The 230686-nt window shown below is 48.8% G+C and carries 191 protein-coding genes and 3 tRNA genes (2 of these 194 running past the window's edge); 52 read left to right on the top strand and 142 right to left on the bottom strand.

Annotated elements, in window-relative coordinates:
- From ACJJID_RS01745 to purU, 4 genes are all read right to left on the bottom strand, one after another.
- Window positions 1–1710, bottom strand: partial view of a TonB-dependent receptor gene (locus tag ACJJID_RS01745; RefSeq protein ID WP_444921222.1) — the 5' portion only. The gene continues 1089 nt to the left of window position 1, outside the view; only the first 1710 of its 2799 coding nucleotides appear in the window; the start codon lies at window positions 1708–1710; its stop codon lies beyond the left edge, outside the window.
- 402 nt (window positions 1711–2112) lie between these two features.
- Window positions 2113–2844, bottom strand: a complete 732-nt coding sequence (locus tag ACJJID_RS01740; protein ID WP_152451859.1) for an AraC family transcriptional regulator — start codon at window positions 2842–2844, stop codon at window positions 2113–2115.
- A gap of 108 nt (window positions 2845–2952) precedes the next feature.
- On the bottom strand, window positions 2953–3372 hold the full coding sequence (locus tag ACJJID_RS01735) for a hypothetical protein (protein ID WP_444921221.1): 420 nt from the start codon (window positions 3370–3372) through the stop codon (window positions 2953–2955).
- A gap of 65 nt (window positions 3373–3437) precedes the next feature.
- Window positions 3438–4274: a formyltetrahydrofolate deformylase gene (gene purU / locus ACJJID_RS01730; protein WP_444921220.1), complete on the bottom strand. Its 837-nt coding sequence runs from the start codon at window positions 4272–4274 to the stop codon at window positions 3438–3440.
- Window positions 4275–4357: 83 nt separating this feature from the next.
- Between purU and pepQ the strand changes: the two genes are divergently transcribed.
- A complete protein-coding gene (pepQ, locus tag ACJJID_RS01725; protein WP_444921219.1) occupies window positions 4358–5671 on the top strand; it encodes a Xaa-Pro dipeptidase in 1314 nt (437 codons plus the stop codon).
- Window positions 5672–5950: 279 nt separating this feature from the next.
- Window positions 5951–8002 (top strand): amidohydrolase family protein, encoded by a 2052-nt coding sequence (locus ACJJID_RS01720; protein ID WP_444921218.1) that lies wholly within the window; start codon window positions 5951–5953, stop codon window positions 8000–8002.
- A 79-nt stretch (window positions 8003–8081) separates the two neighbouring features.
- Here the strand turns inward: ACJJID_RS01720 and metE are convergent, their stop codons facing one another.
- A complete protein-coding gene (gene metE / locus ACJJID_RS01715) occupies window positions 8082–10313 on the bottom strand; it encodes a 5-methyltetrahydropteroyltriglutamate--homocysteine S-methyltransferase (protein ID WP_444921217.1) in 2232 nt (743 codons plus the stop codon).
- A 184-nt stretch (window positions 10314–10497) separates the two neighbouring features.
- Between metE and ACJJID_RS01710 the strand changes: the two genes are divergently transcribed.
- Both ACJJID_RS01710 and ACJJID_RS01705 read left to right on the top strand, forming a co-directional pair.
- A complete protein-coding gene (locus ACJJID_RS01710) occupies window positions 10498–11433 on the top strand; it encodes a LysR family transcriptional regulator (protein ID WP_444921216.1) in 936 nt (311 codons plus the stop codon).
- A 101-nt stretch (window positions 11434–11534) separates the two neighbouring features.
- The gene (locus ACJJID_RS01705) at window positions 11535–12074 is read left to right on the top strand and encodes a cytochrome b (RefSeq protein WP_444921215.1); all 540 of its coding nucleotides are present in this window, start codon (window positions 11535–11537) and stop codon (window positions 12072–12074) included.
- A gap of 81 nt (window positions 12075–12155) precedes the next feature.
- On the opposite strand, the gene ACJJID_RS01700 is transcribed toward ACJJID_RS01705, so the two are convergent.
- The 38 genes from ACJJID_RS01700 to ACJJID_RS01515 form a co-directional block, all read right to left on the bottom strand.
- Window positions 12156–13937, bottom strand: a complete 1782-nt coding sequence (locus ACJJID_RS01700) for a DEAD/DEAH box helicase (RefSeq protein ID WP_152451841.1) — start codon at window positions 13935–13937, stop codon at window positions 12156–12158.
- Between the two features lie 220 nt (window positions 13938–14157).
- Window positions 14158–15411, bottom strand: coding sequence for a capsule biosynthesis protein (locus ACJJID_RS01695; protein ID WP_444921214.1), 1254 nt, complete (start codon window positions 15409–15411; stop codon window positions 14158–14160).
- A 715-nt stretch (window positions 15412–16126) separates the two neighbouring features.
- Entirely contained in the window at window positions 16127–17197 is a 1071-nt protein-coding gene (locus ACJJID_RS01690; protein WP_444921213.1) for a phytanoyl-CoA dioxygenase family protein, read from the bottom strand.
- Window positions 17198–17362: 165 nt separating this feature from the next.
- Window positions 17363–19375, bottom strand: a complete 2013-nt coding sequence (locus ACJJID_RS01685) for a capsular polysaccharide biosynthesis protein (protein WP_444921212.1) — start codon at window positions 19373–19375, stop codon at window positions 17363–17365.
- A 29-nt stretch (window positions 19376–19404) separates the two neighbouring features.
- The gene (locus tag ACJJID_RS01680; RefSeq protein ID WP_444921211.1) at window positions 19405–20325 is read right to left on the bottom strand and encodes a glycosyltransferase family 1 protein; all 921 of its coding nucleotides are present in this window, start codon (window positions 20323–20325) and stop codon (window positions 19405–19407) included.
- Window positions 20326–20359: 34 nt separating this feature from the next.
- Complete coding sequence (locus ACJJID_RS01675) at window positions 20360–22090, bottom strand: SLC13 family permease (protein WP_444921210.1); 1731 nt, start codon at window positions 22088–22090, stop codon at window positions 20360–20362.
- A 587-nt stretch (window positions 22091–22677) separates the two neighbouring features.
- Window positions 22678–24882 carry a glycosyltransferase family 2 protein gene (locus tag ACJJID_RS01670; protein ID WP_444921209.1) on the bottom strand — a complete coding sequence of 735 codons (2205 nt, stop codon included), beginning with the start codon at window positions 24880–24882 and terminating at the stop codon, window positions 22678–22680.
- Between the two features lie 112 nt (window positions 24883–24994).
- Window positions 24995–25936 carry a sulfotransferase domain-containing protein gene (locus tag ACJJID_RS01665; RefSeq protein ID WP_444921208.1) on the bottom strand — a complete coding sequence of 314 codons (942 nt, stop codon included), beginning with the start codon at window positions 25934–25936 and terminating at the stop codon, window positions 24995–24997.
- A 125-nt stretch (window positions 25937–26061) separates the two neighbouring features.
- Window positions 26062–29007, bottom strand: coding sequence for a glycosyltransferase (locus ACJJID_RS01660; protein ID WP_444921207.1), 2946 nt, complete (start codon window positions 29005–29007; stop codon window positions 26062–26064).
- A gap of 48 nt (window positions 29008–29055) precedes the next feature.
- A complete protein-coding gene (locus tag ACJJID_RS01655; protein ID WP_444921206.1) occupies window positions 29056–33570 on the bottom strand; it encodes a hypothetical protein in 4515 nt (1504 codons plus the stop codon).
- 1182 nt (window positions 33571–34752) lie between these two features.
- Window positions 34753–35631: a class I SAM-dependent methyltransferase gene (locus tag ACJJID_RS01650; protein WP_444921205.1), complete on the bottom strand. Its 879-nt coding sequence runs from the start codon at window positions 35629–35631 to the stop codon at window positions 34753–34755.
- A 454-nt stretch (window positions 35632–36085) separates the two neighbouring features.
- On the bottom strand, window positions 36086–36781 hold the full coding sequence (locus ACJJID_RS01645; protein ID WP_444921204.1) for a CatB-related O-acetyltransferase: 696 nt from the start codon (window positions 36779–36781) through the stop codon (window positions 36086–36088).
- A gap of 176 nt (window positions 36782–36957) precedes the next feature.
- Window positions 36958–37728 (bottom strand): sulfotransferase, encoded by a 771-nt coding sequence (locus tag ACJJID_RS01640; RefSeq protein ID WP_444921203.1) that lies wholly within the window; start codon window positions 37726–37728, stop codon window positions 36958–36960.
- 27 nt (window positions 37729–37755) lie between these two features.
- Window positions 37756–39468: a heparinase II/III domain-containing protein gene (locus ACJJID_RS01635; protein ID WP_444921202.1), complete on the bottom strand. Its 1713-nt coding sequence runs from the start codon at window positions 39466–39468 to the stop codon at window positions 37756–37758.
- A 9-nt stretch (window positions 39469–39477) separates the two neighbouring features.
- Window positions 39478–41637: a hypothetical protein gene (locus ACJJID_RS01630; protein ID WP_444922659.1), complete on the bottom strand. Its 2160-nt coding sequence runs from the start codon at window positions 41635–41637 to the stop codon at window positions 39478–39480.
- Between the two features lie 3 nt (window positions 41638–41640).
- Window positions 41641–44931 carry a glycosyltransferase gene (locus ACJJID_RS01625; RefSeq protein ID WP_444921201.1) on the bottom strand — a complete coding sequence of 1097 codons (3291 nt, stop codon included), beginning with the start codon at window positions 44929–44931 and terminating at the stop codon, window positions 41641–41643.
- Between the two features lie 59 nt (window positions 44932–44990).
- Window positions 44991–46271 (bottom strand): UDP-N-acetyl-D-mannosamine dehydrogenase, encoded by a 1281-nt coding sequence (wecC, locus tag ACJJID_RS01620; RefSeq protein ID WP_444921200.1) that lies wholly within the window; start codon window positions 46269–46271, stop codon window positions 44991–44993.
- 69 nt (window positions 46272–46340) lie between these two features.
- Window positions 46341–47465: a non-hydrolyzing UDP-N-acetylglucosamine 2-epimerase gene (gene wecB / locus ACJJID_RS01615; RefSeq protein ID WP_444921199.1), complete on the bottom strand. Its 1125-nt coding sequence runs from the start codon at window positions 47463–47465 to the stop codon at window positions 46341–46343.
- 27 nt (window positions 47466–47492) lie between these two features.
- Entirely contained in the window at window positions 47493–47960 is a 468-nt protein-coding gene (locus ACJJID_RS01610; RefSeq protein ID WP_444921198.1) for a hypothetical protein, read from the bottom strand.
- Window positions 47961–48656: 696 nt separating this feature from the next.
- A complete protein-coding gene (gene rfbA, locus ACJJID_RS01605) occupies window positions 48657–49571 on the bottom strand; it encodes a glucose-1-phosphate thymidylyltransferase RfbA (RefSeq protein ID WP_444921197.1) in 915 nt (304 codons plus the stop codon).
- 147 nt (window positions 49572–49718) lie between these two features.
- Window positions 49719–51356, bottom strand: a complete 1638-nt coding sequence (locus ACJJID_RS01600) for an SLBB domain-containing protein (protein ID WP_444921196.1) — start codon at window positions 51354–51356, stop codon at window positions 49719–49721.
- Window positions 51357–51433: 77 nt separating this feature from the next.
- On the bottom strand, window positions 51434–52669 hold the full coding sequence (locus ACJJID_RS01595) for a hypothetical protein (RefSeq protein WP_444921195.1): 1236 nt from the start codon (window positions 52667–52669) through the stop codon (window positions 51434–51436).
- A gap of 42 nt (window positions 52670–52711) precedes the next feature.
- Window positions 52712–53380 carry an ABC transporter ATP-binding protein gene (locus ACJJID_RS01590; protein WP_444921194.1) on the bottom strand — a complete coding sequence of 223 codons (669 nt, stop codon included), beginning with the start codon at window positions 53378–53380 and terminating at the stop codon, window positions 52712–52714.
- Complete coding sequence (locus ACJJID_RS01585) at window positions 53377–54168, bottom strand: ABC transporter permease (RefSeq protein WP_444921193.1); 792 nt, start codon at window positions 54166–54168, stop codon at window positions 53377–53379. Before ACJJID_RS01585 ends, ACJJID_RS01590 begins: the two co-directional genes overlap by 4 nt.
- Before the next feature lie 1537 nt (window positions 54169–55705).
- Window positions 55706–57973 carry a glycosyltransferase family 2 protein gene (locus tag ACJJID_RS01580; RefSeq protein ID WP_444921192.1) on the bottom strand — a complete coding sequence of 756 codons (2268 nt, stop codon included), beginning with the start codon at window positions 57971–57973 and terminating at the stop codon, window positions 55706–55708.
- 988 nt (window positions 57974–58961) lie between these two features.
- Window positions 58962–59957, bottom strand: a complete 996-nt coding sequence (locus ACJJID_RS01575; protein WP_444921191.1) for a hypothetical protein — start codon at window positions 59955–59957, stop codon at window positions 58962–58964.
- A gap of 329 nt (window positions 59958–60286) precedes the next feature.
- Window positions 60287–60463 carry a hypothetical protein gene (locus ACJJID_RS01570; RefSeq protein WP_444921190.1) on the bottom strand — a complete coding sequence of 59 codons (177 nt, stop codon included), beginning with the start codon at window positions 60461–60463 and terminating at the stop codon, window positions 60287–60289.
- 461 nt (window positions 60464–60924) lie between these two features.
- On the bottom strand, window positions 60925–61878 hold the full coding sequence (locus ACJJID_RS01565) for a hypothetical protein (protein ID WP_444921189.1): 954 nt from the start codon (window positions 61876–61878) through the stop codon (window positions 60925–60927).
- Window positions 61879–61893: 15 nt separating this feature from the next.
- Window positions 61894–63573: a hypothetical protein gene (locus ACJJID_RS01560; protein WP_444921188.1), complete on the bottom strand. Its 1680-nt coding sequence runs from the start codon at window positions 63571–63573 to the stop codon at window positions 61894–61896.
- Window positions 63574–63592: 19 nt separating this feature from the next.
- Window positions 63593–64402, bottom strand: a complete 810-nt coding sequence (locus ACJJID_RS01555) for a hypothetical protein (protein WP_444921187.1) — start codon at window positions 64400–64402, stop codon at window positions 63593–63595.
- A 53-nt stretch (window positions 64403–64455) separates the two neighbouring features.
- Window positions 64456–65517 (bottom strand): dTDP-glucose 4,6-dehydratase, encoded by a 1062-nt coding sequence (gene rfbB, locus ACJJID_RS01550; RefSeq protein ID WP_444921186.1) that lies wholly within the window; start codon window positions 65515–65517, stop codon window positions 64456–64458.
- 176 nt (window positions 65518–65693) lie between these two features.
- Complete coding sequence (gene rfbD, locus ACJJID_RS01545; RefSeq protein ID WP_444921185.1) at window positions 65694–66578, bottom strand: dTDP-4-dehydrorhamnose reductase; 885 nt, start codon at window positions 66576–66578, stop codon at window positions 65694–65696.
- Between the two features lie 139 nt (window positions 66579–66717).
- A complete protein-coding gene (gene rfbC, locus ACJJID_RS01540) occupies window positions 66718–67266 on the bottom strand; it encodes a dTDP-4-dehydrorhamnose 3,5-epimerase (RefSeq protein ID WP_444921184.1) in 549 nt (182 codons plus the stop codon).
- A gap of 53 nt (window positions 67267–67319) precedes the next feature.
- Entirely contained in the window at window positions 67320–68258 is a 939-nt protein-coding gene (gene rfbA / locus ACJJID_RS01535; RefSeq protein WP_444921183.1) for a glucose-1-phosphate thymidylyltransferase RfbA, read from the bottom strand.
- Window positions 68259–68355: 97 nt separating this feature from the next.
- Window positions 68356–69990, bottom strand: coding sequence for a polysaccharide biosynthesis/export family protein (locus ACJJID_RS01530; RefSeq protein WP_444921182.1), 1635 nt, complete (start codon window positions 69988–69990; stop codon window positions 68356–68358).
- 133 nt (window positions 69991–70123) lie between these two features.
- Window positions 70124–71356 (bottom strand): hypothetical protein, encoded by a 1233-nt coding sequence (locus tag ACJJID_RS01525; protein WP_444921181.1) that lies wholly within the window; start codon window positions 71354–71356, stop codon window positions 70124–70126.
- Between the two features lie 6 nt (window positions 71357–71362).
- Window positions 71363–72073, bottom strand: a complete 711-nt coding sequence (locus ACJJID_RS01520) for an ABC transporter ATP-binding protein (protein WP_444921180.1) — start codon at window positions 72071–72073, stop codon at window positions 71363–71365.
- A complete protein-coding gene (locus ACJJID_RS01515; RefSeq protein ID WP_444921179.1) occupies window positions 72070–72861 on the bottom strand; it encodes an ABC transporter permease in 792 nt (263 codons plus the stop codon). The genes ACJJID_RS01520 and ACJJID_RS01515 overlap by 4 nt, the downstream gene beginning before the upstream one ends.
- A gap of 1193 nt (window positions 72862–74054) precedes the next feature.
- On the opposite strand from ACJJID_RS01515, the gene ACJJID_RS01510 reads away from it, so the two are divergent.
- Window positions 74055–74495 (top strand): hypothetical protein, encoded by a 441-nt coding sequence (locus ACJJID_RS01510; protein WP_444921178.1) that lies wholly within the window; start codon window positions 74055–74057, stop codon window positions 74493–74495.
- A 242-nt stretch (window positions 74496–74737) separates the two neighbouring features.
- Here ACJJID_RS01510 and ACJJID_RS01505 read toward each other — a convergent pair whose 3' ends face one another.
- Entirely contained in the window at window positions 74738–75049 is a 312-nt protein-coding gene (locus ACJJID_RS01505; protein WP_444921177.1) for a hypothetical protein, read from the bottom strand.
- A 130-nt stretch (window positions 75050–75179) separates the two neighbouring features.
- Window positions 75180–75629 (bottom strand): hypothetical protein, encoded by a 450-nt coding sequence (locus ACJJID_RS01500; protein WP_444921176.1) that lies wholly within the window; start codon window positions 75627–75629, stop codon window positions 75180–75182.
- A 502-nt stretch (window positions 75630–76131) separates the two neighbouring features.
- On the opposite strand from ACJJID_RS01500, the gene ACJJID_RS01495 reads away from it, so the two are divergent.
- The 3 genes from ACJJID_RS01495 (at window position 76132) to ACJJID_RS01485 (ending at window position 77231) form a co-directional block, all read left to right on the top strand.
- Window positions 76132–76329: a transposase gene (locus tag ACJJID_RS01495; RefSeq protein WP_444921175.1), complete on the top strand. Its 198-nt coding sequence runs from the start codon at window positions 76132–76134 to the stop codon at window positions 76327–76329.
- Between the two features lie 122 nt (window positions 76330–76451).
- Entirely contained in the window at window positions 76452–76910 is a 459-nt protein-coding gene (locus ACJJID_RS01490) for an IS5 family transposase (RefSeq protein WP_444922592.1), read from the top strand.
- 24 nt (window positions 76911–76934) lie between these two features.
- A complete protein-coding gene (locus tag ACJJID_RS01485) occupies window positions 76935–77231 on the top strand; it encodes a hypothetical protein (RefSeq protein WP_444921174.1) in 297 nt (98 codons plus the stop codon).
- 61 nt (window positions 77232–77292) lie between these two features.
- On the opposite strand, the gene ACJJID_RS01480 is transcribed toward ACJJID_RS01485, so the two are convergent.
- From ACJJID_RS01480 to ACJJID_RS01370, 23 genes are all read right to left on the bottom strand, one after another.
- Window positions 77293–77823 carry an HNH endonuclease family protein gene (locus ACJJID_RS01480; protein ID WP_444921173.1) on the bottom strand — a complete coding sequence of 177 codons (531 nt, stop codon included), beginning with the start codon at window positions 77821–77823 and terminating at the stop codon, window positions 77293–77295.
- Window positions 77824–77905: 82 nt separating this feature from the next.
- A complete protein-coding gene (locus ACJJID_RS01475; protein ID WP_444921172.1) occupies window positions 77906–78775 on the bottom strand; it encodes an RbmA family biofilm matrix protein in 870 nt (289 codons plus the stop codon).
- 96 nt (window positions 78776–78871) lie between these two features.
- The gene (locus ACJJID_RS01470) at window positions 78872–79744 is read right to left on the bottom strand and encodes an RbmA family biofilm matrix protein (RefSeq protein ID WP_444921171.1); all 873 of its coding nucleotides are present in this window, start codon (window positions 79742–79744) and stop codon (window positions 78872–78874) included.
- A 272-nt stretch (window positions 79745–80016) separates the two neighbouring features.
- The gene (locus ACJJID_RS01465) at window positions 80017–80346 is read right to left on the bottom strand and encodes a DUF2793 domain-containing protein (RefSeq protein ID WP_444921170.1); all 330 of its coding nucleotides are present in this window, start codon (window positions 80344–80346) and stop codon (window positions 80017–80019) included.
- Window positions 80339–81595: a phage tail protein gene (locus tag ACJJID_RS01460; protein ID WP_444921169.1), complete on the bottom strand. Its 1257-nt coding sequence runs from the start codon at window positions 81593–81595 to the stop codon at window positions 80339–80341. The genes ACJJID_RS01465 and ACJJID_RS01460 overlap by 8 nt, the downstream gene beginning before the upstream one ends.
- Window positions 81596–81635: 40 nt before the next feature.
- Window positions 81636–82223 carry a hypothetical protein gene (locus tag ACJJID_RS01455; RefSeq protein ID WP_444921168.1) on the bottom strand — a complete coding sequence of 196 codons (588 nt, stop codon included), beginning with the start codon at window positions 82221–82223 and terminating at the stop codon, window positions 81636–81638.
- Window position 82224: 1 nt separating this feature from the next.
- Window positions 82225–83148 (bottom strand): hypothetical protein, encoded by a 924-nt coding sequence (locus ACJJID_RS01450; protein WP_444921167.1) that lies wholly within the window; start codon window positions 83146–83148, stop codon window positions 82225–82227.
- A complete protein-coding gene (locus ACJJID_RS01445; protein ID WP_444921166.1) occupies window positions 83145–83678 on the bottom strand; it encodes a hypothetical protein in 534 nt (177 codons plus the stop codon). Before ACJJID_RS01445 ends, ACJJID_RS01450 begins: the two co-directional genes overlap by 4 nt.
- 379 nt (window positions 83679–84057) lie before the next feature.
- Complete coding sequence (locus ACJJID_RS01440) at window positions 84058–84501, bottom strand: NlpC/P60 family protein (protein WP_444921165.1); 444 nt, start codon at window positions 84499–84501, stop codon at window positions 84058–84060.
- Entirely contained in the window at window positions 84501–85445 is a 945-nt protein-coding gene (locus ACJJID_RS01435; protein ID WP_444921164.1) for a DUF2163 domain-containing protein, read from the bottom strand. The genes ACJJID_RS01440 and ACJJID_RS01435 overlap by 1 nt, the downstream gene beginning before the upstream one ends.
- Window positions 85442–86035 (bottom strand): DUF2460 domain-containing protein, encoded by a 594-nt coding sequence (locus ACJJID_RS01430; RefSeq protein ID WP_444921163.1) that lies wholly within the window; start codon window positions 86033–86035, stop codon window positions 85442–85444. Before ACJJID_RS01430 ends, ACJJID_RS01435 begins: the two co-directional genes overlap by 4 nt.
- Entirely contained in the window at window positions 86035–87636 is a 1602-nt protein-coding gene (locus ACJJID_RS01425; RefSeq protein ID WP_444921162.1) for a hypothetical protein, read from the bottom strand. Before ACJJID_RS01425 ends, ACJJID_RS01430 begins: the two co-directional genes overlap by 1 nt.
- Window positions 87637–87663: 27 nt before the next feature.
- A complete protein-coding gene (locus tag ACJJID_RS01420; protein ID WP_444921161.1) occupies window positions 87664–87786 on the bottom strand; it encodes a hypothetical protein in 123 nt (40 codons plus the stop codon).
- Window position 87787: 1 nt separating this feature from the next.
- Window positions 87788–88027, bottom strand: coding sequence for a hypothetical protein (locus ACJJID_RS01415; RefSeq protein ID WP_444921160.1), 240 nt, complete (start codon window positions 88025–88027; stop codon window positions 87788–87790).
- Window positions 88028–88036: 9 nt separating this feature from the next.
- The gene (locus tag ACJJID_RS01410) at window positions 88037–88297 is read right to left on the bottom strand and encodes a hypothetical protein (protein ID WP_444921159.1); all 261 of its coding nucleotides are present in this window, start codon (window positions 88295–88297) and stop codon (window positions 88037–88039) included.
- Between the two features lie 16 nt (window positions 88298–88313).
- Window positions 88314–88577 carry a phage tail assembly protein T gene (locus tag ACJJID_RS01405; RefSeq protein WP_444921158.1) on the bottom strand — a complete coding sequence of 88 codons (264 nt, stop codon included), beginning with the start codon at window positions 88575–88577 and terminating at the stop codon, window positions 88314–88316.
- A 20-nt stretch (window positions 88578–88597) separates the two neighbouring features.
- Window positions 88598–88891 (bottom strand): phage tail assembly chaperone family protein, TAC, encoded by a 294-nt coding sequence (locus ACJJID_RS01400; protein WP_444922591.1) that lies wholly within the window; start codon window positions 88889–88891, stop codon window positions 88598–88600.
- 74 nt (window positions 88892–88965) lie between these two features.
- On the bottom strand, window positions 88966–89442 hold the full coding sequence (locus tag ACJJID_RS01395) for a phage tail tube protein (RefSeq protein ID WP_444921157.1): 477 nt from the start codon (window positions 89440–89442) through the stop codon (window positions 88966–88968).
- A gap of 51 nt (window positions 89443–89493) precedes the next feature.
- Window positions 89494–89886, bottom strand: coding sequence for a hypothetical protein (locus tag ACJJID_RS01390; RefSeq protein WP_444921156.1), 393 nt, complete (start codon window positions 89884–89886; stop codon window positions 89494–89496).
- A 976-nt stretch (window positions 89887–90862) separates the two neighbouring features.
- The gene (locus tag ACJJID_RS01385; RefSeq protein WP_444921155.1) at window positions 90863–92008 is read right to left on the bottom strand and encodes a hypothetical protein; all 1146 of its coding nucleotides are present in this window, start codon (window positions 92006–92008) and stop codon (window positions 90863–90865) included.
- Window positions 92005–92571 carry a DUF4365 domain-containing protein gene (locus ACJJID_RS01380; RefSeq protein ID WP_444921154.1) on the bottom strand — a complete coding sequence of 189 codons (567 nt, stop codon included), beginning with the start codon at window positions 92569–92571 and terminating at the stop codon, window positions 92005–92007. The genes ACJJID_RS01385 and ACJJID_RS01380 overlap by 4 nt, the downstream gene beginning before the upstream one ends.
- A 626-nt stretch (window positions 92572–93197) precedes the next feature.
- On the bottom strand, window positions 93198–93833 hold the full coding sequence (locus ACJJID_RS01375) for a tetratricopeptide repeat protein (protein WP_444921153.1): 636 nt from the start codon (window positions 93831–93833) through the stop codon (window positions 93198–93200).
- A 172-nt stretch (window positions 93834–94005) separates the two neighbouring features.
- The gene (locus ACJJID_RS01370; protein ID WP_444921152.1) at window positions 94006–94302 is read right to left on the bottom strand and encodes a head-tail joining protein; all 297 of its coding nucleotides are present in this window, start codon (window positions 94300–94302) and stop codon (window positions 94006–94008) included.
- Between the two features lie 139 nt (window positions 94303–94441).
- On the opposite strand from ACJJID_RS01370, the gene ACJJID_RS01365 reads away from it, so the two are divergent.
- Window positions 94442–94612 carry a hypothetical protein gene (locus ACJJID_RS01365; protein ID WP_444921151.1) on the top strand — a complete coding sequence of 57 codons (171 nt, stop codon included), beginning with the start codon at window positions 94442–94444 and terminating at the stop codon, window positions 94610–94612.
- A gap of 95 nt (window positions 94613–94707) precedes the next feature.
- Here the strand turns inward: ACJJID_RS01365 and ACJJID_RS01360 are convergent, their stop codons facing one another.
- The 3 genes from ACJJID_RS01360 to gltX form a co-directional block, all read right to left on the bottom strand.
- Window positions 94708–95214 (bottom strand): hypothetical protein, encoded by a 507-nt coding sequence (locus ACJJID_RS01360; protein WP_444921150.1) that lies wholly within the window; start codon window positions 95212–95214, stop codon window positions 94708–94710.
- A 484-nt stretch (window positions 95215–95698) separates the two neighbouring features.
- A tRNA-Ala gene (locus ACJJID_RS01355) sits at window positions 95699–95774 on the bottom strand.
- A gap of 142 nt (window positions 95775–95916) precedes the next feature.
- Window positions 95917–97392, bottom strand: coding sequence for a glutamate--tRNA ligase (gene gltX / locus ACJJID_RS01350; RefSeq protein ID WP_152451741.1), 1476 nt, complete (start codon window positions 97390–97392; stop codon window positions 95917–95919).
- Window positions 97393–97667: 275 nt separating this feature from the next.
- On the opposite strand from gltX, the gene ACJJID_RS01345 reads away from it, so the two are divergent.
- From ACJJID_RS01345 to ACJJID_RS01320, 6 genes are all read left to right on the top strand, one after another.
- Window positions 97668–98195, top strand: coding sequence for a hypothetical protein (locus ACJJID_RS01345; RefSeq protein ID WP_444921149.1), 528 nt, complete (start codon window positions 97668–97670; stop codon window positions 98193–98195).
- Window positions 98196–98243: 48 nt separating this feature from the next.
- Complete coding sequence (locus tag ACJJID_RS01340; protein ID WP_444921148.1) at window positions 98244–100760, top strand: TcfC E-set like domain-containing protein; 2517 nt, start codon at window positions 98244–98246, stop codon at window positions 100758–100760.
- Window positions 100747–101697: a hypothetical protein gene (locus ACJJID_RS01335; RefSeq protein ID WP_444921147.1), complete on the top strand. Its 951-nt coding sequence runs from the start codon at window positions 100747–100749 to the stop codon at window positions 101695–101697. Before ACJJID_RS01340 ends, ACJJID_RS01335 begins: the two co-directional genes overlap by 14 nt.
- Window positions 101698–102117: 420 nt before the next feature.
- Complete coding sequence (locus ACJJID_RS01330; RefSeq protein WP_444921146.1) at window positions 102118–102651, top strand: hypothetical protein; 534 nt, start codon at window positions 102118–102120, stop codon at window positions 102649–102651.
- Window positions 102652–102709: 58 nt separating this feature from the next.
- Complete coding sequence (locus tag ACJJID_RS01325; RefSeq protein WP_444921145.1) at window positions 102710–105232, top strand: TcfC E-set like domain-containing protein; 2523 nt, start codon at window positions 102710–102712, stop codon at window positions 105230–105232.
- The gene (locus tag ACJJID_RS01320) at window positions 105219–106178 is read left to right on the top strand and encodes a hypothetical protein (RefSeq protein ID WP_444921144.1); all 960 of its coding nucleotides are present in this window, start codon (window positions 105219–105221) and stop codon (window positions 106176–106178) included. The genes ACJJID_RS01325 and ACJJID_RS01320 overlap by 14 nt, the downstream gene beginning before the upstream one ends.
- A gap of 136 nt (window positions 106179–106314) precedes the next feature.
- On the opposite strand, the gene ACJJID_RS01315 is transcribed toward ACJJID_RS01320, so the two are convergent.
- Window positions 106315–106998, bottom strand: a complete 684-nt coding sequence (locus tag ACJJID_RS01315) for a fimbrial biogenesis chaperone (protein WP_444921143.1) — start codon at window positions 106996–106998, stop codon at window positions 106315–106317.
- A 100-nt stretch (window positions 106999–107098) separates the two neighbouring features.
- Window positions 107099–107422 carry a hypothetical protein gene (locus tag ACJJID_RS01310; protein WP_444921142.1) on the bottom strand — a complete coding sequence of 108 codons (324 nt, stop codon included), beginning with the start codon at window positions 107420–107422 and terminating at the stop codon, window positions 107099–107101.
- Between the two features lie 298 nt (window positions 107423–107720).
- On the opposite strand from ACJJID_RS01310, the gene ACJJID_RS01305 reads away from it, so the two are divergent.
- From ACJJID_RS01305 to ACJJID_RS01285, 5 genes are all read left to right on the top strand, one after another.
- Window positions 107721–108413 (top strand): glycerophosphodiester phosphodiesterase family protein, encoded by a 693-nt coding sequence (locus tag ACJJID_RS01305; RefSeq protein WP_152451723.1) that lies wholly within the window; start codon window positions 107721–107723, stop codon window positions 108411–108413.
- On the top strand, window positions 108397–109605 hold the full coding sequence (locus ACJJID_RS01300) for an FAD-dependent oxidoreductase (RefSeq protein ID WP_444921141.1): 1209 nt from the start codon (window positions 108397–108399) through the stop codon (window positions 109603–109605). The genes ACJJID_RS01305 and ACJJID_RS01300 overlap by 17 nt, the downstream gene beginning before the upstream one ends.
- A gap of 130 nt (window positions 109606–109735) precedes the next feature.
- Window positions 109736–110713: a tRNA dihydrouridine(20/20a) synthase DusA gene (gene dusA / locus ACJJID_RS01295; RefSeq protein WP_444921140.1), complete on the top strand. Its 978-nt coding sequence runs from the start codon at window positions 109736–109738 to the stop codon at window positions 110711–110713.
- Window positions 110714–110769: 56 nt separating this feature from the next.
- Window positions 110770–111765 (top strand): transaldolase, encoded by a 996-nt coding sequence (tal, locus tag ACJJID_RS01290; protein WP_444921139.1) that lies wholly within the window; start codon window positions 110770–110772, stop codon window positions 111763–111765.
- Window positions 111746–112204 carry a tellurite resistance TerB family protein gene (locus ACJJID_RS01285; RefSeq protein WP_152451715.1) on the top strand — a complete coding sequence of 153 codons (459 nt, stop codon included), beginning with the start codon at window positions 111746–111748 and terminating at the stop codon, window positions 112202–112204. Before tal ends, ACJJID_RS01285 begins: the two co-directional genes overlap by 20 nt.
- A 53-nt stretch (window positions 112205–112257) precedes the next feature.
- Here the strand turns inward: ACJJID_RS01285 and ACJJID_RS01280 are convergent, their stop codons facing one another.
- The 7 genes from ACJJID_RS01280 to hrpA form a co-directional block, all read right to left on the bottom strand.
- Window positions 112258–112776, bottom strand: a complete 519-nt coding sequence (locus ACJJID_RS01280) for an STAS domain-containing protein (protein ID WP_152451713.1) — start codon at window positions 112774–112776, stop codon at window positions 112258–112260.
- 206 nt (window positions 112777–112982) lie between these two features.
- Entirely contained in the window at window positions 112983–114161 is a 1179-nt protein-coding gene (locus tag ACJJID_RS01275; protein ID WP_444921138.1) for a PP2C family protein-serine/threonine phosphatase, read from the bottom strand.
- A 38-nt stretch (window positions 114162–114199) separates the two neighbouring features.
- Window positions 114200–115102 carry an MlaA family lipoprotein gene (locus ACJJID_RS01270; protein WP_444921137.1) on the bottom strand — a complete coding sequence of 301 codons (903 nt, stop codon included), beginning with the start codon at window positions 115100–115102 and terminating at the stop codon, window positions 114200–114202.
- A gap of 175 nt (window positions 115103–115277) precedes the next feature.
- Entirely contained in the window at window positions 115278–116060 is a 783-nt protein-coding gene (locus tag ACJJID_RS01265; protein WP_444921136.1) for an HvfC family RiPP maturation protein, read from the bottom strand.
- Window positions 116041–116892: an HvfB family MNIO-type RiPP peptide maturase gene (locus ACJJID_RS01260; protein ID WP_444922590.1), complete on the bottom strand. Its 852-nt coding sequence runs from the start codon at window positions 116890–116892 to the stop codon at window positions 116041–116043. The genes ACJJID_RS01265 and ACJJID_RS01260 overlap by 20 nt, the downstream gene beginning before the upstream one ends.
- Window positions 116893–116967: 75 nt before the next feature.
- Window positions 116968–117297 carry an HvfA family oxazolone/thioamide-modified RiPP metallophore gene (locus tag ACJJID_RS01255; protein ID WP_152451705.1) on the bottom strand — a complete coding sequence of 110 codons (330 nt, stop codon included), beginning with the start codon at window positions 117295–117297 and terminating at the stop codon, window positions 116968–116970.
- A 246-nt stretch (window positions 117298–117543) separates the two neighbouring features.
- On the bottom strand, window positions 117544–121458 hold the full coding sequence (gene hrpA, locus ACJJID_RS01250; RefSeq protein ID WP_444922589.1) for an ATP-dependent RNA helicase HrpA: 3915 nt from the start codon (window positions 121456–121458) through the stop codon (window positions 117544–117546).
- A 167-nt stretch (window positions 121459–121625) separates the two neighbouring features.
- Here hrpA and ACJJID_RS01245 point away from each other — a divergent pair, with 167 nt between their 5' ends.
- Window positions 121626–123119 carry a peptide MFS transporter gene (locus tag ACJJID_RS01245; protein ID WP_444921135.1) on the top strand — a complete coding sequence of 498 codons (1494 nt, stop codon included), beginning with the start codon at window positions 121626–121628 and terminating at the stop codon, window positions 123117–123119.
- Window positions 123120–123236: 117 nt separating this feature from the next.
- On the opposite strand, the gene ACJJID_RS01240 is transcribed toward ACJJID_RS01245, so the two are convergent.
- The 10 genes from ACJJID_RS01240 to dnaX all read right to left on the bottom strand — a co-directional run bounded on the left by ACJJID_RS01240 (window position 123237) and on the right by dnaX (window position 131924).
- Entirely contained in the window at window positions 123237–124418 is a 1182-nt protein-coding gene (locus tag ACJJID_RS01240; RefSeq protein ID WP_444921134.1) for a vWA domain-containing protein, read from the bottom strand.
- A gap of 100 nt (window positions 124419–124518) precedes the next feature.
- Window positions 124519–125364, bottom strand: coding sequence for an AAA family ATPase (locus ACJJID_RS01235; protein ID WP_152451699.1), 846 nt, complete (start codon window positions 125362–125364; stop codon window positions 124519–124521).
- A 139-nt stretch (window positions 125365–125503) separates the two neighbouring features.
- Window positions 125504–126184 (bottom strand): YEATS-associated helix-containing protein, encoded by a 681-nt coding sequence (locus tag ACJJID_RS01230; RefSeq protein ID WP_152451697.1) that lies wholly within the window; start codon window positions 126182–126184, stop codon window positions 125504–125506.
- Window positions 126185–126561: 377 nt separating this feature from the next.
- Entirely contained in the window at window positions 126562–126942 is a 381-nt protein-coding gene (locus tag ACJJID_RS01225; RefSeq protein ID WP_444921133.1) for a hypothetical protein, read from the bottom strand.
- Window positions 126943–127001: 59 nt separating this feature from the next.
- Window positions 127002–127451, bottom strand: coding sequence for a YcgN family cysteine cluster protein (locus ACJJID_RS01220; RefSeq protein WP_152451693.1), 450 nt, complete (start codon window positions 127449–127451; stop codon window positions 127002–127004).
- A 9-nt stretch (window positions 127452–127460) separates the two neighbouring features.
- Window positions 127461–127748: a YcgL domain-containing protein gene (locus tag ACJJID_RS01215; protein WP_152451691.1), complete on the bottom strand. Its 288-nt coding sequence runs from the start codon at window positions 127746–127748 to the stop codon at window positions 127461–127463.
- Entirely contained in the window at window positions 127745–128875 is a 1131-nt protein-coding gene (gene rnd, locus ACJJID_RS01210; RefSeq protein ID WP_444921132.1) for a ribonuclease D, read from the bottom strand. Before rnd ends, ACJJID_RS01215 begins: the two co-directional genes overlap by 4 nt.
- A gap of 5 nt (window positions 128876–128880) precedes the next feature.
- A complete protein-coding gene (gene recR / locus ACJJID_RS01205) occupies window positions 128881–129489 on the bottom strand; it encodes a recombination mediator RecR (RefSeq protein WP_252084680.1) in 609 nt (202 codons plus the stop codon).
- Window positions 129490–129517: 28 nt separating this feature from the next.
- On the bottom strand, window positions 129518–129862 hold the full coding sequence (locus ACJJID_RS01200) for a YbaB/EbfC family nucleoid-associated protein (RefSeq protein WP_444921131.1): 345 nt from the start codon (window positions 129860–129862) through the stop codon (window positions 129518–129520).
- A gap of 61 nt (window positions 129863–129923) precedes the next feature.
- Window positions 129924–131924, bottom strand: a complete 2001-nt coding sequence (gene dnaX, locus ACJJID_RS01195) for a DNA polymerase III subunit gamma/tau (protein ID WP_444921130.1) — start codon at window positions 131922–131924, stop codon at window positions 129924–129926.
- 236 nt (window positions 131925–132160) lie between these two features.
- On the opposite strand from dnaX, the gene ACJJID_RS01190 reads away from it, so the two are divergent.
- From ACJJID_RS01190 to ACJJID_RS01180, 3 genes are all read left to right on the top strand, one after another.
- A complete protein-coding gene (locus ACJJID_RS01190) occupies window positions 132161–132688 on the top strand; it encodes an RNA polymerase sigma factor (RefSeq protein ID WP_444921129.1) in 528 nt (175 codons plus the stop codon).
- Window positions 132689–132977: 289 nt separating this feature from the next.
- A complete protein-coding gene (locus ACJJID_RS01185) occupies window positions 132978–134033 on the top strand; it encodes a FecR family protein (RefSeq protein WP_444921128.1) in 1056 nt (351 codons plus the stop codon).
- Window positions 134034–134145: 112 nt separating this feature from the next.
- Complete coding sequence (locus ACJJID_RS01180) at window positions 134146–137055, top strand: TonB-dependent receptor (protein ID WP_444921127.1); 2910 nt, start codon at window positions 134146–134148, stop codon at window positions 137053–137055.
- Between the two features lie 1342 nt (window positions 137056–138397).
- Here ACJJID_RS01180 and ACJJID_RS01175 read toward each other — a convergent pair.
- A complete protein-coding gene (locus ACJJID_RS01175; protein WP_444921126.1) occupies window positions 138398–141106 on the bottom strand; it encodes a TonB-dependent receptor plug domain-containing protein in 2709 nt (902 codons plus the stop codon).
- 869 nt (window positions 141107–141975) lie between these two features.
- On the opposite strand from ACJJID_RS01175, the gene ACJJID_RS01170 reads away from it, so the two are divergent.
- On the top strand, window positions 141976–142281 hold the full coding sequence (locus ACJJID_RS01170; protein WP_444921125.1) for a hypothetical protein: 306 nt from the start codon (window positions 141976–141978) through the stop codon (window positions 142279–142281).
- A 57-nt stretch (window positions 142282–142338) separates the two neighbouring features.
- A complete protein-coding gene (locus ACJJID_RS01165; protein ID WP_444921124.1) occupies window positions 142339–144036 on the top strand; it encodes a tetratricopeptide repeat-containing sulfotransferase family protein in 1698 nt (565 codons plus the stop codon).
- A 74-nt stretch (window positions 144037–144110) separates the two neighbouring features.
- Here ACJJID_RS01165 and ACJJID_RS01160 read toward each other — a convergent pair whose 3' ends face one another.
- The 3 genes from ACJJID_RS01160 to ACJJID_RS01150 form a co-directional block, all read right to left on the bottom strand.
- Window positions 144111–147122, bottom strand: coding sequence for a TonB-dependent receptor plug domain-containing protein (locus ACJJID_RS01160; protein WP_444921123.1), 3012 nt, complete (start codon window positions 147120–147122; stop codon window positions 144111–144113).
- A 402-nt stretch (window positions 147123–147524) separates the two neighbouring features.
- Window positions 147525–150368 (bottom strand): TonB-dependent receptor plug domain-containing protein, encoded by a 2844-nt coding sequence (locus ACJJID_RS01155; RefSeq protein ID WP_444921122.1) that lies wholly within the window; start codon window positions 150366–150368, stop codon window positions 147525–147527.
- A gap of 252 nt (window positions 150369–150620) precedes the next feature.
- The gene (locus ACJJID_RS01150; RefSeq protein WP_444921121.1) at window positions 150621–151754 is read right to left on the bottom strand and encodes a tetratricopeptide repeat protein; all 1134 of its coding nucleotides are present in this window, start codon (window positions 151752–151754) and stop codon (window positions 150621–150623) included.
- Between the two features lie 238 nt (window positions 151755–151992).
- Here ACJJID_RS01150 and ACJJID_RS01145 point away from each other — a divergent pair, with 238 nt between their 5' ends.
- Entirely contained in the window at window positions 151993–153774 is a 1782-nt protein-coding gene (locus ACJJID_RS01145) for a peptide MFS transporter (protein WP_444921120.1), read from the top strand.
- A 136-nt stretch (window positions 153775–153910) separates the two neighbouring features.
- Here the strand turns inward: ACJJID_RS01145 and ACJJID_RS01140 are convergent, their stop codons facing one another.
- From ACJJID_RS01140 to fabV, 9 genes are all read right to left on the bottom strand, one after another.
- On the bottom strand, window positions 153911–154741 hold the full coding sequence (locus ACJJID_RS01140) for a sulfite exporter TauE/SafE family protein (RefSeq protein WP_444921119.1): 831 nt from the start codon (window positions 154739–154741) through the stop codon (window positions 153911–153913).
- Between the two features lie 66 nt (window positions 154742–154807).
- Window positions 154808–155632 (bottom strand): sulfite exporter TauE/SafE family protein, encoded by an 825-nt coding sequence (locus ACJJID_RS01135; RefSeq protein WP_444921118.1) that lies wholly within the window; start codon window positions 155630–155632, stop codon window positions 154808–154810.
- Between the two features lie 104 nt (window positions 155633–155736).
- The gene (locus tag ACJJID_RS01130; RefSeq protein ID WP_444921117.1) at window positions 155737–156510 is read right to left on the bottom strand and encodes an MBL fold metallo-hydrolase; all 774 of its coding nucleotides are present in this window, start codon (window positions 156508–156510) and stop codon (window positions 155737–155739) included.
- A gap of 2 nt (window positions 156511–156512) precedes the next feature.
- Entirely contained in the window at window positions 156513–157709 is a 1197-nt protein-coding gene (gene bamC / locus ACJJID_RS01125; RefSeq protein WP_444921116.1) for an outer membrane protein assembly factor BamC, read from the bottom strand.
- Window positions 157710–157743: 34 nt separating this feature from the next.
- Window positions 157744–158619 (bottom strand): 4-hydroxy-tetrahydrodipicolinate synthase, encoded by an 876-nt coding sequence (gene dapA, locus ACJJID_RS01120; RefSeq protein ID WP_152451649.1) that lies wholly within the window; start codon window positions 158617–158619, stop codon window positions 157744–157746.
- 92 nt (window positions 158620–158711) lie between these two features.
- Entirely contained in the window at window positions 158712–159677 is a 966-nt protein-coding gene (lpxL, locus tag ACJJID_RS01115; protein ID WP_444921115.1) for an LpxL/LpxP family Kdo(2)-lipid IV(A) lauroyl/palmitoleoyl acyltransferase, read from the bottom strand.
- A 113-nt stretch (window positions 159678–159790) separates the two neighbouring features.
- Window positions 159791–160024 (bottom strand): DUF2789 family protein, encoded by a 234-nt coding sequence (locus ACJJID_RS01110; protein ID WP_152451645.1) that lies wholly within the window; start codon window positions 160022–160024, stop codon window positions 159791–159793.
- Window positions 160025–160115: 91 nt separating this feature from the next.
- Window positions 160116–161159: an NADP(H)-dependent aldo-keto reductase gene (locus tag ACJJID_RS01105; RefSeq protein WP_444921114.1), complete on the bottom strand. Its 1044-nt coding sequence runs from the start codon at window positions 161157–161159 to the stop codon at window positions 160116–160118.
- Between the two features lie 222 nt (window positions 161160–161381).
- Window positions 161382–162560, bottom strand: coding sequence for an enoyl-ACP reductase FabV (gene fabV, locus ACJJID_RS01100; protein ID WP_444921113.1), 1179 nt, complete (start codon window positions 162558–162560; stop codon window positions 161382–161384).
- 479 nt (window positions 162561–163039) lie between these two features.
- On the opposite strand from fabV, the gene ACJJID_RS01095 reads away from it, so the two are divergent.
- The 3 genes from ACJJID_RS01095 (at window position 163040) to ACJJID_RS01085 (ending at window position 164925) form a co-directional block, all read left to right on the top strand.
- On the top strand, window positions 163040–163468 hold the full coding sequence (locus ACJJID_RS01095; RefSeq protein ID WP_152451639.1) for an acyl-CoA thioesterase: 429 nt from the start codon (window positions 163040–163042) through the stop codon (window positions 163466–163468).
- Window positions 163469–163544: 76 nt separating this feature from the next.
- On the top strand, window positions 163545–164117 hold the full coding sequence (locus ACJJID_RS01090) for a tRNA-(ms[2]io[6]A)-hydroxylase (RefSeq protein ID WP_444922588.1): 573 nt from the start codon (window positions 163545–163547) through the stop codon (window positions 164115–164117).
- A 97-nt stretch (window positions 164118–164214) separates the two neighbouring features.
- On the top strand, window positions 164215–164925 hold the full coding sequence (locus ACJJID_RS01085; RefSeq protein ID WP_444921112.1) for a DUF2238 domain-containing protein: 711 nt from the start codon (window positions 164215–164217) through the stop codon (window positions 164923–164925).
- Between the two features lie 4 nt (window positions 164926–164929).
- On the opposite strand, the gene ACJJID_RS01080 is transcribed toward ACJJID_RS01085, so the two are convergent.
- Window positions 164930–165406: an Lrp/AsnC family transcriptional regulator gene (locus tag ACJJID_RS01080; protein WP_444921111.1), complete on the bottom strand. Its 477-nt coding sequence runs from the start codon at window positions 165404–165406 to the stop codon at window positions 164930–164932.
- 186 nt (window positions 165407–165592) lie between these two features.
- Between ACJJID_RS01080 and ACJJID_RS01075 the strand changes: the two genes are divergently transcribed.
- On the top strand, window positions 165593–167266 hold the full coding sequence (locus ACJJID_RS01075; protein ID WP_444921110.1) for an aminotransferase class V-fold PLP-dependent enzyme: 1674 nt from the start codon (window positions 165593–165595) through the stop codon (window positions 167264–167266).
- 25 nt (window positions 167267–167291) lie between these two features.
- On the opposite strand, the gene ACJJID_RS01070 is transcribed toward ACJJID_RS01075, so the two are convergent.
- A complete protein-coding gene (locus ACJJID_RS01070; protein ID WP_444921109.1) occupies window positions 167292–168194 on the bottom strand; it encodes a universal stress protein in 903 nt (300 codons plus the stop codon).
- Complete coding sequence (locus ACJJID_RS01065; RefSeq protein WP_152451629.1) at window positions 168194–169699, bottom strand: SulP family inorganic anion transporter; 1506 nt, start codon at window positions 169697–169699, stop codon at window positions 168194–168196. Before ACJJID_RS01065 ends, ACJJID_RS01070 begins: the two co-directional genes overlap by 1 nt.
- 409 nt (window positions 169700–170108) lie before the next feature.
- Here ACJJID_RS01065 and ACJJID_RS01060 point away from each other — a divergent pair, with 409 nt between their 5' ends.
- The 9 genes from ACJJID_RS01060 to ACJJID_RS01020 all read left to right on the top strand — a co-directional run bounded on the left by ACJJID_RS01060 (window position 170109) and on the right by ACJJID_RS01020 (window position 181239).
- A complete protein-coding gene (locus ACJJID_RS01060; RefSeq protein WP_444921108.1) occupies window positions 170109–171389 on the top strand; it encodes an efflux RND transporter periplasmic adaptor subunit in 1281 nt (426 codons plus the stop codon).
- Between the two features lie 96 nt (window positions 171390–171485).
- On the top strand, window positions 171486–172187 hold the full coding sequence (locus tag ACJJID_RS01055; RefSeq protein ID WP_444883837.1) for an ABC transporter ATP-binding protein: 702 nt from the start codon (window positions 171486–171488) through the stop codon (window positions 172185–172187).
- Window positions 172188–172200: 13 nt separating this feature from the next.
- Complete coding sequence (locus ACJJID_RS01050; RefSeq protein ID WP_444921107.1) at window positions 172201–173523, top strand: ABC transporter permease; 1323 nt, start codon at window positions 172201–172203, stop codon at window positions 173521–173523.
- Window positions 173524–173532: 9 nt separating this feature from the next.
- Window positions 173533–174741, top strand: coding sequence for an FtsX-like permease family protein (locus ACJJID_RS01045; protein WP_444921106.1), 1209 nt, complete (start codon window positions 173533–173535; stop codon window positions 174739–174741).
- Window positions 174742–174829: 88 nt separating this feature from the next.
- Window positions 174830–175363: a nuclear transport factor 2 family protein gene (locus ACJJID_RS01040; protein WP_444921105.1), complete on the top strand. Its 534-nt coding sequence runs from the start codon at window positions 174830–174832 to the stop codon at window positions 175361–175363.
- Window positions 175364–175476: 113 nt separating this feature from the next.
- The gene (locus ACJJID_RS01035; RefSeq protein ID WP_444921104.1) at window positions 175477–176829 is read left to right on the top strand and encodes a sigma-54-dependent transcriptional regulator; all 1353 of its coding nucleotides are present in this window, start codon (window positions 175477–175479) and stop codon (window positions 176827–176829) included.
- Window positions 176829–178151: a sensor histidine kinase gene (locus ACJJID_RS01030; protein WP_444921103.1), complete on the top strand. Its 1323-nt coding sequence runs from the start codon at window positions 176829–176831 to the stop codon at window positions 178149–178151. The genes ACJJID_RS01035 and ACJJID_RS01030 overlap by 1 nt, the downstream gene beginning before the upstream one ends.
- 309 nt (window positions 178152–178460) lie before the next feature.
- Window positions 178461–180779 (top strand): immune inhibitor A domain-containing protein, encoded by a 2319-nt coding sequence (locus tag ACJJID_RS01025; RefSeq protein WP_444921102.1) that lies wholly within the window; start codon window positions 178461–178463, stop codon window positions 180777–180779.
- A gap of 175 nt (window positions 180780–180954) precedes the next feature.
- Window positions 180955–181239, top strand: a complete 285-nt coding sequence (locus tag ACJJID_RS01020; RefSeq protein ID WP_444921101.1) for a high-potential iron-sulfur protein — start codon at window positions 180955–180957, stop codon at window positions 181237–181239.
- Here ACJJID_RS01020 and ACJJID_RS01015 read toward each other — a convergent pair.
- Entirely contained in the window at window positions 181236–182198 is a 963-nt protein-coding gene (locus ACJJID_RS01015; RefSeq protein ID WP_444921100.1) for an AraC family transcriptional regulator, read from the bottom strand. The genes ACJJID_RS01020 and ACJJID_RS01015 overlap by 4 nt on opposite strands.
- 377 nt (window positions 182199–182575) lie before the next feature.
- Here ACJJID_RS01015 and ACJJID_RS01010 point away from each other — a divergent pair, with 377 nt between their 5' ends.
- Both ACJJID_RS01010 and ACJJID_RS01005 read left to right on the top strand, forming a co-directional pair.
- Window positions 182576–183718 (top strand): efflux RND transporter periplasmic adaptor subunit, encoded by a 1143-nt coding sequence (locus ACJJID_RS01010; protein WP_444921099.1) that lies wholly within the window; start codon window positions 182576–182578, stop codon window positions 183716–183718.
- A gap of 110 nt (window positions 183719–183828) precedes the next feature.
- Window positions 183829–187023 (top strand): efflux RND transporter permease subunit, encoded by a 3195-nt coding sequence (locus ACJJID_RS01005; RefSeq protein WP_444921098.1) that lies wholly within the window; start codon window positions 183829–183831, stop codon window positions 187021–187023.
- Between the two features lie 63 nt (window positions 187024–187086).
- Here ACJJID_RS01005 and ACJJID_RS01000 read toward each other — a convergent pair whose 3' ends face one another.
- Complete coding sequence (locus ACJJID_RS01000) at window positions 187087–187467, bottom strand: hypothetical protein (RefSeq protein ID WP_444921097.1); 381 nt, start codon at window positions 187465–187467, stop codon at window positions 187087–187089.
- A 343-nt stretch (window positions 187468–187810) separates the two neighbouring features.
- Here ACJJID_RS01000 and ACJJID_RS00995 point away from each other — a divergent pair, with 343 nt between their 5' ends.
- A complete protein-coding gene (locus tag ACJJID_RS00995) occupies window positions 187811–188638 on the top strand; it encodes a glycosyltransferase domain-containing protein (protein ID WP_444921096.1) in 828 nt (275 codons plus the stop codon).
- A gap of 59 nt (window positions 188639–188697) precedes the next feature.
- Here ACJJID_RS00995 and ACJJID_RS00990 read toward each other — a convergent pair whose 3' ends face one another.
- From ACJJID_RS00990 to aceE, 5 genes are all read right to left on the bottom strand, one after another.
- Complete coding sequence (locus ACJJID_RS00990; RefSeq protein ID WP_444921095.1) at window positions 188698–188985, bottom strand: hypothetical protein; 288 nt, start codon at window positions 188983–188985, stop codon at window positions 188698–188700.
- A complete protein-coding gene (locus tag ACJJID_RS00985) occupies window positions 188975–189262 on the bottom strand; it encodes a hypothetical protein (RefSeq protein ID WP_152451599.1) in 288 nt (95 codons plus the stop codon). Before ACJJID_RS00985 ends, ACJJID_RS00990 begins: the two co-directional genes overlap by 11 nt.
- An 84-nt stretch (window positions 189263–189346) precedes the next feature.
- Entirely contained in the window at window positions 189347–189616 is a 270-nt protein-coding gene (locus tag ACJJID_RS00980) for a hypothetical protein (RefSeq protein WP_444921094.1), read from the bottom strand.
- Between the two features lie 353 nt (window positions 189617–189969).
- On the bottom strand, window positions 189970–191622 hold the full coding sequence (aceF, locus tag ACJJID_RS00975; RefSeq protein WP_444921093.1) for a dihydrolipoyllysine-residue acetyltransferase: 1653 nt from the start codon (window positions 191620–191622) through the stop codon (window positions 189970–189972).
- 17 nt (window positions 191623–191639) lie between these two features.
- A complete protein-coding gene (gene aceE, locus ACJJID_RS00970; protein WP_444921092.1) occupies window positions 191640–194309 on the bottom strand; it encodes a pyruvate dehydrogenase (acetyl-transferring), homodimeric type in 2670 nt (889 codons plus the stop codon).
- Here aceE and ACJJID_RS00965 point away from each other — a divergent pair.
- Window positions 194304–194525: a hypothetical protein gene (locus ACJJID_RS00965; protein ID WP_152451591.1), complete on the top strand. Its 222-nt coding sequence runs from the start codon at window positions 194304–194306 to the stop codon at window positions 194523–194525. The genes aceE and ACJJID_RS00965 overlap by 6 nt on opposite strands.
- 231 nt (window positions 194526–194756) lie before the next feature.
- Here ACJJID_RS00965 and ACJJID_RS00960 read toward each other — a convergent pair whose 3' ends face one another.
- The 6 genes from ACJJID_RS00960 to ACJJID_RS00935 all read right to left on the bottom strand — a co-directional run bounded on the left by ACJJID_RS00960 (window position 194757) and on the right by ACJJID_RS00935 (window position 203318).
- On the bottom strand, window positions 194757–195335 hold the full coding sequence (locus ACJJID_RS00960; RefSeq protein WP_444921091.1) for a class GN sortase: 579 nt from the start codon (window positions 195333–195335) through the stop codon (window positions 194757–194759).
- Window positions 195332–197716: a marine proteobacterial sortase target protein gene (locus ACJJID_RS00955; RefSeq protein ID WP_444921090.1), complete on the bottom strand. Its 2385-nt coding sequence runs from the start codon at window positions 197714–197716 to the stop codon at window positions 195332–195334. The genes ACJJID_RS00960 and ACJJID_RS00955 overlap by 4 nt, the downstream gene beginning before the upstream one ends.
- A gap of 607 nt (window positions 197717–198323) precedes the next feature.
- Window positions 198324–200366: a hypothetical protein gene (locus ACJJID_RS00950; RefSeq protein ID WP_444921089.1), complete on the bottom strand. Its 2043-nt coding sequence runs from the start codon at window positions 200364–200366 to the stop codon at window positions 198324–198326.
- A 355-nt stretch (window positions 200367–200721) separates the two neighbouring features.
- Complete coding sequence (locus ACJJID_RS00945) at window positions 200722–201825, bottom strand: phosphoribosylaminoimidazolesuccinocarboxamide synthase (protein WP_444921088.1); 1104 nt, start codon at window positions 201823–201825, stop codon at window positions 200722–200724.
- 108 nt (window positions 201826–201933) lie between these two features.
- Window positions 201934–203019, bottom strand: coding sequence for an AI-2E family transporter (locus ACJJID_RS00940; protein WP_152456093.1), 1086 nt, complete (start codon window positions 203017–203019; stop codon window positions 201934–201936).
- 20 nt (window positions 203020–203039) lie between these two features.
- Window positions 203040–203318, bottom strand: a complete 279-nt coding sequence (locus ACJJID_RS00935; protein WP_152451585.1) for a sulfurtransferase TusA family protein — start codon at window positions 203316–203318, stop codon at window positions 203040–203042.
- A gap of 208 nt (window positions 203319–203526) precedes the next feature.
- Here ACJJID_RS00935 and ACJJID_RS00930 point away from each other — a divergent pair, with 208 nt between their 5' ends.
- Entirely contained in the window at window positions 203527–205035 is a 1509-nt protein-coding gene (locus ACJJID_RS00930; protein WP_152451583.1) for a M48 family metalloprotease, read from the top strand.
- 82 nt (window positions 205036–205117) lie between these two features.
- Here the strand turns inward: ACJJID_RS00930 and nadA are convergent, their stop codons facing one another.
- On the bottom strand, window positions 205118–206170 hold the full coding sequence (gene nadA, locus ACJJID_RS00925) for a quinolinate synthase NadA (RefSeq protein WP_444921087.1): 1053 nt from the start codon (window positions 206168–206170) through the stop codon (window positions 205118–205120).
- Between the two features lie 208 nt (window positions 206171–206378).
- Between nadA and ACJJID_RS00920 the strand changes: the two genes are divergently transcribed.
- Window positions 206379–207479 (top strand): NAD(P)/FAD-dependent oxidoreductase, encoded by a 1101-nt coding sequence (locus ACJJID_RS00920; RefSeq protein WP_444921086.1) that lies wholly within the window; start codon window positions 206379–206381, stop codon window positions 207477–207479.
- Between the two features lie 121 nt (window positions 207480–207600).
- Here the strand turns inward: ACJJID_RS00920 and ACJJID_RS00915 are convergent.
- The 17 genes from ACJJID_RS00915 to ACJJID_RS00835 all read right to left on the bottom strand — a co-directional run bounded on the left by ACJJID_RS00915 (window position 207601) and on the right by ACJJID_RS00835 (window position 220025).
- Window positions 207601–207676: transfer RNA gene (locus ACJJID_RS00915), tRNA-Lys, on the bottom strand.
- Between the two features lie 103 nt (window positions 207677–207779).
- A tRNA-Lys gene (locus tag ACJJID_RS00910) sits at window positions 207780–207855 on the bottom strand.
- A gap of 131 nt (window positions 207856–207986) precedes the next feature.
- Entirely contained in the window at window positions 207987–208664 is a 678-nt protein-coding gene (queC, locus tag ACJJID_RS00905) for a 7-cyano-7-deazaguanine synthase QueC (protein ID WP_152456091.1), read from the bottom strand.
- Window positions 208665–208702: 38 nt separating this feature from the next.
- A complete protein-coding gene (gene queE, locus ACJJID_RS00900) occupies window positions 208703–209362 on the bottom strand; it encodes a 7-carboxy-7-deazaguanine synthase QueE (RefSeq protein ID WP_152451571.1) in 660 nt (219 codons plus the stop codon).
- 129 nt (window positions 209363–209491) lie between these two features.
- On the bottom strand, window positions 209492–210334 hold the full coding sequence (locus tag ACJJID_RS00895) for a YbgF trimerization domain-containing protein (RefSeq protein ID WP_444921085.1): 843 nt from the start codon (window positions 210332–210334) through the stop codon (window positions 209492–209494).
- Window positions 210335–210352: 18 nt separating this feature from the next.
- Window positions 210353–210838, bottom strand: a complete 486-nt coding sequence (locus ACJJID_RS00890; RefSeq protein ID WP_152451567.1) for an OmpA family protein — start codon at window positions 210836–210838, stop codon at window positions 210353–210355.
- Between the two features lie 95 nt (window positions 210839–210933).
- The gene (gene tolB, locus ACJJID_RS00885) at window positions 210934–212229 is read right to left on the bottom strand and encodes a Tol-Pal system beta propeller repeat protein TolB (RefSeq protein WP_152451565.1); all 1296 of its coding nucleotides are present in this window, start codon (window positions 212227–212229) and stop codon (window positions 210934–210936) included.
- Window positions 212226–213020, bottom strand: a complete 795-nt coding sequence (tolA, locus tag ACJJID_RS00880) for a cell envelope integrity protein TolA (RefSeq protein WP_152451563.1) — start codon at window positions 213018–213020, stop codon at window positions 212226–212228. The genes tolB and tolA overlap by 4 nt, the downstream gene beginning before the upstream one ends.
- 7 nt (window positions 213021–213027) lie before the next feature.
- The gene (gene tolR / locus ACJJID_RS00875; RefSeq protein WP_152451561.1) at window positions 213028–213459 is read right to left on the bottom strand and encodes a protein TolR; all 432 of its coding nucleotides are present in this window, start codon (window positions 213457–213459) and stop codon (window positions 213028–213030) included.
- Window positions 213460–213479: 20 nt separating this feature from the next.
- On the bottom strand, window positions 213480–214169 hold the full coding sequence (gene tolQ / locus ACJJID_RS00870; protein ID WP_152451559.1) for a protein TolQ: 690 nt from the start codon (window positions 214167–214169) through the stop codon (window positions 213480–213482).
- 4 nt (window positions 214170–214173) lie between these two features.
- Window positions 214174–214578, bottom strand: a complete 405-nt coding sequence (ybgC, locus tag ACJJID_RS00865; protein WP_152451557.1) for a tol-pal system-associated acyl-CoA thioesterase — start codon at window positions 214576–214578, stop codon at window positions 214174–214176.
- A gap of 55 nt (window positions 214579–214633) precedes the next feature.
- On the bottom strand, window positions 214634–215656 hold the full coding sequence (gene ruvB / locus ACJJID_RS00860) for a Holliday junction branch migration DNA helicase RuvB (protein ID WP_444921084.1): 1023 nt from the start codon (window positions 215654–215656) through the stop codon (window positions 214634–214636).
- Window positions 215657–215680: 24 nt separating this feature from the next.
- The gene (gene ruvA / locus ACJJID_RS00855; RefSeq protein ID WP_444921083.1) at window positions 215681–216292 is read right to left on the bottom strand and encodes a Holliday junction branch migration protein RuvA; all 612 of its coding nucleotides are present in this window, start codon (window positions 216290–216292) and stop codon (window positions 215681–215683) included.
- A 69-nt stretch (window positions 216293–216361) separates the two neighbouring features.
- Window positions 216362–216889: a crossover junction endodeoxyribonuclease RuvC gene (gene ruvC, locus ACJJID_RS00850; RefSeq protein ID WP_152451551.1), complete on the bottom strand. Its 528-nt coding sequence runs from the start codon at window positions 216887–216889 to the stop codon at window positions 216362–216364.
- 165 nt (window positions 216890–217054) lie between these two features.
- The gene (locus ACJJID_RS00845) at window positions 217055–217798 is read right to left on the bottom strand and encodes a YebC/PmpR family DNA-binding transcriptional regulator (RefSeq protein WP_152451549.1); all 744 of its coding nucleotides are present in this window, start codon (window positions 217796–217798) and stop codon (window positions 217055–217057) included.
- A 104-nt stretch (window positions 217799–217902) separates the two neighbouring features.
- Window positions 217903–219681 (bottom strand): aspartate--tRNA ligase, encoded by a 1779-nt coding sequence (aspS, locus tag ACJJID_RS00840; protein WP_444921082.1) that lies wholly within the window; start codon window positions 219679–219681, stop codon window positions 217903–217905.
- A gap of 77 nt (window positions 219682–219758) precedes the next feature.
- Entirely contained in the window at window positions 219759–220025 is a 267-nt protein-coding gene (locus ACJJID_RS00835) for an FmdB family zinc ribbon protein (protein WP_444921081.1), read from the bottom strand.
- A 288-nt stretch (window positions 220026–220313) separates the two neighbouring features.
- On the opposite strand from ACJJID_RS00835, the gene ACJJID_RS00830 reads away from it, so the two are divergent.
- The 5 genes from ACJJID_RS00830 (at window position 220314) to ACJJID_RS00810 (ending at window position 225561) form a co-directional block, all read left to right on the top strand.
- Window positions 220314–220721, top strand: a complete 408-nt coding sequence (locus tag ACJJID_RS00830; protein ID WP_152451543.1) for an HU family DNA-binding protein — start codon at window positions 220314–220316, stop codon at window positions 220719–220721.
- Window positions 220722–220979: 258 nt separating this feature from the next.
- Window positions 220980–222710, top strand: coding sequence for a proline--tRNA ligase (locus tag ACJJID_RS00825; protein WP_444921080.1), 1731 nt, complete (start codon window positions 220980–220982; stop codon window positions 222708–222710).
- Window positions 222711–222897: 187 nt separating this feature from the next.
- Window positions 222898–223464 (top strand): lytic transglycosylase domain-containing protein, encoded by a 567-nt coding sequence (locus ACJJID_RS00820; RefSeq protein ID WP_444921079.1) that lies wholly within the window; start codon window positions 222898–222900, stop codon window positions 223462–223464.
- A 3-nt stretch (window positions 223465–223467) separates the two neighbouring features.
- On the top strand, window positions 223468–224535 hold the full coding sequence (locus ACJJID_RS00815) for a helix-turn-helix transcriptional regulator (protein WP_444921078.1): 1068 nt from the start codon (window positions 223468–223470) through the stop codon (window positions 224533–224535).
- Window positions 224536–224718: 183 nt separating this feature from the next.
- Window positions 224719–225561 (top strand): sterol desaturase family protein, encoded by an 843-nt coding sequence (locus tag ACJJID_RS00810; RefSeq protein WP_444921077.1) that lies wholly within the window; start codon window positions 224719–224721, stop codon window positions 225559–225561.
- An 18-nt stretch (window positions 225562–225579) separates the two neighbouring features.
- Here the strand turns inward: ACJJID_RS00810 and ACJJID_RS00805 are convergent, their stop codons facing one another.
- The 5 genes from ACJJID_RS00805 to ACJJID_RS00785 form a co-directional block, all read right to left on the bottom strand.
- A complete protein-coding gene (locus ACJJID_RS00805; RefSeq protein ID WP_444921076.1) occupies window positions 225580–225897 on the bottom strand; it encodes an AEC family transporter in 318 nt (105 codons plus the stop codon).
- A 2-nt stretch (window positions 225898–225899) separates the two neighbouring features.
- Window positions 225900–226553, bottom strand: coding sequence for an AEC family transporter (locus tag ACJJID_RS00800; protein ID WP_444921075.1), 654 nt, complete (start codon window positions 226551–226553; stop codon window positions 225900–225902).
- 140 nt (window positions 226554–226693) lie between these two features.
- Complete coding sequence (locus ACJJID_RS00795) at window positions 226694–227158, bottom strand: DUF4345 family protein (RefSeq protein ID WP_152451531.1); 465 nt, start codon at window positions 227156–227158, stop codon at window positions 226694–226696.
- Between the two features lie 579 nt (window positions 227159–227737).
- A complete protein-coding gene (locus tag ACJJID_RS00790) occupies window positions 227738–228214 on the bottom strand; it encodes an Lrp/AsnC family transcriptional regulator (RefSeq protein WP_226644702.1) in 477 nt (158 codons plus the stop codon).
- 135 nt (window positions 228215–228349) lie between these two features.
- Window positions 228350–229558, bottom strand: coding sequence for a pyridoxal phosphate-dependent aminotransferase (locus ACJJID_RS00785; protein ID WP_444921074.1), 1209 nt, complete (start codon window positions 229556–229558; stop codon window positions 228350–228352).
- Between the two features lie 580 nt (window positions 229559–230138).
- Here ACJJID_RS00785 and ACJJID_RS00780 point away from each other — a divergent pair.
- Window positions 230139–230686: the 5' portion of a S41 family peptidase gene (locus tag ACJJID_RS00780; protein WP_444921073.1), read on the top strand. 460 nt of this gene lie beyond the right edge of the window; 548 of the gene's 1008 nt are visible here — the first part of the coding sequence; it begins with the start codon at window positions 230139–230141; its stop codon lies off the right edge, out of view.

Below are 230686 nucleotides of genomic sequence, written 5' to 3'. Positions count from 1 at the left end.
AAATGCCAGATAATCAATGGCACCTGTATTACCAGCACTATTATCAACTACCTTATCGCTAATTAAAGTTGAAGTATCTGGGTGGTAATCAGGATTGTGGAACCATTGATCGCCAGGTAACCAACCTCGGTAACCGCCATTGTCATCAGTCTCGTCATCCCAGCGATAGATATCTCTATAGGATCTAGCCTCATGATCCCTATACTTTGTGCCCACATAAAACTTATTAACAATTCCCCAGTTAGTATCAAATGCCAAATCTAGCTGATAGTAACTCTCTTCATCGCTATTTTCCGTAGCATCTGAGCCAAACCAGTCATAGTAGGGATAAGCTTCAGTATCTTTTGTGAGATCTGTGGAAACTTCATAGCTCGGCTTACCATCTGCAATTGACCAAAGCCAGCTATCCACGGAACCATAACGAGCATCCATATTAGCGTATGTGAGTTCAGAAGTTCCCCCCTCTGCTTCTGTATGCCCAACATTTATAGCCGCGGTATAAAAGCCCCCTTCATAGATAACTTCAATATCATAAGTATTAGATTCCGATTCACCCTTGCGGGTATAGCCGGTCAGCTGGGGAGACATCAAACCACGGTATACGTCTACACCGCCATTTACATCTCCATCGCCCCAGTTATTTTCATTAAGGTCACCATTGTCGTTAAAACCATAGGTGACGACTGTATCTCCATCCACTTCAATGCCATAGTATGCATCGTCATGATCATTCCATTCCGCAAATGTCAGGCTTTGAGTATTAGTGTCATAGCCAAGCTTGGAACCGAAATAAGCAAAACCAAACTCTAGGCGTTCAGTGGGTCGCCACTGTGCGGCAAGCTGGTATCCATCACGGGTTCGGTCTTCCTTGGAGTTGTGAATACTGACCTGCGTGGGCGCCCACACATTGTTGAAAACTTCTTCTGTGGTCTGATCAACAAGAGCTGACAAATCTGCATTTTCATCAGTATCTGAGTGCAAACGCCAGCCGCTAGCATAATTGGTAACTCCGGTTACGCCACGGTCCTGGCTGGTGTACCCCACTAAAATACCAAAAGTTTCGCTCTCATTTTTCCAGGAGTAGAAAGCATTATATTGTGGGTCCCACTCTTCGGTAGTATCTGAATAAGTCGCCTCTGTGGTGATTACACCTTGTCCAGCATCAAGATCAAGAGGTTTGTGGCTATGTAGGATAACGGTACCACCGACACCACCTTCATCAATTCTTGCCTCGGGGCTTTTATAAACCTCTGCCCTACTGATCATACTGGAGGGAAGTAATAAGTAGTTAAAATTTCTGGAAGGAGCTCCACTACCAGAAGTAGCAATGTAATTTCCATTTAATTGGGTGAGAGTCCACTCTGAGCTGGTTCCCCGAATACTAACCGTGCTACCTTCACCACCACTGCGATCGATAGTGACACCAGGCACACGCTGGAGAGAATCAGCTACATTTTTATCGGGGAACTTACCAATATCTTCTGCAGTAATAGCATCTACTACAGCTAGGGAATCTCGTTTGATTTCAAGGTTTTTGGTAGCACTCTCAAGAATTCCAATGACTTGAACTTCTTCAATTCTCTCATCAGAGTCCGAAGTATCTTCCGCGATCGCCATACTACTTACGACCAGCGAGATAGCAGTAACCATAGACTTCTGCGTGAAACCTCTGCTCCAGGTATTAACCCTTTTTCGGCTATTCTTCTTCATTATTTTCATAGCATCCCAACTTTCTGTTTTTTCTCTCACCGGTTCAAAAAATGCCAGCCCCTTTCAAAGGGCTGGCGTAAAACTGTCAGGGGACCCTAAACCCCAAAAAGACAGTTCATTTGTTGAGCACTAAAACCCTAAAAAAAAACCTTGATGGAGAGGTAATCAATACTGGGATACTAATGAAACAAAATCGGCGTTTTGGATTCTTAAGAAAAAACAAGCAGTCGCAGAAAGCCAAAAACGAATCGACTAACTACCTATTTTAAGGAATAAAATCCCAAGTCAAACTCGGGTCTAGAATTTCCGGAAATGAATGAAATGGGCGGCTGTCAACTCATCGGGGGAAGTTAACACACAACTCTCTCTAAGGTAGCTGAGGACACTCAGCTTGTTCGGTGTTTATATATTGGACTGAACTTCACTACGATAATTTGCTGGAAGCTGTCCAAACATGCCTTTGAAGTGTCTACTGAAGTAACTATGAGATGTAAAGCCAACCCGATAAGCAATTTCAGATATTGGGCTTTGTGTTTCCACCAGCATACGACGAGAGTTCTCTAATCTGACTTCCCGAACGAATTGCATGGGTGTTTTATCCAGATATTTTTTGAAACGCCGCTCTAATGCACTAACCGATAAACTCGCGACCTCTGCCAAATCTTCAACCGCAATTGGCTGACTATAGTTATTTTTTATGTATTCAACTGGCCTTTTAAGTTTATCCATTCTAGAGAGAGTCTTAACCGTTTCTTTAAGGTCTCGTGCTACACCATAGGTTCCTATAATCTCTCCATTGGCACTCTTTAATGGGCGCTTTGATGTCGTAAACCAAACTAACTCGCCTGTTTTACCAATATTTAATTCCAGACGATCTGTAATCGTCTCTCCTGACATCACCCTTTTGTCATCACGTATATAGTTTTTAGCGAGATATGAAGGGGAAAAATCCATATCTGAACGGCCAACTACCTGATGTAATGACCTGCAGCCGACATGCTCAATAAATTCCCGGTTACAATGCACCACATAGCCGGATTCATCTTTTACCCAGAAAATAATATCTGATATAAGGTCAAAGACCGCAATGATCTGCTGCGTAGAGACCTGTTCCAAGACTGATTGATACTTCATTATTCTTATTTACATTTTGTATAAAACTGGAATATAGCTGAGCTTACTGACTAACCTCTTAAAAATTAACAAACTCAATAAGTTTTTCTAATCAAGACACTAAAAGTATCAAAATGCCCCCTCTCGACACTCACCCCGCACTTCTCCCCCATATGGGGAGATAATTCGCTCAATTTCAAAATAACCACGCTCGCAGAAACCGGTTTCCATCAACTTCTGCTCCAAAGCCCAATCGAAGTAAGCCTCTACCCGACGACTCGACGGGCCGCCGCTCTCCATTGGCCCTCTCGGCATACGGGACTGCGCACTGGAACCTGCCACAACTGGCGCAGGGATATCACGCTGCTTTCCCTTTAACGTAAAAGTAAAACGCTTGGCGCCATTGGGAGCAATTTCTGTCTCGAAGGATTCCTTCATTCCTGGTATCGGGCTGTTACTGGTACAGCCTGTCAATATCAGGGCAATTGCCAAGCCCCCAAATAGTCGTATTGGGGAAAATGAGGAGTTAAATTTATTTTTATTCAGCACAGCAAGCCCTCTTGGCTCATCAATAGCTTCCATAAAAGGCTATTAGCCTCAGGAGACTTTATCAATTATTTGAATACCACGGTTTTATTGCCATGGATAAATACCCGCTCCTGCAACAGTAACTGCAGTGCGCGAGACAAAACCAACTTTTCCACATCGCGGCCCGCATCCGCCATGGACTCCGCCGAATAGGCATGATCCACATGTATTACATCCTGCTCAATAATCGGCCCCTCATCCAGATCATCGGTCACGAAGTGAGCGGTAGCGCCGATAATTTTCACACCGCGCTCATAGGCCTGCTGATAGGGTTTGGCCCCGATAAAGGCCGGCAGGAAGGAGTGGTGAATATTGATAATTCGACCAGCATAACGGGCGACAAACTCCGGGGTGAGTACCCGCATATACTTGGCCAGTACCAGGTAATCCGGGTTGTAGTCATCTACCAGGGAAGCCACTTTTTCCTCGTGTGCACTGCGCTTCAGGTCTTGTGCCGGTACACAGTGAAAGGGAATATCAAACTTCTCTACCAACCCGCCCAGATCTGGATGGTTGCCAATCACCGCGGCGATCTCTACATCCAGTGCGCCCGAATAGCACTTCATGAGGATGTCCCCCAGGCAATGGGATTCTCGTGTCACCATCAGCACCAGGCGCTTGCGTTCGGTGGATACCAGGCGCCGCTCGGCCCCCTGTGGCAGGGCCATATCCAAGTCTTCCAGGAAGGTCGTGTCATTGAAGATGCCTTCGAGGGCAGTGCGCATAAAAAAACGGCCTTCGGCGCGGTCTACAAACTCATCATTCTTGACGATATTGAGCTGGTGCTTGTAGCAAATATTGGTAATCTTCGCGATCAGACCCTTATCATCGGGGCAGTCGGTTAGCAGTATCTTCTTTTCCATGGTCGAATTTCAGGCCAAATATCCAGAGTTCAGACTATACACTATGCCGTCTAATCGATTCAGCGATCCATTCCGGGGAGAACATGGATAAAAACCTTTACGCAGATCATATGGCCACCCTGTGCCGCCGCTACGATGAAATATTGGAGTCCTGCGGCTTCGATACCCTGAATGTATTCAGCGGTGCACCCAGGATGCAGTTTCTGGATGACAACTCCTACCCTTTTAAAGTCAATCCCCAGTTCAAGGCCTTGGTACCGATCACCGACAACCCCAACAGCTGGGTGATCTACAGGCGTGGGCAGAAGCCCAAGCTATTGTTCTACCGCCCCGTGGACTTCTGGCACTATGTCCCGCCCGCGCCACAGACCTTCTGGAGTGAGCTCTACGATATCGAGCTGTTGAGTAAGCCAGCAGGTGCTCGGGAATTCCTAAACGCGGATAACGCCGCCTTCATTGGCGAGGACGACAGATTCCAGGACTGGCCACTCGGCGAGATCAACCCCGAAACCCTGATCAACCGTCTACATTGGGCGCGCGCCTACAAGACCCCTTATGAAGTCGCCTGCCTGCGCGAGGCCAATCGCATTGCGGTGGCAGGGCATCAGGCCGCCGAACTGGCTTTTCGCGGCGGTGCCAGCGAGTTCGAGATCAACCAGGCCTACTTGAGTGCTACCGGCCAGGGCGAGAACACCATGCCCTACGGCAATATCGTGGCCCTTAACGAACACGCGGCGATACTGCACTACACGCACCTCTCCACCCAACGCCTGCCCGGCACAGAGTTAAAAACCTTTCTGATAGACGCCGGGGCCGATTGCAATGGTTATTGTGCGGATATCACCCGCACCTATAGCTATGCCGACAGCGAGTTCGCTCAGCTGGTGGCAGCGATGGATGAAAAGCAGCTGCAACTGGTGGACGGCCTCAAGCCCGGTCTGCCCTACCCGGATCTACACCGCCAGTGCCATCTGAAAGTCGGCGAGCTGCTGGCCCAGTTCAAAATCATCAAGACTTCTGCAGAGAGTGCGGTGGAGTCCGGGTTAACCCGGCCATTTATGCCTCATGGTCTGGGCCATTTCCTCGGCCTGCAGGTCCATGATGTGGGTGGTCACCAGAGTGGCCCCGATGGCGGTACCACACCCCCACCTGCGGAGTACCCTTTCCTGCGCACCAGCCGCACTATTGAAGAAAACCAAGTATTTACGATTGAGCCGGGGCTCTACTTTATCGATAGTCTGCTGGCGGAATTGAAAGCCTCCTCCCTTGCCAGTGAACTTAACTGGAATAAGGTTGAAGAGTTCCGCCCCTACGGCGGCGTGCGTATTGAGGACAATATTGTGGTGGGTGCCAAAGCGAATGAGAACCTCACTCGCGCCTGCGAAGCGGAGCATTAATGCCATAGGTAAATGATACTCTAACTCGCTCTCGCCAAGAGCAAGGCAATCTGGCAGGCTTTGTTGTCTTCCAGGTTGCCGGACTTCTTCAAGCTCTCCCACATCCTTAACAAGTAAAATAAAAAACCACTGAGATTTATCCCAACGCCCTGTCGCCCTGATTCATCCTTCTGCCGAAATTACTCAAAAAGCGATCACCCACTGTACTGCTATCTCTTGCCTGAATAGAAAAAAACAGCCAACCTCCCCTGCGCAAAAACAACAAGAAAGGTTCGTCCTATGAAAAAGTCCAGGCTAGCAACACTGGTCGCCGTAGCGGTATTCGCCACTGCCAATTACGCCTATGCAAAATCGATCGAATATATCTTTTACGATAAAGAGGGTATCGCCGGCAGCGAGGTAATCGAACAAAAGGGCTCGAAAATTTCCGGGGAATTAAAGCTCGGTTGGAATAACCGCCGACTCAACCTAAAGGAGAGCTTCACGGTCGGCGCTGCCAAAATGCCCGAGCAGGTCCACATTGAAGGTATCAGCCCCTTTGGCGCGCCAGTCAATGAAGAATTTACACTGAAAGATGGTGTGGCCACTTGGCAGGGCACCGATGAACACGGCAGTGCAAAAACTTCCGAAGCGCAATTTTATATTCCCAAAAACTCGACCCTGGCCGTACAAACCCAGCTGGTAAAAGCGCTACTTGCAGATAAGGATCACAGCATTGGCTTGCTACCCCAAGGACAAGCCCAGCTACACAAACTGGATCAGCTCACTCTTGAGCAGGGCGATGAGAAAAAAACCGTGCATCTCTACGGTGTGAGTGGCCTGGGTTTTACTCCAAACCTGGCCTGGTACGATGAATCCGGTGATCTGTTTGCCGCCGATGAAGGAGGCTGGTTCGCCATACTGCGCAAAGGCTGGGATAAATCCCACCTGCTACAACTCAAAGAACGCCAGGTTGCCGCTTCCGACCAGTATTTACTGGATATCGCCGAAAAGCACACCCATACCTCTGCCCAGCCGATCCTGATTAGCAACGTCAACCTGGTGGATGTGGAAGCGGGCAAACTGCGCAAGCGTCGCCACCTACTGGTAGAAAACGGCAAAATCACCAAGATTAGCCGCCGCCCAATTAAGGCCCAAAACGCCACCCGTATCGATGCCAAGGGCCACACCCTGATTCCCGGGCTGTGGGATATGCACGCACACCTGTCACCCACCGATGGTGCCCTGAATATGGCCGCCGGTATTATTAATGTGCGCGATATCGGTAATACCCACGAAAATATTATGCGCATCTCCGGCCTGTATGAGTCCGAACAGATTATCGGCGGTGACCTGTTCCGTGCGGGCTTTATGGACCGGGAAAGTGAAAATGCCATGCGCATGGGCAAAACGGCAGATAGCCTAGAAGAAGCCAAGGAAATTGTCGAGTGGTACGCGGAGCATGGCTACCAGCAGATAAAAACCTACAGTTCCATGGAACCCGAATGGATCGCTCCTTTAGCCAAACATATCCACGAAAACGGCATGCGCTTATCCGGGCATATCCCCGCCTTTATGACCGCAGAGGAAGCGGTGGATGCCGGCTTTGATGAAATCCAGCATATCAACATGCTGTTCCTCAATTTTATGGGCAAGATCGACACCCGTAAAAAACTGCGTTTTACCGAAATTGGTGAGCATGCCCACGAGCTGGACTTGGAAAGTGCAGAAGTTGGCGAATTCCTGGATAAACTCGCTGAAAAAGGCACAGTGGTAGATGCCACCACCACAGTATTTAGTTCTATGCTGCTGCGCCAACCTGGTAAAGTAGATCCAGAGTTTGAAGATATTGCCGGCCATTTACCGGTGAATATTCAGCGATCATTTGTCGGTGCCGAGCTGGATGTAAAACCGGAACACCGGGATGACTACGACCTCTCCGCCGATGCCCTGCTGAAAATGATGCGTAAACTGCATGAGCACAAGGTGACCATGGTAGCGGGTTCCGATGGTATTCCTGGATTTACCCTGTTACGCGAATTGGAGCTTTATGCCAAATCCGGTATTCCCGCAATGGATGTACTGCGCACTGCCACATTGGTGCCTGCCCAGGTAATGGGAGCCGATCAATATACTGGCAGTATCACCGTGGGTAAAAATGCAGACCTGGTTTTACTGGAAGGTAATCCGCTGGAAGATATCAGTGCACTGCGTCGCACCGCATTGGTTATTGAGGGGCAAAATCTCTATCGCCCCGATGAACTGTATCAAGCCCTGGGCATCAAGCCATTTCACCCCTCGGTGCCATTTGAATTAAATAGTAAAACTACCATTGCAGCCAAGTCTGAATAAAAAAACAAAACGGCAAGCAAAAAAAGAAAAGTAAAAACCGGCAGTCCAAAAGACTGCCGGTTTTTTTATCAACCAAATATTAGGCCAACTCGCTGCGCACAGTGCGCGCCGCTTCCACCATGTTCAATAGGGAGGAGCCCACTTCGGCCCAGCTGCGGGTTTTTAGGCCACAATCTGGGTTCACCCAAAGCCGCTGTATCGGCACTACTTCGGCAATTTTCTTCAGACGCTCAACCAGCTCCTCCCGCTCAGGCACATTAGGGGAGTGGATATCGTAAATTCCCGGCCCTATTTCATTGGGGTAACCGCCGTTCCTATCGGCAAAAGCACTGAGCAGACGCAAATCTGAGCGAGCTGATTCGATAGTAATGACATCCGCATCCAGGGAGACAATCGCCTCCATGATTGCATTGAAATTGCTATAACACATGTGGGTGTGAATCTGGGTTTCCGCTTTTACCTCGCTACAGGTAAAACGAAAACATCCCACCGCCCAGGCAAAATAATCAGCATGCTCGGATTCACGCAGGGGAACCCCCTCGCGCAGAGCCGGCTCATCAATCTGAATGATTCCTATACCCGCATTCTCAAGATCCAATACTTCCTGGCGTAATGCCTCGGCAATCTGCAAGCAACTTTCACTTCGGTGGATGTCCTCACGAGGGAAGGACCAGTTGAGAATCGTCACTGGACCTGTGAGCATGCCTTTTACCGGCCTTTGGGTCAGGCTCTGGGCATAGCGGCTCCACTCCACGGTCATAGCCTGTGGACGGGAGATATCACCGAAAATAATGGGCGGTTTTACACAGCGGGAACCGTAACTCTGTACCCAACCATTGCCAGTATGCACAAACCCCTGCAGCTGCTCGCCAAAATACTCCACCATATCGTTGCGCTCGGCTTCACCGTGTACCAACACGTCCAAGCCAAGAATTTCCTGGCGACGGATCGCCTCGGCAATCTCCGCACGCAAATGCTGGGTGTAATCCGACTCACTGATCTCACCTCTGCGATGCTGGCGGCGTACCTTGCGCAATAGGTCCGTTTGCGGGAAAGAACCGATCGTGGTGGTCGGCAACAGTGGTAACTGCCAGCGTTTTTCCTGCAGTACCGCGCGCTCTTGATAGCGTTGTGCCCGCCAGCTGTCCAGTAAGCGCTCAGTGACGGAGTTGCCGGCGATAGGACTCTCTACAGGAGTTGCCGTTGAGGAAACTGGCGTGGCCAATAGTTTTTGCAACTGGGCCAACTCCCCTAACTTCTGGCGACTAAAGGCGAGCTTTTGTTTTTGCTCAGCCGGTAACGATGTTTCGGTATCCAAGTCCACCGGGCTGTGCAGTAGTGAACAGCTGGCCGAAAGCCATAGGCGCTCGCCCAAACGATCCGCCAGAGGCTTTAGCTGTGAGTGCCACTTCTGCAAATCCGCTCGCCAAACATTGCGGCCATTCAGTACCCCCGCGGAAAGTACCTGATCTTCCCCAAGCAACTGCGCGGCTTCCGCAAGCTCCTCTGGCGCCCGTACGCAGTCAATGTGTACTCCCTCAACCGGCAGGGAAAAAGCCAACTGCAGGTTTTCCCGCAACGGGGAAAAATAGGTCGTCAGCAACAATTGCAAATTTGCCGTCTGGTTGAGCCGGGCATAGACATCGTGAAACGCACTGCGCCATTGCTCTGGCAGATCCAGGCCGAGAATCGGCTCATCAATTTGCACCCACTCCACCCCCAGGCTTTCAAACTGGGAAAGCAGCTCGTTATAGCAGGGCAATAGATTGGCGATCAAATCCAGAGCATCATCAACACCTCGCCCCAACCAGAGGTAAGTGAGCGGACCGATAACGACAGGCTTGACTCTATGCCCCTGGGACTGTGCTTCGCGTACTTCTTCTAGCAACCAATTACTATCCAGTGTAAAGGCTTGCTTCTCGTGAAGCTCCGGCACCAGGTAGTGGTAATTGGTGTCGAACCACTTGGTCATGGCACTCGCCGCCACCGGTTGGCCGGAGGGCGCGCGGCCGCGGGCCAGGCGAAAGTACTGGTCCAATTTATTGCTCGCAGCCCCTTCGGCAAAGCGCTCAGCAACCACACCAAACATCAGCGAATGATTGAGCACCTGGTCATACCAGGCAAAATCGCCAACCGTCACTAAATTGAGCCCCTCACTTGCCTGGGCCTGCCAGTTCTCCCGGCGAATATTCTCACCAACCTCCAATAGCCGCTGCTGAGATATTTCACCGCGCCAATAGGCTTCCTGAGCTTTCTTTAGTTCGCGATCAGCGCCGATGCGCGGATAACCGAGGACATGCGTTTGCACCATTTTCTATTTTCCCAAGTCCGTTCCTGTGAGAGGGGCCAAGCCCTTTTTTCCTGCCCACACATGTCGGCGCTGTCTGTATCTACCGATAGTGGCTTCACCACTTGTGAGGCTTAGGACTTGATTGTGTGCCTGCAATGTTATTCAATCAATTTCATATTTTTTGCCATAAACATGAATAATTTTAATGATGATAGAAATGCGCCATCTGCGCGCCCTCTCTGTTCTGCGTGAGACTGGCAGCCTGGTGCGCGCCGCTGAGCATCTACACCTGACCCAATCGGCCCTCTCCCACCTGTTCCGGGAAATGGAGGAGCGCCACAACCTGCCACTATTTGTGCGCAAGTCTCGCCCGCTGCGCTTTACCAGCGCCGGATTGCGCCTGCTGCAGCTGGCCGATGACATATTGCCGCGCGCGGCTCTAGCCCAGCGAGACTTGGCACGGCTGGCCTCCGGCCAGTCGGGGCGCTTGAATATCGCCATCGAATGCCACAGCTGCTACCAGTGGTTGATGCCGGCGTTGAATACTTATCGCGACGACTGGCCCGAGGTGGAGCTGGATCTGTGCAGTGGCTTTCACTTCGCACCGCTGCCAGCCCTTACCCGCGGTGACTTGGATCTGGTGGTCACCTCTAATCCAGACCGAGATTTGAAAGGCATCCACTATCAGCCACTCTTCAGCTTTGAGATGTGCCTGGCACTCAGCCGCAAACACCCCCTATTGCAAGATGATGCCAAGCGCCGCTGGGTGACTCCCGAGGAGCTGGCCGGAGAGGTGCAGATCACTTACCCGGTGGAGCGGGAGCGTCTGGATATTTTCCAGAATTTCCTGGAACCCGCCGGCGTCGAGCCCGCAGGTGTGCGCACGGCGGAGTTGACGGTTATGATGGTGCAGCTGGTGGCCAGTGGACGCGGTGTCTGCGCTCTGCCCAACTGGGCCCTGTACGAATATCTGCAAAAAGGATTTGTTGCGCAGCTGCGCCTGGGAGAAAAGGGGCTTTGGAGCACTCTGTATGCCGCCGTGCGCGAGGAGACGCTGGAGCAAGCCTATGCCACTGACTTTCTGCAGACCGCCCGGGATACCTGTTTTACCCATCTTAACGGGATTCGTGCGGCGAGTTGAGCGGGCTAGCCACTACTATCAGCAACAGATAACTGGAGCGGGTGCACACGCCCGCCGCCATTAATCGCCCGCTCTGGGTGCTGCTTTACAGGAGATGTTCTATGTCCACAACGAGTGATCGCTGGAATTCAGTGAGTAAGGGCCTGCATTGGCTATTTGTGATTCTACTACTAGCCGTATGGGGCGCCGTGGAGTTGCATGAGTTTTTTGAACGCGGCGACCCCATGCGCGGCTGGTTTATGCGTCTGCACTTCTCCCTCGGCGTGGGCATCCTGATGCTACTGGCCATCCGCCTCTACTGGAGGGCACGCCACAAGCGCCCACAGATCCAGGGCAACACCTGGCAAAAAGCCTTGTCCAGTCTCACCCATGGCGCACTCTATCTGGTGCTGCTGGCGATGCCCGTTTCCGGTATCGCGATGCGCCAGCTATTCGGTAGAGACACAGAGTTTTTTGGCCTTTTTGCCCTACCGCGCTTACTGGCTGAAAACTCGGATCTGGGCAAGCAGCTCGCTTTCCTACACAAGGATGTTCTGTGGCCGGCACTGTTGATATTGGTGGGACTGCATATTGCCGCCGCACTCTGGCACCACTTTGTAATGCGCGACAGTACCCTGACACGCATGCTACCGCAGCGCTAAACACAGCTGTCCTGGCCTTGCGGAATAAAAAAACGGCGCTTAAAGCGCCGTTTTTTACTTTGGGTATTTGCTGGGAAAAGATTACTCCCCACCATTATCCCGTTTGAACTTGGGCTTGCCCTTAGGTTTGCCCTGTGGCTTACCCTTTGGCTTACCCTTGGGTTTCCCTCTCGGCTTAACCGCGTCCTCATCGAAACGGGAAATCTTCATCGGCTTACCGGCCACCCGCACCTTCTTCAGGTGTTGGAGTATTTCCTTGGGCATACCTTCCGGGAGATCAACCGTAGTGAAATCCCCGTAGATCTCGATACGGCCGATATAGGAGCTTTCCAGATCCACCTCGTTGGCAATGGCACCGACGATACTGCCTGGGCGCACACCGTGCTCGCGCCCAACCTCGATACGGAAACGTTCTAAGCCCTCATCCGGTGACGGCATCTTGCGGTCTTTTTCATAACTATCTTTCTTGCGGCGACGACCTTCAAATTCATCATCCCGGTCGCGGCGCTCCCTTTCCCTGCGCGGTTTCGGTTCCTGCTCCTTGACCAGCAGCGGCTGGTCACCCTGGGCCATAGAAGCCAAAGCGGCGGCGACATCCAACGGGTCCACTTCATTCTGCGCGAGGAATTCCTCCACCAGCAGGCGGTAAGGCGCCAAGTCTGTCTGGCCTTCCAGGGTCGCAGTAATACGCTCGCGGAAGCGTTGCATGCGGGCACTGTTGACCATTTCTGCGCTGGGTAAATCCAGCTTTTCAATGGGCTTTTTGGTAGCCTTCTCAATAACGCGCAACATGCGACGCTCGCGCGGTGCCACAAACAAGATGGCATCGCCCTCGCGACCGGCGCGACCGGTACGGCCGATACGGTGAATATAAGCCTCGGTATCGTAAGGAATGTCGTAGTTGATCACATGGCTGATACGCTTCACATCCAAGCCACGCGCTGCCACATCGGTGGCGACAACGATATCGAGCTTGCCCTTCTTCAGCTTGTCAATCACCTGCTCACGCAGGTTCTGCGCCATATCACCATTCAGAGCGGCACTGGCAAAACCGCGGGCCGCTAACTTATCGGCCAACTCAACGGTGCTGTTTTTGGTGCGCACGAAAATAATCGTGGCATCCACCGGCTCCGCTTCAAGGATACGGGTAAGAGCATCCAGTTTGTGCAAACCGCCCACAGGCCAGTAGCGTTGACGGATAGTCTCTGCCGTCTCCTGCTTGACGCGGATTTTAACTTCAACCGGCTCCTGCAGGTGTTCTCGAGCTATCCGAGCAATCTCTTTAGGCATGGTGGCGGAGAACAGCGCAATCTGGCGTTCTTCAGGAATCTGCTCCAATACCCACTGAACATCGTCGATAAAGCCCATTCGTAGCATTTCATCGGCTTCATCCAGCACCAGGGTGCGCAGGTTGGAGAGGTCCAGGGAGCCGCGACGCATATGGTCCATCACTCGGCCGGGGGTACCCACCACCAGCTGCACGCCACGTTTCAATTGTTGAATCTGTCCACGATAGTCGGCGCCACCGTAAATCGGGGCCACGTGGAAGCCTTTAAGATTGGCGGCATAGGCCTGGCAGGCCTCGGCCACCTGGATAGCCAATTCGCGAGTCGGCGCCAGTACCAAAGCTTGAGGGCGGCGGTCTTTCAGGTCCAATTTGGACAGTAATGGCAGTGCGAAGGCGGCAGTTTTGCCGGTGCCGGTCTGGGCCTGGCCCAGCACATCGCGGTTCTCCAACAGGGAGGGGATTGTCTGTGCCTGAATCGGAGAGGGGGTCTCATAGCCTAGTTTTTCAATGGCAGTAAGGATTTCAGGCGGCAGGCCCAGCTGGTCGAAGCCGGCCGGTTTTGGGGTATCGGTCATTTCGGAATTCACTTGAAGCCAAAGTCCCTGTCGTGGGACCGGAGCGGTGGGTCAAAAGGTCGCGCAGTCTAACAGGTTAGGCGTTCCAGATCAGCCTGTTTTTTAAGCAGGCCTTCGAGAGCGCCATACCGACTAGAAGCTCATAGCATACCTAGAGGGTGAATATAGAAGAGAAAAGACCTGGAGGGGCAGTGGCCAAGTGAAAAAGATCACTCGGCGTTTACTTGGCATCAGTCTTGGCATCGGTTCCAGCAGGCTTTGATACAGGCAAAATAGAATTCTTTACACCCATTTCCTGAAAACGGTCACAGACGCCATCCACGGTAGATGTGATACCCCGGGAGAAACTACCATCCACTTGTGTGCGTTCATACAGGTAAGTATGAAAGCGCCGGAAAAAGGCGGTATCCACCGGTTCTGGCTGCTGCCAAAAATTGGTGAGGCTGCCCTGATGTGTCAAGCCCGGCAAGTCATATAAAGAGCGCCCCAGCACCTTGGTAGGCACCTTGTGAAGCAATGCGGAAATTCCCACAGTGCTATTGATTGTTACGACTCCCTTTGCATGATCCAACAGGGTGGGGAGATGCAGGTCATGACAATAAATGACCCGCCCACTAATCTGATAGCGGGCCTCTAATACACTAATCAGCTTTTGATAATGGCAAAAGCCTCGATCCATGGGGTGATGCTTGATGACAATGACTGTATCTTCGGGAGCGTTTCGCGCGAAAGATTTGCACACAACATCTATTGCATTCTCAATCGAGAGCAAGTCGGAATGTTTGCGTAGCTGAAAATCATCACAAGTCTGCAAAGGAAACAGGTAAAAGCGACCACTGAACTCTTCAGTCAGCTGTCGGATAAGGCCTCGCTCTGTAATCTTATAAAGCCCTTTACGATAAAAGCTTCTAAGCCAGCAAACACCTTCCTTTAGCCAACTGCGATTCCGGTGATGGCGATAACTGGAAAACTCTACTTGAGCAAGTCGCATCGCCACATAATATGCAGACGCAAAGTACGCTCGTCGCCAAAAAGTATGACCAACAGGCGACGCAGGGGTACGACCTCTCGGTAGATATTGATGTATTGCCTGCCTGGACCAGTTGGTAGAGGAAAAAGCATTAACCCCGCCCCACTCCATAGTGACAAAGTCGGGGCGCAGATAGCCTTCCTCAAAAACGATAAAGGCGACGCCCATGGATTGGCATACTTTCTTTGCGCTCTCATGGAGTCTACGGCAATCACCATAGGCAAAAACTGTATCAACCTTATGCTCAGAAAGATAACGACGGAAAAAGGCCGGCCAGTCACTCTCTCGACCAGTGAAATCCACCTGGGCGTTTCCCCAGCCAAAGAAGCGATCCCCCCCATTAAAGTTGATCTTATGGGTGACAACACCAAGCTGAGAGAGGCGTTTTGCCAGCCTGGCAAAAAATGGGCCATGCGGTCCCTGTAGAAATACTGCCACAGACATGAATAGGCCTACTCCAGAATCACCCTAATGGGTGCATTGAAACTTGATGAAGAAACATTACAGGGACAACCAGAAACTCACTATCTACAAACCACAAATTAAACCGTATTGGCATACATCACACAAAAACCAATCTGACCGTTTCAGTACCCCATAAATTTCCAAATAGAAAACAAACATTGGAGGTGTAGGCGCTAATTTAGATGCTTAAAGTGGCCATCAAAATACCTTACTGCAAATTTATCCATCAGGCGATGCCCTGAAAAGCCAACTTTAGAGACAACTTTGTGCGCTTGGTTTTTGAATCAAGTCCTTAGCGAACCTCCAAGCAAACTGGTACAAACTCAAAATTTATTCCAGTAATGGGATAAGGGGCAGACTTTATAAGGAACCTACAGAACAACATCAGCCTTCGCTTTATATAGCAGAGCAGAGCAGAAGGCTCTATAGGATTGCTCTAGGAAGGGAGTATGGCACACTTCACAGTCCGCCATTCTAGATGGCATAGGAAATAATGCCACGACAAGCGATTACACCAGGAAAGCTGAAAGCTAGACCTTAGCTTAACTGGTTAAATTATCAACAAGTAACGCAACAGCGTACAGGCAGAATGTGCTGTGACTTTATTATCTTCTAGTTAATGTCCCCTATCTTTTACTGTGAGATACGGGTGAAAGCTCTTTATAAAACTAATTTTTCCCCATTTCATTCGAGATTAATCAGATCCAACTATTTCGGAGACTTTGGAACATTCTGCACGAGTAAGGGCTCCAAAGTAATTCCTCTGCTCTCCCCCCTCAGTCTTCTGGCGATCAATCTTCATTAAAGCTTTCTTCCATACCCGCTCAAACAGCCACGCGGTGGATTTTGGAAAAGGGGTAAACAAAGGATTAAAAGGGTTATCCCGAGCCTGCATCCAAACTGTCATTCGGTGTGACTTTCGTAGTGCACGACCACGGCAGTGAAAACCGTAAACATTGCCAATTAAAAGGGTATTTTTCGGAACAGATAACTTCTTTACTTCATACCCCATTTTAACCAGCTCCTCAGTACTAACACGAAATGAGCCATCCCAGTAACGCCCTGGGGCACGGTCAGAACCTCTCTTACAAGCCTCCAGACTCTGCCGGTATTCCCACTTGAGGCGCTTCCATGTCAATCGATGGGAGCCGGGGGCATAGACAAATGAACCATTATCATCTGACGACTCATCCATATATAACCATGCCTTAACACATGGATGGAAGGTATCTGCATGTAAATCCCGTTGCGGGTCTGGGCGTGGGGTAACATTTGCGTGATTGCACAGATTTTCGATGTAAAAGAGTGGTGGCCGATTCTTTGAGGAGCAGTAGCGCATCAATCGATCCAATCCTTTATGTGTGTATAATTTTTGGAAATTCGGTGCTGTATTTCTCACCTCTGAATCCATAAAAATTCGCTGGGTAATAGTGGTCCCTTCGATAACCTCCCTTACTGGGGCCTTCAGCTCAAGCAGTTCTTGGGATAGACGCTCAAAATCCTCGCGAGAAAGAAAGTTTTTTTTAAGCAAATAGCCATTACGGATGAATTCACTTCGATCCTCTGAGGAGACCAAAGGAGATAACAGCAATAGACGAAACCGAAAAAGCAAGTGTGCCAGAATAACTCGAGTTACATGTAGTCCACAGCGATTCAAAAAATAGTTACCTAATATAGGGTTATTCTTAAAACTCTTACCCCAGCTCAATAACTCAAATATCCACTTCGGGACCTTCCAGGTTATTCCAATTACAGAACGCCGCATGCTTGCCCCCCAGCAAAAGTCTGTTTCAAACAGGCTATTTTCGCCCCAACATTAATAAATAAATGGTTCAGAACTATCTATCTTGGTTTCAAGTATTCGAAGATTCATTAACACCCATTAAAACAACAATGACAAAAAAAACGACAACACAGGATGTGGCACTGTTTAATATTTTAAGAACTGACTTCGATACCAACTAAATACCTTTAAAAAAACGCTCTCTTTTCGACCAACCTTGCGGGATTGCTGTAAAATCTCGATGGTAGTTTCCGCATTGATAAATTCACCGCTTCTGGGGTCCACATATACGGGGTAAAGAAGCAGTACGCCAGCTACTAGCTGATCCAGCTTAAGCTCTCTCTGCCGCCGAAGCTTGAAAGATTGAAGATCGAATGCCTTGAGCTCTCTATCAATAAGGAGTGTATCTTCTGTAAGCCCCCATCCTGCATAAAATGGCAGCCCATAAGTTACTACCTTGATTTCTCTCAACAAAGCCTCAAAACCGCATAGTGAGCTCATGGTATGCACTTCATCAACCTTATCCAGCAACAGGGAGATTTCCCCCCTCTCAATCAAAGTGTCATACAGAGATCCAGCAACTGCTGGCACTTCCCCCTTTCGTGCACCACAAACAACATCTGGATGGGGTTTATAGATGATATGAGCATCAGGATGCTTCGCCCTAACCTGTTGCAGCAAGGATAAATTATTTTTGAATACCGGTGAGCCACAGGCAATAGATGCATCACTCTCCACTTGACCAGGGATTAATATTATCTTTTTATCCCTGGGGAGATCTAACTCACAGGACAATTTTGCTCGACCAAGATTATATTTGGTCACCCTATTCTTTACTAACTGTTGCCTTAATTTTCTGGCCTGGGCCAAAATAGCCGGTGAGAATTTAGTACTATTTAAGAGAGTTTCCAGATCACTCGGATTATGGGCATCAAAGTAGATTCCACTGGAATCCATCACCAGAGAACTTGGAGTCACTAAATCAGCGCCCAAGCCTACCGAGCGTAAAAAACCATCTTCAATACGCCACAAATTCAATTGAGCTTGTTGACATTCCTCAACCAGAGAGTCATTAACCCGGCTGGCCCATACTAAAATATTAGCGCCAGGACTGGCCTTAGGCCTCTTATTGAGAGACCTCGAAAAAGCAACTCTAGACTTATCCCCTAAAAAATTAGGAATAAACCTACGCTTCCAAGGCGAAAACCCGACACCTACCCAAGTACCTTGAAAACGCTCCCACTGTCTTTTTTGTTCGACTATGAGAGCCAGTGCATCCTCAAATTCGCACTTACGGTTCGTGTAAGGGTTGATATAGCGGCAATAGCGAAGATAGGCCGCACAGAAAATTTCTGTCAGTGTTCTTTTTACATTACGTCTGTCAACAAACTGGCGATCTTTTGTTAGCCCCCAGCCAGAATAGAAAGGAACGCCGAAACAATGTACCTCTTTACCAGCAATTAGTGCATCAAAACCCAATTGACTGGTCACCACATAGACTTTATCAACACGATCGAACATCGACCAGGGGGATATATCCTGTCCGATAACTTTACAGCCTTGTTGCTCTGCAAGCGCCTGTAAATAACCGCGTTTTTTACCAGAAATAACATCCGGATGAATCTTGACAATTATTTCAGCCCCAGGATTTTCTGAAATAGCGCTTCGCAGCATTTGATGAAAATGACTTTCAGAAGCTAATCCTGCCCTTATCGATGTATCGCCGAAAGTCTGATCTACCACCAGAACTGCCGAGCGATTGTCTGCTATTTCCAAGGGCGTATCAAATGACTTGTTATATTTACACAACCGATGGGTTCGCAGGAGCCCAAGCCCTTTTTCTGCTCGACTTAGTTCTTCGGCAGTAAAGCCACTGGTTTTAATCAAGTTTTCAAGGTCACTGGGACGGGAGGCGTCATAGTAAATGCCAGTATAATCCACTACCAAACTATGGGCTTGAGCCCCCTCCACCCCTAGACCCAGGGAACGTAAAAAACCATCCTCTATACAGAAATAAGAAAGCCCGGCCCGTGAGGCAATTCTCTGTGCCTTAATCGCCGTATTCTTAAGCCCCCAGCCCACCATTTGCTTAATAGCTTCATTGGGTCTTGAAAGTACATATTGGCACTTAGTACCAAGCAATGGCTCCAAAATACGCATTCTGCGGAGCCCCAGGGAACAGTGTCCAACTACAGACATTCTTGTGCTCCACGCAATAATTTTTCTCTAAGTACATCATCAGCTGCCAACTGTAAAATACTTTCTACCCAGGCCAATGGCTGCATTGGCAACAGAATTCCATTCTCCTGATGCCGGACTATTCTTCCGTAAATATCCCCTTCCGCATAAATCCCTACTGCACCAGCCTGGGTAATGTCAAAGAACTTGGTGTGAGATCTTGCCTTATTAAAGGGTCTATCCAACAGAGGCGCTAACCCTATAGAGCGGCCTGATCGTTGTATCATGGACAAGTAAGTTGGCCATTTCATAGGGTGTATTACTTGCACTCTCGGCACACCCCGAAATAGACGGTTTACTCGCTTATCCCCAATAATTTCAAAATCCAGGTTTTGATTCTCTTCTAGTACCTGTCTGATGATGGGATAAAGCCAGTTAATATCCTCACTGTGAGATGCCGATCCATGATAGAAAATAGAAAGTGGACGCTTTGCACCCAAATCCAGAGGCTCAGCTGACAATAGTTGAGGAGACAGGTGACGATATTTTCTCTGTAGAAATGGAGTTGAGACCAATAATTTTGCCCCAATGGCTTTTAACCAACGCTGCTTAGACCAGCTATAGCGTAGTATTTTAATCTGATAGCGGAGTGGCATCCCGGAGAACGCTGACCAATCAAATAAATCATCATCTAGAAATACTGAAACGCCAGATAGTTTATTTAGATTCTGTTGGATTAGAGATTGCCAGGCGTGAGAAATATAGCGTACAAAAATAACCTGAGCTCCATCGAGTTTATCAACCGAGGGTAGATCGGTAAAAGTCAGACGCTTGACACTCACACCCAAATTTTTCAGATAAGGAATTACGAAGTAATCTGTCGAGGGGTTTGGCCCCTCCTCTACAATGATCCAGCGGTTGATTACTTCCATTCATACTCCAACAAGTCAGGAAAATTTACAGTCATCACTCAAAAGGAAATACGACTGGTAATAATATTAGGACCGTTAATGAGTAGGCAATTGTCAAGGGTAAACCAGCACGTAGGAAATCGCGCAAATGATAACCACCTAGGTTTTGAACGATTAAATTGGTCTGATAACCAAAGGGGGTCAAAAAGCTTGCACTAGCTCCATAAGCTACAGCCATCACAAACGGCATCCAGCTAACACCGAAACTATCAGCCAAGCTCCAGGCTAATGGGAATGTGAGTGCCGCAGCGGCATTATTGGTCATCAATTCTGTTAGTAATAGCGTCAATAAAAAAATGCCAATAACTCCAGCCAATGGTCCAGCGCCTTGAAGGGAATCTCGCATTGAACGTGCCAGGCTATCAGCGAGTCCACTGCCAGAAAAAGCTTCGGCTAAAACTAATGCACTGGCAATAATGATCCAAATTTGGAAAGGAAAGCGCCGCTGAAGTTCAGAAGTGGTGACGATATTCAGTATCACCATGAAGCCTAGTAATACCACCAATCCCTTTAAAAGGGAGAAGAGCCCCAGTGCCGAACCCGTCACCACACTGGCAAAACCCAGCCCTAGCAGCCAGCTGTTCCTGCTGGATAGTTGGCGCTGTACATCAGTTCCGCTAATCACGTAGAAGTTCTTATCGATATTACGATGGTGCTTAAAGTCCTGGCCAACTGCTAAGAGGAGGGCATCGCCTGGTTGAAGCTGTATCTCCCCCAGCTTGCCGGACAGGCGCTCCCCGCCCCGACGCATTGCTACCACCGCTGCATCGAAGCGGGTCCGAAACTGGCAGCTTTTCAGAGTCTCGCCAGTGATACTAGAGTTCGGTGTCAGTACGACCTCGGTGAGATCCATATGTAGGGCATCATCATCCAATGCGAACAAATGCAATCCCTCAATAGACTGGAGCCTTTGCAGATCGCGCACATCGCCGCTGAAGATGAGCTTATCGCCACTGCGAATTAATTCTGTGGGAGCAACAGGACTGATACTCTGCCCTCCGCGAACAATCTCTATTAGGTAGAGTGTTTCGAGCTGACGCAAGTTATTTTGCTCAACGCTACGGCCATCCAAGGGCGAGTCTTCAATAACTTCGGCTTCCAGCAAATACTGTGCCGCTTCCTCCTCAACAGCGCCCCCCTCGGGAAGCAGGCGATTACAGAGCAGTAATACCACCAGCCCGACCAGGACTGCAGCGCTGCCAATAGGAAGAAAGGCAAAAAAATCTAAAGATCCCATGCCCCTATCCAACACAAAGCTATTCACTATCAAGTTTGTGGAAGTTCCAATCAAGGTTAAGGTTCCACCAAGAATGGCCGCATAGGACAGTGGTAATAGCAGCTTGCCTGAAGGGTGCCGCCGTTGGGCCTTAACGCTAGATGCCAGGGCCGCAACAATAGCCGTGTTATTCAAAAAAGCCGAACTTAGGGCAGTAGCACTTGTAAGCCTGAGCAGGCTAGTTTTCAAACTCCTTCCAATCAATCCATCAGATATCGCCCTAAGCCAGCGAGCCTTTTCCAACCCAATTGAGATCAGTAGTAGAACAACCAAAGTAACCAGCCCAGGATTGACGGCTTTTTGCAATACCGACTCAACTGGGACCAAACCGGTTAAAAAACAGACAGATGCAGCCGAGGCAAAGACCAAAGAGGGACGTACACGAGTAAAAATCAGGGTGAAGATAACCAGAACAAAAGTGCCAGCAACAAAGATTTGAGAAAAAGTCATAAAGTTCGGGGGGCCGCTTTGGTTACCGTGGTAGGTGCTACACCTAAAATATCTCTCTAAAGAAGGCAAACTATACTAAATCTGATGCCCATACCCCAAGCTATCAGCAAGAGTAAATAAAGGAAGGCTTACTTCATGCTCATGAGTGGTTGGTTAAAAAAGCTTGGCACGGAGATAAGTGGGATGAAACCAGGAGGTAACGAATCAACATCTTTATATAGATCTAAGCAAGGAGTGAGGATCGTCTAAACAGATATAAGCGGATTGGCTATATTTTGATCTCCTCCTATATGGATGGAGATAGGTCTTACACAAGCTAGGTAAATCAAATGGTTATCGGCCAGTTAGATTTCATGGAGAATTCTAAGCCCAAAAGGCTGGCTCTTAGCTTAAGTCCAAGCGACTCTCATAAAGTGCTAAATACGTGACGATTTAGCATAAAATAAAAGCAATAATGGAATCCAATACGGATAAAGCCGATACCCAAGGTATGGGACCTATGAGTTTAGTATTAGTTAGCTTTGAGCTTGCTAGACTGACCAGTCAGTAATCAAGCAGCCAAGTCATATGTCGACTAATAAAAACAATCAGCGCCATAGAGGGGCTTTTGCTCCCTCATTTAACCCCAAAGTGAAATCTTCCCTGGTATGAGTCAGAAATGGGCTGTAGTAAGGATCCCTTCTCTCATGGGTAGACCACCTGGTCTTTAAGTTAATCGCCTCCCTGTCAAACCTGGCCCGCTTTTCAGGTGTATTATCAATACCACGGCTAATTGATTCATGGTGGTACATTTCAGCCCAAGGTGTCCACAAGTTTCGATAGCCAGCTTCCTTTACCTTCAGGCAAAAATCAACATCATTAAAAGCTACTTCAAAATTTTTTTCGTCTAGTCCTCCAACTTTTTCATATATGCTCTTACGTACCAGCATGCAAGCAGCTGTGACTGCCGAAAAATTCTGTGTGCACTTCAGGCGATTCATATAACCTTCCTCATGGCGATGGTAGAATTTGTGGACATGCCCCGCTAAACTACCCAGGCCAACCACAACACCAGCATGCTGGATACGGCCATCACTATAATATAGCTTGGCACCCACACAACCGATATCTGGCCTTATTGCATGCGTGACCATTTCCTTAAGCCAGTTGGGTGAGATCACCTCAATATCATTATTAATTAGACCAATAATATCTCCACGAGTATGCTGGACGCCGAAATTATTAATCGCCGAGTAATTGAAAGGAGCATCATACTTAATCACTCTCACATTGGGTAACTTCTTCAGATGAGATAAATAATTAAGTGTTTCAGGCTTTACACTCTGATTATCTAGAACCAGAATCTCATAGTTTTGATAGGCAGTCTTCTCAAGAATACTATCAATACATTGTCGAAGTATGGGCAACATATCCCGCGTAGGAATTAAAAGAGAAACCAGGGGCTCTTCCATCTTTAAAGGCCAGCATACTTGTAATACTCTATAATTATTTTCAACATGTATTGAGACATCCGAACATCCAGTCTCATTAAAATATTTTTGTAGCACACGTTGACTGCTCTTAACATAAGTTACGGGATCTTGGAAGCTTTGCCTATGAAAAAGAATTCTCGGTATATGAATAATTTCTCGCGAAGGATGCTTTAACTTACGTAATACCTGAAGGAATAGCGAGTAATCCCAAGCCTGTTCAAGATTGAAATCAATGAAGTTGGACTGCTCTAACAAGCTCGGGGCAAAAAGAACAAACTCACCGATATAATTATCAGAAAAAAAAAGATCAGGATTCCATGCTGATTTAAAGTTAGGTAAGCACCGTCTCCCAGACTCATTCAGTTTATCCTCATCACTATAGATAACTTTCGCTTGAGGATTACTCTGTAAAACATACTGAAAACATGATAATGCTTTGGGGGCGAGTACAGCCCTTGGCGGACATAGCAGATGATAGCTATCAGTATCAATTAGATTTGAGAACTCATTGCTAAGTTCATAACAACCAATCAGCTCTATTCTGTTGTCAGAACAGACAAGTTCATTAAGCCAGAAATAGATATCTTTATTGCAAGTAGCAGATGAGAGGATAAAAAGTTTCCAATTTCGGTGTATTTGAGCACAAACTGAATCGACTGCATCTTTTATAGCGTCCAATGTATCTGTATTAATAATTGGCATTATAATAGAGAAACTTATACTACAATAATTTTCAACTAACTCGGGCCAGAAAGTAGGCTCTATTTTTTTAACCCAGTCCCGATAAGAGACCTTAACTCCAGCAGGTCGAAAAGTAGCATCATAATAGGCCCAACGATTCGTTATTCTAAACGGCACTCTTAATTTACGAGACTTTAATCGAGAACGCATTCTATCTCGAGCGAAAATTAAAGACACTCTGACTAGAGTTAAGTGACGAATGGTAAATTTACATACGGATTGTGAGGGTGAGAATTGAAGTACCTCACCTCCTCTAGCAAACCAAAGAAGTCTCTTAGACATTCGGCCATTACGAATTGGCAAACGAAGCTTCTGGGATTTTCGTCCACCCTTATGTTGAAGGATGAAAGCCGCATCCAAGTAACTTTGATCAGAATCCAGTAATACTTCTACCATATACCAGCCCCGAGAAAAGCTGTTATTTGCAATGCAAAATTTTGATTGGCTGGTAGTCGAAGTCCATGTAATATAGCCATCTTTGCCAGTCTCAGCTTTCAACCCTTCAAGTGGACGCAGCAATGGACGCAAATCGTATCTAGTTAAATGAGGAACAGTGATCCCTGAACGCTTACCACTCATATATAACTCCATAAGTCCTCATTTTTTATTTTGACTGCCAAGGTGCTGTTGCTCCAAAAACTACAACCTAAATGCAAGAAATAAATTTATGAAGTTGTAGCCATCAATATGTTTATTTTAGTTTAATCACTCTAAATATTTTTGAAAAACGATCTCGTAACCCTGTCCCAATATTGCGGTTCTCGGCACTAATTCTTAAAGTCTCGGAGGTAGTTTTTAACTCCACTTTTCCCTCTGGAAAAATTCGTAGCATGTACTCAGACCCATGAGCCTTCGGTAAATATTCAGGATACTCTAGTTTCCAGTCAGAGCTATCATATTTCAAATATTTTATGTATTTCTTAAATATTGGCTTGAAAAAAACTACATCTTCTTGAGAATACCATTTTCTCCAGTTACCATGGGCCTTGCTTCTGACTACCCCCCTATAATTTTTGTTAACTGACACATTCTTCCTAATAGGAAATGAGAGATATTCTTCTAACTTCTCAACATTCCCATCAACTAGATCTTCATATTTCAAAATTAACCAGTCCTGGCTTGCTCTTCCTAGAAATTTCATAACCTTATCATAGGTATTCAACATTTTTTTTGAAAAAGCAGGATAGAAATTAGGATTCTGATTAAATAAAAATATACAAGGAATGTCTTTCGGGTTATCTTCTTTGTACTTGACAAGCCTAAGTGTTCGAAGAAATTTTTCCTTATCTGGTCTGTGGACCCAATGCCACCTATAAAAAATTTGGCTAACAAACCTATCTCGGGGATCTCTGACAATAAATATCTTTTTATCAAAATATTTTTGAAACGATAAAACCTTTTGAGGGGTAATACCAGAATCTAACAAGGCCTTAACAATCTCATTTTCACTAGATTTTATAGTGGAGCTAATACCTTCTTTAGCATACCTAACCCCATCGGATTCCTCAAAAATTTCAAAGGGCTCAAAGACTTCTTGGATTCCTGTCCCCAGGTGATTTTCCAGAGAAGCTTTTACCATGGTATGCAATATCGTGGTGCCCGACTTACTCAACCCATAAATTAAAATTCTCATACTAAGTGTTCACTAATTTTAAAATAACAAAGTGGATAATCCCTGTCATAAACACTCCTAACGGATCGGAGAGAAATTACTTCTTATTGAAAACAAGATCGTTTTATAATCCAAGGTGCATTGCTTTATTTTACTTTTTCCGAAAACGATGAGAGGCGCTCAATTTTCAGTAAAATCTTTCTAAAGTGCCCAACCATTTTTTTGTAACTATAGTTTTCAGCAGCATGCCGCCGACCGGCCTGCCCCATTTGAACTCGCAACTCTTTATCATAAATAAGCTGTATCACTCGTCTTGCGACCATTTCAATTTCACCAAATGGAACAAGATAACCAGTCTCACCGTCTACAACTAGCTCAGAGAGTGCCCCCCAGTCGTAAACTACCACTGGCCGTGCTGCGGCCATAGCTTCCAGTATCGTGCGCCCGAATGATTCTTGAAAATGCGATAGGTTAACAACTATATCGACGCTGGCTAAAGCTTCATCTGGGTTAGCAATATATCCTATAAATTCAATACACTTTGCAATTTCGCCAGTTTGCTGTTGAGATCGTACATACCTTATATGCTCATTCTCTGGTCCAATCAGTTTACAAATAGCTGGTATAGCACGTTGTTCAAGTATTTTTGCTAACTTAACAAAATCTGCCAAACCTTTTTTTGGCAAGTTATTACTAATCAACGCTATACAAATAGGAGTATTTTTAGTCACCAATGTCTGAGAGTTCGATTTATATCGAGTTACATCCACTATATTTGGCACTACAACAGAATTTGGTGCGGCTATTTCCTTTTCCACGATACGAGAGTTAACTAACGTAATATCAGCCAAAATCCTAACACGCTCAGTAATTAATTGAGCACTAGCTCCCAATACCTTACAGAGAGCATCATCGTAAAAAGGAAGTTCACGAACATGAATTATAGTAGGTATCTTTAAAGCTCGAGCCGCAAGTAGTGGCTCATCAAGCACTAGCGTATTAGCATACACTGCTTGAATATCGTATTTTTTTACTAACTTCTTAAACTGTTCTAAGGTTCGCTGACAGGGTGGACGGCCAGCATTCCACCAACCGTAAGGTAAAATTTTTACAACACTTGCTAGAGACTTTATGTTTTCTACATAGTTAGAGTTCAAAGCATTTGGCAATGTTACTATCAAATTGACTTCTAACTCATTCAAAACGGCTAATACATCTAACAGGCTGCGTTCAGCACCAAATAAATTTCTGCCAACCTGGTGCGCACAAACTAGCAAATTTAATGAGCCCGACCGGGGTACCTGCATTCCAGTTATTTCTGGTGTAGGTTTTAATCCTTTCTCTTTGCCCACAGTAAGGTAATGATAAAGGGTAGGCTGATTATCTGATCTTGCCTCTGGATAATAGTATCCATATCCAGAGGTACTGAACTCTGGGCCTGGATCCCTCCCCTCTAAAAAACCAGTTAACCAGTAGTGCTCAAACAGATCTACTGACGTATCTTGTAAGTCTGGGTATTGCTCTAAATACCAAGCTACATCAAAATAGCGTGACTGCTGAACGAGGTCAGAAGGATTAGGATTCTCCACAGGCTTTTCATCGGGACAAATTGGTGCTGGTGCGATAAAGCGTCGAAATTTCGGATTTTCTGGTAAATAAAGATCTTCTACCGATTTTGCCGCTCTGTGCCATCGCTTAGCAGCATCTTCATAATATTTCCGAATACCATTAAATCGTGTAAAAAGACTTGTTTCACTACATCTACTTAATGAACCTTTATTAATACGACCAAAACTAAGCGGCACACCCGGTAAGACTTCAGTTAAAGCATTTTCCCCAAAAGCATGAAGAATACGATAGTAGTATTCAGTGTCCCCATTCACAGTAACCCTATCCCAATAACCTAATACTTCAAATACAGAGCGGCGAAACATTAATGAAGAGATATTACGATATACCCAACTATCCTCTAACCTCCAGTGTGAGAAATGTAGATCATTGGTGGTACGTACCCAGTGTGAAGTGCAACCTACTTTAAATGGATCAGATAATAAAGCTTTAACTTGGTATTCAATCTTTTGAGGATGAGACCAATCATCACTATCATGTGTGGTAATTAGATCACCACTGGCTGTCTTTAGGGCGGTATTCCGGGCGGCATAGGCACCTTGGTTTTCTTCATGGCGCAATATCCGTATTTCTAAACCTGGTCGCAAGTGAGTACTTTGCACAAAATTTTTAAGAAATTTCCAACTGGTGTCTTTACTAGCGTCATCCACAACCAAAATTTCTAGGTTCCGCCAAGACTGATCGCACAAAGAACGCAGTGCCGTTTTCAGAGTTTTCTCAGAATTGTAAGTGGGAAGAATTACTGAAACTCTTGGCGACCTTTCCTCTCCCACAACAGGCAAATGCTCTGCAGGATGGAGAGAATCTAAACTTAGTGTTTTATTATCCTCGCCAGCTAAATAACACAGCCCATTAGGTATAAAGACTCGATTGATAGCTTTTAAAAGCAAATTATTCATTTTCCTATCAGAGGTATGGTTAACTTTACTCTGTGAGAGTAGATTGACCTCTGCCAATAGAATATCAACCTGCCCTGAAAACCGCTGGGCTAATATCGAAAGTGATTTCTGAACTATCGTCTGTTGCTTACAGTGTAGTGCTGCTTCAAATAAAAGTAAGAAAGGACCTGCATGTGAGGGATCAGGACTATCTGCACATCGAAACGATGATAGAGAAACCAAAACTTTCGACCAATCATCAATTGCAGCATACCAACGCGCAATAGCCCATGCTGCGTAAAATCGCTCCTGGCAAATTTCATTTGAAGATTCCGCTAGTTGTTTGAGCCGAGGTAGGAGTAACTTATCTCCACCACGCCAAAGATGGTATTCCCAAACGACAGCGCGATTGAGAAATGGTCGCCTACCTTCAAAACGACCATGTTTGATATAGTGTGCCCACGGATTGACTCCAGCATCAGCAACGTCTGGATAAGTCTGTAAATACCAGTTGGAGTCGAAGTGGTCAGAGACCTGTGATGGATAGTCGCAGCTTAAAGGAGTAACTCTAAGGATTATCTCCACAAGCCTGCGACATATACGTTTTATATTCAGCACAATTTTTACATTATCTCAGCATGGAAGTGGTTGACGGCCTTCCTCCTTACCCATGGAGATATAATGCACCAGTGGATTGAAACCACTATCTTTTACATCCGGATTAGTATCTAGATACCATTGACTGTCGAAGTCTGGGCTCGGATTACGTCCTTCAAAAGCACCGAGTTTCAAGTAATGTAAAGCGGGATCATGAGATGAATCCTCATTCTTAGCCACATCGGGGTAAGAGTTCAGATACCATTCCGCATCAAATAAACCTGAACGATGGATCTGATCCAGTTCCTTTTTCTCTTTACGAATCTTTTTAGTATGCTTACCGAATGGTAAGCTGACCTGAAGTACCTTTTTTTTAACAGGCTGATTGTTTCCCTCTGCTGCTCCCACCGAATCACCTGCTACTTCCATGCGTAGAGATGTCAGTTGTTCTTCTTTCTCCTCTAATAAACGAGTCATTAAAGTCAATTCTTTAAAGCGCTCATCAACTGAATGTTTTGTATCAGTAAGTTCAGACTTCAAAGATTGAACTTGGATTTGTAACCTCTGCTTCGCTTGCAGAAGTTCATCGCGCTCCGTCTCGATAAGCTGTAAAGATTTTTTAAGTTTTTGACAGTGAGAATTCAGATCCTCTTGTTTTTTATCTAAACCCTGTTTTGTCTTCTCCACCTTCCGCAGTTCATCCACATAAGAATTTATTGATTTCTCAAGCTGCTGGGAGCGCTCCTGACTTGTTTTTAGCTGCGAGTCTTTTTTTGCGAGGTCTGCCTGCAAGATATTAACAGTTTTCTCTAGATTCTCTTTAGATTCTCTAAGTTGTTCAAGATTACTTTCTTGAGTTTGCAATTGATCCTCTAAAGCAGAAATAGCTGTCTCCGACAGTTGAGTTTTATCAGTTAAAATGCGTAGATTTTCTGCATTTTGTGACTTTAATTCAGCCGTTTGCACCTCTGCGTTATTTAGCAATTTTTTAAGAGAGGCCATCTCTTTATTATTTTTTTCAATCACTTTTTTATTAATTATTAACGCCTCTTCCTGAGTATGCAATCGATCTTCAAGTATAACTTTATTATTAACTGCCTGATCAAGTTTAAGCTTGAGGTTTTCTATTTCATGGCTAAGCCGGTTATTAGTTTCTTGTAATTGCTGCCAATCGACTTTTAGTTTTTCAATATAATTTTCTAGGTCATGGTTTTCTCTCTCTAAACGATCAGACTTACTCATGTTCTCTGCAAGGTTATGCTTCAGATCAATATTATGGCTTTGTACCTGCTTCAACTGTCTCTCTTTATCCTCAAGAATTTCTACCCTCTCATAAAGCTTCATTTTCTCAGAAGATGAACTTTCATATTTTTGCTCAAGATCAATAAGCTTTTGCTCTAATTGATTTGCATTTTTTTGTGAGCATTCCCACTTCTTCTCTTCGTCCTCGAATGCCTGCACCCACTCATCAAGCTCTCTTTCAATCGTTGCAGTTTTCTCCAACTTCTGCTTGAGCCTAATAAGATCAGATTCTAGTTTTTTTGCATGGATTTTATCCTGTTTCCAATTTGTTTTATCAGCCTCTAACGCCTGAAAACGCCGTTCGATTTCATTCTTTTCTTTGATTATTTTCTCATGCTTACGTTGTAACCCAACAAAATCTTGTTTCAATTTATTAGCATTAAGTTCAACTTGATGCCACTGCTCCTGCTTCACTAACAAAGTACGCAATTGCTCTTCAAGTGATTTTTTTTCTGAATTGATAATTTCATAATTTTTTTTAAGATTATTAAAATTTGATTCTAAATCATTTGTATATTTTTTTATTTTTACCCATTCACTTTGCTCTTTCTTAAAAACTTGAACCTGGCCTTCAAGTTGACTATTTTTTATATCGATACTTTCATATTTTCGCTCGAGCTTAGAAAAATCCTTTTCCAATTTATTATAATTCACTTCCACTTCACGCAATATCTGATATTTTTCTCTGAGGTTTTCTATTCTATCTTTAAGCTTTCTTTTATCATCTGCATCTTTTTCAGATTTGTCTTGTAACTCGACTAGAGATTGCTCTAGTTTTTTGATATGAACTTCTGCCTTCGTCCAGTTCTGCTGTTCCTCAAGAAGTGCTTGTAATTTCTCTTCTTTATTTTGTTTTTCTAGGTTGGCAAAGTGTAAATCATTTTCAAGTTTTTCAAGGCTTTGCTCCAGCTGCCCTACGCGTTCTTCCGTCAATTGAAGCTGATGTTGCCTCTTAAGAAGAACTTGTATTTCCTCTTTTAACTTATTTTTTTCTAATTCCGTACTCTTCGACTTACGAGCAAGCTTTAGAATATCTCCTTCCTGCTTACTAATTTTTTCATATGCATTCTGTAAATTTTTCTGATCCTCAAGCAAAACCTGTACTTTCTCTTCAAGTTGATTCTTAGCTAAATTAGAGCTCTCCAACTTACGTTCGGATTTTTCAACTTCAATTTCCAGCTTTTTCACATGTTCTTGCACATGTCTTGATGTCTTCTGCTCTTCCTGTAGAATCTTTATCTGCTGCTCAAGCTGATTTTTCTCCAGCGCAATCTTCTCATTGTTTTTTCTTAGTTGTGATAAATTTTTTTCCAGGTTATTAATATGATCTTTATCTAAGATCCATTTTTTTTCTTTCTCATCAAACTGTTTTACTTTCTGCTCTAACTTATTTTTCTCAAATGTAGCTTTCTCAAGTTCAACTTTTGAATTTGAAAGATATTCCTCAAGGACCTTTATGTTATCTTTTTCTAGTATCCATTTATTTTCCTTTTCTCGAAGTGCTTGAACTTGTTCTTGCATCTGTCCGTTTTTTAAAGTAAGACTTTCAGATCTGCACGTGACCTCTGATATATTATTTTCCAATTTTTTAATTCGTGCCTGTGCTTGCTCTAACTGCTGCTGCGTGTTTTTCAATAATTCTAATTGCTTTTCAAGACCAGATTTTTCTTCAATATAGCTTTTTGAGTTAATTTCAAGTTCATTTATTTTTTGTTCGAGTTGTTTAGTAAGAGCATCTTTTTGTTTCCTGTGCTGCTCCTTATCAGCCAACGCAGACTTTAATCCATCGTTAAGAGCTCTCTGAGTATCTATAGCCTCATCCCTTTTGAGAATCGTGTCTTGTGCCTCTTTCAACTTCTTCTTAAGCGTTAAAAGTTCTTGGCTATTTTTATCTTCTGATTCCCGCTTTTGTACATTTTCAGATTCTAATAATTTTATTTTTTTCCCAAGATTCTTTACATTCTCAGCATTTGCTCGATTCTCCTCGATAATTCTACATTTATCTTCTTCCAGTTTTTTTACGATTTCACTATGTGCAGTTAACTGCTTCTCCAGCTCTACGCATCGACTAGAAAGCTCAGTACTATCCTTCAATTTATTATTATAAAGTTCCTTTAGATTCTGGTGCTCTTTTTGTGTCCTGGCCAACTCATCTGCACTTGATTTTGAGCGCATCTGATAATTCATCAATTCCTGTCTTAACTCCAAACCTGCTTCTTGTAGCTGGAAAAGCTGTTGGTTTCGGCTATCCATTTGCCGGTATTGTTCATCAAGCCTTGAACGAAGCTGGGAAACTTCAGACTTGAGTTCATCACGAAACTCCTGCAAGATACTAACTCGTTCGGCTAGTTGACCACGCTCTTGTGCATGCCGCTCCAATGCTTGATCCATGCGATTATTAAAATTAACTAGTTCCCTTCGCTTAGATTCCAATTGTAAGCGAGTATTTTCATAGTCTGCTCCTAATCGCTCTAATTTACTTTTCTGATCAGCAAGATTTACCTTAAGTACCTCTGCTTTTTCTAGATATTCATTCGCCTTCAAAGCGTCTTTACAAGTGCGGCCTAAACGAGCGAAAACATCCTTGACAACCTGCAATGCTGAATTTGACTCTCCCTGCTCAAATAGATTTGAAAGTAATGGATTCAAATCTCTACCCAAAGAGATAGCCCCTAATCCATCTCCGTGATGAAAAGCAAAGGAGGGGTTATCTTTTGCCAGAAATTCAAAAGCTTTATAATTTACATTTTCCTGAGAACGCCGTGAAATACCAGGTATAAGTATTAAGCCATAGCTCGACATTTTTGGGGTCCAGCGAGCCATTAAGCCTTCAAAATCATCCTCATGAAAGGCGTTCAATAACAGCAAATCAACACTTGAATCCTCAAACTGCCCGCCAGTCTTCATAGACGAACTATCAAGTAGGTAGGAAAAACTATCAAAATTCTTCTCATGATACATTCTTATCTGGTCATCAGAAGTAGAAGAATCCTCATTTTTCCCTATACAAGTAGCATAGCAACGGGTGTCCAGCCGAAGACGCTGAATAGCTTGGCATAATGCAAAGTGCGCAACCCCAGACTCTATTCCCAAAGTTATTGCAGTCCTAGGTTGATGTGCCTCTATAAGCCAAAACAAAAAAGGAACATGCTCTAACCAAAGTGAAGAGCGAAGATAGTCAGGCTTCCAAAACATAGAGCTCTGAGCAAGTGAATTAATTGCAGGTTTTATTGCCAAGTCTGATTGCATTTTCGTCTATCCCTTTATCGAAAATTATTTCACTTGTAAATCCAATTTATTCGTAAATTTTAATAGAATTTAGGTCAGTTAGTGTTATTAAATGCCATACTCACATGCTTTTACTATTTGAATATTTTCAAATAATTTTAACTATATGCTTAAGTTATCAATAATGGAAGTTTATAATATTGCTCAAAACTTACATTTGGAAAGCGTGAATTGAGAATCTCAACTTCGTACAATCTAGCTGTACGACTATCCGTAACTACCTTGAATACGTTGGTACAAGGCTCTCCGAAAATACTTTTAAACCTCAGACAGACTACCAATTCTTGAAATTGCTACTTTTCTCACACTTAAACCTAATCTAAACTTGTCACCTATCCGACTTCGACAGCCCTTTAAGAAGTATCCAGTTCCCCTGAGATAGTAATTTTATAATCCTAACTTAACTCTTTAGGTATCATAAATATTTTAATCTTTATCGCTCTTTCTGGACCCCAATTCTGAAAATCTTATTGGATTCCGCTGAAGACATAAACAGCATATAAATTTAACCCTTAATTGTATTTCAACAATCCAATTTATACATCATAAATGCTATAGATCATAGATCCATCTTCTTGAGTGGCTTGCTGTATGATTTTCATCGTGAATATAGTATTTAATGGTACTGCTGACCTCCTTTGAAAGAGCTGCATATTAATTAAATTTTTATCCCTATTGACATACTGTAAAGATTACAGTTTTAAAGTATCACAGATAGTGATAGTTTCTAGTATATTTATTAATAACAAATTTCGAAGTTCACACCTTTGAATTTAGGGCTGAAGAAAACTTCATTCAGAAAAACATAAATTGTTTTTTTTAATTAAGGAATAAAAACAGGCTAGGAAAACAATAATTCATTCTTATATTAATTAGATTAAAATAGAATATAAAAATCAAACAAACAGACAAAATGATATAATATGGCAAAAATAAGCTATCGAAAGATCCTATTATCTAGACAGCGGTTCAATTTGTACTAATGTGCCTTATTTTGATAGAGATAGTTAATAGACACTAAGGATTAGTTTAAGCTATTCTAAGTAATAGCCCGCTAAAAAGTCTATTGTTAAATTAGGGTATATGAATGATTTGATGTCAATTCACAGTACTCCATGGGTATAAATAACATCAGATAATTTGCTAGCCTATATCATGATCGTTCTCTTGTAACGGAAAGCTCAAGCCTAAGACACGTGTAAACACGTCATCTTGATCAGTGAATTCCTCTTTTGACGATAAATCAATGGATGTATTTTTGTTATTAGGCCTTATCATCCTTCCAAGTCCTTTTTCCAACGGATGATACTCCAGCTCAAAATCATAGTCTTGCGCCCAACGCTCACAAATATTCTTTTCTTCCTTACGGATAGTATCATCCATCCAAACTTCAGCTTTCCGTGAAAGACGGTTAAATAATGCTGGTAAGGCAGGATAGCGACTATATAAACAAGTAGCTCCAGGGGGGCCATCTACCCAAAGCAGATCAACATTATCAATCCCTTCGAGAATCGATAGTGGATACCAGCGTGGTGGCTTATCAGAATTATCAGAATTCAGATGCTCACCTTCCCAGAGTTCTAAATCTCCAATTCTTAGATCTACCCAAGACTGTAAATACTCAACTTGAAGAGATGATAATGTCAGGGACCCATAATATTCACTATGTTCAATAGATATCAATTTACCTTTACCGTTTTGGCGTAATGCATCAGCAATCACTAATGTAGAAGCACCGCTACCGAGTTCAACTACAATAGTGGGACGAGAACTCATGATATGGGTATGCAACCTTAGTAGAACATCTGGTGATGCCGCCCAACCCCGCAGTGGGGGAAGTTGTCCTTTGATAGATAAGCGTTTCTGAAGCCAGCTAAGACTTTCAAGTTGGGCATATACACGATTCTGAACAGTAATTAAGTCCCGTGTGAGCTTATTAGAATTTTCTTTACAAGTCTGTAAAATCTTACATTCTAGCTGCTCAAGTTGATTGGTGGAATCATCAGATACATTATCAGTCATAGCCAGTAAGAATCTCATTTCAAATTTTATGTTCAGTTATGTCTACCTACGGTAGATCATCTTTATCTTGCTACAAAAAATATTTTTTCTAAGGGAAGCATTATACCAATGATCAACTAAATTCATCCAAGCAAAAATATCTACTTAAGAACTACGCAATATTATATCCAATTTTGTCAACATTTTTGACTTTTAGGTATTTCCTATCTTGATAGATAAATTAAAACAAGCTAATCTTAATAAAATTTTCACAAAATTTATCTATCATTTATACTGTTAGTCACTAATTAAGAAAATTTTTAATATTTTTACTTGCATATATTTATAATTGGTTTTTTTAATCGAATTATCCGCACTTCTTGAAAAGTGGCTGATAAAGGAACAATCTTTTCAAAAGCCAATAAGAAATATTTAAAATTCGACTCTCCTATACACATTAATGAGAGATCTGAACCTATATTAAACTATAAGTCCTATACTTTTTGTATTTTTCTTTTGGAAATGCTTTGAGGACATGCAATCGATCAATCAATTCTAAATTTTTAGTCTCTGATAAAATATCTTTTGGATACTCCCACCAATTGCTTGTCTTAATAAAATCAAATAAAGAAGGATCGATACGATATCTAATATGCCTTGCAGGTGCTCCAGCTATCACACTAAAAGCCTCAACGTCTTTAGTAACAACTGAGTTTGCACCAATGACAGCACCTGTCTGAACTCTAACACCTGGTAATATAACTACACCATCCCCCACCCAAACATCATTCTCTAAAATTACTGGATTAGTTGGATTTTTTTTTGAAAGTCCAGGATAAGTAGTCAAGTTGGTCATTTCATGTGAGCCAGCACCAATTGTTACTCGTCTCCCAATCGAACAATAACGTCCAATAAAACTTTGCTTTAAATATCCGCCTTCACCTACATAAGAATGGGCACCAATAAAAGTTTTATATTGACCTAGTAAAACAGAGGAGTTAAGTCTGACTGATTCCTCGAAATATGTATTACTTAATGATTTAGTTTTTTTTACATTTATGTTTTGACAATCATTAAGGGAGATTGAAGTTGAAAAGGAACTAGAAATAATAGGTAACTCAGCAAGAAAGTAATATAACTTATCAAAAATTAATGGGTTAGATAATAGCATGCCCTCTCCCCGCAAAAAATGTGAAAGAAATCAATAAAAAACAAACTGCTTAATGAGGAGTTAGTACTGAATAAGCTTAATAAAAAATAATAATAACAAGCTATTGATCTTATTTTATTCATTTCTGATTTAAAAATTTTCTATTCTAGATTAGCATCTAAATTAATAATTAATGTCTAGCTTGCAAACGACCAAGATTCCTTGATTTTTGCGTATTCTTTACAGCTCGATATAAGCTTCATTTCCTCAGCAGTTAGCTCTTTAATAGGTGATTCATCTTTGGTAATCTCTTTCACACGATGTAGAGTATTTTGTGGTGCCAAAGAATTTACTTTTTCGATGAATTCATCATCGTAATCCACGCCCAGCATGTCGAAAATTTGCTTATAATGAAAAAAAACATTTTTCTTATTATACATATTAACATTTATTTCAAATGTTCTTATAGGGTAAGATTTTTTAATTTTTGTGTAAATGCGATAACTTTTCTTATAATTCTCAAATATTTCCTCAAAAGGTAGATTGCCCCATAGAATATTTTTTAGATTTTTTATACTTCTTAATACATCGTATGCGTTGCGTGCACAATATATATATATTGGCTTGTTTACCGAGAATATTTCTTCATAAAGATCAAAGAAATTCTCACTTCGTGGCGTTTTGTTACCAACAATTTTTGAGTTAAACGATTTTTCGACTTGTTTTATATTTGAACGGAAGATCCAATAACTCTTAACTAATAGTTCTTTTCTCAGAGCAATAGTTGCCGGATCAACTCTATTTTCAATAAAACTTGCAATTTGCTTATTAGCGAAATTTGATAGCATCTGCACATTATAGAACTCATCCGTTATACATATATCAGGGTGAAGGTTTAATATATTTGCGCACATACGAGTACCACTTCTTGGATTACCAAAAATAATTACTGGAGGAGAATTAATCATCTTAAAATTCCTGAAATGTTTTTAACTTTATGATGAAATTATTTTTGACTTAATATTATTAAGGTCTAGCTTAATTTTTTTAATTGATGATTCTATATCAACTTTAAGAGTAACATCAGCATGTGCATCTATTTTCAATTTCTCATCACCCAGCTGTATAGACGTCAAGAAATAATTATCGTTTGTCTCATAAAAAATACGATTACTACTTTCTTTTTCGTTAAATTTTTTTGCAAAGAAACCTGATTTTATTCGAGCTTCTGATGGTGTGGTACAGACTTTCCCATCCTGGAATTTAAACTGCTCTATTTGGCAAATATTAACTCCATTTGAATTTAATAAATTCACTTTACTTCCACTTGGTATAGGAGTTATGCTCGAGCCTATATGAAAGAACTGTTCCAATCCATGAGTATTTCCTTCTGCTTTATCATAAATTAGAAAAAAATTTGGTCTCAGCCAGATTATCATTCTTATAATAAAACATGAATCATAATCAGCTATCTTGGCAATGGAAACTTCAATATCACCTAAGTTTCTATACCCTAAAATTTTTGAATCGCTTATATTTTTAGAGTAATCTATATTATCTAGAGAAAGATCTACTGTCCTGATTTTTTGATCTTCTCCCTTTGGTCTCACCGTGTTATGAAAAGCAGTGTTTCTAATTCTAAGAGAATTTTCTGATTTTTCATAATTCAAAAATCCAGGATCTATTAAAATATCTCTTCCCTTATAATAAAGATTGAAAACACCATTATCACCATGTTTATGTACATGAGTTTTATATCCAGAACTGAAGTAGGCCCATACCTCATCATTCATATCTCTGAATATCACCTTATTGGCATCTTTAAGAAATTGACTTCGAAGACCTTTTGAGGGCTTGTATTTTAATCCAGCATGGGTATCCCCAATAGCAGGAACTGTACCATTAGGTCTGGATATAAGCTTCGCGTATGTTGAGGCTTTTGTTAAAACTTTTGTGGCTTTTTGATGTAGGGACCCATCTAGATTTGATAGGGGATCAATAACTTTTTTCAAAAAACTTAGTAGCCAAAAATGATAACCAGGACTATTTTCTATATGTACACCATCTTTAGTCAGATCTCTCGAAATTGAATAGCTTAATCGTGAAATCAAATTTTTTTTAAAATGGGTTGGGTACTCAATATTAAGCCCATCAAAAGTATTAAGTAACCCAAGTAGTGCAAGATCCATCATTAATCCATGATTATAATGGCTGTAATTCTTTATATCTGCTAAATATTCACCATTATATAAAAGTAAATTTATTATATAATCAGGAATAGTTCTTTTGGAGTAAACTAAACATACTATCAAATAGCAAAGAGATTGTGTTCTATTTGAGAACGCATGATCTCCAAGTAATATACCTTTCATTTTTTTGTTGATTTTTTTATTCTTTTCTAGGGACCAACAAACAAAACTTTCAACTAAACTCATCGCTTTATCAAGATAAATCTCTTTTTCTGTAAGCTCATAGGCATTTAGTAAATATGATACTGGGTAGAAAGCGTAGATATATAGTGAATATGTTGATTGTGCTGACGAAAAACGAATCCACCATAAATTATTCATATCAGATACTTGTACGTTAGGCAACGTAGGAAAAATTTTTACATTATTTTCGAGAATTTGATCTGCTATAGAAATAGTATCTTTTGTGAAAGGTGTTAATCTTATTATTTTTTCTGCATTAAAAAAATTTAGCTTCATCTTAAAATCTCACAGCAGTGCTAATATTTTGTCTGTATTCGCATCTTTACAAAATCTTTTTGAAAATTGTTTGACTTCTGAAGTGGTTGAGCTATCTATATTGGTTACTTTTTCAAAAGCTGTAGAGATTGAAGTTGAAATATATTTCGAAGGATAAATATACTCACTGCCCGGCCAGTTTAAAATTGAAGGTAGTGCTCCAGACGCCATCCCTTCAGCTACTGACAAATGAAAACTCTCATTATCGCTAACAGATAGTATATGCCCAATTTTCTGAAGCCATTCTTCAATTGGACCAAACCCTTCAAAGATCACATTTTTTTCCCATCCGTTTTTAGTTATCCTTTCATATTGATTTTCAAAGTAAGTCAGTTCTCCCCTCTTTTCTTTTGAATGCATCCAGGCATAGTCTTCTGGTCGCTTACCTTTTACAAAAAGTTTGTAACGATTATTTTCTTTATATAATTTTTCAAAGATGTCTAATGCACGATCTAATCTTTTAGACTGAGGAACATCGCCGATCATTCCCAAATTATATTTCGAGCTTTCAACCTTTGGTTTATTAAGAATATCCGTATCAACCATATTAAATATCATTTTGCACTTTTCCCGCTTAAGAGAGAATTCTGCAATCATCATTTCAAAGTAATACGGTGAAACAAATATATAATTATCAATTTTCTCATGATTGCAACGATCTAAATGGCGGGTTTTTATCTCTTGAGCATGAATCCTAACAATAAGTTTTTGGCCTCTTTTAATATTTTTTGAATACCATACTAAATTTCCCAATCCCCACTCGCAAAAAACAACATCAGCGTTATTTAGAAGAGCCAAACTTTTCTCTTCGTCATGTTTATCATGTCCATTCCAGTCATCGATTAATAAATGTAAATCTTTTCGCTGGTTAATCTTCTCAATAATAAATTTAGCGAATTTCAAATCATGTCCGGCGATGAGAATTGTTCTTTTACCCTGATCAAATGTAAGTGCCTGTTTCGCTCTTCTGATAGTATTTTTATGTGAGTAGTATTCAGCTTCTTTATGATCGATAGTAATCTTTCCCTTTATTGCGCTATACATAGCGTCGGCAATACCGTCTACATCATCTTCTGTTAATGATATGCCCCCTAGCATGGAGAGCATATCAGGGACACAGCCCTTAGCCATAGTAACAGCCAAAATTGGCCTTTTGGCTCCAAGGTAATCAGCTAATTTCCCTGGATAAAATGGACTATTTAATAACCCTTGATCACTGAAATCTGCATCACGTAATAACAAACAGTCAGCATTAGTCATTACTTTCAAGCTTTCCAAATAGCTAAGTGTGCCTTTGAAGCTAACAATAGATTCTAATCCATAGGTTGATGCAGACTTAATAAATTGATCATTGGCACCATAAAATTCCAGAGTAAAGCAGCCCTTAAGCTCTGGATGGATTTGAAGCAAACGTTGTGCTCCCAAAATAAATGGTAATGAGGTTCGTTTATATTTATACAACATACCAACATGTCTAAATCGGAAAATTTTTGGTTCGCTGTACTCGCTTCTACAGCCTTGGGGTTCCCTATGATACATACGCTCATCAAAGCAATGTGGTAGTATATAGAACTTGCTTTTCTCTAATGGTATTCTTTGTGTAGTAGAAACAATTTCCTGCTGATATTCATTTGTAACAATTATACGATCAGCTATTTGAAGTACCTGCTCTTCTGCTCGGATATCTTCATCTAACATTGGAAACTTGTAGCAATCGTTATACGGATTTGCAGCAATTGGGTCTCCAAATGAAGCTACCCATGATAACTGAGGATCGCTCTTCTTAATCCGCATTGCAGCAATATGAGAAACAAACTCATGAGAGTGCGAGACCATTACTGAATAATGATTATGCTCTTTGAGACAGTTATAGAAATCTAAAACTTTTTCTACGAAGTGAGCTCGAGCTTCAGGATCTCGTGCATTTTCTGAAGGAACTTGAATTTCATACCGGGTGAAACGGCTAGAAGCGTACCGAAACATTATATCATTATCTGGCTTATCTTTTCTCTGAATTTGCAAAACATCGTATTCATAGCCAGTATCTTTTAGACGCTTGAATAGATTGAAAGCAGAAGAGCTTTTATATGGTGGAAAATGCCAGGATAATAATAAAACTTTTTTTCTCATAACTTATATCTCCCCCCAATATATAAAATCTTCTAAAGCTTCTGCCGGTAATTTTTCATTTAAATTATAACTAAGTACCTTTTCACCACCATAAAATTGCTTGTCATCCTTGTAGAATTTTTGTGCAAATCCCATTGCATAGGTAATAGATGAGGAAGATGAATTTAACCACCTATAAGAAGAATCAAAATTATCAAGTTCAATGAATAAATGTTTGTTTGGCGCAGTTTGACTGAAAAACACCTCTTTGGCTCTGCTAACATCACCTTCGTTATTGGCCTTAACAGTTAATATCGCTTTAGGAAGGGCTACTTCTACTTGAATGCCAATTAACTCACAGAGTTTCTGAATACGATGGCCATAGGTATGCTCTCGCATCACCATTCTAACTCCGCGGCGCGCTAAATCACGATAATCTGCAGGTGATTCTTCCAGATCTTTCAGCTGGTTTACTATGGATTGCCTACCATTTGATAAAATAACTACATCACCAAATAATTTTTCTACGCCAATAGAACAATTACTGATTACCGGTGTTCCAGATGCTAGTGATTCATATACACGACGAGCAAACATGGTTTCAGAGTCCTGGACTGAATTCATATTTACTTGATACTTATAGCCTTTATGTGCTTTCCATACCTCTGAAGGTATGAGGTTTCCTAGAATATTTTTTTTGTATTTTTTTGGGAAAGTAAATTTTTCTATATTTTTATTATAATTACGATCATAAATATCGTAATCTACGCTCGCTTTTTCAAGCTGTTCAATAATATGATTGAAGTCTTCACATCGTTTGGGTTTATCGCTGTAATAGGAACCAGCAAATACGGCTTTTTCTAGTCGATTAATATATGGAATTGGGTTATGGATTTTTGGCTGAGCAGCGAATGATAAAGGAAAAGCATCAATTCCATAATCTCTTTTGTAATATGGCACCATGTTTACATCTGTGGTGAGAACTAAATCAAAGAATTTCGCTATAGGCCCAAATTTATCATAGTGTGGAGGGTCTTCCTTATTCCAGAATACAGTGGGAATACCTTTTTTATTACAATGTCTTAGTAAACCACTTAATTTTTTTCCACCACCACTACCTTTTGTAATTGTTCCCCAATTTCCATCATTCCCCTTCCAGCAGCTTTCGATCAAAAGAAAATCAGGAGGGTTTGACTCCAATTGGGTCTGCCAATGCTCCTGTGTCAGGGCAATCAGCTTAACTTCATGGGAGAGACATTCAGCTGTAAATTCATCAAGTACACATGCAACTATTAAGTCAGAAATAGAGCGCTTCCGAAAAGGGTCGGACACAATAGCAGGAGGCAAACGCTGATGTCGGACTAAATCTAATTTTTCCTTTTCTTTACCCTTTTTAATGTAACAACGTCCATGAATTCTTATATCTATATACTCATCAGGCTTGAGACCCAGACTGGAAAGGTCGATAGAGATTTTTTCCACACTATCAGGAATTTTTAATTTTACTATATCTTTAAATTCATCAGGGGATGTTTTATCATTAGAGTTCAAATAACGAAAATGTTGATTGAATGCAGCAGAAACTCCTAGCCCTGGAATATTGCTTATCTTACTCCCTGATTTATCTATGAAGTCAAGTAATACTACTGCCTTCCTGGTCGTCTGATTGCTTTTTAGTCGATAAAAAACTGCAGCCGATAATTCTAAAACCGATCCAGAAACATTAATTTGTATTTCAGCTATATTCTTTTTACAATTTTTTTTCAGCTTAAATTTTTGTTCCTTTATAAGTAGTAGTTTATCAGAAGAATTCAATTCATATTTTTTTGGTTCAATATTTATTTCATGATTTGGTATTTTATACTTAACAATGTCAGATTGTGACACTTGCTTATCTGAATAATTAACTTTATTGTTGTCTATATAAGCTGTTTGGTTAATCCCTACATCAGAATCACATGATTCAGTAACCAATTCTTCAATGCAATTATTTTGTTTTATAAGACTTTGGGTATTTATCGGTTTTGTTTCTTTATCTAAGTAACCTTTGGACAAAGATGGATTTATATATTCATTTCGTAACTCATCAATTAGTACTCTTACATACTCCTTCATTGTTGGAAATTTATAAGTATTGATCGAAGAAGTGTTCAGAGATCGTAAGATACCGCTCATTAAGCTCTTTGAATTTCCTGCCTCAAACACAATAATTTCTTCATTCTTCTTTGAAATTTCTAGCAGAGGAGCAACATCTGAAACAACTATTCTCTTACCATAAGACATGGCTTCAGCTAATTTTATTGGCGTAACTAATTCGCATACCGGTAAATTTTTTCGGGGAATTACCACTGTATCAATCAATGAGTAATATTTAGCAATCTCTTCATGCGGTACTCGACCGGTTTGTATAAGCCAAGGCTCATTAGCTATTTTCTTCTGTGAGCATATAGCTTCATTTAATGGCTGGTAATCTCCTACTAGTAACAATTTAAACCTCTTGCCCAGCTCATTCAACTTAGTACAGGCATCAATAAGAGTATCTAGCCCTTCATGAGGGGCAAAGCTACCAATATAACCCACTACTTTATCATTCGAATTTATGCCCAATCTCTCCCTAAACTTTGAATCCATACCCATCGTCTTTGGTTGCTCACCAATTCCATTAGGTATGATTGATATTTTATGTGGATCTAATCCTCGGGAAACCAGCTCTACTTTCATTCTCTCACTGAGCGTAAATACCTTTAATGCCTGCTTTCCTACATAGGTATTGCGCTCAATTTCTGTTTTGAAATCTAGAGAATTATGATAGTCTGCTTTCCGTGTAGCTTTAGAAAGCTCCCAGAAGCCCCTAACCTCATTATAAAATGGTAACCCTAGACGTTTAGCTGCAATCCACGCTGGTAACCCAATGATATAATCAGAAGCAGCCAATACAGCCGAAGGTCTATATATTTTAAATAAATCCATAAAGCGAGCCACGCAAGCTTCTAGGTGACTTCTTTCTTCATTGGGAGATAGGTCATTTTGCCACCGGCTATGGATATACCTAACACCGCTAACTACTTTTTCTGGCGGTATTGACCCTTTTTTTACACCCAGCTCCCAAGGCCTACCTGGCCTAACAAAACATAATGTTTCCAAACCGTTATCATTTAATGCTTTGGCGATAACTTGTGTTCTAATTGAATATCCATTACTCGCATAGCTTTGACCATGACTAACCATGTAGGCTATCCTTTCATGTACTGGGATATACGTCTCATTTATTGAATAATCGATAAGATCTTCAACATGCTTTAACAATACATCCATATCAAATTCTGCCCACGGTTAAAAAAATGATAAATGTAGTAAAATCGTCTATCCTGGAGTCAACTAAGAAGTCCTACAGCATCAATTACATTTTGTTTGTTGGCTAGAATATGTGTTTGTTCAAAAAATTCGTCATGCTTGACCAGAATACAAACTATATCTGCTTTATCTAATGATAGATTTATAGGGACTAGATCTACATTAGAATGGTTCAGAGCTTTAGGTAGACATTTTATATTAGGTTCTACAATCTGTACCTGGCACCCAAAACCCACAATGGCGTTTGCTATATTCAGCGCAGGGCTTTCCCTAAGGTCATCAATATTAGGCTTAAAAGAAATCCCCAAGCAAGCAACAGTAATATCACGACTAGTGTATCCAGGGTTTTCCCCTAGTATCCGCTCTATAGAATTATTAACCTGATGCAACACCCACTTGGGCTTATGATCATTTACCTCACGCGCAGCCCTTATCAGTTGTGTCTCCTTAGGGCAGGAATCCACAATAAACCATGGGTCCACCGCAATACAATGACCACCAACCCCAGCTCCAGGCTGAAGAATACTTACCCTTGGATGACGATTTGAAAGGGAAATTAACTCCCAGACATTTATATCTAACTTCTGGCAGATTATTGATAATTCGTTTGCAAAAGCAATATTCACATCCCGAAAACTATTCTCGGTAAGCTTAGTCATTTCAGCCGTTCTTGCCGTGGTTACAAAGCATTCGCCCTCCACAAAAATTTGGTATAACGCCTTTGCCGATTCAGAACATTTTTTTGTCATACCACCAATTACACGATCATTTTCCACTAGCTCTCGAACCACATGTCCTGGTAGCACACGTTCTGGACAGTGGGCTATTCGGATGTCCGAATCCTCCCCATGCGTCTGAGGGAAGGTTAAGTCGGGGCGGGCATCTGCAAGCCATACAGACATTTTCTCTGTAGTTCCCACAGGAGAAGTAGACTCAAGTACTACTAGATCACCAGCTTTTAACACTGGAGCCAAAGCTTTGGAAGCCGCATGAATATAACTAAGGTCTGCCTTATGATGTCTGCTTTCTTCATCCGATATAAAGGGGGTTGGAACAGCAATCATAAATGCATCTGCTGGTTGCGGCTTATTCTTAGCTTGTAAATATCCTTCTGTCACTGCTGCATGTACAATCATATCTAATTCAGGCTCAACAATATGGATATGACCACTATTGATGGTATCCACTGCATACTGGTTTACATCTACACCGATCACTTTCTTGCGTCTTGAAGCGATTACTGCAGCTGTTGGCAACCCAATATAACCCAACCCAATGATTGAAATAGTTTCGAATTTCATAAATAACCCTATATAAATACTTATCATTAACCTGTAAAAATTCTCAAATCTTTTTCTCTCACTCTATGTTTATTTCTGATAATCGACTAATGCTTTCAGAATTCTGTTAGATGCCTCACCATCACCATATGGATTGTGGGAAAAACTCATTTTTTTATATTCTGCACTATCAGTAAGTAGTGTTGTGATTTCCTTAGTAATTGTATCAATCTTGGTTCCGACCAGTTTTACAGTTCCAGCTTCAACAGCTTCAGGACGCTCAGTGGTGTTCCTCATCACAAGTACTGGCTTACCCAATGAAGGAGCTTCTTCTTGAATACCACCAGAATCGGTCAGAATAATATTCGATTTATTCATGAGATAAACAAATGGCAGGTATTCCAAAGGGTCAATTAAGCATATATTCCTAATGTTTTTTAATAACCGATTAACAGGCTCACGCACGTTAGGGTTCAGATGAACCGGATATATTATTTGACAATTAGGATGTGTATTTGCTGTTAATGCTAATGCTTGGCATATACGTTCAAATCCTTCACCAAAGCTTTCTCGCCTATGTCCGGTTACTAAAATTATCTTTCTATTTTCATCAATAAATTTCAGTTTTTCATGTATTTCATTAAAAGCTGATTGATCTGTATCAAGTTTATTTACAATCTGCATTAGTGCGTCAATTACCGTATTACCGGTCACAAATATTTTATCTTTACTAATCCCTTCATTTAGCAAATTTTTCTTCGATGTTTCTGTTGGAGAAAAATGAAGAGCTGCTAGAGATCCAGTGAGTCTTCGATTTGCTTCTTCTGGCCAGGGGGAATATAAATTACCTGTACGTAATCCTGCTTCTACATGCCCGACAGGAATTTGTTGGTAATAAGCAGATAAAGTAGTTGCAAAAGTTGTTGTAGTATCACCATGTACCAGCACAATATCTGGCTTTGCTGCTTCCAATATCTTACGCATACCTTTCAAGATATCTGTACTTATATCTGTCAGATCTTGTCCAGGCCTCATCAGATTTAGATCATAATCAGGACTCAATTCAAATAGATTTAGTACCTGATCTAACATTTCCCTGTGTTGTGCTGTAACACATACCTTCACATTAAATCTAGCATCACTATTAAGCTTCAAAGCCAACGGAGCCATTTTTATGGCTTCAGGTCTTGTCCCAAATACAATAAGTACTTTCATTTACGTATTCCTTTACATAAAGAAAAATTATAAATTCTCATCCATAATTTGATATTCTAGTTCATGACAACGCCGAACATATTTTTCGAGAAGATATTGAGTTTCTTTTAGTTGATTAATCAAGGGGATATTTAATTCAAATTGTGCTTCTTCACTGTTAGGTGAAATCAGCTTTCCTAAATCCAAACCTATATCTTTTTTTAAATTATTTCTAATTTGTTTGACTGACTTGATTTCTCTACCTTCACGTCTGCCAAAACGTAAATAGTGAACGAGAGGATTTTCGTTACTTTGAACTACATCAGGATATTTTTCTAGGTAACTAACACCACAAAATAATGCCGAGGGGCTTCTTCCCATTCGCCAACCATACCGAAGATAATGTTGTTCAGGTGTAAGCTTAATACCTACTACGTCAGAATGCTGAGATCTATACCAGTCAGCATCAAAGAGTGGTGATTCCTTCAGTAACTGAACTTGATACTTCTCATCCATTATATTGATACCAAGAATTATTGATAGAAAATGAGAACTAAATTCGATTAAGGCTTATTAAGCCCATCATAAATTAACCTGGCAAAAGCACATGTCAAAATTATTACAATGAACAATGAAATCACCTTAGATAAAACCTCTTGATAAAGATACAGCAAATGATTTTTCTACAAGACCAACACCCTTTATACTAATCATCTATGACAGCATGTGTTGACATCTATGATTAATCTTGAATTGATTTGGCAGAAAATTTTTTGTTTTTTTATGAAATTACAGTATAGACAACCATATTTTTATAGCATTTTCATTGTGTCATTTAATGCTGTTATTTATTGATTTATCATCTACATTCTAGATACAAATCAAAAGTCCTAGTGCAACGTATATCTCTGATTTTTCTTTGCCGGTGTGTGACTCTTTAGTAGATCAGTTTGAACGCTTAATGTCCAATTAAAAACGTGCCATTTTTTTAATTTGCATTTCATTAATTTTATATATTCGGATTAAGGTTTTCCGAGACAAGCATTGATTTAAAACTTTTTAGTCAAGCTCGGAAAATGAAATATTTAGACTAAAGTTACTAAAAGTAATTTTATATATAGATTTTCACTTCACTTTAGAAAACATCCAGTTAACTCTCTTATATAATATCTTTTATGTAAATAATTTTATTTTTGCTAAGCAATCTAGTCTTTAACGACCAAATGCATAATCTCTCAAAGATTCATCCAGCAGCCTCATCAAATACTCGCCGTAACCACTCTTCATCAAGAGCCAAGCTTGATGCTTAAGTTCATCAGCAGAAATAAATCCCTTACGGAAAGCTACTTCTTCTGGGCATGCAATTTTAAGCCCTTGTCGGCGTTCAATAGTTTGTACAAAATGTGCGGCTGCAAGCAAGTTATCATGAGTGCCGGTATCTAGCCATGCAGACCCGCGCCCCATTAATTCAATATTTAGCTCGCCAAGATCAAGATATATTTTGTTTAGGTCAGTAATTTCTAGCTCCCCACGATAGCTTGGCTTAATTTCTCTTACTAGTTCACAGACTTGATCATCGTATAAGTACAAACCAGTGATTGCATAATTAGATTTAGGTTCTACTGGTTTTTCTTCAACACTGATGACTTTTCCATTTTTGTTTAATTCAGCTACACCATATGCACTGGGGTCAGCAACTCGGTAACCAAATATCGTAGCTCCTTGATATCTTGCATTAGCTCTGTTTAATAGATCACTAAATTGGTGTGCATAGAAAATATTATCACCCAAAATCAAAGCGCTAGGATGATTTTCAATATGACTACGCCCGATAATAAATGCCTCAGCAATTCCTTTCGGGGATGACTGTACTGCGAAATTTAAGTTTAATCCCCACTGCGAGCCATCTCCCATTAACGATTGGAATAGGTACTGATCCTGTGGAGTAGTAATAATCAGAATTTCTCGAATTCCTGCTAACATTAATGTTGTTAGCGGGTAATAAATCATTGGTTTATCGTATACTGGCATCAATTGTTTACACACGCCCTTTGTCAGTGGATACAGTCGCGAGCCAGTTCCACCTGCTAATATAATACCTCTACGCTCAGTATCAGTTGTACTCACAATTCCTCCTATTAGATTTAGGTTTTAGTGAGTTGCTATAAAGATCAGGTATTAATCAACAAACTAAATATCCTTTCAACTATCACAAATATTAATCCTAATAATATTAGATATACAGAAAACCTTATATTGATATCTTTCAAATTTCTAGAAAGAAAGAACCGCCGCTGCTCCAACAGCGATGCGGTACAGAATTTCGGTAACATCTTTTGTGACTTGCAGTTCACTTGAGCGTATCTTAGGCATCACCATAATTTCATCGCCAGGTCGTAGACGATCTCCAAGTCGATTATCAAAATCTTTATCATCTATTCGACTTATTGTGCCATCAAGATGTAAGATGACTAGCTCATCTCGATTAGCATTATTAGCAAAACCACCTGCCAGCTCTATATAGTCATCCAAGGTGAGCTTTTTGTTATACACGAGAGAGGTTGGGAAGATTACTTCTCCCACAACAGATACCGTTGACGACTTCAAGGGTACCACTAATTGATCCCCATCCTCTAATATCATCTCAGTTGCATTAGGATTATTCGCAATTACAACCTGTCCCCTGGGACTTACTTCTCGAGCTTGCTTAATAAATTTTTGTATCATTAAGGCGTTATCTTTTTGTGCATTTTTTTCCATATCAGTATTGGGTTGCCGCGTTAAAACCTCCATCTGTAGCGCATCCAAAGATCTATTAAGTGCTGCACTCTGCTTCTCTGCAACACTTTCACGATAAAGCTGAATAGAATTTCTATCGGCATTTTCACGAAATCGTAACTTATCTAATAAATCTTCCAATGTGGAACCGTAAGGTAAAACGTAGGTTGCGGGACCATCCAGCTCACCAGAAACCTGTATTGAGATAGAATGCACATCATTATCGCGAACCAACTCAACATGGGCTCCAGGATATAGTTGAGTGGTCATTGCCTCATTCAAAGATAAATAAATTGCTTCTTGAACGCCGTCCACGACCTGGGTTATACGAGCAAAATTTGCCTGTGGATCAGGTTTGCTTACAAGCAGCATCTCACCAAGCTGAGTATATGGTCCAATAAATTCCATCTGTGCTGCCTGCTGAACGGCCCCCTCAACAGAAACGGAACCTTTACGAGCGCCGACCACAATCACATCACCACTTCGTAGTTGTAGAGCAGGCATTACACCTTCCACTATAAAATTATATAAGTTAATCCGCTGTATTAACTCGCCATTACGCATCACTTTTATATCCACAAAACTTCCACTCTGTGGATCTATACCATCAGCACTATCCAAATAATAAAGAATTGAATCTGAGCTAAACCCATTATAGAGGCCAGGATTATTCACATAGCCAGTTACAAACACCTTAACTGGCTGGCTGGCCTCAAGATTTGCATATGCTTGCACATTATTCTTAAAGACGCGCTTCACATGACGAAGGACAAAATCATTCAATTCACCATTCTTGATTCCAGCAACATGTACAGGTCCAACTTCTGGAACAAAAATGTTACCTTTTGGATCTACAAGCAAGGTTGCACTAAAACTATAAGCACCCCAAAGCTGTAAATTGATCTGATCACCAATGGTAATTCTATAATCTGGATTAAAACCACTAAATGGCTGATCTTTAAAAGATCCACGAAAAAGAGATTGACCAAACACTGGTATTATTGTTTTATTCGCTTGGACGGTAGAATCAATTTCATCTATCTGTTGAGTCTCCAAAGCAAATGCCTCACTAAAAACCAGTATTCCCAACAGACAAAGATGCACCCCTTTTTTTATTACTTTTATACTATTCATGGTATTAATCACATCTAAAATATTTTAAAATGGAAATTTATTTCTTGAGCAGAGATTTTTGCAATTCAAGGCATAATTCATATCCGATGATCTCGAATACTGGCATTGAGCATTTTTCCAATACCATACAAGAATAATAGTATTATCATTAGACTAATCATATTATAGAGTTTGTGTGGATATTCAGGCTCCTCAGCAAGGGAGGGCTGAGTAACTATCATCAAGTGCTTTAACTTTCCAGAAGCTTCCATACGTGCAGTTTCTAATGCCTTTAGAGAGGCTGCGTAGGCATCTGTTGCAAACTGTAAATCTAATTCTAAATTTTGAAAGTGAGCCCCTAAAGTATTAAGACGTTGCTCTCCTTTCTCATCACCGATACCAACCAATCTGACTTTCTCAAGCTCAATTTGTTTTTCCAGAGCTCCAATTTCTGCTTGCATCGATATTATCTGTGATGAATTCGCATTTAAATAACTTTTTGCTGCTGTAAGTTTTGCTCTCTCTTCAGCCAGGCGGGACTCTAGCCCCTGAATAATACTAGTTATTCCTTTTGTTAATTCCTCTGGGCTAACTACATTATTATTGTTTTGGAAATCAAGAATTTCTTGCTTTGTAAACCGCAGCTTACTCTGTGCAAGTTCAACTTCATTTTCAACAAATGTCACTTGCTTTTCAGCAAGTTGATTGCTTACTGAATTTACAAAGCTCTCAGATTTTGAAGTTATGGTTTTAACGAGTTTATGCGCAAATGATGGATCAAAAGCCTGTATTTCTATTGCGATTATTCCGGTGGTTTCATCGTACCTTACAGATATATGATTTCGGTAATACTCTAAATATTCTTCTTGTGTTGCATCCTTTCCTAATCGAGAAAATATATCGTGGATGTTACTTTGATAGTACTCTGATAACGCTAATTCTTTATCGAGATAAAGAGCCATATCCAAAGATTGGATATAATTCACTACTAAAAAAGCATCTTGGTTATCAATACCCATACCTGGAATTAGAAAGCCCATTGCTGAAGAAGAAACTTGAGAAGAGGCCGTATCTTTTACTATTATTTGTGTATAGCTCACATAGCGTTCAGAAACCCAAAAAATATAATACGCACCAACAAGCAGCAAAGGTAATAAAACAAAAATAAGGAAAGTATAACTTTCTTTGAGAAATATATTTCTAAAAAATATTTTTTTCTTTATTAGCAGAAATATATTTTTTTTAAAAAATTCTCTTAGCTTTGACAGACTAAAACCCAAACCATGTTTAATGGTTTCATCGTAAGCGACGGTATTTTTAACATCTATATTCATAATTCAAATAGTCAGTACGCTTGTTAATTTATTAACATTTATTTATGACTCAGGCACTCCCTTTTGATATAGAGAGATAGCCTTTTCAACTGATTGGCAGATTCTTACCTTTCCTTTCTCGATATATATACCTGCATCACAATTATTCCTTAAAGTTGGCATTGCATGAGCCACTATTATGAAGCTAGATGACTTTCGTTTTTCAGAGATTATCTCTTCACATTTACTTCTAAAGTGCACATCACCTACAGACATCACTTCATCTACCAAATACACATCAAAATCTACTGCGATACTGAGACCAAAAGCCAGACGTGAGCGCATCCCTGAAGAATAATTCTTAATTGGAGCATCAAAGTAGTTACCAATTTCAGAAAATTCTCTAACCAAATCCATCACCTTATTCTTCTTATTACCCCAAATACCATGAATTCCACAAATAAATGCTACATTTTCTCTTCCAGTCATACTTCCTTGAAAACCACCTGAAAGAGCCATAGGCCAGGATATTCTTTGATCTGTTATTACTCGACCTGAGTCTGGGTAATCAATACCACCAATTATTCTTAATAGTGTGGACTTACCAGCACCATTTCGACCCAGAATTCCTATATTTTTTCCTTCAGGAAAAATAACATTGACATTTTCAAAAAGGATATTTCGTTCACTGTGTGAGCGAAATGATTTGGTTATATTTTCAAGCTTTATCATTGGCTTCGAATCAAATCACGCCAATGAGCACGATATATCAATAACCCCAGCGTAAGTGTGCCTATTGAAGTAAATATATAGTATTTAAAATTTGAAAACTTCCCCTCATAATTCGCATAAAGTCCTTCTCGAGTTAACTCAATTACATGCACCAAAGGATTCCAGATTAAATATGGATGATATTCAACTGGTATCTGCTCTAACGAGAAAAAAACTCCTGAGACAAAATATAAAGGCCGGACAATTAATGGTAGTATTTTTGATGATTCTGGATAACGTTCACCAGCAACACACAATGCTAAGCTCAAGCCAAAACAGAAAAAAAAGAACAGAATATTAACTTCTACAAGTAGTAGAAAATCACCGAATTCAACTCTGATTCCAAACCATGCTAGAAGTACCAGTAGTGTAATCATACACAATATGTAGATAGAAAACTCTAACAATACACGGCTGAGCACAGCATCAAAAGGACGTAATTGACGATAGTTGAATAGTCCTCTATTTGAAGCCACAGCAGCAATTCCTTTATAAAAGCAATGACTGAAAAATAAGAATGGGGCGATACCACCAAGCATAAATAGTGTTGTTGGAATACCTGGGTAAAAGTCCCTCTTAAGAAAATTGAAGATTGCAGCCAGCATCATAATATGTAGAGCTGGCTCAAGGAGTGCCCATGCATACCCTAAGCGCCATTTACCAAAGCGAGTTTTCATCTCACGTACAAGCAAGGCGTAAATTACATCTCTTTGTATTTGCCAAATAGTTCTTGTAGGTGAAGGTCTCATAGTAGGAGTTTATTGATTATAAATGGTAAAAAAATCTTGTTATTGAGAACAATGCTAAACTTACATTTATTTATAGCTAATCTTCCTGAAAATACCACCTTAAAACTAAATTGACGCACTATTCCTCTGTAAAATTTTATTTCAATCGCACTGTGTCGCGAAAATCATCCATGAGACCAGCATCGGCACAAGGAAGCTAGACCATATCCTAACACAAGTGCTATTTATGGATTTTATTACACTCACTTAACCAGTCTTAATCTGTACCTTCATCTTATATAGGGAGGGTCATCATTAAGATCTCATTTGATTTGCATCTAGGATGTTGGCACTGAAAATATCTTTTGACTAATTATATAATATTTAAGCTCATGTAAACTGAAATGCACACTTTCATCAATTTGGTAAGTTGAACGATTGAAACTATGCAAATACATCCATTTCTTATTGAATTTTAAATTCTAATACGCAAATTTATTTAGAATCCGTCCCACTACAATTAAGATATTCAAGTTTTTATTTCTTTCTAAAGATATATTTAGGAGGTTTAATACCATAGAACTTAGAAATGACGATTTCGGATAAAAAGCGCCATTAATAAAGGATAGCTCAGCCGGTAGAGTCGACACCTCCCCCGAGCAAGAAAAACCCCGGTGAGATTCTATTAACAGGAACTTAAGAAAAGATACTAGATTAACAGTCCGATAAAAAGTCGCACACTCCCAGAGATCAGAAGATACAGCTCTTGACGATCTATATGAAGCTACATCTCGATACCGGTTTACAAGGATATCCCATAGGGAAAATACATAACCTTGCGGATCTGTGGCGCTGGCAATAGTAAACTTGAGATAAAGTGATTTATATCGTCTGGTAACAAATAGACACCCTAACTTTGAAAGAGTTAAGCCCTACAGACAGTCAACCATTTAGACAGACATACGGGTTTATCGCTCCATCACGAGATGATTTACCCTCTGATTTATTGAGATCAAATAAATGGTGGAGGCTTATACAAGTATCTTAGGATTGCACCTAAACCCTGTCGCAAGCGGTACGCTAAGAATAATCGACAAGGAAAGATCAAAAACAAAGTGTGCTAAATGATCTACCAGCCGTACTAGACAGCATGAATAGGATTGGCGACAAGGAAGGTAATACCGTTATAGACTAGGGGCGAGGCGGAGCTTTGTTGACTATGGTCGAACGTAAGACGTTTTTTGCGGTTATTGTTCAATTCACAAGTAAAAGATCATACTTGTGGGATGAAGCAGTAATTAGTCATATGATGAGCTTCATAGAGGAACTCAACACAAGCACCTTCAACAATCGTCTTTAATTCTTTGGTCATGAAAGGATTGTAAAGGGTTTATATGCCGATATTTATTTTGCTCCCATTTCCATTCTGGGAAAGTGGGAGCAACGAAAACACTAACAGCCTTATTCAATAGTATTTACAAAGAAAAAGGGCTTTAAAGAAGTAATAAGTTATACCGCAAAAGAATAATTTTCGTGTACGATCTCTGCGGTATCATTCTCATGCCAAAGAAAAATCCTCATGCACCAAAGTTAGATTGGGATTATAAGCAGGATCTGAATCTAATTGTTCACCCCACCGGCTACGCATATATTCCGCTTCTCTTTGCGCACGACGACGCTTAGAAACAGTATTGTCGGCACCCCGAGATACGGACTCATGATGGTAAAGCTCAGCATATGGTGTCCACAGATTTCGATAACCCGCTTCACGTACTTTTAGGCATAGATCTACATCGTTGAAAGCTACAGCCAAGTTCTCCTCGTCCAGGCCGCCTACTTGTTCAAATACTTCTTTACGTAATAAAAGACAAGCAGCTGTTACTGCAGAAAGATTCTGCACTAAATGCAGACGTGAAAAATAGCCGTATTCATTCCGACTAAAATACTTGTGAGAATGTCCCGCGACTCCACCAATTCCAAGGATCACACCAGCGTGCTGGACAGTGTCATTAGGATAATAGAGCTTAGCTCCTACACAGCCAATTTCGGGTCTCAGTGCATGGCTCACCATCTCAGTCAACCATAGAACGTTAATCGGCTCAATATCATTATTAATTAGTCCGATAACTTCTCCATTTGCTAACCGTACACCATAGTTATTAATAGCAGAGTAGTTGAATGGATGATCCCAATTATGTACAGAAACTCGGGGATCGGAACTACATATTTTCTCAAGAAAATTTAATGTATCTTTACAACGACTCTGATTATCTAAAATCAAAATTTCAAAGTTTGAATAGTTTGTTTTAGAAAGAATTGACTCCACACATGGTTTAAGAATTTCAATTCCATCTCGTGTAGGTATCAATAGGCTTACTAATGGTGGTTTCTGTGGAATAGCCCAGCGTACCCGGTAACTATTTGGAGCTATACCCAACTCTGCCGATGCTTGAAGACCCTCTCTTTCCAGATAGTCGTTAACAGCTTTTAAACCCGCTGTAGCAGCGTAATCTTTGGCGCTACTCTCATGTGCTGTTGAACCGCTAATAGCTCGCCAGTGATAGAGTATTTCCGGGATATGTACCACATTGCTGTGGTCCAAGTATGGCATACAACGTATCAATAGATCATGATCCTGGCTGCCCTCAACCCCTAACCGATAACCTCCAACTCGATTTACTAAAGACGTTTTAATAACCGTTAGATGACATATATAATTCTGAGATAGAAGTAGATCTGGATTCCAACCTGGCTTGAGGTGGGGGTCAAAACGTTCACCTTGCTCATCAATTTTGTCTTCATCACTATAAAATAACAATGCCTTCGGATTTTTCGAAATGGCTTCTACTATCCTCTGTAAAGCATGGGGTGCAAGAACGTCATCATGATCTAAAAATGCAGTATAATCTCCTTCTACCAACGAAAAGGCACTATTGCTTGCCGCAGATATATGACCATTGTTTTTTCTGTATTCAACTTTAATTCTATTATCTTTTAGTTGATATTTTTCTAGGCAAGCTTTTACCTTCGTTTTTTGAGAAGCATCATCGGCAATGCATAGTTGCCATTTACCATAACCTTGCCTAATTACGGATTCAATACATTCTTTCAGAAGATCAATATTTGAGTTAAAGGTTGGAAGAATAATTGAAATTAGAGGTTTTTCACTAATGTTGATTATGTCAATTGCATTGGCAAGTGAAGCCAGTTTTTTAGTCTCTACTTTATCGATCCATTCTGTATAATCATAACTCTGTCGTTTCTTAGTGAAAGTTTCAGCGTAGTACTGTAAAGCCAACTCTTTCCAGGTGTTATTTGCCTCTCGAGCCTCCTTGCGAATATGTTGTAGCACTCTAGCTTTCTCCAAATTTCTAAACTTGAAGTGCATATTAGATAGACGCTGTGCTAAGCGATCATAGGCAAACTGGGGCAGCAGCATTACTAATCGAAAATGTCGTACAGAGAATTGTCCTGCTGACTCCATAGGGTCAAAGCGCAGTTTTTTAGCCTCGGAAGATAGATATATAAGACGCTTTGTAATCTTGCCTGTCTTAATTGGAATAAAAACACTTTCCGACTCATTGAAACCACAACCGAAGTCTAAGTAAATTTTCGCGTCCACGAAGGGCTGGTCATGCTGGAGATTGATCTCTACCATATACCAGCCAGAACGGATTCCACTCCCTTTTATCAAAAACTGTGGATCTTTCCCCTTTGAACACCAGTCAAAACTCTTCTCGCTACAATTGATACTCTCAATCGCTGCCCTAGGGCTAAGTCTACGGGCTAAATCAATATGAAAAATAGTCTTTAAAAATTCAAACACCAGAGATTAACACCATTATTTTACTATGCGTTTTAAAACGCTATTTATATACAATCAAAAATTCCCGATTTGAAATTCTTACATTGATACTCTTGCGTATATGGCTGCCAATGTTTTCTAGAGCCATATTTTAGTGTTTTTTTTGAAAACTTATCTTTGCCTCAGCTATCATCCATCAATATATAGCCTCAACCTCACTTTTTTTGCGTCACACCTTATCCGGAGTGAAAGAAAAAGCATAGTGAGGGCGACTTGAAAGACTATTCGCAGAATAGCTTAATACTCACAAATAACATTTTTTAAATACTCCCGTAAATTTTATAATAGATGAATTTACAGTGTTCCATCAAATATTGAAGAAATCTGCTCTCATTTTCTGAACGCCACACTAATAGTGTGATACCCAATATATGTATCGGGAAGATTTCAGTTATAACTATTCTTAATTATTACCTACTGATCAACAGCTTAGGAAGAGGTAGAGTATAATTCCAAGATCACTTCTCAATTAGCAGCCCTTAAATTTAATTCTTACTTTCTCATACAAATACACTTGGGTCCGAAACCCAACACTACTTTTCCAGCACGGTAACCTGAATGTACGAGATCACACTAATTTCCGGCTGAAAAGACTTACTATTCTTAAACTTCAATAATTTTAAGTGATTCAAGCAAAACCAATAGCAGCCAGATTATAGAGTACTCTTGTAGATCTTCGTTACTTTGATCATACCCGGTCTTGCCATTGTCTGGGTTTCGATTGATTCGTTAATATTTTTTCGAAAGATACATGAATAACACACTTAAAAGTCCAGATAATTCTTTTTTATGGCATTACAATCTATATAGAAATTTCAAAACTAACCACTTCATGGTTTCCGGCCAAACTCTAACCATGCTCATTTTTAATAACACCATCGATACCTAGGTTCGCTTAAACAGTTACAACCACTAGAAAAATTTTAGGAGAATTAAAACAAAAAACACATTAGGCTTTTTTGGCATTCATATAATCATGCAATTCATTAATCGTCATCCAACGATCAAGATCATCAAACTGTATGGGTCGACTATTCAGTGGGTGAACATCATCTCTAACACGAACATTGATGATGTCTGCAGGAACTATCCCATAGGGCTTTAGGTCTAACTCGTAACCACATTTACCAGTAGGGTGTATACCAGGATTTTTGAGATGCTCCCGATAAATGTTTGCTTCGGCTGAAGCCACATTTTTTCCATTCACCTCTACCTCCACGACAACAGGGTTAAGATGGTGCAAACCACGGGCCCATCCTCTAAGTAATCCTGTCTTTAGCAGATCCATATTTACTCCGCCACGAGACTTGGTAATACGTGTTTTATCTAAGTAATCTATTGGGTCGGGAGAAATGAACTGCAATGCCTTATTGTATTGATCATTAGTTGGATTTAGGCCAGTAAAAATTATTAATTCTTTTACGAAATCCTCCTTGTGACGTATTAACTTGTCGGATGAAACCATCATTGTAGGACATTTTGTTTTCTCTAGAAAGTCCAACATTAGAGAATAATCATCTAAAGCATTCCGTAAACCATGCTTAATATCCTGCTTCATGGAAATCGAGTTTCGATTAGCTACTGAGAACAAGTCACGAAATACAAAAATAAATTGAGGGTTTCGTAATTTCGATTCAACCATTTTTGCTTGATTTAAAATTGACGGCCGCTTCCAACCCCAAACATTATAGGTAGCATTATATTCTCTTACTACATCCACTAACTGCTCTTCACCACGCCCTTCGAAAGCGAGACTTAATCTGAGGTCCTCATAGACTGGCGCATGACACCTATCTCCCATATGAAGCCCAAGCGCATGCAAGGCCCCTGCTACAATTGACGTCCCTCCACGTGCTACTCCAATCACCACGACGGTCCTATTCACATCTTCTGTAGGGGGATTAAGAACTATAACCCCTTTGTTAACCAGCGAATTAAAACTCATAATAAATCTAAATAACCTCTTGTAGATCTATTTAAAATAAACTCTAAATACATTTTATTTAACTTGTCAAGCAATTTGCATGTATCTTAATGCTGTTTCATCTACATATCCAGCTATAGACCAGTTTTTATAATTTTCGCCTCAAAATAGGTAATCCAATAAAAAGGCGGAATTCATCTACTGGATAAGACAAAGGTATAAGTAAAATTAATGACCGATGCTTTATACAATCGATTTTTCTAAATAGGGTATTTCTATCTTTTTAACTGCTCAATGCAGAATATATTCTCAATTCTTTTTTGTTAATTTTCTTTTCAAAATTACAATTTTTACTTGTCATTAGTGGCATCTATCAAGACTTGATTAAGAGCAAGTCTTTTACGAATATCTACTCTCAAAGTTTTACAAAATCGCACTCCATTTGATTCTACCCTACGATATAAAGTTACAGACATCTGTGACATACTATCCTCTTGTTTTTTCTTTTTCTTTATAAAATCTTTCACTGATCGCTTCTCACGAGAAGTAAAGTGTCAAGACAATTTCCAGTATCGTCTAAACTTTTACTCTTGCTTTAGCATACTTAAGACAATATATCCAGGCATTGTGATTATTGCTGCCCTTTTAGCTATTTCCACCTCCGTTGTAGAGTAACCCCAAACTGATATTCTTTTTTTATTTAATTTGTCTGTCAATATCGAAATTCAAATAGCCCTACTCTCAAACAACTGAATATGTTATCTCATATTTTTAGGCACCTGCTATCACTGTGTTTTACCTGAACCCTTTGATTCTACCAACATATTAGAAACTGCCTTTCACCTTCCCAGTTAATGCTCAATCGTTATAGTATTAACTCATGTTCTCAGATACAAAAATTTGATAAGAAAGTCAAAACAAGCAAAATAGAGCTAAAAAGACAGTTTTTCTTTAATAAAGATATAAAGTTTAAATAGTGAATTTCAACTTAATTATTTGAGATTAATTTGTTTTCTATGAAATTTCTAAGTTCCTGTAGACGCTGGAGAACCGAAGGGTGATCTCTATCAACAAACTCCTTTTCAAAACAAGATTCTCCAATCAGGTCAAGCTCATCTAGACCAAATTCAGACAGTTCTTTCACCTGTGCTGCACAATTTCTAGAAACCCCTCTTCTTATTGAATCCGGCAGTAAAGTATAATGATCTATCTTTTCCTGCTTATTGAAAAGATAATTTACTATGGAAGAGTGGTCAGACTCTTTAATATCGGGATACATAGAGTTAATCATTGACAAAACAACAGTATTCAAAGAGTTGAGACCGACATTGCTATGCAAGCTTGTATCTTTCCCTTCAACCTTCAGCAGTTTTAAAAAGTGCTCAACCACATTGCCAACCTTTTCAAAACTATATACCTGAATAGAATCAGAAGAAAAAACAGAACTCCATCTTTTAAGAGTTTTTAGATAATTTATTCGTTCATAAAAATTAAATTCTACAAAAAAATCTTGAATGGTTCCTGAGTATCTAACCGAATAGGATCTCACATTTTGCTGGTAATCAGACTGAATATATCTGAAAAAATTTCTAAAGTAGACTACAATCTGATAACTATGAGCTGGCACCCACTTCTTTAATGTCGATATCCCCGCCCCCCCTAGAAATTCAAAGTCCTCAGAGCTTAATACCATTTTTTCAAAGGTAAAACTCTCTATGATCTTATCTAGATAGGCTCGAGTATCTAACGTTGCATCCCGATAAGGATGATCAACTCCGAGTTGCCAAGCAATTGGGTGATGACCATTCCATTTTGTTATATCCATTATTGGATAGAAAATCCCTTTATCCCTCAGTGTAACGTGATTATTGTAAAGTACATCCTGTATACTCGTGGAGCCAGTCTTATGTGTACCTATATGAATTATGGCTTGATTAATCATTTACAACCTCCTGAGTTATAACCAAAATCGGCTAGGAGAATATCTTAGCCAATTATCAAAATTGGTAACTGTTGACCAATCATTTGGGACTTGCCTAACTTCCGCTGAGAAAACCTGGTCATTTTCATTGATACCCAGCTCCTTTAACTGTTGAGCCAAGGTGGCTGCCTGTTGGTCCCCACGCCATTTCATGGCTAAATAATAGGCGCCTGAAAGCATCTTAATAGTTCGGCCTTTTTCAATTTGCTCATTTTTTGGAATAAATCTTGGAGTTACATCATGAAAGAATTTTGCTTTGGGGCATACTTTTAAATCAAAACCTGCAGCTTTTACTCTCCAAGAAAGATCTACGTCTTCACAATACATATGAATATTAGAGTCAAATCCACCAACTTCGCTCCAAATTTCCCTAGAAATAGCAAAAGCCGCTCCTGAAACCCAATACGTATCTAGTGTAATAGGATCATGCCACTTAGGATGATCGACAGGAGCAGTTGGCGCCTCTATCAAAGCTCGTCCATTGTTGTAAGAATTAAAATTAATTATTGCTTCCAAAAAACCGGGCAATACGTATCCATCGGGATTGAGTCCTATATATATATCATGACTTGGAAAGCAACTTCGCATTAGCGCATTATGCCCTCTACCAAAACCAATGTTTCCTTCCGGGGAGGAAATTAAATTAGTGTGTCCCAAGATTTTCTCATAAACTTCTTCATTTTCACTATCATTGACATAATATTTAACAACAACATCTAGATTTGCACTTCGGGCAACCTCTTTATCCATTGCAGTTTTAAACCGCAATATTTCTTCTGCACTGTTTTTATACAGGACAACACCTACAAAGCATTTTTCTAAACCATTTTGATAGGAATCCGAAAAGCAAGGTAATGAAGAATCTGCATATTTACTTTCGCTTTTCGGGCTAGCAAGTGTTTTATTTTTAGCGCAGTAGGACAAAAAACTATAGGTGGAAAATTCTTGATTTTTAGATATTCCTTCTAATGCGCTTTTTTTAAAAATTTCGGAAATCAAACCTGCGGATTCAAGTCGCCCTTCAGAAACTCCCCATTCAAGCAAATGACATAAAGGGTCAACTTTGGCTTCAACTAAATCTGGAAAAGTTTTTAAATACTCGCTCATAGAAAAAATCGGTGTGGTTTCCAAACATAATAAGCTTGAAGCCCGACTCTCCATCATTCGCAAATATGCTATGATTGGCAGTTCATCTTGACAATCATACTTTTCTTTAAAAAAAGCATTATCAAAGAGCGGATTTGGAGAAATATCCAGCTCCTTCAACATTTCATGAAGACTTGAATATTGACTTAGTATTTGTAGATCAAAATCATGGTCATCAAGCCCATCCATATCTTGCGAATTTTTAATACGATACTGCTCACAAATAAACTTAATATCAACCAGCGGTGATGGTGTTCTCCCCTCATGAAAGCCATATTTTAAATAGTGTACAGCTGGTGGACCAGCATAACCCTCTACATCCGGATACCTGTTTAAATAAAATTGACCGCAAAAAAGACCTGAAGTTGTTATTCGCCAAAGTTCATTATCTAAACAATAGTCTTCACAAGAAATTTCTTTTAACTTTTCACCGTCGGAGTGCTTAATTTTTTTTACATAATCAGGATCGAATAAACGACTATTGAGTAGTTTCTGAGCGATTTTATTCATACTATCACCTGATAAAAAATTAAAAATCTGACGCATAGAATTTCACTTCAATCTTCGATCTCTGAGATAGGAGTTTTTCTCTATTGAGCTTCCATATTTTATGCTTTTCCTCACCATCCACTCCGTCTGTTTCAGTTGGAGTAGAATTACTCCCGTCATTTCTCATAACATAACATCCAATTTTTACCCCTAGCTGACTAAAATCACAGGGTTTATTGCCTGCAATGCGCAGAAGAAATTCATAGTCTTCTAGCCTAGTCATGTCATTTTGAAAATAGAGCTCATTCTTATCTATTCGGGATGTATCAATGATATATGAATGAATTGGACAAAAATTTTCTCTGAGAAGATCTAATTTATTCGCACCTTGGAACGGTAGCGACATTTCATAGATAAATTCATAATCTTTGAGTGCAATTACATTCGCCATCTCAACTGTTGCGAATGCAATTGAAGCATTAGATGCAATCAATGATTCAATAAGAGTACTATATGCGTGACTATACATATAATCATCATAATCCAGAAATGCCAGGTAACGATTTCTAGATTGGATGTGAACTTGCATGCCGGCAGTCATTAGCTCTGACCTCGCATCATGCTTCAAACCATCATTAAAATTAATCACCCTGGGTTCTAAGTGTTCAGAAAAAAACCAATTCTCTGAGATCATTTCTTTAACTAAAGTTTCATTTTTTTTTGAAAATCTTTGCAGAACAATTATTGGTTGCACAGGAATATTTGATTGTGAGTGGAGCGACTGTATTGCTCTTTCCAACAGATGAAGGAATTTAATATCATGAAACCTTATTACTGTACTTACAGACATCTTAAATTTCTCCAAATAATATTAAACAGTATTGGCTATCATTTCATTTGTCTTTATAAAAAATGATTCCACCATGAAGCTCCCTCTAAATACCATTTAATCGTTTTTTCAATACCACTCTCAAAATTTTCTATTGGTTTATATCCCAGCTCTTGATTTGACTTGGTTGGATCAATAGCATATCGACGATCATGCCCTGCTCTATCTGCTACAAAAGTTATTAGATTTTCTGAGCTGTTCTTAATTGCATTTAAAGCAAGGGGAAACCTTTTAGATAGCTCCGAGCTACTTGCAAACTCTTTATTCATTAGATCGCAGATTAATCTAACGATATCGATATTTGCCCACTCGTTAATACCGCCAATATTGTAACATTCGCCCAAACGCCCTTTTTTGATTATCAAATCAATTCCTCGCGCATGATCCTCTACATAAAGCCAATCGCGAATTTGCTGCCCATCACCGTAAACCGGTAACGGCTTATCCTGTAGGATATTAGTGATTACCAGTGGGATCAGCTTTTCTGGAAAGTGATATGGACCATAGTTATTGGAGCAATTACTAGTCGTAACATTCAGTCCATAAGTGTGGTGATAAGCTCGAACCAAATGATCCGAAGCGGCCTTGCTGGCCGAATAAGGACTATTCGGAGAGTAGGGAGTGGTCTCGCTAAAGGCGGGATCCTCAGGGCTCAGGGTTCCATAAACTTCGTCTGTGGAAACATGATGAAAACGATGGTTATCTTTATTGATCCCTTCATCCAACCAGATTTTTTTTGCCGCCTTTAGCAGGCTATGAGTACCGATAATGTTTGTTTCAATAAAAGCATCAGGGCCACTGATAGACCTGTCTACATGACTTTCTGCTGCGAAGTGTACCAGCGTGTCTATTCTATGCTCTTTGAGTAGGGTTTCTACCAGAGACGTGTCGCAAATATTTCCCTGACAAAAAAAGAAGTTGGCGTTTTTCGCTACTGGGTCCAAGTTAGCTTTATTACCGGCGTAAGTTAAAGCATCAAGAACTACTATTTTATCTTTGGGGTGATTCTTCATCCAGTAGTGGACAAAGTTTGAACCTATAAAACCAGCGCCACCGGTTACCAGTAAGTTACTCATTTTTTTCTGCCATTACTTTTTGTATTGTTGGAAACTAAGGATATACTTTTGTAAAGGTATATCCTTAGGTCCTCAGTGCTTTCAAATTTATTTTCGGTCTGAATGTTTTGTCGATACCTATTCGACAGATCTTTTAGATGCACTCTAACACTTGGAATAATTGTGGTGGCCTTTTTTTAAGAACCAGTTTTTTCTTGTAAGACTCGGCGTAATACCCGGCGCCAGTGCTGTGATTCAAGATTCAAATCCACTATCAACCTTGACTTATCCAAAACACTATATGCCGGCCTAGCCGCAGGAGTAGGATAGTCGGCGGTGCTTATTGGCCTTATTTTTATATTTTTCTCTTCCTCCAACAGACCGAGCGCCTTAGCCTCTTCATAAATGGCCACGGCAAAATCATACCAGCTGGCAGTGCCAGCATCCGTACAGTGGTAAATACCACTCGTTTCAGTCTTGCTAATTATCGTGTAAATAGTCTCAGCCAATGTTTGAGTACTTGTAGGAGACCCTATCTGATCTGCAACAATGCTCAGTTCGTCTCGCTCACTCATAAGGCGAAGCATAGTATTGGTAAAATTGGCTCCATGGGCGCTATAAACCCAGGCAGTGCGCAGAATAACCGCTTGGGGTAATATACTTTGCACGGCTGCTTCACCAGCAGCCTTGCTTTCTCCATATACCCCTAATGGCCGGACCGCATCTTGCGGTTGATAAGGTGTAGAACTCTGGCCATCAAATACAAAATCTGTGGAGATATGAATCAAACGTATTCCCATCTCCCGGCAGGCTTTAGCCAAATTTTCCGGGCCTGTGGCATTAACAGCGTAGGCCTGCTCTTTCTCTGATTCCGCCTTGTCCACCGCGGTATAGGCAGCCGCATTAATAATTGCGTCGGGCTTGTAGTGAGTCATTGTCTGCATGACCTGACCCGCACTCGTGATATCCAGATCATTTCTGTCTAGTGCTATCAGCTCTATACCAGCCGGAATACGTTTTTGCAGCTCTTGTGCCAGCTGGCCATCTTTACCAGTTACTAAAATTTTCATTGACTTATTCACATTGAATTAGGAGGCACCAGCTAGTGTTTTGACATCTCTTATTGAAACTACAAGCTTGCTTAACTGATTCACAAGCTTTTCATGCCAGGGAAAGTTTCTGAGCTGAGTCATGTGATCTAGGATTTCCTACTGCAGATACCTAAGGAAAAGTAATAGCTTCTTTTAGGCTTTTTCCTTCGGTATCTTTGGCGGAAAGTAGAGGTGCTTTCTCATTTACCAAAGGCCATTCAATGGCAAGTTCTGGATCATCCCAACGAATAGAATGCTCATACTCAGGCGCATAGTAATCAGTGCACTTATAGACGAACTCCGCTTCGGCACTGGTAACGTAGAAACCGTGAGCAAAGCCTTCAGGAACCCAAAGTTGTCGCTTATTTTCTGCTGAGAGTGTAACGCCTACCCATTGACCAAAAGTTGGGGAGCTTTTTCTTAAATCTACCGCCACATCAAAAACTTCGCCTTTCGTTACGCGTACCAACTTGCCTTGAGTTTGCTGAGTTTGGTAGTGCAACCCACGAAGAATTCCCTGAGTAGACTTACTATGGTTATCTTGGACAAAGATCCTTTCTGCACATTCCCAGTTAAATAAATCCTGCCGATAGGATTCGAAAAAGAAACCACGCTCGTCACCAAAAACTTTTGGTTCCAGGATTTTCACGTCGGGGATAGCGGTTTCTATTACTTTCATACTGCTTCTTTTCTTAGTTCTTCAAAAAGTGAAACGAGTGGTTTTCTATTCATTCAAAGAGCAGCGGCCAAACGCTGCTGAGTGAAAGGAGGTGCTTCCCCAGATTCCAACAACAAATTCATTAGGTATTCGCCATAGCCGCTCTTTAACAGCGGTTGAGCTTGCTTTTCCAACTGTTCAGCACAGATAAAGCCCTTGCGGTAAGCCACTTCTTCCGGGCAGGCAATTTTCAGCCCCTGGCGACGCTCCATAGTCTGAACAAAATGTGCAGCCTCAAGCAGGTTGTCATGGGTTCCGGTATCCAGCCAAGCGCTGCCACGGCCCAATAATTCAACATTCAATTGATCTCGCTCAAGGTAGATATTGTTGATGTCGGTAATCTCCAACTCACCGCGGGGGCTTGGTTGAACTTCTCTTGCCAAATCACAGACTTGCTTATCATAGAAATACAAGCCAGTTACCGCGTAGTTAGATCTTGGTTGAGCTGGTTTCTCTTCTAAGCTAACGGCTTTGCCTTCCCTATCAAACTCTACAACGCCATAAGCCCTTGCGTCGGCAACGCGATAGCCAAAGACTGTCGCTCCCTCTTCATGCGAATCTGCACGCTGTAATATCTGACTAAAGTGCTGGGTATAAAAAATATTATCGCCCAATACCAGGGCGCTCTTATTGTTACCTACGTGCTCACGACCAATGATAAAAGCTTGTGCGAGACCATCTGGGCTCGGCTGTATCGCATAGCTGATGTTAACCCCCCATTGAGAGCCATCTTCCAGTAAGCGCTGGTAAAGATACTGCTCTTCTGGTGTGGTGATGATCAGTATGTCCCGGATACCCGCCAGCATGAGTGTTGTTAGCGGGTAGTAAATCATTGGTTTGTCGTATACCCCCATCAACTGCTTGCTAACCCCCTTGGTAAGGGGGTATAGACGTGTACCGGAACCACCCGCCAGAATAATTCCTTTTCTGGTTGAACTTCCCTTTGTAATCATCTTTTTCTCCTTGGGGCTCAATGAGTCGCCAACTATTTCCAGCATCTCCAAAACTTTTATATTCAAAGATCTGGAGAATATGTATTACCCGGTATCCTTAGAAAGACAGTACTGCCGCTGTGCCTACAGCAATACGGTAAAGAATTTCTGTGACATCTTTAGTCACCTGCAACTCACTAGAACGTACCTCTGGCATCACCATAATTTCATCACCAGGGCGCAGAGTATCTTTCAGACGATTATCGAACTTGCTCTCTTTAACCCGACTGATGGTGCCATCTAAATGCAGAATTACTAATTCATCTTGATTGGCGCTATTGGAGAAACCGCCAGCCATTTCAATGTAGTCTTCCAATGTATGGCGTTCATTAAATACCAGTGAAGTTGGAAATATCACTTCACCCACCACTGAAACCGTAGAGTTCCTAAGTGGTACCACTAACCTATCACCATCCTCCAGCAACATATCTCCGGCCTTGGGGTTATTAGCCAGTACCACCTGTCCTCGGGGTTGCGCCTTTCGAGCCTCAGCAATGAACTTTTGAATCATGGCGGCGTTTTCCGACTGGGCACCTTTTTCCAGCTCAGTGTTTGGCTGGCGGGTAAGTACTTCCATCTGCAAAGCATCTAGGGAGCGCTCTAGTGCGGCGCGCTGCTTCTTGGCCACGCTTTTGCGGTATAACTGCACTGCAGACTGATCAGCATTACCGCGAAACTCAAGCTGTGACAGTAGATCTTTAAGCGTAGCGCCGTAGGGGAGTACATAGCTTGCGGGTCCATCCAGCTCACCGCTCACACTTACGGATATGGATTTGATATCGTTATCCCGGACTAATTCGACGCTAGCTCCTGGGTATAACGCGGTATTTAGGGCTTCTGCCAATGGCAGATAGCTGGCTTGCTGCTGATCATCAATTACCTGAGTAATACGGGCAAAGTTGGCCTGGGGGTCTGGCTTGGCTACCAGTAGCATTTCCCCTAACTGAGTGTAAGGGCCGGTAAATTCTATCTGCGCAGCCTGTTGCACCGCGCCCTCGATTGAAACGGCTCCATTACGCGCTCCAACGACAATGGCATCACCATTGCGTAGCTGCAATGCGGGCATGCTGCCATCGGTAAGAAAATTATATAGATTGACCCTTTGCAGTAGCTGATCACCACGCATTACTTTCACATCTATAAAGCTTCCACTTTTGTGATCTATACCGCCTGCACTATCGAGGTAATAGAGAATAGAGTCAGAAGAAAAGCCATTAAATAGCCCTGGATTTTTGACATAACCTGTTACAAATACTTTGACCGGTTGGCTGGCCTCCAGGTTAGCGTAGGCTCGCACATTTTTCTTGAATACACCTTTTACATGGCGTAATACAAAGTCATTGAGTTCGCCGTTTTTCACGCCGGCCACATGCACAGGCCCCACTTCGGGTACAAAAATATTACCCTGTGGGTCCACCGCAAGAGTTGCACTAAAGCTATAGGCACCCCACAGTTGCAAGTTAATTTGATCACCGACGGTTATGCGATAATCTGGGTTGAAGCCACTAAACGGCTGATCCTTGAAGGCCCCCTGAAACAGAGACTGACCAAAGATCGGCGCACTTGGCTGAGGAAGCCCAGTAGAATCATTCTTTTCCAATAGCTGAGTTTCCAGAGCTTGAGCATTCGGCAGCGCAACACCAGCCAATAAACCAAGTAATACCCCAAGGGTTTTAAGTTTTCTCACGATCATTTTTTCGATCTTTTCGTTTGAGTCTCTATTTTTAATATCCAGACTTTGCCTTGCATTATCTGGGTAACTAGCGCTTTTAGGCAGCCACTTACCTCCTTGCTCACCAGTCTTACACTCGCAAGCAAGAAAAGGATTAAATCCTGTGGTCGCGAATACTGGATATCAACATTTTCACAATGCCATAGATCAATAGCAAAATAATGGCTAAGCTGGTTAGGTTATAAAGCTTACGCGGGTATTCTGCTTTCTCCGCTAAAGAAGGCTGGCTCACAACCATCAAGTGTTTAAGTCTGCCTGAGGCTTCCATTCGGGCAGTTTCTAATGCTTTTAGTGATGCTGCGTAGGCATCGGTGGCAAACTGAAGGTTCAATTCTAAATTCTGGAAATGCGCACTCAGGCTGTTAAGACGCTGCTCTCCCTGTGCATCTGAAACACCAACCAAGCGTTCCTTTTCTGCGGCTATCTGCTCTTCCAGCGCGCTGATTTCAGCCTGCATTGAGACAACCTGAGAAGAGTCGGGATTTAGATAGGTTTTGGCCGCCGTCAGTTTGGCGCGCAGCTCGGCAAGCTTGGCTTCGAGCCCCTGAATAATTCCGCTGATCCCCTTTGTTAGCTCTTCTGGGCTTACAACTTTGTTACGGTTTTGGAAATCGAGAATTTCCTGCTTAGAGGCTCTCAGTTTACTTTGAGCCAACTCCAGCTCACTGCGCACAAAAGCCACCTGCTTGTCGGCTAGCTGATTGCTGATTGCATTGACAAAATCTTCAGATTTCTGGGTAACAGTCTCAACCAGACTGCGCGCGAACTCAGGCTCAAAAGCCTGCATCTCTATTGTGATAATACCCGTCGACTCATCGTGACCAATGGCGATATGCTCACGATAGTATTCCAGGTAGTCCTCCTGGGTAGCATTGGAGTCAAGGCGAGAGAAGATGTCGTAGCGATCGCTCTTGTAGTAGCTACTCAACTGTAATGTTTTATCCAGATATACAGCCATATCCAAAGACTGAATATAGTTAACCACTAGGAAGGCATCTTGATTGTCTGCTCCTACACCTGGCAAAAGGAAGCCAAGGGAAGAGGACATTCCTTGATTGGAGCCATTATCTTTCACAATCAGCTGAGTGCTACTCACATAACGATCCGAAACGAATAAAAGGTAATAGGCGGATACCAGGAGCAGAGGTAAGCCAACACACAGTAGTAATCCACGCCAAGCGTGAATACCCGAATGGCCAGGCCCCGATGGTGGTTCATTCGCAGCAAGGCCTGCAAACATACCTTTTACAACCTCAGCCGTTTTCTTTAGCGCTCCACTATCGGGCTTAGCTTTTTGCTCTGAGACTGGTTGCGTATTTGTTTCCATTTTCACTTATGCCTTAAGTGCCTGTTCGGCTCTATTCTGTTGTTGCACCTTGGGCTTGGGTATCCCTTGCTGATAAAGTTCAATAGCCTCTTCTACGGTATCGAAAATCTGTAGTCCTTCCGGGCCGAGGTAAATACCGACATCACAATTCTTTTTCAGTTGCGGCATGGCGTGAGCAACAATAATAAATTTGGCGGATTTACGCTTTTCGGCGATAACCTGTTCACACTTATGCTTAAAGTGCGCATCACCAACGGACATCACCTCATCCACTAGATAGCAATCGAAATCCACGGCGATGCTCAGACCGAACGCTAGGCGGGAACGCATGCCGGAGGAGTAGCTCTTTACCGGCGCATTGAAGTAATCACCAATCTCGGCAAAGTCCTGGACCCTGTCCAATATTGCCTGCCGGCCCCTTCCCCAGATGCCATGAATACCGCAAATAAACTCGGCATTCTCACGGCCAGTCATACTGCCCTGAAAACCGCTAGCAAGCCCCATGGGCCAAGATATACGCTCGTTGGTAATAACCCGCCCATAATCTGGGTAATCAATCCCGCCCATAATTCGCAACAGGGTTGACTTACCGGCACCATTTCTTCCGAGAATGCCAATATTCTTACCTTCCGGGAAAACGGCATTGACATCTTTGAACAACACCTTGCGACCATTCGGTGTGCGGAATGTCTTGGTCAGGTTACGCAATTCGATCATTTGCTGCGCACCAAGTCTCGCCACTGGCTGCGGTAAACCAATAGACCAAAGCCAAGCATTGCCAATGAACTGAATGTCAGGTATGGCAGGTTGGCGAACATGCCATGGTAACTGCTAAATAGTCCCTCACGAGTAAGCTCAATGACATGCAGTAAAGGATTCCAGGCGAGATACGGGTGGTATTGCTCAGGTACCTGCTCCAAAGAAAAGAACACACCTGACATGAAGTACAGCGGTCGCTGAATCAATGGCGCAAACTTGCCCGCCTCAGGGTATATAGCACCGGCCACACAGAGCGCCAAACTCATACCAAAGCAGAAACACAGGTAGAGAAGATTCACCACAATCAGTAGCAGAAAATTATTAAAGGTCGCGGATATACCGACCCAAGCCAATATCCCCAGTAGGGCGATCAGGCTTATCAGATAGATAGCAAACTCCAACATTACCCGGCTCATAACCGCATCAAAGGGGCGCAGCTGGCGATAGTTGAATAGACCGCGGTTGGAGTCCACTGCCACCAAAGACTTACCAAAGCAGTGGGAAAAGCACAAAAATGGGGCGATACCAGCGAGCATAAAGAGCACGGTGGGGATCCCCGGGTAGAATTCTCTCCCCAGGAAGCTGAAGAGTGTTGCCAAAACCATGATATGCATGGCCGGCTCTAGCAACACCCAGGCATAACCCAGCTTCCACTTACCGAATCGAGTTTTCATCTCGCGCACAAGTAACGCGAAGATCACATCTCGCTGGATCTGCCAGACAGAGCGTGAAGTTGTTGGACCCATAGCAGCTTTTTCTTGGACAATTGTGAGCCAGTTCTCTTTTAGCACATGCCTGGAACTGGGATAATTAACTCAGACCTACTTGGAAGGAATTACTTCACTTAGCCGAGTGGTGCTTATTTGAGCTTCACTCATTTTTGCTGTGCGAGCACTTTAGCTCACAGAGAGAGAAGATGACTCTATCCTGAATACGCCAGCGGCCTAATTGACCAGCGCAGCATCCTATCGCAGCCACCAAATTTCGTCACACCAAATTAATTACGCGCCATTACGTACACCTCACCCAATTCTAGTCTTCACTTAACCACTAAACTTACACAGATTGAATGCCACTCTCAACGAATGCCTAACACCTGGCACCAATAGATAAACCAAGATTTATATAAGACCATCATTCGATAACCGCTTAGGTAAACACTCACACATCTGCTCTACTAATAGGCTGATAACAATCGGGTCAATCAATGACCGCTTTTAGTATATTCTCCATACGCTTTGTATTTATTTCATACAGCGCTCAGCGATACATATCGATAGGCTCATAAAAATTTAGCCAGGCAGTATATCTAGGATGCCTCTAAATAATTCCGTAACATCTATGCCCTTGATAGTGATCCACTTTGAAAGCCAAAAGCAGCACGGAAATATTAAGAAGCTCCCCAGGAGGTCTCTAACCGATAACTCTAAGCCATGCCCTAGACTATCGCCTCCCTACAGCTCCTCTCATACTGTTCCTCTAGAAGTAAAGCTAGCAATAATAAATAGATGAAAAAGTGATGAGATCGATACTTGGAACAAAAGTACCAATACACTCTGGAAGCTCTGGACAGCAAGAGTTTAACCATTTCTTCATAGATCAGTATCTGATTGATGAGATGCGCTCGATACTTACCACATTAGAAAAGCTAGGGAGTTGATATCTTCGAACCAATCCTAGGGTGATGGTGAGCGGCGGCCCAGCACCACTTACGCCCTGCAGCTCCAGTTATACAACCCAAAAATCACCAACATTCACATTGAGTGCATTTAGGAAATCGATGAAGAGGGCACTAATGCCAGTGGCATAGATGGGTCAAAAACAAAAAATTTGCCATTCTGCGGATGAGAAAAAACCGATCAGAGTAGTTTATAGGCAGCAAGAATTCACTCAAAGAGGCAAGGACTGAGAACAGATAAAGCAGTAGTCGAGCAAGGAAATGGCCAGACCAAAAAAACCCCATATGGTGGGCGACACAGCATTGCCGGACAACCTCTACCCGGACCCACGCCATAGAGAAAACTACTGGCGCAATCACTGTAAAGCCCTAATGCCCTTTGGCGAGGACTTTGAATCCATCCCAGTGCACAAAGCGAAGCTAGCGGATCTGCGCAAGTGGCGGGAATCCCTTACCTTTCATCAGCAGCATGCACGCCGCGCAGAATTTAATAAATTCTTTAATTTCTTAATGGCTGAAGGCTTGTGCAAACTCGAAAGCAACCCGTTTACCACTGCCGATGATAGCCCCCGCCTGCTGGAAAAAGGAAAGCTCATTAAAAAGCATCAACGCTTAACTCTGGAAGTTCACTGGACCATTTATGAAAAGACAGGGAATAAGGTTATGAAGCGCTACAGGTTGATATGGGTATCAGCATGCTAACCACCATGCGCCGCGCTGATATTTGCGAGCTGAACTTTGAGAAACACTTGCAAGGTGACACCTTCGCACAACGATTAATAAATCCGAAACGCAACGTGACAGTCTCGCTGCCAGCCATCTAAGTTTTAATTTAAAAACGCACCAACAGCTTGGCAAACTTATTAGCCGCGCCAGGGAATTCAGCCTAACAAATTACCAGCACTTTTGATTCCTCTTTTTAGGTTAGGGTACAGAGAGTAACTCTATGGATAGGTCAAGCATGGCAAATTCAACATCCGCCGTGAGTAAAAAATCAAATGAGATGGGAGTTTTGAAAGGGTAAAATTCAGGCGAAAAAAAAGGGCCTGAAGGCCCTTTTTATTATCCCGCGGGTTTTTATGCACTTTTTGTGCACCTTGCAGAAATTGATCTCTCTTCTTCCACAATCCCTTGAAATACAAGGGAAATTTGGTGGAGCTAAGTGGGATCGAACCGCTGACCTCTACACTGCCAGTCTTCAGCACACAAAAATGCAAGTTACTGAATTTTAAGGAAAACAGCGGTTTTACAGCCACAACCCTCTCACTCTCCTCGGTGATATCGCACTGACGCTTTAACCACCCCCTCTACAATCAGCTCCTGCCCTTCCCAGATAGGGATTGGTTTATATTAATCTTTTGCCGACAGCCTTCCACGCCTCCCCTTCTATCGAATAAGTATAGCTTCTCCATCACAGGAAGCATGTTCAATAGTAGTGAAACCTCCCTCAATTAAAATAATAACCTCCGTATATGTAGATTTCGTGTTTCCTTCGTATACACGTTTAAACTCTTCTAAAAAAGAGTTTGCGGGTATTTTCTGCTGGTAGCAAGAGCTGATAGCGGTACAAACTTTCTTATGAAAGATATGAGCCTTTGTAATTTCTGAGTTGGCAACAACACTGTTAATCCAATCGATATTTTCTGATTTCTCCCACTCAACACCTTTATTTATTAGGTGTGCAGCTAGTGTTTGTGGTCGACCTGAACTAAAATTTTTAATTCCGTCGCGTAGTAGTGTAGACCACTTATTATCTTCACCTATGGCAATACAGTCCCTAAGGGGGGGGGATTTAGCTGGATTAGTAGCTAAATAATCTTCTAGTGGTGTTGACATAACAGACTCCTTTCCGAGAGTTATCATTGAAAAAATTTTCAAATAAGCCTTAAAGAATGGCTCATTATACTGTTTGAAATCCGACTATTTGGATGGATTCAATAACCCATACTACTTCTTGATACCAGCTTATATCAGAGTGAAAAATTGCATATCAATTACCTTGGCGAAAGGGCACGGAGTTGAGAACCAACGAGGTATGCGGGAAGCACCCGGGTGGGCTAGTGGGGTGCGGTTACCCTCCCATGAGAACTAAAACTTGGGCTGACTCTTCTTGTGAGAACTCCAGCCATACTTATCTACTATCGCCATAAACCGCTCATATAAATGAGCCTGGACGGGTTTATAAGATGGTATAGGTTGGGGAATGAGCCATTATGAACCTCAGAAACTACTTCAAATTCAGCTCTTTCTCAAAGAGTTAGGCAAAACTATTAGAGGCTGCTTCATAACTTGAAATCGGTTATTCTCACGCAATTACATAGAAAAAAGCCAAGAAATAGTGAGCCGATTCAAGTCAGAGTTAACCAATGATCAATGGAAATTGATCAAACCATGTCTTCCTGAATTAAAACGAGGAAAGGGAGGCCCAAAACCCATTGATAATCGGGCTTGTTTTGAAGGCATCCTGTGGGTTTTGCGTTCTGGAGCGCGATGGAAAGATCTTCCTTCACACTATCCATCACCGAGTACATGCTGAAGAAGGCTTCAGTTTTGGGAAGAGCAAGGAACTTGGCTACATGCATGGAGAAGGTTCCTGGAGCTATTGGATCAACAGTCTTTGCTTAACTGGGAGGAGGTCTTTTCTGATGGTAGCTTTGCATCAGCAAAAAAGGGGGCTTCGAAGTCGGGAAAACAAAGCGGGGCAAGGGTTCAAAGTGGATGGTGGTGGTCGATGGCGAAGGTATTCCACAGGGAGGCACCATTACTTCGGCCTCACCAGCAGAAGTAAAGTTATTACATCCATTACTTGATGTTACGTATAAAAATACAAAGATTCATCGCTTAGTTTATGATAAAGCGGCGGACTCTGATCCTCTTCGAGATAGTCTGTTGAGTCGTGGAATCGACCTTATCTGTCCACACAGGATAAATAGGAAAAAAGCCTCAAGGCAGGATGGTAGAAAGCTCAGAAGGTATACTCGCCGTTGGAAAGTTGAGCGGACTTTTGCGTGGTTGGGAAATTATCGCCGTTTGGTTATTAGATGGGAGCGATATTTGTCCACTTATCGTGCTTTTTTCTATATCGCATGCATGTTAATTACGTTAAAGAAGTTATGAAACAGCTTCTAGGAAGTCCACACTATGTTAGTACGATTTTATGAAGACAGAATTGATGAGCTTCCCGATGATGTCGCTAAATTTTATCTGTCTCGAATGGGCGTAAAGTTTATTGCTGAAATGACAGCGCAAGAGATCAACGCGCTTATAAGCGGCTCAATGACAGGGAACACGTTGGAGGAAGCAATAAAAGAAGCCAGACGTGAGATGGTCGAGCTGAGCGAGGAAGAAGACCGTTTAACGGATGAGGCTTTAAAGCGTTATGCAAAAGAAATGACGATTGAGAATATTGGCATGGTTAAGTTCAAAGACATGTTTTGAGCAGCCCTTCATTGGCACTAAAAGTCGGTGGTTCAGCCCCGCGTATACGGGGCATATCCAATCACATCAACCCATACTTCTCAGCAATAATCTGAAACTGTTGGGCATAAATGGTGCGGGCGGGTTGGTAAGGAGGCAACCATTCATCGGGACCTTTATCGCCCTTGCTCTGATTGTGGCCGTCATCCACTAGCCACAGATTGGCCGGGTCTTCGGCAAAGGCGCGGCGCTGTTCACGGGTCCAATTGGCACCGCCGTGCTTATGGGCCCATGAAAGTGGGACAATATGTTCAACATCCAGGTCCGAAGCTTTTTGGTAAAATTGGCCGGTATAGGGGTCCATCCACAAACCGGATACCACGGTGCAAGCCCTCTCATTGCTAAAGGTCACTGGAGCCAGAGAGAGACGAATCAGCAACTCCTGGCGAGTATTCTGGCAGTCGCCATCGGCATCAGACCAGCGGGGAAGCCATTGCTGGCGGTCGTAGGCTTGGAGTCGGCTTCGTAGCAGCCAATTAAAGCGGCTGCTACAGCAAGTAAGGAAAAAATACAACAGTGTTTTAACATCGAAAGGTAGTCTAACATCCAACACTTATTTTGATGGCTGAGCTATATATGATTAGAACGAGACAGCTGGGACACAAGGGCACCCCAGTCTGCCGAAAGCTTAACGTTTAGTCTGCACTTTTAGTGAAATACAGACTGTCTTTCACCCGAACGCCGGTACTTGGGTCAGTGACATACCAGGTTAGCTCATAATCTCCAGCCTCAAACCAAGCAGGAATATTTAGATAATTTCTAGTGTAGTCCTTCGCCTCAGAATAATTTAGCACCACATCCCGTGACTTATGGATGGGATAATTATCCCCGTTGGGAAATTTAAGTACACTCCACTGTTCGAGTGCCACCAAAGATTGCGTAGAATCTAAATTACGAATACTTGCATCATAATTGACTCTCCCTCCGTAAGAAGGAACTGAAAACTCGGCAGGTTCGTCAAGTGCAATTGTTAACTGAGTATCAGAGATATCACCTTCAACTTGCAATCTAAGGCCCGATAACTCTATATAGCCACCGGACACAGTGAAATTAATCTCACCTTTTCTGTCAAGAAGATTCTTTGGTAATATTTTATTGCCATCCATACAATAATTGAAATCTTGCAACTGCCTAATGGGATTAGGATTTTCTGGAGTTGGGAGAATAATGGGATAAAATAAAGGTACCGAAATCCATTGACTAACTACAGGCGGGTAACCTGGGGATTCATTTTCTACTATGAAACCTGCATAGTCCGCATCTCCACCATTAACTTCAGCTTGGATACAAAGCCTTTCAATACTATTGAATTGAAAGCCAATGTCTAACTTCACCTCATGAGTAACTCCATCCTCCATCATGAAAGGATACGGTTCACTCAGGTGTACTGGGGCACTGATCATGTCTGCCTGTACGGATGCCGATGCGCAGATTAAAATAAAGCCAGCGATGGATTTTCTCAACACAGTATTGTGCAGAGGTTGATTTATAGTCAGCTTTTTCAAAATAACAACTCACTCAATATATTATGAAGTATAACAATTCTTCCAAATAGAGTAGCTGGGACACAAGAGCGTCCCAGCCTGCCAGGAGCTTAAAGCTTAATCAGCACTTTTAGTGAAATACAGGCTGTCCTCTACCAGATTCCCGGTGCTTGGATTAACAACATACCAAGTCAACTCGTAGTCTCCAGCCTCAAACCAAGCAGGTATATTTAGGTAATTTCGCGTGTAATCCTTTGCTTCAGAATAATTCAATACGACATCCCGTGATTTATGAATGGGATAATTAGTCCCATTGGGAAGTTTGAGCACACTCCATTGTTCGAATGTAACCAATGATTGCGTATAGTCTAAATTACGAATACTTGCATCATAATTAACTCTTCCCCCATAAGAAGGAACTGAAAACTCAGCAGGTTCATCAATTTCGATCGCCAACTGGATGTCAGAGGATTCGCCTTCGACAACTAGCTCAACGTCCCAGAACTCTACGTAACCATCAACCGCTTCGATTGAAAACTTAACTTCCCCATCGAGAAGGTTTTTCGCCAAGAGAGAATTTTGATCTAAACAGAGACTAACATCCTGTAGCTCTGAGACAGGGTTGGGGTTTTCCGGAGTTGGATCATCGGCGGTGTAAACCATAGACATAGGAGACAATATCTTATAGGACATATGGCAGGGTTTAACATATTCCGGTCCTACAATAACAGCTATCCTGTCAGCATTTCCGCCTTTAACTTTAGTTTTGAAACAAACTTTTTCAATGGTATCAAACTGATGGGCAATATCTAAATCCACCTCATGCTCAACTCTATCTTCGAAGCTGAAGGGATACGGCTCACCTAGATCTATTGTTGTACTGATCGTATCTGCCTGAACTAATGTCGACGCGCAAATTAAAGAGAAACCAGCGATAGAATTTTTCACTACAGCCTTGTGTCGAGGGGATCTATTTGTCAATTTTTTCAAAACTACATTCCATTACATACATTTTGAGACACAAAAATACTTCGAACATTTTTTACAACCAAATCCTGATTAAGTGCGACCCATGCTTTGGTAATCGGTATTTATCGTACGTCTTAGATAGCTCCAAACTACGAAAAATAGATTTACAGAGCACAACCCCCAAAATCAGTAGGCTAAAAATGTTCGAATTATTCTATTCGATCATTTCCTTATACCTCAAAATTTTTACCTTCGTATCCGTACCATCTAAGCCAACAACTAAAACAACACGACTAACTAACCTGATTATCCCAATAAATCCCATTCAACGCGCTTAACATCTGCGTAACCACCCCAGCCAAATCGCTGCTTGTGTCGCCAGTAATCTGCGGCAATGTCGCGGGGCGGTTGGCGACCTGCCAGCCGCTGCTGCCATTTACATACAGCAAGCCGTCCGCTTTATTCAGGGCCACTTTTGCCGGGAAAAAATGCCAGTAGCCAGGGTCCGCCACATAGCGGGCCAGCTGGCCGTCTTTGCCGGCCCACTCATTGGTGCCTGCAGCCACTAGATAGCGGTCACCATCGCTGGCAGAGCCCGGCGGATCGTTTTGGATATTAAGCACTTCCAGCTGTAGCAGTGCGTCTACGGCAGGTGAGCGTCTGGCTGAGGTTGTAGCGCTCGGTGGCAATAAAGTTCAGGGTGTTGCGCTCGAGTAATACAAAGCGGGTACCGGCCGGGTGATTGGTTGGCGTGGTGCCGAGGCGCCCACGCAGGAAATAACCGATTTCCCAAACTCCGGGGCTGATTTCTTCCGCCTCGCCAAAGCTGACGATTTCATTGCCGATCAGCGCCCTATTCTGGCGGTTGAGCAGGTCTGCAAGAGTGCGGTTTTCCAGCGCGTCGCCCGTGTCATACAGGCGCAGCTGCACGCGGTTGTGGCTATCGGGGATTTCTCGCTTGTGGCTGGCAAGGCTGCTGGTCAGCTCGCCCATTACCGCTTCAATATCGGTGCTGTCTGACTCGATATAGTTCTGCCCCCCATCGAGGGAAAGGGCCACACTGGCACCACCCCAGGCACTGTTACTGCCGGCAATGGCGACGTAGTAACCGAGCTGGCTGTCGTCGCCGCTGGCCAGTATCGGCGCGTCGATAAATTGAATGTAAGTGGAGCCCGGCACCAGTGCCACCGGGGCCGGTGGAGCCATAGGAGCCACACCGAAGGCCTGGGACTGATAAGCGCTTTTGCGGTCGTGGATCAGTTTGACTTTCTGCTCGCCGTTATCCAGGGAAACCTCATCGATACGGCAGCGGTCGCCACGGAACAGCACCACATCACCGGGGGTGAGCTTTAGATAACTATCCGGCAGGGTAATTTCAAAATCCCCGCGCTGCTCTTCGATCATCACCTTGTGCATGATCACGGCGATCTGTGCGGCCTGGTCGCTTTCTAAAACTAATGGGGTTTCGATATTTTTTTCCCCCTCGCCGCGTGTATCGATACTGCGGTCACTGGTCTGCTTGCAGGTATCGATACCGCCGTCCGCGTCGTAATAGTTAAGATTCAGCACCCGCACAATCTCCTCCGGAGAGCGGCGGATTTTCTCGTCATCGCTATCGCCGATCAGGTCGTTTTCATCGATGGTCAACAGCGGTTCGGCGCCGCGCGGGGTAAATACCAGGGAATCGCCGCGATTGACCGGATCAAAAAAGAACGCCTTGGCCAGTTCTTGAATATGCTCGAACGCGGGGGCGTCGTTGCTGATCTGCATCCCCGAGACATAGCCTTCCAGTAGGGTGGTATCAAATTTGCCAAACGGCAGGCCGGCGCGCTCGCAGATCTCTGCAACCACGGCATAGAGTGGATAAGGCATAGGGATTTATTCGGGATTTATTCGGGTTTTATTCAGGGTGCTATTCAGGATTTTGCAGCAGAAACTGAAAACGGAAATTGCGGCTCATGCCGACTTTCACCAGGCCGGGGCTGTTCACATTGCTGGCCAGCAGATACTCGCTGCCGTAGCGGTCGCGCTGTTGACGGTGATACAGGTTACCGTTTTTCAGGTAGGCAAAAATCACATCGCTGGTGCCGCCCTGGGTGCTGCGCTTATCGTCCAGGGAAACCCGTGGGGTAATCATTCCCGGCCAGCTGGTGGTTACCTGGGCGCCCTGGCTGCTGTCATACCAGTACAGTTTGGCCGTGCCGGCTTCCACATAGGCAATCACCGGGCGCATATTCTGGTCGAAGGCCAGACTGACCTCGGTGATATTGTTGCCAGTGATAAATGTACTCGCTGCCACCTGCTGGGCATCCAATACGATGGCTTTGCCATCCTCCAAGACCCGCGCGCGCCAGGTTTGGAAATTCAGCCCACGGCTGGGGTCTTGAATGGCCACACCGCCGCGCTGGTAATCGGTAATGGCACGCACCGGCAGGGCGGCGCCGCCGATAAAGGGGCTGGCTACCGGCTGGCTCGATAAGGTGCTTTCAGGCAGTGCCATCTCAACCCCGCGCCCAGCTATGCCCCAAGGTGAGGGTCAAAATCTTCGTATCGTCTTTGGGAATGGCGGCACCGTCGCTGACGCGACTGAACTGCACCTGCCAGCGGCCCCAGCCAAGGCAGGCGACGATTGAGCGCACTCCGCCAAAATTGGCATTGTCGAGCCCCCAGGGCAGCTGTATCCAGGCCTCATAGCTGCCATTGCTATAACTGCCGATGGCCAAACCAGCGCCGCCGCTCGTGCCGCTGGGGTTCCCGGCAATATCGCCTATATCCCCCGAGTAAGCCGCGGCGCTGCCCCCGTAATTACCTCGACTGGCAAAGTACCAGTTGCCGTTCCCCGCATTATTCACCCGACTGGCGCGGGCCAGATAGTTGTAGGCTTCCCCGCCGATGGTGACCACGCCATTAAAATCGCGCAAATCGGGATAGAGGCGCAATTCATAAGTGACATCCAGGTATTCATCGGCCAGTACCGTAATGCTGCTGGGGTTGCCATCCGCATCGCGGATCAAAGCGCGGGAAAACAGCGCCCCGTTGGCAGGGTTAGACCAACCCACGCCCACTTCGGACAAGTTGTTGGCGCTGCCCAAGGGGTTAAAGCGATAGGTTTTGCGCATGGCCAGATACCAGGGATCGACACTGCTCTGCGCCGATTGGGTGTCTGACAACAGAGTATTATGTTTGGCAACAAATCGATTCATATCGCTGTCGGTGACCTGCGGTGTGGCGGAGCCGCTGCCCACATAGCAGTTACCTGCCGCAGTACTGGGGGAAGCCTCTCCCAACCGATTGAGGCCCAGATCCGTAATCAGATTTTCAAATTGCGCCACGGTTGTGCGGCTGCCGGGAATTTCAGCGCCCCGCCGCGCCTTAAATTTTTCGACGGTGTAAAAACCGCGCACGCGGCTTTGCGATGGAATCATTGCAGGTCTCCAGAAATGCCAAGAAAAGTCGAGGTGAAGGATTCAGGCTCGGCGTTGTCGTAGGTGATCAGCGCGCTGCGCAATTCACCAGAAGCAACCCACAGAAAAGTGGCGCTGAGTAGCTCCGGTTCGTAATGGTCATAACTGCTCAGGATTGAGCGCAGCTCGCCAGAGGAAACCCCCAAAAAAGTGGAGCTGAATGACTCCGGGGCATAGTTGTCGTAACTGCTCAGGATCGAACGCAGATCGCCGGAAAGCCCTAAAAAAGTCGAACCCATGGCATCGCGGGTTAGCGCTTCCGGTGCCGGGCGCACACCGGCAATGGCCGAATTCATGTTATCCACCGCCTCCAACGGGTAGGGCTTGCTAGTGAGGGTAAAACCTTCAGAGCGCTCCACCTCAAACGCATACTGCGGAATGGCGCCGCCGGTGCTGGTGAGATTTTCGTTATCGATGACCAGATAACAGGTGCCGCGATAGGCGGGCACATTGTTAATACCAAAGGCGGCCTGCAGTACCGCGCTGGGCATTTGCTGGAAACCGCCGAGGAAAAATTCAGCCAGTTGTAAAAATGCCTGGTTATTGTCGATCTGGGTGGGGTCTGTGTGTCGCGGTCATAAACTAATTCGTTGTTGCGCCAGACTTTGCAGATACCGGTAATCGGCCCCTCGCAGATGCGTATCGCATAAGTGCGGTACACCTCCTCGTTAACCACTTCGGTAGATCCACCACCCTTGCCCCCTTTTTGCTTTTCCTTTTTTTTGACAATCTTCGGGGGTGTGGTGGCGATAATATTGCCCACCACCGGTTTTACCCGGCCGAAAATAATCTGGCGCGGCACCCCAGCCTTGCTGGTCTGCAGTTTGATCTTGTCGAACTTGCGCCCCTGAATGGTGGTCTTGCCGAAAATCAGGTTGCCCATGGCGAGTACACCTCCACCAGCAAGCGGCGCCAGCGCGCATCCAATACATGCTCTCTGCAATCCTGATCGGCGTGGGCATGGATCAAACTAAAATCACCCGGGGCGCCAAGAAAGTAATCCCCTAAAAAACCCACATGGCTGGGGTCGCTGCGCTGTGGAGATTTAAATACGGCAATATCCCCCGGCTGCCATAAATCCTCGGCAATCGGCTCACCGAAACGCGCGCGCAATTTGCGGCGCACGCCGTCTTTCCAGGGTTCGCGGCCGTAATGTTTTTCATCTTCGATTTCCAGGCCGGCGGCGCGCAGGCTGAGCAAGATCATGCCCACGCAATCCACCGCCCAAGCGGTGCGGCCCCGGTGCCGCCAGCGCACGCCAGCAGCCACCAGGCCTCGCGCAAAGGCCAGTGTGTCGATTCTTTGTTGTTGCATTAGTGTTGCTGCTGGCTGGTGCCGTTGGAATTAAACGAGGAGCCACCACCGGTGCTACCGGGCACACCGGCGCCGGGGGTATCGCTGGCCTGACCAATCGGAATTAAGTTTTCGCCTTTAAAATCCAGGTGATTGCCGTACACATCGCGGCACACTGAAAAGGTCTTGTCGCAGTCCGGGCGGATCTCCAGTTGATCGCCGTTTTCCACGGCAAAGGGCAGCGGTTCGATTTGAGTGATTTGCCCTGTTGCCGTGTCCACCGCCTCCACCTGATACAGGCGCGAACTGACGTTATTGCCCGTTTTCCAACGCACCCGCCAGCGTTTGGCGGCGGTGGGCAGGCTGGCAATATCATCCACCACATAGGTAACTTTGGGCTCATCCCCAGAGACGGCGGTGACGGTGGCAGACTGCCACAGGGGCTCCGCATTCACACCGCAACCGGTTTGCGAATTGGCCGGTGTGCCAAAAATCGCGCGGCAAGTAACGGAGTCCACATGGCCGATACTCTGCCGCAGGCGCATGGCGTAGCTGAGTAATTCCGGCATAAATACAGTGTTGCGCGCGGAGCGCACCTCGCCCACATCATCGCCATCCAATAACAGCGCACCCATGGATAGATCGCGGTAATTCACCAGAACCATGGCCCACTCCGCTCCATCCAATTCGCCGCGCTCGGCCATCTCGACGGTGATGCCGGGCACGTCGGTACTATACAGCGAATAGCCTTCGGCGTTGTCCACATCGAAACTGGTATCACTGGCGATAATGCTGGAATCGAAACCGTTCTGGGCGTAATAGGTGAGCCCTTCGAATTCGACATCACGGTCGAGGGTGGTAGCACCAAACTGGCGGCCATCGGCCAGAGTAATTTTTAATAAGCGGCACAGCGTGGTGACGCCGCTGTCCAGATGGGCTTGCAGTGCTGGGGGAATGGTTCTCACAGGCGAATCTCCAGCAGTTCCACATTGCCATTCAGTACCGGCATCCGCTGGTGGCGATTGTCGATACTGAAACCGATCTCATCGTCCTCAAAGCGCACCGGAACATCGAATTCCCCGCTCCAAGTAATTTCCGCACCGTTATCGGCACTGAGCTGCACTTGGCCCGTGGTGTAGTCGATACTGTGAGCCACCGGATTGCCATCGGCAAAAATGGTTACCCGGCCAATCACCGGTTTTACAATTTTGCGCTGATAGGAAAAGGCACCGAATATATATTTTTTTACTAGCTGGTAGCTCTCGCTATTGCCGCTGCCAAAGCCAATCACTTCCCGCTCTGCTTCAAAATCACTGGCGTCTTTAAAACGAAAACCAATCAGTGCACCCATGCAAGCGTGATGGGCGGCGATTACGATTTGATTGTCTGCATAATCCAGGTTTTTAAACAGCACCGAGTAACGGCCCAGCGGGCGCTCCCACTCCGCATTGCGGCGCTCTACACCGCTGCGCAATGCTTTAATTTCGGTTTTATAGCGGTGGCCGTATTCGGAACCGTAGGCCACTTTTTCCAGCAGACGACTTTCATTAAACATTAAGAGACGAGCCTCCTGCGGTTAATCCGTTGTTTGCGTTCACTCTCGCGAGCGAGCTGTGTGGCAGTGCGATTATTCACCGTGCCATCGACGCGAATATTCTGTGTCATGGAAACCGGGCGGCTGTAATCCCCTGCACCACCACCGCTGTGCATATCCGCCTGAATCATGGCCAGGGTGCGGTCCAGTTTTGCGCTGGTTTCCGAGGTGGTCACCCGCTCGCCTTTTTGCAGCAGCCAGGTACCGTCCTCCGGTACGGCGTCAATACCGTCGTGGGCCATACCGGTAATTTTTGCCGCAGCTAAGCCTCCGGTAACATAGACCGCACCCGCCGCCGCAGCACCCAGCACCGGGCCCACATAGGGAATAGAAGCCATCGCGTTATAAGCGCCCATGGCGGTGTCCTGGGTGTTGGCAATCACGCTCTGCAGAGCATTGCGCTTTTTCTCATCCAATAGAGCCCCGCCGATGGAAAGGGCCGCGCGCATATAGGCAGCCTCTTCGCCCTCCATGCCTGAGTAATAATCCGAGGCCACTTGCATCAATAAACTGTAGCCATCCAGCTGCTGCTGACGGCGCAGGTCTTCATTGGCCTGGGTGATTTCGGTGAGGCGCTCCTCATACTGCTGCCGCAGGGATAATTCCTCCTCATCCCAGGTGGCATTGAGATCGGCGCGCTCGCTGCGGAATTGCTCCAGCATTTGCAGCTGGGTGGAATACCAGTCTTCCAGCTCTGTGCGGGCGGATTCGATATCCTCACCGCTATCGAGGCCGCCCAGGGTTGGGCCATCTTCGGTGGCGGCGTCGGCGATACGGCCGAGAGTGCTAGCCCGCTGCTCTTCGGTCAGGCCGGCCATGGCATCCACTATGGCCAGGCGCTCGCGCATCTGATCGGTGAGCACTTCTTCGTCGGTGCGCAGATCTCTTAAAAGACCGGCATAGGCTTCCTGATTGCGCTGCAGGGCCTGGGCTTCTTCCTTGGCGGTTTTAAATTCGGTGCCGAGTTCTTCGATCACTTCGTTAAAAATCAACCAGTGGTTTACAGGCGGCAACAGTTCGCCGTCTACAACCTTGGCCACTGCTGTGACTTCTTTTTCCAGATCGGCAATCACTGCCCTGAAATCATCGCCCAGCAAATCGCCAAAGTCGGTCTTTGTCGATGTACCAAAGAATACATCCCGCTGCTTCTGCAACGCTGCCAGTTTTTCGCGCAGGTCATCGACTGAAGTGCCCTGGTGAATATATTCCCCGGTGGCCAAGCGAATACCGCTGAGCAGCTTGCCATCACCGATCACGCCGCTATTGATGGTTGCGCTCAACTGCTCCAGCGAACGATCCAGCTTCAAGATTTCCGGCTCACCGTGGATCATGCGGGCGACGGATTTACCCACCTCTTGGGTAAATTTCACCAACTCAACCATGGCGGAAGCTGCCGCCGAACCCACATTAATCAGTGCAGTGGTGAGCGCGGAAAAAGCGGCTTGCGTTTTTTCGTTCTGAATCAGTTCGGTCAGGTCTTTGATGGCTGGCAGTGCGCCGGTGACCACCTCTTTTTCAAAGACGTCCAGTGCGCCTTTTAATTCATCCAGATTTTCGCGCACTTCCCCCAGCTGCTGCAGATCCAGATCCTACAGCACCGCGCCCACATCCTGCGCCTCATCACCGAGCCGATTTAATTCGCTGGCATTGTTGCGCAGAAGCGGCAGCAACAAAGTGGTATCACTGGCAATGGCCTCCATGTAAAAGGTCATTTCATTCTGGCTGAGATTGGCCCTTTCCAAGCTCTTTACATAGAGCCCCAGCACATCGCGGCCAGAGAGGTGGCGAAACTCCTCCGCCGTTACCCCCCACCTGTGGGGCAATATTGTCGAAGAAATCTTTTAATGGACCGCCGCCGTTTTGCAGGAAATCCCCGACTTTATCGGAGGTATCCTTAAGAATATCCGCGACCTTATCTTGCTCAACGCCGTAGCGCTGCGCGGCGTAGGTCATGCGTTGGAATTACTCGGTGCTGGTATTGGCCACTGCAGAGAGGTTTTCAATCTCGCCGGATTGTTCCACCACGCGCGCAGTCATTACCGCTAGGCCGCCGGCGGCGGCAACCGTACCCGCAGCAAAGGCCTTGCTTACGGCAGAGACGCTGCGCCTTACCGTGCGCTCCCACTTCTCTGTATTCTTCTCAGCTTTTCCCAAGCCCTTTTCAAAGCCACCAGTTTTAGCAACCAGATCAACGCTCAATGCACCCAGGTTTTTTTTAGACATAGCGATCCACAGGCCCCTAGTGCCAGCTTTTCATCGCCTCTTGCAGCGATAGCTCTGGCTCTTCCTCATGGGGTATAAAGTCGGTGATTTTTACGGGATTGCCTTTGCCACGGTGAGCATTGGCGTAGAGGGTGGCGAGTAGCGCCGTTGATCTTTCGATACGCATCCCAGGATGCAGGGAGCCGCGTTTTTTGCGGTAGAGCGCCCAGCGCTGGACCTCTTCATAGCTGAGCCGCTGCTGGGCCTCGGCGATGGTGCAGCCGCCCATGCCATTCAGCACCAGCTCATGCCAGAGTTCGTCTAGTTCGCTGAGCTGGGCGTCTTTCCCAGATTATTAACCGCGCCGATTTCCAGCAGCAGGGCCTGGGTCAGATTCGCATTGAGCGGACCACGCTCCGGGTCTGCCTCGCTGGAAATATCCTTGGCGGTAAATACCGACTTGCCCTCGGCATCGACAATACACGCAGCGATCCGACCCGCGATCACATCCCCCTCACCACGCATAGCCGCCACATCACTGATGGCGCTGTAATAAGAGAGGCGGCGTATATAAACAGTCGCCGACAACTCCTGTTCGCCCTGCTTCCAGGTAATGGAGCTTCACAGGAGCGCCGGAAAAAGCCCCCTGATGCTGCAGGGATTCAATGGATAATTCCATGATTAACCTCTTAAGTTGAAGACTTAACAGTCCAGGCTGAACCGCCGCTGCGCTGGATCGACATTTCACCATTGACCAAACTGTTCTGCTGGAAATCAAAAGGGAAGTCAGCCACATAGCCCTCAAAGGTGAACCAGGTGCGGGTTGTCGGTAAATCAAACTCTTTGGTTACAGAAACCGTGGGCGCCTCGGTGCCATCACTCCAGCCCACCGCCCATTTCATATTGTCCACGGTGTCATCTTGGGACAGCTCATGCAGGCGTTTATGGACCGCATTTCTCGGATCAATTTTGAGACCTACCGACGCCTGCCCCGGTGTACGCAGGCCCCGTTTGAATTTTTTATCCAAATCCTCCAAGGAGGTATCGTCGAGCTGATCCGCCGGGTTGCTACCGGGGTTAAAAGAATTCAGCCCGGTCACTTTCTTCACAGAGTCATCTGCCGGGTCGATAAAATAGATATTGGTGCCCTGAGCCAATTGAGACATAGGGGTTCTCCAGTCGCTTTAGTAGAAATGAAAGTCCGACGCAGGGGTGCGTCATTCAGTGGAATATTGGGCGATATAGGTCAGGCCTACTTCACCCAGTGGGTGATCCTGATCCAGGGCGAAATCGGTTTGTGAGAGCGCAAAAATTTCACAGGCACCCCCCAGGGTTCGATCCTGCAGGACACTCTCAACATCCTCGGAAGCCCTATCCAGCAGCTCATAGATATCCCCCCGGCTGTGCACCACCGCCGAAACGACAAGATCCAGTTGGCGAGTAGTACCTGAGAGTTCCTGTTCTGTTTGTTCTGTAGCAAAGCCCACAAGAATTGCCGGCAGCTTTTCCCGTTCAATGCCTTCAGTGGTTCCCGCTGAGGGAAAGTTGTAACCGGATAGGGTTTTCAGCTTGTTTAGGGCGGCATCGCGGATGGTGATGCGTTGGGTCATTTGGGATCGCTCCAGGAATTTTGGGCATAAAAAAACCCGCGAATGCGGGTTTGGCATATTCGATACAGCAGAATCCTTTACACTCCATATTATCTATGGATGGACTTATAAACCCCAGGGAGTCAAGATTAAAAAAATTAAAGGTGAAGAAATGCTTTCTAGGCCTGAATCTATTCAGGTTAGAACCACTTGCTACGGCAATACTCGCTCGGTACGGTATCGCTGATGCCCGTTAGCTTCAGCAACAATTGCCATTTATTGAGCACTGAGAACTTGTGCACTATTAAAGGATGAGCAAGTTTATTTCTCTTGCTATCCCCTTCTCATTTTTTATTTAGTAAAGGGGAATAACTATTCTGAAACAGGGGACACTTACTTATCCAAGCGCCCCTAAGTCACCTTTCCCAATTAATCAGAGGCGACTACTATTCTGACATAGGGGGTTCATGACCACAAGCCGAATGCTGCGGACAAGCAGCTGCGTAACTTGCGACGCTTAAAGCGCTAAATGCAAGCACAACACAAAGTAACAGTTTATTTGCTTTCATTTTATCTACATTCCTTATAAATTTTTCTAAAATAATTCAAACAAATACAGCTCGCACATATTATCCTGCCCCCTTAAAACCATCAAGCCCTGCACCTCAAAATATAAATCAAACTGGTAGGATTTATAAAGCCAAGCGTACCACTTAACTGCCCGCACTTGGCACTGAGGTATGTACTCAAGACATGTTAGGACTTTAAGATTATTTAGACCGGCATCTCGGATGAGGATGTGCTGGGTCACTGGGTAGTACTCCAGGTATTTTGGGCATAAAAAAACCCGCTGGTGCGGGTTTTTACTTATTACGTGAAAGAGCCTTTTCTACATTTACCTTTTAAAATTCTAAGAACTTATAAGTTGGATATAATTATTTTATTTACATAAAACCTTTAGCAACTCTTCAGAGCAGGGTGGTCAATGTATTTATTCTTAAGGAACATAATCGAGATCACCATTCTTCTTTATCTGTATATCTTCAATTGAATTGAATTTTGCAATCATTTTTTTCGATGAAAGAAATGAATGGACTTCACCAGTGATCTGTACGGCATACTTCTTTGAATGAGCCCCAACGATCTCATTATAAATCTCTTTCGCAACGTCAAAGGTTATACCAACCTCTCTATTTTTATATTTTGTTTTTAACTTGGCACGACCATCTTCATCTTTATAACTTCTATGGAGATCTTCGATATTTCCTACTAAAGTAACTGATGCCTCTTTGCTTCTATTCTTAAGAAGTTCACCTAGAGTTCTAATTTTTGTAGAACTCTTCGAACTCAAAAAAACCGGTTTCTTGTATCTTTCATCAATATTTTCTTTTGGCGACCATTCGAAAGTAAGCTCTAAATCCCTATGGGATTTCACACCAAACAACTTGAGTAGCGAGTCACATACCGTATTGGTAATCCCTTTTGATGTAAGTTCGTGAAGTTCAAATTCATCAAACTTGGATTCATCAACATTTAACTCACAATCATCAAGAAACTCTGATATGAATCTGACCTTATCAAATGTTTTTTCATTGATTAATCTTCCTAGGGATTTTCCTTGGTCAAACATCCCAGATACTTCACTGTCCCCAATTTCATATAACGGTGAATCTAGACTGATGATGTAACTTCCTACTTGGGTCTGCCCCATCATAACTTCACTTTTGAACGCGGATATGTGTTTCTGCTTGTCTTTAAACTTATGCAAGCAGCGTGCACTATCTTTCAATAGATCAAACGTAGATGAATACAGATCAATACCCTCGTTAAAAGGTATACGACCTTTACTCACATCTCCCGCAACCACACGTACAAGCATACGGTCAAAAGTAGGAGATATAATTTTTCGTATTAGCTCCTCATAACTAAGGCTTTCTTTCGAGCATAATTGTGATAATGCGTCATCAACCAACGTCCGAAAGCGCTTATGCCCCTCATTGACTGGCAGAGTAATTTCATACATCGAGAGGCCAGGGAAAACCCAAATTTCAAACGACTCTCCTAAAGTATCTACCTTTAACCAACCTTTCGAAGTTAGGTAGTGCTCTAAGTCAGCAAGCGAAACATCCTCCATAGAAATCATAAGGCTCTGCCTCGCTCACTCAGGTTCTTCAATAAGTCAATTAATGTGACATTATTAAACGGCTGAGAAAATGGAACTTCTACGCTTATGGTACTCTTATTTGGAACCTCGGGCTCGCCTACGAGGCTAGTCCAGTAACCTGAAAATCTAAGCTGAGATGAAATCGGATTCCACTGAACCCATTCATTACTCGCCACGGGACAAAAAACAACAATCAGTATTTTAGGTAGATCGTCAGTTTCTCGAAGATCGTTGTAATTCTTGATCGATAGTGGGTACCTAATACTTTGCATTTTCGAATCAAAATACTCGAATCGAGATGTACATTTTAGTTGCGCAAGAACTCTTGGCCTCTTCCACTTACCCAAAAAACCGGAGCCAATCAATTCAATATCAATGCTTTCATTATCTGTTCGCATTTCACTATAGTTAACACCCGCAGCAGCGCACATAGCCTTCACATAAGCATAACTATACTGCTCTTTTGCAGCAGTTATATCCAACCCCCCCTGTGTTGCTGGGGGCAGGGTTGGTTGATACTCCTTCATCAAATTTTTTAGCATAATAATTCGATAAAAACCTTACTACTACAAAGCGCGACCTAAAGCCATAATGGTTAACTCAAAAGCAGCACCTTTATATCACCCTCCTCTATATTCCTAAACTACTTGCGCTTCATACTGCAGGAAAAAATTATGTGAATCGTACAGTTATCCATAGTTGGTACAAAAGTGAGAAAAATAGAACACAGAATAGCTTATTAAATACACAGAATCTTTACTCTTCCGCCTAACTTTGGGCTCCCTTTGAAAGTCGATAAATTTCTAATTTGTACAAATGGATAGATTAAGCTGGGTTGATCTTTTTTATTAAATCAAACTTCTTCGTATGTTTTTATTCCACGGGCATCTCCAACAGTCGAAGACTCTTATAAGCGCTATTCTGATCACATTCCAAAACTGACGATCAGTAGATGTACCATCTATCTACCTGTCCAATTGGAGCCGCCAAACAACCCCATTATCCGACAGTCGCTTGTGCACCGTATAATCCAAACCACCAAGGGTGATTAGAGTTGTAGCCTCTACTTCATTGACCAGTAGGACCAACTCGATGCGCTGCAAACAAGAGACTTTCCGCCGCCTCAATCACTACTGGAAGTTGACCTCCCCGTCAATGGTTGCAAAATCTACTTATTATTACCCTGGGTATTCATTATTGCTTCAAACAGCTTTACTCTTCTTTGCCACTGAAGACTATTCACACCAAGACTCTTAGCGTACATATCTTTTGCCTTTAGATGGAATCCCATCGCTTCATCCATTTTGTTTTTGCGTGCAAGTATACGAGCAATTCCTGCTAAGTCAGCAGCTATAAACGAAAGTCGTGCATCTTCAATTTTTAATTTTCTCTCTAAGGAGCTCCTATACAACAATTCCGAACGCTCATAATTCTCCAATAATTCCTCAGTTCTTGCCAGGTTACTTTCTATTAAAGATATATCACCATCATCCGATGGTTCCTGTGTACTCAAAATTTCGTAGGCTTGAGTTAATAAAACTCTAGCTTCATCAGGTTTATTATTTAGATTCATTGCGGACGCCAAGTTATTCATCTGTATCGCAAGCCAATCAGGACTAACTGAAGAGTCCTTCCTCATTTCATTTAATGCTTTTTGATGGTAGTTTTCAGCCAGCACGAACTCCCCATGATTTTGGTGCTTTGCAGCAACTTTAATAGTATTTAGATATGCTCTTTGGGAAGGAACCTGGGAACAACCAACCATTAATACTGTTACAACCAGGAAAAGCCTGAAAAATTTCATGAGGAGCACCTAAATTTCATATTGATTTGTATTTCTAGATTTTCTCCTGAATTCATCAGGATAAAAAGCTTTATTAGCTGACCCATTAAGCAAAATAACTAAATTGGTTGATGGGCAATTTAAATTCTTTCCTTTATACACCTTATGTGACTATGGCGATTTATACAAATATTTAACCTACCACCTGCACCCGCCTCACAATCCCACCATCCTCCAATAAAGTACTCACCTGGTACTCTTTACCAGCGTGGTAAATCAGATCCCCCACGCTATGGGTCCCAACCTCACCGACCAGTAAGCTAAACTCAATTCGGGGTATCCGCACACGTCCCTCATCTTCGAACTCGTCAATCTCCTGCTCAAAAATCACCTTGCAATCAATTGGCTCAGCACCGCTACCATCGGTGTAGGTAGCGGGCTTACCCCATTTACGAAACGCGCGCTCTGCGGCTCTCTGATCCAGATCCATGGATCACCTAGGCCTTTACCGTGCCAGGTACGCCGGTAAATTTCACCGCTAGGCTGGTAACGCCATCACCGGCAGCCTGGTAGTACCGGTGATATCACCGGTTGCGGCTGCTGCAGCGCTATCGTCAGAGGTGCGCAGCTTGGCCTCTGACCGATTTAAGCGAATGGGATACGACGTAAAATCAGTACAGCAAATGATGGCGCATACTGATGAGCGTGTCACACAAGCTTATCAGGCGGGACACGGCATCGATTATGAGGAGATTAGTATTTACCTAGATGAAAAAGCTATTGGAAGGGATTTTTATTAATATACCCCGAACAACTAAATCGGCAACTGCCACTGAATTACCATCAACACCCCTAGATAATTTTAGGACAAAACCACTCTATTCACTCATGCTCTTCATGAAGAAAGAATCATAAATATTGCATAAGACGCAAGAACACTGGGGAAAACAAAATCAAAAAATAGACACCTTAAATTTTGCGCAGCAAGAAAAAATCTATACCTCCGGTCAAAAATTTTTATTGGGACTAAAATATTATCTGATGTGACCGCTCTGCGAATTACTCCAATTGAGCGATTTAAGGAATCCCAATGTAATTTATTGGCGTGAAGCTTAGCAGGAATATTTATGACATCTCTTGGTAATTCAGCACCTTCTCTTCTAGGCCCATCAATTATCTCTCTAATTTCTCTTTCACTCTCAATAGCTGAAGATACATGTTCGCCTATAGAACCAACCTTTCCTGCCTGTGTCGACCACCAGTGGTAGAGCGAGGCGTTACGAGGGTCCGATGGATAAGTTTCCTCATAAGCATCTAGAGAAGTCTGTCTTAGTCTATAAGCCGCTTTAATACCAGTTACACGAACCTCCCACTCCTGAAAGGCCTCGTATATATTCCACAAAAAATTAACCAAAAATAAAGAATGATAATTAGCAACCCGTTATAAATAAGGTCACTACTCAAATCTGTGAACTTTAACCCGAAAAAAGAGGACTTAGGATCTATTTTTATACCACCCAAGGTCATAAATAAGGATATAAAACTAACCAATACAACATTAGACCTGACTTTCTTAACTGAATCTTGAAGCTCAACCAAGACCGACTCTTGGAAAACCTTTGAGATGCGCTCGTTATAATTACTCATTGCTCAGACTCTCTCCTTAGAATCAATAACGTCGGCAAAAGATACAAACCTTTCCTGCTTCAGAGCGAGAGAAATTCATCTATGGAACAACTAATAAACGAATATGGGCAGGAATTTCAGACGAAAAAAAAGGACCTGAAGGCCCTTTTTCTTTCTTGCGAGTTTTTGTTCACGTTTTTGTCCGCCGGATAAGAGGTCGTGACCCTCTTCTCGCAACCCCTTGATAGGCAAGGGAAATTTGGTGGAGCTAAGCGGGATCGAACCGCTGACCTCAACACTGCCAGTGTTGCGCTCTCCCAGCTGAGCTATAGCCCCAAATCTTTTTTGCTTAACGTTTCCGTTGAAAGCGAGGCGCATTTTAGCAAGGTTTAGGCGCCTGTCAACAGAAAAAATAACTTTTTAATCAATTAGTTAGCAGCCGGATCGGCACAGCCCCCTGTCGGGGGCTGTGAAGCGCTTAGGGGAGTGAGGCGTACTCCTTTTCCCAGCGCTTGAGGACTTTTTTCCCGGCGCCGCCCAGGGCGTCGATGGCCTGGCGCAGGCGGGCGCGGCTGAGGTCGGGGCCCAGCAGTACCATGGCGTCCATTACGGAGAAGGAGGCGGTGGTGCCACTGATGGCGACAAACAGGGGCGCGTTGAAATCTTTGAGCTTGATCTCCATGGCCGTGGCCAGGGACTTCACACCCTGGAAGATGCTGTCGCGATCCCAGGTGCGCAGGGCTTCCAGGCGCCACAGGGTGAATTGCAGTAACTTCTTCTGCTCTTCCAATTCCAGCTTGTTACCACTGAAGCTCTCTTCGGTGAGCGGCAGCTTGCCTGCGGCGAGGAAGCTCACCAGCGGTGCGAAGTCGCCAAAGGTCTCCATGCGCTCGCGGGCATGGGGCAGTACTTTGAGCAGATTTTCGCGGTTAAACATCCAGTCGATGAGGCGATCGGCGAGCTGTTCGTTTTCCAGTTCACGAATCCACAGGCCATTCAGCCAGGATAGTTTTTCCACATCGAACACCGGGCCACCCAGGGATACGCGGTGGATATCGAAGTGCTCGAGCATTTCCTCTAAAGAAAATTTCTCGCGCTCATCCGGCATGGACCAGCCCATACGGCCCAGATAGTTGAGCAGTGCTTCGGGCATAAAACCGGCGCGCTGGTAATAAAGAATAGAGGTGGGGTTTTTGCGCTTGGACAGTTTGGTTTTGTCCGGGTTACGCAACAGCGGCAGGTGGCAGAGCACCGGCATCTCCCAACCAAAATATTCGTACAGCAGTTTGTGTTTGGGCGCCGAGTTAATCCACTCTTCACCACGCAGTACATGAGTGATCTCCATCAGGTGATCATCCACTACGTTGGCCAAGTGGTAAGTGGGCATACCATCGGATTTAAGTAGAATTTGCGCATCCACTTGAGCCCAGTCGATCTCGATAGAGCCGCGCAGCAGATCTTCCACCACGCAAGTGCCGCTCTCCGGCACATTCATGCGCACGACGTAAGGTTCACCGGCGGCGCGGCGCTTTTCCACCTCTTCTTCCGGCAGCGCCAGGTCACTGGGTTTCAGTGAAGTGCGGCCTGCCTCGCGCAGCTCTTCGCGCAGTTGCTCCAGTTCTTCGGCGGTGCGGTAGCAGTGGAAGGCATGCCCCTTCTGCACCAGTTCATCACAGTGAGTTTTGTAAATATCACCGCGTTCGCTCTGCCGATAAGGACCATGTGGACCACCAACATCCGGCCCTTCCTGCCAGTCCAATCCCAACCAGCGCAGGCTATCCAGAATCGCCTGCTCGGATTCCGGGGTGCTGCGCTGCTGATCGGTATCTTCGATGCGCAACACAAACTGGCCACCCTGGGCGCGGGCAAAACACTGATTAAACAGGGCGATATAAGCGGTACCAACGTGGGGGTCACCGGTTGGAGACGGTGCGATTCGGGTTCTTACGGTCATGACAAACCTGATTGAAGGTGAATAAAGGACACTTAAGGCGCGGGATTATAGCGCTGGCCGGGCCTTGGGCACAGGCGTAGAAAAGCCATCAAGAAGATCTTTTAGACGCCACAAACCAAAAAACCCCCACAAATGGCGTGACTTAAATCACAAAAAAAGTATCATTTCCGCCATAAAGACGGAATAGCTTGACTAACGCAGTACCCCTGACCCGTGCAGGATCTTCGCGAGCAGCTTTTCACAGAACGATAACCAACGGCTCAGGAAGATACGCCATGCACAAAAATGTAGTTCGTTCACTGGTCTCTGCCGTCGCAGCAGGCATCCTTTTCAGCACCTCGGCAGCCACTATGGCGGCTTCAGATAGCGCCAGTAGTGATATCACTCTTAGCTTTACCCCAACTATTGAAATTGCCGAGGTGGGTGATGTTGTAATTACCGATCCCGCGTTGGGCACCGATGCGGTTGCCAGCGAAGACTTTTGTATTGGCGGTTTTGGCTTCCCCACGTTCAGTATCACTTTCGAAAGTAATGATGGTATCAACGACAACGTGTTCAGCCTTTCCGGCAACGGTCTCGATGTACCCTACAGCGTGGGCTTCGATAACAGCACCAGCGGAACTTTTACCGCGGTCAACGCAGGTCAGGCAGTTACCGGGCAAACCCGCAACGCCGCCTCCTGCAGTGGTTCAGACAACGCCAGATTCCAGATCACTGTTGCCAATGGTGATTGGCAGACCAGCGATGTCCTCAATGGCACCAGCTATACCGATACCCTGCTGATCACCGTCGCTTCTGAATAATTTTTTGGCGTGGCCGGATAGGATTTCCAGCCAAACCGATAGTAGTTTATGGCAGGAAGTCTTAATCGATGGCATGCGCTGGCTTTTTGCCTGGCGCAAGCCATTCACGCCAATACCTTTGCAGCCACAGCAGCCACTTTTCTGCTGGAAACCTCTGCACCGGAAGGTTTTGATACGCTAACTGAACCGCAGCAGTTGCTGGCGGATCTATATTATGGTGGCCGCTATATAGGCGCAGCGCAGATTACCGCTGACCCCACCCATATTCATTTCGACCAGCCAGAATTATTACTCCCGCTGCTGCCAGAATTACTGGATAGAGAGGCGGTGCTGGCGGCAATCAGCAAACCTTTACCCAAAAATTCGCAGTATGTATGTCGCTCGGCCAGGCAAAAACACTGTGGCTACCTGCTGCCCGAAAAAGTGGCAGTGATTTACGACGAGAGCCGCTATCGGCTCGACCTGTTTTTTTCCGCAGACCTGCTGCCGCAAGAGGCGGCCATTACCGACCCCTATCTCCCTGCATCTACCAGTGCGTTTTCCATTGTGCAAAACCTCAACGGCACCTGGAGCGGGGTGGAAAGTGATCTCGGTGGCAACAGCCACAGCGCAACTCTAAATGGTAATACTATCGTCAGCTTTGGCGAGAGCGCTCTGCACGCCCGTTGGTCCGCCGCCACAGAGCAGCACAACCAAATTAGTGCGCTGCATTGGTCCAGGGATTACCGCGGAAAAGCCTACTCAGTTGGTTTACTACAACTCCAGGGTGGCTGGCACTATTTCGGCAGCCAAAACACACTGTATGGACTGGAATTACGCAGCTCACAGCTCAGTCGCACAGACACCAAACACCGGCAGGGCGCGCTGCTTGAAATCAATATGCCGGTGCGCGGGCGCGTGGAAATTTATCGGGATAAGCGGCTAATTCACACAGAAATGCTGGAGGCCGGTAACCGCCTGCTTAATACCAGCACCCTGCCCCACGGCGCCTACGAAATCGAGGTGCGCACCTTTGATGAGATGGGCCGGGCATTGTACCGTCACACGGAATTTTTCACCAAGGATTCCCTGCTGCCCGCCCCTGGGGAGTGGTCCTGGAGTTTTCACGCGGGCCAGCCTGCGCAGCCCTTTAGTAATACGCAAACGCTACCCGAGCGCTACGATGACATGCTGGTGCAAGGGTCTATTGCCCGCCGGCTCACCAGTAACCTGGGGCTCTTTGCAGCGGCGAGCTCAACCCAAGAGCAACAACTTTATGAAGTCGGCACCCGCTGGGTAGGGCGTTATTTTGAAATTTCACCGAGCCTCGTGACCAGCGACGATGGGCGCAGTGGCCACAGGGTTCAAGCACTGTTGAAAACGCCTTTCGCCACACTGAGCGCCATTGATACCAGGCTGGATAACACCAGGGTATTTAATGAGCCGAACAGCCTGCAGCTGTTGCCCAACGGTTATTCACAGCGCAGCCTGGCTGTGCAGAGTAGTCTATTTGGGGGGCAACTGGCTTTGCGTTTGCGCGAGCGGGATAGCTCCTACTATTTACTGCCCGGAGAGCAGGCCGATCGGCTGGAAAGTGCACGCAAACTCACCACACTCTCGTTTAAGCGCAATATTTTCAAAAGCGCAAAGTGGCTCGGCAGCGCGACCCTCTCCTACAGTGAGGCCGATGAACAACAATACACCGGCCTGGAGGTAGAATTCCGGCGGCGCTCCAAACACTGGCAGCACAGTGCAAATCTACATAGTGAACGCAGCAACCACAGTGGCCGCGAACAGCGGTTGGCCCTGCAAACCCGCTGGAACGATAGAGACTTATGGGCTGCGGAATTTGAGCAACAGCTTTCCGCGGAGAAAAGTACACAAACTGATTACTTAGAGAGTCGCAGTTATCTCGCCGGCCATTTCGGTTATTTAAACAGCACCTTGGGTTTTAATAGCGATAACACTGGCAAAGCTTTCAATTACCTGGGCGGTTTCAGCACCAATGTAATTGCAACGGGGAATACCCTCGCCTGGGGCGGCGAGCGCACACTGCAAAGCGCGGTCATTATTGAAATCGATGGCAGTGATCAGCAGGATTTTGAAGTGTTAGTGGATGGCACCCGGCGCGGTTATGCCAAGGGCGGTGAAAAGTCTGTCATCAACTTACCCGCTTTTAAAAGTTATGACCTCTCCCTGCGCCCACTGGACAATGGTTTCTTCGATTACCGCGAGCAGAGCGAAACCTTTACCCTGTATCCCGGTAATGTGAACTCTACAACCTATCAGATAGAGCAACAGCGGCTCATTTTGGGGCGCCTTACCGATATGGGAGAGGGCTTAGCAAACACCCGGCTTTCCATCGGCGAACACAGTACCACTACCGACCAGTACGGTGTATTCCAGCTGGAAATCCATACAAACCAGAAAAGCCTGCGCTCCCAGGAATTAACCTGGGATTTGTGCCGTGCCCCCATAACTCTTCAGTCTTCTGGAGAGAACTGGCTGAATATCGGTACCGTAGAGCAATCCGAGGCAAGCTGCCAAATGGAATACACCGCGGAGGTAATCGGTGCGCAACGTTAAAGACCTTCTCGGCAAACTCCTGTGGCTGGGTTTGCTTTTTTTGTCTTGCCATATGCCGGCCCAGGCCCAGAGCTGCTCCAGTAATGACAACTTACGCACCTGTAACCTTGGCGGTACACACAATCTGAATTACCAATCCAATACCAAGGAGATTGCCTTTACCTTGCGTAGCCGCAGTTCATTCGGTGGCCGCGCTTACACTTACTATGCCGAGCTTGCGCCTCTGAGTGGTAACACCTTTACACTGACTGCCGACAATGGCGATACCCTGGATATTGCCTTTACCTTAGACCCCAGCAATAGCGATGCACAGTCGCTAACACTCAATAATCTCGCAGGCCCTTTTAACGGCAGTAGCAACGATACCAACGCCGCCCTTTTAGTGGAAATTGACAACACCAAGACTCCCTCTTCCAACCAATATACCGGAAGTTTTCAGCTTACCCTGGAGCAATACTTCCTTGTCTTCGTGACCGGTAGCGAAACCGTAGACTTTGATATTGTTTTGGAGGTGGAGCCCAACATTGTCATTCGCAATCTGGGGGATATTGACCTGAGTAATTCGGGCATCTCTTTTGGTCAGGCGATTGAGGGGCAGGAGGACTTCTGTATTGGAGGCATTGGTTTCGACCGCTATACAGTCAATCTTTCCAGCGGCAATGGCAGTACTGGAGGAAGCGGGATTTCCCCTTATGCCCTCAAAGGCGCCGCTGAGCACATGGTTTATTCGGTCAGCTTCTCCGATGATTTAAATGGCAGTAACGCCAAGAACCCGAATAACCAGGGCGATATACCGGGATCATTTGTAAGGCAGTCCAACGAAGCCTGTATCAGCGACAACGCCAGGGTGACTATCTCAGTAGCCCCCTCAGACTGGGAGCAGGCCGGGGAGCCCCTTTATACCGATGTATTAACCGTTACGGTTAGCAGCCAGTGATAGCTTATTTATCCAAATAAACCCCTTAGGCTAAAGTAATTGGCACAGCAATAAACTATAAGCCCAATAATATTTCGCTGATTAATGGTTGACTCCGGCGCCTTTTTACAACCTGCTCTAAATTTCAATTAAAAAATATACGCCAGCATTTGGGCTCCAAATAAAATTATTTTGAAAATAAAAACCCATAGATAACCGCAACTTAATGCGCGTTACTGGCCACACTCTAGTCACACTCTAGTCACACTTCTGTCACACTTCTGTCACAGAAAATATCTCAAAGCTCTTAGTGTATTTTCACGAAAAAATTAAGAAATTTTCACTATTATTCACTGGCCTAATGGGCAATCTTTCCTATTCTTTTAACCGCAAACGAAACCATAAGCTGTTCTCTCCACACTTGGTTAAAGGATACAAATAATGAACCGCATTTTATTACGCACTGTCACACCTATGACACTGGCATTCATAGCATCTTTTTCTGCACAATCTACCCTTGCAGTCACCGATAACGAAGACTCTATTGTGACGCTGCAATTTAATGAAACCATCAATATGGTTAGAGTTGGCCCCCTCACCATCACCGATCCAGCAACTGGAACCAACGCTACCGGTATTGAAGATTTTTGTGTTCGTGGCACCGGATTCTCGACTTTCGCTATCACTTTTGATAGCACTAATGGTAGCGCCACTAGTGAATTTATCTTGTCAGATGGTACTACTGATGTGCCATACCAAGTTGGCTATGACAATAGCCTTAGTGGAAGCTTTACAAGTGTTTCCGAGGGCGTCCCTTTGACAGGACAAGCAATCCAAAACTTCGGCCCTTGTGTAGGATTCCCTGATAACGCCCGCTTTCAGGTCACTATCCTGAATATGGACTGGGAGAATTCTATGGTTCTAAGTGGTAATAATTACACTGACACCTTGATGCTCACGGTAGAGTCAGAATAAACAAAAAAAATAAAATAAAAATTAATGTCCGTTATTTTGGTCTGATAATTGCTTTTTTATGCAAAGAAAAAAACCCGCCTGGCGTTTTCATTGGTTATTACTGCCAGCGTTACTCTGGCAGGCAACCGCTTACCCGAAAGAACCGGTTAACTTTATAGCAACCGATGTGCCGGCGGGTTTTGAGGATCTCACTAAACCACAGATGGTTGTGGCCGACCTCTTCTATGGCGGCCAGATGATTGGTGCCGTGCAAATTACTGTGCACCCCACTTTTATCGAATTTCATGACCCAGCTGCAGTGCTGAAGTTGCTACCACTACCCCTAAATCCGGAGCGGGTGGAACAGCTTCTTCAACAACCCCAAAGTAAAAATTCAGATCGAATTTGCCAAAACGCTACACAGGACGACTGTGGATTTCTGAGCCCTAAGGATTTTGCTGTTATCTATAACAACGACCTTTACCGAGTAGATGTTTTTTTCGCACCAGATCTATTGCCGCAACAGGTGGCGATTTCTGACCCCTACTTACCGCCCTCAAGTAGTGAATTCTCCTTAATACAAAACCTGAGTGCGGCCTGGGCCGGCAATTATTCTAACGAAACCGACAATAGCTACCGCACAACTTTTAATGGAAATACGATTATTGGATTTGGCGAGAGGGCAATTCGCAGCCAGTGGCACTATTCAGATGAACAGGGCTACCAGGTTAGCAATCTATATTGGGCCAAAGATTTTCGCGGTAAGCACTACTCTGCAGGACTCTTTCAGCCCCAGGGTAATTTCGGCTATTTCAATACCTCACGATCAGTTTTCGGTGTGGAGTTCCGCAACTCCCGGTTAACCCGTACGGACCTCTCCTACCAGGAAGGCGCTCAGGTGGAAATTAATATGCCGGTGCGCGGGCGAGTAGAGGTTTACCGAGAAAACCGTCTGGTTCACTCGGAGTTATTGGATGCTGGCAACCGGCTGCTCGATACATCAAGTCTTCCAGGTGGGGCTTATGAGATTGAAGTGCGCACTTTTGATGAGTCGGGTCGCCTTCTCACCAGTTTCACCGAATTTTTTGCCAAAGACTTCTATCTACCCGCACCGGGAGAGTGGCATTGGAGCCTGCTCGCCGGGATGCCTACAGAATTCGGCAACCACCGCGGCCTGCCAGACTATTATAACGAAGGTCTTATACAGGCCTATTTGGGCCGCAGGGTATCCGACAATATTGCGCTTTTCAGTACTATTTCTGCCACAGAAAATCAGCAATCCCTGGAACTGGGCGCACGCTGGATAGGGAGCCGGCTGGAACTCTCCCCGAACTTTCTGCTAGGCCGGGGAGGACAAAAGGGCTACAAACTGGAAGGGATACTCGAACTCCCCTTCGTCACCTTAAATGCCTCCATTAGCAAGCTGTATGGAGATAAGCATCTATACCCTCGGGATGAATACCCACTACTGCGCAATAATTTTTCCCAGAAAATTATCGGTATGCAAAGTGCAGTTTTTGGCGGTAACCTCTCACTTCGATACAGTGAAAGAAGCCGAACAACGGCAACTTATTCTGACGACCTTCCCGGCGGCCTCTACTCAAACAACATCAATAAATTTACCACACTGGCCTATAGGCGCTCACTGATCAGAAAAAGAAACTGGTTGGGCGATGTCATATTTTCTTACAACAAATCAGGCGATGAAACTTATTCAAGCATCGATTTTCAAGTCAGGTACTACGCTGACCAATGGCAACACTCTGCCACGGCCCTTAGAGAATTTGGCAACGATCAAATAGAAACCCCACATAGACTGAGTTTTGAAAGCCGCTGGAACGATAGGGAACTATGGTCTGCGGAAGTGGAACAAGCCCTGGGGGTTGAAAATACTGATGATGGCTATTACCTGGAAAGCCGCACCCGCCTCTCCGGCCGCCAGGGTTTTATCAACTCGGCGGTTAATTACAGCAAGGATGGCAGTAATCGCACAACCAACTTCCTGGGTAGCTTCAGTACAAACATTATTGCCACTGGCAAGCAGATTGCCTGGGGAGGAGAAAGGGCTTATGAAAGTGCTATTATCGTCGATATAAATGGCAGCGAAAATAATGATTTTGAAGTGCTTGTGGATGGTTCCCGCCACGGTTACGCAAAAGGGGGTAAGAAATCGGTTATCAACTTACTCCCATATCACAGCTACGATATTACCTTGCGACCACTGGATGATGGTTTTTTTGAATTCAAGGAAAAAAGCCAGTTTATCACTCTGTACCCAGGAAATGTTTCCGAGAGCACCTACAGCATTCAATCACTCTACGTCATTATGGGAAGGTTAACTTCTTTTGGTAACGGCATCCCCGAGACGCTTGTTTCCATCGGTGAGCATGATGTCACAACGGATAAATTTGGTGTCTTTCAATTAGAAGTCCCTATTGAGATGGAGGGGCAATCTACCCTGGAGGTCAAATGGCTTAACTGCAGTATTAGTGTTGAAGTCGAGGATTCCGGGGAAAACTGGATCAACTTAGGGACGCTACAGCAGTCAGACGCCTACTGTCTCCCAGCCTTTGAAGTCAGCAAACACAATGAAAAGCAATAAAAAGTTTCCTACTCCCAAGCCACTTTACCTGGCGATATTGACTGCGGGATTCACCATGGTGCAACCCAACCTGTCGTTGGCGGCCTGCACCGGGGACATTTATTTACGCACCTGCGATCTACAGGGGCGCCATACTGTCAACTATGAAGCGCATAAGAAAGAAGTGGATTTTACGCTCCGCAGCAATCGAAATGGTCATGCCCAGCCCTTTGCCATAAGAGTTATCCCCGAGATCGGCAGAAAGTTTCAGTTGTTTTCCGACACAGGGGAACCACTGGATATATCCCTTTCTTTCTCCTCCAGGAACAGTGCATCTACCCCTTTACGCCCGGATATATTCAGTAAGCAGTATCCTGGCAGCCTCAATGATTTAAGTAACTTTCTAAGCGTGAATATCAACCCTGCCAGTGCAATCACGTCCAACTATTACTATGGCAACTTCCAGATGGAGGTGATGCAGTATATCAATTCACAAAATACCGAGTCTCAAACAGTGAATTTTGATATTGAAATGGAAGTTGAACCTAACATCAGAATCCGAAACCTCAGAAATATTCAAATCACTGCTGCAAATTTTTCTTCTGGGCAGGATATCACCGGCTATGAGGATTTCTGTATTGATGGGGTAGGTTTTAGCAACTATCTGGTTAGCTTAACGAGCAAAAATGGAATTATCCCTGGTGCCAGAGGAACAAAAATGTTTGAGCTTGAAGGTGCAATGGAGAGCCTGCCCTATGCAGCCTCCTTTACCGACGACATGAATCAAACCCTTGGTGCCAGAACACTGGGTGTTGAGCAAGTTCGGGGCACCCTGCCAAACAGAGCTCCCGGCCGGTGCCTAACAGATAATGCCAGGCTGATTGTTACTATTCCCGCCGGCAGTTGGGAGCAGGCTAGAAGTTCCTTCTACTGGGATGTACTAACGGTAACCGTTACCAGTCAATAACTGATTACTAAAAGCCGTAATACGCTCTAACAGGACCTATCTAAAGAACTACTCTTCAGTATTAATCCAGAGCAACAAACGAAATCAAAAGAAGCAATAAGGCCAAAATCTTATGCCTCACTGCCTCCCGTTAGATTTATCCTTTCAGGGGAAAGCGGATTCTTTCGCTGTTTTGGCCGCGTAATAACACTTCCAGCTCGCCATTGGCTGGCACATCCGCCACTTCAATACTGGTACCGGCATAGAGCCTGCCAGAGGTTTCGAGCTTTTCGCACTCCCCCTCGGCAAAGCAATGGCGAACTTCCACCACCTCAACATTAATATTGCCATTATTAGTGAGGCGATAAGAGCCGTTTTCTTCTTCCAGCCCAACCTTGTAGGCTCCGCCTTTTGGCTGGACAAAAACCAGCGCCTGGTATGCCACAAGAATTTTCAGTGCGGTTTGCTCTGTCTTAATTTCGCCGACAACCGGCTTGAAAGTCACGCGGTAGACTTTCTCTTCCTCCAGGTTGCGATCGAGCGCCATCAGGCGAAAGCGTTTTCTCTCTCCTGGGGCTAACACGGCTTTCGATGGGCTCACCAGGAGCTTGAATTCATCGGGATTGATCACCCGGATTCTCTCTTCATTTTCCCTACCGGGATTATCCACACGGAAAATTTCCGTCTGTACATAAAGAGTTTCTTCATCTGGGTTACTGACTACGACATCATCCCTTGAACTGGGACCATCCTCCAAATAGAGGACAATTTTATCCACAGACATGGCGGCCATTACCGGCTGGGCAATCAGCAATACAAACGCAATGAATAGTTTTTTCATAAGTGACCGAGTATTTTGAGAGACGCTTATTCTAAGCCCGACATTTTACACTGGTGAAATGTTGGTTACTTCTTTTAAAACAGGCACATGAGCAAGATAGTTATTCTGCGCTGATTATCAACTCTGAAACCCCTTTGATATCCCCCTCAGTCAGACACCGTTTAGCTCCAAAATCTAATGCCTGCTGCCCCCTACTGAAATCCTGCGCCCGGGCTGTCACACTGATGTGCTTAGCCGGGAGATTTTGCAAGCACAACTCGCGATGAGTGCCCCGCTCCGCCTGTCGCAAAGTCGCATTCGGCGAAAAAACTAGCGTAATCTGCGCCGTCGCAGAGGCTGAACTACTGGCAGCTGCAGGGTGCACGATAAAAACACCAGCCAACCAGCCAAAAAGCAAAACCGCGCCCAATCTGAAACTGCTCATAGGCGGTACATACCTCTTTACAGTACGGCAAACACCATCCGTACAGACAACAAAAGAGCGATACCTTCTAATTTTAGCTATGGAAGTTAGCGCTGCCAGCCGGGCTCCCATCAATCACGGATTTCCAAGGCTCAATGCGTATCCAATTTTCCTCGGCACTCCACTTGCAACGCCCTCTCCACCGTCTATTTTTCCTGTAAGACCCGATTCCACCCTGGGCCATTGACCTTTGGGTTACAGAGCGCCAAAGCGCCTATATCCAGCCGACAATAACGCCTGCTTTCCGGATTTGACTCACATGCTAATCGCGCACCGTGGCGACAAAACCCGCCACCCGGAGAATACCATCGCCGCCTTTGAGGCTGCTCATAACCTGGGCGCCTGTGCCATTCAGTGCGATGTCCGCTTTAGCCTGGATGGCACCCCCTGGTGCTATCACAAAGATACCCTGCCGCTCCCCAATGACAGGCGCGAGCACTACTTCCACGACCTGAGGGACTCCCAGCTCAGCCGCCTGGCCATCGATTCCTTTATACAGGTGGTGGATTGGGCCAGTTGCCACCGGCACCTGGATTGGTTTGTGGGCATCTCCGCAGCCAATATCGCCAATTTGGGTTTTACCGCCGCAGTAAAGAAGCTGTTGGAGCAAATGCGCAATGAGCGCGAGTCCTTCGCCCTGCTTACCCAGGATTGTCGCAGCCTCCGGGCTGCCCGCAATATGGGCTGGCACAGGGTGGCCCTGCAGATCAGCAGTGTGCCGCGCTGCCTGTCTGCAGATATTGTCACTCTGGCCCCGGAGTTTCTGCTGATCCGCGATAGCTTTATCGACTGTGAGGAGTTACCACCGGGCCCCTGGCAATGGGTGGTCTACGAAATCAATTCCGCCGAAGAGGCCGTACTCTGGCGCAAGCGGGGAGCGCACCATATCCTCACCGGCAACCTGCCGCTGTTGATGCGCTCCCGGGAAGCGAGTGATGTCTACGGATTTTGATGTCCTGGTAGTTGGCGCGGGAATTCTTGGCGCGGGTACCGCTGAGGCCCTGGCCAAGGAGCACCATTCGGTAGTGATACTGGAGCAGCTGGGTATCGCCGCAGCCACCTCTTCGCGTTCCTCCAAGCTGATCCACGGCGGCTTGCGCTATCTGGAGAGCGGGCAGTTCCGCCTGGTTTATGAGTGCCTGCGCGAACGCAGCTGGCTGTTGGAAAATAAACCCCAGTTAGTGCGCATGGTGCCCTTTTATATTCCGGTCTACCGTCACAGCAAGCGGTCGCCATGGATGGTGAGGTTGGGGCTCAGCCTCTATGCACTACTTTCCGGTATCGGCAGCGAGGCCTCACGTTTTCGCGCTTTATCCAAAGCGGAGTGGGATACCCTGCCAGGCCTCAAGCGGGAAGATTTACTCGCGGTGTTTCGCTACTACGATGCGCAAACAGACGACGCTGCACTGACCCGCGATGTGGTTGCCTCGGCAATTGCCCACGGCGCACAAATCATCTGCCCCGGCAGCCTGGTAGGCGCGGAGGTTACCGATGAGGGTGTGCGGGTTGATTACGTGGCCGATGGCAAGCTGAATACGCTACACACCCGCGCGCTGGTCAATTGCAGCGGGCCCTGGGTAGCCACCACCAACGCGCGCTGCTCACCCCCAGTGCCCCTTCCCCCCATCGACCTTGTGGCAGGCACCCACATACTGCTGCCACTGTCCCTGGGCAACAAGATCTTCTATGTGGAAGCCGAGGACCACCGCGCGGTATTCGTCATGCCCTGGCAGGACAAGACCCTGGTGGGTACCACAGAGCGCCCTTTCTGCGGCGATCCACGGGAGGTAGTACCCACCGTAGAAGAGGAGGCTTACCTGCTGCGCACGGTGCAGCAGCACTTTTTCCAGACCCGCGGCCTGCAGGCGGAGGATATTTGCGAGAGCTTTGCCGGCTTGCGGGTTTTGCCGGAAGCGGAGAAGAGCCCATTTGCCCGGTCGCGGGAGTCGATGATTTGCTGTGACAATGAGCGCAAGCCGCGCATTCTGGCCGTCGCCGGGGGCAAGCTCACCAGCTACCGCGCCACCGCACGCAAACTGGCCAAAAAGCTGCAGACCACTCTGCAGGATAAAGGCCCTCCCCGCCAAAACACCTCTTCAAGCAGTAATACCACCAACGCTTCTGAGCGCGAGCGCAATCTTTAACGCCCCTATAAAAACCACCTCGCAAGCGAAGTTTCGCAAGGCCTTGGAAAGTCTCCTTAGGGTCTCGGTTTTACATCCCATATAATGGGCGGCTACTCTGATTTTATGACTCTTTTTTACACCGCAGTTTATGTCCGATTACAGCCCCCACCGCTTTTGTACCGCACCACTTTTGGATTGGAGTGACCGTCACTGCCGCTATATGTGGCGCCTGCTGAGCAAGCGCGCCCGCCTGTATACCGAAATGGTAACCACCGGGGCGATCCTGCACGGAGATCGTCAGCGCCATCTGCAATTCGACGCCGCCGAGCTACCTGTCGCCCTACAACTGGGCGGTAGCGATCCCCGGGAATTGGCAGAGTGCGCGCGGATTGCTCAGGAGTGGGGTTATGCGGAGATCAACCTCAATTGTGGCTGCCCCAGCGACCGTGTGCAGTCCGGGCGTTTTGGCGCCTGCCTGATGGCGGAGCCCGATATCGTGGCGGCGGGCCTCAGCGCTATGCGCGAGGCCGTATCGATTCCAGTTACGGTGAAACACCGTATCGGCATTGACGATATGGAGGACTATCCGGGCCTGACCCGCTTTGTGGAGGCACAGGCAGCGATCGGCACTGAGACCTTTATCGTCCATGCGCGCAAAGCCTGGCTGCAGGGCCTCAGCCCCAAGGAAAATAGAGAGATTCCCCCGCTCAACTACGACATGGTTTACCAGCTGAAACAGGATTATCCACAGCTGCAAATCATCATTAATGGTGGGATTAACTCCCTGGAGGAGTGCCTGCAACATCTGCAGTGCGTTGATGGTGTTATGCTGGGTCGTGCCGCCTACCAGACTCCGGTGCTTCTTGCCCAGGTGGACAGCGTGCTGTTCGGGGAGAGCGAAGGGCCCGATGCGGTGGAAGTCGTCGAGCAGATGCTGCCCTATATCGAGCGGGAGCTGTCGGGCGGTCAGCGCCTCAACCATATTACCCGGCATATGCTCGGGCTCTTCCAGGGCCTGCCCGGAGCACGCCGTTTCCGCCGCCATCTCAGTGAAAATGCCCACAAGAAAAACGCGGGGCCAGAGGTTGTAGAAGAAGCCTTGTCGCTGGTCACCCAAGCGGCTTAAGTTGGAAGGCTAGTGTTTCAGAGAAAGGGAAGCCAATAATCATCGAGGGAATCGCAATGAATAAACTGGAACAACTCAAGCAACGCAGCCAGGTAGTGGCAGATACTGGCGATATCGAGGCCATCCGCCGCTATCGCCCTCAGGATGCCACCACCAACCCCTCGCTACTCTACAAGGCTGCCCAGCTGCCCCAGTACAAGGGGCTGATCAGAGAGTCGCTGGACTGGGCGGTTAACCACCAGGGCGGCGCCAACCCCACGGACACGGCACGCCTGGCCGCGATCAAACTGGCGGTCAGTATCGGCAGCGAAATACTGCAGCTGATCCCCGGGGTGGTGTCCACAGAGGTGGATGCGCGCCTGTCCTTCGATACCCGCAGCACCATTGACTATGCCAGACACCTTGTGGCCCTGTATGAACGCGAAGGGATAGCCCGTGAGCGGGTACTGATTAAGATCGCCGCCACCTGGGAGGGGATAGCCGCTGCGGAAATCCTGGAGCAGGAGGGCATTCACTGTAACCTGACCTTGCTGTTCTGCCTGAGCCAGGCCATTGCCTGCGCCGAGGCTGGCGTAACCCTAATCTCCCCCTTTGTGGGACGTATTCTGGACTGGCACCTGGCCAATGGGGATCGAAAGGCTTTCAGTGGCGAGGAAGACCCCGGCGTACTGTCCGTGCGCAATATCTACCATTACTACAAGTCGCGGGACTACAACACCATTGTGATGGGTGCCAGCTTCCGCAACACGGCGGAAATTGAAGCGCTGGCGGGTTGTGATCGCCTGACCATCAGCCCGCAGCTGCTGCAGTCTCTGGAGGACAGCGAGGGACTGTTGGTTGGTGGACTTCCCACAGTCAACGAGCCGCTGCCGCGTCCAGAGGGGCGACTCAGCGAAGCGGCCTTCCGCTACCAACTCAACAGCGATGCCATGGCCACAGAGAAACTCGCCGAGGGTATCCGCAATTTTGTCAAAGACCAGGAGCGGCTCGAAATGCTGCTACAGAGCCAAGTCATGGGACGCCGGGAAACTGATGCTGCAACAAATCCGTAAGCTGTTCGAACAGATTGGCAACAATGCCGATGTGGAAATGCACGATGAAAAAGACGTGCGCATGATCAGTGCCGCCTTGCTGGTTGAGGTGGCCACTGTCGATCAAAAGCTCGACCCACGCGAGCGCGACACGCTGATTGAATTGCTGTGCCAACACTACGCTTTAAGCAACCCTGAGGCGGCAGAGATTATCGATGAGGCCATTGGCCAAAGGGAGCGGGCCACCTCCCTGTTTGAGTTCACTCAGGCAGTCAACGATCAATTCAGCGAGCGAGACAAATACCTGCTGGTTCGGCAGATGTGGCAGGTGGCTTTTTCCGACGATGTGATCGAAGCTTTTGAAGAGCATCTGATTCGCCGGGTTTCCGAGTTAATTTATCTTCCCCATGGGCTGTTTACCCGCGCACGGGCAGAGGCAAGGGATATGCGGGACAGCTGAATGGCGGGGTGTGGGAAACCGGCGGCTTTCGAGTGGGGGCTGTGTGTTGATTTTCAGTGCAGGTGTGCGGAGGGCTTACCGTAAGAGCTGCACTCCCGCTCCAGCGAATGCACCAGATCGCGGAAGGTTTCCGCATTCTGCTCGTTCATGCTCATCAGTACCCGGTGGGCCTCCAGCACCTTCTCCCGCGCGGCACACTCATCTGGGGTTTTACACACCAGCGGCTTGGTCTCCACAGAGAAATCGCGCTTCTCATCACTGATTTCCATCAGGGAGTCGAAACCCATTGCATCCAATAGGTGTTGAATACCTTTATCCGTAACGAAAACCAGGGGCTTTTGGCAGCCGCGCTCCTGAGCACGAATCGCGATCTTGGCCATCAGGCCGAGGGTCGTACTATCGACACCTTCCGCACCGTGTAGGTCGAAGGCCACACCGGCAAAGTCATTGCGTGCAAACATATTGTCGATAAAGCTATCGAACGAGGTGCATAGGTTGAGGCGAACATCGCCCATCAATTTAATGATGTAAACGCCCTGATGGGCTCCAACCATAATTTGCCCGGACTGCATAACAACCCCTGGCTCACCCGAACACACTCAGAGGATGAAAGTGCGCATGGATGGCGATAGTTCACTGGTAGAGCAAAGACGCTTGTGACGGTTTTGCCGCCTCTGCATCTTTGTGCATAAAGTGGGCGGAGCTTACTCCTGACCGTGCGGACTGACAAGAGTGCTAAGGCACGAAATTCGACTATTTAGTCGACAAATTCACACCGCTAACCATGGGCCAGGGTAAGAATTGTAATATCGTCGGGTAATGCGCCAAAAGTATCTACTTTCAGGCCTTCACACAGTGCCCCCAGCTCACCCCCAGTTGTGTCGATAAGCGCTAGTAGCTGCGCCTCTTTTTGCAGCAAATCCCCTTCGAGCAATTCCAGCACACCATCGGAGCAGGCCACCAGTCGCCAGCTGGAAGGCAGTTCCGCACGCATTACCTGCCAGTCACCCTGCTCAAAAATCCCCAGTGGCCGTCCCTTGCCCGGCAGCCAATCGGCGCCAGCGGCACTGGCGAGCGCCGGCATGGGGATTTGCCCGGCAACCGCATAGTGCAACTGGCTAGCGGCGGTATCCACCACACCAATAAACATGCTGGCGTGCTTACCCATGCCAGTGGATAACAGCTCGCGGTTGATAAGCTCCAGAACTTCCAGCAGATCCGCTCCCAGGGATTCCAGCTGGGCGAACAGTGGGCGCTCGCGCAGGCGGTGCATCACACTGTTTTTTATCAGGGCTGTAACCAGTGCGGAGGACACGCCATGCCCGGAGACATCCACCAAGTAAAACGCGACAAAACGCTCGCCAAACAGACCGTAATCCACAAAGTCGCCGCTCAGATAGAGGGAGGGAACCAAACGGTAAGCGGCCTCGACACCGCCGGGATAAAAGAAAGGGCTGCGGGGCAACAGGTGTTGTTGTAACAGACGGCCGGCTTCCTGGTCACGGCGCAGTATTTCCACATGGTCGCGCAGTTCGCTGTTGCGTTGCTCTAGGGTTTTACGGTACTCGAGATTCTGCTGGGCGAGGTTTTCTTCACCGGTGATGCGGCAGATGACTTTATCGATCAATACCGCCTGCTGAATGGGTTTGATCAGATAATCGCAGGCGCCCAGACGCATAGCCTGCAGCACTTCATGTAACTCCCCCTTCTCCGCGATCATCACAACCGCAGTACCAGGGGATCTTTGCTTGATTATGCGCAACACCTCCAGCCCGTCCATATCGGGCAGGAGCAGGTCTACAACGACCAGTTGAAAGAGTTCGGGGGAGAATTGCTCTATGCCCTGCTGGCCGCTATCGGCTATCGCAACCGAGAGCCCCTGACGCGAAAGCGCTCCACGCAGGAAATTGCGGGAGCGCTCATCATCGGTCAGCAACAGGCTACTGGGGCCGGCCATGGCAGGCTCTTGGAGGAAGGTGTTTTACTCGCTGATGCTCAGTAATCACTAGACTCTTCGACTTCACCCTGGTCGATGGCTTCGGCGGCTTCAGTCTCTGTATCCACATCCACTTCACCATCCACGATTAGGAAGTCGCGGCGCTGCAGATAGGCATCGCGCAGCAGGACATAGCGATCGCCCTGCAGTAGGGATTCCGCCTGCAACAGGCTGGCGCGGCCCTGGATAATATCGGTAGCTCTAAGGGTATAGCGCGTGGGATCGTGCTCAACATAAGTCAGTGGATTGGTGTAGTAATCCACAACCTTGGCCGGCGTATCCCGCACTGTAGAGGGGCCCAACAGTGGCAGCACCAGATAAGGCCCGGAAGGCACACCCCAAACTGCCAGGGTCTGACCAAAGTCCTCACCATCGCCCTTTTCCAAGCCCATATGCTTGGCGACATCGAAAAGGCCCGCAATACCGATCGTGGTGTTAATCAACAGGCGACCGGCGTCATTGCCCGCTTGGCCCCACTTGCCTTGTAACACGCCGTTAAAGGTATTCGTCACTTCACCCAGGTTGCTGAAGAAATTGCTAACACCCTGCTGCATAAAAATCGGGGTAATCTGCCGATAACTGACAGCCGCCGGTTTTAGGACATAGCGATCCGCACCGTCATTGAAGCTGAATATCGCGCGGTTAAATCCCTCCCAGGGGTCTCGCAGGGAGAAGTCTTCTCCTTCCTCACCACCAAACTCTTCCGCGGGATCAAAGCCATATTCATCAACCAGTGATCCATTAGTGTCACCGGTAGCAGTACCATTCTGTTCAACCGCCTCAGGTTGGACCGAGGGGGTGACCGCGTCTCCAAACGGGTCCTGTGTCGCCATTGCGCCCACTGGGGAAATGGCCAGCATCGCGGCCATCAACCAGGGCGATAAATCTCTGCGTCCTAGCAAAACCCTGCTCCTCTTATTTATCAAATTTCAAGGTCAGGGATTCTAACGCCCCCACAAAATGTAAACCACCCTCGGCAGCATAGCAGCTGGGATTCATCAAAGATGGCGCAGTTTCAGGCAAGTACAGGCTGTCACGGAAAGGTAATTTACGCCAAAAATCCACGGGCTAGCCGAGTTATTCTGACGCCAGGGAGCGAAGACCTGCGATAACACCTTTATCCAGCAGCTTTTGCAGCAGCTCAAGGCCGAAGCCATAAAGCGCTTCGCTATCGACTTGGGGCAGCTCATCAGAAATCTGCGCCAACAGCTGTTCTCCGGTGGCTTCCCCCGCGGAAGCCAGCTGCAATAGACGCGCGGTTACCGCGTTGATTTCCATAAAACTGACGTCATCGCCGAGGTCGCGATAAACCAGTAAAAAGGTGGGGGATTCAGGTGGCTCTTGAGGCTGATAAGCGGGACCGATACGGTGCACAGGAAAGCGGTAACTGAGACTCCAAACAAGCGGTGATACCACCGGTACAGAGGTCAGCAGATCTCCCTGGCGATCCAACCCCGTGGGAATCTCTTCGGTACTGACATCCAGCGCCAGCTCCACCCACTCATAGTGAGCCAGTTCTAACAGGAACTCTGGGTCCCCTTCACGCTGCCCCCGTTCCTGTTGCAGGTAAGTGAGGAACTCCTCGCTGATCTGCAGGAAATAGGGACTTTTGGCGGTATGGTGTTGAATAAAATCTCGCACCATGTCGTGCCAACGCTCATCGCTGTAGAGGCTGCGCAGTATGGGAAAACCACCGGCAATAAAAGATTCGATATTGTTGTAAATCAGGTCCCGGTAGATGGCAACGCGCCGATCCTCAATATCTTTTGGCGCCTCAACGTCATCAGGGGCGCGCAAATGTTTGGCAAAAGCCCGCTGTAAACCCTGAAACCTGGCTGTCTTATCGGCGACTGAGGACATAGCTCTCTTCTACTTGATGGTTGGCCTGGATGCCCTTGATCTGCTCCACTTCCTCAAGCAATTGCGGCAGGGGTGGGATATTGAAGTCGCGTTCCAGCAGGGTGGGCATAACACCGTGTATTTCATAGGCTTTATCTAACAGCTGCCACACCGGATCAATCACATCAGCGCCGTGCGTATCCACCTTCAAGTCATCTGCCTCATCGAAATGCCCCGCCACATGCACATAGCGCATTCGCTCCGAGGGTAGTCCGCGCAAGAATTCCAGGGGGTCATAGCGATGGTTGATTGAATTCACATAAATATTATTGACGTCGAGCAGTAGATCGCAGTCCGCCTCTTGCAGGACCGCCTGTAAAAATACCAGCTCGCTCATCTCCTGGCCCGGCGCCGCATAATAGGAAACATTTTCCATGGCAATACGCTGTTCGAGCGTATCCTGCACAATACGAATTCGTTCGGCGACATACATCACCGCTTCTTCAGTAAAGGGAATAGGCAATAAATCGTAGAGGTGGCCCTGATCCGAGCAGTAGCTCAGATGCTCGCTGTAGGAACGGATGTTGTGATCGCGAATAAACTGCTTGATTGAGGCGAGCAGCTCCATATCCAGCGGATCAGAAGAGCCAATAGACAGAGACAAACCGTGCAAAATAAAAGGATAGCGTTCGCTGAGTTGGCGAAACCAGCGGCCAAGTCGCCCGCCGACACCGGTCCAATTTTCCGGCGCCACCTCAAAAAAATCCACCGTGTCCGGCGAAAACTCTTCGCCCATCATAGAGCGGCGCAGTCCGAGACCGGCACCCTCCACTGGATAATTGCGCACCGCTATTTGCCTCTATTGGTTATGGAAAGTACTTGGGGCGGCCTTTTCGGCAGCGCCGCCCCAATCTCGTGCAGCGGAATATTAGCTACCGCAACTGCCTTCTTTTTTCTTACCTTCGCCGCACTTACCTTCTTTTTTCTTACCTTCGCCACATTTTCCTTCGCCGCATTTACCTTCCTTTTTCTTGCCTTCGCCGCACTTACCTTCGCCGCACTTGCCTTCTTTTTTCTTACCCTCTTCATCCTTGTTATCGTGACCGTGATCGGCCAGTGCCAGGTTGTAGCCAGAGGTCAGGTCTTCAGCAGCAAAAGGATTGGCAGTGCTGTTAGCCGCAGACACATTCATGGCCGCAGTTGCAATAAACGCTGCACCAACAGCAGCTGCTACCGGGGAAAGATGCTTCTTGTTCATAAAAAATCTCCTAACTAATACCCTGTGTAATAAAACTCTATAAGACTTTTTCTATGTCCCGCGACAGTATAATGAAGCGCAGCGAGAAACCGTCGTATTGTGAAACCGGCCCACAGCCAAAGTGCACTCGGTAGCGCACTGCGACTTTGCCGACCTTCATTGATCTGTCGGACCAGTAAGGAAAATATTACACAAGGCGACAAAGTTTTTTGTGAACTGTGCCCAGGCACTACTCACAGGCTCTGCTCAAGTAAACAGTTCCTTGCCTTCAATCTCTGTCCAGACCTTGCTTAGACGCTTGGCGGAGACTGGCATCAGGGTCTTCAACGTCTGTGCAAACAAGCTGACACGGAATTCCTCCAACATCCAGCGGTACTCCACCAGAGCGGGCTCTGACGCCAACTCTCTCCTTGAGAACCTCTCTATCTGGTCATCGAACGATTCGGCGACTTTGTGGTATTCCACTTGCAGCTTGCGATCGCGGTTTGGATCGAGCGCCGCCTTTTCCAGGCGCACGGCGATCGCCTTCAGATAGCGGCTATATTGGCGCAGCCATTGCAGCGGTGTGTCAAACAAGACTCCCCGGTAGAAGAGCCCGGCCAGCTGCTGTTGGATATCCCCCACGGCCATAGCGACCGCCAGGTTCTTCTGCTGTTTGATCTGCTTGCGCAGGGGGACCAATTGACCCAAAGCTTTGACCAAGAGGTCGCCTATCTCCTGGGCCACTCCCACCAAGTCGCCCTCTTTCTCCAGTGCCGACAGAAACTCAGCTTCACTGCGCGGCCAGTTTTCCTGCGGCCAGAAGACTTCGCGCGCAGCGGCCAACAAAATATCGTCTGCCACTTCCTCGCGACGCCCTAGATCTGCGGCGGAAAGCCCCAACTCCTTGCCGCGCAATAACTCCTTGCGCAGATATTTCACCTTCTCAGGCAGGTGCAACAGGGCCAAACGGCAGATTCCGGCACGACTCAAACGCCGCGCTTCGGCGGGATTGTCCAGCAACTTCAGGGAAACACTCTCTTTGGCCTCCACCAATGCTGGATAGGCGCGCACCTTGAGCCCTCCCTGGTCGAGGGTGTGGGTTTCCGGCAGCTCACCAAAATCCCAACTGGTAATCTCATCCCGCTCAAAACTATCGCCCGCATCCGCCAGCCCCTGCTGCACCCGGTCGCGATAGCGCGCCTGTAAGACTGAGAGATCGCGATCCTGGTCCAGCAACTTACCCGACTCATCCAAAACCTGGATATTGAAGCGGTAGAAATCTTCCAGGGATTGTTCCACAGATTGCCAGGCATCTTCAGGCAGCTGCTGAGCGGTCTGACGCTGCAACTCCAGGGCCAGCGACTGCCACAGCGGAGTATTGTCTGCGCGCAGTCGCGGCAAAGCCTTATCCACAGCCGCCGGTACCGGCACAAAGTATTTGCGCCACTGCTTGGGTAGGGCTTTTATCAGGGCGATACATTTATCCCGCAGGATTCCAGGCACCAGCCAGGAAAGTCGAGCGGCGGGCACCTGGTGCAGTGCCGCAACCGGTACCTGGATACTGACACCGTCATCCACACTGCCCGGTTCGAAGTGATAGCTGAGCGGGTAAATAATACCGCCCGCCTGCAACTCATCGGGGAATTGCGCTTCGCCCACATGATCCGCACTCTGCTGCATCAACAATTCGCGGGGGATAAACAGCAGCTGTGGATCGCTGGCTTCGGCTTTTTTGCGCCAATGCTCAAACCCGGCGAGGTTGACGATATCCGCTGGGACCAGCTCATCGAAAAAGCGGTAAACCACTTCGTCGTCCACCAGAATATCCCGGCGGCGGGACTTGGCTTCCAACTCTTCCAGGGACTTCAGCAGGTCGGTGTAGTGTTTATAAAAACGGCCCTTACCACGGTAACGCTGTTCCGCCAGCGCCTGGCGAATAAAAACTTCCCGTGCGGTTTGCGGGTCCAGCTTGCCGTAGGGGATACGGCGTTTTTCCACCAGCACCAGGCCGTACAGAGAAACCTTTTCAAAAGCCATCACTTGCCCGGAGCGAGCATCATAGTGGGGCTCAAAATAATTGCGTTTTACCAGGTGCTGGGAAGCAGCCATTACCCAATCTGGCTCTATTTTCGCAACGGTATGGGCGAACAGGCGGCTGGTTTCCAACAACTGGGCAGCAACCACCCAGCGCGGTGGCTTTTTAAATTGACCAGAGCCAGGGAAAATATGGAAGCGGCGATTGCGGCAACCGATAAATTCCTTGTTTTCGTCGCGAACGCCAATATTACCGAGCAAGCCCACGACTATGGCTCGATGTATCGCCTCATACTCTGCCGGTTCTTTATTTTCTTTAACTTCAAGATCCCGGCAAGCTACGCGCAATTGGTGGTGGATATCTCTCCACTCACGCATACGCAGCCAGGAGAGGAAATTTTTTTGGCACCACTTACGCAGCTGGTTTTGGCTCAGCTCCTGGCGTTGGATTTCGAAGGCATCCCACAATTGTACAAAGGACAGAAAATCGGACTGTTCATGCTGCCATTGGCGGTGTTTTTCATCCGCCGCCTGGCGCTTTTCCGCCGGGCGCTCACGCGGGTCCTGTACGGCCAGGGCGGCGACAATTATTAATAATTCACGCGCACTGCCATTATCCGCACCGGCCAGCAACATTCGGCTCAATCGTGGGTCCAGTGGCAGGCGGGACAATGCGCGGCCCAGTTTGGTCACCCTGCCCTGGTCATCCACAGCCTGCAATTCCTGCAATAACTTATAGCCGTCATTAATCAGACGGGGATCGGGCGGATCGACAAAGGGAAACTCCCTAATATCGCCGATTCGCAGCTGCAACATTTGCAGGATTACCGCAGCCAAGTTCGTACGTAGGATTTCCGCATCGGTAAATTCCGGGCGTTGCTCAAAATCCCGCTCTTCATATAAGCGCACACAAACACCGGCGCTGACACGACCACAGCGGCCGGCACGCTGGTTGGCACTGGCCTGGGAAACCGGTTCTATCGGCAGGCGCTGGATTTTACTGCGGTAGCTATAACGACTGACGCGCGCTGTACCCGGGTCGATCACATAGTGAATGCCCGGCACCGTAATAGAGGTTTCCGCCACATTGGTGGCAAGCACAATACGGCGGCCTTTATGGCCGTGAAAGACCTTGGCCTGTTCTGCCAGACTCAAGCGCGCATACAGGGGCAGTACTTCCAACTGGGCAATCTGCGCATCTCGCAGGGCCTTGGCACACTCGCGGATTTCCCGCTCGCCACTCATAAATACCAGTATGTCCCCGCCGCGCCGGCTGCTGGATTTCTCCTCGTGCAGCAACTCTTCCACTGCAGTGACAACCTGTTCGCTGAGGTCTGCATCACTGTCGGCCGCTGGGCGATAGTGAATATCCACAGGATAGGTGCGGCCGGAAACTTCGATAATCGGCGCATCATTAAAGTGCCTGGAGAACTTTTCCAGGTCGATTGTGGCCGAGGTGATAATCAGCTTTAAATCCGGGCGCTTGGGCAGGATGGTTTTTAAATAACCCAGCAGGAAATCGATATTGAGGCTGCGTTCGTGGGCCTCATCAATAATCAGCGTGTCGTATTTATTCAGCAGGGGGTCGCGCTGAATTTCAGCCAGCAAAATACCATCGGTCATCAATTTGACATGGGTGTGCTCGGTGCTGTGGTCGGTAAAGCGAACCTGGTAACCGACAGATTCCCCCAGGGACTGCTGCAATTCCTCAGCGATACGATTGGCCACTGTGCGTGCGGCAATTCTGCGCGGCTGGGTATGGCCAATCTGGCCATAGATACCCCGCCCCAGGGTGAGACAAATTTTTGGCAATTGGGTGGTTTTACCGGAACCGGTTTCACCGGCGATAACGACAACCTGGTGCTTTTCGATCAGCTCGGCGATTTCCTCACGCCGCGCCACCACCGGCAAGGCCTCAGGCCACTGCACTTCCGGCAGCTTGCGCCGGCGCTCTTGTGCCAGTCCCTCAGACGCCTGTAACTGCTGCTCCAGCTGGGCCAGCATACGATCGACCGGCTTGCCCTCCTTCTGGCGCCGACGCACGTTCTTAATGGTTCGATGCAAATGGTAGCGGTCCCGCCCCATGCAACTGGAGATACGGGCCTGCAGAGCGCCCAGGCTTTTTTCTGCTTCGGTGTGACTCATGATTCGTACAGAAGTGGCAAACGCGGGATTATACCCCCACTTTGCCACAGGGCTGAAAATCCCTTGGTGGCGCTCAACTATACTGGTCCAGATAGCGACTATATTCACAGGCGCACTGCCCTTGGTGGCAGCACAACGTCTCCGGGTCACACCTTGCGGGCAGTACTATGCAAGAGATCAAACCCAAGCCCCCCGCCAGCGCCGGGCAGCTGTTTGGCCACCCCAAAGGGTTATTCCTGCTGTTTGGCACCGAGATGTGGGAGCGTCTCAGCTACTATGGCATGCGCGGTATTTTTGTCTTCTACCTGACCTCCGCCGCCACCGCTGCAGTATTTGGCTGGGAACAGCTCACCGATACTGAATTGCAGTCCAAAGCCCTGAGCTACCTGGGCTGGTATGCAATGTTGGTCTACCTGACTCCGATTATCGGCGGCTGGATGGCGGACAACCGCTGGGGCCAGCGCCGCTGCATTATGTTCGGCGGCACCCTGATGATGCTGGGGCAATTCTCCCTGGGCTTTCCTCACGCCTGGCTACCAAATGGTAGTGAGATTTATATGCTGTGGTTGGGGTTGGCCCTGCTCATTATCGGTAATGGTTTCTTCAAACCGAATATCTCCACTATGGTTGGGGACCTCTACGAGGAGGGGGACCATCGCCGCGATACTGCATTTACCATTTTCTATATGGGCATCAACCTGGGCTCCATTCTCGGTTATTTGGTTGTAGGTTGGATTGGGGAGAAGGTGGACTACCAGCTCGCCTTTATTGTTGCAGGCATTGGTATGCTACTGGGCCTGATTCTGCAAATGACCCAAGCCAAGCGCTACCTGGGGGAAATAGGTGTAGAACCCTCCGCTCATCTGGAACTGAAAAATAAAAAAGACGAGGAAGAGAGTAAACACCGTCCACTCACACAGGAAGAGCGGGATCGCATTAAAGTCATTCTGGTTCTGGGTGTTTTTATCGTGGTTTTTTGGGCAGGCTTTGAGCAAGCCGCCGGGTCAATGAACCTGTTTGCCAAATACCGCACCGACCTGAATATTTTTGGCTGGGAGATTCCCGCCAGCTGGCTGCAGATGGTCAACCCCCTGTTTATTATTATCCTCGCGCCGATAATGGCCAGTATCTGGGTAGGTATGGGCGACCGCGAACCAAGTTCACCGGCTAAATTCAGTTTGGGGTTAGTATTTCTCGGGATCGGTTTTCTATCCATGTGCGGCGCGGCATTGCAAATCGGCGATTCCGAGACTATCAAAGCGAGCATCTGGTGGTTGGTCTTTGCCTATATTTTTCACACCATTGGTGAGTTGTGTCTATCGCCTATCGGGCTTTCTGTCGTGACCAAATTATCTCCCCTACGCTACTTATCCCTAATGATGGGGTTGTGGTTTGCGTTTATCGGCATCGCCAATAAGGGGGCAGCAGAAATCGGTAAATTAGTGGGCGTTTCCGGTCCACTCGCCACTTTCGGCGGTGTCGCACTCACGGCCATCGTGGCTGGTTTTATTTTGTATTTGATTCGAGAAAAGCTGGTGGATTGGATGCACGGTGCCGAAGAGGTGCATGTCACGGTGGGAGAAACCACCAGAGAAGAAATCAGCATCACTGCGGATCATGAGGGAACGCCCCCAAAACACTTTAGTGGTAATAAAAAATAACACTTTATTAACCCTAAAATTATTAGGCGGCCCAGAAGCGTGCCGCCTGCAGATAATTCCTTGGCTAAAATCCCTCAGACTAGAGTTTGTTGCAAGGAACCTTCATTAACCCGGCTATTAGCGGCCTTTGACTAAGTAGGAAATCGCCCGATCCAATCCCTCAAGGGTCATCGGATACATATGGCCATCCACTAGACGCTGGGTCATACCAATACTGGGCGTATACTGCCAATACTCCTCATCAATTGGATTTAGCCAGATCAGATTGTGGTAAGTATCGGTGATACGCTCCATCCAGGCTGCCCCGGGCTCTTCATTCATATGCTCGACACTACCAAAGCGACTGGTAATTTCGTAGGGTGCCATGGAAGCGTCGCCGACAAAGATTACCTTGTAGTCCTTGCCATAGGTGCGCAGTACTTCCAACAGAGACGTATTCTCGCTATAGCGCCGCTGGTTATCTTTCCACACATGCTCATAGACAAAATTGTGGAAATAAAAATACTCAAGATGCTTGAATTCCGAGCGACAGGCAGAGAATAGTTCTTCACACACCCGCACATAGGGGTCCATGGAACCGCCCACATCGAAAAAGATCAGCACTTTTATTGCGTTGTGCCGCTCGGGCACCATCTTGATATCCAACAAGCCTGCATTGCGCGCGGTGGAGGAAATGGTGTTATTCAGGTCCAACTCTTCCGCCGCGCCAGTGCGGGCAAATTTACGCAACTTGCGCAGGGCCACCTGGATATTGCGGGTTCCCAGGCTGATACTGTCATCCAGGTTTTTGAACTGGCGCTTTTCCCAAACCTTGGATGCCGAGCGATTGCGCCCCTTTCCTCCCACCCGAATACCCCCCGGGTGATAGCCGCTATTACCGAAGGGACTGGTGCCACCGGTGCCTATCCAGCGGTTGCCGCCACTGTGACGCTTTTTCTGCTCTTCGAGGCGCTTTTTAAACTCCTCCAGCAATTTTTCCAAACCACCGAGGCTTTGGACTTTGGCCTTTTCTTCTTCGCTTAACTGCTTGAGAAATTCCGCCCTGAGCCAATCTTCCGGGATCATTTGCTCGACGATATCGTCCAGGGTTTCCAGGTCTTTAAAATAAGCCTCAAAAGCGCGGTCGAATTTATCGAAATGTTTTTCATCCTTCACCAGGCAGACACGAGCGAGAAAATAAAATTCCTCCATGTCAGCAAACACCAGGCGCTGCTGCAAAGCCTCAAGCAGAGCCAGTAATTCGGTGATGGATACCGGTAATTTATAACGGCGTAAATTCAGTAAAAAGCCAATCAGCATAGTAATTCGCGGTCAGCACAGGGAAAAGATACTCGGCCATACCGAGCGGTATATCATCAGGGGCGCTCATTTACCCCTGATGAAAAGCAACAACGCCCACTCAGCGGTTGTCGCGGCGAGCCATAAATGCCAGACGTTCAAGCATATGGACATCCTGCTCATTCTTCAGCAAGGCCCCATAAAGCGGAGGAATGGCACTGCTGTTATCGCGATCTTTGAGTACTTCCTCGGGAATATCGTCGGCCATCAACAGCTTTAACCAATCAATCAGCTCAGAGGTGGAGGGCTTTTTCTTCAGGCCCGGCACTTCGCGCAATTGGAAAAAGATATCCATGGCTTCCGCGACCAGCTGCCCTTTAATCTCAGGGTAATGGACATCGACAATTTTGCGCATGGTATCGCGGTCGGGGAAACTGATGTAATGGAAGAAGCAGCGGCGCAGAAAGGCATCCGGCAGCTCTTTTTCGTTATTCGAGGTGATAATGACAATGGGGCGGTGCTTGGCCTTAATGGTTTCTCCAGTTTCATAAACGAAGAATTCCATGCGGTCCAGTTCCACCAGCAGATCGTTGGGGAATTCGATATCCGCTTTGTCGATCTCATCAATCAATAACACCACACGCTCTTCCGCGGCAAAGGCTTCCCACAGTTTGCCGCGCTTGATGTAATTGGCGATATCGTGAACCTTATCCACTCCCAGCTGGGAGTCACGCAGGCGCGATACCGCATCGTACTCGTAGAGTCCCTGCTGGGCCTTGGTAGTGGACTTGATATGCCATTGGATCAACTTCAGCCCGAGGCTCTCGGCAACCTGTTCCGCGAGTAGCGTCTTGCCGGTGCCCGGCTCGCCTTTGATCAGCAGGGGGCGCTGTAAGGTGACGGCTGCGTTCACCGCCATTTGCAGGTCTTCGGTAGCTACATAGCTATCGGTACCGGTAAATTTCATGCTTACTCCAATCCTGTCATCACGCTATCTTCAGATTTAGCGAATGATAATTGAACAACGGGGCGAGTGGCGAGGCGGGAACGATCAAATTGGATGACCAGCCCGAGTAGGCATTAGAAGGGGGATTAACAATTGGGCATTAAGCCATCTGGGTACTGCGGCGGTGTACTACCTGACGCCCCTTACCAGTGATATACCAGCGAATGCCGAGGTGACTGTGGATTTTGCCCACCATCTCCAGTACCAACAGGCTGTTAAGGGCGCGGGCGATTGAATTGGTCTCCATACCGCTATCCTGCACCATGCCGCTCAGGGAGCGAAACACACACTCGCCGCCATTAAGCAGGTTGAGTACCTGCAGAGCATTGTCGTCCAACTTGCGAATCTGATTGAAATCCAGTGCCGGCCCCTGCTCCAGATCCCCTTCTATCTCATGCTCTAGTAAGGGCATCATTTCCAGCTGCATGGTGCGCAGTTCCTGCTCCAGGTTTTCCACCCGGGCGCGGGCGATACTGGCATCGCGCAGTTGGCGGCGCGCGGCATTAAATACGAACATACGGGAGGCGATAGCGGCAAGCAGGCAGTAGCCGGTAAAGATCAATAGGCGCGAGGGATCACCTTGGATTTCGATCAACAAATCACTCTGGGTAAATTTCAGGAAAATCGGCACCATCAAGGCACCACACAGCCCCATTATCAGGCAGCGGGCGAGACCGGCTGGATCTTCCTCCGTAAACAGCATTTGATAATAATTCACCAGCCCACCGAGAATGCCCGATACCAGCATTACCGCAGTGAGAATCAGCAGGTGGTCGAGCATCAGGGTTCCTCAGCCATCTGGCAGCCTGCGCCGTGAATATGGGCGGAAATCCACGCCAAGGGCACTTTATATAAGCATTATCTGTAGTGAATCCGGCATACCAATAAACAACCCATTCCAATGAACAGTTAAAAACCCAGGGAAAAGTACAAATCATCATTTTCCGGCGGTGGGTTTGTTTATTGGTCTGTGATCATTAAGCCGGTTCGTCTGGCCTCGCGCCAAGCACGGAAGCAGCCTAATAGATATAGCAGCTGTCACCGTCAATAGAGATGCTAGAGAAAGGAAGTAACGCCTTTGATAACCAGGCGAATAAAGGGCGTGGGCCTAGTTACGACAGGCCCAGGGTTCTAGAAAGGATTGGATGCAAAATCCCATTACTGTTCGTTGAAGTATGGGTCTTCATCGAAACGACGGCGGCGTTCGCGACGAAATTTAAATAGCAGTGAAACCAGCCCCCACACGACCATTACCGCCAAAGCACCGCCCGCGGCAAACACCAGGTTTGCGGTTACTTCCGACGCAGCTCCATTTTCTTCAAATAATAATTGGTAGAGATACAGAGGTAATACAGGCATAGCTACTGATTCGGCCACCGGTATTTTTACCGGCACCAGAAATACCGCGGCCAATACCAGCAGAAAGGTACGACGCAACCAGCTCCAGCGCCAGTTGCGCATAAACCACCAACCGGCAGCCAGCAACACCAGGGTCGAGCCGGCATAAACAAACCAGGCAATTTGAAAATCTTCAGACATTTTTTATTTACTCTATATTTCCCGCCCGGGGCAGGAAGCAATGGCAAAGCCTCGGCGCCTTAACCGGCCTCCACCCAAGTGACGATATGTTCTTCCATATCATCCGGGTGAACCAGCTCCTCGCTGATAACACTGCCACGAACAGACATACCCGCTTTATGTACAGACTGCCTATCGCCGCTGACAAGCGGATGCCACTCGGGTAGTGGCTGCCCCTCAGCCAGGCGACGATAGGCACAAGTCGTCGGCAGCCAGGTGTATTGGCCTATATCCTGCACCCGCAACTGAACACATCCGGGCACCAATTCCTTGCGCCGCTGGTACTGACTACAGCGACAGGAATCTGTATCCAGCAGACGGCAGGCGACATTGGTGCTGTAGAATTCACCGGTCTCCTCATCTTCCAGGCTGTGCAGGCAGCAGCGTCCACAGCCATCGCAGAGTGCCTCCCATTCGGATTCGGTCATCTGCTCCAGTGTTTTACGCCGCCAAAAAGGCAGTTGTGCCATAAATCTGACTCAGCGTTGCAGTTTGCTGTTCTTTATTGCGATCTCGCGCATTTCAGAATCGGCTATCGGTGGCATCTGCAAATAGTAACCCTGCACACGCATCTCTTGCAGGACCTTGTCGGCATTTGCACGCGCCAACTTGCGCTCAGGAGTCATTAGCATGGTGGTGACATGCTGGGGGCTGCCGAACAATTCCAGTAGGTTCTTAGGCACCCGCGCAGTCCCCTCACGCTTATCGACGTACAAATACATTTCTTCTTTATTAGGGCTGCGATAAATATCACACAGAACTTTCACTTCATTTCCTCTTTGCGCAGATGCCGCAGAACTTTAAGCAGGGGACGGCCCACCACATCGGCGCGCCAACCACAGAGACGCCCCTGCAATTGGGGATCACGGGCAAGAACCAGGGCTTCCAACTCTTTTTTGCGGATCAGGATTTCTGCAGGCAGCTTTTCGCACTCCGCAATACTGGCAACTTCCTTACGCAGTGACTTCAACAGCTCCCCCTGTTGCCGGTTGAGCGGTTGCGGCAAACGCGTCGGCAAGTCGCTCCGCTCCAGAGCCTGAGAAATTAACTGCAACAGCGTATCGCCATGCTCTCGCAGGGCGCGCCCCTCGAGGCCGACCTGGCTCAAGGCACCTTTATGCCGCGGCAGCTGTTGGGCCAGTGTCATACAGAGGTTTTCCTTGAGCAGGTGGTTGCGCGGCATATTTCGGGCTCGCGCCTCACACTCCCGCCAGGTGCAGAGGTCCTGTAACACAGCCAGCTGTTTGCCACGCAGGCGCCAGGCCCCCTTCACTTTCTGGTAATAAAGTTCAGGGGATTGTGGGCTTCGCGCAGTTTCTACCAACGTTGCGCAATCCTCGACCAACCAGGTCTCCCGCCCCTGCTCCTGCAGGCGCTTCAGCAAGGCACCATAGAGAACTGGCAGCCAGGCCACATCAAGTGCGGCATAAGTTTTCTGCGCATCACTGAGAGGGCGCTGCAACCAATCGGAGCGGGTTTCGCTCTTCGGCAGTTCGATATTTAACAGTTCGCGCACGGTGGCGGCGTAACCGAGGCCCGCCCCCATACCACTAATTGCCGCGGCGATCTGAGTATCAAAAATGGGCTCGGGGATCACCCCCAGCAGACGCTCCAGAGTTTCCAAATCCTCGCTACAGCTGTGCATGATTTTTGTAACAGCCGTATCCAGCAACAGATCACGCAACGGCTGCAGATCTTCAATGGCGAGATTATCGATGAGGTAGCAGTGCCGACCATCCCCAACCTGAACCAGGGCCGGCTGAGGATAAAAGGTGCGACTGCGCATAAACTCGGTATCCAGTGCCACAGCGCGCTGCTGTCGCCACTGCGCGCACAAAGCCGCCAACTGCTCGCAGGAGTCCACCCAGCGCGGAGTGGTATCTATTTCAACCATCGGGATTACTCTGCTGGGGGGAAGAAGGCGGTGCGGCTATTAAAGGCGTGTGCCAGGGTACCGCCGTCGATATATTCCAGCTCACCACCAATGGGAACGCCATGGGCGATACGACTGACAGTCACTCCCTGCGCTTTGGCGCGCTCGGCAATGTACTGGGCTGTCGCCTCCCCCTCTACTGTGGGATTGGTGGCGACGATCAACTCCTGTAACGGCTCACTGGCCAATCTGCGCTCCAGCAGATCCATACCAAGATCCGCGGGGCCGATACCATCAATCGGAGACAGGTGCCCGTGCAGCACAAAATAGCGGCCATGGTAGTTACCAGCCTGCTCGATCGCCAATACATCAGCCGGAGTTTCGACGACACAGAGAGAGGTTTGTTCACGGCGGCTGTTATTGCATAGGGTGCACACGGCTTCTTCGGTCAGCGTGCGGCACTGCTGACAGCGGCCAACCTTCTCCACCGCCTGAGCCAAACTGCGCGCCAGTAGCTCTGCAGCGTCGCGATCCTTTTCCAGCAGATACATCGCCATGCGCTGTGCCGATTTAGGGCCCACACTGGGCAGGCAGCGCAGCGCGCGAATCAACTCTTCGATTAGGGGACTAAACATATAAGGCTAAACAACCGGGCTCTGCCCCTTAAAATGGAAACTTAAAGCCTTCCGGCAGATTCATGCCGGAAGCGAGGTTACCCACCTGCTGCTTTTTTAACTCCTGGGCCTTTTCCTCAGCTCGGCGCACAGCATCATTCACCGCCGCTGCCAAAAGATCTTCCAGCATCTCTTTGTCTTCGGAAAGCAGGGAAGGGTCGATTTCCACAGAGATAACGTCGTGCCGGCCATTCATGGTGACCTTGACCATACCCGCGCCGGATTCACCGCACACGCGTAGCTCATTTAACTCCTGCTGTACCTTCTGCATTTTTTCCTGCATGTCGGCCTGCATTTTCTGGGCCTGTTGCATCAGATCGCCCAAACCTTTCATAGGTAACCTCTATCTCTATTATGTGTGAGCCCGGTTAGACGCCGAGCAATCGAAATTTCTATCAATCCGCCTTCGCCAGGGACTCGACGGTATCTGACACTAACTCAGCCCCCAACTCGGACTGGAGCTCCTGAACCAGGGGGTCTGAGGTAAGGGCATCCCGAGCTGCTGCTAGACGCGCATCGCGAGTCGCCGCAGCCAAACGTGCCGGCGTACTGCCCTGTACCTGCCCCACCTGAATCTGTGCAATAACTGGCTGCTGAAAAAAGTCTCCCAGCAAGTCCCCCAGACGCCGCTGATGCACCTCGTCATAGAGACTGCTAAAAGATTCGTCCAGGGTAAAGGAAAGTATATTGTCCTGGCGCCCCACTAGCTCCAGATGCTGCGCGATCGAGTGCAATATGCCGCTGACGCCCAACTGCTTATAGAGTGCCGGCCAACTACCGGGTGTAAGGGCATCAAAGCGTGCCGGCGGTATTTCAACAACCTTAGCAACCGCTTCCGTTCTAGTGGGAGCCGGGTTTTCTACCGCAGGGGGAGAAGCTTCGACTTCCGCGACGCGCTGGCGAAGTTCAGCCAGTACCCCCTCCCGCGCGCTTGAGGGCTGAGCGCTGGGAGCCTCTAGCGGCCGCTCAGCTATTGCCGTCTGGGTATCCAGCGCAATCTCACCATCCTGCTCCGCATGGTATTGAGACTGCTGGGGCTCAAGCTCTTCAGATGTAGGTGGCGTATACCCGCTGTCCAACACTTGACTCTGTACGGGGCTTTCATACGGTTCAACCGCAACCTCTTCGGCCTGAGGCTCTGGAGTCTTCACAGCCACAGCACTCTCAGAGTGCTGAGACACAGTTTCAGACTTTTTTTCGCCAATATTCTCCTGTTCGATAGGCGCTTGCGGCGCCCGCTCTTTAGGAGCCGTTTGAGTTTGCGCACCAGCAGCCGTTTCAGGCAATTCGGCCCTTGGAATTGTCGCTACTCCCTGCGGACGAAACGCCAGCATACGCAGTAGCGCCATCTCAAAGCCACTGCGCGGATCTGGGGCCAAGGGGAGATCGCGGCGGGCATGCAGGGCCATTTGATAGTAGAGTTGTATATTCTCCGGAGCTATTCGACCGGCAAGCTCCCGCAGCCGCTCGGCATCTCCCAGGGCGTTATCTACCGACTGGGGTAAAATCTGGGCGACCGCCAGGCGGTGGAGGTTATCGGAGAGCTCCGCCAGGGTGGCGCCAAAGTCTGGGGCCTGTTGGGCCAGCTCAGCGACAGCGGCAAACAGCCCCGCCGCATCTTCATCTGCCAGGGCCTGCAGTAGCTTCCACACCAAGCCGGTATCAATACTACCGAGCATGCCACGCACTTCGGCCTCGCTGATTTTGCCACCGCCAAAAGCAATAGCCTGGTCAGTGAGGCTCATACCATCGCGCATACTGCCATCGGCCGCACGGCCCAGCTGCCAGAGCGCCCCCTCTTCAAAGGGCACCTGTTCCTCACCCAGCACAAAGCGCAGGTGCTCGACAATCCGCTCGGGGCTCATATTCTTGAGCTTGAATTGCAGACAGCGGGACAGCACGGTTACCGGCAGCTTTTGCGGGTCTGTGGTAGCCAGCAGGAATTTCACATGGGGAGGCGGCTCTTCCAGAGTCTTCAGCAGAGCATTGAAGGAGCTGTTGGAAAGCATATGCACTTCGTCGATTAGATAGACCTTGTAGCGCCCTCTGGTCGGAGCATACTGGACGTTCTCCAGCAATTCGCGGGTATCCTCCACCTTGGTACGGGATGCCGCATCCACCTCGATTAAGTCGACAAAACGGCCATCGGCTATCTCATTGCAGGCATTGCACTGCCCACAGGGCTCAGAGCTGACACCCTCTTCACAGTTCAGGCATTTGGCCAGAATTCGGGCAATTGTGGTCTTTCCCACTCCCCGAGTACCGGCAAACAGGTAGGCGTGGTGCAGCCGGCCGTTATCCAAGGCATTGATCAGTGCCTGGAGCACGTGCTCCTGCCCAACCATCTCCTTAAAAAGACGCGGGCGCCATTTACGTGCCAGTACTTGATAGCTCATCCAGTCTCCGGTGCTCGACACACCTCTGCCAACTTATATCTCACGCGCTCTTGGCGCGGGCGCCATTATACCGGCATAGGCGACGAGGCATAGCGGATAGCAAACTATCACCCCAAGAGATCGTTTCGCGCCACTCGTAGCCGAAGCCATCCTTGTGATATAACTGCGCCAGCTCGCACTAAGAACAAACAATTCACAACGATAAAGCGAGCCTGGGACGGGGAACGCAATACGCAATGAATAAAGCCAGGAAGATGCTTCTGGAGAGGCTGTTTGCCGAGCACGGCCAAGCCTTGGTGCGCTTTGTCGCACGCATTGTCAAAAGTCCAGACGATGCCGAGGATATTGCCCAACACGCCTACCTGCGCCTGCAAAAGCTCAGCGATGAAAAGGAGCTGGAGAATCCTCGAGCCTATCTCTACCAAATCGCCAATAACCTCGCAGTGGATCAATTGCGTCGGGGCAAGCTGCATATGGAGTACCTCAACCAGCAAGCCTCGCTGGAGGGAGAGTCTCATAGCGATGATCACGCCGACCACCAATCCCCAGAACGAGTGCTCGCTGCACGCCAACAACTGCAGTCCATCTACGAGGCAATGGACAAACTGCCACTGAAGTGTCGACAGGCTTTCCTATTACACAGAACGCGTGGACTCTCTTACAGCGAGATTGCCCATGAAATGAATATCTCAGTAAGCAGCGTTGAGAAATATATTCTACAGGCCCTAAAGGCCTGCCGGCGCAAAGTAGACCCCAGCTCCTAGAGCCCACGATACCACTCCATAAGCCCATCATTTTTTGTTGAGGGGGGCTCCTCCTCAGCCGTCTCAGTGTGCAAGAGCGAACTTAAAGATCCGGCCAAACCTGTAAAGCGAGGCACTTTCAGAATTATTTGCTGCCAAAGAGAGCCCTGGTATTGCAATTATTTCGTAGGAAGCCCTTTACACTCGCCAGTATCGTATAAGTCGGTCAAATTTGAGTAAGATACCTTAAATTTTGAGACGAGAGTCCCACTCTTAAGGCACTATTTAACTCCTAACAACCAGAGCAAATATGAACAGCAACCCCCAACATCAAACAAGCGATGAGTGCCTGGACCAGGCCTGTGCTTGGGTTGCCCGTTTACGCTCAGAGGCTATGAGTAACGCGGAAAAGCGCGAATTCGCAACTTGGCTGGCAGCTACGGAAGCCCATCGCCAAGCTCTCGATGAGGTGGTAGAACTCTGGGGCGACCTGGGCGCTCTCGCCCATATGCCAGTCGATCAACTCTTCCCCGAGAGTGTACCGAGCTCCCCACCCCAAAATAGTGGAGAAGCGCGGAAATCGAGAAAAGCACAGAGTGCTATGAGCGCTAATTGGGGCCTGCCACAATGGCTTATTGGCGGTGGGCTCGCTACCTGCGGCGCTTTTCTCGCCGTCTGGATAGGCCTGCAATGGTTAGGCAGCGGCAAAATTGACCAACAAATATATACAACGCAGTTAGGCGAGATTCGCACTGTTAGCCTTGCAGATGGGTCCGAAATAAAACTGAACTCCAATAGTGAACTCCGCGTGAACTTTAGCCGCAAAGAGCGGCAGACACAGCTTCTTCGTGGAGAGGCCTTTTTTGACGTGGCCCGCCAGACTGCTCGTCCATTCACAGTGGCCGCCGGCAGCGCAAATATTCGCGTCTTGGGAACCGAATTTAATGTGGAGCTGAACCCGGAGAATACCCGGGTATCGGTGACAGAAGGCAAGGTCTCTGTCAGTGAAGCGGAAAAAACACCCGGCCTAACCCCCGAGTCCGTCACCCTCGTCAAAAACCAAAAGGTCAGCGTATCTACCCTGGGCCTCACCCAAATCCAGCACACCTCGCCAGAACAGGCAACAGACTGGACCCGAGGCATCCTAGTATTTGAGAAAACCCCCCTTAAAGAAGCCCTGCAAGAGCTCAACCGCTATCTAGCCGTTCCGGTCGTCGCCGCTCCACAAGTTGAGAGCCGTTTAGTATCCGGCACATTTGCTGTATCCGACCCAGATAACACACTAGAAGCCATTACCACTGCCTTAGATCTTCAGCAAGATCACAGCAATAACAACCTGACTATCTTGTCTCCCAAGCACAACTAGGTTATAACCGTTCCAAATGGCGGTCGATTATTGAGCAAATAACCACTTCCCCGCCCGCAAAAACAATAGATACAACTGTTCAGCAAAATTTTATGCTCTGAACGCAATAAAAATGGGCAACCTCTTGACGGCAAGGCACTGGGTTACAACCTTTTTAGTACTTCTGCTATCGGCAAATAGCGCAGCTAGAGCACTGTGTCCAAAGCCCAGCATCGAACTTCCCGCAAGCTCTCTGCCTGAGGCCCTTATCTTCCTGGGAAGACACTGCCAAATCTCTATTTTGGTACAAACCTCCTCAGCTTCCTTATTTAAACTCCCCAAACAGACGCTAAACACCGAGCAGGGCCAGTTTGAAGCAACGATTGAGCAATTATTAAAAGACCTCCCATTCTCTTATCACCGTATCGGCCCGACCTCTTATGCGGTTATCCCGGATCAGAACTCAGCTCATCAAGCTGAACAACAATTCAGCTCGCCTCCTGAAGAGATCACGGTTACCGGGCAAAGTCTCACCGGCAGTCATTTGCGACATTACCAGCTAGATGGCTATGCCCCTATCGACAGAATCAGCAGGGAGCAACTTGAACTCACTGGAGCGCAAACTGTCTCCGATGTACTCAAATTTCTGCCGGCAGTATCCGGAAACTCCACCAGCACTTCGGTAAGCCAAGAGGGTGACGGAACAGCCATAGTTTCTCTTCGCTATCTCCCCGCCAGTAATACCCTGGTGTTAATTAATGGCCGCCGCATTATTGGCGATGGATACAAGGGAGAGGCCACCGATCTCAACACGATTCCCCTCTCCTTGGTCGAGCGCGTAGAGATCCTCAAAGATGGCGCATCTGCGGTTTATGGTTCGGATGCTATCGCTGGAGTTATCAACATCATCCTCCGCAAGGACTTCGAAGGCTTATCCATAGATAGCTACTACGGGCAGTCAGAAGCCGGTGATCGTAAGACTGAATCACACAATTTAACCTGGGGAAGACATGGTGAACGCAGCCATGTAATGCTCAGCCTTGCGCAATATAAACAAGGCTCAATAATGAGCCGCGACCGCAGTTTGTCAGAATCCGCTGACAGCCGTAATTTTGGCGGCACAGATAAGCGTTCATCAGCCATTCCCGAGGGGTTTATCGCCCTTGACAGCAGCACAACTTTAACAGCTACAACCCCCAGGGATTATCGGGACTGGTCCCTGGAAGACCGCTACAATTACAACGACTATACCTCCGCTGTCACCCCACTCCAAAGTAACTCCGCGTACCTATCAGCGGACTTCGACCTCTCAGATAACACCCTGATATATACGGAAGTGATGGGCCTACACACCTCTGGAGAATCGACCAAGGCGCCCTCCCCAGTCTTCACTCGTTTCGATAACGGTGACCTGACAATAGCGGCAGACAATATTTACAATCCTTTCAACCAAACAATTACAGATGTTAGGAGGCGTGTTACGGAACTGGGCCCACGCACCCAAGAAAATCGCACCACTTCCTGGAGGCTTAACGCAGGAATCAAAGGAGTTCGCAACCTTTGGCACTGGGAACTTAACACCTCTCTTCAGAGAACAGAAAAATCTGAAAAGCTCAGCAACCTTATAAACCCCCTAGCTCTCTCCCAGGGTTTAAAGGGGCCTGCTAGCTGCAATAATACTAATGACTGTATTCCTATAAACCTGCTCGGTCCCAGCGGCAGTATTGATCAAGAACAGCTGGAATTTATTCGAGGGGTAAGCACGACTAACAGCCACACGCGAATGGAGTCTCTCACCTTTATCTCAGACGGAACCCTAGGGGAAAACCGATCTGGAGAAATTTTAGCTGCGATAGGATTTGAGCTTAGACATGAGGCCCTGAACAGCGACTCTAATGACCTTGAAGGCCTTTCCTATATTGGGGGGCACGCCCCAGGGGCAACCCGAGGCTCACGTACCATCAAAGAAACCTTTGCGGAAGTCTCAATCCCAATTCAGGAAGAAAAACTCTGGCTAGATGGAGCAATCCGCTTATCCAGCTATAGTGACTTTGGCAATACTTACAACCCCAAGCTCGCTATCCGCTGGCAGGTTTTAGATGACATAAATCTAAGGATTAGCTACGCCAGCGGCTTCAGGGCCCCCACCCTTACCGATATGTATCAACAGGGCTACCAAAGTCAGGTGTTTATCTTTGACCCCTGTACAAGTAACAGCTCCACCAGCCTAATCAGCTGCCCTTCTCAAACGGACAATGCGCGAATCCAATATCTTACCGAGTTTGGAGGCAACCCCGACCTTACGCCCGAAACCTCAAAAACTCTCACCGCCAGCCTAGCCTGGACTCCGGAACAAATAGAGGGATTAAGCGCTGCACTCGAAATCTTTAACATCCAGCAGGAGGATGTTATTGGCAGCAACCCGCAGTTCCTGGTTGAGCAGAATGCCTATGCCGGGCTATTCAGTGACAGAGTACTCAGAGATGAGCGCAGTGAAATCACCAAGATTCTCGCCACAAGAATCAATAAAGGCCGCAGAACAATCCGCGGTTACGATATCTCGCTGCGTTATGAGTTACCCATGGAAGAGTTTGGGCAGCTCAACCTGGCAATGAACCTAAGTCATATATTGAACTTCCTAAACCAAGGGGCCCCCGGACTACCTGAGGAAGAGTTGGCAGGCACTTTTGTAGATACCACAACCGGCGGCGCAGGCTCACTGCCAGAATTTAAAGCCAATGCAGGGATTTATTGGAGCAATAACCAGTGGAAGGCCGGCTATACCGTGCACTTTGTCGGCGGCACAGAAGAAACTTTCGCTCAAAACGACAAAATCGTGACTAATGATATAAGCAGCTGGCTTAGCCACGATGCACAATTCTCTTTCAACCCTTCAGATAGGTTTCGACTCGCAATTGGGGTCAACAACCTGCTTAACATCCCCCCTCCTCTCGCTATAACAGCGGCAGAGAATAATTATGACTATCGTTCTTACGATCTAACTGGAAGGTATTGGTACAGTAGTTTTTCACTTAGATTGTAAAGTTCTTTAGTAAATCAGCCACAAGTATATGTGTATCCATCCAACCCCAGATATCACCTTAATATATTTACTCTTCAACCTTCACTAAAAACCCAAATGGTGCTTACTACTTGTTTAGGAGCGAAAAATCATCATTGCAATTCAAGCAAGAAAGTTAATGACAACACAAATATGGGAGGGCCGTAGCAACCTACATGTAATGAAATACAGCTTCTAAAATTACACAGCTTATTAAAAAGAAACCACCAAAAATTAATATTATTTGGTTTCAGATAATAAGTGCAATTGGTAATGAAGGGCCCAACTGATAGTGTCAAATTATCTACTGACCAAGAGAAACACAGATGAAATACTACCTAAATAACGAGAACTAACAGCACCATATTTACAATCCTAAAAAAGCTGCTCACTCCCAAAAGCAATTACAGAACTGTTAGAGCTGCTCCACAATTTGAAATCGGCCACTCTCGCACATAGCTGCACATAAAAACAACCAGCAGTTATGAGCCAATTCAAATCCGAAATTATCATGGATCAATGGAATTTGATCGATCCTTGCATTTTCGGTCCCAAACGAGGAATAGGAGGCCAAAAGACCAGCAATAATAGAGTATGTTTTAAAGGCGCCTTAAGGGTTTTCTGCTCTGGAGCACGACTGAAATTTATTTCTTCTCACTATCAATCACCTAGTACTTGCTGAAAAATGCTTCAATTGGGGGAAGAACAAGTAGCTTGGTTGCGAGTGTGAATAAATTTTCTGGAGTAACTAGAACAACTATCCTTGCTTGACCAGAAGGAGATATTATTTAATGACATATTTTCACCAGTAAACTTAAAGGGGGCTAAAATTGGGCAACCCAAACCAGATAGGGGTTCAAAGTGGGCGATGGCGGCCGATCAAGAGGATGCTCCATTACGCCGGCCTTTCCGATAGGGATAAATCCTTTACAAAAATTACTTGATATACTGTATAAAAACACAAGGATTCATTGCTCAATATGTGACAGAGGAAGGATTCAGATCCCCTTCGAGACAGCCTGTTGAGTTGGAGAATTGACCTTATCTATCCTCACAGGAAAAATAGAAGGAAGATCCTCAACGCAGGATACTAGAAAATTCAGAAGGTATTCCCGTCGCTAGAAAATTGAGAGGCCTTCAATATAAAAGAAAAATAACAGCCGTTTGTAATTGAATGACATCGTTACTTATCCTTTTATAGTACCTTTTTTCAGTTAGTCACATGAAATAACTGCTAATTGTGCACTGCGTTGAAGAATATAAATTTAGAAAAGCAAAAAAGGGGGCTGAAGAGCCCCCGGATTATTCAAATTTATGAAAGCTTCTAAAACTGATAAGTAACTCCAGCCCAGGCATAGCGGCCCTGGAAGTCGTAAGTGCCGTTTACATCGTCATAGGTTGAAGTGTAAGACGGGTCACGGTCGGTCACATTGTCGATACCAGCGGTTAAGCGCATGGATTCGTTCACATCCCAACCCGCCTTCAAATTCAGGTAGGTGTGGGAGGGGACATTTACATAAGGGCTGTGACCATCACCGATGTACTGTACGTCGGCACCGAAGTCCCAGTTGTCAGCATACCAGGTTGCGCTGGCCAGGCCGCGCCATTTGGTATAGGCGCTGCTACTTGTTCCTATGTAGTCTACATAGTCAGAAGTTTCGCCAGTTTCAGAGTTAAACTCCTCGTACTCCAGCAGATGGGTTGCTTGAGCGCGCAGAGCCAGTTTGCCGGTGTCGTAGTGGAAGTTCTGCACTATATCCAGGTCGAGACCTTTGGTGTTGATTTCACCAATGTTTTGCAGGGAACCTTCCAGATACTCAATCTGCCCGCTGTTGCCACGGCGAACCAGTTCACAGGCTGAGCTGATACCATCGCGGTAACAATCGTCCAGAATCTTCTGTGTGTCAGCAGAAGTAATAGCGTCCTTAATTCGGATATCGAAGTAATCCAAGGTGATGGACAGATCTTCGGTGAAGCTCGGAGTCCAAACGATGCCAGCAGTGTAGCTTTTGGATTTTTCCGGCTGCAGCTCTTGGTTACCACCAATATTGGTGGGTACCTGGGAACCAGCTTGGCTGAAGCCGGCGCTGACCATATCACAGTTACTACCTTGCCCCGCAGTATTGTTACTGCTGGTATCACATGGGTCGATCAGGTAGCTGTAGCTCTGGGCAGTACCACTGTATAGCTCGTAGATACCTGGAGCGCGGAATGCAGTAGAAACACTTCCGCGGAAACGTAGGTTTTCTGTTAGCGCATATACAGCACCGAGCTTATATGTAGCTTGGCCGCCAAAGGTGTCGTAATCCGAATAACGTATCGCCGCGTCAAGGGACAGTTCTTCCGCGAACTTAAGGCCTGCCAGGATTGGCAGGTTAAACTCTGCGAATACCTCTGTTACAGCGAAGTCGCCAGAAGTGGCATCCTGCTGGTTACCGAAAGTTGCACCACTTTGCGTCTCGACGCTTGGGGTGAACTCACCAGACTCTTTACGGTACTCAATGCCTGAAGCAAAACCCAATGCGCCACCCTGGAACTGAATGGCTTCAATGTCGCCGGTCAGGCTGGCACCGAAGTTGAGCATTTCATACTCATTATCTTCGCGGTCGGTATAGCTGATGTAGTCGATGACCTCATCGCTCATACCACCAAGGAACTGAATGTTCTCTTCAGCAATGCCACTGTTTCCATCAAGCACTTGCTGGAGCAGGGTTTTGTTGTAGGAATTGTTAGTGGTGTTTTCACCTTCATTTTTGCCGTAGCTCAGGAAGGTATCCCAGCCCCAGCCATTCGCCAGGTCACCGCGTAGACCGCCGAGAAGACGGTAGGTTTCGGTCTTCTGCTCATAGTCACGGGTGCCACCTGAAACTGGGCGCAGGCGGACATCAGATAAGCCGTCCTGCCATGTGTCTCCGTGAGTCGCTACTGGCTTAGAAGGTTCAAGGTCTTTGGGGCTGCCTTGGGATTCCCACTCTGCCAATGCGGCGTTATATGCAGCGAGCTCTATCTGATAGGCATCTTCTGCTTCCTGCCAAGCTTCAGACAGTTGCGATTGAACTTCATCGGACAGATGGTCGGCAGTGAGGTCAAAACCATTACCCGCATACATTGGCTGAGCAGCCAGTTGCTGGTTGGTGGTTTTTAGGGTGTAAGAACCTTCACCGTAAAATTCGATGTAGTCATTGATAGAGAAAGTACCGCTGCCGGTGAGGCTGGTACGCTCCATCGCGCCTGACAGCCACATGTACTGGCCAATGTCATAGCTAGAATAATCCCCAAGTGTCTTTCCATCCTCACCGACACTGAATGCTCCGTAGTTGGTGAAGATGTTGCCGGTAGAGGACATGGAGCTCTGTAACCCTGCCCAATCGCGGTCTTTGTAAGTGATTTCGTCACGCTGACTGTGGGTAACATTCGCAATAAACTGACCACGATCGAATTCCTTACCAAAGGTAATGGACAGCTCACCATTCTCGCCGCCGCCAGCTTCGGTCGCGCCAGCGCGGGCATTAATGCGAACCCCATCGAAAGAATCTTTCATGACCACGTTGATTACGCCGGCTACCGCGTCAGAACCATATACGGCGGAGGCGCCATCGGTCAGAACTTCGATACGGTCGATCATATCTACCGGGATATTGTTCATATCCACTGCAGAGCTTACGCCAGAGCTGGAGGATACAAAGCGACGGCCATTAACCAGTACCAAGGTACGTGCAGAACCTAGGTTACGCAGGTCCACAAATGACAGACCAGCACCGCCATTGTTGTCGTTGGCATTGATACCGGTAGTACCCATGGATGGAAGCTGGTTAAGCAGCTCATCAATGGTACCCACACCGGAACGCTGGATAGCTTCAGAGTCAACCAAAGTAATAGGGCCAGTAGTGGATAGAGGGTCACGCGCAATGCGGGAACCAGTAACAACTACTTCCTCAACCTCTGGTCCGGGAATAGATTCCTGGGCGAAAACGCCAGAGCTGGCGATGGTGCCCAGTGCTGCAATGGCAACGCTCAGTTTGGTCTTGATCATAGTGGAACCTTTTTATACTTAAGGTGCTTTTATGGGTTTTGATTACATAATGGATAACCTGTCTAAACTGACTTTAAATGAACAACATGAATTTTGGAACTATTGTTGACTAATATTTGTCCAGAAAGAGAAAGTTAGGAAACCTTCACCGATGATAAAGTTGGCCAAATATCGAACAACTTAGTCTCTAGATTTTGGTAGATGGGGCAGAAATACAGTTTTTTTGCTTAACTAGGCTTTTTATTGATAAAAAATTTTTATCTCAATTTTTTCACAGCCAACAAGAGGGCTCACAGCTCATATGGGGGGAGAGACAAAGAGGCGGGAGAGCCTCAACATACGAAAGGGTTATCAGCGCTTAGGCCAGGAGATTTTTAAGTGGGGATGATTTACGGTTTTTAATGCTACAGTTACCGAAGGAACTTATCTAATCACTGAAGCATGATAGCTTGGTGAAATGACATACTAGCCACATTTATCACTACCTCTTTTCTTAGCAAGATAAACCGCCAAAAAAACTGACTGAATGGTCACATTTTACCCTAACCAGTAATTGAAGAACAAACAGGTTAAACCTTCTCCTCTGGTAGGCAATCTAGAATTCATCTAACCCAAGACTTTTTGTACAATCAGCCAGTGCTTCCACTAGGTTGCTAGTGAATGACAAAAAATTAAAGGGACGCGTCAGCTCTTTATGACCATCTTGGGATAATCCGCAACAATTAAATATCAGCTTGTATTAAGAAAATACCCTCTTACCTTATATTTCTGTCAGCCATTGGATGATATTTGATTTAACAAAAGGTAACATTATTACATTCACCTTTTATGAAGGTGATGGATTGATCTTCGATAAGTGGATATATCGTATGAAATACAAAGGGCTATTTATCTCTGCTTTGGGGCTTGGATTACTAACCGGCTGCGCAAATGATTCAAGCTATAAGCAGCAGGTAAACACTACCGGCAATGAGTCAGCTCAGACCTCACAGCGCAATTTGACTGAAGACACTAGCAATCAATTAATCTGTAAATCTCGAGCAATCACAGGGTCACGATTTAAGCAAAAGACATGTATGTCAGCTGAAGAGTGGGAAAAAATATCACATGAGTCTTCGAAAATGCTTAGCAAGCAGAACCGAAAAGGAGTGCTTGGCAATCCAGAAGGAGGGTAACAATCCACTCTTGGGTTGAATAGATAACTTTGTTTAATTTCCTCAAGGCGCCTTATTTTGAAGGCGCTTTTTATTATTTCATATTTTTTCATGAAAGAATTTTTTCTACAAAAAGTCCAGGAGACTAGAAAGCTCGCAAGTCAGCATCAGTTCTCAATCGCCGAAAAAAAATTGCAGGAATTGTTGCTAACACCTTCCATCAGTAAGAATGAAAAATCTCTTATCTTAAAAGAACTTTACCAAATAAACCTAAGGGTAGGTAAAGCTCACAAAGCAATTAACCACCTAGAATCACTGGCATTAGAATCAAAAGAGGAACCTCTTTATTGGCTTGAGCTTTATAATTTATCCGAGTCTTTAGGCGAGACTGACAAAGCTATAAGGTCGCTCGAAAAATATATCGAAAATGAACCAGAGTGCTCACCCGATATCTATTTCAATTTAGCATATAATTTAAAGTTGTCAGGAGATCTTAAAAAGTCACTGAGAACATATCAAAAATCCCTTGATAAAGATATCTCGGCTCAAGAAGAAGTCTATACAAATATTGGTGTTATCTACTCCGAATTAAGAGAGGAAAACAAAGCAATAGAGAGCTTCCAGAAAGCTCTAGAACTGAACGGAATGCATACACCAGCCCTATTAAATCTTGCAGGCATATATGAAGAGTCCGGAGAAAAGAAAAAGGCTATTCCCCTTTATCAAGAAGTACTATCAATAGACAGAAAAAACAGTCTAGCCCTTGCTAGAATGGCCCATATGTATACCGCGAAAAATCAATCAGATACTCGCATTAAAAACATATCTGCTTTATTAAACAGCCAGAATTTGAGTGACACAGAGAATGAAGAATTATACTTTGCTCTAGGGAAATTATATGACGACTGCCAGCTCTTTAGTAAAGCGTTTTCTTGTATTAGCCAAGCTAACAATATAGGAAGAAAGAGAACAATCTATTACAACCCTATAGAGCAAGAAAAATTAACTGACGACTTAATAAACACATTCTCTAAGGAATGGTTTACAGTACGTCACAGCCAAAATAAATCTACTCCAATCTTTATTTGCGGAATGCTTCGCTCCGGATCAACTCTTCTAGAACAAATGCTATGCGGCCATAGTTGTATTTTATCTACTGGCGAGAGAGATTTTGTTGTAAGAAAAATCGAAGAAATGAGAGGAGGCTACCCACAGTCGGTACTCAAAAAGGATAGTAACTATTTCACTAAAATTTCTAAAGATTACTTTGAAGAAATTGGAGGGATAGTCTCCGGCGAGCAATTTATTATCGATAAAAGGCCGGAAAACTTTCTTCACATTGGACTAATAAAAACAGCATTCCCAAAATCCAAGATAATTTGGACAAGACGCAATCTACTTGACAACGCCATATCCATATACTTCCAGCAACTCAATAAAAACCTGAATTACTCCTTCGATCTTGAGCAAATTGCCCATTTTTATTCGGAGCATATACGATTGATGAAATATTGGGAGAGCTTATTTCCTGGTGATTTGTATCAAATACAGTATGAAGACTTAGTGACCAATCCCAAGACTGCAATTGGCAGCGCGCTTAATTTTCTGGGGTTATGTTGGGACCCCAATTGTTTAGAGTTTTCCCAGCGAAGAAACCATGTAAAGACGGCAAGTATTTGGCAGGTAAGAGAGCCAATTTATTTATCTTCTGTAAATCGGAGCAACAATTATTTAGAGTACTTAACGCCTTTAAACCTCAAGCGTTTTTTAAAGTAACTAATTATTTACCCATAAAAAAGGCGCGACATTTAGTCGCGCCTTTTTGACATCAGTTATCTAAATAAAGATATTTAGAAGTCTACGGTCAAGCCTAAGAAAGCATAACGACCCAGGGCGTCATAGATTCCAGGGAATGTATTTCCGTTGCCAAAAATACTGGAACCAGCATCAGCAGTTAGTGGCGGCTCTTTATCAAAGACATTATTGATACCACTACGGATAGTTACGTTATCAGAAGCTACCCAGGCGGCAGAGAGGTCGAAGTAATTAATTGCATCAAAGTCTGCATTATTCTCACCTAAATCTGTGACACCACCAATATGACGCCAGCTTCCATTGATGTCTACATTCCAAGGAGTGGACCAGGTAGCTCTCAGCGTGCTAACGAAATCAGGTGTTGGTGTACCACATGAGCCATTCCAGTAGCCCGCACACTCTTCGGTAGGCTGACCGTCGAACTCCTGCTGATCCCACTTAGTCAAGTAGGTTGCGATGAAGTTCATGTCCACGGCGCCATAGCTACCAACATCGAAGCCATAATTAGCATTGATGTCGAAACCTTCAGTTTCAAAGTAGCCAATATTTACATCAACAGCGGTAATCGACGCAGTACCAATCCACAGGTTTCCATTGCCCCCACGGTTGATCGCTCCACAGAACATTTCGTCACCACTCTCGAGACACTTATCAAGGATGGTCTCTGGCTTAATGTAATCAATAGCCTCATCAACAGTAATGTTGAAGTAGTCAATGCTAAGAGTTAGACCTTCAACAAAAGCCGGAGAGTACACAAAACCAAGTGAGAAGGTCTCAGACTCTTCTGGAGATAGCTCAGAATTACCACCACCAATATAATTGTACTGGCCAGCGGGAGAGTCGATCGCATTACCAAAAGTTGCAGCAGTAATACCGCTATTCATACACTGCTCTAGGGTAGCAGTTGGGCCAACTACGGTACCATCTGACTTTGTGCGTGAACCACATGGATCGTAGTCCATATCGAATAACTGAATAGACTGTGCGCGAAATAATTCTTGGATATTGGCATGACGAACAGCTGACTGGAAACTAGCACGGAGTTTGAGGTCATCAATTGGCTGCCAATCAGCAGCAACTTTGTAGGTATTAGTTTGCTCGTCAGTTGAATAATCAGAATAGCGATAGGCCAATTCCAAGCCTAAGTATTCGGCACCCGGCATGCCACTAACGAGAGGAACATTCATTTCACCAAAAATTTCTTTGACGCTCAGTGAACCATCTACAGGTAAGGTCGGGCCACCCTGACCAGCGCCTTCACCATTCTGATAGCCCATATCCGGTGAATAGTTTAGGGTTTCGCGACGGCTTTCAAGCCCCATAACAACCGCAATACCATTCTCCGCTGTTGGCAGTTTCCAACCATAATCGGTCAAATCGCCGGTTACATAGCCTGAAAGAATCTCCTGGTCAGTTGTGCCACGCGCGTAAAGAGGAAGTACCAAGTAGTCGATGGCCTCTTGGGTTACGCCATCCTCAGCAAAAACGTTCCAGGGCACACAGTTGGGATCTGACCCATCAATAACGGACTGACATACTGGTTGGCCGTAGGTTTCAGCAACTGGTTCGCCATCCTCGTTAACTCGATCATCAGTGCGAACATCCAGCGCTCGGCGAATATTAGTTACAGACATATCATTGTAATAAGTCTGCTCCAAGCTTACCTCTGAGAATTGGTAATATACGTCGTAGTTCCAGTTATCATTAATATCGCCACGTAAACCGAATACCCCACGGAAGGAAGTGTGGCGCATATCGTCCTGGCGAGGGCCACCTTCTACATTTCGACGACCAATGTAGAGAGCACCTGGCGTTTTAGTCTGTACGCCAGTCTTATCATCTGTATTTACAACAGTTAAATCGCGTACGTAATTATCTTCTGTAAGGCCATAAACACCGCAGAAGGCTTCAAATTGCTCATCTGAGAGTAGCGGGTTACCGCAGTAAAGGTCGCTCGTAACAAAGAAAGCACCGGAAGGGGCAATTTGCGCAACGGTCCGATCATCGGTATACATCAGCTGTGCATAAGCTTCTGCATGATCATTAATTTCATAATGGCCGAAAGCACCCATTGTCCAACGTTCATCCGGTCGCTGGAAATAATTTAATGGGCCATAGTTATATAGCTGGCTAAATTCCGTAAGTCCGCCATTACCATCGAGACTGTAATCAAAGCCTTCAGTTGTATCGCCCTTATTTGATCCAAAGTCAGTAAAACGCCCCCAGGGTACAGTGGAGGAACCGCCACACTCGAAGTTATCGGCATTGCCCTTGAGGCTGCAACCACTATAATCGCGATCGGATTGAAGAACGGCGTCAATCTTACGATAGTTCGCATACGCCGTAACGTTGCCGCGACCATTGTCCAGGTTTGCACCCATGATCAATGAAAAATCGTTAGTTTCACCATCGGTAACATTGCCATCTGCTACATCGAAGCCATTTGACTCCACCAGACGCTGCATTCCGCTATTGTCATTGTTATGCTGATAAACACTAGTCTGTGTTTCGAAGCGAACACCTTCAAAATCATCTTTCATGATGAAGTTGACAACACCTGCGATTGCATCTGATCCATAGGTCGCAGACGAGCCACCGGTCAGAACTTCAACGCGCTCAACCAAGGCCCCTGGAATTTGGTTGAGGTCTGCACCTGAGCCATCCTCAAGAGGAGAGCCTGCCGGCATTCTGCGGCCATCGATCAAAACTAGAGTACGTTCAGCGCCAAGGCCACGCAGAGACACGGTTGCAGTACCCGTCGCCCCATTCGCCTGCCCTGCCGTTTGTGTGGCGGCAACTTGTGGCAAATCGTTAATTAGGTCCTCAACACGAACGATGCCAGTTGCTTTGAGATCTTCGGCGCTCACCGTAGTAACAGGGCTGACACTTACATCATTGGCACGCTCAATCCGCGACCCGGTCACTGTAACCTCTTCAACCATTTCCGCATCTTGCTGAGCAAAAGCAGGCATGGCAGGAACCATGATCGCAGCTGCAGTGAAACCTATAGCTCCTTTCACAGCCACTGATAGAAGGCTCTTTTTCATTGTCAATCCTCTCTAGAGATCGTTGGATTTATTGTCTGTTGTCTTTATTGACTATGTAGAAAGTTACTACCCCCAAGTAGTCACTTTATTCCCAACAAACTCTAAAACGTTTTAACCCTAAAAAACCTCAATAATATCGGCTATACCTCAAAATAAAAAAAGACACATATGGCAAAAAAGACACTAATAAATATAAAGAGAGCCGTCAATTAATAACAAGCAATTGGAAGGGAGAGCTAGAAGCCCCATTAAACAACCGATAATTATGAATGCCTTCAATCTTTAGAGGGTAAAGAGGCGGCTTGAAACCAAGAGGTTTAAAGAAGGAGGGAAAATAAAATTAAACAAACTAAAAAGCGGGCCTTGCGGCCCGCTTTTATTAGGTGAGTCTATCAAGGATTATTAGAAATCCATGCGTACACCCACGAATGCACTACGACCAATATCGTTATAAACATCAGACGCAGTATCGTGGCCAGTAATATTGCCTGGAACACCAGACAGAATTACAGGAGCCTCTTCATCCAGGATATTGTTAATACCCAGGTTTGCACTGATGCTATCTGTAAACTGATAGGAAGCGTAGAGATCATGAGTTACGAAGCTACCAACATCAAACTTGAAGAACTCATCGCTATTACTAGGTACAGCATCGCCGATGAAGTTAGTCTCCCACTGAACCATTAAGCGATCCAGAGAGTAATTGGCAGTTGCAATCCATTTATTCTCAGAGTAGCCAACTTCACCTACAAGCTCTTCCTCAACACCAAACTTAGTCTGAGTAAACTCAAGAACATGAGCATAATTCAGAGACAAGTCTAACTGGCCTGCCCCGAGTTCCATACCCCATTGAACTTGAACATCAACACCTTCGGTTTCAAGGGTACCTTCGTTGAGGAACTTTGAGTTTACACCAACAAGCTCACCCAACTGATTAGCCGCACCTTCAGAGTCACGATCGATATTTCCGCAGAACTCGTTAGGACCCGTAGTTGATTGGTAGCAGAAATCCAAGGAAGACTGTCTTGCAACAGTGTCAATCAGATTTTCGATCTCAATATCAAACCAGTCAACGGAAACACTCAGGCTACCGATTCCCAGATCACGATCAAAAACCACACCAAGGGTATAACTGTCTGAAGTCTCAGCTTCAAGGTCTTCAGAGCCAACACCAACGAAACCACCGGTTCCCTGAATCTCAGGCTGGCTTAGCTCGAAAACACCTACTTCGGCAACGCGAGCAGCAATCTCGGGAACGGCAAGGCAGTTTTCAGCAACAGTACCCGTAGCATCAGCTGTTACGCCATCACAGGGGTCTTTAATGGTGCGGAAAGTTTCACCACCAGCACCGAACAGCTCATTTACATTAGGTGCCCGCATCGCTCGGGCATATTGACCACGAACACGCAGGTCGTCATTAATAATCCAGGAAACACGAGCGGTATAAGCATCGGTGCTACCTACAGTATCGTAATCAGAAAAGCGATACGCCGCGCCCACACTCAACTCTTGGATCCCAGGCAGACCCGAGAGGATCGGGGCTTCCATTTCCACGTACAGCTCAGTTGCATCAAAGCCGCCTTCTGTAGCCGGCGCCCTATTACCACCATTCTGCCCTGAACGAGTGAGGGCATCAGGCAAATCTGCTGCATACTCATCTCTATACTCAAGACCTGCAGCCAGGCTCAAAGGACCAGAAGGGAGCTCCAGCAACTCACCACTAATATTAATACCACCGATGGTTTGCTTGGTGCTCTGGTCGCGCATAGATACAGCGCTTACATATTCAGCAGCCTCTGGAGAGATAGAGCCATAACCAAACACATTGATCGGCACACAACCTTCTTTTCTTGCAGATTCGTCCGCACAAACGATCAGGTTGTTCTCTACATCCAGCTCCGCATTTAAGGCATTGCGGAAGTTGGAAACGTTAATCTGCCCAGTGCTGCGCTGGCTATCTTGCATCTGGCCCTGACCAAAGTAGGCATCCCAGTTCCAGTCATTAATCTCACCACGCAGGCCGATTAAGCCACGGAAAGTCTGACGCTCAGCATAGGATCCACGCTGATCCAACTCGGTAGTACGTCGAACGAAGGAAACATACTCATCCTCTGCTGCAACCGCAAGATTACGCAGCTCTGCAGGCATATAAGGATTGTCAATATGTATGCCGTCGATATTTAGAGCGTCCTGAGCATCAAACGGATACGGTTCTATTTCGGTCTGGGTTTCAGTGCGCGCAAAGGAGGTCTCAACAAACAACTCTAGAGAGTCACTAAGATCATAGGACAGATTAGAGCTGATCAGATAGCGCTCAGTAGGTACTGAGTAGCGGCGGAACTGCTGCCGGTTGAATCCGTACTTATCACCATCCCAATCGACCACTTCTCCGTTGTCTACAGTCCAGTTCACCTTATCATTTGAGGGCAGGAAGAAACGCCCATTTTCAGAGTAGGAAGAGTAGTAGGGCTCTTGTTCTTTATCACAATCGGCAGTTTCGCCGGTGAAATAACAAAGCGCGAGATCATCCACCTTTGTATTCTTACGGTCTCGAGCCAAGATACCTTTTTGATCGGTGTAAGTCAGAGAGACTACGGCGTTACCTTTGCCGTCCGCAAAATTACTGCCCGCAGTAAGATTGAAGCGGTCTGTTTTATCATCACCAAACTCTACAGTTTCACCATGAGAGGAAGTGATGCTAACGCCCTCAAAATCATCTTTGAGGATAACGTTGATCACACCCGCTAAGGCATCGGAACCATAGATTGCTGAAGCACCACCAGTGATAACCTCTACGCGCTCAATCAACTCAGTGGGAATGGTATTCCAGTCGACAGCAGAGGTACCGGCCACACCAGAAACATAGCGACGACCATTGACCAGAACAAGAGTACGATCTTCGCCGAGGTTACGCAGGTTAACAGTGTTAACACCGCCGTTAGCAGTTGCAAAGTTTGAACTGTTGCCAGTAATACCTGATACACCAGCCGCAGGCAGGCTACGCAACACATCGGCGCTGTTTACCATGCCAGAGAATTCGATATTCTCAGAGTTTACGGTTGTAATCGGCGTAGAAGCTTCCAGATTGGATCGGGTAATGCGCGAACCCGTTACCACCACTTCTTCAACTAGGGTTGCGTCGTTTGCATCCGCGGCTTGCTGGGCAAAAGCTTGGCCGGTTGCCCCAAGGACTACAGATACTCCAAGTGCTGTCTTGATTGCAGACGAAAGGATATTCCTTTTCATTGTTTTGTCTCTCTCTAAGGTAGGGCTATCTGCCTACTAGATAGGTTTGAGTTTACTCATGAAGCAACCACCCCCATGGCTACTTCAGCTCCCAACACTAGACAGAACGAGCCAGCTCTCCATTCCCTCAATAAAAAATCACCCAAAACAAAAAAAAAATGCTTACCATGATAAAAGTATTATATTGACTATCGCGACTAAGCATACTTGCCGTATGGCAAGGTTGTTGGTCACCGATTAGGCTGGCAACGGTTACCCTCCCTCAAATAACAGCTTCAACTTCCTCTCATAAGCATTAGCAGTAGAAGAGTTCCTCACCAGCGAGAAGGCCTCTTCAAAGCTCTCCCTTGATGCCGCCATTTCCCCAAGCTGATATCTGGTCAACCCGAGTAAAAAGTGGAAGCGATGATCGCCTTCGTGGCGCATTACAGCCTTGCGCAAGCGGCGTTCGGCCCGCTTGAAGTCTCCCTGCTCATAGGCATCTCGCGCTTGGTAGAAGAGAAAATAGGGATTGCGTTCCCGGTGGTAGCGGGCACGCTTGGCGTATTCATCGGCAAGTGCTTGTTGGCCGTTGTGCCGGTAGAGCCGCTCCAGATTACTGATTGCAACGAGGTTGCTGCTTTTTAAATGCAGGGCTTGCTGGTAACTTTGCTGCGCCTCGGTTAGAAAACCGAAATGGCTGTACATAGCTCCCAAGTTGGCCCATAAATCGCTTCTCTGCGGACGTAGCTCCAGAGCCTTGCGCAGATATAAAAAGGCCTGCTCTCTCTCTCCTTCACGCATTAACTCAACCCCGCGATTACTGTAGTAGAGGGCAAAGGCTGTTGTGTCATCCAGGATGTGCTGATCGTAAGCGGGGTCATAGGCGGCAAGGTTGAAATCGACTACGCGGCGACTGCGAGAGCTTTCCGATACCATATTTACATGGCGGTAAACGATAAAGGTCTCGGGCTCATCGTGGCTCCAAACAGGAGGTACTTCCACCTGATTAAAGGAAGCCTTAGCCCCCAATTCTCTCGCCATCGCCACCATCATCAGAGTGAAAGCCAGGCAGTTGCCGCGCGCCTGACGATAGGTTTCCATAGCCGTTAGGGTGCTACTTTCATCGTACTCGACGGTAAAGTCTCGTTGCTCAAAGGCCCGAATCAATGCCGCTAAGCGGCTTTGCGGACTGGCGTTGGGAGCCAATTCCTGCAGGTAGGCCCGCAAATCGGAATCTATTCCCAGGAGATCTTCTTGGGGCAACTCCTCCAACGTGACGGCTCTACCGAGCAGAACCTCACCGCTCAAGGCGTTTTCCAGGCTGACTGGCCGATGTTCACCGGGCGGCAAGCTGGCGCAAGCGCTCAACAACAGGAACAGACTTAGCAACAATGGGGCTTTCATTGTTATTTTCCCCTTGAAATTCTTGTTTATACAGGATTTACCACTTATCAGGCCTCAATGGAAGCACCCGATTACCATTTCTCTAAATTGTTCCACAACGGTTCGCCTGGAATTTAGACAGCTGGTAAACTCTGCCCGTTGTACTGGAAGCTCTTGGAGCAGTCTGTTCGATCTCGTCCTTTTCGAGTGAGCGGCTGGCGGAGGTTCCCCAATAACTATTACAGACAGAGGAACTTCTATGTCTTCTAATGTCGCGGACGTCACCACGGCGGCCTCTCCGAGCTCGGGCGAATTGCTCGGCCACCCGAAAGGGCTCTATATCTGTTTTGCTACAGAGCTGTGGGAGCGATTTTCCTTCTATGGGATGAAGTACTTGCTCCTGCTCTACCTCACCAAGTATCACCTTTTTACCGATAGCGCGGGTTACGACGTACTCGGCGCCTATGCCGGCCTGGTATACGCCCTGCCTCTGATCGGTGGCCTGCTGGCCGACCGCTACCTGGGTATGCGCAAGGCAGTACTATTTGGTGGTGTCCTGCTATGTCTCGGCCACTTGTTAATGGCTGTGGAAGGCCATCAGGCTATCTCCTATGCCGCAGGTACAGTTCTTTCCGAAGCCATTACTTTGAATGATGGCAGCGTGATTGCGGCAGGTACGACCCTGACTGAGAAGGTCATTATTCAGGATGTAGTGGCCCTCAAAGTCTTCTTTATGGCCCTGGCACTGATCACCGTGGGGGTTGGCTTCTTGAAGCCCAACATTTCCACCATTGTCGGCCAACTCTATCCGAAGAATGATTCCCGCCGCGATGCCGGCTTTACCATCTTCTACATGGGCATCAACGTAGGTTCCTTTATTGCCACCCTGTTATGCGGCTGGCTGGGCGAAACTTACGGTTGGGGCTATGGTTTCGGCCTCGCCGGTATCGGTATGGTCTTCGGCCTGATCACCTTTGTTTGGGGTCAGAAGTACCTTGATGGCCTGGCAGAACCGAGTCGCCCGGAAGTGCTGAAAGAAAAGGCACTTGGTCCTATCAACAAAGAGTGGGCCGTTTACCTCGGCGCCATCCTCTCTCTTGGTTTGGTTTGGTACCTGGTACAGAGTGAGCCCATGGTGCACCTGGCTCAGAACAGCCTCCTGATCGTCGCCATCGTCGGGCTGATCCTATTCTCCATGCTGTACAAAGATAGTAAGGGCACTGATTTTGTCGCTATCGGTATGGCCGCCCTGTCTGCCGGCCTCGGTCTGATCTGGGCCTTCAGTGGGGAAGACCTATGGCTGGGTGGCATGTTGCTCGCGCTGGTCGCCTTCATTGGTTACGGCTTTATTCGCCACTACAGTGAGGAATTCTCCCGCACCGTAGTACTCATGGTCCTTATTACCTCTACCATCGTTTTCTGGGCATTGTTCGAGCAGTCCGCAGGTTCTATGACCCTGTATGCAGACCGTGTACTGGACCGCTCCATTGGTGATGGTGAAGTGCGCGCTTCCATGTTTGGCTCGCTCAACGCAGGCTTTATCATGCTGCTGGCCATTCCTTTCGCCTCCCTGTGGGTTTGGTTGGGCAAGCGCGGCTGGGAACCGAGCACGCCGGTAAAATTCGGGCTGGGTATTATCCAAGCTGGCCTGGGCTTCGGCGCCCTGGTACTGGGTGCCGCTTACCCCACAGAGGCTGGAAAAGTAGCGATGATCTGGCTGGTACTCGCCTACCTACTGCACACCTCTGGTGAGCTCTGCCTTTCTCCTGTTGGCCTCTCCGCGGTTACCAAGCTGTCTATCGGCAAGGTGGTCAGTGTGAGCATGGGTACCTGGTTCCTGGCGACAGCACTGTCTGAAACTGTAGCTACCCGTATCGGTAAGATGGCCGCTGTCCCTCAGGAAGGTGGCACCGATCTCGCTTCTACCCTGACGACTTATACCAACCTGTATGAGTACCTGATGTGGTGGGGCCTTGGTGTTGGTGTACTGATGATTGTTATCTCACCGCTGCTGAAAAAAGGTATGTGCGGTATCCGCTAAGGGAAACCATCATCACAACAAAAAGCCACTGTTTTTACAGTGGCTTTTTTATTTCTGATATCCCAACCCTCAAACACCAATCAATGAAGAAACCCTCTTCGTCACCCATCGAGCACTAATAAGTGAGAAAGTAGCTCTAGCTCAGCCCCGTTAACAGATTGAAGTTTTGCCAAATAAAGCGAATCCCAATAATGCAGAGCAATATAGCAAAGCACAGCTTCAGTCGTTTGGCAGATATTCTGTGAGCCAGGTTCGCTCCAAACTTGGCAAAGAGCACACTGGTAAGAACAATCCCAAGGAAGGCCGGCCAGTAGATATAGCCACTACTCCAGTGCGGCAATAACTTATTGCCCCACCCCTGTACAACAAAACTCAGCGAACCTGAAAGAGCAATAGGCAGACCAAAAGCCGCTGAGGTACCCACTGCACGCTGCATTTTGACACCGAAGTGCGATAGATAGGGAACTACCAGTGCCCCTCCGCCAATACCAAAAATGGCTGCGAGCCATCCGATGAATCCCGCTGAACTGATCAAGGGCAACGAACCAGGTAAGTGATCATCAGTCTCCTGTTGAGAGGTGGGGCGCAAACTGCTCAAGCCCATTCGTGCAGCCATAACTATGGCGAAGATACCGATCAACAGCTGTAACCAGGCGCCCGGCAACAGATCCGCAGTCACGCCCCCCAGCCAAGACCCCAAAAGTATTCCTGGAGTCATCACCCAAAATAGATGCCAATCCACGGCGCCCTTTTTGTTGTGAGCCCAGACCGAACTTATTGAAGTGATGATAATGGTTGCCAGAGAGGTGCCCACAGCCATATGGGTCAGTACTTCGGGAGATATACCTATCGCGGAAAAAATCAGCACCAGCGCCGGGACGATGATCAGCCCCCCGCCGATTCCCAGGAGGCCCGCTGCCGTACCCGCTATAGCACCGAGTAATAGGTAAACAAACAACATTTCCATGTTGCTTCAGTTTAGCTATCCCTGTGAGGCCAAGCCGGAAAGCGGGCAAAGCATACAAGCCAAACTTTAAAGGGCCAATAAGCCACTATTCAGCCAAATAAAACGTCCACCAATGACACAGAGCAACACCGCAAATCCATGCTTCAACCACTTTGCCGGGAGACGATGGGCAAGGTTGGCACCGAGTCGGGCGAAAATCGTGCTGGTCGCCACAATACCTAAAAAGGCAGGCCAGTAGATAAAGCCACTACTCCATTGCGGTAGCAGAATATTACTCCAACCCTGCACCGCAAAACTCAGAGCCCCCGCTATAGCAATGGGTAAGCCACAGGCTGCAGATGTGGCCACTGCCCGCTGCATTCGCACTTTGCAGCGGGACAGGAATGGCACTGTGAGGGAGCCACCACCAATACCGAAGATTGCCGAAACCCAACCAATCCCCGCACCAGAAATAGTCATTATGGGTGCAGCCGGTAGATTGCCTTCCCCCTCTTCCACCCCGTTGTGCCGTAAGCCACTCAACCACATACGAATGGCCATAATGATGGCAAAGACGCCAATTAACAGTTGCAGCCAGGCACCGGGCAGCCACTCCGCTGTCACCCCCCCAAGCCAGGAGCCGAGAAGGATTCCTGGAGTCATCACCCAAAATAAGCGCCAATCCACCGCGCCCTTCTTGTTATGTGCGCGCACGGAGCTGATAGAGGTGATAATGATCGTTGCGAGAGATGTTCCCACCGCCATGTGAGTGAGGATATCCGGGGAGATCCCCATTGCGGTGAAAACCAACACCAGGGCCGGTACGATGATTAAACCACCACCGACCCCAAACAGGCCGGCGATCGTGCCAGCCGCAGCCCCCACCACTAAATAAACGAGTAAGGTTTCCATACTGCCCCAGTCCTTACAAAGTCATCAGCGCTTATGGTGGCGCTGTTGAGCAAAAAAATTATCGCTATTATCGAGAGGTAATTAAGTTAATACTCTAGGACCCATTAGCCTCGAGCTTCAACGGTAAGCCAGTCAAAGCCATCCTGTTGACAGGCAAAAATGCAGTTCTCGACACTCTCCACCATCTCTGCCAATGCCGAGCGAGCTAGCTCTAGGGTATTATTTTTTTCACTAATGTGGGCAACCACCAGATGTTGTAGCTGTTCATAGCCCACACGCTGGAGAAATCCTGCAGCCTGCTGGTTACTCAGGTGTCCGTAGGCACCGCCCACACGTCGCTTCAGAGAGGGGGGATATGGCCCCTGGGCCAGCATCTGCGGATCGTGGTTGGCTTCCAGGACCAGTGCATCGCAACCGGAAAAATGGGATTCCACATGGGGAGTTACGGTACCGAGGTCGGTCAATAGACCCAGACTGCTGCCACGACTGCGAAATACATACTGTGCGGCCTCTCTGGCATCGTGAGGCACAGCTACCGGTGTTACCTGAATATCTGCGAGCACAAATGGCTGATGCCCTTCGATCAGGTGCACTTGCGGCAACTTACCGATATCACGGGCGCGAAGAGTTCCGGGGGTCAGATACACCGGCAGGCCATACCTGCGCGCAAGCGGTGCGACACCGGAAAGGTGATCGCTGTGCTCGTGGGTTACCAGTATTGCCGCGAGATCAGCGGGAGACATACCGAGCCGCGACATGCGTCGCTCGGTTTCTTTGATGGTAAAGCCGCAGTCCACCAACAGACATTGGTCGCCAGTGGCGACCAATGTACCGTTTCCTTTACTGCCGCTTCCCAGTGAGGCGAAGCGCAGGCCCATTATTAAATCAGATTCTGCTGAATAGAGAGCAGCAGCTGGGAGGCCTTATTGCGTGAGAGCGGCTGGCCGCGTGTATCGCGGACGCGCACCTCAATCTCATCATCGTCGCCACCCCGGATCACGATCAGGTAGCCGGGATAGCCATCCTCGGGAATTGAACCAACACCGAGTCCTTTGATTTCCTTGAATAGCGCAGGCTCACTACTCTTGGAGGTATCAATACCGGCTAGGATCTGCTGCAGGGTTACCTGGTCGGCACTTTCGGCCAATTCATCTTCCTGTTTGGACTTCTTGCCCCAGGAGAACCAACCGCCATCGTCCTCTTCACTCTCTGCCAACTCGCGCTCTTCATCGTAGGTGACATAGAAGAGACCGATATCGGAATCCTCTCTATGCAGACGGTAAGCACCGGCATTGACGGCGTGAGCAACAGTGGCCCAGGCGCGATCCATCTCAAGCCCCATGGAAATATAGGGTTCGTGGCCAGCTGGCTCACGCAACTGTACTTTCACAGAGCTGCCACCGATGGCCTGGGCCACCAGGGAGGCGGAGGCACCGGATTCTTCTGTGGCCAGGGCGGTAGACATCTCATCGATCATCCAGCCCTCGCGCTCCGGGCTGCTAGAGAGTTGCGGCCAGTTGACCGTACCACCGACTGGAGCGTCCACCGCTACGGATAAATGACGCACGTGGATCTCAGTGGTATCCGGCTGAACACCGGTCTCGATTTGCAGGCGGTATTTGTCCTTGGTATCTGGGCTTTCATTGAAAGTCATCCAGGCGGTTTCCATAATACCGGCGCTGGCATCAGACATTTCCACAGTCAACCCGGAAGTGCGCAGGAAATAGTGCAACTGGGGCCAAACCTCTTCCGGGGGTTGGGTGACCAGTACCCAGCGATTGCTGCCCAGCTTCTGAATCTTTACCCGCTCCAAGCCTGCATTGACTGACAGAGCCTGGGGACGCGGTACTTCAAAGTCCCCTTCTTCCAAACCGTTACTGGCGATCTGTGGAATTTCGTAGAGTTCTTCCTGGTGCTTGGCATTGATACCCTCAGGGATCTGCAGTGGCGCCAGACTGTCCGCCTGTTGGTAATCGTTACTGCGATCGCGGAAATAGCCATCGTTGCCGAACACACCACAACCCGCCAGGCTGAGACTGGAAATACAGAGCGCGACTCCAACGGTCAATTTGTTCATTAAAGCTTTCCTGGTTAATTCACGATTCGCAGGTTTATAGTACGCCGGCACTGCGCAGAGCCTCGCGCACTGTAGCATGATGCTCGGGCGACAGGCTGGTCAGCGGCAGGCGGATACCGCCATCTATACGCCCCATCTCCCGCAGAGCCCATTTCACCGGTATCGGGTTGGACTCCAAAAACAAAACTTTGTGCAATATTTGGATACGCTGGTCAATTGCCCGCGCAGTCACAGCATCTCCGGCCAGCGCGGCCTCACATATCTGGGCTACCGCCGCCGGGGCCACATTGGCGGTAACACTGATATTGCCCTGGCCTCCCAGCAGCATAAGCTCCATGGCAGTATTGTCGTCACCAGAGTAGACAGCAAACCCCTCCGGCAGGGTATCCAATAAAACTTTAGCGCGCTCCAGGTCACCAGTGGCTTCCTTGATCCCGATAATATTACCCATTGAGGACAGGCGCTGAACTGTCTCCGGTAACATATCCACTGCGGTGCGGCCGGGCACGTTGTAGAGAATCTGCGGAATCGGCACAGCCTTGGCGATCGCACGGTAATGCTGGTACAAACCTTCCTGGGTCGGCTTGTTGTAGTAGGGCGTTACCAGCAGACAGGCATCGGCACCACAGCGGGCGGCGCTCTCAGTTAAATCAATCGCCTCTGCGGTGGAATTGGCGCCAGTTCCCGCAATTACCGGGATGCGCCCGGCGACCTGATCCACCACCCGGCGGATAACCTCAATATGTTCGTTAACGTCGAGGGTTGCGGACTCCCCAGTGGTCCCCACAGCGACCAGCGCGCGCGTGCCCTGTTCAATGTGCCACTCAACCAGGTTGCGCAAACTGTCCCAATCCAGGCTTCCGTCTGCATACATTGGGGTGGCCAAGGCCACCATACTGCCGGTAAACATCCTCACTCCTTAATTATCGCGCTCGGCCTGGAATAGCACCGCCAGAGTCGAACCAGTATGTTACTTAGGGCGCAGAATCTATGCCAGTGCGACTAGCTCGCCACTTTCCTGCGCTTCTTTTTCTTCTTGCGCACCCCTTCATAGACGTTGGATGCGCCCTCTGGGCGGGTCTTAAAGCGTCGGTGAACCCACATATACTGCTCTGGAGCCTCGCGAATGCGCGCTTCGATGAAGCGGTTGACCAGAATAGCGTCCTGTAGTTCATCCCCGGAAGGAATTTCATCAATGGGATCGTACACTTTGAGGCGGTAGCCGGAGTTGTCATCCAGCCGTGTAACTATGTAGGGCACAACTCTGGCGCGCCCCACACGGGCAAATCGCGAGGTACCTGTCACAGTTGCCGCAGGAACACCGAACAGGGGCGCAAAAACTCCCTGCTTGATCCCATAATCCTGGTCTGGAGCATACCAGACCGCTCGCCCGCGTTGCAGGGCGCGCAATACTCCACGTACATCCTTGCGCTGATAGACGCTTCCACCGCGGGTGTGACGCTCTCGCCCCTTGCGCTGCATATAGTCGTAGACGGGATTTTTGTGAGGGCGATACATGCCATCCAGGGTAATACTCATCCCCATCAGCGCCGCCCCCATCTCCAGGGTGGTAAAGTGCATGGCCATCAGTAATACGCCCTGCCCCTGGGACTGGATATCCCGTAACTGATCAAGGCCCTCAAAAATACAGTGACTTCGCAACCAGCGCGCGGAGCGAAACCAAGCCATGCCGGTTTCCATCAGAGCCATGCCACTGGATTCAAAGTTGCGAAGAAGCAATGTCGCCCGCTCAGAATCACTGAGCTCGGGGAAACAGAGGGCCAGGTTGCGCTCGGCAATGGTACGGCGGCTATTGGCCAGCCCGAGCATTGCACGACCAAAACCGCGGCCCATTGCCAACTGCCAGCGATAGGGCAATTGAGCCACCAGGAACCAAAGCCCAAATAATAACCAGGTCAGCCAGTATCGGGGGTGCAGCAGGGCCGCTCGAAAACGGGGTTTTTCCATCGGATATCGCTACGCGGCCGGGGCCTTAGCCCCAGCTTAATCGGTTGAATTCGGCGTAGTATAACCTATGGGATACGGCGCAGGGGCGGGCAACTGACCATTGCCAGGGCGCATTAATGACGCAGCAGGGAATCCAGCTCATCAACTGCGACGCACCAGTCAGAATCCTCTTCTATGGCATTCTCTAAAAACTGGCGCTGCCCCTCGGTCCAAAAAGGCGCCGCAGATAATTTCTCGTGCCGCTGCAGGTAGTGTGAAATCAGAAACTCGTGTATTTCTGCATCCTCTGAGGCTAACCCCAGTTGTGCGAACAAATCGTTGAGGGTGTGGTGCCCGGTCATCTCCATAAAAGCTCCCCTATCGTTTTTCCCTTGCCGGTTACGCAATTTTCTCCCCAATTATAGATATCCCCAACCCCATATTTAGGGCCTATTGATACTAAGGAGCCGGGTTTGGATTTTCGCTGTGAATAGCCTCAATGGCGGCCGACAGTTCCTCATTAAGTATCACATTGACACTGGCAATATTGTTGCGCAGCTGCTCCATGGTTGTGGCGCCGATTATATTTGAGGTCACAAACGGCTGTTGATTGACGAAGGCCAGAGCCATCTGCGCCGGGTCCAGATCAAACTGGCGCGCCAACTCCACATAAGCCTCGGTTGCTGCCATCGTGCGTTCTCCCGCATAACGCTGGAAACGGTCGTACAGTGTCAGGCGCGCACCAGCAGGCTTTTTGCCCCCAAGATACTTCCCGGAAAGCACCCCAAAGGCCAGGGGCGAATAAGCCAGTAACCCACATCGCTCCCTCAGAGACATTTCGGCACAGCCGACCTCAAAAGTGCGGTTCAGCAGGTTATAGGGATTTTGGATCGAGACGATGCGCGGCTTGCCTAAAACTACCGACTCCCTGAGGTACTCGTGTATACCCCAAGGGGTTTCATTGGAAATGCCAATATGGCGAACCTTGCCCACCTTAACCAGCTCCTCCAGGGCATCGAGGGTCTCGGCGATAGCGATGCCATCATCCCCTCCATGCTGGTAGCCAAGGCGACCGAAAAAGTTGGTCAAGCGCTCAGGCCAATGGACTTGGTAGAGGTCGATATAATCGGTGGCCAACCGCTTGAGAGAGTGATCACAGGCCTTCAGGATCTGCTCGCGGTTCAGCCTCGGACCTGAACGCAGATGCCCGACCCCAGAGTTGGCTTCGCCGCGCCCAGCCACCTTGGTGGCGATGATCACCTTGTCGCGTCCACCGCGGGCCGACAACCAGCTGCCGATATACTCTTCCGTTCGTCCCTGAGTTTCAGGCCGGGGGGGCACCGGGTACATTTCCGCACAGTCGATAAAGTTCACCCCTTGCTCCAGGGCATAGTCCAGCTGCTCAGTGGCATCATCGGCGCTGTTTTGTTCGCCAAAGGTCATAGTGCCCAGGCAGATCTGACTGACTTTGAGGTTACTGGTGCCGAGCTGGCGGTATTCCATGGAATTTTCCCCCGCAAAAACTAAATGAGGATTATGCCCCCTTGCCGCTAAAGGAAAACAGGGGCGTACACGGGTAACTTAAGGGAAAGAATAAAGAGGGAAAAGCCACAAGGGCCTTAAGGCGAAACAATAAAATAAATAACGGAATTCTAAATGTGTAGAAAACGGAGAGCAGCGGCGCTACTCCCCGCAGACAGGGACTCTCCCTGAGCCCAGCAGATATCAGCGGAATTCCGCCTCTACCATTGGACTAGTATCGGCTTCATAGTCGATACCCTCGACGCCAAAGCCAAATAGCTTGAGGAAGTCGGCCTGATAACCTTTGTAGTCTGTCAGCTCAAATAAGTTTTCTGCCGTTACCTGCGGCCACAGGTGTTCAATCTTGGACTGAGTCTCCGGGCGCAGTTCCTTATCATCCATACGCAGGCGATTGTCTCCATCGAGACGCGGGGTATCGGTATAGAGTCCCTCAGTGTAGAGACGGTAGAGCTGCTCGATACAGCCTTCATGCGTCCCCTCTTCCTTCATCACCTTGTAGACTAGGGAGATATACAACGGCATCACCGGAATCGCGGAACTGGATTGGGTAACCAGGGCCTTGAGCACCGCAACATTGGCGTTGGCCTGGCCCTTGTCGGTAATCGCCTTGGCGGCACGGTCCAGATCTTCCTTGGCCTTGCCGATGGTGGCGTGACCATAAATCGGCCAGGTGAGCTTTTCACCGATATAGGTGTAAGCCACAGTCTTGCAATTGTCGGCCAGAACGCCTGCTTCACCCAGGGCCTGCATCCACAGCTCCCAGTCCTCACCACCCATCACCTTCACGGTGTTGGCAATCTCTTCCTCATTGGCGGGCTCGACAGTGATATCGGAAATTTCCAGCTTGTCGGTATTCAGGTTTTTAGCCGTATAGGATTCACCGATAGGCTTGAGTACGGAGCTGTAAAGTTCACCGGTCTTGGGGTCTGTGCGGCGGGGTGAAGCGAGGCTGTAAACCACCAGGTCCACCTGTCCCAGGTCCTCTTTGATCATTTCGACAGCCTGGGCTTTTACGGCGTCGGAAAAGGCATCGCCGTTGATACTCTTGGCATAAAGCCCCGCTTTGTGCGCCTCGGCCTCAAAAGCCGCGGAATTGTAGTAACCGGCGGAAGCGGTGCGCTTTTCCGTGGGCGGCTTTTCGAAAAACACCCCCAGGGTCTTAGCGCCACAGCCAAAGGCGGCGGTAATCCGCGAAGCCAGCCCGTAACCGGTGGAAGCCCCCACGACCAGGACCCGCTTTGGGCCATTGTCGATCGCTGGCTGGGACTTGATGAAGTCAATCTGTTCACGCACATTAGCGGCACAGCCCTGCGGGTGGGCATTGGTACAAATGAATCCGCGAACTTTCGGCTGGATAATCATCCTAACAGTCTCTCCCTATGCACTTGGGGAATCGTGGTTTTTTGATCACAGATACGCGAGGTGCGCATCGGGGAAAACGGTGGTGTAAAACAAGCACAGCGACGCCAGAGTCACACCGTTTCGGCATTCTAATGGTTGTGGCTTGGGAGTCCCATAGTTACCTTTCCCCCCAGGCGGTCCCGCTGTCCAGAACCTCCCTAGCAGCGGCCAAAGTGGCCAAACGCCCTTAAAGTGACTTAACGCACTATTTTTGCGCACTAAAATCTTTTTTGCGCCAGAGATGTGTCCCAAATCCCCTATTAAGGCGCCTGTTTCACCCAAAAGCCTCAACTAAGCTTTCTCAGGCTTGGCACGCTGTGTGCAAAACACTTTATATGCGGAAGTTATCTGTTTGAGTACTGGAGCCATCCAGCCCGAATGGTCACTGCGCAAATACTTACCATCAAGCGTTAAACCCAAAGTAAGTTAGGAAGGTCAGCGTGAAATATTACTCCCGTCACTGTGTCAAACCCGGCGACCTGAATCCTGCCCAGCGCCTATTTGGCGGTCAGCTGCTCGCCTGGATTGATGAAGAAGCCGCCATTTTTGCCGGTTGCCAGATGGGCACGCCCATGCTGGTCACCAAACTCATGTCAGAAATCGACTTTGTCAGCTCAGCCTGCTGTGGCGATGTCGTGGAATTCGGCTTTGAGGTGGTTGGCATCGGCCAGACCTCACTTACCGTGCACTGTGAAGTGCGCAGCAAGCAGACCCAACAACTCATTGTGCAAGTGGAACAGATTGTCTTCGTGGCACTGGATGCCAACGGCAAGCCCACACCTCACGCCAAGGCCGGAATGACCCTGGAGCAGGCGCGAACCGTCACGCTTCACGAGCGGGAGCTTCGCGAGCGCCGATTAACCGGCTAAAGTCTCCTTCAGCCCTCTGAAAGCTATTCCTATGGATGGCAGTATACTGGCCCCTTTGTCGCTACCGTCATCCATCATGTTGCAACTTCGTTATAAAACCCCAAAGGCCTGGGCAGAGGTAGTGCTCAAGGATTTCAACCGTTTTCTGCAGGATCACGCCGCTGCAGAAAAGAAGGCCTCCGGCATGGCCGTCTCCATGTTCTCCCACTACCCGGACAAACCCTTGCTGGTGGAAGCCATGGTGAACCTGGCATTAGAGGAAATGAACCATTTTCGTCAGGTCATCAAAATCATGCATGAACGCGGCATCTATCAGGCAGCGGATGAGAAAGATCCCTATATCCACGCCCTGCGCCGGCTGATTCGCCGCGGCCCGGAGGAATACTTGATGGACCGGCTGCTCACCGCCGCCATTATCGAGGCGCGCGGTTGCGAACGCTTTGGCCTGGTGGCCGGGTCCCTACCTGAGGGGCCACTGAAAACTTTCTACCGGGTAATCACCGAAAGCGAGGCTCGCCACCACGAACTGTTTGTGGAGTTGGCGCTGGAGTATTTTCCCTGCCATGCGGTGGAGGAACGGCTTTCCCAGCTGCTCGATGAGGAGGCACTTATTACCCAGGCGCTACCCTACCGAGCAGCCCTGCACTAGCTCCGGGTGAAAGGAGTTACCCCAAGGAATCCAAGGAGGCGCGCAATCGTGTATGCTGGCGCAGAAATACCTTGTCTGCAGTGGGGGTTCCGCAGTTATGTCCAGTCTTCGTCGACACTGGTACCACCTGTTTCTACTGACCGTTTTCGCCCTAGCCTGGGGTTGGTCCGCTTGGCAGCCGCTGCATCCAGATGACTGGTTGCTGGAAAACTACCTGGTCTTTGCAGCCCTACCCGTTATTTTGCTCAGCGCCCGGGTATTTCCGCTCTCCAGGATTTCCTACACGCTCATCACTCTGTTTATGTGTCTGCATGTCATCGGCTCTCACTACACCTACGCGGAGGTACCGTTCGGTTTCTCCATGGGCGAGTGGCTCGGCAGTGAGCGCAATATGTACGACCGGTTGGTACATTTCAGTTTTGGCTTATTACTGGCCTACCCGGTGCGAGAGATATTGATCCGCCTGGCGGGCTTGCGCGGTTTTTGGGCTTACTTTTTCCCGGTGGACGTCACCTTCGCCCTTTCGTCCATCTATGAAATTATCGAGTGGCAAGCGGCACGCACCGTCTCCCCGGAACTGGGTATCGCCTTTCTCGGTTCACAGGGGGATATTTGGGATGCGCAGAAGGATATGTTGTTGGCAGGCCTAGGGGCCATAGTGGCGATGTTGATTGCACTGGCCCTGAACCTATGGCTCAACTCCAATACTTGGAAAGAAATACGCAATAGTATGCGAGTTCCTGAAGGGGATCGGGCCCGTGGAGAAGCCAAAATTCTGCAGTGGTGGCGAAGCCGACACGGCCACTGACCCCTCATACCGCCCCAGCGTAAGTCAGTGGCAGGCGGGTAGTCTGCTTCATGGTCTCCATCACAAAGCTGGAACTCACATCGAATAGGTCAGCTTTGATCAGCTCCTTGTAAAGGCGGTCGTAACCGGGCATATCGGTAACCACCGCCTTGATCAGGTAATCGAGATCCCCACTCATACGATGCACCTCCAATATCTCGGCGATGCCCTGCACCAATTCACCGAACTGCGCAGCCCACTGATCGTTGTGCTGATTGGTGCGGATGGAGATGTATACAGTCAGTGGCAAGTTGAGTTTTTGAGGATTCAGCAGTGTCACCCGTTCGGCGATCACGCCCTCCTCCTCCATTTTGTGAATACGCCGCCAGCAGGCGGATTTTGAAAGCCCCACCTGCTCGGCAATATCTCCCACAGAGAGCGTCGCATCCCGCTGCAATAGCTCGAGAATCTGTTTGTCCTGCCGATTAAGCACCGCTGCCATACCTGCCCCCACACTGGCCACCAAATAGCTTATCGTCTCACTAAATAATTAAATATCAACACAATGATCCCTAGTAACTGCTATTACGGCACGTTGTTTCGGTTTTGAGATAAAAAACCATACAAATAGGCACATTGTTTCACTGCTAAAGGCCTAGAGTGGCCCTAAACAACAGGGAATAGAATCATGACCACTTTTATCAAGCACATTCGCGCATCTGTTATCGGCGATCGCATGCCTATTCCCACCCCTTTTGGACCGAGGCCGTTGATTTATGCCGATTACACGGCTTCCGGTCGCTCACTGACTTTTATCGAAGATGCCATCCGCCGGCAGGTGCTGCCCTATTACGCCAATACCCACAGCGAGAGTTCCTTTACCGGTGCCCAGATCAGTGCGTTGCGCGAGGAGGCACGGGAAGAGATTCGACGCGCGGTCAACGCAGGCCCCGAGCACAAGGTCATTTTTTGCGGCTCCGGTGCCACCGCTGCGATCAACAAGCTGATTGATATCCTCAACTTGCGTCTGCCTGCAGACCTGGATAAGCGCCACCAGCTACTGGAGCAAATCCCCCAGCAGCAGCGGCCAGTAGTTTTTATCGGCCCCTACGAGCACCATTCCAATGAATTGCCCTGGCGGGAAAGCATCGCCGAACTGGTTTCTATTCCCCTGAACCGGCAGGGCGAGCTGGATCTAAACAACCTGGAATCCCTGTTGCAGATCTACGCCAAGCGTCCCGTGAAGATCGGCAGTTTTTCCGCCGCCTCCAATGTGACCGGCATTAAAACCGACGTAGCGGCCGTCACCCAACTGCTTCACCGCTACGACGCCCTATCTTTCTGGGACTATGCGGCTGCCGCGCCCTATGTGGGGATCGACATGTGCGCAGTTGGGGACAATGGTGAAGATGCGAATAAAGACGCGGCCTTTATCTCGCCACACAAGTTTGTCGGCGGGCCGGGTACACCCGGTATTCTGGTGGTACACGAGCGGCTGCTAAAAAATTCTGTACCGGCGACTCCCGGCGGGGGCACGGTGTTCTATGTCACCCCGCAGGATCACCGCTACCTGGATGATCCGGAGCGCTGTGAGGAGGGCGGCACCCCCGCCATTGTCGAGTCCATTCGCGCCGGCATGGTCTTCAAACTGCAGGGGATGGTGGGCACCGAGGAAATTGCCAAGCGTGAAGAGCACTTTATTCGCCGTGCCCTGCAGCGCTGGTCTCTTGAAGAAAATATCGAAGTTCTCGGTAACCTGCAGGCGTCTCGCCTCTCCATCGCTTCGCTGCGTATTCTCTGGCAGGGCAAGGACTTGCACTACGGCTTTGTGGTGGCGCTACTCAATGATCTGTTTGGCATCCAGGCCCGCGGTGGCTGCTCCTGTGCCGGCCCCTATGGGCACACACTGCTCGGCATCGATATGGAACACAGCCGCGCCTTAGAGAAGCAGATCGTAAAGGGCCAAAAACTCCTGCGGCCCGGCTGGGTGCGGCTGAATTTCAATTATTTTATCGACGATGACACCTTTGAATACTTGCTAGAGGCAGTTGCCCTAGTCGCACAGCACGGCTGGAGGCTGCTGCCCTATTACGCCTTCGAAACGGCTCAGGGAGTCTGGCGCTTCCAGCAAGAAAAACTCGGCCCAGTTGTCAGCTTGGCAGAGATGGATTTTTTCGCAGGGGCAATAAACGAAGAAGAGAAGCCACAATCGCTGCGGACACTGAGCGACTACCTTGCGATTGCGAAGGAGGAGCTATGCCGAGCTCGACCGGAGGCGCATTACTGCGAATTAACACTGCCTGCAGATGCCGAAGCACTGCGCTGGTTCGCCAGTCCCAGGGAGGCGGTGTTGGCGCTCTGAGGCCTCGGCCCCAGAGCTTCAATGATCAACGCAACAGCAGCAGGGGTTGCCGGGTTTTTAACAGCATCTTGGCGGTGATGCTCCCCATTAACAGATCACGCAAGCGATTATGGCTAAAGGCCCCCATCACGGTGAGATCAATCTGGTGTTCGGCCTGATAGGCAATCAAAGCCTCGACCGGATTGCCCTCCAGGTGGCTGGCAGTAACCGCCAGCCCCGCGGCATCCAGTTCAGCGCTGGCCTGCGCCAGCAGTTTCTCCGCCACGTCCGCAGGTCCCACATTCACCAGATGGCAGGACAACTGGCGGAACAGGGGGCTCTCTGCCACCAGCGACAGCGCCTTGCGCGCGGCTTCGCTGCCATCGTAAGCGAGCATAATGCGCTTGGGCGGCTGAAATTCCCGGTTGACCACTAGAATCGGCTTGTGCAGTGCACGCACCACCGTCTCCAGTTGTGCGCCCAGGCCCTGCTCCGAATCCGCATGCTCCTCGCCGCGAATACCCAGCACCAGCACGCGTATCGAATCCTCGAGTTCCACTACGGACTCGGGCAGGCTATCGTGGCGCTGGCAACTCATTACCTGCTCCACACCGGCAGCCTCCACGCGACTGCGCGCGGCCTGCAACATTAGTTTGCCCTGTTTCACCAGCAGCTGCGCGCGCTGTTGTTCCAGCGCGGTCAGCTCTTCCAGTAACTCTTCCTGGCTGCCGAGGCCGATGCTACCGGTGAAGTCCGTTACCGCCGGCACCTCACTGCGTTCGATGTTATGCAACAGCTTTAGCGGCGCACCCAGGCTATCGGCCAGCCAGGCCGAATAATCGCAGACTGCGCCGGTATAATGGGAGCCGTCGATACAGGAGAGTATCAACGGCGGTGTAGCACCATTACTAAAGAGGTTATTGTTATTGTCGCTGTTGCTTACGGCCATCAATGTCCTCCAAGAACCCGTTCAATTTCCTCGGGTTTATCATGTACGCCGAATCGGTCGACGATTGTCTCACTGGCTTGGTTAAGCCCCACCAGCTCTACCTGAGCACCCTCACGACGGAATTTCAGCACAACTTTGTCTAGGGCGTTCACCGCAGAGATATCCCAGAAATGTGCGCGGCTGAGGTCGATCACTACCGTATCCACAACTTCCTTGAAGTTGAATGATGCGGTGAATTTATCGGCGGAATTAAAGAAAACCTGCCCAATCACTTTATAGGTACGACGACTCTGTGCCTCGTCCAGTTTACTGCTTACATACATAAAGTGGCTGACTTTGTTGGCAAAAAATAGCGCGGCCAGCAATACCCCAACAAACACACCATAAGCCAGGTTATGGGTCCACACTACCACAATCACAGTGGCCAGCATGACCAAATTGGTGGAGAGCGGATAGTGTTTCAGGTTGCGTATGGAGCTCCAGTCAAAGGTGCCGATAGAGACCATAATCATAACCGCCACCAGAGCTGCCATAGGGATCACCGCCACCCAGTCACTGAGGAAGACCACCAGGGTCAACAGGCCAATACCGGCTACCAGGGTGGAGAGTCGACCGCGACCGCCGGACTTCACGTTGATTACCGACTGGCCGATCATGGCGCAACCGGCCATACCGCCGAGGGAACCGGCAGCAATATTGGCAATCCCCTGCCCTTTACACTCACGGTTCTTATCGCTGTTGGTATCGGTCAGGTCATCGACAATGGTTGCCGTCATCAGAGACTCCAGCAGACCGACCACGGCCAGGCCTGCGGAATAAGGGAAGATAATTTGCAGGGTCTCAAAATTCAGCGGCACTTCGGGCCAGAGGAAGATCGGCAGAGTATCCGGCAGTTCACCCATATCGCCGACGGTACGAATATCCAAACCCATGGTCACAGCCACTGCGGTGAGCAGTAGAATACACACTAGCGGTGAGGGCACCGCTTTACCAATCACCGGAATATAGGGGAAAAGATAGATAATCCCCAGGCCCGCTGCGGTCATGGCGTAGACCTCCCAGGTGCCACCGATCAACTCGGGCATCTGCGCCATAAATATCAGAATGGCCAGGGCATTCACAAATCCGGTCACCACAGCCCGCGACACAAAGCTCATCAGGCTGCCCAACTTGAGGTAACCGGCAATAATCTGCAGCACCCCGGTGAGTAGCGTCGCCGCCAGCAGGTACTGCAAGCCGTGCTCCTTCACCAGCGTCACCATCAGCAGTGCCATGGCGCCCGTGGCCGCGGAAATCATGCCCGGCCGACCGCCCACAAAAGCGATCACCACGGCAATACAGAAGGAGGCGTAGAGTCCAACCCTGGGGTCCACCCCCGCAATAATAGAAAAGGCGATCGCCTCTGGAATCAGGGCCAGGGCCACTACCAGGCCTGCGAGAACGTCGCGACGTATATTGCCGAACCAGTCGGCTTTGGTCGATGAGAGCAGCGATGGAAGGAACATAAACGCAATAAATTTGAATTGATCAAAAAAAGGCCGCGCACTCTACCACATGCACAGTTCCCCCGCATGAATCCCCACTGTAGACCCAAGGTTCAGCGGATCGACCTTCGCCTTCAATCTCCCCAACCCTAGCTTTATCCCTCTTCTTCATCCCTCTTCTCCGGCCTCATAGAGCTAGCGGACAAAGCGGACAGCGGACACTTTTTGCGGACACCCGTGGAAAAGCCCCGCACTCCCAGAAACTTAAAAAGTTCTTATTTATCAGTGAGTTACAAGCATTTTTAAAGTTGGCACAGCCCTTGCTAAATACTCGGCAAAACCAATATTTTTGGGTTTGCATCCGAATAGAAAATGTTTTGCATCCAAAGTGGAAAAGCAAAAGCCCCGATTAAGAGAAATGGAAAGCGAGATGATCAGAGACACTTCCAGGCAAGATACAGAAATCGAAGCCGTGCCGCTGTGGAAGAATCCAAAAGTAATTAAGAGCACCCTCGGCCTCGGCCTGGCCACCGCTTTCCTCACCTGGGGTATCAACGCCTGGCACAGCACCAGCTCTGTGGATAACACCCTTTCTCTGTCGCGCATCAATATCGCCCAAGTGGAACGCGGTGATTTGGTACGCGACCTAGTGGTCCAGGGCAAGGTCGTCGCCGCCAACAGTCCCACCCTATTCAGCCCCGCCCAGGGTATCGTGAAGTTTTCCGTGAAAGCCGGGGATAGCGTAAAGGCCGGCCAGATCCTCGCCACCGTCGATAGCCCCGAGCTTTCCAACCAGCTGGCCCAGGAAAAGGCACAACTTAACCAGCTCGGTGTGCAACTGCAACGGCAGAAGATTCAGGCCAAGCGCCAACAGATGGAGAACCAGCAAAAAGCCGACCTTGCCAAGGTCGATCTCACCGCGGCCAAAAGGGAGTTGAAGCGCTCCGAACTCTCGATGGAGAAACAGATTATCTCCCTGCTCGATTTTGAGCGCAGTAAGGACGAAATGGCCCGCGCCCAGCTGGAATACCAACAGGCCGTACAAAATGCAGAGCTGGAGAAAGAGTCCCTCACCTTTGAAACCCAGACTCTGGAGCTGCAGTTGTCACAACAACAACTACAAGTGGAGGAGTTGGAGCGCCGTGTGCGCGAGCTGCAGATTCTCTCTCCAGTGAACGGCACTGTCGGCAGCCTCGCCGTCACCCAGCGCAGTGCAGTGCCCGCCAATGCGCCACTGATCACCGTCGTGGACCTCACCAGCTTCGAATTAGAAGCCGCCGTGCCGGAAAACTACGCCGACGACCTGGGCTTGAATATGGCCGTGGCCATCAATCTGGGAGGGCGTGAACTGCCCGGCGAAATTACCGCGATTTCCCCCGAGGTTATCGATAACCAAGTCATCGCCCGGGTGCGCTTTAGCGAGGGACAGCCCCAAAACCTGCGTCAGAACCTGCGTCTCACCGCCCGTGTGCTGTTGGAGAACCGCAATGATGTGCTGCTGGTGAAACGCGGCGGTTTCCTGGATCAGAGCGGCGGTCGCTATGCGTTTCGCCTGAACGATCAACAACAGGCGGAACGCGTTGGTATTCAAATTGGCGCATTGGGTCTGAAACAAGTGGAAATCGTTTCCGGCCTGCAAGAGGGGGATCAAATCATTATCTCCGCTTCCGAAGAATTGGAGAGGGCCCAGCTGGTTGCCCTGAAAGAGTAAACCAAACCAAATAGTGAACACGCGCAAGCTACGACTTTTCTGCTTCCGCAATGAATCAACGATTTAAAAATTCAGTGAAAAACAAGGAACATCGCCATGCTTAAAATGCATAACGTCCGCAAGAGTTTCCGCACAGACACCATTGAAACCCACGCCCTGCGCGACTTCAGCCTGGAAGTAAAGGAAGGGGAATTTGTCTCTGTCACGGGCCCCAGCGGCTCCGGTAAAACCACCTTTCTCAATATCGCAGGGCTACTGGAAACCCCAACTGGTGGCCAATATTTATTGGATGGTGAAGATGTCAGCAACCTGAATGACCGTCAGCGCTCTCGCCTGCGCAACGAGAAAATCGGCTTTATTTTTCAGGGGTTTAACCTGATCCCCGATCTCAACCTGTTCGATAACATTGATGTTCCTCTGCGCTACCGCGGCTTTAACGCTAAAGAACGCCGTAAACGCATCGAAAAGGTCCTGGAACAGGTGGGCCTGTCTGCCCGGGCCAAACATCTGCCTGCGCAACTTTCCGGTGGCCAGCAGCAGCGCATCGCCATCGCCCGCGCTCTGGCCGGTGAGCCACGTTTTCTGCTCGCAGACGAACCCACCGGAAATCTCGACTCCCTGATGGCGCGCCAGGTTATGGAGCTACTGGAGTTTATCAATGAGTGGGGCACCACTATCGTAATGGTCACCCACGATCCCGAATTGGCCCGCCGCGCACATCGCAATATTCAGATTGTGGATGGGCAGGTGTGCGATCTGCGCCCGGTCACCGAGCAACCAGAAGCCGCTACTGCTTAAGGAGCCTGCAGTAATGATTGGATACTATATTTCCCTGGCGTTGCGCAGTCTGCGCAGTACGCCAATATTAAGCGCACTGATGGTCGCGGCTATCGCGGTGGGGGTGGGTGCTTCTATGACAGTGCTCACCCTCAACTATATGATGTCGCAGAACGCGCTTGAGCATAAAGACGATGTTCTCTTTGCCGTACAGCTCGATAGCTGGGATGTTAATGAAGCCGCAAATACCACCAATGAAATTCCCTGGCAGCTGACTTATAAAGATGCCCAAGCCCTGCTGCGCTCCGATATCCCCACCCACCAGGTAGCCATGCACCGCTATGGCTTCACCGTGAAACTGGAAGATTCCGCAATCCGACCTTATACCGCTGACATTCGTGTAACCACCCGCGATTTCTTCAGGTTATTCGATGTTCCTTTTATTTACGGCGGCACCTGGGAAAAGAGCGCGGACAATTCACCTATGCAGGTGGTGGTGTTGTCCAAGGCCACCAATGAAAAATTATTCTCTGGAAAAAATAGCGTTGGTGAAACCGTCATATTAAATAGCCAGCCTTTTACCGTTATAGGCGTTATTGATACCTGGGAGCCCTCACCCAAAGTTTACGATGTCAATAATAGCTCCTTTGCAGAAGTTGAATCCCTGTTCGTGCCTTTTGGCCTCCACCGCAAGCTGGAAATTTTCAGCTGGGGAAACACCAATGGCTGGGATAATAGTGGAGAAGGAGAAGGTAAAGGCTACGAGGGTTTCCTACAAAGTGAGAGCGTTTGGATTCAATTTTGGGTTGAACTCGACGATAACGAACAAAAAGCCGAGTATGAGAGCTTCCTAACCGCGTATATTCAAGGACAAAAGGAGCAGGGGCGCTTCGGGCGACCATTAAAATTTGCCTTGAGCAAACCTTCCGAATGGCTGGTTCTCAACGAAGTTCTCAGCGATGATAATCGCATTTTGGGCTGGGTATCTCTGGCCTTTCTACTGGTTTGCGTGATCAATGCGGTAGCTCTCTTGCTCGCCAAGTTTCTGCGCAAAGCGCCCGAAGCGGGCGTGCGTCGAGCACTTGGTGCCAGCCGCAATGCCATCTTCACCCAGCACCTCATTGAAAGTTCAACTATCGGCATTCTCGGTGGAATAGCCGGTATTTTACTCGCTTTTATAGGGATCAGTGGAATCCGTTATTTGGCGATGGGGCAACTGGATACCGTCGCCAGGATGGATTGGGTGATGGTGATCGCAGCCATCGGACTCGCGCTAATCGCAAGCCTGCTGGCAGGGCTTTACCCAGCTTGGCGTATCAGTCGCACTAACCCCTCCATTTATCTGAAAACCCAGTAAGGACGAGTCATGCTTGAATTAAAACCCATGTTATCCGCCCTCTGGCGTAACAAAGTGCCCGCCCTACTGATCGCTCTGCAGCTTGCATTGACTCTGGCAATTATCAGCAACACGGTTGTGATCGTAAAAGATCGTATTGCAAAGATAGAAAGGCCCACCGGTATTGCCGTAGAGGAGATCATTGCCATCAACGTAATGGCGATCCCCAATAACTACGACATGATTGGAGCGGTATCTTCTGATTTGGAGTTACTGAGAAAACTGCCTTTTGTCAAAGATGCAACCATTACCAACCAGATACCTTTATCCCGGTCAGGTTCAGCGGGCACTTTTTACACTCAACCTAATCAGGAAGTCGGTGGAGAGGTCTCTAACCGTTACAATACGGACCCAAACTTTATCAATACCCTGGGTTTAAAATTAGTGGCGGGGCGAAATTTTACCAGTGCTGAAATGCAATATTTTGATCCGAGTGAAATTCGGGATATCAATGTCGCAGTTATTACCCAGCAATTCGCGGATAAAATTTACCCAGACCAAGATCCTGTTGGGAAACCCCTCTATGATGGCAACACTTCCCATCCAATAGAAATTATTGGCGTTGTCGAACGGCATCTGGGCGCTTGGGTGGACTGGTCAAAAGCAGGCAATGTGGCCTTTTTCCCCATTGTCAGAAATACTCAGGACGTCAATTATTTAGTACGTGCCGAGCCGGGAAAGCGCGATGAAGTGTTGAAGACCTTAGTTGAGAAGCTGTCTGAAAGGGACCCTCAAAGAGTCATTAAAACCAGAGTGCTCTCAGAGTATGTCGCTCGCAGTTATGCAGGGGATAACTTAATGATAAAAGTGTTATCTATTGTTGCAGCCACGCTCAGCTTTATCGTAGCACTGGGAATTGTTGGCCTGACAATCTTCTGGATTAACCAACGTGCCAAACAAATAGGTGTTAGACGTGCACTGGGGGCTAGCCGCAGCAATATCAGCCGCTACTTCCTGATTGAAAACAGTCTGATTGCCGCTACCGGTATCGCTCTGGGCAGTGCCGCAGCCCTAATCGTTAATCAGTATATGGTGCGCGATTACTCCCAGCCGGTATTAACCCTACTACCGCTCGCTATCTGTGCTCTATTGGTATTGGTTGTCAGCCTCGCCGCTGCACTGGCGCCAGCACTACGTGCAGCCAATATCTCCCCGGCTACCGCCACCCGCAGCGTATAAAATCAATTTCTAACTGGTGGCCGGACTTTTTTAGCTGACCACCAGTTTGGTGAAAAGCAAGATAGTAAATAAAAAGGGATAATTTATTGTGCGAAATTATTTAATGGCTCTAGGGTTTACAGCCATATCAATTTTCATACCCACAGCAATCGCCGAGCAACATCCCATCGTTGCCGGCCCTCAAGCTACAGAGGAATTAGAAAAGGAAATCACCGCTGTGGACTTACAACTGTTTGATGCTGTCTTCAATAGCTGCGACATTAACAAACTGAGTCAACTCGTCACTGATGATTTTGAAATGTACCATGATAAGTGGGGTAAGACCGCAAGCTCAGCACGTGAATTTCTCGATGGCATTAGCAGCATGTGTGAACGACAAAAATCTGGCAGTGATATTAAAGCGCGCCGAGAACTCATTAGCGATAGTGTTAAAATTTTCCCAATGAACAACTACGGAGCCATTCAAAGCGGTACACATAAATTTTATGGCATAAATGCTGATAACAGCGAAGTGTTACGCGAGAGTGGACATTTCACCCACCTCTGGAAAAAAATGGATGGGCAGTGGAAGCTCGCTAGAGTCTTGAGTTTTGACCACCAACCTGCCAACAGTGGTCACTAGCCTCTGACACTAACCTTCTAACCGACAGTCTGGATTTAAACACCAGCGGCAGTAGTTCCCCCTAACCACCACTCATTGCATAATGGCCAGCTTACAAGCTGGCCCTAGGTCCTATGGATAAAATACTTATTATTGACGATAACAGCGGTATCGTCACGGCCCTGGAAATACTGTTGTCATTACATGACTTGCAGCCGCTCTGCGCCATTACCCCCCAGGCAGGCTTGCAGCTGTTGCGTGAGAATCGGGATATTAGCCTGGTGATTCAGGATATGAATTTCACTGCGGATACCACCTCTGGTGAGGAGGGGCGCGAACTATTTTTTGCCATTCGCGAAATCAACCCGGATCTACCTATCATCCTCTTGACCGCCTGGACACAATTGGAAATGGCCGTTGAACTGGTCCGCGCTGGTGCCGCCGATTACCTGGGCAAACCCTGGGATGATAATAAACTGATCTCCACCATCAATAATCTGCTGGAGCTCGGTGAACTGCAAAAGCAACAGCGAACGTCCCAGCAAAAGGCCATCAATGCCCGCAGCGAATTACAGGGTAAGTTTGACTTGCGCGAGATCATCTACCGCAGTGATAAGATGCAACAACTTCTGGAGATGGCTACCCAGGTGGCCAAATCCGATGTACCCGCGCTGATCACCGGGCCAAATGGAGCCGGCAAGGAAAAAATAGCGGAAGTTGTGCAGGCAAACTCCTTACTGAGCGAAGGCCCCTTTATCAAGGTCAATGTAGGTGCCCTACCAGAAGACCTAATGGAAGCAGAGCTGTTTGGCGCCGAGCCAGGTGCCTATACCGGCTCGGGCAATAAAGCCCGCGAAGGACGCTTCGAGGCTGCCGATGGCGGTACCCTCTTTCTCGACGAGATCGGTGAGCTCTCTGCCAGTGGACAGGTAAAACTATTACGCGTACTACAAACCGGCGAATTCCAGCGCCTCGGCAGCAGCCAGACCCGCAAGGTCAAGGTCCGGGTGATCAGTGCGACCAATAGCGATCTTCCCCAGGCCATTGCAAAAGGCCGTTTTCGTCAGGATTTGTTCTACCGCCTAAATGTGATTGAGTTGCGTCTACCGCCCCTCTGTGAGCGCCCTGAAGATATAGCGCCTCTGGCCATCAATTTTTTACAGGAAAACGATCCCTCTAAAAAGCTCTCTCCCCAGGCGGTGACTGCACTCACTCGTTATCGCTGGCCCGGCAATGTGCGCGAGTTACAAAATATCATGCAACGCGCATCCGTACTTTGCCGGGGAGATACCATCGATGAGTCTCTATTGGCTTTGCCACAACAGCATCAGGTAGAAAAGACTGAGATCAATTTCGAGCCCAGCCGTGAACTGTTGCAACAGACTCTAACCAGTTGTAATGGCATCATCGCTCAAGCTGCGCGAGAACTCGGTATGAGCCGGCAGGCCCTATATCGCCGCTTGGAAAAACACGGTATCCCCTATTGATGTCCAAAAATTTCTCTCTCGAGGGGCGTATTCTCGCCAGCACTACTGTAGCCCTGTTGATTGGCACTACGTTGTCGTGGCTGCTGGTCAGTTTGGGCCTCCATTCCATGCCATCCTGGGCTCTGGGTCTTATCCTGGGTATTTTCGTTAATATTACTTTAATACGCTGGGTCTTGAGGCCCCTAACCACCACTCTGAACTCCTTGCAGGGTGGATTGCTCAACTTCCGCGACGGTGACTTCTCTATTTCACTAGTGCCCCCAAGGGATACAGAGCTGAGTCAAATTACAAACCTGTATAACGAAATTGGAGAGCACCTGAGACGCGAGCGTGCCCACATTTACCAGCGAGAACTGCTACTAGACACTGTGATACAAAGCTCGCCCCAGGCTTTGATCCTGGTGGATCAAAGTGACCATATTATTTATTCCAACAGCAGCGCTAAAAAGCTACTCAATAGGGGTAAGCCTATCCAGGGTTTATTGCTGCAACAGCTGTTGCCAAACAGCCCCGGAGAGATAGCCAACGCCATTGAGAAATGGGAGAACGGCCTGTTTAACTTTACCGACAGTCATGGCACCCATTCCATGCACATCGGCAACAGCACTTTTGTCCTCAACGCGCACAAGCATCGCCTGATTGTTTTACGCGAGATGACGAAAGAGCTCACCCGGGCTGAAGTGGAAGTATGGAAAAAAGTGATTCGCCTGATTAGCCATGAATTAAATAATTCCCTGGCCCCCATCTCCTCACTGGCCCACTCAGGCAAGATGCTGATTGCCAAACCAGATAAAGCCACTGCGCTTGAAAAGGTTTTCGATATTATTGCGGAACGCTGCAAGCATCTCACCGAGTTCACCCAGGGTTACGCCAGCTTTGCCAAGTTACCGCCTCCCAGCTGTGAACAAGTGAATTGGAGAGAGCTTACAGAACGTATCGCCCCCTTACAGGAATTTATTTTAAAAGGTGAACTGCCTGAGCGTCCTGGATACTTTGATCCGGTGCAGATCGAGCAAGCGTTACTCAATTTAATCAAAAATTCTCGCGAAGCGGGTTCCAATAGCGAAGATATCGAACTATCAATTCGAACCGATGGCCTGGGTCAACAGCTGGTTATTGCCGACCGTGGTTGTGGCATGAGTGAAAAAGTTTTGCAGCAGGCGTTGCTACCATTTTTCTCCACCAAAGAGCAAGGGGTGGGCCTGGGGCTCGCTCTTTGTAGAGAAATTGTCGACGCTCATGGAGGCCGAATTCAATTAATGAACCGCAGCGGAGGGGGGCTACAAATTTCACTTTGGCTGCCTTGGAAGGAACAGCCTTAGGTTTCTATTTCAAAAAACGAAGAAAATAGAGATTAAATATAATTAAATAAATTTGTCTTATAGGAAAGCGCGACTACTCCCTGCCTGACCGCCACAAAAACTGTCTCAATAGGCCAATAAATAAATTGCCAAAAGCATCACAAAAAATTTATTGCGGCCCATTCCTCCTGCTTCGTTGAACTATATGTGCCGTCTGTAAGTTACAGCCGGCCTATACGGTTCGGGTAGCGCACTGGCACAGTGCCCCCACAACTTAAAAATATCTGCCGAGCCGTTCGTTTTTTAAAATAAAAATGAAAGAAGGGATCAATGCTAAAAGTTAATAGTCTGCTGCCAGTCAGCGCGCTTGCTCTCAGCCTGATGGCTGCGAACAGCTCTGCTGCCCCCTCACCTCAAATGCAAGGTGGTAATCAGATCGACTTGGTGATCGCAAACGAAGCCAAGCTGATCGACATGCTCAAGCGTTCAGGCCGCATTAGTAAAAATGCATCTATCGGCGAAGCCGAGCGCACTTTGCACCAGTTCCTGAAAGAGCGTGCCAAACAAGACCAAAGTCTTGCTCAGGATTTGTCCAGTGAAACGGTACAAATGATGAAGCACGCCCGTGGCGGTAAGCATCCCAGATTAGGAAGAGGCAAAGGCAAGGGGCGTTTTCATGGCCATGGCCGCGCACCAGCCCCGCTTCAACTTGAAAACTACGAAGGCGAAGTACGCACTGCAAAAGTTCTCGCCATCCTGATGGACTTCCCCGATTTCCCCCATAACAGCATCGAGCCTGGGGAAACGGATATGTACTACGAAGACTACGCCGCGCAGCACTATGCTGACCTGCTGTTCTCCCAGCAGGGCTTCACTGGCCCGCAAGGTGAAAACCTGCTTTCCATGCAGCAGTTCTACTGGCAGCAGTCCGGCTACAGCTACTCGGTAGAGGGTTCTGTTGCAGGTTGGTACACCGCCAGCCAGCCGGCGGCTTTCTACGGCAATAACGAAGATGGTGATGCCCGCGCTCTGGTGCGCGAAGCCCTGCAAGCCGCCGCGGCAGACCCCAGCATAAATTTGGCCGACTTCGATATCGAAGACCGCTATGACCTGGATGGCGATGGCGACTTCTGGGAGGCCGATGGCCTGGTTGACCACATCATGATCTTCCACTCCTCCGTGGGTGAAGAGGCTGGTGGCGGCCAACTGGGTGAAGATGCTATCTGGGCACACCGCTGGAACCTCGGCGATGTTTTCTCCATCGAGGGCACTGCCGCAGAGGTGGATTATTGGGGCGGCACCATGGCGGCTTACGATTACACCGTACAGCCTGCCGATGCGGCAGCCGGTGTTGTCAGCCACGAATACGGCCATGACCTGGGCCTGCCCGATGAATACGATACCGATGGCTCCGGCCGCGGTGAACCCATCTCCTCCTGGTCGGTGATGTCCAGCGGCAGCTGGGCCGGTATTATTCCCGGCTCCGAGCCCACTGGCTTCTCTGCCTGGGCGAAGGAATATCTGCAGACCAACCACGATGGTAACTGGCTGCACGGCGAGACCATCGCCCTGGAAGATATCCCTCGCCGCGGCATCCGACTCTTGTTGGATGAGGCTGTACACAAGGGCACCAATAACGATGCGGTCCGTATCGACCTCCCCCAAAAGGAAGTGGTCGTCACCGTGCCCAGCAGCGGTGAGTACGCTTACTTTAGCGGCAGTGACAACAACCTGCAGAACTCCATGGTAATCCCAGTCGATCTGACCGATGCTCAGAGTGCCAGCCTGACTTTCAAAGTGTGGTACGACATTGAGCAGGATTGGGACTACGGTGCAGTCATGGTTGACCTGGGAGAAGGCTTCCTTTCTATCCCCGGTAATATCACTACCGATACCAGCCCCAACGGCCAAAACCCTGGCTTCGGCATAACCGGCAGCTCTGATGGCTGGGTCGATGCCGAGTTTGACCTGAGCGCCTACGCCGGCCAACAGTTCAACCTGTCCATCGCTTATATCACCGATGCCTATGAAGCCAACCCTGGCCTGTTCGCCGATGACATCACGATCAATGTCGACGGCCAAGCCACCCTCTTCGACGATGCGGAGAGCGATAGTGACTTCAGCCTGACTGGCTTCAGCCGCCACCCCGGCTACGATCTGCACGACCACTACTACCTGCTGGAATGGCGCACCCACCGCGGTGTAGACCAAGGCCTGGCACACATCAATGTGGCCGGCCAAATGCTGACCTACAACGAAGGCCTGCTGGTTTGGTATGCCGACACCAGCCAGGACAACAACTGGGTTGGTATTCACCCCGGTGACGGCTTCCTCGGCGTAGTGGATGCAGACCAACAGGTGCTGAAGTGGAGCGATGATTCCGTAGCCTCCACCCGCTACCAGATCCACGATGCCACTTTTGGTGTCGACTGGGCTCAGCAGCTGAACCTGGATCTTTTGGAAGAGTACGGCATTACCATGACCGATATTCACAACCGTCCGCACCGTGTCTTCAGCGATCGCAGAAGCTTCAGCAGCGATGAGATCCCCGATGCTGGCCGCGCGATTACGCCTTACGGTCTGAAGGTTCGCGTAATTGCCCAAAGCCGTGACAAGTCGGTGGGTAAAATCTTTATCACTAAAAAGTGATTTTGATTTGATGTAACCCTAAAAGGCGGCACTGTGTGCCGCCTTTTTATTAAGTAATAAGATTGATTCTCACTTGCCTTATTTTCTGCAACAAAGCAGCCCCCCTGCAGAAATTCCAAACCGGGCTAATCTGAAATGCTGAAGACTATCGCAAAGCATTTTGGAAATTTTGCCAATGGAAAACCATCAAAATATTTCCCGCAGAAAGTTTATTAAGTTGTCCGGCGGTGCCCTGGCAATTCTACCGGCAACACTGATCGCCACAGATAGGGCCAATGCCCAGATCAAGGCGACCAAAGAAGCGGTCAACTACCAGGACACACCAAAAGACGGCAAAAAGTGCGTGGACTGCCAACTATTTACGCCGCCCAATGCCTGTATTGTGGTGGAAGGAGATATTAGCCCTGAGGGCTGGTGTAGCCTGTTTGTCCTCAAGCAGGGCAATGCCACTTCGGATTAAGCCGGTACCCGCAGCTCCCCGCGCAGCTTGCTCACATCTGCACGGGGCGGCAGGCCGAACATGCGGCTGTACTCACGGCTAAAGTGGGAGGGGCTTTCATAGCCTACCCGATAACTGGCCGAGGCCGCTTCCAGTCCTTCCGATAGCATCAAACGGCGGGCCTCGTGCAGGCGCAGCTTCTTCTGGAACTGCAATGGCGACATACGGGTGATCTGCTTAAAGCTGTGATACAGGGAGGACTCGCTCATATTGGCCTGCTCGGCCAGGTCACTGATTCGCAGAGGTTCAGAGAAGCGGTCTTTGAGCACCTCAATGACCCGCGACACACGGTTGGCCTGGCTATCTGCCATAGCGAATTTACGCATACGCGCACCTATCTCCCCCATAAGGGCCCGGTAGATAATCTCCCGCCGCGCCATCGGCGCAAGTATTTGCGCGTCAACAGGGTTCTCTGCCAGGTGCACCAGACGGCTCACCGCATCGAGAATCCCCTGGTCCATCTGGGTCACACAAAGGCCACAACTGACCTCGGGGCAATCGTAGCCAGCCTCGATGCCGGGGGCTTTATCACCCAGCTCCAAGACCAGATCCGCCACCTCATTGGGATCGATGGTCAGCTTTACTCCAAGAAAGGGGACATCCTCAGAAGCCCGTTCTACTCGTCCCAGAATAGGGAGATGCACCGAGGTTGCGACATAACTGAGGGGCATATAGGAAATTTCCCTGTCCCCCAGTTCCAGGGTTTTAATGCCCTGAATGATAAAGCTTAATGAGGGCGCATAGACTGAAGAGGCACAGGCGAGCGGCTCGTTGCAGCGAATTAAAGCCAGGCCATCTAGCTCGGTCTCGGTCAGGCCCTGTTCTGGCGCCTGGCGCATCAGGGTCTGAATGAGTTTTTGCCTTGCCGGCTCTAGCTCAGCCGGGACTTTTCCTGCTCGCGCTTTATCTTCACTGCTCATAGTTTTTCCTCGCGCCCGTATGGCCTGGACGGCATCAAACAAGGTGGATCACAGTATACGGAGTTTTAGGCAACTATCACGGGAGATTGCAGGATTGGGCAATCACTGTGCAGTAATAGGTAACCTCAAGCGATCTGCACCTGTCAAATCATTGTAATGACATAACTAAAAATCAAAAAACCTAGTTATACATACAGTACTAAGTAATTGTCAGAAAACTCAAAATCATTGCCCTGCCCCCTAAAGAAAAATAGAAATAGGCAATCAAGCCATAGTTACCAGATACCGCCCCCCTATTGCTCCCCTATAAAGTTGCCTCCCAACTGAGAGGAGTGCCCCGACACCCTCTCTTCCGAAGCAAAGGGAGTACACGCGTTATGGTGAAGAAACTTACCGCCACACTATTCGGCCTATCGGCACTGGTCCTGGCCGGTTGCGGCTCCGGTGAACCCACTGGACAACAGCCTCCGCCCCCGGCGGTGGAAATCGCCCAGGTGAGTACCGAAGCCACTACGTTGTGGCGCAGCTTTACCGGGCGTGTCGTCGCTCCGGAAACCGTAGAGCTCCGCCCCCGCGTGAGTGGATATATCGACCGGGTGTCTTTTGCCGAGGGCGCCTTGGTTGAGCGCGGCGATGTGCTCTTCACTATCGACCAACGTCCATACAAGGCTAAGTTGCGCGCCGCCGAAGCGGAATTGCAGCGGGTGCGCAGTGAGCTGGCTTTCAGTGAGAAGCAGGCCGGCCGCGCCCAGCAGCTACTCGACAGTAAGGCTATCTCGCGAGAGGAGTACGATCGCCGTATTGCTTCGCGGGATGCCGAGCGCGCTGCCCTGAATGCGGCCGAAGCCGCTGTGGAAAACGCCCGTCTCGACCTGCAATACACCGAGGTGACAGCGCCAATAAGCGGCCGTGTCAGTCGCGCCCTGGTGACCCGAGGTAATCTGGCCAACGCAGATACAACCCTGCTGACCACCCTGGTTTCTGTAGACCCCATGTACGTGTATTTCGAAAGTGATGAGCAGACTTTCGCCGTCAGTCGCAACCTCCTCAACGACGGTGCCAGGCCTCCGGTCCATATTGGCCTGGCCGGTGAGAAAGGCTACCCGCACAAGGGCCAGCTGGACTTTATCGACAACCGCCTCAACAGCCATACAGGCACCATCCAGTTCCGCGCGGTGGTCGCCAACCCCAACGGCACCTTTAAGCCGGGCCAGTTCGCCCGCGTAGAAATGCCCATCGAAGAGATGGCTCAGGCAGTACTGATCGACAGCAAGGCCGTGCTCACCGATCAGGATCGTCGCTATGTCTATGTGGTCACTCAGGACAATCTCACTGAGCGGCGCCCGGTCGAAGTGGGACCCCGCCAGGGAGAGCGCACGTTAATCCGCAGCGGTCTCCAGACTGGCGATCAAATTGTGGTCAACGGCCTGCAGAAGATTTTCTTCCCCGGCATGCCGGTAGCCCCGGAAATGGTCGCTCAACAGAGCCAGGGCGCCAACGCTCAAGCAGCCGGACACTGAGCCCAGGTGTGCCCACTGCTTTCGGGCACCGCGTTTTGCGCACCGAACGTCTAACGAACCCTATCAATGGAATCCGAGCGGCCTGAAAGCCGCTCCCCAGGTAGCAGCGTATGAATTTTTCCCGTTTCTTTGTCGACAGGCCCATCTTTGCTTCGGTGCTGTCGATCATTATTTTTGTAGTGGGATTGATCAGTATCCCATCATTACCAGTCAGCGAATATCCAGAGGTTGTGCCGCCCAGCGTACAAGTAAGTGCCCGCTACCCTGGAGCCAACCCCAAAACCATTTCCGAAACTGTTGCCACACCGCTGGAAGAAGCCATCAACGGTGTGGAAAACATGATCTACATGAAGTCAGTGGCCGGCAGTGATGGCTCCCTCACTCTGAATGTCACTTTCGAACTGGGTACCGATCCCGATCAGGCCCAGGTGCAAGTGCAAAACCGCGTCTCCCAGGCGTTACCACGCCTGCCCGAGGATGTGCGTCGCCAGGGGGTAACCACGCAGAAGCAGTCCCCCAACCTGATGATGGCGGTGCACCTGATTTCCCCAGATGACAGCCTCGACGCCACCTATATTCGCAACTATGCGGTATTGCATATCCGCGATGAGCTCTCACGTATCCCCGGTGTTGGCCTCGCCGCCGTATTCGGTTCCGGTGACTACGCCATGCGCTTGTGGGTGGACCCGCAGAAAGCCGCCGCCGTAGGCATTACTGCTGCCGATATTGTCAGCGCCGTGCGCGAGCAAAATGTGCAGGTGTCCGCCGGCCAGATCGGCGCTTCCCCAATGCCAAACGGCTCCGACTTCCTGATTTCCATCAACGCCAAGGGCCGCCTGGAAAGTGAAGAGGAGTTTGGCGATGTTGTACTCAAGACCGGCAGCGATGGCGAAATCACCCGACTGAGAGATGTCGCCCGTGTCGAGCTGGCCTCTTCCCAGGACTCCCTGCGCGCCCTTTTGAATGGCCGTCAGGCGGTCGCCATTCCGATTTTTCAATCCCCGGGCTCCAACTCCCTGGAAGTCTCCGCTGCAGTGCGCGAGAAGATGGCAGAACTGGGGCAACAGTTCCCCAAAGGCCTGGAGTGGAAAGTTGCCTACGACCCAACCGTATTCGTCAGCACTTCCATCAGCTCTGTGATCAAGACCCTGCTTGAAGCGGTTCTGCTGGTAGTACTGGTGGTGATCCTGTTCCTGCAGACCTGGCGCGCCTCCCTGATCCCGCTCTTGGCTGTGCCGGTATCCATTGTCGGTACCTTTGCGGTGCTGTTGATGCTGGGCTTCTCGATCAACACATTGACCCTGTTCGCCATGGTACTGGCTATCGGTATCGTGGTGGATGACGCCATCGTGGTGGTGGAAAACGTCGAGCGAAATATCGAGGAGGGACTGACACCTTTAGCCGCCGCCCACCAGGCCATGCGCGAGGTAAGCGGTCCGATTGTCGCCATCAGCTTGGTGCTCTGTGCGGTGTTTGTGCCCATGGCCTTTCTGGATGGCATCACCGGCCAGTTCTACCGCCAGTTCGCCACTACCATTGCTATCGCTACCATTATCTCCGCAATCAACTCGCTGACTCTCTCTCCGGCTCTGGCGGCGACATTGCTGAAACCCCACGGTGCCAAACCGGATATGCCCGCGCGCATTATCGAGCGTTTGTTCGGCTGGATATTCCGCCCGTTTAACCGCTTCTTCCAGCGCAACTCCGAGCGCTACCAGCGGGTGGTGGGTAGCAGCCTTAAGCGTCGCGGTATCGTTTTTGGGGTTTACCTGATATTGCTCGGTGGTACTTTCGTGCTGTTCCAACAGGTGCCCGGCGGCTTCATTCCGGTTCAGGATAAGACTTACCTGGTGGGCAGTATTCGCCTGCCGGAAGGTGCCTCCCTGGATCGTACCGAGGCAGTTGCTCGCCGCGTGAGTGAATTGGCCCTGGAAACAGAGGGCGTTGCCAACGCTGCGGCCTTTGTTGGCTTCAATGCCCTGCAAAGTACCAACACCCCCAACGTGGGTACCGTATTTATCCTGTTCGACGATTTCGATGAGCGGGAACGCAGCGCCCAGGAAATCGCCGCGGAACTAAATGGCAAGATCGCACAAATCAAAGAGGGCTTCGCCATGACCTTTATGCCGCCGCCCATCTTCGGGTTGGGCGCCGGCTCCGGCTATACTCTCTATGTTCAGGACCGACGCGGTGCCGGCTACGGTGAGCTGCAAAATGCCACCAATATGCTGGCCGGCGCCCTGAGCCAGGCCAGCGGCCTCAGCTATCCCTTCAGCTCCTACCAAGCCAATGTGCCGCAAATGGATGCCGAGGTAGACCGCCTGCAGGCCAAGGCCCAAGGCGTGCGCATGGATGACCTGTTCGGCACCCTGCAGCTGTATTTCGGCTCCATGTATATCAACGACTTCAACCTGTTCGGTCGCACCTACCAGGTGGTTGCTCAGGCAGATGCGCCTTTCCGCGATGAAGTGCAGGATCTCGACAACCTCTACACCCGCAATATGAATGGGGAAATGGTGCCCATCAGCACTATGGTGACCCTGCGCCAGAGTTACGGACCCGACCCGGTAATCCGCTACAACGGCTATCCGGCAGCGGACCTGATGGGCCAATCCGATCCCAGCATGCTGTCCTCTTCCGAAGCCTTGGCCGCGGTTGAACAGGTTGCCAGCCAGGCCCTGCCACCGGGTATGCAGATCCAATGGACCGATCTAAGTTTCCAACAGGTTAACCAGGGTAACGCCGCAATGGTGGTCTTCCCGCTGGCGGTGCTGCTGGTGTTCCTGGTACTGGCCGCACTCTATGAGAGCTGGGTGATGCCTCTGGCAGTGATCCTGATCGTACCCATGTGCCTGTTGGCCGCACTCTTTGGTGTCTGGGCAACCGGCGGAGACAACAATGTATTCGTTCAGGTAGGCCTGGTAGTTTTGATGGGGCTCGCCTGTAAAAACGCCATTCTGATTGTGGAGTTTGCCCGTGAGCTGGAAATGGACGGCAAGGGTACCGTGGAGGCAGCACTGGAAGCCTGCCGCCTACGTCTGCGCCCAATCATTATGACCTCTGTGGCCTTTATTGCCGGTGTGGTGCCTCTGGTACTGGCCAACGGCGCCGGCGCCGAAGTGCGCAACGCCATGGGAATTACGGTATTTACCGGCATGATCGGCGTAACCCTGTTCGGACTGTTCCTGACACCAGTGTTCTATGTAGCCCTGCGCAAGCTCTCCGGCGGCGATCTCTCGGTCACTAAAAAAGTCGATACGCCTGCGCTAATCGCAGACTCTCTGAAAGAGCCAGCGCACAGCTAGCCATCCCCCCCAACCCCCAAGCTCATTCCCCCGCGGCACCCACTGCGCGGGGGCTTTTTTATACTAGGTTTTTTCTTTGCGCCAGCGGGCACTGGGAAACACCAGCACAAATAGCCAGGTAAACACACTGAGGGGCACACAAAATAGCATTACGAGCACCCCCAGCAGCGCGCGCATAAAATCACTGCCTTCCTCATGTTTTTCTGCGCGATCCCAAAGATAGCCACGATAACAGTGATCCGGTCCATCAATAGGTAAAAAGGTAAAGTTGATCATCCACTCGAGTACCCGCCAATAGCGCCGAAAAGGTGTCTCCTGCACACGGGAAAAGTAGCCGCAGCGTGCAGAAATAGTGGCATCGGGTTTTCCCCCGGCAATGGCATTACCGAGCTGATCGATCGCGATGCAGACATTAATAATCCAGCTTCTTCTGGCGCCTCTCATTACCTTCCTATTGATTAAAGAGTAACCCTACCCCTGTTACCCTAACTAGAGCCTCGGCAAGAGGATTTGATGCCCGGGGAAAGCCAACACAACTGAAAGGATAATCCATAGCCCCACTGGTATATGCGCAGGCGCGCTTTTATAGGTGCAACGAATCTTTAGCAACAGCAAACATTTAGTATCAGCAAATATTTGGTAACACTGGGCCCTTCAGATCTACCATTTCAAGCTTAGGGGCGACTAGACTTTCTCCATCAACAATCAAATCGTTGCTGTGACAGAAAATCGCAGATTGCCAAGATCGGCCCCACAAGAGGTCCGCCCCAAGAGATCCGCCTTAAAAATGTTGCATGTCGTCACCATTGCCACCCATTCGGAAAGAATGTTCCCTATCTTACAGGAATCCGCCAAACGCAATGGCGTGCCGCTGACCATTCTCGGGCGCAATCATCCTTGGAAAGATTTCGCCTCAAAAATGGATATCCTGTTACCTTTCTTTCGCTCCCAACCAGAAGAGGACATCATCTGTTACCTGGATGGTTTCGATTCATTAATACTGCCGCCAATCCGTCACCTTGAAAAAAACTTCCTCTCCTTTGGTAGGGGCATTATTTTTTCCAATGACTATCGGCACAAGGGAATACAAGGTTTTTTTGAAAAGAAATTCTTTCCCGATGAACATATTTTTTCTACGGGAATATTTATTGGGAAAAACAAAGCGCTGCAAGATCTATTTCTGGCCGCTCGAGAGATGTACCCCCACGACTCCGATGATCAGAAAATACTTCGGCGCTACTATGCTTATCAAACTTGGGCTCATCAAACTTGTGCTCATCAAACTTGTGCCCAGAAAACTTGTGCTCAGATGGCTATAGATCGAGAGTCCAGGCTTTTTTATAATTTTGATGCCGCCGAGCCCAGTTTCAACCTGCTTAATCAGGTAAGCCATATTCACAATAGAGAGCTATATCTGCTCAATGGCCAAAGCCCCAGCGTTATATCTTTCCCCTGCAGCTGGTTCGCTATCGGCATCAAGAAAAACCTGCATATCCTGTTAAAGAAACTGGGGTATGACTACTGCCCAGAAATAAATCTCAAGGGCACTTTTAACGGCTTAAAGTACTATATCGGCACTTCGATTAAAGAAAGCCTCAAAACATTACTGAAGTAAACCAATCAGGTTGTTGCCCGCCCCAAACTTCTCTCAACTATTTCTGCAGATTCTCTCAATCAGTAATAGCTATAACTCAACTCAAAGGGTGAATAAGGCCCGGCGCACCAATCACCGGTATCCAGCTGGTAACAGTGGACACCCTCAGCAATACAATTGGCCAGCTCGCCCATATAGGGATCACAGGCTAGACAAAAGCGCGGAAAAGCCGTTATTTCATCGGGCGGAACCGGGCTGCGCTTATAAGTGTAATAAATTGCAGTGCCATTCAGGTCCTGCCAAAAACCATCGGCACAGCCGCTGAGCAGCTGCACCACGATCAAAGACTGTAAAACTTTACTCTTCATAAGAGATACAACGCCTTCCACCGGAAATATCGAAACAACGGGCACTCGCTGGACAAATCGAGCCGGGCGCTAACTCCTCTGAGTCCCCTGGGCAACTGGAATAACTGGATTTACGGGTTGCAGGTGCGGGTTGAGAGGGGTAGGCGCGGTACTCCATATGGCGGGGTATCGGCGCACTGTTTGGATAGACCACCTGATTGCGTGTATCTGGTGTACCGCAGGCTGAGAGCAGCAGGCCAGCGGATAAAACAGAAATAACGAGGGGGCGTTTTTGCATAGACATGCCTCCGTATCGGCACCACGCGAAGCCTGCTTCGCGTACTTCGGTAAATGATCGGACGGAGCAGCCACAGCTCGGTATTTAATACACTCGCAAGACCGGGAAGAACCAAGTGTTGGAGTCGTACATCGAGTTTATACAATGCTCCTCGCACTCGTCATGAGCCGGCAAAGCCTGAGCAGTGGACGAAACAATCGTACCGGCTTCGACAAAACCGCTTTCCTGCCCGCTAGCCTGAACCTCGAAGAAGAACGGGTCTTCACCCTCCACTTCTTCAGCGGGTAAGAATAAGCAACCCTGCAACGCCAGTGCCGCCACTAGCGGCAGAGCAAATTTCCTTAAAGGCCCCATGATCCGACACTCCACTTTCAGTGTTGCGCTGATAGCTGTCTTTAAAAAAGTCTAGCCGGCGAGGAATCCCCAGCCAGTTGGCGCCGTGTCATTTATGCGCGCATTTCATCTTTAAGAAGTTTTATACGCCAAATTAAGCACAATCTACTGCAGTACACTTAAGAGCGATCATTTAGGAGCGGTCATTTTTATAGTGTCCTTCTCTTTCGAGCACTGATGCGTAAGTTCTAATTCGCTCAAAGAAAGGAGTGTTTTAGCAGATTCTTCGCTGCCGTCCTGAGGCAGATGAGAGGCACCAATAAAAAAGCGGCCCATGGCCGCTTTTTTAATCGAGTTTTGACTGTGGCTGGTTATTACAGCAAAAGTCGGCGTACATCCGCCAGCACGCTCACCAGGTAAGTCATAAAGCGTCCGGCATCACCGCCATTGACCGCGCGGTGATCGTAAGAGAGCGCCAGTGGCAACATCTGGCGAGGTTCAAAGTCCTTGCCGTTCCACACCGGCTTCACCGCCAGCTTGGAGACACCGAGGATACCCACTTCCGGCGAATTGACGATCGGGGTAAACCCGGTACCCCCGATAGCTCCCAGGCTGGAGATGGTAAAGCAAGCACCCTGCATCTCATTGGGTTTCAGCTTGCCGTCACGGGCTTTCAGGGCCATCTCAGTGGCCTCGGCCGCCAGCTCATACAAACCTTTTTTATCCACATCGCGGATCACCGGCACCATCAGACCTTTGGGGGTATCCACTGCCATGCCCACATGCACGTAGTCCTTGCGCACAATGTGCTCGCCGTCATTGTGTAGGGACACATTGAAGCTGGGCTCTGCACGCAGGGCTGCGGCTACCGCTTTCAACAGGAAGGGCACTGGAGTGAGCTTCACACCGCGCTTTTCCGCCTCGACTTTCATGGACTTGCGGAAGTCCTCCAGCTCGGTGATATCCGCATCGTCAAACTGGGTGACGTGGGGCACATTGAGCCAGTTACGGGACATATTAGCCGCGGTGATCTTGTGGATCTTGCTCATCGGCTCCACATTCACCGGACCAAACTGGCTGAAGTCGATATCCGGCATCTTGGCGATACCGATTGCACCACCGACGCCAACCGCACCGCTCTCGGCCTTTTTCACCTGCTCACGGATGTAGTTGTGCAGATCATCCTTGGAAACCCGGTTGCGCGGACCGGTGGGCTTTACCTTGTTCAAAGTAACACCCAACTCCCGCGCCAGTTTGCGCACAGCGGGGCCCGCATAAACCTGGGCGGCAGCGGTGAGATTACGCTCCAACTGGTAGTCTCTCTGCGGAACCGCAGGTGGCTCCGCCGGAGTAGATTCCTGCTGCGGCGCGCTCTGCTCAGCAGGCGCTGCCGGTGCTTCTGCAGAAGCCTCTTCAGAAGTCGCAACTTTTTCGCCGCCTTCGGCAACCACTTTCAACACACCGAGGGTATCGCCAGTAGAGACCTTATCGCCCTCTTTGACGGCGATGGAAACCACAGTACCGGCGCTTGGAGAGGGGACATCCATGGAGGCTTTATCGCCTTCCACTACGATCAGTGAATCGCCCTCTTCGACGGTATCGCCGGGCTGTACACTGATCTCGATCACATCCACCGCTTCGGCACCGCCCAGATCGGGAATCTGGATCGTTTCCTCTTTGGGCTCAGCACTCGCTGCAGCCGCAGGAGCTTCGGCTTTCGGCTCTGAAGCCGGTGCAGCCTCTTCCTGGGCGGGAGCCTCGGCGGGCTCTTCTGCCGGCGCCTCCGCCGCATCGGTTTCGATCTCCCCAATCACATCGCCTTCAGAGACCTTATCGCCCTCTTTCACGCTGATGCTGAGGATTTTACCGGCCACCGGGGCCGGGACATCCATGGAGGCCTTGTCGCCTTCCACCACAATCAGAGAGTCTTCTTGCGCGACGGTGTCACCGACGGCAACGGTAATTTCAATCACATCGACCTGATCGGCACCGCCGAGATCAGGCACTTTAATGACTTGTTTTGCCATAGGGGTTCTGCCTTCTCTTAGCTGATGCGTGGGTTAACTTTTTCGGCGTCGATATTGAGCTTCACGATCGCTTCGGAAACTTCTTTCGCATCAATCACACCCTGCTTGGCCAGCCCGTTCAGAGCAGCGATGACCACATAGTTGCGATCCACCTCGAAGAAGCGGCGCAACTGCTCGCGGCTGTCACTGCGGCCAAAGCCATCGGTGCCCAAGGTGGTTAGATCACCGTCGATAAATTCACGCAGCGGCTCCACATAGGAACGGATGTAGTCGGTAGAGGCAATCACCGGGGACGTATTGCCTTCAAACTGTTCGGTGATCCAGGCTTTGCGCGGCTCGGCTTCTGGATGCAGCATATTCCAGCGCGCCACATCCTGGCCTTCACGGGCTGCTTCCACAGCGGAGGTGAGGCTCCAAACGTCGGAAGTCACGCCAAACTGGTCGGCGAGAATATCCGCCGCAGCCAGCACCTCGCGTAAAATAGTGCCGCCGCCGATCAGCTGTACATGTTTCTTGGCCGCTTTGCCCTTGGCGCCCTTCTTAACATTGGACTGCAGCTTGTAGATACCGCGAATAATGCCCTCTTCGACGCCCTGGGGCATTTCCGGCTGCAGGTAGTTTTCGTTCTCGATGGTGATGTAATAGAAGACATTCTTCTGCTCTTCGTACATCTCCTCAAGGCCGCGTTGCATCACCACTGCCAGTTCATAACCGTAGGCCGGGTCATAGCTGCGGCAATTGGGGATCGTGGAGGAGAGCACATGGCTGTGACCATCCTGGTGCTGTAAGCCCTCACCGTTCAGGGTGGTACGACCAGCAGTGGCGCCAACCAGGAAGCCACGCGCCTGCATATCACCAGCGGCCCAGGCCAGATCGCCGATACGCTGGAAGCCAAACATGGAGTAGTAGATATAGAAAGGCACCATCGCCACGCCGTGGTTGCTGTAGGCGGTGGCTAACGCCATCCAGGTGGACATGGCACCCGCTTCGTTGATGCCCTCTTCCAGTACCTGGCCCTTCTTGTCTTCCTTGTAATACATGATCTGGCCGTGATCCACCGGGGTGTAACGCTGCCCCTGGGAGGAGTAGATGCCCAACTGGCGGAACAGGCCCTCCATACCAAAGGTACGGGCCTCATCCGGAACGATCGGCGCAATGTATTTGCCGATATTCTTGTCTTTTACCAGCGCGGCGATAGCGCGCACAAATGCCATGGTGGTGGAAATTTCGCGCTCGCCGGAGCCCTTGGTCAGTGCGCTGAAGGCATCGAGACCGGGCACTTCCAATTTGGGGCACTCGGTGGGACGACGGGGAACCGGGCCACCCAGGGCCTTGCGGCGCTCCGCCATATATTTCATTTCCGGGCTGTCTGGAGATGGACGGTAGTAAGGCACTTCTTCCAGCTCTTTGTCCGTGAGCGGAATGGCAAAGCGATCGCGGAAGCGCTTGAGGGAATCCAGATCCAGCTTCTTCACGGAGTGGGTATCCATCGCCGCTTCACCGGCGGAGCCCAGGCCGTAGCCTTTAACCGTTTGCGCCAGGATTACGGTGGGCTGGCCTTTATGGGCCATGGCTGCCGCGTAAGCTGCGTAGACTTTATAGGGATCGTGGCCGCCGCGATTGAGCTTCATAATCTCGTCGTCGGACATATCCTTAACCAACTCCAACAACTCCGGGTATTTACCGAAGAAGTGTTCGCGGGTATAGGCGCCGCCGTTGGCCTTAAAGTTCTGCATCTCGCCATCGACGACTTCGTCCATGACTTTTTGCAGTAGCCCCTTGTCGTCTTTCTCCAGCAGCGGGTCCCACAGGCGGCCCCAGAGCACTTTGACGACGTTCCAACCGGCACCACGGAATACGCCTTCCAGCTCCTGCACGATTTTGCCATTACCACGCACCGGGCCATCCAGGCGCTGCAAGTTACAGTTAACCACGAACACCAGGTTTTCCAGTTGCTCGCGGCCGGCCAGGGAAATGGCGCCCAGAGTTTCCGGCTCATCACATTCGCCATCGCCGAGGAAAGCCCACACCTTGCGGTCACCGCGCGGGGATAAACCACGGGCCGACATGTAGCGCATAATATGCGCCTGATAAATCGCCTGTATCGGCCCCAGCCCCATGGAAACCGTGGGGAACTGCCAGTAATCCGGCATCAGCCAGGGGTGTGGATAAGAGGAGAGACCGTTGCCGTTCACTTCGCGGCGGAAGTTATCCAGCTGCTCCTCATCGAAGCGTCCCTCCAAATAAGAACGGGCATAAATACCCGGCGCACTGTGGCCCTGGAAGAAAATCAGGTCGCCGCGCTCTTCGCCTTCATTGCCGCGGAAGAAGTAGTTGAAGCCCACATCGTAGAGTGTGGCCGCAGAGGAGAAGCTGGAGATATGGCCGCCGAGGTGGTCGTTGTTCTGATTGGCGCGCACCACCATCGCCAGGGCATTCCAACGAATCAGGGAGCGGATACGGCGCTCCATAAATAAGTCGCCGGGCATACGTTTTTCCGCATTGGGCGGAATGGTATTGCGGTAAGGGGTAGTGATTGCCGCTGGCAGCTGCACGCCTACATCGGTAGCGCGATCAGACAGCTGCTTTAACAGGAAGGCGGCGCGCTCTTTGCCGCTATAGCGGATAACCGCCTGCAGCGCATCCAACCACTCCTGCGTTTCGAGGTTATCGGTATCTTCGTGCATCAAGTGCTCCTCGGCGAATTAGGCGACGTCGAGTCGGTCTATTTCTCAAAAATCGGTTCGCGGGCAAACTACAGCGCAGGCAAAAAAATGCTTCCTTTTTTTCAGGCTTCCGCCAATTCACCACCTTTGGTGGCGGAAATGCAATGCGTGAAATTTCACCCGATCGCAGCGGAGAGGGAAAGCGGCGCCGGTCTGTGCCGCGAGTGCTTAGTTTGACTGTAATTATCTTTTCCGGGGCCCACTCAGCGTGGCGGACAAAACACTATTCCCGGTGATTAGCGGAGGCGATTGTAGTATTACTACAAAAAATTTTCCAGATAGGGCGGTTAGTGACGAGCACAACAAAACGGCAAAACGATTATTTTTCATTTTGCCGCTTTGTCGGAATATTTTATGGAAAGTTTGAGAAAATGAACTACAAAATCGAGTCTCAAATAACGACTTCAGTCACAGCCGCACCAGCTCCCCGCCGGATTGGTATTCAGCGTAGACCAAGTAGCGCAGGGGACCACCCGCCGACAAAGCATCGAAGGGATAGCAGGTCACCAACAGCAGGCCGCGCTCCGCGAATACCGGCATACGTTCGCGTTCACTATTTACGATACGCAGCGCCGTTACCCGATAAGTGTGCCAGCGCCCGTCCTCACCCTGCAGGTAAATGGCGTTGCCGCGCTGTAAATGTTGCAGACCGGCAAAGTGTGTATCCCGGTGCGCGGCTATCACCGTGGTGCGAAAATCACCGGGCTTGCCGGAACCATCAAGCAGGCCGGGACCAAAGGCGAGGGATTCTCCACTGCCTCCCGCCAGCACTATAAAAGGACGCTGGCCCTGCAACTTGAGCTTGGCCACCGGCCGGGTATCCGCCCAGGGCCAGGGCTTTTGTGGCGCCCCGCCCTGCAATTGTTCCTCCCAGGCGCTGGTAATCAGCAGCTGGGCCAACTGAGCCTTGGCCAGCAGCCAGGAGGCGGAGCCCAAGTGCCAAAACCCCAGAACCAGACAAGTTGAGAAAAGCAGCAGCCGTATCACCGCGACGCACTCCCCAGCTGCGCTTCCAGGCCACTTTTGCCGCGGCGCAAGTCAGGTATAACTTTGCGCAGTTGGCGACGCAGCCCGGCCATTAGATGGCCGCGCATCCGGCGGCCACGGCGCAGCAATACGGCCAGGCTGAGCAGGCTCAAGGCAGAGAACAACTGTGCGTAAACACCAGTGGCCGTACTGGGGTAGGCCTGGCGCTGCAACACCTGCCCTCTAGGCACCATATTGGTGAGCGCACTCTGGGAGAGCTTTTCTTCGGGCTTGCGTATCCGCTCTTCTTCAACGGCGACAAAGCTGGTGTAGGGGCTGGCGAGTTGATGATCCAGGGCGAGCTGCAAAATCTGCTCACGCAGGGCTTGGCCCGCATCGCTCTCCTCGCCCAGCTGGGTCTGGCGGTCGCGCAGGGATTCCATTTTGCTGCGCGCCCACAAACTGCCGATGCCCTTGCTACTGGGAGCCCGCTCCAGCGTCAGCGCCAGGTTGCGCACAAACTGCTTACCGGCCATGCGCCCGCGCAACTGAATATCCCCCTGCAGCGACTCCCCTTCCACCCTGGCCACCAGCTGCAACGGCTCGCCGCGATAGAGATCGGGAATTCGTTTGGGATAGGCATCCGCCACCACACCTTCGGGCCAACTCAGCTGTAGGTTGGTGGCCATCGGATTTTCCAGCTTGGCGAATAAGGCCTGCATGCGTCCGCGCACTTCGGAAAGATCGCCAATAGTGACCGAGATACCGCGGCCAAACTGGGCGGCTTTACGCATAAAATGGCTGTTGGGCGCCGAACCAATGCCCACCGTAAATAAACGCGTATTACCCAGATGCTGATGGATTAGCTCGAACAGTGCCTGTTCGTTGCCCACCGCACCATCGGTGATAAATACCACCTGGTGTACCAGATTGTTGTTATCGGGCAACTGCTGGCCTAACGCCAGACGCAGCGCCGCAGCCATCTCGGTGCCCCCATCGGCATTTAAACGTTCCACTTCCCGGCGAGCGCGCTGAATATTCTCCGCACTCGCTGTCACTGGACGCGGGAAAAAAGCGCGCGCACTGTTATTAAATTCAATGACATTAAAACGGTCATTACCCTGCAGGCGCGAGAGCGCAAGTACCAGGCTCTCCTTGGCCTGGCGAATGGAGTTACCACCCATAGAACCAGAGGTATCGATGACATAGACCACTTCCCGTGGCAATCGCTGAGCCCGAGTGCCCTCATCCGGTGGCAGCAGCATCACCTGTAAATAGGTACCGGATTTTTTATCTGCACTTTCTTTGCCATCCGCCTGCACCCCGGCGACACGCTCACTAACATGCTCACTAAAGAGCGCCGCACGCGGCATGGCCGAGGGCTCCGGCTGCCAATTTAAAAGAAAATCCCGATTCATTTTTGCCGTGCCCTTGCGCAAACGAATGGAGTAGCGCTCTCCGGCTTTTTCATCGATAGCAATATCGTGATAGGGGCTGCCGATTTTCACCAGCGGCAAGCCGCCTTCCAGCTCCACTTCAATGGCAATATTATGACTGCCCACTGCCTCCAACTCTGCCGCCGGTTGCATCAATGGAGTAATCGCTGCGGCATCCGGTACCTGATCAGTGGGCAGCGCCCAGCCACTGCTCTGAGTGGCCAGCTCCAACTCGGTACCACCGAGGGCTTGCGGGGGAATGGGTTCACCGGGGATATAACGGGGAGTCAGAGTGGTTGGCAGCCGCAAAGAAAAAACACCACTGTCATAGGTTACCGGCTGCAGGTAGCGAATATTCACCTGCACCGTTTCTCCCGGTGCAATATTGGCTACTTTGTTGGTAAACAGGTTGGGACGCTGTTGCTCTAAGAGCGCCGCGCGCTTACCCGCCGCGCGCGCGGCCTTATAAATCTTTGCCGCCTGTTTGCGTTCGCGTACCTTGCCGACAATACGGCGCTCACCTAATTGAATCTCAAGGCCAGCCACTGCCGCCTGATCAGGCAATGGCAGTGCATAAATGGCCTCCTGCCAAACATCGCTGGTATTTTGAAAAGCCTGCTGCAATTGCACTTCCGCAACCAGGCCGCGCACCACCATTTTGACACTACTGTCCAGGTGCACGGCGGGCACATAGCGGCCCGGCTCTGCGCCGGTAAACAGTAAATCCCCCGATTGCACATCGTCCAGGGTAATCGGTTCAGAGGTAATATCAGCATTACTAGACGTAAGCTCCTGGGCACTGACCTCAGCTCCGATTGCCGCAATGACCACCGCCAATACCACTACAACAAATAACAACCAGCGCCCGGCACCACCGGTCTTCTGGCGGCGACGATAATATTCCTCCGTCGGCAACATCAGATCGTCTTTATGAAACCGCTGCCCAAACAACATCACCCTGTTCACTCACTTTTCTCCACTTTTTAATTGGATGCTAAAGTCATTAAACAGAGGGAAGTTGGCGAAAGGCGGCAGGAAATCGGACGGGAAAAGGGAGGAATTATGGCGAATTGTGGCAAAGACAAAAAAACCGGCAGAAGCGCCGTTTTATCTATCAAGACCGCACTGAAAATCACTACTCCTGCAAAGTTTTCCTGTCTACCTGAATCTTTAGTATTCGTGCTTACAAGAACAACAGTGAATAGCTCTGTATCCGTCCACAGAGCTTAATCAGAATTAACAACTATTCGTAAATATGCCCTCTCCGTTCAAAACCTCTATCTATGCCGAGAATAAATAGCAAAAGTCAGTGCTAGTATCCTGAACAGAGGTAAACATTGAGCCAGCTACCGTGCAAGCCAAGATGATATTGCCGAAGCTCTTGGTTTTAGAGTTCAATTTACACACACTGTAAGCAATTTCACTGTACATGCAGAGCAAGCTAAACAATAAGCTCGCCTCTACACCAGCCAGTTTGCCAAAACGCCTTCTTCAACCCACCATATCAACCCATCGGAATAAAAATCGCTTTTCACGCAAACAGGACGGGTTAATATCACAATGACTCAACCACTTAGCACTTTCCAGGCTGACAAATTTCAACATCCACGATATCCTGAGAATGCAATGGCAAATAAACAATGGTCGTTTTTCTACCGGCTGTATTTCTGAAGTTACCCCATTTGAAATCGTCGGTAGTTTGCCCATTAATTTTCACCGCAATATCTTTCTCACTCTGCCAGCCTTCCAACACAAACGCAGGATTGAATATCGGGTTAGACCCAGAGCCATTTAGCCTGAAAGTTAACAATTCTGTTGCATCAAAATAATACGCTCGCTGAGATTCATCATAGCCAAAGTCTGAAGAACCCTTAACATTGATGAGTGCAGGAGCCTGAAGCCAGGACTTAGCCAGTTTGACAACCTGCTCAGTTGACATATCGGACAATCCAGTGAGCAGCAGCCGGGTTTGTGAAAAATCATCCTGTTTGAACGGTGGATTAAAAGCCATATGGAATAGCGATGTATGGCTTGGGTAACGAGAATCCATGGCTCCACGACCAAATGCTCGAATCTGATTCACCGGCCAGTGGTCCCAGCGAACAAAATGATGTCCAGGATATTCTTCTTCAAAATCCACTTCAGAATATGGAATAATTTCCAGCGTGCTGCCGTGCTCCATAATGGTATAGGTATCAAAATCCGTATCTTTTAAATTAATACGGGCAATATTAGCCTGCAAAGGCAACTCAAAAGGCTCATTACCTCGGTCATTAATACCTCCATCGGCACCATCATAACTCTCCACCTGCCCCTCCATATTAGCGAGGACAAGCGTTTTATTAATTTCAATGTTATCCCAAGGGTCTCTGCCAGCACTATTAATAATCATCGCTTCATGATATTCAAACCCATTGGGAGCATCGCCATAGGTATTGGCCTGCTGACTGAATAGCGTATTTCGAGAGAGTACCGAACCATCGGGATAAAAGTAAAAAACAAACTCGGATGTTGAACCCCACCCATCCGGTGAATCATCTGTATCAATCAAGTTGTAACAAATACCGGTGGGATGATACCGCCACTGCACGACAACCCTTGCAGGGGTATTTTCAATGACACGTACATGGCTGTAGCGAGCCTGCTTGTCATTCATAGGCTCAGCACCACCGCTTTCGCACATTTCCGGCCAGCCCCAACTTTCATTAAATTCATTGCTGAACCATGCACCGTTTTCTGAAACCAGACTTGGGACAAAGCCCAGACCTCTCCAGAATACCCATTTGGTATCATTGCCATCGAAATTAACAACTACATCGGGATGGGCATGCACTTGCCAATTGTCACTCCACACACTCGACCTTGGCTGATATTCATCATCCGGGCCGACATCCCACGCTCCCACATACCCCAACTTGGTGTATAGCGCTCCAAAGCCTGAATCTGGTCCCTCAGGTAAAGCGTTAGCACTATAGAACTCGGCTACAGGCGGGATATAGGGGGACTGCTCAGTAGAAGACTGCGTGATTGAACCATTCGAATTTAAAGTCAAATGGTGAGTTAACTTACGTTCGTTATCATGATCATATATTTCCCGTAAAACCGTTCGATCAGGCCTCACCGTATAGTATTCATCGACCCAACCTGTCCACCCCGGCAGCATTGGATCAATATGGACATCAAACTTTGGGGCATAACGCCAGTGTATTACCACTTCACGTTGGGACTGACGAATAATCCGTACATGGGAGTGACGATTGAGTTTATCCCAGCGCAGCCCTGCTCCATCCCCTTGAGTGTCAAAAAGCTGCTCTACATAATTGACACCTTCGTCGGTGTGCCACCGTGGCAAATAGCTAGAGGCCCGCCAGAAGTAGAACCGTTCTTTGTCAGAAAAATGAACGACGATATCGGCAAACTCACTAACCATCTGATGGGCTTCCCAGGGCTCACCGGAATCCATTCTCGAGTAATAAGCATAAAATTCATCGCCTGTGTGACGAGTAGGTTTATCACCTTTTGAGGAGTCTGACCCAGTGGAACATGCAGCCACCATGAGAAGGATATAAAAAGGGAAAAGACACTTATATAAAAGGGTTGCCGCCATCACTTTCATTAATTTTAAATCTCTTCACTTGGCAAATATAAATTGCGTTTTAACTTTATATCTACCAAGTTTACACAGCGGGCAATAAGAAAAGTGAAAGATAAAATATATTTAATCTAAGGCCAACTCTGAGACAGCATAGATACCCCCCAAGGTTCAGACTCCAAGCCCAACTCTATAGAAGGCCTAGGTAATTGCAGTTACCACTTGAAACCAAGCCCAGTTAAAGCTAATAAAATTATTTTTACCGGAGAAATACTCTAGGGAAGAAATTACAGGCACTGACCCCAAACTGTAGAAGCTAGCAGGTAAACAGACACAAAAAAAACCGGCGCAAGCGCCGGCTTTTTTATTCAGGCCCAGATCAGTCGACCAGACCATAATCCTTACGCAACACTTCAAGCAGTTCCGCTTTAGGATTATCAGATATCTCAAGTTTCGTACCAATAATCTTCTCAGCAATACCTATATAAGTACTAGAGAGATCCATCAGCATAGATTCTGGCAGCTCGTTATCACGAGCCAGGGCCAGGCGCTCATCCATGCGATCTTTGTTCAATAGAATATCCGCATCAGGGAAGTAGCTGAGCAAAGCCTGGCGGAAACCCTCTTTGGATTTCTCTACAACCTTGCCCCCGCGATACTGTTCACCATCCCAAATGCGGGAGGAGTCCGGGGTACCCACTTCGTCCATATAGATCAGCTTTTCTTCGCCATTGGCATCGGTGACATAGCCGAATTCAAACTTGGTATCGACAAAGATCTGATCGAGCTTTTCCAGCTCGGCGGAAATCAAATCGAAACCCTCTTTCAGCAACTTCTCGTACAGGTCGATATCGCTCGCGCTGCGGAAGCCGAATGCCGGAAAATTGTCTTCGATATTCTTGCGGGTGACATTGACATCATCCGCTTCCGGCACGCCGGGGATGCCCTTGAGAATACCTTTGCTGGAGGGGGTAATCAGTAGCTCTGGCAGCTTTTGGTCTTTCTGCAGGCCATCGGGAATTTCAATGCCGCAAAACTCGCGCTCGCCCTTTAGATAAGAGCGCCACATGGAGCCGGTGATGTACTGGCGAGCGATCGCTTCGATCATCACCGGGCGCGCCTTCTGTACGATCCACACCAGCGGATGCGGGATATCCAGAATATGACTGTCGGCCAGGCCCTGCTCTTTAAACAACTTGAACCAGTGGTTAGAAATGGCGTTCAGTGCCGCACCCTTGCCGGGTACGCCGCGCATACCGCCTTCACCAGTCCAGATGCAGTCAAATGCGGAGATGCGATCGGAAATCACCATTACCGCGAGAGGGGTGTCCGGGGAAACCGGGTAGCTTTTTTCCTCAATCAGGCGGCGGCTATCTTCTTCGCTCAGCCAGTAAACAGAACGGACTTTGCCGCTGTGGACAGGCTTGTCGGTACGGATGGGCAGGTCATTATTGACCGCTAGAACTTTGTCAGCCAGGCTCATGGGCTCTCACCTATTTGAAGGGCCAAATAAAAGAAAGCGCGGCATTCTAGCAATGGCCCCGCGCCGATACAAAGAAAAGAAATCGACTAGCGAAAACGCGATCGGGCATCACTCCGATATACGCTTAGCTTCCCACTCGGCCTGGTGCTCGCTGGTGGGCCAGGCGGTCATAATGGCTTTGAGTAGAGTGGCCAGAGGGATCGCGAAGAAGACGCCCCAAAACCCCCAAATTCCCCCGAAAAATAATACCGCCAGGATAATTGCCACCGGGTGCAGGTTAACCGCCTCAGAGAACAGCAACGGCACCAGTACATTGCCATCGAGCAGCTGGATAATGCCGTAAGTTATGATCAGGTAGAAAAACTCGTTGCTCCAACCCCATTGGAACAGACCAATGGCCGCCACCGGGATAGTCACCACCGCCGCGCCGATATAGGGAATCAATACACTCAAGCCCACTGCTACCGCCAGCAGCAGGGCGTAATTGACTCCCAGTAACAGGAAGGCGGCATAGCTCACCGCAGCCACTATGCCGATCTCTACCACTTTGCCACGCACATAGTTGGCCACTTGGTCGTTCATCTCATGCCAGATCTGGTGCAGCATGGGACGCTGCTTTGGCAGGAAAGAGGTACACCAGCGGATCAGTTGGTCGGAGTCCTTCAAAAAGAAAAACACCAGGATCGGCACCACCACCACATAAATCAGCAGGCCGGCAAAAATCGGCAGGTTGGTGAGAGAGAAAGCCAGCAGGGTCTGCCCCATACCACCGAGCTCTTTGCCGAGGGTATTAAAAACCTCGTCGATCTGCGCCGCAGAAATCAGGCGTGGGTAGCGCTCCGGCAGCAGCAGCAACAGCTCCTGGCCGCGCTGCACCATATTCGGCAGCTCCGCGCCGAGGCGCACCAGCTGGCGCCAGATAATCGGTAACACCACAAATAGCAGGCCCACGATAGTGCCCACCAATACCAGGCAGGAAAGCGTTACCGCGAGCCAATGGGGCACCCGCCAGGACTTCAGCTTCTGCACCATGCCCTGCATCAGGAAGGCGATCACCAGGGCCGTGAGCACGGGCGCCAACACGCCTCCGAGCGTGGCCAGCACCACCAGCGCCACGGTGAGCAGCAGCACGAGCAACACCACTTCTTCCTGACTGAAGTAGCGGTTCACCCAGCCTTTAACAATCGACAACATAGACTCTCGGGATTGATTCTTCATTTGCCAGCGTACAGCCAATATAGAAAGGTGTTATCACGCCTTTCGGCGCGCAGCAGGGGCCTGCCGCTCAGTGAAGCAAAACTGTGAAAATCGCGCCAAGAGCCCTCATCCGTTGCCATAATACACAGCAGGGTTCCCGCCTCGTATTGATGCAGGGCTCTACGCATAGCCAATAGAGGCTGTGGGCACGGCAACTGGCGGGCATCCACCGTTACCGCCGCATGCCAGTCTGGCGCGATCTGTTCACTAGCGGTATCGGAGAGAAACTCGGCCATTGGCTACTCGGTCGCAAGCTTTGCAGGGCTGCGGATTATAACGCGTAATCTGCGCCAGAAACCGTCAAAGCTTTACCCTTTTTAACTCGCCAGCTGGCGCAAACCTGAACCTTTACAGACCCACTCGGTCAAACTCTCGACAGTTCAACGGGGTTGCGTATAGAGTTGGACTATAGATCCTACACGGACAGACCGAGCAGTAATCAAAATGACTGATCCCCAAAAAAGCCTGCCTCGTCGATCGTACAACTCGACCCTCTCACAACGGCTGCGCGGCAGTTTAAAGGCACTGGGCATCGGCCTATTGCTCGGCAGCACTCCCTTAGCGGCTAGCGCCGACTCCGAGGGAATCCGTCTGCCAGAACTCGGCGACAGCACCAGCGGCCTGGTCTCCCCCCAGCGAGAGAAAGAACTAGGGCAGATGTGGCTGCGCATGTTTCGCAGCCAAGTAAAAACCTCTTCAGACGCACTCCTACAGCAGTATGTCGAGAAAACTGTCAAAGGGCTCGCCGAGTACAGCCCTTTAGAGGACAAGAACATTGATGTGGTCGTGGTGAGCAATGAAACCATGAACGCATTTGCCGTCCCCGGCGGCATTATGGGCATTCACACCGGCCTCTTCCTGTTTGCGGAAAACGAGGATCAGTTTGCCTCGGTAATTGCGCACGAACTGGGCCACCTCAGCCAGCGTCACTACGCCCGCTCGCTGGAGGCCCAGCGCAACAATACCCTACCCACTCTAGCCGGCATGCTCGGCGCCTTGGTCCTCGCTGCTACCGCCGGCGGTGATGCTGGTATCGCCGCCATGACCGCGACCCAGGCCGCGGCGCTGGACAGCCAGTTGCGCTTTAGCCGTAAGAATGAACAGGAGGCCGATCGGGTCGGTATCGAGACCCTGGCCAAATCTGGCCGCGACCCGGACGCTGCCGGCGAGATGTTCGAGCAGATGCTCAAAGCCACACGTTACTATCGCCGCCCGCCGGAGTTCCTGCTGACCCACCCGGTAACAGAAAAACGAATTGCCGATGCCAAGCTGCGCTCCCAGCGCATGGAAAATGTCGAGCCGAGCGACAGTCGCGATTACCATATGATGCGCGCCAGGATTCGCCTGGCCACTGAAGCGACGCCGCAGCAGGCAGTCAAGCGCTTCCAGGCAGAACTCAACGGCATTAATGACAATGAAGATGCCGCTCGCTACGGCCTGACACTGGCACAGATCGCCGCAGGCAGGCCGGATTCGGCCCTGGACACCTTGCAACCCCTCCTCGACAAGGAGCCATCCAAAGCAGCCTTTGTGCTGGCGCGCGCGGATATCGATCTGGTGCGGCATGACTACACAGGTGCCACCCAGCGCTTACAGCGCGCACTGGATCGCAACCCCGGCGATCACGCCCTGGTGATGGGGCTCGCCAACGCGCACTTTAAGGCCGGTAACTACCTGGCTGCCGAGCGCATGCTGGCCAAATACAGCCGGGTGCGCAAGAAAGATCCGGCCGTGTGGTACCTGCTGGCAGAGACTCACGGCTTGGCCGGGGATATCGTCGGCGTACACGAGGCCCGCGCCGAGTACTACATTCTCAACGGTGTTTTCGACAAAGCGCTGCAACACCTGCGCCACGGCATCCGTATGACCCAGGACGATTATCAAACCAATGCCATTTTGAAACAGCGTCTCAAGGATGTAATCAAGATGCAGGAGAAAGCCAAGGAGCTTTGACCCCTGAGACCAACACCAACAAAAAGAGCGGCCATTGGCCGCTCTTTTTGTTGGAATCAAATCACCCCACTGGGCACTCTTCTTAACCTTTACGGAAGTCCAGCATTCTCTGCAGCGGGATCATCGCCTTGCGGCCCAACTCCGCATCTACAAAAATCTCGTTATCGCCGCGTTCCAGCACTCCACAGAGGTTCTCCAGGGAGTTCATCGCCATCCAGGGACAATTGGCGCAGCTGCGGCAGGTGGCGCCGGCCCCAGCGGTGGGAGCAACCATCAGCTCTTTATCCGGGCATTCCTGCTGCATCTTGTAGAAGATGCCCTGGTCGGTTGCCACGATAAAGCGCTTCTCAGGGCGGGTCTTGGCCGCATTAATAATCTGCGAGGTAGAACCCACTACATCCGCCAGCTCCACTACTGAGGCCGGGGATTCCGGGTGTACCAACACTACCGCATCCGGGTAGAGCGCCTTCAGATCCTCCACCCCTTTCGCCTTGAACTCCTCGTGCACGATACAGGAGCCGTCCCAAAGCAAAACATCTGCACCAGTTTCGCGCTGCACATAACCACCGAGGTGCTTGTCCGGCGCCCACAGGATTTTTTCGCCATTGGCATCCAGGTGATCCACAACATCCAGGGCGATACTGGAAGTGACCACCCAATCCGCCCGTGCCTTCACCGCGGCGGAGGTATTGGCATAAACCACTACTGTGCGATCTGGATGCTGATCACAAAATTCGGAAAACTCTTCGGGAGGGCAGCCTAGATCCAGGGAGCAGGTTGCCTCAAGGGTCGGCATCAATACTTTTTTGTTCGGAGTGAGAATCTTGGCGGTCTCACCCATAAATTTTACCCCGGCCACCACCAGAGTATCGGCGCTATGCTTAGCGCCAAAGCGGGCCATTTCCAGGGAGTCAGACACACAGCCACCGGTCTCTTCGGCCAGCGCCTGGATGAGCGGGTCTGTGTAATAGTGAGCCACGAGCACGGCATTCTGCTCTTTCAGCAGACGCTTTATACGCTCGCGCCAGGCTTGCAACTCCTCTTCACTGTATTGAGGCACAACCGGCTCCGCCAGGTGCGCCTGCACCAGAGAGCGGGAATCTACCTGTTCTGCGACAATGGACTTTTGGGTCATGGCCAACTACCACTAGCGAAAAGCGCGCATTATAACGCATTGCGACGCCATATCAGTGCACCTAGAGAATTAACAACTAGTTATTCGACAGCGCTGCAAGGTAAGTTGCTCACCCCTGTGCACACCCAACCAAACCAGGGGCTCAGAGTTGAGCAAGAAACTGCGCGTTTAGGCAACCAAAGTTATTTCCTTATCGGCGGACCCTTAAATGGAAAAGGTAGAGAGTGTTGTGATCGGTGCCGGAGCTATCGGCCTCTCCTGCGCCTACGCTCTGGCCAGTAGAGGCCGGCGGGTACTGGTTTTGGAACAGCACACTAGTATCGGCACTGAGATAAGCGCCCGCAGTAGCGAGGTAATCCATGCCGGCACCTATTATCCCAGTAACAGCTTAAAAGCCCGGGCCTGTGTCTTGGGTAAAGCCAAACTCTATCGCTTTTGCCATGAGCATGCCGTGCCACATAAAGCCATCGGTAAATTAATCCTGGCCACCAGCGAATCCCAACTCGCACAACTCCAAGCCTTGAAGGCACAAGGCGATAAGAACGGTGCGGGAAGGTTGAGGCTACTGAACAGGAAAGAAGCCGAGGCGATAGAAGCAAAACTGCACTGCCATAGCGCAATTTACTCACCCACTACGGGTATTTTCGATAGCCACGCCTTTCTACTGGCTTTACAAGGCGCCCTGGAAGCAGAGGGCGGCCAGGTTGTATTGAATACAGCAGTGAACAAAGTATCGCGCGGAAGCGAAAACTATCAGCTGACCATGGGCGACGGTTATCAGCTTGCCGCAGATCATTTAATCGTAGCCGCGGGACTGCACAGCCACCGATTACTCTGCACCATCAACGATGAAAGTATTCGGCAGGCCGTCCCAAGCCAATTTCTGGCAAAAGGGAATTATTTTTCTCTCGACCACAAACCCCCTTTCTCCCACCTGATCTATCCCCTGCCAGAGCCCGGCGGTCTCGGCATCCACCTCACATTGGACATGGAGGGCTATGCCCGCTTTGGACCCGATGTTGAGTGGATAGATAAAATTGAGTACAGGGTGGATAAAAACCGAGGAGAAAAATTTTATAAAAGTATTCGTCTCTACTGGCCCGAACTTCCCAATGAAAGCCTGAGACCGGACTATGCCGGTATTCGTCCAAAACTGGCAGCAAAGGGCGGCCCACTCCAGGATTTCAAGGTGCTCCACAAGGGCGAAACACAAGGGCCGCAATTAGTGGCCTTTTTTGGGATTGAGTCGCCCGGCCTTACCAGTTGCTTATATTTGGGGGAGATGGCAGCCGACTTCATTTGCCGCTGAAACTGCTCTCTATAGAGACAAATAAATGCCTTAACCGCTCAGCCAAGTAGAGAGTTTTCAGGCGTGAGTAAGCCAATGCTTGCAGGGAAGAAATACAATTAAGAGGAAAGCAGTAGAGAAATGGTGGGTCGTGCTGGATTCGAACCAGCGACCAATTGGTTAAAAGCCAACTGCTCTACCAACTGAGCTAACGACCCTTAGGAAGTTGGGCGAACTTGGCATGTCCCAACTCAGGATGCTTTTACTTCTTTCGCAGATCTGTAAAAGCTGTGGGGTTACTGTGAGTATCCCCGGCGGAAATGGTGGGTCGTGCTGGACTCGAACCAGCGACCAATTGGTTAAAAGCCAACTGCTCTACCAACTGAGCTAACGACCCTTTTCCGTGCCTCGATGTGAGGAGCTGCGTATCTTACGGATCTATTCTGAAAAGACAATACCTAACCCGAAAAAAAATCTAACAAATTTAAGGAGTTAGGTATTCCCCTTGAAAATGACACCAACTGACAATCAGCTGGCATACACCGTGGGGTCCGCCAAGCCCGCATCGGCAAATCCCACTGCACGCAGCCGACAGCTATCGCAGCGGCCGCAGGCCGCACCATCGGGGCGCGCCTGGTAACAGGATACCGTCAAACTGTAATCAACCCCAAGACGGGTTCCCTCAAGCACGATATCCGCCTTGCTCATCTGCATCAGCGGCGCTCTTACAGAGAGCTTGTGTCCTTCAACCCCAGCGCGAGTGGCGAGGTTGGCCATTTTCTCATAGGCCTCGATATATTCCGGACGGCAGTCTGGATAGCCGGAATAGTCCACCGCGTTGACGCCAACAAAAATATCCTGGGCTCCAAGAACCTCGGCCCATCCCAGGGCAATAGAGAGAAATACCGTATTGCGAGCCGGCACATAGGTGACCGGAATTCCGCTGGTTTCCTCTTCTGGAACCTCAATACTGTCATCGGTCAGGGCTGAGCCGCCGATCGAACGCAGATCGAGTTTCACGACTTTGTGTTCTACCGCACCAAGATCGGCCGCGACGCGCTTCGCTGCCAACAATTCAGCTTCATGGCGCTGACCATAATCGAAACCCAGCGCATAACACTCGTAACCCTCTGCACGCGCCATGGCGAGCACCGTGGCCGAGTCGAGGCCACCGGACAGCAAAATTACCGCTTTCTTTGCAGTCATCTTTTCCTCAATGTTTTTATTCACAATCTCCGGGCCAATCAAACACCCGGGATATCTCCCCACAGCAATTTGTGCAGCTGCATCTGCATGCGCACCGGCAAGCCATCGGCCAAAATCCACTCCGCCAGTTGTCGCGCGGGCAACTGCTCATAGCTGGGGGAGAAGAGCACCTCTCCTACTCGCTCCGGTAAGCGATACTGATCCAGGGTAAATCTGGCCCACTCGTAATCCCCCCGATCACAGATCACAAACTTGATCTGATCGTCACGGGTGAGCAGCTGCATATTTTCCATGCGATTGCGGTGTTGCTCCCCAGAGGCCGGGGTTTTCAGATCCACAACCCGTGAAACTCTAGGGTCCACCTGATCCACCGGCATGGCGCCACTGGTCTCAAGTGATACCGAATAACCGGCGTCACAGAGGGCTTCCAGTAGAGGTAGACAATTGGGTTGCGCCAGGGGCTCGCCTCCTGTCACGCAAACATGACGCGCGGGGTGGCTCTGCACCTGCAGTAATATCTGCTCCAGGGTCATGCGCTCACCGCCATAAAAAGCGTATTCCGAGTCGCAATAGGTACAGCGCAGCGGGCAACCGGTCAGGCGAACAAACACCGTTGGTAGGCCACTTTCTCGCGCCTCCCCCTGGAGGGAGTAGAAAATTTCACTAATTCTGAGTGATTCTTTAGACAGATTGGTCATACACACCCGACACAAAAACGCCCGGATGGCACATGCCATCCGGGCGCGGGATCATAGGCTTTTTCTGATCAAAAAACCAGCGACGCTCACTATAGAACAGAAGAGCAGGGCTACAGCCCTAGCTCTGTGCTAGAAGTTCTCCTGGAGATACTTCTTAGCCAGGTTCGAGGCGCGGGCATCACTCCCCGCCACCTGCTCCAGCAGGTTACGGGCTTTCTGCTGATCTCCCAGCTGGTGGTAAACCGTACCCAGCTTATAGCGGCCGTCCCATACTTTATTGGAGTTGGGGTAGCCGTCCAGCAGCGCCACGAACCATTCGCGGGCCTCCTCCAGATTCCCCTGTACCAGCGCTATCTCACCCAGCCAATAATTGGCATTGGGGGCGTACTGACCATTGGGAAAGTCTTGCAGCAAGCTCTTGAATTCAGCGCTGGCACCACCGTAATCGCCATTGCGGGCCAGACCAAAACTAGCCTGGTAGCGGTCGCGCTCACTCTTGCCGTCCTTTGGCCCCTGGGGCTTCGGCGGCATGGCAGAGCCTCCCCGTACAGAAGCGCCGCCACCACCTTTGACAGGTGGTTGTACCGAAGGCTGGACAGATGGCTGTGCCGAGGGCTCGGTGCCGCTCAGGCGCGCAATACGCCGATCCAGATCCATGTAATCCTCGGTGCGCTGCTGCTTGAGACGCTTGAGCTCGTGACGCAACTCCTCAACCGTTCCGCGCAATTCGCGCACTTCCTGCTGCAGTACCTGCATCTGGTAGTAGGCCTCGGCCTGGGGGTTGGTCTTTGCTTTCGGGCTGGAGGTGGTAGCGCGGGCGAGGTACATGTCCTCGGCACCTGTGCCACTAGAAAGGGGGGACTGTTCCTGGCTACTTGTAGACAGGTCGACAATCGGGGCCTGGGAGAAGACGGGCGATGCCGCAGCCATTACGGCTGCGGCGATCGCCAGTTTTCTAATCGTAAAAGCCATTGGCATCCATTTTGACGATTAGTTAATAACAACGCGACGGTTCATCGCACGGGCAGCTTCGTTAGAGCCCATTTGAGCCGGACGCTCTTCACCGTAGCTGATCACTTCCAGGTTAGCTGCATCTACGCCCTGCAGTACCAAAAAGTCGCGTACGGCATTGGCGCGACGCTCACCCAGAGCCAGGTTGTACTCGCGGGTGCCCAGCTCATCAGCATGGCCTTCGAGGCGAACAGCAGAGGTATTACCGCGCATACGGTCAGCGTGGCGGATCAGCAGTTCACGGGTTTCCGGCTTCAGCAGGGATTGGTCGAAGTCGAAGTAAACTACATTCTCCAGAGGAGCCATGGTTTCACTCTCATCGACAACAGTGGTTTCAACCTGGGTGTCAACCTCGGGCTGGGTGTACTCCTCGCCGCTGCTTTTATCGCTGTTAGTATTGCTACAACCGGCCATTACAGCCAAAACACAGGCCAGTCCCAGTCCCGTTTTTACTGATTTCAACATAAGCTACTCCGCTTTTAGTGTTATCGAAAATCCTGAAAGATTTTTTTAAGTTGGTCTTATAAATACCCTACGCCCCAGAGCGCTGGGCCCCCACCTCAATCAAAGTATGGCGACCATGCCGGTTCCCGGACATCGCCTCTCTGTGAGGGTAAGTTGTACTTCACCCCGGCATCCAGCGATACCGCAGCCAGAATGCCCTTGTCTCCGCGCTTGGTTGCGTACATCAGCATGGCTCCATTCGGGGCAATGCTGGGGGATTCGTCCAGGGTGGTCTCCGTAAGGACACGCATCCTGCCCGAGTTAATATCCATCGTGGCGATGGTAAAGGTTCCCCGGTTGCGATGTACCATGACCAACGTCTTCCCATCAGGAGAAACTCGCGGCCGCGCATTGTAGTCGCCATCGAAGGTTAAGCGGTCGACTTGGCCAGTGGCAAGAGTCAATTGATAAATTTGTGGCTTCCCTCCCCTATCTGAGGTGAAAACCAGCGATTTACCATCCGGCATCCAGTTTGGCTCGGTATCAATGGAGAAGTGTCTGGTCATGCGGGTGAACTTGCCACTCGCCAAGTCCAGAACATAGATCTCCGGGTTGCCGTCCTTGGAGAGCACCATAGCCAACTTGGTTCCATCGGGAGACCAGGTCGGTGAACTGTTGATGCCCTTGAAGTTGGTCAGCTGTTTGCGCTCGCCGCTGCGCAGATTTTCGCGGAAAATCGCCGGGCGGCCGGTCTCGAAGGAAACGTAAGCCAGCTCCTGGCCGTTGGGCGACCACATGGGCGACATCACCGGCGCGCTGAAGCGGCGGATCTGCTTGGCGCGCGCCCCATCAATATCGGAGCGCATCAGCACATAGCTGGGTTTCCCCCCGCGACTCTCCTCCTGCACATACACCATTTCGGTGGAGAAGGCGCCACGTATTCCGGTAATGGCCTCGAAGATTTCATCTGCGGCGCGGTGAGCGATATCGCGCAGCTGGGTCTGGCCACCGCGCACCTGCTTGGTGAACATCTTGTGCTGGCCGAATACGTTAACCAGGTCAAAAGTCAGCAGATAGCCGGAGGCCTGGGGCTCTATACGGCCAGTAACAATGTATTCGGTGCCGAGAATACGCCAATCGCGGAACACCACATCTTCCGGGGTTTTAGGGAAGGACAGCATGTCCTCCTTGGGCACCGGAGAAAAAAGGCCACTGCGACGCAGGTCGGCGGAAATAATCCCGGAGACATCTTCTCTAAGGACACCACCGCCCGACCAGCTGAATGGAGAGATCGCGATCGGGGTGGGGTCATCGATTCCGCTGGTGATATCCACCACCAGCTGGGCGCGAGCCCCCAGGCTGACCGAGGCGATTGCAATAATGGCGACTGTCTTCAGTAAACTCTTGATCATTGGCGCAGATCTTCGACTTTAAAGTTCAAAATTGTGGTGCGGACTTCCCGCTCGAATATCACCGGCTCTTCCCGGGCCAACTTGGCCACTTCCGGGAAAACTTCCACCCGGCGGATAGCGGTGAGTACCGATCGATCCAGGGCCGCATTACCGCTGCCCTCGACGATATTAGTTGCCACCACCCGGCCAGTGGGGACAAAATTTATTTTTACCTTGGTCAACATACCGTTGCGGGCGCTCGGCGGGCGGCTCCACACCGCTTCAATTTGCTGCTGGATGGCCTGGGCCACAGACATCACCGCCTGCTGTCCCTCATTGGCATCAAGCAGCTCTTGCTCATCCTCTAGCGCTTCATTAAAAGAACTCTCCCGCTCTTTGGCCAGCTGTTCTTCGAGTTCTTTTTCCTTACGCTCTTTCTCTTTGCGTTCCTTCTCGCGACGGGCCTTTGCTTCCTTAGCCTTGCGATCGGCCTCGGCTTTGGCCTTGCGTTTTTTCTCCGCTTCCTGCTTTTTCTTTTGCTCCAGGGCCGCGCGGCGTTTGCGCTCCACCTCGGCCTTGCGCTTCTGCTCAGCCTCGCGCTGGGCGCGCTGCTGAATTTTGTCTACTTTCTTGGGCAGTTTCTTCTTTGGTGTCGCCGCCTCAATAGTTACCAGCTTGGCCTGCACAAACTTCGGCATCGGCTTGCGCTCAGGCATACTGCTGGCTTCCCAACCAAAGGTCATAGCTGTGATCAGCGCTCCGTGTAACAGGAGGCTGATCACTATCGCCAGTACGTAAAAGCCTTTATTCACCGGCACCCTACCCCTGCGGTGGCTCTGTCACCAGACCGACACTGGGCGCACCGGCCTGCTGCAGCTCGGTCATGGCATTGACGATCAGACCGTAGCGGGCCTCAGTATCGCCCCATACCAGTACAGGAGTTTTCGGCTTCTGCCGCAATACCTTAGCCACCGTCTCCTTGATCTCAGTGAGAGGCTTGGCCTCCTGCTCATCGCTACCCAGATTTAGGTAATAGGTGCCATCGGCACGCACTGAAATAATCAGAGGCTCCTCATCGGTGTCCTCCATCGGCGCCGAGGGCGCGTTTGGCAGGTCCACTTTGACTCCCTGCATCAACAATGGTGCCGTGACCATGAAGACAATTAGCAGCACCAGCATCACATCAATGTATGGCACCACATTGATCTCGGAGACCAGCTTTTTCTTGGTTCCCTTGCGAAACACACTCATAGGGTTCGCCTACTCACTACTCAGCCGGAGTGCACTTTGCGGTGCAAAATAGAGGAAAACTCCTCGGCGAAAGTTTCGTAGCTGGACAACAGCCACTCCGCCTTAGCCGAGTAGCGGTTATAGGCCATCACCGCGGGGATCGCCGCGAACAAGCCCATCGCCGTAGCCACCAGTGCCTCACTGATACCGGGGGCAACCGTGGCAATGGTGGCCTGATGCATAGTGGCGAGGCCGCGGAAGGAATTCATAATCCCCCAGACGGTACCGAACAGACCGATATAGGGGCTAACAGAACCAACCGTCGCCAGGAACGGCAGGTTCATCTCTACCTTTTCCTGCTCCCGCGACATGGCTACGCGCATGGCGCGCTCGGTGCCTTCCATAACCGCTTCCGGGCCACTGCTGCCCTGCTGGCGCAGGCGGGTAAACTCGGTAAAACCGGCGCGAAACAGAGACTCAACCCCGTCGGTCTTGCCTTTCTCGGCGCGCTCATTGCCTTCGCGGAACAGTTTGTTTAGGTCCGCGCCGGACCAGAAGCGGCGTTCAAAGTTATTGAGTGCGCGCTTGGCCTGGGACAAGTAGAGCCCGCGCTGGATAATCATGACCCAGGACACCACTGAAGCCAGTAACAGCAGCAGCATAACGAGCTGTACTAATAGGCTGGCGTTCTGGATTAGCCCCCAAAGAGAAAGTTGTTCACCGGCGTTCATCTTCTTAAATAACTGCCTTTAATGCTGAATAAATGGGTTCCGGCAGGGCACAGGGCCTGCGGTTGTCGTCAGCGACACAGGCCACTTTGACCACACCTTCGCAAATTAGCTCATCGCCGCGCCAAATTTTTTGTTCAAAGGTCACGGCGGCACGGCCCAGTTTGCCAATCGCCGCAGTAGCGCGCAATGCATCGTCGAGGCAAGCTGAGCGGCGGTATTGGACCTCGGCGGAATGTACCACCAGCAACAGCCCTTCCTGCGGCATCGCCGGCTTATCATACCCGAGGGAACGCAGCAGTTCTGTGCGCGCGCGCTCCATATACTTTAAATAATTCACGTAATACACGATGCCGGCCGCATCGGTATCTTCGATATAAACCCTTACCGGAATACCGAACTCTTCCTTCATTGAATTTCCCTCACTTCCACAGTCACCCGGCTCAGCAGCATAGAGAGCTGGGTCATCAGCTGATTTTATCCGGCTTGGGCAGACCAAAGTGTTCGTAAGCTAGCCCGGTAACCACTCGCCCACGGGGCGTCCGGGCAATATAACCCTGCTGAATCAGGTAGGGCTCCAACACATCCTCCAGGGTATCCCGCTCTTCGCTCACAGCCGCGGCGAGGCTATCCACCCCCACTGGACCGCCATCAAACTTCTCGATCATCGCCAGCAGCATACGCCGGTCGAGGGAATCAAAGCCTTTTGTATCCACATTGAGCATATTCAAAGCGGCATCGGCAATGTTTGAGTCCACTGCCCCATCGCCCTTTACTTCCGCATAGTCGCGCACACGGCGCAACAACCGGTTGGCGATCCTCGGCGTACCGCGGGCGCGGCGCGCCACCTGTAAGGCGCCGCCTTCATCCATTTCCACCCCCATCAGTCTGGCGGAGCGGCGCACGATACTGGTGAGATCTTGCACGTTGTAGAATTCCAGCCGTTGCACTATGCCGAAGCGGTCGCGCAGGGGCGAAGTGAGCAGGCCCGCTCTGGTGGTGGCCCCCACCAGAGTAAAAGGTGGCAGATCCAGCTTGATGGAGCGCGCCGCCGGTCCCTCGCCGATCATAATATCCAGCTGGTAATCTTCCATTGCCGGATACAGGACCTCCTCCACATGGGGGCTGAGGCGATGGATTTCATCGATAAACAGCACATCCCCCGGCTCCAGGTTGGTCATCAACGCAGCCAGATCACCGGCCTTCTCCAGTACCGGCCCCGAAGTGGTCTTAATCGCCACTCCCATCTCTGCGGCAATAATGTTGGCCAGGGTGGTTTTGCCCAGGCCCGGGGGGCCGAATACCAAAGTATGATCCAGGGCCTCTTTGCGCAGTTTGGCCGCCTGAATAAAAATCTCCATCTGCTCGCGCACCACCGGCTGGCCCACATAGTCGGCCAGGGCTTTGGGGCGCACGGCGCGGTCATACTGCTCTTCCTGCCCCGTGGGCCCCACAGGTTCGGGGGCGACCAAACGATCGGCTTCAATCATCGCAACAACTCCAAGCCACTCGGTTTAGGCGGGCGCCATGCCTTTTAAGGCCAGACGTATCAAGGCGGCACTATCGGCTTCGGGCTGTTCCTTACCCGCGCGAGCTACCATTTTGCTGGCTTCGGTGGGTTTGTAACCCAGAGCCACCAGGGCGCTCTCCGCTTCGCCTGCATGGTCTACTTTCGGTGCGGCAGCCGCAGCCAGCAACGGGATATCGTTGGCATCGCCGAAATCCGGGGTCAACTTATCGCGCAGCTCTACAATCAAACGCTCAGCGGTCTTCTTTCCAACACCTGGCACCTTAACCAGGGCCGCAACATTATCCTCCGCCACACAGCGCGCCAGGGCCGCACCATCGAGGCCGGATAAAATCGCCAGGGCCATCTTGGGCCCCACACCACTGACTTTGATCAGAGTGCGGAACAGCTTGCGATCAGCATCGCGAATAAAGCCGTAGAGCTGCTGGGCCGTTTCTGAAACTGCCAGGTGCGTATGCACCTGGACCGGCTGCCCAAGTGGAGGCAATTCAAAAATCGTGGTCATGGGCGCGAGTACTTCGTAGCCCACACCCTGCACATCTATCAGCAACATAGGGGGCTGAACCGCGGCCAGGGTGCCACTCAATCTTCCAATCATGGTGTTATTCCAGGTTTATCTATCGCTGCCCACAGTGAGGACGTGAGGAGCGGGATTTTGTAGAGTTCGCTACACGCTGAGGCGGCCGCGGCGAAAACGACTGCGCGCTCCACCGGCGGTAAATAGCAGGGTCTGCTCCGTGTGCATATGGCACAGGGCCACGGCGAGCGCATCGGCAGCATCCTCCTGGGGAGTCCCCGGCAAAGACAGCAGGGTTTTGACCATGTGCTGTACCTGCAGCTTGTCGGCCGCACCACTGCCCACCACCGCCTGCTTGACCTTGCGCGCCTCATACTCGGCCACTGCGAGGCCGCTATTCGCCCCGGCCACTATGGCGGCTCCGCGCGCCTGCCCTAATTTCAGGGCTGAGCCCGCGCTCTTCGACATAAACACGTTTTCAATGGCCATCTGCGCCGGCTGGTATTGCTGGGCGATCTGAGTAACCGCATCGAAAATGAGTTTTAAGCGTTCGGGTAAAGGGCCCTCGGGAATACGAATCACCCCACTGGCCACATAGCGGGCAACACTCCGTTCTACATCAATAATTCCATAGCCCGTTTTGCGCGAGCCGGGGTCAATACCCAGGATTCGGGTCAAGAGGCGTTCCCCAAATATCTGTATGTTTATATAGTGGTGGGAGTGTCCCAAGGTGAAGGCAAAGCGTCAAGGGAGATCGCAGGCTGAGCCGAAAAAGTAGGTATTTGGAAAGGGGGTTAAGGTAAGCCTGGGGCAAGCAGCGCCCGCCCCGGCCGCGGCTGGGTCTTAGCCCAACTCTTCCATCACCTCTTCGGGAATATCCGCGTTGGTGTAGACATTTTGTACATCATCGAGATCTTCCAGCATCTCGATCAGAGCCAACACTTTCTCCGCGCCCTCTTTATCGAGCGGGATTGTGGTGGACGGGATCATGGCGATTTCGGCGCTGTCCGGGGTGAAGCCCGCAGCTACCAGGGCGTCTTTCACCGTGAGGTAATCCTGGAATTCGGTGGTCACTTCCACACTGCCATCATCGTTGGTCTCGATATCCTCGGCACCCGCTTCCAGGGCCGCCTCCATCAGGGACTCTTCATCCACGCCAACGTCGTAGAACATCTGGCCTTTACGGGTAAACAGGTAGCTTACGGAACCATCGGTGCCCAGGTTGCCCCCACGCTTGGAGAAGGCGTGGCGCACTTCAGCCACGGTGCGATTGCGGTTGTCAGTCAGGCACTCCACCAGTACCGCTACACCGCCGACACCGTAACCTTCGTAAACCACGGCCTCATAGTTATCGCCATCGGCATTACCGGCACCGCGGGCGATGGCTTTATCGATAGTGTCACGCTTCATATTCGCGCCTAGGGCCTTATCGATAGTGGCGCGCAACGTCGGGTTATCGTCCGGGTTTGGGCCCGCCTTTGCGGCCACGGTCAGTTCGCGAATAATCTTGGTAAAAATCTTGCCCCGCTTGGCATCCTGAGCCGCTTTGCGGTGCTTGATATTGGCCCATTTACTATGTCCGGCCATGTTCCATCTCTCTTCAGTCAGTGCGTGGAATGGGCCAATAAGCGAAGCGATATGCCCATCACCACGATTTGATGGGCTCGCTTCGCTCGGCCCATCGGGGAAAATTAGCTAATTTTTTCTTCTTTCTGGCGTAGGCGAATACTCAACTCGCGCAGCTGCTTGGCATCCACAGCACCCGGAGCGTCTGTCATGACACAGGCGGCACTCTGGGTTTTGGGGAAGGCGATCACATCGCGAATGGAATCGCTGCCGGTCATCAGCATCACCAGCCGATCCAGGCCAAAGGCCAAACCACCGTGGGGCGGAGCACCATATTTGAGGGCATCCAGCAGGAAGCCAAACTTCTCGCGCTGCTCTTCTTCATCGATACCGAGAATACGGAATACCGCTTGCTGCATCACCTGATCGTGAATACGCACAGAACCGCCGCCCAACTCGGTACCGTTCAGCACCATATCGTAAGCCCGCGACAATGCGCCCAGCGGGTTCTGCTCCAGTTCTTCAGGACTGCAGGAAGGCGCGGTGAATGGGTGGTGCAGTGCGGTAAGGCTGCCGTCGTCGTTTTCCTCGAACATCGGGAAGGCCACGACCCATAGAGGCGCCCACTCGCTGGTGTACAGATTGAGGTCCTCACCCAGCTTGCAACGCAGTGCACCCAGGGCTTCGGAAACAATCTTGGCGGTATCGGAGCCAAAGAAGATGACGTCGTCATTTTCCGCCTGCAGGCGATCGAGAATCGCTGCGCGAGTTTCCAGCGGCAGGAATTTTACGATGGGAGATTGGAGGCCATTCTGCAGATCGGAACGATCGTTGACCTTGATATAGGCCAGGCCTTTGGCGCCATAGATGCCAACAAATTTGCCGTAGTCATCCAGCTGCTTGCGTGTCAATTTCTTACAACCGCCCGGCACCTTGATTGCTGCCACCCGCCCCTTGGGGTCGTTGGCGGGACCGGAGAATACTTTGAAATCCACTTCGGTCATCAGGTCCTTGATCTCTACCATTTCCAGCGGAATACGCAGGTCCGGCTTGTCGGAACCGTAACGCAACATGGCCTGGTAGTGGGTCATGCGCGGGAATTCACCCAGCTCAATCCCCTTCAATTCCTTAAACAGCTTGCGCACCATGCCCTCGGTGATCGCCATGATCTCCTCCTCGTCGAGGAAAGAGGTCTCGATGTCGATCTGGGTGAATTCCGGCTGGCGGTCGGCGCGCAGGTCTTCATCGCGGAAACACTTGGCGATCTGGTAGTAGCGGTCGAAACCGGACACCATCAACAACTGCTTAAACAGCTGTGGAGACTGTGGCAGGGCGAAGAATTTGCCCTCGTGGGTGCGGCTCGGTACCAAATAATCGCGCGCACCTTCTGGGGTGGCACGGGTCAGGATCGGGGTCTCGATATCGAGAAAACCGTGCTCGTCCAGATAATTGCGAATCGCCGTAGTGAGCTTGGAACGGAAATATAGGTTGTTCTGCATTTCATTGCGGCGTAAATCCAGGTAGCGGTATTTGAGGCGTACGTCCTCACCCACTGCAGTGTGCTCATCCAGCTGGAAAGGCACTGTCTCTGCAGTATTGAGAATTTCCAGCTCGGTGCCGTACACCTCGATTTCGCCGGTCACCATATTCGGGTTGAGGGCTTCGGGGGCGCGGGCGCGCACACGGCCGGTCACCTTGAGGACATATTCGCTGCGCACGCGATCGGCCATTTCGAAGTGCTCGGCCGCATCCGGATCGAATACCACCTGAACAATACCCTCGCGGTCGCGTAGGTCGATAAAGATTACACCGCCGTGATCGCGGCGGCGGTCGACCCAGCCACAGAGGGTTACTACACGGTCTATGTCCGCGGAACGAAGGACGCCACAGTAGTCGCTGCGCATGGATGAAAATTCCCGTTATCGATAGGTAAAAAGGTTAAATAGAGAGTACACCGCACTGGCGGCTCCGCACAGCGGGTTTAAGCCGTCTTCGCCGCCTTTGCAGGCTGGCTATTTTTGGCCTTGGAGCCATTGGCGGCATCGCCGGCAAGATTTTTCTTGCTGCCGGTCTTAAAGTCAGTCTCGTACCAGCCGCCGCCCTTGAGGCGGAATCCCGCTGCTGAAATCTTCTTTTGCAGCTCGGCCTTATCGCAGGCCGGACAGTCTTTGAGCGGATCATCGCTCATGCGTTGCAGGGCCTCCATCTCGTGGCCACAGGCATTGCACTGGTATTCATAGATCGGCATGACTTAGTACCCGATGCTGGAAAAAGGGGGACAGAGTATACATGAGCCCCCCAAAGGGAAGAAGCAGGCACACCCTTTTAGCCTTTGTAGAAGGGGTTTGGGGTCTCAAATTGGGTAAGAAGTAAGGAAAAAGCACTATTTTTCTAGTATTTTCCCGTGCGGCCAAACAAAAACTATATATACTTCCCCCCATCACCCGCTGAGACGCCGTTTTGTGGATGCAGCGCAGCGGGAGACCGAACACATTTTTACCGGATATACACCGAACAACAAAGAAGGAAGTAAGCCATGGCAATCGCCAAGAAAGCTGCCAGCAAAACCGCTGCCGCCAAGAAGGCTCCAGCAAAAAAAGCCGCTGCCGCTCCAGCCAAGAAAGTAAAAGCGATCAAAGATAAGTTCACCAAAACCCAGATGCTGAACCAGATCGCGGAAAATACTGAGCTGTCCCGCAAGCAAGTTCAGTCTGTTCTGGACGAGCTGAGCGATATCATCGAAGGCCACATCAAGAAGCGCGCTGTAGGCGAGTTCTCCCTGCCGGGCCTGATGAAAATCACCACTGTGAAGAAGCCGGCTAAAAAAGCCCGCAAAGGCATCAACCCCTTCACCGGTGAAGAAACTGTGTTCAAGGCGAAGCCCGCCAGCATCCAGGTAAAAATTCGCCCGCTGAAGAAGCTGAAGGAAATGGCAGAGTCCTAAGACTCTCCTGCCCCAGGCACAAAACCCCGCAACTGCGGGGTTTTTTTATAGGCCGCAAACACTATTTTCTGGTGGCCATAGACCCACACTTTATCGCACCCGCTACAAAGTCTTTAAATCGCCTTCTTCCCTGTATCAGCAGGCTGCCACTTCCACACAAATAACAGAGCCCACATGGGAAGCTATCCAGCAATATTTATTAGCGGGTGAATAGCGTAAAATAACCAGCTTACCGATAATTGAACCCAGTTTATTCCTATGCGCGCATCCCGTTACCTCATCGCAACCCAAAAAGAAACGCCCAACGACGCGGTAGTAATCAGCCACCAGCTGATGCTGCGTGCGGGTATGATCCGACGCCTTTCCTCCGGCCTCTACACCTGGCTGCCCACCGGCCTGCGCGTACTGCGTAAAGTAGAGCGTATTGTGCGCGAGGAAATGAACAATGCCGGCTCCCTGGAAGTGCTGATGCCGGTGGTGCAGCCGGCAGAACTCTGGGAGGAATCCGGCCGCTGGCAGCAGTACGGCCCTGAACTGCTGCGCATCCAGGATCGCCACAACAACGATTTCTGCCTGGGCCCAACCCACGAGGAAGTGATCACCGATTTGATCCGCAACGAGATCAAAAGCTATAAACAGCTGCCGGCCAATTTCTACCAGGTACAGACTAAATTCCGCGACGAAATTCGTCCGCGCTTCGGTGTGATGCGCGCGCGTGAGTTCACCATGAAGGATGCCTACTCCTTCCACGTGGATGCGGATTCCCTGCAGGAAACCTACGACATCATGCACGGCGCCTACTGTCGCATCTTCGACCGTATTGGTCTGGATTACCGCCCCGTGCTAGCGGATACCGGCTCTATCGGTGGTTCCAGCTCCCATGAATTCCACGTCCTGGCACAAAGCGGTGAAGACGATATCGCCTTTTCCACCGAGTCCCGTTACGCCGCCAATGTCGAGCTGGCCGAAGCCGTAGCCCCCACTGGCGAGCGCGCAGCGCCCAGCCAGGGGATGCAGGAAGTACACACGCCCGGACAAAAAACCATTGCCGATGTCAGCGAATTCCTAAACAGTGATCCGGCCCACTCGGTAAAAACCCTGATCGTGCTGGGTGAGTGCGAAGAAGGTGAGACCGCACCGCTGGTAGCGCTGGTATTGCGCGGCGACCACGATCTGAACGAGCTGAAAGCGGAAAAACTGGCCGGCATCGCCAGCCCGTTGCAATTCGCCCCAGAGCAGCGCATCGCCGAAGAACTGGGCTGCAATATCGGTTCTTTAGGCCCCGTCGGCATAAAGGTCGAAACCATTGTGGACAGAGCCGCGGCGCACCTGGCGGACTTTATCTGTGGCGCCAACCGCGATGATTACCACTTCACCGGTGTGAACTGGGACCGCGACGTGAAACTCGGCCGCGTTGAAGACCTGCGTAATGTCGTTGCCGGCGACGCCAGCCCCGATGGCCAGGGCACCCTGGAAATCAAACGCGGAATCGAAGTCGGCCATATTTTCCAACTGGGTGACAAGTACAGCCGCGCCATGAACGCCACCGTACTCGATGAGAACGGCAAGGAGCAGGTTATGCCCATGGGCTGTTACGGCATTGGTGTATCCCGTATTGTCGCCGCTGCTATCGAGCAAAACCACGACGACTCCGGCATTATCTGGCCTGATGCCATAGCGCCCTTCCAGCTGGCAATTGTGCCCATCAATATGCACAAGAGCGATGTGGTGCGGGAAAAATGTGAACACCTGTACGAATCCCTGCGCAGCAAAGGCGTCGATGTTCTGCTAATGGATGAACCCAAGGCTCGCCTGGGCGGCATGCTTGCAGATATCGAGCTGATCGGTATCCCCCACCGTATCGTCATCGGCGACCGCGGCCTGGAGAAAGGCATTGTGGAATACAAGGGCCGCGCCGATGCGGAAAGCCAGGAGTTTGCGGTATCCCAACTGGAGGAAGTACTGCTGGAAAAGTTTGGCAAGCGCTGATCTGGCTATGAGATAGGTAATTTTTACTCTATCTCAAAACCCTCTCGCTGAAATACCAACGTAGCAGGCTAAGTTCGTTGGTATTTCACAGCCCCATTCGATCCAGACACACCTCCCTGCACAGATTTGAGCAAAAGGTCCATAAAAGGCGCTACCCAATCTCCTTGGATCTCGTAAAATTCCCTGCATGATAAGAAAAGCTATAACTGCACTGGGACTCAGCCTGATCTGTTGCAGTGCGATATCCCAGGCCAACACCAAGCAAGTTGATCCAGAGCTGCGGCTCGCCCTGCGCGAGGCCATCACTCAGGCGGACAGCTTTGCCGATCGCTTTGATGCGGAGGTGTGGCTGATGTCAAAATCCCAGCCCCTGGCACGCTATATCAAAGACCCGAAAAGACGTATGCATGTCCTAAAGGCAGTGCATCGCGAGGCGACCCGAGCGGGTTTGCGCCCGGAAATTGTTCTGGCGGTAATCCAGATCGAAAGTGCCTTTAACCCCTACGCGGTCTCTCGAGTAGGGGCTCAGGGTATGATGCAGGTAATGCCATTTTGGAAAAAAGAAATCGGCCGCCCCGATGACAACCTAATCGATATGGATACCAATCTGCGCTACGGCTGCACCATTCTCAAACACTACATCAAAAAGGCCAAAGGTAACCTGGCCAACGCCCTCGCCTATTACAACGGCAGCTATGGCCGCCACACTTATAGCAGCAAGGTCCTGGATGCCTGGGCCAGCCGCTGGAGATAGGCCGTGACCTCCGGCTATTTATTTTTTTCTGGTGGTGCCTGCGCACTGCTATTACTGGCTGCGACCAAGGTTTCCGTCAATCACCGGCGACTCGCTGCAGGGCGCTGGCTGATATTGGTTTTGATCGGTGTAATCTGCTATTTGCTGTTGCCAACGCTCCCCCCTCTTACCGGGTTAATGGCGCTGCTGATTCACCTACCGGTGATCCTGGTGCCCGCCGCCTTCTGGTTGTTCACCCACCTGCTCTGTCGCGAGGAAGAACCCTTCCCGCGTTGGGGCTGGGCTCCTATCGGCCTCTCCATCACCTTTAGTATTGCCGCCAATCACGCGCCAATCCCACTAAGCACCAGTGCCGAGGAAGTCTTTTTTAACTTGTCCCAATTCACCCGCCTGGGCCTGATCGGCCTCGGCATGCTCACCCTACTGGGGCAGTTTCAATCGGATTTGGTGGAAGAACGCCGCCGCCTACGGGCCATACTGTTGATCGCTGTAGGTACCTATATGCTGATCGTCATTAGCGCCGAATCCCTGTTTGCCTATCGCCCCGTCCCCAATGGCGTGCCAACCCTGCATGCCCTACTCGCCAGCTTACTATCTCTGGCAGCCTGTTTATGGCTACTGGCACTGTCACCCAGCGCCCTGGGCGACTCTCTACCAAGACCACCAACGGATATCCTTACAGAGGAAATCCCCCCTCCGACACCTGTGCCAACCCTGGATGAGCAGCAGCAGATGCAACTGGTTAAATTGCAAGCGCATATGCAAGGTGGCGGCTATCGGCACACGGGACTAACTATTCGCGAACTAGCGGAACAGCTACATACTCGTGAGCACCTGTTGCGTACCCTGATCAACCGCCATTTGGGCTATCGCAACTTCAACGAATATCTCAATCAATTTCGCATCGATGAGGCCAGCGCCCGCCTGGCCGACCCGGAACAGGCGCATCTGCCAGTGCTGACCATCGCCCTGGATATCGGCTACCGATCACTCAGCCCTTTCAATGCCGCCTTTAAGCGCCGCCATAACCAGACCCCGACTGAATACCGCCGCGAAAAACTACCCGCCTGAATGGGCAGCGGTTCGGAATTCGTCAGCATTATTTCGCTTTCCGCAAGCCACCATCAGTAAATCTCTCCAGACTGGGAACACTAGTGCACCAGCTAGCCATGCGAGTAGCACCTAGAATCCCAATAGACTCTGGATACCCAGTGCCTCCTCCTGACTGCGCCAACGAAATGGATGGTGAAAAATATGGAATTCCTCGCGGATGTGGCTCATTACGGAACCACCCACTTTAAATTGACCTTATTTCGCTATGTATTGGCCGCATCTGTAATGAGTATCTGTGCAAGCTGGCTGTTTCGCGCCTGGATGAATCGGCGACGCATCCAGAAGCGCCGAGCGAGCTGGGGGGATATGCGCCGGGAAGTGAGCTACTCCATGCTGACTGTCTGCATTTTTACCCTGTTCGGCATCAGCATAAATTTGCTCCAGGATATGGGGATCGCCAAGCTATACTGGAATTGGAGTGATTACCCACTGTGGTGGGGCATCCTGAGCCTGCCCGTAGTTATTTTGCTTCATGACGCTTATTTCTACTGGACCCACCGGGCAATGCATCACCCGAAGCTGTTTAAGCACTTCCACAAACTACACCATATGTCGCGAACCCCTACCCCCTGGACAGCCTATAGCTTTTCCGTGGGTGAAATTTTTATTAACGGGCTCTTTTCCCCACTAATTGCTCTGACAATCCCATTGCACCCAAGTATCTGGCTTAGCTTCCTTTTCATTATGATTTTCCGCAATGCCATGCTGCATACAGGACGGGAGTTCCACCCGCGTGGCTGGGTAGACGGTGTTCTGGATAACATGACCACCACCACCCATCACGATCTGCACCACCAGCGCTTCCAGGGCAATTACGGTTTTTACTTCACCTGGTGGGACCGATTAATGGGCACGGAATTTAAGGATTACAAAGAAGTATTTCGTCAAGCTGTAGACGGCAAACTACACGGCGGGCAACCAATGGAAACTGATAAAGTGGAGCTGCGCCCCAGTGATAGCGGCTCCGGGAAAATTACCGCTTGATCAGCTGGTTTACTTAAATCACTGGCTTTCAAAGTAGAGTGTCAACGGCAGTGTTATCAGGCTGATAAAGGAGGTGGCGACCACCATAGCCGAAGCAACTCCTCCATCACATCCATAGCGCTTCGCCAGTACGGCGGCAATGGCCCCAGAGGGCATTGCCGCCTGCAAAACCAATAGTTCTCTCTCGATATGTGGCAACTTAATTGGCATTGCCAGAGCCCATGCCACCATAGGCTCTGCCACTAACTTTAACAGGACGACCACCAGGATCAGGCCCGCCAGTTGACGCACGGCGATAGGGCGCAGGGCCAGACCGATACTAAATGCCACCAGCACTATCAAGGACTGTCCGGAATCCGTAATATATCCTCCAGCAGCTGCACGGTAACATTCCCCTGAGGCAGGCCAAATAGGGAAATAACCGTGCCTAAAACCATCGTGATAAAAATAGGCGACACGAAAAAAGGTTTACAAGCCTGCCAGACATTGGCCTGCTCACCTTCATCCCGCCCGAAATAAATAGCCACTGCAACACCGATAGTGAATACCGACAGGAGTGCACCATATTCACCAATGAGGACACTATCCCGCATTACCAGAGGGTCATCATGAAAAACCCGGCGAATGAGCGAGAGTCCTAGGGTCGAAGAACCGCCAAAACCTGCAACCAGAACAATGGAGCCAAGGGTCTTTCGTCCCAGCCCCATCAATTTGCCCACAATCCAGGCAGGTACCATGATTGCGAAACTGACAATAAATAGGGCGGGAGCTGGAAGAAGAGCCTGTGAGGAAAAAGGGACTTTAATTAGGCTGTGTAAAATCACCGCAGGCAGTGCAAAGTCTGTTGCCAGACGTCCAAAAACCCTCTGCTCCGCCACAAGAATACCCCACGACTGCGCAGCCAAATCGCACAGGCACAGAGCGAAACCAGGATAACGAGAGCTTCCACCAAACTTTGGAATTGAGACATTACCCATATCCATCAGTGACATGATGCGGCAAACACCAGGCCAGTGCCTTAGAGCACAGACCGGACTTCTCTCAGTATTAACGCGAAAAGTAAGAACCGCTCACCGACGAAAGTCACTAGTTAACAGAAATAAGGGGCAACTCAGTATTTGGCAGGTTTGGATTAATGCCCGTGTTGCAGGGGGAGCCAACGGGATTCCCGATAACAGTAGAGCCCCCACAGCACCATAACCACTTCCAGGGCAAAGAACAGTAAATTGCGCTCATCAAAGCTACTGCTGGCAAACATGCCAAAGAGGCGGCCAGCCGCAAATCCAATATAGGAGATCGCAAGAGAAGCATAAGCCGCCCGACGATGGGGGCGCATGGCCAGGGCTACGAGCAGGAGTACGGCTATGGCCAACATAAAGCCGGCATAAGTTGCGAGAAATTCAGGTACCGCTGCAGGGGAGGAAAAGGTAAAACCGACGGCCGCAGCAAAAGGCTCCGGGTTAAACAGGGCCCCGAGACCTATAGACGCAAAAATTAACAGATTGAGAGTCAGGTAGACTCGCCCTAAATATTTCAACTGCCACTCCCCTGCACCGGCGATGATTACCAGCCCCTGAATAGCAGCCTTTCCAACCACAGTCGCTGCATAGAAGCCTGTCTAAAGTATATATGAGGTTGCAGCCGCCACTCTTCCAATTGAGCCACCAACTTCACAAAATGGGCAGAAAAGGGAGGTAAGTCCACTATATTCCCCTCCATTGAATGCTTTCAGCCCATTGGCAGCCGGGTCTGTTTGAAAGAGCACTCCACAGTGAATGACTAAAACACTAGGGAAATCCATCAGATAGCCTGTACTGAGTCTTCCTTGCTAACAGAAGACGCTACAACTAACACGCTTGTACAAGAACGCGAGACTGACCGCAATAAAATTGTCATATTCAAGGTGCTAATTGAGTAACTCTCCGCAATCTTTACTCAGCATGGGGGTCACTCACACTCGATTAACCAACAATGATTCCAACCAGGCCATAGGGAAAAGCAGAGACAGTGAGAAAGGGGTTATAGGGTGAAAAAGACTTGGTGGAAGTAGGCCTCCACAAAGAGCTAATACTACTTCTTTAGAGCTCCACATCAGTAATTGCTACTGTGGAAGTCACCTTTGCATGGCAGGGGAATCGGCAGTGGTTTACTTCATTCTCCACTGCCAATTCAGGTGCTAGTCCTGAAAGAGCAGCTCCAGGGGATAGCCGGTAAAAGGCTTGGTTTTCTCGATCACCAAATGCGAAGTCATGCGCGAGATGGCCGCCTCCTCATTTGCCAACAGCTGTTCAGAGACCCGGTTGAAGTCCGCAGCATCAGGGCAAATAAAACGCAGCATATAGTCGAACTCGCCGGACATCTTCACGCAGGAAACGATCTGGGGGATATCACTGATAATCCGCCGGAAATTTTCACTGGTGCGCGCATCCTGGCGCTTCAGGGCCACATTCACATAAAACTCAGCGTGGCGCACCTTGTCCAGGTTGATCTCGGCGAGGAACTCACGGATATAGCGCTCACTGGTCAGGCGCTTCACCCGAGCCAGGCAAGCGCTCTCCGACAAGCCAATTTGTTCACTCAAATTCAGGTTGCTAATACGGGCGTTGGTTTGCAGAGCCTGCAAAATACGCAAATTATGCCGGTCAATTTTCACGGAACTGATTTCTTTTGAATCTGAAAGGAGGCAAGGATAGCGGTATTCGCCGGAGGCTGAAACACTACAGCCCCCGAAGATGAAAAAGCCAGCTCCCCATTGACAGTGCCCGGGAACTGACCACCGCCACCTGGGTTAACTAGCCTGGCGGTTAGCGCAGGTGACGAATCGCTCGATTCTATCCAGTGCGCGTGACAACTCAGCCTCATCGGCTGCGAGCGTCAAACGCACGTGATTCACCGCACTCTCGCCAAAAGGTGCCCCTGGCAAAACCGATACCCGCTCAGCCTCCAGAAGAGCCTCGGCGAATTCCTGACCGGAGCTGGCTACCTCAGAAACATTAACCATCACAAACATACCCGCATCCGGGCTGTAACAGCCAAGCCCCGGAATCTTGCCAATTCGTTCAACAATCAAATTACGGCGACGTTCATAGGCGTCACGCATCTGTTTCACGAAATAGGAATCGAACTCCAAAGCGAATGCCGCTGCCTCCTGGATAAACTGAGGGCAGCCGAAGATAGTGGCCCCAGCGAATGCCGCAAGTCGATTTACTAAGGGTCCACGGGCTACCGCCCAGCCCAGGCGCCAGCCACTCATAGCATGAGACTTGGACAGGCCATCAATTACCACAATATTGTCCAGAGACTCGGCAGCGGTACGCAGGGAGGTGTGACGGCGCGCGAAAGTGATCATGGAGTACATTTCATCACACACTAACCAGATATCGCGCTCGCGGCAAAAAGCCGCGAGTTCGCGCAACTGCTCTGGGGTTGCCATAGCACCGGTGGGATTGACCGGAGTATTGATCATCACAACGCGGGTCTCTTCACTGACCGCCGCCTTAATGGCTTCTACATCGAAAGCAAAATTCTGCTCCGCCGGGCAGGTCACACGCTTCACAGACAACCTGAGGCTATCGCAGATGGGGACATATCCGATATACATCGGCTCCGGGATCACAATCTCCTCACCTGGATTCAACAGGCAGGAGAGCACCGCATAGATAGCGTTGGTACCGCCGGGAAACACCACAACATCATCGGGATTACAGGGGTGGGGTGATACCTTACTCTCGATATCCGCAATGGCTCGGCGCAACACCGGCTCACCGGCCGCGGGGGAGTAATGCGTGCGCCCTACACCCAAGCGAGCACGAGCAAAATCCAGAATTGGCTCCGGTGTATCGAAATTGGGGTCCCCCACACAGAGGAAAATAACGTCCTCCCCCTTATCGGCAAGCTCATGGGCCCGGTCGCTGACGGCCCAGACGTTGGAATCCTCACAGTTCAGAGCTTCACTTTGCAAGCTGAATTGGGGGGTAAAATCTGTCACGTGTTTCACTATTTATCTGCCATTTATGCCCGCTAAGGTAGCAACCATCAAAGTAATCTATGGCGATATATCGGCATGTATTTCGCATTACTCAGGAGTTTCCATAGTCATAACCGCAGAAAATTCTGTGGACACTTGCCTTCAGTGAACCTGCCTATAGAAGGCCAAAATAAGGTGCTTGGAAGAACCTCATCAAGATTTCTAGGGAATTCGGGGGAGCTAAATGGGGACCAGTCTCTCTGGGATAACAATGTGACTATAAGGTCAGGCTATTCTGAGGACCCTATCATCCAATGGGGCCATTAAGATTCACGCTAGGATAGCGTCACCGCTTGATAACCTGGCCTCGGTTTAAGGTGCCGCTTTACCAGCCAAAGCTTATCAATGCTGGCAAGCTGTTTTCCCAAGATGACTGATACCAAAGTACAAAAAAAAATTCCCGATAAAATTTTCTATAAGGTAATAGTTCATATAAAACTGTCGGAACAGCGCCAGTGTTACAGCCCAGACAACTCATAACAACCACCTACACAACCACCTACGGCTTGAGCCCGGGCACTAAAGGACTAATAAAAACGAGTTAATAAAAATGAAAAAACACTTAGCCATTTTGCCACTACTTTTACCAAGCCTCGGCTTCTCTACAACTTTTTCAACAGAGGAAAAAAATACTCTAATTAATAAAGTTGCGCATGAGATTTCAAGACAATATGTACTCCAGGAAAATATTCCCGCAATACGTGAAAGCTTACAAAAAGCCTCGAAATCCGAGACAATGAAACAGGCGGGAACTCCCAAACGGGTTGCCGAAGTACTTTCAAAAGTACTGGAGAAACATGATAAGCATTTTGGTGTCCGGTGGTATGATCAAAACACCTCCCAAAGCCAACCAAAACACGAAAACTGGTTCACCAAACTGGCCCGAAAAAATTCCGGATTTAACCGCGTAGAGGTCCTTGAAGGTAATGTTGGGTATATTGATTTTTGGGGCTTCGATCAAGTCAATGATGCATCACGAAAGCGTGTTGAAGCCGCTATGGCTTTAATTGAAAACACTGATGCCCTCATATTCGATCTGAGAAATAATGGAGGCGGTGATGGCAATATGGGTCGTCTGATTAGTAGCTACCTCTTTGA

It is taken from the genome of Microbulbifer sp. CnH-101-G (assembly GCF_052466775.1).
Note: the sequence above shows the minus strand (reverse complement) of the source record. Positions and strands in the feature narration are given on the sequence as shown.

Excerpts from the sequence above, each read along its gene's own strand:
- ACJJID_RS00830 (WP_152451543.1), top strand. The coding sequence starts at position 220,314 with ATGGCAATCGCCAAGAAAGCTGCCAGCAAAACCGCTGCCGCCAAGAAG.
- ACJJID_RS01705 (WP_444921215.1), top strand. The coding sequence starts at position 11,535 with ATGTCCACAACGAGTGATCGCTGGAATTCAGTGAGTAAGGGCCTGCAT.
- ACJJID_RS01565 (WP_444921189.1), bottom strand. The coding sequence starts at position 61,878 with ATGATTAATCAAGCCATAATTCATATAGGTACACATAAGACTGGCTCC.
- ACJJID_RS01625 (WP_444921201.1), bottom strand. The coding sequence starts at position 44,931 with ATGGATGTATTGTTAAAGCATGTTGAAGATCTTATCGATTATTCAATA.
- ACJJID_RS01170 (WP_444921125.1), top strand. The coding sequence starts at position 141,976 with ATGAAATACAAAGGGCTATTTATCTCTGCTTTGGGGCTTGGATTACTA.
- ACJJID_RS00890 (WP_152451567.1), bottom strand. The coding sequence starts at position 210,838 with ATGTTGAAATCAGTAAAAACGGGACTGGGACTGGCCTGTGTTTTGGCT.
- purU (WP_444921220.1), bottom strand. The coding sequence starts at position 4,274 with ATGGAAAAGAAGATACTGCTAACCGACTGCCCCGATGATAAGGGTCTG.
- ACJJID_RS01460 (WP_444921169.1), bottom strand. The coding sequence starts at position 81,595 with ATGCCTTATCCACTCTATGCCGTGGTTGCAGAGATCTGCGAGCGCGCC.
- ACJJID_RS01155 (WP_444921122.1), bottom strand. The coding sequence starts at position 150,368 with ATGAAAAGGAATATCCTTTCGTCTGCAATCAAGACAGCACTTGGAGTA.
- ACJJID_RS00930 (WP_152451583.1), top strand. The coding sequence starts at position 203,527 with ATGACTGATCCCCAAAAAAGCCTGCCTCGTCGATCGTACAACTCGACC.
- ACJJID_RS01005 (WP_444921098.1), top strand. The coding sequence starts at position 183,829 with ATGAATTTTTCCCGTTTCTTTGTCGACAGGCCCATCTTTGCTTCGGTG.
- ACJJID_RS00950 (WP_444921089.1), bottom strand. The coding sequence starts at position 200,366 with ATGAAAGTGATGGCGGCAACCCTTTTATATAAGTGTCTTTTCCCTTTT.
- ACJJID_RS00940 (WP_152456093.1), bottom strand. The coding sequence starts at position 203,019 with ATGTTGTCGATTGTTAAAGGCTGGGTGAACCGCTACTTCAGTCAGGAA.
- ACJJID_RS01515 (WP_444921179.1), bottom strand. The coding sequence starts at position 72,861 with ATGGGTCCAACAACTTCACGCTCTGTCTGGCAGATCCAGCGAGATGTG.
- ACJJID_RS00920 (WP_444921086.1), top strand. The coding sequence starts at position 206,379 with ATGGAAAAGGTAGAGAGTGTTGTGATCGGTGCCGGAGCTATCGGCCTC.
- ACJJID_RS01020 (WP_444921101.1), top strand. The coding sequence starts at position 180,955 with ATGGAAAACCATCAAAATATTTCCCGCAGAAAGTTTATTAAGTTGTCC.
- ACJJID_RS01420 (WP_444921161.1), bottom strand. The coding sequence starts at position 87,786 with ATGACCTTTTACATGGAGGCCATTGCCAGTGATACCACTTTGTTGCTG.
- ACJJID_RS01240 (WP_444921134.1), bottom strand. The coding sequence starts at position 124,418 with ATGCTGATTGGCTTTTTACTGAATTTACGCCGTTATAAATTACCGGTA.
- ACJJID_RS01525 (WP_444921181.1), bottom strand. The coding sequence starts at position 71,356 with ATGGAAACAAATACGCAACCAGTCTCAGAGCAAAAAGCTAAGCCCGAT.
- ACJJID_RS01330 (WP_444921146.1), top strand. The coding sequence starts at position 102,118 with ATGAACCGCATTTTATTACGCACTGTCACACCTATGACACTGGCATTC.
- ACJJID_RS01035 (WP_444921104.1), top strand. The coding sequence starts at position 175,477 with ATGGATAAAATACTTATTATTGACGATAACAGCGGTATCGTCACGGCC.
- ACJJID_RS01340 (WP_444921148.1), top strand. The coding sequence starts at position 98,244 with ATGGCAGGAAGTCTTAATCGATGGCATGCGCTGGCTTTTTGCCTGGCG.
- ACJJID_RS01145 (WP_444921120.1), top strand. The coding sequence starts at position 151,993 with ATGTCTTCTAATGTCGCGGACGTCACCACGGCGGCCTCTCCGAGCTCG.
- ACJJID_RS00820 (WP_444921079.1), top strand. The coding sequence starts at position 222,898 with ATGATAAGAAAAGCTATAACTGCACTGGGACTCAGCCTGATCTGTTGC.
- ACJJID_RS01070 (WP_444921109.1), bottom strand. The coding sequence starts at position 168,194 with ATGGCCGTAAGCAACAGCGACAATAACAATAACCTCTTTAGTAATGGT.
- dapA (WP_152451649.1), bottom strand. The coding sequence starts at position 158,619 with ATGTTTACCGGCAGTATGGTGGCCTTGGCCACCCCAATGTATGCAGAC.
- ACJJID_RS01585 (WP_444921193.1), bottom strand. The coding sequence starts at position 54,168 with ATGAGACCTTCACCTACAAGAACTATTTGGCAAATACAAAGAGATGTA.
- ACJJID_RS01305 (WP_152451723.1), top strand. The coding sequence starts at position 107,721 with ATGCTAATCGCGCACCGTGGCGACAAAACCCGCCACCCGGAGAATACC.
- ACJJID_RS01030 (WP_444921103.1), top strand. The coding sequence starts at position 176,829 with ATGTCCAAAAATTTCTCTCTCGAGGGGCGTATTCTCGCCAGCACTACT.
- wecB (WP_444921199.1), bottom strand. The coding sequence starts at position 47,465 with ATGAAAGTACTTATTGTATTTGGGACAAGACCTGAAGCCATAAAAATG.
- ACJJID_RS01220 (WP_152451693.1), bottom strand. The coding sequence starts at position 127,451 with ATGGCACAACTGCCTTTTTGGCGGCGTAAAACACTGGAGCAGATGACC.
- rfbA (WP_444921183.1), bottom strand. The coding sequence starts at position 68,258 with ATGATTACAAAGGGAAGTTCAACCAGAAAAGGAATTATTCTGGCGGGT.
- ACJJID_RS01555 (WP_444921187.1), bottom strand. The coding sequence starts at position 64,402 with ATGTCTGTAAGTACAGTAATAAGGTTTCATGATATTAAATTCCTTCAT.
- rfbC (WP_444921184.1), bottom strand. The coding sequence starts at position 67,266 with ATGAAAGTAATAGAAACCGCTATCCCCGACGTGAAAATCCTGGAACCA.
- ACJJID_RS01190 (WP_444921129.1), top strand. The coding sequence starts at position 132,161 with ATGAATAAAGCCAGGAAGATGCTTCTGGAGAGGCTGTTTGCCGAGCAC.
- ybgC (WP_152451557.1), bottom strand. The coding sequence starts at position 214,578 with ATGAAGGAAGAGTTCGGTATTCCGGTAAGGGTTTATATCGAAGATACC.
- gltX (WP_152451741.1), bottom strand. The coding sequence starts at position 97,392 with ATGACCGTAAGAACCCGAATCGCACCGTCTCCAACCGGTGACCCCCAC.
- tal (WP_444921139.1), top strand. The coding sequence starts at position 110,770 with ATGAATAAACTGGAACAACTCAAGCAACGCAGCCAGGTAGTGGCAGAT.
- ACJJID_RS01275 (WP_444921138.1), bottom strand. The coding sequence starts at position 114,161 with ATGGCCGGCCCCAGTAGCCTGTTGCTGACCGATGATGAGCGCTCCCGC.
- queC (WP_152456091.1), bottom strand. The coding sequence starts at position 208,664 with ATGACTGCAAAGAAAGCGGTAATTTTGCTGTCCGGTGGCCTCGACTCG.
- rnd (WP_444921132.1), bottom strand. The coding sequence starts at position 128,875 with ATGGTTGAAATAGATACCACTCCGCGCTGGGTGGACTCCTGCGAGCAG.
- ACJJID_RS01390 (WP_444921156.1), bottom strand. The coding sequence starts at position 89,886 with ATGACCCAACGCATCACCATCCGCGATGCCGCCCTAAACAAGCTGAAA.
- ACJJID_RS01320 (WP_444921144.1), top strand. The coding sequence starts at position 105,219 with ATGAAAAGCAATAAAAAGTTTCCTACTCCCAAGCCACTTTACCTGGCG.
- ACJJID_RS01700 (WP_152451841.1), bottom strand. The coding sequence starts at position 13,937 with ATGACCGATACCCCAAAACCGGCCGGCTTCGACCAGCTGGGCCTGCCG.
- ACJJID_RS00845 (WP_152451549.1), bottom strand. The coding sequence starts at position 217,798 with ATGGCCGGACATAGTAAATGGGCCAATATCAAGCACCGCAAAGCGGCT.
- aceF (WP_444921093.1), bottom strand. The coding sequence starts at position 191,622 with ATGGCAAAACAAGTCATTAAAGTGCCTGATCTCGGCGGTGCCGATCAG.
- ACJJID_RS01640 (WP_444921203.1), bottom strand. The coding sequence starts at position 37,728 with ATGATTAATTCTCCTCCAGTAATTATTTTTGGTAATCCAAGAAGTGGT.
- ACJJID_RS01440 (WP_444921165.1), bottom strand. The coding sequence starts at position 84,501 with ATGCAACAACAAAGAATCGACACACTGGCCTTTGCGCGAGGCCTGGTG.
- ACJJID_RS01075 (WP_444921110.1), top strand. The coding sequence starts at position 165,593 with ATGACCACTTTTATCAAGCACATTCGCGCATCTGTTATCGGCGATCGC.
- ACJJID_RS01680 (WP_444921211.1), bottom strand. The coding sequence starts at position 20,325 with ATGGAAGTAATCAACCGCTGGATCATTGTAGAGGAGGGGCCAAACCCC.
- ACJJID_RS01675 (WP_444921210.1), bottom strand. The coding sequence starts at position 22,090 with ATGACTTTTTCTCAAATCTTTGTTGCTGGCACTTTTGTTCTGGTTATC.
- ACJJID_RS01500 (WP_444921176.1), bottom strand. The coding sequence starts at position 75,629 with ATGTCAACACCACTAGAAGATTATTTAGCTACTAATCCAGCTAAATCC.
- pepQ (WP_444921219.1), top strand. The coding sequence starts at position 4,358 with ATGGATAAAAACCTTTACGCAGATCATATGGCCACCCTGTGCCGCCGC.
- ACJJID_RS01010 (WP_444921099.1), top strand. The coding sequence starts at position 182,576 with ATGGTGAAGAAACTTACCGCCACACTATTCGGCCTATCGGCACTGGTC.
- ACJJID_RS01685 (WP_444921212.1), bottom strand. The coding sequence starts at position 19,375 with ATGCGTATTTTGGAGCCATTGCTTGGTACTAAGTGCCAATATGTACTT.
- ACJJID_RS01180 (WP_444921127.1), top strand. The coding sequence starts at position 134,146 with ATGGGCAACCTCTTGACGGCAAGGCACTGGGTTACAACCTTTTTAGTA.
- ACJJID_RS01410 (WP_444921159.1), bottom strand. The coding sequence starts at position 88,297 with ATGTCTAAAAAAAACCTGGGTGCATTGAGCGTTGATCTGGTTGCTAAA.
- ACJJID_RS01560 (WP_444921188.1), bottom strand. The coding sequence starts at position 63,573 with ATGAATAAAATCGCTCAGAAACTACTCAATAGTCGTTTATTCGATCCT.
- ACJJID_RS01375 (WP_444921153.1), bottom strand. The coding sequence starts at position 93,833 with ATGAAATTTTTCAGGCTTTTCCTGGTTGTAACAGTATTAATGGTTGGT.
- ACJJID_RS01090 (WP_444922588.1), top strand. The coding sequence starts at position 163,545 with ATGTTGCAACTTCGTTATAAAACCCCAAAGGCCTGGGCAGAGGTAGTG.
- hrpA (WP_444922589.1), bottom strand. The coding sequence starts at position 121,458 with ATGAGTCACACCGAAGCAGAAAAAAGCCTGGGCGCTCTGCAGGCCCGT.
- aspS (WP_444921082.1), bottom strand. The coding sequence starts at position 219,681 with ATGCGCAGCGACTACTGTGGCGTCCTTCGTTCCGCGGACATAGACCGT.
- ACJJID_RS01530 (WP_444921182.1), bottom strand. The coding sequence starts at position 69,990 with ATGATCGTGAGAAAACTTAAAACCCTTGGGGTATTACTTGGTTTATTG.
- ACJJID_RS01430 (WP_444921163.1), bottom strand. The coding sequence starts at position 86,035 with ATGTTTAATGAAAGTCGTCTGCTGGAAAAAGTGGCCTACGGTTCCGAA.
- ACJJID_RS01450 (WP_444921167.1), bottom strand. The coding sequence starts at position 83,148 with ATGATTCCATCGCAAAGCCGCGTGCGCGGTTTTTACACCGTCGAAAAA.
- ACJJID_RS01280 (WP_152451713.1), bottom strand. The coding sequence starts at position 112,776 with ATGCAGTCCGGGCAAATTATGGTTGGAGCCCATCAGGGCGTTTACATC.
- ACJJID_RS01415 (WP_444921160.1), bottom strand. The coding sequence starts at position 88,027 with ATGACCTACGCCGCGCAGCGCTACGGCGTTGAGCAAGATAAGGTCGCG.
- ACJJID_RS01235 (WP_152451699.1), bottom strand. The coding sequence starts at position 125,364 with ATGAAATTTACCGGTACCGATAGCTATGTAGCTACCGAAGACCTGCAA.
- lpxL (WP_444921115.1), bottom strand. The coding sequence starts at position 159,677 with ATGGAAAAACCCCGTTTTCGAGCGGCCCTGCTGCACCCCCGATACTGG.
- ACJJID_RS01140 (WP_444921119.1), bottom strand. The coding sequence starts at position 154,741 with ATGGAAATGTTGTTTGTTTACCTATTACTCGGTGCTATAGCGGGTACG.
- ACJJID_RS01370 (WP_444921152.1), bottom strand. The coding sequence starts at position 94,302 with ATGGATCTGGATCAGAGAGCCGCAGAGCGCGCGTTTCGTAAATGGGGT.
- ACJJID_RS01200 (WP_444921131.1), bottom strand. The coding sequence starts at position 129,862 with ATGAAAGGTTTGGGCGATCTGATGCAACAGGCCCAGAAAATGCAGGCC.
- ACJJID_RS01385 (WP_444921155.1), bottom strand. The coding sequence starts at position 92,008 with ATGATTTCTATGGAGGATGTTTCGCTTGCTGACTTAGAGCACTACCTA.
- ruvB (WP_444921084.1), bottom strand. The coding sequence starts at position 215,656 with ATGATTGAAGCCGATCGTTTGGTCGCCCCCGAACCTGTGGGGCCCACG.
- ACJJID_RS00985 (WP_152451599.1), bottom strand. The coding sequence starts at position 189,262 with ATGCAAAAACGCCCCCTCGTTATTTCTGTTTTATCCGCTGGCCTGCTG.
- ACJJID_RS01575 (WP_444921191.1), bottom strand. The coding sequence starts at position 59,957 with ATGAGTTTTAATTCGCTGGTTAACAAAGGGGTTATAGTTCTTAATCCC.
- ACJJID_RS01085 (WP_444921112.1), top strand. The coding sequence starts at position 164,215 with ATGTCCAGTCTTCGTCGACACTGGTACCACCTGTTTCTACTGACCGTT.
- ACJJID_RS01395 (WP_444921157.1), bottom strand. The coding sequence starts at position 89,442 with ATGTCTCAATTGGCTCAGGGCACCAATATCTATTTTATCGACCCGGCA.
- ACJJID_RS01225 (WP_444921133.1), bottom strand. The coding sequence starts at position 126,942 with ATGTCTGAAGATTTTCAAATTGCCTGGTTTGTTTATGCCGGCTCGACC.
- ACJJID_RS01315 (WP_444921143.1), bottom strand. The coding sequence starts at position 106,998 with ATGAAAAAACTATTCATTGCGTTTGTATTGCTGATTGCCCAGCCGGTA.
- ACJJID_RS01380 (WP_444921154.1), bottom strand. The coding sequence starts at position 92,571 with ATGCTAAAAAATTTGATGAAGGAGTATCAACCAACCCTGCCCCCAGCA.
- ACJJID_RS01150 (WP_444921121.1), bottom strand. The coding sequence starts at position 151,754 with ATGAAAGCCCCATTGTTGCTAAGTCTGTTCCTGTTGTTGAGCGCTTGC.
- ACJJID_RS01300 (WP_444921141.1), top strand. The coding sequence starts at position 108,397 with ATGTCTACGGATTTTGATGTCCTGGTAGTTGGCGCGGGAATTCTTGGC.
- ACJJID_RS00980 (WP_444921094.1), bottom strand. The coding sequence starts at position 189,616 with ATGGGGCCTTTAAGGAAATTTGCTCTGCCGCTAGTGGCGGCACTGGCG.
- ACJJID_RS01670 (WP_444921209.1), bottom strand. The coding sequence starts at position 24,882 with ATGAGTGGTAAGCGTTCAGGGATCACTGTTCCTCATTTAACTAGATAC.
- nadA (WP_444921087.1), bottom strand. The coding sequence starts at position 206,170 with ATGACCCAAAAGTCCATTGTCGCAGAACAGGTAGATTCCCGCTCTCTG.
- ACJJID_RS01060 (WP_444921108.1), top strand. The coding sequence starts at position 170,109 with ATGATCAGAGACACTTCCAGGCAAGATACAGAAATCGAAGCCGTGCCG.
- aceE (WP_444921092.1), bottom strand. The coding sequence starts at position 194,309 with ATGCACGAAGATACCGATAACCTCGAAACGCAGGAGTGGTTGGATGCG.
- ACJJID_RS01650 (WP_444921205.1), bottom strand. The coding sequence starts at position 35,631 with ATGACTGATAATGTATCTGATGATTCCACCAATCAACTTGAGCAGCTA.
- ACJJID_RS00995 (WP_444921096.1), top strand. The coding sequence starts at position 187,811 with ATGTTGCATGTCGTCACCATTGCCACCCATTCGGAAAGAATGTTCCCT.
- ACJJID_RS01050 (WP_444921107.1), top strand. The coding sequence starts at position 172,201 with ATGATTGGATACTATATTTCCCTGGCGTTGCGCAGTCTGCGCAGTACG.
- ACJJID_RS01720 (WP_444921218.1), top strand. The coding sequence starts at position 5,951 with ATGAAAAAGTCCAGGCTAGCAACACTGGTCGCCGTAGCGGTATTCGCC.
- ACJJID_RS01135 (WP_444921118.1), bottom strand. The coding sequence starts at position 155,632 with ATGGAAACCTTACTCGTTTATTTAGTGGTGGGGGCTGCGGCTGGCACG.
- ACJJID_RS01345 (WP_444921149.1), top strand. The coding sequence starts at position 97,668 with ATGCACAAAAATGTAGTTCGTTCACTGGTCTCTGCCGTCGCAGCAGGC.
- ACJJID_RS01130 (WP_444921117.1), bottom strand. The coding sequence starts at position 156,510 with ATGGGCCTGCGCTTCGCCTCACTGGGAAGCGGCAGTAAAGGAAACGGT.
- ACJJID_RS01255 (WP_152451705.1), bottom strand. The coding sequence starts at position 117,297 with ATGAACAAGAAGCATCTTTCCCCGGTAGCAGCTGCTGTTGGTGCAGCG.
- ACJJID_RS01510 (WP_444921178.1), top strand. The coding sequence starts at position 74,055 with ATGGCCAGACCAAAAAAACCCCATATGGTGGGCGACACAGCATTGCCG.
- ACJJID_RS01325 (WP_444921145.1), top strand. The coding sequence starts at position 102,710 with ATGCAAAGAAAAAAACCCGCCTGGCGTTTTCATTGGTTATTACTGCCA.
- ACJJID_RS00895 (WP_444921085.1), bottom strand. The coding sequence starts at position 210,334 with ATGGCTTTTACGATTAGAAAACTGGCGATCGCCGCAGCCGTAATGGCT.
- ACJJID_RS01740 (WP_152451859.1), bottom strand. The coding sequence starts at position 2,844 with ATGAAGTATCAATCAGTCTTGGAACAGGTCTCTACGCAGCAGATCATT.
- ACJJID_RS01690 (WP_444921213.1), bottom strand. The coding sequence starts at position 17,197 with ATGCGGCGTTCTGTAATTGGAATAACCTGGAAGGTCCCGAAGTGGATA.
- ACJJID_RS00935 (WP_152451585.1), bottom strand. The coding sequence starts at position 203,318 with ATGGCCGAGTTTCTCTCCGATACCGCTAGTGAACAGATCGCGCCAGAC.
- ACJJID_RS00810 (WP_444921077.1), top strand. The coding sequence starts at position 224,719 with ATGGAATTCCTCGCGGATGTGGCTCATTACGGAACCACCCACTTTAAA.
- queE (WP_152451571.1), bottom strand. The coding sequence starts at position 209,362 with ATGACCAATCTGTCTAAAGAATCACTCAGAATTAGTGAAATTTTCTAC.
- ACJJID_RS01265 (WP_444921136.1), bottom strand. The coding sequence starts at position 116,060 with ATGTCCTCAGTCGCCGATAAGACAGCCAGGTTTCAGGGTTTACAGCGG.
- ACJJID_RS01445 (WP_444921166.1), bottom strand. The coding sequence starts at position 83,678 with ATGCCCAGCGCGGTACTGCAGGCCGCCTTTGGTATTAACAATGTGCCC.
- tolQ (WP_152451559.1), bottom strand. The coding sequence starts at position 214,169 with ATGAACGCCGGTGAACAACTTTCTCTTTGGGGGCTAATCCAGAACGCC.
- ACJJID_RS01485 (WP_444921174.1), top strand. The coding sequence starts at position 76,935 with ATGTTAGTACGATTTTATGAAGACAGAATTGATGAGCTTCCCGATGAT.
- ruvA (WP_444921083.1), bottom strand. The coding sequence starts at position 216,292 with ATGATTGGAAGATTGAGTGGCACCCTGGCCGCGGTTCAGCCCCCTATG.
- ACJJID_RS01015 (WP_444921100.1), bottom strand. The coding sequence starts at position 182,198 with ATGAGCAGTGAAGATAAAGCGCGAGCAGGAAAAGTCCCGGCTGAGCTA.
- ACJJID_RS01105 (WP_444921114.1), bottom strand. The coding sequence starts at position 161,159 with ATGGAATACCGCCAGCTCGGCACCAGTAACCTCAAAGTCAGTCAGATC.
- ACJJID_RS01110 (WP_152451645.1), bottom strand. The coding sequence starts at position 160,024 with ATGGAGATGACCGGGCACCACACCCTCAACGATTTGTTCGCACAACTG.
- ACJJID_RS01520 (WP_444921180.1), bottom strand. The coding sequence starts at position 72,073 with ATGATCGAATTGCGTAACCTGACCAAGACATTCCGCACACCGAATGGT.
- ACJJID_RS01160 (WP_444921123.1), bottom strand. The coding sequence starts at position 147,122 with ATGAAAAAGAGCCTTCTATCAGTGGCTGTGAAAGGAGCTATAGGTTTC.
- ACJJID_RS01230 (WP_152451697.1), bottom strand. The coding sequence starts at position 126,184 with ATGCTCGACCACCTGCTGATTCTCACTGCGGTAATGCTGGTATCGGGC.
- ACJJID_RS01610 (WP_444921198.1), bottom strand. The coding sequence starts at position 47,960 with ATGGATGAGAAGTATCAAGTTCAGTTACTGAAGGAATCACCACTCTTT.
- bamC (WP_444921116.1), bottom strand. The coding sequence starts at position 157,709 with ATGAACAAATTGACCGTTGGAGTCGCGCTCTGTATTTCCAGTCTCAGC.
- ACJJID_RS00800 (WP_444921075.1), bottom strand. The coding sequence starts at position 226,553 with ATGTCACTGATGGATATGGGTAATGTCTCAATTCCAAAGTTTGGTGGA.
- metE (WP_444921217.1), bottom strand. The coding sequence starts at position 10,313 with ATGGTGCAAACGCATGTCCTCGGTTATCCGCGCATCGGCGCTGATCGC.
- ACJJID_RS01695 (WP_444921214.1), bottom strand. The coding sequence starts at position 15,411 with ATGTCTGTGGCAGTATTTCTACAGGGACCGCATGGCCCATTTTTTGCC.
- tolR (WP_152451561.1), bottom strand. The coding sequence starts at position 213,459 with ATGAGTGTGTTTCGCAAGGGAACCAAGAAAAAGCTGGTCTCCGAGATC.
- ACJJID_RS01310 (WP_444921142.1), bottom strand. The coding sequence starts at position 107,422 with ATGAGCAGTTTCAGATTGGGCGCGGTTTTGCTTTTTGGCTGGTTGGCT.
- ACJJID_RS01055 (WP_444883837.1), top strand. The coding sequence starts at position 171,486 with ATGCTTAAAATGCATAACGTCCGCAAGAGTTTCCGCACAGACACCATT.
- ACJJID_RS01635 (WP_444921202.1), bottom strand. The coding sequence starts at position 39,468 with ATGAAGCTAAATTTTTTTAATGCAGAAAAAATAATAAGATTAACACCT.
- ACJJID_RS01080 (WP_444921111.1), bottom strand. The coding sequence starts at position 165,406 with ATGGCAGCGGTGCTTAATCGGCAGGACAAACAGATTCTCGAGCTATTG.
- tolB (WP_152451565.1), bottom strand. The coding sequence starts at position 212,229 with ATGATCAAGAGTTTACTGAAGACAGTCGCCATTATTGCAATCGCCTCG.
- ACJJID_RS00835 (WP_444921081.1), bottom strand. The coding sequence starts at position 220,025 with ATGCCGATCTATGAATACCAGTGCAATGCCTGTGGCCACGAGATGGAG.
- ACJJID_RS00990 (WP_444921095.1), bottom strand. The coding sequence starts at position 188,985 with ATGAAGAGTAAAGTTTTACAGTCTTTGATCGTGGTGCAGCTGCTCAGC.
- ACJJID_RS01630 (WP_444922659.1), bottom strand. The coding sequence starts at position 41,637 with ATGAGAAAAAAAGTTTTATTATTATCCTGGCATTTTCCACCATATAAA.
- ACJJID_RS01045 (WP_444921106.1), top strand. The coding sequence starts at position 173,533 with ATGCTTGAATTAAAACCCATGTTATCCGCCCTCTGGCGTAACAAAGTG.
- dusA (WP_444921140.1), top strand. The coding sequence starts at position 109,736 with ATGTCCGATTACAGCCCCCACCGCTTTTGTACCGCACCACTTTTGGAT.
- wecC (WP_444921200.1), bottom strand. The coding sequence starts at position 46,271 with ATGAAATTCGAAACTATTTCAATCATTGGGTTGGGTTATATTGGGTTG.
- ACJJID_RS01000 (WP_444921097.1), bottom strand. The coding sequence starts at position 187,467 with ATGAGAGGCGCCAGAAGAAGCTGGATTATTAATGTCTGCATCGCGATC.
- ACJJID_RS01595 (WP_444921195.1), bottom strand. The coding sequence starts at position 52,669 with ATGAATATAGATGTTAAAAATACCGTCGCTTACGATGAAACCATTAAA.
- ACJJID_RS01245 (WP_444921135.1), top strand. The coding sequence starts at position 121,626 with ATGCAAGAGATCAAACCCAAGCCCCCCGCCAGCGCCGGGCAGCTGTTT.
- ACJJID_RS01665 (WP_444921208.1), bottom strand. The coding sequence starts at position 25,936 with ATGAGAATTTTAATTTATGGGTTGAGTAAGTCGGGCACCACGATATTG.
- ACJJID_RS01175 (WP_444921126.1), bottom strand. The coding sequence starts at position 141,106 with ATGATCAAGACCAAACTGAGCGTTGCCATTGCAGCACTGGGCACCATC.
- ACJJID_RS01645 (WP_444921204.1), bottom strand. The coding sequence starts at position 36,781 with ATGCTATTATCTAACCCATTAATTTTTGATAAGTTATATTACTTTCTT.
- fabV (WP_444921113.1), bottom strand. The coding sequence starts at position 162,560 with ATGATTATCCAGCCGAAAGTTCGCGGATTCATTTGTACCAATGCCCAC.
- ACJJID_RS01655 (WP_444921206.1), bottom strand. The coding sequence starts at position 33,570 with ATGCAATCAGACTTGGCAATAAAACCTGCAATTAATTCACTTGCTCAG.
- ACJJID_RS01025 (WP_444921102.1), top strand. The coding sequence starts at position 178,461 with ATGCTAAAAGTTAATAGTCTGCTGCCAGTCAGCGCGCTTGCTCTCAGC.
- ACJJID_RS01185 (WP_444921128.1), top strand. The coding sequence starts at position 132,978 with ATGAACAGCAACCCCCAACATCAAACAAGCGATGAGTGCCTGGACCAG.
- ACJJID_RS01455 (WP_444921168.1), bottom strand. The coding sequence starts at position 82,223 with ATGGCACTGCCTGAAAGCACCTTATCGAGCCAGCCGGTAGCCAGCCCC.
- dnaX (WP_444921130.1), bottom strand. The coding sequence starts at position 131,924 with ATGAGCTATCAAGTACTGGCACGTAAATGGCGCCCGCGTCTTTTTAAG.
- ACJJID_RS00945 (WP_444921088.1), bottom strand. The coding sequence starts at position 201,825 with ATGAGCCTGGCTGACAAAGTTCTAGCGGTCAATAATGACCTGCCCATC.
- recR (WP_252084680.1), bottom strand. The coding sequence starts at position 129,489 with ATGTTTAGTCCCCTAATCGAAGAGTTGATTCGCGCGCTGCGCTGCCTG.
- rfbB (WP_444921186.1), bottom strand. The coding sequence starts at position 65,517 with ATGAGTAACTTACTGGTAACCGGTGGCGCTGGTTTTATAGGTTCAAAC.
- ACJJID_RS01285 (WP_152451715.1), top strand. The coding sequence starts at position 111,746 with ATGCTGCAACAAATCCGTAAGCTGTTCGAACAGATTGGCAACAATGCC.
- ACJJID_RS01600 (WP_444921196.1), bottom strand. The coding sequence starts at position 51,356 with ATGAATAGTATAAAAGTAATAAAAAAAGGGGTGCATCTTTGTCTGTTG.
- ACJJID_RS01590 (WP_444921194.1), bottom strand. The coding sequence starts at position 53,380 with ATGATAAAGCTTGAAAATATAACCAAATCATTTCGCTCACACAGTGAA.
- ACJJID_RS00825 (WP_444921080.1), top strand. The coding sequence starts at position 220,980 with ATGCGCGCATCCCGTTACCTCATCGCAACCCAAAAAGAAACGCCCAAC.
- ACJJID_RS01710 (WP_444921216.1), top strand. The coding sequence starts at position 10,498 with ATGATGATAGAAATGCGCCATCTGCGCGCCCTCTCTGTTCTGCGTGAG.
- ACJJID_RS01065 (WP_152451629.1), bottom strand. The coding sequence starts at position 169,699 with ATGTTCCTTCCATCGCTGCTCTCATCGACCAAAGCCGACTGGTTCGGC.